Here is a 230686-nt window from a genome sequence, read left to right as displayed (position 1 = left end):
GCCTGTCTCTGCTGCCCACCCCGGTCGAGCGGCTGCTCACGAGCGCCGCGGTGCTGGGCCGGCAGTTTCACCGCCAGGTCCTCGCGGGGGTGGCGGCGGCACCGGTGCCCCAGGTCGACCGGCTGCTGGACCGGGCCGTCGCCGCCCGGCTCGTGGTGGTCCAAGGGGCCGGGCGCTTCGCCTTCGCGCACGATCTGGTCCGGGAGGCGCTCTACGACGCGCTCGGTGAGACCGAGGCGCAGGCACGGCACGCGGCCGTCGTCCGGACGCTGGACGGGGACGCGGCGCTCGCCCGTAAGGTCGTCCCGGCGGACCTGGCCCATCACGCCCATCTCGCCGGCGCTGCGCTGGAGTCCTCGCGGGTGGTCGACCACCTGCTGGCCGCCGCCCAGGACGCCGCGGCGAGGATGGCCTTCGCCGAGCAGACCGGCCACCTCCGCCGTGCCCTGGAGCGGGCCGTCGGCAGCGAGCCGCGCAGAGCCGTCATCATCGGCCTCGACCTGGGCACCGAGCTGGGGCACGCCGGCCGCCGTGAGGAGTCCTGGCAGGTGCTCGCCGACGCGGTGGCACGGGCCCGCGAGCTGGACGACCCGGAGCTGCTGGCGCGGGCGGCGCTCACCCTCTACCGGGCCGGCGGTGCCGGGGAGACCGGCGGCCTCGGCGGTGGCGCGGACCTCGGCGACCACGGGCGGCTGACCTCCGAGCTGCTCTCGGAGGTCCACGGCAGACTGGTCCGCCCGGGGGCGGCCAGGCGGCCGGACCAAGGGCCCGACCTGCTCGCCCGGGAGCTGGCGGTGCACGCGGCGGTACTCGCCCGGCGTGGCCAGGACGACGACGCGCTGTCGTTCAGCCTGTGGACGCGCCACAACCAGCTGTGGGGCCCCGGCACCGCCGCCGAGCGCAAGGCCCTGACGGACGAGATGATCGCGGTGGCACGGCGCACGGCAGACGAGGAGACCGAGCTGTTCGCGCTCTCGTTCTGCTGGGTGGCGCTGCTGGAACAGGGCGACCCGCGCTACCTCGACTACTTCCGCCGCTTCGTGACGATGGCCGAACGCGAGGGCGGGCAGCGGGCCGTGATGAGCTCCGCGATCGACCAGAGCGTGATCGCCTCGCTCGGCGGCCGTTTCGACGAGGTGGAAGAGCTGCTCGAACGCGCACGTGGGGCGGCTCACGGGCATGCGGGGGAGCACGAGCACTTCGCCTACATGGTCCACCACATGCGCTGGGCGCTGCTGCTCGCGCAGGGCAGGTTCGAGGAGCTGGACGCCCTGCACCGCACCCTCGCCGAGACGAACTACCCGATCCCCCGGCTGTTGGAGGGCATCACGGCCGCGCAGCGGGGCGACGCCGGATCCGCGCTGCGCCACCTCGCCGCGCTGGACGCGGGCCAGGAGACCTTCCCGCGCAGTTACGCCGCGCTGTGGCTGAGATTCCAGGCGGAGGTGGCGGCGGTCTCGCGCGACCCGGAGCTGTGCGAGCGTGCCCGCCGTGCGCTCACGCCGTACGCGGACGAGTGGGCGGTAGCGCTCTTCGGGTGCGATGTGAGCGGCCCGGTGATCTTCTGGCTGGCCCGTATCGACGCCGCGCAGGAGCGCTGGGAGGAGGCGGTGGCGGGGTTCACCGCAGCCGTGGAATCGGCCGTCCCGCTCCAGGCGCACTTCTGGGCGGCGAGCGCGCGCCTGCGGCTCGCCGAGGTGCTGCTCGCCCGCGGCGCGGACGGGGACGCGGACGACGCGGTCGCGCTGCTGGAGCGGGTGCGGCGGGAGACGTCGGGGACGGGGATGGGGCAGCTCGCCGAGCGTGCGCGGCAGCTGCGGGCCGAGGCCGTTGCGGATGCCGGGCCGGGGGGCGGGGCGGGGGGCGCCGACGCGGCTGCCCCGGCTGCCCCTGCCGCCTCGGCTCCCGCCTCCGCATCTGCCTCCGGCTCCGTGCAGGAGTTCCGGAGGGAGGGTGCGGTGTGGACTCTCACCTTCGGCGGTCGCACCGCCCATATGCCCGACGCCAAGGGGCTGCGTGACCTGCACACCCTGATCAGCAGCCCCGGCAGGGACATCCCGGCCGTACGGCTCCTCGCCCCGGAGGGCGGCGATCTGGTGGTGGCCGCCCGGCAGTTGGGCGGTGACGAGATCCTGGACGACGAGGCCAAGGCCCGGTACAAGCAGCGGCTCACCCTGCTCGACGAGGAGATCGACCGGGCGGCGGAGCGCGGTGACGACCGCCGCGCCGCTGAGTTCGACCGTGAGCGCGAGGCCCTGCTGCGCGAACTGCGCAGCGCGGCGGGGCTCGCGGGCCGCAGCCGCCGCCTGGGAGACGAGGCGGAGCGGGCCCGTAAGACGGTCACCGCGCGCATCCGCGACACCCTGCGCAAGCTGGACGGACGGCATCCGCAGCTGGCGGCGCATCTGCGCGCGGCGGTCTCCACCGGGGCCGCCTGCCGCTATCAGCCGCAGCATCAAGATCAGCCCCAGCATCAAGATCAGTCGCAGCACGAAGATCAGCCTGAGCATGCCGGAAGCGGCGGCCCCGGGGGGCTGTGAGCCGCCAGGGGCCGCCGTAACGCCACAGCGGCCCGCCGCTGGTCACTTGCGGTTGTAGAGCCGCATCGTGATCGGGCCGAAGACCAGCACGAGAGCCGCGGACCAGAGCAGCGACCAGGTGATGTCCTCACCGGGCCAGCCGCCCGCCATCAGTTCCCGTACGGCTGAGGAGAGATGGGTGATGGGGCTGTTGTTCACGAACGCCTGGAGCCAGCCCGGCATCGTCGCGGGGTCGACGAAGATGTTGCTGCCGAAGGTCAGCGGGAAGAGCATCATCATGCTGACCCCCATCACGGACTTCTCGCTGCGCAGCAGCAGCCCGAACATCGTCCAGATCCAGGAGAAGGAGAACGAGAACACCAGCAGCAGCGCCACCCCGGCCAGTACGCCGCCGGCGCCGCCCTCGGGCCGGAATCCCATGATCATGCCGACGGCCAGCATCACCGCCGACGCCCCGGCGTAGCGGACGACATCACCGAGCAGATAGCCGACCATCGGCGCGGGCCGCCATATCGGCAGCGTACGGAAGCGGTCGAAGACACCCTTCTCGATATCGGTGTTGACCGCGACCCCGGTGTACATCGTGATCATCACCACGCTCATCACCAGGACGCCCGGCAGCAGGAACTGCAGATAGTCCGAGGTCGACCCGGCGAGCGCACCTCCGAAGAGGTACGTGTACATCAGGACCATCATGATCGGGAAGACGGTCACGTCGAAGAGCTGCTCCGGCACATGCTTGATCTTCAGCATCGCCCGCCAGCCGAAGGTGACGGAGGCGCTCAACGCGCTGGGGCGCGGTGGTCGTTCCTTCGCCACCAGCAAGGCGGCGAGGTCGTCGGTGCGGACGGCCGCCAGTTCCTCCGAACCGGCGGGGGAGGTGGTCGCGGTCGCGGTGCTCATGCTGCGGTCTCCTTGGTGAGTGTGCCGGTGGCGGTGGTGTCCGTGGTGGTGTCCGTGGTGAGGTCGGCGGGGCGGTCGGTGAGGGAGAGGAACACCTCGTCCAGGCTGGGCTGCCCCAGCGAGAAGGTGTCCACGGTGATCCCGGCGGCGGCGAGTTCGGCGAGTGCGCGCGCGGCCTGGGGCGCGGCGCCGTTCCCGTCGTCACCGTCGCCGACCCGTGCGGTCAGCGCCACCGGATCGGGGTCCGCCTGCACCGGTGCGTCCAGCACGCGGGCGAGCAGCCGCTCGGCCTCCGGCCGCTCGTGCGCGTTCCGCAACCGCAGGTGCACCGAGCCCGCGCCGACTGATGCCTTCAGCTCTCCCTTGGTGCCCTCGGCGATCACCTTCCCCTTGTCGATGACGGCGATACGGGACGCCAGCTGGTCGGCTTCGTCGAGGTACTGCGTCGTCAGCAGCACCGTGGTGCCCTGTGCGACGACGGCCCGGACGATGTCCCACACCTGGTTGCGACTGCGCGGGTCCAGCCCGGTCGTCGGTTCGTCCAGGAAGAGCAGATCGGGGGTGTTGAGGATGCTCGCGGCGATGTCGATGCGCCGCCGCATGCCGCCGGAGTAGTTCTTCACCTGCCGGTCGGCGGCGTCGTTCAGGCCGAACGCCTCCAGCAGCTGCGCGGCCCTGGCCCGTGCGGCGGTCTTGTGGTGCCCCAGCAGGCGCCCCAGCAGCATGAGGTTCTCCACCCCGGTGAGGTCCTCGTCCACCGAGGCGTACTGGCCGGTCAGGCTCACCATGCCGCGTACGATGGCCGCTTCGCGCCGGACGTCGTGGCCGAAGATCCGTGCCTCGCCGCCGTCCGGGCGCAGCAGGGTGGCGAGCATCTTGACCGCCGTCGTCTTTCCCGCGCCGTTCGGGCCCAGCACGCCGTAGACCGTGCCGGTGGGCACGGTGAGGTCGATGCCGTCTACCGCGCGGGTGTCACCGAACACCTTGACCAGCCCGGATGTCTCGATGGCGGGAGCGTTCCCGCCCCTGTGCTCACTCACGTCGCTCGCGCTCCTTCTCAGTGGTTTCTGTTGACTTCTGGCTGTTCTCTGACCGGCTGGTGCTGCTGACCCCTCAGGACACGTACGGGTGCGCGGCGCGGGCGTCCCGCAGCGCGTGGCCCCACCAGCTGAGCTGGTCGAGCATCGCCGTGGCGTCCTGTTCGCCGTCGGTGCAGCCGCCCCAGTCCTCGCCTTCGCCGTCCTCGCCTTCGGCGGTGAGCAGATCGAAGCTCGCGCTGTTCCGCATCGTGACGGTGTGCAGTTCGACGAACACCGAACGCAGGGCCTCCACCGCGTACAGCCCCCGGGAGCGGCAGCCGTAGGAGACGAACCCGACCGGCTTCGCATGCCACTCGTCGTAGGCGAAGTCGATCGCCTGCTTCAGCGAGGCGGGAAAGCTGCGGTTGTACTCCGGCGTGACGATGACGAAGGCTTCCGCGCGGTCGATCTCGGCGGTGAACGCCGCCATCTGCGGCGTCGGAAGCTCGGGATAACGTGCCGGGAACACGAACTCCGCGAGGTCGACGACCTTCGGCTCCAGGTCGCCGCGCCGCCCCGCGCGGTCCGTTACCCAGCGGCACACCGCGTCGCCGACCCGGCCCTCGCGGGTACTGCCGATGATGACGGCCACCCGCAGTCTCCGGCTTGCCGTGGTGCTCGGCGTGCCCGCTGCCCAAGGCGTGGGTTTCATGGGTCCTCCTCTCGCGGCTGCCGGCTTCGGGCTGGACGGCTGTACACCACGAAGGCGCGAGGAAGGACCAAGCAATCCGCTGGACCAGGTCTGGCGGAGCGGTCCAGCGGCTGGAGCAGAATGGTGCAACGGAGCGGAGGGCAGGTCGGGAACGCGCGGGCGTCCTGGCTGCGGGAGTACCAGTTGCGGGAGTTCGCGGAGGCCACCTACGGAAGCACACCATCCGGTGTCGGGGCCGACGATCTCCCCCCCCGTGCCCCGTGCCCCGTGCCCCGCGCCCTCGCGCGAACCGCCGGGCCGCCGCACAGTGGAGGTATGGGCAGCGCGACAGCACTCGTACAGGGGATCGTGGCGGGCGGCGCCCTCGCTGATCCGGCGTGGCGCCGCGCCTTCGAGGAGGTGCCCCGCGAGCTCTTCGTGCCGTACTACTACACGTCGGTGATCGGCCTGGGAGACGAGGGCTGCGACCGGCTGTCGCACGACGACCCCGACGCGTCGCGCCGGGAGCGCTGGCGGCGAGGCGTGTACGAGGACATGCCGCTGGCCACCCTGATCAGGAACGGCGAACTGCTCTCCTCCAGCAGCCAGCCCTCCCTGATGGCCCGCATGCTGGAAGCCCTGGAAGTCGAAGAGGGCATGCGGGTGCTGGAGATCGGCACCGGGCCGGGCTACAACGCGGCGCTGCTCTCGCACCGGCTCGGCGACGAGCGGGTCACCACCGTCGACATCGACAAGGAGATCACCGACGCCGCCCGCGAACATCTGGACGCCGCCGGATACCACCCGGCCGTCGTCACCGGCGACGGCGCACGCGGCTGCCCGGAACGCGCCCCGTACGACCGGATCATCGCCACCTGCACGCTGCCCTCCGTCCCGCTGCCGTGGCTCGACCAGTGCGCTCCCGGCGCGCTGATCCTGGCACCGCTGGCGACCGGGCTCGTCATGCTCCGCGTCGCGGACGCCACCCACGCCTCGGGGCACTTCCTGGACACTCCGGCCTACTTCGTCCGGCTGCGTGGCAGCCCGCCCGCGCCCGCCCCCGGCGGGTGCCTGAGCGGTCTGCCGGCGCACGCCGCACAGGACGACTCGTTCCGCTTCCTGCTCGCTCTGACGGCGGGACGGGTGCCGCCCCGCGCGGCGTACGAGATCTGGCACGAAGAGGGCCGCCCGGCGCGCGAGCGGTACGGCGTGGCGGTACGGGGCACCACTCAGTGGGCCTGGCTGGACGACCCCGACGGCCCGTACGCGTGGCCACTGGGGGACTGACCCGATCGGGGCCACGGGTGGCAGACTGCACGGGCGCCGGGCAGCAGGTCGTCAGTCGTAAGGGGGGAACCCGTGGGGTTCACGGAGGTGGCGGCGCGGGCGGTACTCGCGGCGGCGGGCGAGGCGGCCGACCGGGCCGAACTGCTCGCACTCGGCGAGAACGCGGTCTTCGCCCTGGACTCTGGCCGGGACGGCAGCGGGGCCGCAGACCGGGCCGCAGACGGCGCGCCCAGTGGTGCGGTCGTGCGTGTCGGCCGTGGCCTGGAGCTGACCGAACGGGCCCGGCACGAGCTGCGGGTGGCCGACTGGCTCGCGGAACGCGGCATACCGGCCGTACGGCCCGCCCGCCCCGAGGTGGAGCTGGTCTCCGGGCACCCGCTGACCTTCTGGCACCGGCTGCCCGCGCCGGTACGGCCGGCCGGGCCCGCCGATCTCGCCGGACTGCTGCGCCAGGTGCACGCGCTGCCGCCACCGCCCTTCCCCCTGCCCCGGCGCGAGCTGCTGGCCGGAGTCGAGCGCTGGCTGCGGCTGGCGGGGGACGCGCTGCCACCCGGGGACGCCGCCTACCTGCGCGCCCGGCGTGACGACTTCGCGGCGGCCATGGCGGAGATCACCCCCATGCTGCCGCCCGGCCCGATACACGGGGACGCCCTGCCGCGCAACGTCCACGTGGGCCCCGACGGGCCCGTCCTGCTCGACCTGGAGACCTTCTCCGACGACCTGCGGGAGCATGACCTGGTGGTGATGGCCCTGAGCCGGGACCGCTACGGACTGCCCGGCGAGGCTTACGCCGAATTCGTGCGGGCATACGGCCGGGATGTACGGGACTGGCCCGGCTGCGCGGTGCTGCGCGGCGCCCGGGAGACGGCCAGCTGCGCCTGGGTCGCCCAGCACGCACCGGCGAACGCGGCGGCCCGGCACGAGTTCGCCCGCCGGATCACCTCCCTGCGCGAGCAGGACACATCCACCCGCTGGCACGCCTTCTGACCGGTCCGGGCCGTTCCCGGGCCCGCCGGCGGGCGGGTCCGGGAACGACCGGGCGGGATCAGCTCTGGTGGAGGGTGATGGTGGTCCAGGCGCCGACGTGGACGCGGTCGCCCGGGTAGAGGGGGATCGGGACGAACGGCTGAATCGGCTCCTCGCTGCCGTTGATGGTGGTGCCGTTCGTGGAGTCCTGGTCGACAACCGCCCAGCTGCCGTCCGGCTGCTGGATGAGGACCGCGTGCTGATGGGAGACCCCGGGGTCCTCCGGCGGGCGGCCCAGATCGATGTCCGGAGCCTCCCCGGTGGACTGGCGGCGGCGGCCGATGGTGATCTGGTGGCCGCTGAGCGGCAGTTGCTGCTCAGCCGAGTACGCGGGCAGGTTGAGCGCCGACGCCTCCGGGCCGCTGCGGCCCATCATGGCCATGAAGTACTCGCGGTCGGGCGCGATCACGGCCGTCCAGGGGCCGCCGGGACGGCCGCCGTTGTGCTCGGGCTGCTGCGGCGGTCGAGCCTGCTGTTGCTGTTGCTGTTGCTGTTGTTGCTGCTGCGGGACCTGTTGGGGGGCCTGCGGGGCCTGCTGGGGTGACGGATGCTGCGGCTGTCCGTAGTCCTGCTGCGGATAGCCGTAACCGCCGCCGCCCTGCTGTCCCTCCGGCGGCCCGGGGTGTACCGGCTGGCCGGGATCCTGCCCTGCGGGCGTGCTGGGCGGGGGCAGCATCCAGTCGCCGCTCGGCTGGGAGGGCTGGGGGGCGGGCGGCGGACCGCCGTGCGTGCCGGGCCCAGCACCAGGCCCAGGGGGGTAAGGCCCAGGCGGTCCAGGCGGACCGGCCAGCGACTCCGCCGGGCGGTTCAGCTGGGACGGGCGGGAGTGGTCGTACCCGAGCCGCTGCTCCTGCGAGGGATCGCTGCCGCCGGGGAAGCCGTGCTGCGGTGAGGGCGGTGGGCCCGGCTGCCCCTGCTGGCCCGGTTGCCCCTGCTGCGGACCGGGAGGTCCCGGCGGACCGGGAGGGCCGGGGGGCCCGCCGTGCGGCGGGAAGCCCCCGTCGTACGGCGGCGGGGGCGGGCCCGGCTGCTGCTGGGGCTGCTGCGGCGGCTGGGGTGGCTGCGGCAGACCCTGCTGCGGGGGTGGTGCCCCGTGCGTCGGGTAGGCGGTCGGGGAGTGCGTGAGGTAGTTGAACCTGCACTCCTCACAGAAGGGTGCCTGCGCCTCACGCGGTGTGCGGCACTGCGGGCACAGCTCCGGAGGGCCCTGCGGCCCGCCGGGGGCCGGATAGCCGTACCCCGGCTGCGGAGGCCCGGGCGCGGGCGGTCCGGGTGGGCCGGGCGGTCCGGGGTAGCCGTACCCCTGCGGTGCGCCAGGGCCCGGCGGTGGAGGCGGCGCCGGGACGGCGCCCGCGTGCGTGCCTGGCGTACCGGGCGACGCAGCCATCCGGTGGCCGCACACCTCGCACCAGTCATCGGCCGCCGACTGGTGGCCGTTCGGGCAAGTCGGCATCGTCGTGCCTCCCCCTCCGTACCGCTATTTCTTCACACGGACCGTCTTCGTGGACCGCGTCTCCAAGGTCATCTCGTCGGCGTCGGCGACCTTCGCCTTCAGTCGAACAGTACCCGCCGCCGCGTCCACGACGTCGACCACCTTCGAAAGCAGTTTCGCAGTGTCGGCGTTCCCGGAGGCGCTGGCCAGCTGAACGGCACGGCCGAGCTTCGCCGTCGCCCCCTCCTCGTCGCCCGATTTACGCAGGTCCAAACCCTGCTGGATGACCTGGGCCAGTTCCGCCTGCCCGGTGTAATGCGCAACCTGCGGGTTGATCCGGGTCGTCACGGACATGTCGTCCGTCCAGACCGCACGAATGAGCCCCTGCGAGAGCGTCTGCGGCGTGCCGCCGTCCGGAGCCGGAAGGACCAGCGACACCCGCGCGGCCAGCATCTCCCTGCCGACCTCGGCCGGCGGCACGTCGACGCACACGTGGTAGTCGCGGGATTCGTCACCCCAGGAGCCGGTCGGGTAGTCGCCCGCCCGCGGGCCGGCCTCGGTGCGGCGGGCGGTCAGATCCTCCACCGTCGGCGCGACCTGTTTGACGAAGCGGATCTCCGCCCCCTGAGGAGTCCACAGCCGCAGGCCGACGTCGGCGACCTCCTTGCCCATGGCCGCCTCCATCATCGAGGTGAAGTCGGCGGCGAGGTGATCCGGATCGGCCACGATATCGGCGGAGCCGAGCAGCGCCGAGGCGATCCCGGTGACCTCCTTGACCTCCCAGTCCGTGCCGACGCCGCGCGCGTCGCAGGTGAAGCGGCCCGCGCAGGCGTCCAGCGCGGCCCGCAGCTGGGCGGGCTCCTCGTGCTCGTTGCGGCCGTCGGTCAGCAGGATGCCGTGCCGGATCGACACGTCCGCCGAGGCCAGCAGCCGGTCGGCGAGGCGGAGCCAGGTGCCGATGGCGGTGCCGCCGCCCGCGCTCAGCTTCCGCAGGGCGTCCTTGGCGGCGGCACGGCTGGTGCCGTCGGCGGTGGCCAGCGCGCCGCCGCCGGGGTAGATCTCCTTCGCCTGGTGGGTGCCGGCGACGACGGCGAAGGCGACGCCGTCGCGCAGCGTGTCGATCGCGGCGGCAGTTGCGTCCCGCGCGTTGCGCATCTTCGTCGGCGGATAGTCCATCGAGCCGGAGCAGTCGACCATGACGACGACCGCGGCGTCCGGGCCGTCCGAAAGCTGCGAGCGGCCGGGGTCGGCGACCGGCAGCGGCATCCCGCCGGACGTACCGCCGCCGGTCGAGGTGACCGTGACGATCGCGTTGACCTCTTGTGCGCCTTCCGGCAGATACGCGTTCTGGTACACGTCGGCCGAGAACCGCGGCACGTTCGACTTGGAGAAATTCGCCATCTGTCTCCTAGCGAGGGGACCACCGGCTTCAGTCGGTGGGGGAATGGCTTCCCTGGTTTCTGGGTAATTTGTGTGTTTCCCGCATGAGATCGGTTCGTGCTGGACCGCAGCCTTCGGGTTGGAAGCCCCCTCCTTCAGGTGCGGGAGCGGAGGCACCTGTTCCGCTCCTGTTCTGCAGCGGCCGCGGAAAGAGGGGCGGGCACATGTGCCCCGGATGTGAACGGAGCCCGTCCCACCGGACTCCGTGTCCTTCCCCTCGGATCGCTCCATCCGATCCCCGCGGGTCAGCAGACTCCGCCGCGGACCGCGACCGTCAAGAGCGCCGCGCTCAGGCCGATCCTGCCCCCTCCGGGAGCATCGGGAACGGCACGATCGCCACTGTTACGTTGTCGTGCCCGCCCGCGTCGAGCGCGTAGCCGACGAGATGCTGTGCCGAGTGCAGCGGCCTCAGGCGTGCGTCGTGCGGGACCGCGGCGGCCATCTCCTCGGCGGATTCCGCGTAGTTCCACAGTCCGTCGGTGCACACCACCACCACGCCCGCACGGTCCGGCTTGAAGGAAGCGGTGTGCGGATCGAGGTCGTACGCGTCCGCGCCGAGCCAGCCGGTGATCGCGTGGGCGCGGGAGTCCGCGTACGCCTCGGGCTCGTTCATCAGACCCGCCGCCACCATCTGGGCGGCCCACGAGTCGTCCTCGGTCAGCCGGGCCGACCGGGCGGTGCGGTCGTCCGGCACCCAGTAGGCACGGCTGTCCCCGACCCAGCCGACGGTCAGCAGTCCGCCCGCGATGACGGCGCTGACGATGGTGCAGGCCGGGGCGTTGCGCTGGGCTTCCGCGTCCGCCTCGGTGGCCAGCGCGCTGACCGCCTCGGCCGCCGCGAACAGCGCGTCGTGCATGGCCTGCTGGATGTGCACGCCGCGGGGTACGGAGCCGCGCATCGCCGAGCAGGCCGCCTCGGCGGCGGCGGTCGACGCCTCGTCGGAGCGGCTGGCGGAGGAGACGCCGTCACAGACGACGGCGATGGTCGCCAGCGAGCCGTCGGCCAGCGCGGGCTCGTCGATGGCGAAGAAGTCCTCGTTGTGGTGGTGCCGCAGACCGCGGTCGCTGGCGGCGGCCACCGTGCCGAGTTCGTGCTCCATGTGGTCGCGCGCGTGCGGCTGCTTGTGTCCGCAGTGCTCGCAGTAGCCGTCGTCGTCGATGGTGCCGGTGCCGCAGGCGACACAGCGCGGGCCCAGTGGCTCCGGTTCACCCGTGGCCGCCGCGAGCGGGTCCACCGTACGCGGGTCCGGGACGGTGCCGGGCGTCGCGGCGGGCGTGGCGGCGGGCGGCGGCAGTAGCGCGGAGGCGTCCGGGGCGGGCGGCTCGGCGGGGGAGAGCGTGAAATCCGCCCCCGCGTCGGCCGGGGGCAGCCGCGCGCCGTTGACCGCGAGGGTCGGGCGGTCGGCGTCCGCTCCGGCCGCCGGCACGGCGGTCCGCAGATCGGCGCCGCAGGCACCGCAGAAGAGGTCACCCTCCTCCAGCGGCTCCGCGCAACCGGGACAGTCGGACACTTGGTCGAGCTGCGGCATTGTCACACCCACGTCCTGGGGCGGAATCGGTTGGCCCGTTCCACCAGTTCGATCCTCTCCGTACTGGACTGCGCCAGCCGCGCGAGCCGCCGGTACGAACGTTCCAGCCCCAGGCGGAGGCGGTCCTCGTCCAACGGTTCGCCGAGAAGCTTCTCGTCGTTACGGAGCACGTCCTCGGGCGCGAGGATCGAGCCCGCGAGCACCCAGTCGAGCGCGATGCCCAGCACCTCGGAGGTCAGCTCCTCCTGGCGCAGCGCGTCGAGGCCCAGCTCCCGCAGCCGTTCGACCTGCTGCGCCGAGGTGTGCAAGTCGCCCATCAGCGGTTCCTCCGGGCGACGGTTCCGCAGCCTGACGCGCACGGTGGCGACGCCCGCCGCGATGAAGTAGATCGACGCCTCCGGCACCGACTCCAGTACCCGGACCGCGCCCTGACGGTCACCCATCGCCAGGCGGACGCGGGCGAGTCCGAAGGCGGCGCTCACATAGGTGGGGTCGGTCGCCCAGACCAGATGGTAGTACTCGGCGGCGTTGTCGAGCTGCCCCAGTACCTCCGCGCAGATACCCAGCGCCAGCTTGGGCGCCGGTTCGCCGGGGAACGCGTCGTACACCGCGTCGAAGGCGAGCGCGGCCGTCTCCCGGTCGCCGGTGACCAATGCGTACAGACCCCGGTACCAGACGACCCGCCAGTCGTCCGAATGCCCGGTCTCCAGATCGCGCAGCACGTCCCTGGCGGCCTGCAGGTCCCAGTCGGTGTCCATCTCCAGCCGGGCCCGCAGTTCGCGCAGCCTGCGCTCGATGGAGTCGGCGGGCGAGGACCACAGGGCCCGGAGGATCTCCGCGGGCGCCGAGGTCATCAGACCGGCGAGATAGCCCGCGTTGGGGTCGCCGGGGTCGACGCGCGGCACGGGCAGCGCGAGCGCGGTGGCCGCGGGCTGCAGCGGTACGAGCGCCGGGCCTGCGGCCTCCGGAACGGCCGCACCCGGTGGCGGTGTGCCCGGGGCGGGAGGCAGCCCGGGCCGGTCCGGCAGCCGTACGTGTGCCGGGGTGCTTCCGAAGGAGCCGTACTGGCCGACGGCCTGGCTCTGCTGGGCCAGCGTCGTGGCGGGCGGAGGGGGAGCGGGCGGCAGCGCGGTGCCGCCCGTGGACTGGCTCACAGCGGACTGGCCCGGAATCACGGCACCCACGGCGGACGGGTGGCCGCCGGATGCGGGAACCGCCGCGCCGCGGCCCCCGCGCCGGCGCGCGGCCGGCCGCCGGGCGCCCAGCCTGGAGGTGTCGCCGCTCGCGCCGGCGAGCAGCTCGGTGTCCACCACGCGCAGTTCCGCGCCCAGCAGCGTCGACATCGCGGGGTGCGGGCGCCCGGTCTGCAGCGAGACGACCTCCCGCAGCACGCCGGTCAGCTGCTCGGCCATCTCGACGGCCGAGGCGAAGCGCTGCCGCGGATCGGGATCGGTGGCACGGACCAGGAAGCGGTAGAAGGACTCGAACCTCCGGAAGGGCTCGATGCCCTCCGGCTCCGGGAGGCTGTCCACGAAGACGTTCGTGTAGCCCTGGAAGTCGAAGGTGAGCACGGCCAGCGTGCGCGCAACGGTGTACAGGTCGGAGGCGACCGAGGGCCCGGTCTCGGCAACTTCCGGCGCCTGGTAGCCGACCGTGCCGTAGATCGCGCTGTCCTGGTCGTCCATCCGCCGCACCGCACCCAGGTCGATCAGCTTCAGCTGGTCGTCCTGCTGGATCGCGTTGTCGACCTTGAAGTCGCAGTAGATGAGGTTGCGGCTGTGCAGGTGCGCCAGCGCCTCCAGCGCCTCGATGCCGTACGCGCACGCCTGCTCGACCGGCAGCGGGTCCCGTCTGCCCTCCGGGGTGCGGCGGGAGTTGGCCAGCTCCTTGAGGGACCTGCCGCCGACGTACTCCATCACGATGTAGCCGTCGAGGCTGCCGGTGCGCCGGTCGAGGTGTTCGACGAAGTTGTAGATGCGCACGATGTTCGCGTGCTCGATCTCCGCCAGGAAGCGCCGCTCGGAGATGGCGGCGGCCATCGCGTCCTCGTCGCCCGTGTCCAGCAGGCCCTTGAGTACCACCCAGCGGTCGGCGACCGCACGGTCCACGGCCAGATAGATCCAGCCCAGCCCACCGTGCGCCAGACAGCCCGCGATCTCGTACTGGCCGTGCACGACGTCGCCCGTACGCAGCTTGGGCACGAAGGAGTAGGGGTGTCCGCACTTGGTGCAGAAGCCCTCGGTACGCCCGGGCCGCGTGCCGCGCGCGCGGCCGACCGGTGCGCCGCAGTCCCCGCTGCTGCAGAAGCGCTTCCGCTCCGGCACCTCCGGGTTGTCCAGCACCACCGTGGCCGGGTCCGCCTTCGGCACGCCGGGCACCGCGACCAGGCCCAGGCCCAGCCTGCCCCGCCCCGACGTGCTGGCACTGCCGCTGGAGCTGCGCACCGAAACATGCTGGGCGGACGCGGTCGCGCCGAGCGAGAGCGACCGGGACAGCCGCCCCGAGACCGAGCGCCGCGAGGACTGGGAACGGGCGGAGGCGCGGGAGGAACGCGAGGAACTGCGGGACGATTCACGGGAGGAGCCCGAAGAACCCGCAGACCGGCCGGACGAGGACGGAGACGAGGAGGACCCGCCGCCCCGCCCCGCGCCGGTCAGGCCCGTCGGCGTGGCGCCGATCATGCCGCCGGGCGAGACGACGGGCGCGAGGCCGCAGGTGTCGCAGTACAGCTCCCCGCCGCCCATGTCCTCGTACGCTCCCGTGCAGCCGGGGCGCTGGCACTTCCTCCGCGACGTCTCCGGCGTCTCACTCATGAATCCCCCTACGGTCGGCGTGGGCGGCTCCGCCCTGCCGTGGTACCAGGACTTCCTGTGCCGTCCGCTGGTAGCGCAGCACCGCGTCCTCCGCCGCCCGCAGATCGCACGGGGCGCTCCACAGCATGCGGCGGGCCGCGTCGTAGCGCTCGATCAGTATCCGGTCCTCCGCCATGCCGTGCTGGGCGACCTTCGCCCGGTAGGCGTCCAGCCGGCCGCGCAGCTCCGCCCGTACGGCGAGCGGGGCCGTCACGGCCGAGAGCGAGGCGCGGGCCCGCTCCAGTTCGTCCTCGGCACGCTGCTCCAGACTCTCCAGCAGCGGGGACAGCCGGTGCCACTGGGAATGGCGGCGGTATTCGACGGCCCGGGAGAGCAGCTCGTGAAGGGCGGTCGGCGGGCCGCTGACGGCGGGCACCTCGAAGGCCGCGATCTTCGCCAGCACCTCGACCCGCGCCGTACGGGCCTCGGCGAGGGTGCGGTCGGCGCGCGAGAGGAGGTCCCGCAGGCTCATCAGCCGCTGCTCGGCATCCTGGCGGACGGTCAGCACCGCGTCGATCTCCCGGCGGACGTCCTCCAGCGCGCGGGCGGCGCGGTCGTACCGGGAGGTGTCGGGCCGCCCGCCGCCGGGCGCCGAACTGCCGCCGGTCGGGCTCCAGAAGGCGAGCGGATCGCGCAGCACCTCGGCGCGCAGCTCGGTGAGCTGCGCGGTGATCTGGTCCAGTTCGTCGCCCGAGGGGTGCTCGCCCGGGCGTACACCGACCGAGTGGGCGAGCGAGCGCACCCGCTGCAGCTCGGCGGCGAGCAGGTCTATCCGGGCGGGCAGGGCGGACCACACCGAGTCGGCCGCAGCGACGACGTCCAGCGCCTGGGCATACCAGCCGTTCATCCGCTGGACCAGGTCGCCGAGGGTCAACTCCTCGGTGAGACGGGCGGCCTGGCCCAGCTCGCCGCCGCCCGGCCCGTTGCTGCCCGGCTCCGGCGGCACCGCACCGGGGACGCTGGCACCGGCAACCGTCAGAGTGCCGCGCAGCAGTCCGGTCAGTTCGGCGAGATCGTCCCGGCTCGGCCAGCGGCGCCGGGCCCGCAGCTCGCGCGCGTTGTGCAGGGTGCGGGTGTAGGTGTCGAAGCCGCTCCACAGGCGCGTGATCACCTGTTCGGCTCCCGTCCAGCGCTGCTCGGTGAGACCGGCCAGCTGCGCGCCTTCCAGCAGCCGCCGACCCGCGTGGTCCTGGAGCGCCAGCAGCGAGGTCTCGACCGCCTCGTGCTCGGCGTCCAGCCGCGCCAGCGCACGGTCGACCTCCTCCCGGCTCATCACCGGCCCGGTGGGTCCCGAGGGGCCCATCGATCACCTCACTGATTCTCTCGTGCCATCTCGCGCCGTGCCCGGTCGTCCGCGCCTGCTGCCGCTGTGCCTCTCCTCCTCCGCCTCCTGCCGTCGCTGCTGCTCTGTCTCAGTCCTCGGGCTTGTAGGCCGGTTCCGGCGGTTCGGGCTCCTCGTCCGTGCCGGTGTCCATCATGTCGGCCAGCCAGTCCTCGTACGAGAGCCTCCAGGGGCTTTCGTCGCCGCCCTTTCGGTACTCCTCCAGGACGTGGTTGACCCGCCGGACGAGATCCTCGTCCTCCAGGCTCATCGCCACACCGTAGGGCTCGATGGTGGCTGGTTCCCCGACCAGCTTCACCGACGGGTCCTGGGCAGCCTGCCCGGCGCCGAGCGCGTTGTCGGTCAGCACGGCGTCCGCCTCGCCGAGCTGGATGCGCACCAGGCAGTCCAGCTGGTTGGCGACCTTTACCTGCTTGGCCCCCAGATCCTTGAAGTCGTCGCTCTCCAGCAGCTTTTCGGCCGTGGAGCCCTTCGCGTTGCAGACCCGCTTGCCCCGGACGCTCTCGTCCAGCCCGGTGATCCGGCTCTTCTTGGGGACCAGCATCTGCTGGCCGCTCTCGAAGTAAGCGGTGGAGAAGGCGACTTCGTCGATCCGGTCGCAGTTGACCGTCATGGTGCGCACCACCATGTCGACGTCGCCCTTCTGGATCGCCGGGATGCGCTGGTCCGTCGGGATGGTCTTGTAGACGATCTCGGGCTTGTCACCGAGCAGATCCTCGGCGACGGCCTCGACGAGGTCGATGTCGAAGCCCTCGATGGTGCCCGTCGTCGGGTCGCGGTAGCCCCACAGGTAGCTGTTCTGGTCGACGCCGACGACGAGCTGATCCGCCTCCTGGATGCGCTTGACCGCCGGGCCGGCCGTGTCGGCGGCCGGCAGACTCTCCGCCGGGTCACGGCCGTTGTCGCACTTCTCCCGCTCGGGCGCCGCTGCGGCCGGCGCGGCCGCCTGCCCGTCCGTGGCCCGCCGGGTCTCCGGACGGCCGCCCGATCCGTCACCGCCCGTGCTGGCCAGCGCGGTCGGCACCAGTACGGCCGCGGCGACCGCGAGGCCGCTCACGCCCGCCACGACCGCCGTGCGTCCGGTACGCCCTGGGCGGTCCGTGTGCCCCGCGTTCCTGATGCGCCTGCTCCGACTTCTCATGGGACCGCCCCTCACCGGTATTCCGAGAGCCTGCGGCCGATGCCCAGCAACGCCGCCGCCGCGCCGAGTACGGCAAGTACCGCCGCCCCGACGGCCAGCCAGGTAAGCGCCCCCCGGCCGTCGTCCGCGGCACGCTCGAACTCCGCCTGCTCGTGCTCGCTCGCCTTCTTGAGGCTTTCGTCGACCTCGTCGAAGGACTCTCCGGTGCTGCCCTTCGGCTGGATCACCAGGTCCACCGCCGCGTCGTACCGCCCGCTGTCCTCCATGGCCCTGGCCTCGTTGTGCCGCTTCCGCCAGTCCTTGACCGACTCGTAGGCGTCGTCGACCGGGTCACGGCCCTGCGCGTCGTCCGCCCTGGAGAGCGCGGCGGCCAACTGCCCGCCCATCTCGCCCTTCGGGGATCCGGCGACCGCGTTCATCCGTTTGCCGTAGCTCTCGTCGTACTCGCTGCCCGCGCCCCGGGCGACCAGCCACATGTTCTCCTCGCCGCGAGCCTGGAGCGAGCCGATCCATGCCTCGTTGAGCGCGTGCAGTGACCGGGCGCCGTGCTCGTCGGATTCGCCGAGCCCCGAGCGCGCGAACGCGTGCCCGGCCGTCAGCCACAGCAGTGCGACGAGCGTCGCGGCGGTGGCTCCCAGGAGGCCGGGATTGAACACCCGGTTCGTACGGTGGTAGTGGCGGCGCTGCGCCCAGCCGAGCCCCGCCATGGTGAGCACCCCGAGGGTGAGCGCGATCCAGGGCCAGGACTTCGCGTCGTCGTAGTCCTGGTGCAGCCGCGCGGTCTCCGTCTCGTACAACTCCTTGGCGGCGGGCAGCAGTTCCTCGTGCATCCGCTCGTTGGCATAGCGCAGATACGCGCCGCCCAGCGGCAGGCCCTGCCGGTTGTTGGCGCGTGCGGACTCCACCAGCCCGGTGTAGCGCGGGAGTTCGCGGTTGAGCTTGGCGATCTGGCGCTGTGCGGAAGCGGATCCCCGGGAGTTCGCGGCGGCCGAGGCCAGCAGTTCCGAGGCCGTACGGACGTTCAGCTCGTACCGCTCGCGCACGCTGCGGGGCTCGTCGCCCCCGGCCAGGAAGCCGCTGGACGCCGTTGTGTTGGCGGTGGCGAGCGAGCGGTAGATGCTCGCGGCCTCGGCGCTCAGCGGCTGGCTGTGGTCGACGACGGAGGCCGCGGCGTCCGACCTGTCGCTCACCTGCCAGGCGGTGACCGCTCCGAACACGACGATCAGCGCGGCCAGCGCGGCTCCGATGATCCGCAGCCGGCCCGGCTCGGTCGTCGCCGCCGTGCGCAGCCGCCGCACGCCCTCGGTCCAGGCGGTGGTGCGGCCGGGAGGGTTCTCGGGGGGTGGCAGGCCGGAGGACTGCTCCGGGGAGCCGGGCGGCGCCGACTGGGGGGGAGGTGGCACTGTGCGCACGTCGGGCGGCTGGGTCACGGCTCTAAAGACCTCCCCCTTGGTCGCTGACAGGGCCGCGCACCCGTTGCACCTTTGGGTCGCGACAGCTCCGGGTCCACGGGCAGCAGTATGGCGGCACGGACCCTTCACCACACCGTTATTGCCGGGATCTTGTTCGGATCGCGATCTTCAGCTCTGGTCTCCTGCCTCTCCACACGCGTGGGGCACCAGTTCGGTTCCCCGTGCCGCGTGGACGTCAGGCACCGGCGGTGTCGCACTGCTCGCGCAGCCGTGCGTACGCCCCCTCCGCGGCGCGCAGTTCATCCAGAGCCAGCAGCCCGGCCCCGAGCACCGGCGGCGCGGAGACCAGCCGTGCGGTCGCCCTGGGCGCACGGTCGGCGAGACCTTCGGTGAGCCGGTCGTGCAGCATCGGATGCCGGGCGGCGAGGACGCTGCCACCCAGCAGCACCGGGGTCGCGTGGGCGAGCAGGCCGAGCCGGGTCAGCGTGACGGCCGCCAGCGCAACGATCTCGTCGGCCTGGCGGTGCACCAGCGCGCGGGCCACCGGATCACCGGCCGCCGCCACCTCGAAAAGCAGTGGGGCCAGTTCATGCTTCCGGGTGACCGGGACATCGCCCAGATGGAGGCCCTCGATCAGCGCGTACATGGTGGGCAGTCCGAAGTACGCGGGGAGCGCGCGGGCGAGTTCCGTGCACTCTCCCCTGCCGTCCTCGGCGCGGGCGGCATGCCACAGCGCCTCGTCGGAGAGGCCCCCGCCGCCGCCCCAGTCGCCGGAGAGGCGGCCGAGGGCCGGGAAGCGGTGCACACGGCCGTCGTCGGCACGCCCCACGCAGTTGACCCCCGCGCCGCAGACGACGGCGACGCCGCGGCGCACCGAGCCGTCGTCGGGCAGGCCCGCGCGCAGCACCGCGAAGGTGTCGTTTGCCACGTGCGTGGCGCGCCCCCAGCCCCGGCGGCCGACCGCTGCCGTCACCTCCCGCTCCTCGCGCGGGAGATCGGCGTTGGCGAGACAGGCGGAGACGAGGGCGAACGGCGGTTCCGTCCCGGCGGCGCGGGCCGCGCGGGCGATGGTCAGCTCCAGGTCGTCGAGCGCGGTCTCCACGCCGACGACCGGAGGCTGGAAGCCGCCGCCGCGCGCGGTGCCGAGAACGGCCCCGTCGGCGGCGACGACCGCCACATCGGTCTTGCTGTTGCCCGCGTCGACGGCGAGGAACGCTTCGCCGGGGGACCGGCCGCCGGTGGTACGGCCGTCGGCGGTGTCGTTCAGAGCCACGCGAGGTGCTCCCGGTTGTGGGCGAGCAGGCTGTCCGTCAGGGCCTCGGCACGGTCGTACTGGCCGACCAGCGGGTGGGCGAGCAGGGAGCGGAAGACCCGGTCACGGCCACCGTGCAGCGCGGCTTCCAGGGCGAGCTGCTCGTAGGCGGTGACATGGGAGACGAGGCCCGCGTACAGAGGGTCGAGGGTGGGGGCGGGCAGTGGCCGGGCGCCGGAACGGGAGACGCGGGCCGGGACTTCGATGACGGCGTCGTCGGGGAGGAAGGGCAGCGTGCCGTCGTTGCGGGTGTTGACGACCTGTACGGTGCCCGCGCTGTCGGTCAGGAGCGAGGCGGCGAGTGCGACGGCGGCCTCGGAGTAGAACGCGCCGCCCCGCTCGGCCAGCAGCGCGGGCTTCTCGTCCAGCGCCGGATCCTCGTACATCTCCAGCAGCCGCGCCTCCATGGCCGCGACCTCGCTCGCCCGGGACGGCTTCGTCCGCATCTCGGCGACGGTCTCGTCGTGCGCGTAGTAGTAGCGCAGGTAGTAGGAGGGCACCACGCCCAGACGCTCCAGGAGCGGCGGCGGCAGGTGCAGTTCGCCGGCGATACGGGGGCCGTGTTCGGCGAGCAGCCGGGGCAGTACGTCCGCACCGTCCGGGCCGCCGAGGCGTACTCCCAGCTCCCAGGTGAGGTGGTTGAGGCCGTAGTGGTCCAGATGGACCTCGGCCGGATCCGTTTCCAGCAGCGCGGCGAACTTGCGCTGGAGATGGATCGCGACGTTGCACAGTCCGACTGCCCGGTGCCCGTGCTGGAGCAGGGCGCGGGTGACGATGCCGACGGGGTTGGTGAAGTCGATGATCCAGGCGTCCGGATTCCGGCGGCGTATCCGTTCGGCGATGTCGAGGACGACCGGCACGGTGCGCAGCGCCTTGGCGAGGCCGCCCGCGCCGGTGGTCTCCTGCCCCACACAGCCGCACTGCAGCGGCCAGGCTTCGTCCTTGGCCCGGGCTGCCTGACCGCCCACGCGCAGCTGGAGCAGGACGGCGTCGGCGCCGTCGACGGCGGTGTCCAGATCGGAGGTGGTGGTGATGCGGCCCTGGTGGCCCTGCTTGGCGAAGATCCGGCGGGCCAGGCCGCCGACGGTCGCCAGGCGTTCGGCCGCCGGGTCGACGAGGACCAGCTCGGTCAGCGGGAGGGTGTCGCGCAGCCTGGCGAATCCGTCGATGAGTTCGGGGGTGTAGGTGGAACCCCCGCCAACTACTGCGAGTTTCATATGGTCCGGTCCACTCCTGGAGAGTCGGGTCAGTATCGGGTCGGCGGGGGGTCGGGTCGGTGCGTGGTGTCGAAGACTTCGTCGCGGGTGGCCGCCAGGGCGCTCTCCAGCGCGCCGCTCAGCACCGGGTGCGCGGTGACGCTGCCCAGCACCAGCCGGGGCCGGGGGACTGCCAGCTCGGCCAGCTCGGCGCGGACCAGCTCGCGCAGGGGTTCGCCGCCCGCCGCCAGCACGCCGCCGGAGAGCACGATCAGCTGCGGGTCGAGCACCGCGACCATGGCGGCGAGGCCGATCGCGGTGCCGGTGGCGAAACCGCGCAGCAGCGCGTCGTACGGTCCGGTGCCGCCGGTGCCCGCGGGTCCGGCCGCGGGTCCGTCTGCCGTTCCGGCCGTACCCGCGTCCGCCGCTCGCCGAAGCAGGTCCGCCGCGGCCTCGTGCGGGGCGGCGTCCGGGGAGTAGGGCAGGCCGAGATCGCGTGCCAGCCGCAGGACGCCGCCCGCACCAGCCAGTTCCTGGAAGCCGCCGCTGCCGATCCGAGCGGCGTCTCGTACGAGCGGTGTGTGCGGCACGGGGAGGAAGCCGACCTCCCCGGCGCCGCCGGTCCGGCCCCGGTGCAGCCTGCCGCCGATGACCAGGGCCGCGCCGATGCCCTGCTCGTTCCAGAGCAGCACGAAGTCCTCGCAGCCGTCGGCCGCTCCGCCGCGCATCTCGGCGACGGCGGCCAGGTTCACGTCGTTGTCGAAGGAGAGCGGCATCGGCAGCGCGGCTGCCAGCTCGTCCAGCAGGTCGGGGGAGTGCCAGCCCGGAAGGTGCGCGGCGTAGCGGAGCCGTCCGGTGCCGGGGTCGAAGGCGCCGGGGGTGCCGATCACCACGCGGTGCAGGTCGGTAGGGAGCAGACCGGCAGCAGCGGTCGCCCCGTCCACCGCCCGTACGACCAGTTCGGGGGTGCTGGGGGGTGGCGTGGCAGCGGTGCTGCGGCGGTCGGGGGCGGGCACCTCGTGGGTGCCGACGACGCGGCCCGTGAGGTCGGCGACGGCGGCGTGCAGCCCGGTGGTGGTCACATCGAGGGCGGCGACATGCGCGGCCCGCGGATTGACCGCGTAGAGCTGGGCGCTGGGACCGGGGCGGCCCGCGCCGGTGGCGGTGCCCGTGGCCGGGCCGCCGCTCGTGCCGCTGGTGATGACCAGGCGCGCGGTCTGGAGCCGGGCCAGCAGCTGGGAGGCGGTCGGCTTGGACAGGCCGGTGAGCTCGCCCAGGCGGCCGCGCGAGAGCGGGCCGTGCGTGAGGAGGAGATCGAGCGCGGCGCGGTCGTTCATCGCGCGCAGCACTTGCGGAGTGCCCGGGTGCGCCGGGGACTGCTTGCCCATCTGCGGCCCTTCTGACCCGTCCCGCCGACCCCGCCCTGCGGCGAACTGTTAGGAAGGTTTCCTGTTCATCGCTCAGTCGGGACTGTAGAGCCCGCCCCGGGGCGCGTCAACGGCGCGGTACGGGCTCGACCGCCCCTCACTCACTTCTGCAGCCGGACCGGCCCCGAGTCGTTTGCGGGCCGCCGCGCCGCCTCCAGTGCCAGCGACTCGTCGTCGACGATCCGGATCCCCCGCCGGTCGAGCTCCCGCTTGATCCGCCAGCGCAGCTCCCGCTCCACCCCGAGCGCCTCGTCGGGCATCGTGCGGACGGAGACCCGGACCACCATCGACTCCAGCGTCACGGAGTCCAGCCCCAGCACCTCCACCGGAGCCCACAGCACCTCGTCCCACGGCTGGGACTTCGACATCTCCTCACCGGCCATGGAGATCGCCTCCCGTACGGTCTCCAGGTCCTCGTCGGCGCGGACCTGGACGTCCACCCCCGCGGTCGCCCAGCCCTGGCTGAGATTGCCGACGCGCTTGATCTCGCCGTTGCGCACGTACCAGATCTCGCCGTCGACGCCGCGCAGCTTGGTGACCCGCAGTCCGATCTCCAGCACTGTCCCGGTGGCCTCGCCCGCGTCGATCCGGTCGCCCACGCCGTACTGGTCCTCCAGCAGCATGAAGGTCCCGGTCAGCACGTCGGTGACCAGGTTCCGCGCGCCGAAGCCGAGCGCGACTCCCGCGACGCCGGCGCTCGCCAGCAGCGGCGCCAGGTCGATGCCGAGGGTGGACATCACGATCAGGGCGGCCGTGCCCATGATCACGATGGTGGTGACGCTGCGCAGCACCGAGCCGATGGCCTCGGAACGCTGCCGCCGCCGCTCGTGGTTGACCAGCAGTCCGCGCAGCGCGTTGCCGCTGGCGTCGGCTGCCGCGTTGCGGTTCATCCGCCGGAGGAACTTGCTGATGGCCCGCCGCACGACATAGCGGAGCACCACCGCGATCGCCAGGATCAGCAGCATGCGCAGCCCGGCGGCCAGCCAGTCCGACCAGTTCTCCTCGAACCAGCCCGCGGCGTTCGTCGCCGTCTCATGGGCCTCGTCGAGTGACGTGGTGCCCTCGGGCGGAGGGGTGGCACCCAGCAACCAGGACACAGCAGTACCTTCCATGCGGGACGCGCCCCGGGGGCGCTGGCGGATGTGCGCGGGGGACGCACATCCGGTGAACACACTAATGGCCCACGTTCCGCACAAACGGCGCCCAGTCCATGCCCCCTTCGTGCCCCGGATCCGCCCCGGATCCGCGCCGGATCCGCGCCGGATCCGCGCCGGAGCGGGCGCGGGCTGCGCGGGCGCACGGGGTTGACCTCCAGGCGGCCGACACCGCCCCGACCAGGCACGCCACTGGGTGAATTGCCCGGTGTGGCGGAAAACACGCCTGGTGCGTTACGCGGTCGTGGTGGCGCGGCCAAGGGAGCTCAGGACACACTGAGGGGAGATCGTCACGGCGCGAGCCACGCGCCGCCGACGTAGGAGGAGGCACCGTGCCGCATGTCCTGGTCCTCAACGCGTCGTACGAGCCGCTCGGTGTCGTACCGCTCCGACGCGCCCTGATACTCGTCCTCAACGACAAGGCCATCAGCCTTGAGGACTCCGGCGCCCTGATGCACAGCGCGACCCATGTCATACCCGCACCCAGTGTGGTGCGGCTGAAACGATTCGTGCGGGTGCCTTTTCGCGGCCCCGTTCCCCTCACCCGCCGTGCGCTGTTCGCCCGGGACGGCGGCCGGTGCGCGTACTGCGGTGGTGTCGCCACCAGCGTCGACCATGTGGTTCCGCGCAGCAGGGGAGGACAGCACACCTGGGAGAACGTGGTGGCGGCCTGCCGCCGCTGCAACCATGTGAAGGCGGACCGTCATGTCGCGGAGATCGGCTGGCGGCTGAGGCACAATCCCGCGCCGCCGTCGGGTCTGGCCTGGCGGATCATCGGCACGGGGCATAGGGATCCGCGCTGGTTGCCGTACCTGCAACCGTACGGCGCGGACGACGACCTCGCCCGGATCGACGGCAGAGTTTCTGCCTGAGACCCGGGTTTTTGTGTGTCGCGGCCTGACGTCCCGCCGGGAAGGCCCCGGCGGGAGCGGCCTGCCGCCCTGCCGCCTTCCGCCCCCGCGCCCCGTACACCGCGTACACCGCTCTCCAGCCGCGCCGCTCCCCGCCGGTCACCTGTGGTGACGGCCTGCCGCACCGGGTGACCGGGAAGGAAATCCTGGATCGGAGCACCCGGAATCACGGGAGTGTCTGCGTCCCCTGGGGCCCGGCGCCGTGAATTCGCCTGCGAAACACACGTGAGGTGGGACACGTTTGGCCCACACGGACGTCTGCGTGCCCGCAGGCTGGGTACAGGCACTATTGACCGTCACTCGTCCACGAACGGAGGCCCGCCGTGGCCACGTCCGCCGAACTCCTGATCAGCAGCCCCCTTCCGAAACAGGGGCACGAGCCGGTAGACCTGTCCGGCGTGTCCGACCCGGACTCCGGACTGGACGGCTCGTGCTCCATCGGATACCCGGAGCCACCACTGACGAGCGAGCCGCCGCTCGCCGACGTCGCTCCCCTGACCAGCGAGCTTCCCATCGCCGCCGAGCTCCCGCTGACCAGCGAGCCCACCGGCACCGGTCTGGGCACGGAGTCCGCGGACATCTGAGCGGACTTCTGACGGGCACCCCGGCCGCGCGCGCCGTCGGCCCATTGGTTACGTTGTGACCGTGGCAAACAAGAAGAACGCGATGCGCGCCGGTACTCTCGCCGCCGGGGCGGCCCTACCGCTGCTCCTGTCGTCTCCCGCCTTCGCCCTCACCCGCGACGACGGCGACGACCCGGGCCCCGGCCTGAGCGTCGTCGAGACACTCGGTATCTACGTCGGCCTGCCGATCCTGCTCTTCGCCGTGATCGCGGGCCTGGTCGTCATGGGTGAGAAGTCCCGCAAGCAGCCGAACACCTGACAGCCGTGCCGGCGCACTCGGGCGCATGACCTTCGCCCTGGACACCCCTCGGCTGCGCCTGCGGCACTTCGCCGCCACGGAAGCCGACGCGGCCGAGCTGACCGAGCTGCACAACGACCCCGACGTCATGCGCCACCTCAACGGTGGTCAACCGGTGTCGCCCGAGACCGTGCGCGGCGAGACGCTGCCCCGGATGCTGCGCTCGTATCCCTGCATGTCTTCCGGCACTGCGGAACCCTTCGGCGGCCACCCCGGCTTCTGGGCCGCCGAGGAGACGGCAGGGACGCGCACCGGCCGGTTCCTGGGCTGGTTCGAGTTCCGTCCTCTGGAGGAGGACAGCAGCGAGGTGGTCGAGCTGGGCTACCGGCTGCACAAGTCCGCTTGGGGCAGGGGCTACGCCACCGAGGGTTCCCGCGCCCTCATCCGGAGGGGCTTCACCGAGCTCGGCGTCCAACGGGTCACGGCCAACACGATGGCCGTCAACACCGCTTCCCGGCGGGTGATGGAGAAGTCGGGCCTTCAGCTGCACCGCACCTTCTTCCCCGACTGGCCGGACCCCCTCGAAGGCTCGGAGCACGGCGAGGTGGAGTACACCCTCGCCCGCGCGGACTGGCTCGGGACGGATCCGCCGCCGCGCACAGCATGAGCCGAACCATCGAGGTCCACCGGTCGGTTGACGGAAGGTTCCATCGGGTGACGCTGGTGCGGAGGCGGGCGCGGCGGCCAGGATGGGCACCGGACCGGCGGGATGCGGACGGTGAGGGGGCGGTGAGGATGAACAGGCTGCGGGTGCTCGTGGTGGATGACCACGCGGTGATGCGTGCCGGGGTGGTCGCACTGCTGGCCCCGGAGAGCAGCATCGAGGTCGTCGGCGAGGCGGGCGACGGCAGGGAGGCGCTCGGCCTCGTGGAGCGGCTCGCCCCGGACGTCGCCCTCGTCGATCTGCGCATGCCGGTCCTGGACGGCGTCGCGACGACCGCCGAGATCGTCGCCGGGCATCCCGAGACCCGGGTGCTCATCCTCACCACGTACGACACCGACGCCGAGATCGAACGGGCCGTCGAGGCCGGGGCCATCGGCTATCTGCTCAAGGACACCACCCGGGAACAGCTCGTGGAGGCCATCCGGTCGGCTCACCGGGGTGAGACGGTGCTGGCGCCCCGGGTTGCCGAGAAGCTGGTCGCACGGATGCGGCAGCCCGCGGTGGCGGCTCTGACCGCCCGCGAGGCCGATGTGCTGAACGCGGTGGCCGACGGGCTCACCAACGCGGAGATCGGCCGTCGCCTGGTGATCGCCGAGGCCACGGTCAAGACCCATCTGCTGCGCACCTTCGCCAAGCTGGACGTGAGCGACCGGACCCGTGCCGTCGTCATCGCCCTCGAACGCGGGCTCCTGACGCGGCCCCAGGGCCGGCCGGCGCCGGCCCGGAGCCCCGCCCGCGCCCGCCGCCCCCCGCACAGACCGCGCGGCGGCCCCTGTCCCTGCCCGCCGCCGCGTCCGCGGACTGCGCGCGCAGCGCACGGTCGACCCCGTCACGGGATTCGACGACCAGCCGCCGCAGCGCCGCGCTCGGCTCCGCGGTGGCGAGCCAGGCGTCCGTCGCCTCCAGAGTCGACATGCGCACCTGGGGGGACGGATAGAGGCCGATGGCGATCTGCTGCGCCATCTCGTGGCTGCGTGATTCCCAGACGCCCTTGAGAGCCGCGAAGTACTTCGCGGTGTACGGGGCGAGCAGCTCGCGCTGATCAGTCTGCACGAAGCCGGAGATCACCGCCTCCTGCACGGCGTTGGGCAGCTTGTCGTCCTCCACCACCGACGCCCACGCCTCCGCCTTGGCCTCGGCCGTGGGCCGTGCCGCGCGGGCCGCGGCGGCGTGCCGCTCGCCCGCCGAGGTCGCGTCCCGCTCCAGCTCCGCCGCGATCTCCTTCTCGTCCGCGCGCCCCATCACCACGAGCCGCAGCAGCAGCGCCCAGCGCAGCTCGGTGTCGACAGCCAGACCGGCGACGCCGGCCGAGCCGTCCAGCAGCCCGGAGAGCAGGCTCAGCTGCTCGTCCGACCGCGCGGTCGCCGCCAGGGCACGCGCCCAGGCGAGCTGGTGGTCGCTGCCGGGCTCGGCGTCCAGCAGCCGTTCCCGGGTGGCCTCGGACCAGCGGGCCAGCCCGGTCGTACGCCATTCCGGCGCGGCGTACAGCTCCAGGGCGAGCCGCACCTGGCGGTGCAGCGTCTGGACCACCCCGATGTCCGACTCCTTTCCGATGCCCGAGAGCACCAGGTCGAGGTAGTCGCGGGTGGGCAGCTCGCCGTCCCGGGTCATGTCCCAGGCGGAGGCCCAGCACAGCGCGCGCGGCAGGGACTCGGTGAAGTCGCCCAGGTGCCGGGTGACGTTGGCGAGCGACTCGGGGTCGAGCCGGACCTTGGCGTAGGAGAGGTCGTCGTCGTTGAGCAGGATGACGGCCGGGCGCGGGCGGCCGGTCAGCTGCGGCACCTCGGTCAGTTCGCCGTCGACGTCCAGCTCGATCCGGTCGGTACGGACCAGCTTGCCGTCCACCAGGTCGTACGTCCCCACCGCGATCCGGTGCGGGCGCAGCACCGGGGAGCCGGTTGCCCCGGCGGGCAGCGGGGGAGCCTCCTGGCGGACGGCGAAGCGGGTGAGGACACCGCCTCCTTCGCCGGCGCCCGCTCCTTCGCCGGCCTCCGTCTCGACAAGCGGCCGCAGCACGTTGATGCCCGCGGTCTCCAGCCACGCCTTCGACCAGGTCTTCAGATCCCGGCCGGAGGTCTGCTCCAGCGCGCCGAGCAGATCGGGGAGCTGCGTGTTCCCCCACTCGTGCTGCTTGAAGTAGTGCTGCACGCCCTCGAAGAACTCGTCCATCCCCACATAGGCGACGAGCTGCTTGAGTACGGAGGCACCCTTGGCGTAGGTGATGCCGTCGAAGTTGACCAGCACGTCGTCCAGATCACGGATCTCCGCCATGATCGGGTGGGTCGACGGCAGCTGGTCCTGGCGGTAGGCCCAGGTCTTCATCTGGTTGGCGAAGCTGGTCCAGGAGTGCGGCCACCGGCTGCCGGGGGCGTACGCCTGGCAGGCGATGGAGGTGTAGGTGGCGAAGGACTCGTTCAGCCACAGGTCGTTCCACCACTCCATGGTGACCAGGTCGCCGAACCACATGTGCGCCAGCTCGTGCAGGATCGTCTCGGCGCGCGTCTCGTACGCGGCGTCGGTCACCTTCGAGCGGAAGACGTACTGGTCGCGGATGGTCACCGCGCCCGCGTTCTCCATCGCCCCGGCGTTGAACTCCGGCACGAAGAGCTGGTCGTACTTGGCGAAGGGATAGGGGTAGTCGAACTTCTCCTGGAACCAGTCGAAGCCCTGCCGGGTGACGGCGAAGATGTCCTCCGCGTCCAGGAACTCGGCGAGCGAGGGGCGGCAGTAGATGCCCAGCGGCACGCTGCGCCCGTCGTCACCCTCCCAGCTGCTGTGGACGCTGTGGTACGGGCCCGCGATCACGGCGGTGATGTACGAGGAGATGCGGGGTGTGGGCGGGAATCGCCAGACGTTCCCGGTGTCCCCCGCGTCGGCGCCCTGCGCCGGGGCCGGGGAGTTCGAGATCACCGTCCAGCCCTCGGGGGCCCGCACGGTGAACCGGAAGGTGGCCTTCAGGTCCGGCTGCTCGAAACTCGCGAAGACCCGTCGCGCGTCCGGTACCTCGAACTGCGTGTACAGATACGCCTGCTCGTCCACCGGGTCGACGAAGCGGTGCAGGCCCTCGCCCGTGTTGGTGTACGCGCAGTCCGCGACGACGCGCAGCTCGTTCGCCCCCGCCGCCAGGCCGCTGAGCGCGATGCGCGAGTCGGCGAAGACCGAGTCCGCGTCCAGCGGATGACCGTTCAGCTCGATGCCGTGCACGGTCGGGGCCACCAGGTCGATGAAGGTGTCCCCGGCCTCGGCCGCGTCGAAGCGCACCGTGGTCTCCGAGCGGAACGTCCCTCCCTCCTGCGCGTTACTCAGATCCAGCTCGATCTCGTACGCGTCCACGGTCAGCAGCCGCGCGCGCTCCTGTGCTTCCGCGCGGGTCAGATTCGTCCCAGGCACCTGTTATCTCCCTTTCCTGCACCCTTCGGCACTTTTGAGCGCGTTTCCGGGAAACCCGCCCCGGCCATCCTTCCATGCGGCGCGTGGGCGCAGGTGAGACCTCCCCAGGACCTGCCCGTACGTCGTCCGCGTGCGTCCGGCGGCCCCGGGTGAACTGCGGGTGAGCGGAAGCGCTCCGCGCGGGGAGCGGTACGTGGCGGCAGCGAAGACCGGTGATCCAAGAACGGTGATGGGTGTCGGGCGTTCCGGCGCCGTTAAAGCGCAGGCCATCCCCGCTGCCAAGCATCCCGAGTGGGTGGGAACCACCCCGCCCGCACACCTCGTGTTCGCAGTCGGGAGACCCCGCATGTCCCGTAGGCACCCGCCGGACGGCCCTCCGCGCCACCCCTTCCCCCACCGCTTCCCCCACCGCTCCGAGAGCCCCGCCCTCGACCGGCGCACCCTGCTCACCACCGTCGGGGCGGCCGGTGCGGCGGCCGGACTCGGTTTCGCCGTCGGCCCGGGTGGCGGCGAAGCCGCCGGGTCCGCGCCCGCTGCGCGCGGTGCCGTGGGTTCCCACCAGCTCCCGGCGGCCGCTGCCGCCGTCCGGCCCTCCCGTGCCCAGACCACGCTGAACGCGGTCGCCGCACCGAAAGGCGCCTCCGGCTACCGGGGGCTCGGCAGCGGGCCCGGCTGGCAGCGGGTCGTCCGCACCGAGCTGGCCGCCCCTTCCGGGGCGCGGGCCGAACGGCGGACCGCGCTCACCTCGTTCGTGCAGCTCACCGATCTGCACCTGGTGGACGTCCAGCACCCGCTGCGCTACGAGTACCTGCGCGCCGAGACCGCCAGCGCCTGGCGCCCGCAGGAGGCGCTCTCGGTGGCCGGGGCGGTCTCCCTGATCGAGCGGGTCAACGCCCTGCGCGGCGGCCCCGCCACGGGCGCCCCGCTCTCCTTCGTGATGACGACGGGCGACAACACCGACAACAACTGCCAGGCGGAGCTGGAGTGGTACCTCACCGCGATGAGCGGCGGGCGCATCACACCGAACACCGGCGACGCACAGGCGTACGAGGGCGTCCAGGACAGTGGCCTGAAGCTCTACTGGCAGCCGGAGTCCGCCCTCCGCGACGCCGACAAGCAGCTCGGATTCCCCCGCCTCGACGGTTTCCTGCGCGCCGCACTGCGCGAGGTCAACAGTCCGGGCCTGGCCCTGCCCTGGTACTCGACGGTCGGCAACCACGATGTGCTGCCCGGCGGCTGCTACGCGCCGGGTGACAGCTTCTTCGCCGACTTCGCCGTCGGCGACAAGAAGCTCTTCACCCTTCCCCGGGCCGAGGGCGCCGCCGTCTGGAAGCGAGTCCAGGACGGACTCGACCCCAAGGGGGAACGGTTCCGGGAGATGCTGCGCGCCCACCGACGCGAGCTGCGTACCGTCACCAGCGATCCGGGGCGGGCGCCCTTCACCCCGCGCGAGTATCTGGCGGCCCACCTCGAACCCCGCTTCACCGGTCCCGGCCCGGTCGGCCACGGCTACACGGAGGCGAACCTCGCCGAGGACCGGCTCTACTACTCCTTCCGGATATCCGACAGCGTCTTCGGCATCAGCCTCGACACCACCCGGCCCGGCGGCCACTACCAGGGCGCCCTCGGCGCGGACCAGCTGCGCTGGCTGGAGCGGGAGCTGAAGCAGCACCGGGACGACTACGTGCTCGTCTTCAGCCACCACACCGGGACCTCCACCCCCGAGGGCGGTGCCGAGCTGATCTCCCTGCTCAAGCGCAACCCGCACGTTCTGGCCTGGATCAACGGGCACAGCCACCGGAACACCGTCACGGCCCACGGCACCTTCTGGGAGATCACGACCGCCTCGCACATCGACTTCCCGCAGCTGGCGCGCACGATCGAGCTTGCCGACAACGGGGACGGCACGCTCTCACTGTTCACCACGCTCATCGAGTCGGCGGCCCCGTACGGCACCGACCCCGACGACCTCTCACAGACGGGCCTGGCGGCGCTGTACCGCGAGCTCGCCTTCAACGCGCCCGGCAGGCGTACGGCGCTGGAGGGCGACCCGGGAGACCGCAACACCGAACTGCTGCTGCCGAAGCCGCACTGACTCAGTGCGGCAGCACCATGACATACGCCGGGGGCTCACGGTCGTCGGCGGCCATCAGCGCCGTCCGTACCACCGCGGCCTGCTGCCGCGGCGAGGTGCGCAGCTTCTCCGGGGTCAGCGCCAGGACGGTGATCCCGAGCCGCTCCAGAACCTCGCGCCGGCGCGCGTGCTCCGCCCGGCGCGCTTCCTGGCCCGGCAGCGGCGTGCGAGTGATCTCGACGGCGACGGCCTCCTCGGGCCAGTACGCGTCCAGGGTGCCCAGCACCGGACCGCCGGGGAGCCGCAGGCCGACGTTCCAGCAGGGGTCGGGGAGCCGGTGCAGGCGCACCAGCGCGTACAGATCCCCCTCCGCGTCCGCACGGTCCTCGACGAGGAGGTTCTCGACGGCCTCCGCCACCCTCGGAAGCTCCAGCAGCCCGGCCCGGTCCAACTCCCGTACGGCCGCTGCCGCCTCGCAGCGCCGTCCGCGCACCGCCTCGGTCAGCAGGCGGCGGGCCAGGGCGGCATCCGGCAGCCCGGCCACCGGGTCGGTCAGTCCGGCCACGGCGTCGGCGAGCGCGCGGGCGACCGGGGCCACCGGCAGTCCGGTGATCTGCTCGGCCCGGGGCATCACCTGGGCGCGCACGATGCGCGCGAAACCCGAGGAGCGGAGCCTGCGGACGCGGGGGAGCAGCACGTCGAGGTGTTCCAGCGCGGGCAGCGACGGGGCGGTGGCGAAGCCGTGCAGGGCGAGCGCGGCGAGTCCGGTGATCTGGGCCTCCGGTGCGGACGGCGCGGGCGGTACCGGTGCCGGGCACCGGTCCGGGCCCGCCTGGGCGGGGATCGGCTGCCCGGCCGCGTACAGCAGGGCGGCACACAGCCGTTCCTCGCTGGTCGGCGGCCCTTGGCCGAGCAGATAGACACCCGGTAGCAGCATCCGCCAGGGGCCGCCGGGGCGGCAGCGTTCGGTGGCCTCGGCGGCGGACACGCCCTGCTCGCGCAGGGTGCGGCAGTGGAGGATCTGGCGGCGGGCCTCGGACGGCGGACCAGGCGGCCCCGGCGGGCCGAGAGGGCTGGGGCAGAGCGGGGAGGGCGGGGTGTCTGGGGTCATGCCCCCGCGATGCCCGCCCGGCGGCGGGCTCCTAACCACTGTTACAGGGTCGTCGACAAAGCCGGACAACACCGTCCTAAAGTACGGGAGTTCGACTGCCGAGCAGGCTCGCCCTTTCAGCCGCCCCAGCCGCCCCCAGCCGCCGCCCCGCCCGCCCGGCCCTCGCCCGGTCAGCCCGTGGCGTCCCGCGCGTCGCACTGCTGCGCCCGCAGCGCGCGGAGCAGGTCGTCCTGGGCTTCCAGCACGAGCCGCCGCAGCGCGGGCGGTGCCTCGCGGTGCCCGGTCAGCCACCTCTCCGTGGCGTCCGCCGTCTTCTGGTCGCCCTGCTGGGCCGGGTACAGGCCCCGTACGATCGCCATCGCGGTCTCTATCGAACGCGTCCGCCAGATGCCCTCGATCGCCTCGAAGTACCGCGGTGTGTACGGCGCGGTGAGCTCCTGGTGGCCGGGGTGTGCGAAGCCGGAGATCGTCGCCTCCACCAGAGCGTTGGACAGCTTGTCGGACTCCACGACCGAGGACCACGCCGCCGCCTTGACCTCCGGCGAGGGCCGTGCGGCCAGGCAGCGCACCTGGTGCCGCTTGCCGGAGGCGGTGTCGTCGCGGGCCAGCTCCTCCTCCACCTGGGAGGCGCCCAGGGTGCCGTGCGCCACCAGCGGCAGCAGGAAGGTCCAGCGCAGCTCCTGGTCGACCTCCAGCCCGTCGATACGGCCGGTGCCCGCCAGCAGCCCGCGCAGCAGCCGCAGGTCGTGTTCGCTCTCGGCGAGCGAGGTGAAGAAGCGGGCCCATGCCAGCTGGTGGCCGCTGCCCGGCTCGGCACGCCGCAGCTGGGTCAGCGCGCCCTCGGTCAGCTCCCGCCCGGCACTCTCGCGTCCTTCGGGCACGGTGTAGCGCCCCAGGGCGACCCCTGCCCACGAGTGCAGCATCTGGAGCACGCCGACGTCCGTCTCGTCACCCGCGAAGCGCAGCACCAGGCCGAGGAAGTCGCGTGCGGGCATCAGCCCGTCCCGGGTGAGGTTCCACAGCGCGGACCAGCACAGCGCGCGGCTGAGGTTGTCGGTGATCTCGCCCAGGTGGTCGCGCAGGGTCTGCAGCGACGCCTCGTCGAAGCGGATCTTGCAGTAGGTCAGGTCGTCGTCGTTGACCAGGATCAGGTCGGGCCGCTCGGATCCGGCCAGCTCCTCGACCACCGTGCGGTGACCGGTGACGTCCACCTCGGCGCGGGCGTAGCGCACCAGGCCGGAGCCGGCCCTCTCGCGCCGGTAGAGCCCGACCGCGACCCGGTGCGGGCGCAGCACCGGATGCGATTCGGGCGCCTCCTGCAGGACGGCGAGTTCGGTGATCCGGCCGTCGGCGTCGTAGGTCGCCTGCGGAAGCAGCGAGTTGACTCCGGCGGTCTGCAGCCACGCCTTCGACCAGGCGCCCATGTCCCGGTCGGAGGTCGTCTCCAGCACGGACAGCAGGTCGGTCAGCCGGGTGTTGCCCCAGGCGTGCCGCTTGAAGTAGCGCCGTGCGCCCTCCAGGAAGGCGTCCCGGCCCACATAGGCCACCAGCTGCTTGAGCACCGAAGCGCCCTTGGAGTAGGTGATGCCGTCGAAGTTGAGCTTGGCGTCCTCCAGGTCGTGGATGTCGGCCGTGACGGGGTGGGTGGAAGGCAGCTGGTCCGCGCGGTACGCCCAGGCCTTGCGGCGGTTCGCGAAGGTGATCCAGCCGTCCTCGAAGCGGGTCGCCTCGACAAGCGCCAGGGCGCCCATGAAGTCCGCGAAGGACTCCTTGAGCCACAGGTCGTCCCACCACTCCATGGTGACCAGGTCGCCGAACCACATGTGCGCCATCTCGTGCAGGATGACGTTCGCCCGGCCCTCGTACGACGCCTCGGTGACCTTGCCGCGGAAGACGAACTCCTCCCGGAAGGTGACACAGCCGGGGTTCTCCATCGCGCCGATGTTGTACTCCGGCACGAACGCCTGGTCGTACTTGCCGAACGGGTAGGGGAAGTCGAAGTTGTCGTGGAAGAAGTCCAGGCCCTGCTTGGTGATGAGGAAGATGTCGTCGGCGTCGAAGTGCCGGGCCAGGCCCTTGCGGCAGAGCGCGCCGAGCGGGATCTCCAGCTCCGTCCCGTCCTCGGACACGCGCCGGTAGCGGTCGGTGACGTAGTGGTAGGGGCCCGCGACGACCGTGGTGATGTAGGTCGAGATCGGCTGGGTGCGGGCGAAACTCCACACCAGGGCGTCGCCGTCGGCGGTGGTGGGCTCGCCCTCCCGCTCGCCGTTGCTCAGCACCGTCCAGTGCGCGGGGGCGGTCACGGTGAAGTCGAACGGCGCCTTGAGGTCGGGCTGTTCGAAGTTGGCGAAGACCCGGCGTGCGTCGGCCGGTTCGTACTGGGTGTAGAGGTAGACCTCGCCGTCCTCCGGATCGACGAAGTGGTGCAGGCCCTCACCGGTGCGGCTGTAGGCGCAGCGGGCATCGATGACCAGTTCGTTCTCGGCGGCCAGGCCGTCGACGGTGACGCGGGTGCCGTCGAAGGCGGTGTCGGGGTTCAGTGCGCGTCCGTTCAGCGTCACCGAGTGGACCGACGGGGCCACCAGGTCGACGAAGGTGGCGGCGCCCGGCTCGGCGCAGCGGAAGCGGATGGTGGTCGTCGAACGGAACGTCCGCTCCGCCCCCTCCGGGGCCGGAGCGAGCGCGGACCGCAGGTCCAGCGCGACCTCGTACCCGTCCACGTCCAGCAGCCTGGCACGCTGCCGCGCTTCGTCGCGGGTCAGATTCTCACCGGGCACGACGTGACTCCCTTGTCTCGCGTCTGATTCTGGTAGCGCGCACACGCCCGATCTCGGATTCCGGACACCGGACACCGCAGATCAGCATCGCACGCGGGCCTCGTGGCGCATACACGGGGAATGGCCCCGCCAGCGCGTACGTTGCTCCGGCACAGTGGATGTCATTGGCCGGCTTACGCATAGGAGAGCGCGAAAATGTCCGACAAGACCCCTGTCGACTTCTGGTTCGACCCGATTTGCCCTTGGGCGTGGATGACCTCCCGGTGGATGGTGGAGGTGGAGAAGGTCCGCGAGGTCGAGGTCCGCTGGCACGTGATGAGCCTGTCGGTGCTGAACGAGCCGAAGATGGACGAGATCTCCCAGGACTACCGGGACATGCTGACGCGCGGCTGGGGTCCGGTCCGCGTCTGCATCGCCGCTGAGCGGGAGCACGGCGGCGAGGCCCTCGGCAAGCTCTACGAGGCGCTGGGCACGCGCTTCCACAACAAGGGCCTGGGGCAGTCACGCGAGGCCATCGCCGCCGCACTCGGGGATGCCGGGCTGCCCGCCGAGCTGGTGGACGCGGCGGATTCCACGGATTACGACACCGAGCTGCGCGCGTCACACAAGCGGGGCATCGACCTGGTCGGCCAGGACGTGGGGACTCCGGTGATCGCGGTGCCCGGCGCGGATGGCGAGCAGATCGCCTTCTTCGGGCCGGTCGTCACCCCGGCGCCCAAGGGGGAGGCAGCCGCACGGCTGTGGGACGGCACGCTGATGGTGGCGTCGACGCCGGGCTTCTACGAGCTGAAGCGGACCAGGGACGCGGACCCGCAGTTCGACTGAGGCGCCGCCCGTCGGAGGCCGGCCCCCGTGTGTCACGTCCACACGGGGGCCGGCCCTTTCCGCCGCCTGCCCGTGAACGGTGAGAAGACGGTCACGAGGGCAGGAGATACCGGCCTGCGGGCCTGCGGGCCTGCTGGGCTCCGGGCTCGCCGGGCTGCGGGCCTACCGGGCTGCGGGCGCCAGCAGCAGCACGTCGGCGCGCTCCCTGGCGGCCCGGTAGCGCCGCGAGACGTCCTGCCAGTCGACGACCCGCCACATGGCCTCGACGAAGTCCACCTTCTGGTTCCGGTACTGGAGATAGAAGGCGTGCTCCCAGGCGTCGAAGACCAGGAGCGGCACCGACCCCTGGCCGACGTTCCCCTGATGGTCGTAGACCTGCTCCACGACCAGCCGCCCGCTCAGCGGTTCGTACGCCAGCACGCCCCAGCCGGAGCCCTGGGTGGTCGCCGCGGCCTTGGACATCTGCGCCTTGAACCGGGCGAAGCCGCCGAAGGATTCGGCGATCGCGTCCGCCAGCTCGCCGGTGCCGTCCTGCTCCAGCGGCTCGCCGCCGCCGTCACCCGCCATGTTCCGCCAGTAGATGCTGTGCAGGATGTGCCCGGACAAGTGGAAGGCCAGGCTCTTCTCCAGGCCGTTCACCGAGCCCCACTGGTCCGTCTCCCGCGCCTCCGCCAACTGCTCCAGGGTGTCGTTCGCCCCCTTCACATAGGCCGCGTGGTGCTTGTCGTGGTGCAGCTCGATGATCTCGCCGCTGATGACCGGCTCGAGCGATGCGTAGTCGTACGGGAGCTCCGGCAGTGAGTAGGTCGCCATGCTGTTTCCCTCCGGGCCGATCCTTATTGCAACTTACTTGCAGGAGCACGCTAGCAGCAAGAGGGCATGCGAAAGCGGGGTGGCACGGGCTTGCCGGGCCACCCCGCTCGGTTCGGTCCGAGTCCGGCTCAGCTCGCCGGCTGCTCCGGTTCGCCGGACGAGCGGCGGGCCGTCGCCCGCTGACGGACGACACCGATCGCCGCCAGCGACGCCGTCAGCCCCGCCGTGAAGTACAGCTGCGTCCGCGTGTTGTCCTCCCGCAGCATCAGCAGCAGGATCGCGGCGATGGCGGCCAGCGATACCCAGGTCAGCGCCGGGTACAGCCACATCCGCACCACCAGCTTCTCGGGAGCCTCCCGCTCCAGGACGCGCCGGTTGCGCAGCTGTGCACACGCGATGAAGCCCCAGACCACCAGCACCGCCGCGCCCACCATGTTCAGCAGCCAGGTGAAGACCGTCTCCGGCCACCAGTAGCTCAGCAGCACCGCGAAGAAGCCGAAGGCGGAGGAGGCCAGGACGGTACGGCGCGGGACGCCCTTGGAGACCCTGCTGAAGAAGGCGGGTCCCTCACCCCGCGCCACCAGCGAGTAGGACATGCGCGAGGCGCCGTAGATGTTGGCGTTCATCGCGGAGAGCAGCGCGATCAGCACCACCACGTCCATCACCTCGGCGGCGGCCGGGATGCCCAACTCGTCCAGCGCGGCCGCGTACGGTCCGCCCGCGACCGCCTTGTCGTCCCAGTCGACAAGGGTGACGATCACCAGCATCGAGCCGACGTAGAAGACCGAGATCCGCCACATCGCCGTACGCACCGCCTTGGCGACGCCGCGCACCGGGTTCTCGGACTCGGCGGCGGCGATGGTCACCGTCTCCAGGCCGCCGTACGCGAAGACCGAGGCGAGCAGCCCCACGATCAGGCCGTCCGTCCCGTTGGGGAAGAAGCCGCCGTTCCCGGTGAGATGGGAGGTCCCCGGCGGTTCGGTACTGGGCAGCAGGCCGAGGACGGCGAGGAGGCCGAGCACCAGGAAGGCCACGATCGCGAGGATCTTCACCGCGGCGAACCAGAACTCGTACTCGCCGTAGTTCCGCACCGAGGTGAGGTTCGTGCCGCAGAAGGCGAGCATGAACAGCGCGACCCACATCCACGACTCGGTTCCCGGGAACCAGCCCGTCATGATCTCCGCCGCGCCGATCCCCTCGACCGCGATGGCCACGCACAGCAGACCCCAGAAGATCCAGCCCACCGTGAAGCCCGCCCACGGTCCTATCGCCCGCTCGGCGTGCACGGAGAACGACCCGGAGGCCGGATTGGCCGCCGACATCTCGCCGAGCATCCGCATCACGAGCATGACCAGCAGGCCGGAGGCGGCGTACGCGAGCACGATGGACGGTCCGGCGGCCGCGATGCCCGCGCCCGAGCCGACGAAGAGCCCGGCCCCGATGACCCCGCCGAGCGCGATCATGGACAGGTGGCGCTGCTTGAGGCCGTGGGTCAGAGCGCTGGGCTCCAGGGCCGCGCCGGGGCCGGAAGGAGGTTCCGCGGAATTGCCGGCGGAGTGTTTGTCGGTAGCCGTCATAAGTGGGGGGAGCCGTTCCGTGGGGGTCGGAAGAGAGCGGGTCGAGGGTGGAACAGAGCATTCCAGTTCGGCACAGTGTCGGCAGCGCAAGACGGGCGGGGCAACACCGATGTGACTCATCACACCCCGGGGTTTCCGCCCGGACGGACCCAGTGTCACCAAGCTCACGCGACGATCGAGGAGATCACCGCCCGAGTCCGTTAGCGTCGGACGGTCCCCGCACCGTCCCGTCCCCGAACCGGAGTCCCGATGAGCATCCAGGTCACCACCATCCGCCCCGGCGCCGTCCTCGCCGACGTGCTGCCCGCCTCCAGCGCCGGCCGCGCCCGGGCCCGCGACGCGGTCCTCGTCCTCGGCGGAGCGGCACTGACCGGGGTGGCCGCACAGATCGCCGTCCCGGTGCCGGGCTCCCCGGTACCGGTCACCGGGCAGACCTTCGCCGCGCTGCTCGTGGGCGCCTCGATGGGCGCGCGCCGCGGCTTCCTCTCGCTGGCGCTGTACGTGGTCGCCGGTGTCGCCGGGATGCCGTGGTTCTCCGAGACGCAGTCCGGTGCCTCGTTCCCCTCCTTCGGTTACATCCTCGGCATGCTGATCGCCGCGACGGTCGTGGGCGCGCTGGCCCGGCGCGGCGGCGACCGCGGCGTGTTCCGTACGGCCGGGACGATGGCCGCCGGGATGGCGATCATCTACGGCGTGGGAGTGCCGTACCTCGCGCTGGCCACGGGTATGACGGCGGGCGAGGCACTCTCCGCCGGTCTGGTGCCCTTCCTGATCGGTGACGGGCTCAAGGCGGCGCTGGCGATGGGCGCGCTGCCGGCGGCCTGGAAGCTCATCGGCGGGCGCGACTGAGCACCGGGCCGACCAGCCGCCGTCCGAAGTCGAATTAGACTCCCTCCATGCGCGTCTACCTCGGCTCCGATCACGCCGGCTACGAACTCAAGAACCACCTCGTCGAATGGCTCAGGTCGGCGGGCCACGAGCCCGTCGACTGCGGGCCGCACATCTTCGACGCCCAGGACGACTACCCGCCGTTCTGCCTCCGCGCCGCGGAGCGCACCGCCGCGGACGCCGAGTCCCGTGGCATCGTCATCGGCGGCTCCGGCAACGGCGAGCAGATCGCGGCGAACAAGGTCCGGGGGGTGCGCTGCGTGCTCGCCTGGAGCGAGAAGACGGCCGCGCTCGGCCGGGAGCACAACGAAGCCAACGTGATCAGCGTCGGCGCCCGGATGCACACAACCGACGAGGCGGTGAGCTTCGTGGAGACCTTCCTGAACACGCCGTACTCCGGCGAGGACCGGCACACCCGGCGGATCGAGATGCTCTCCGCCTACGAGGCGACCGGCGACCTCCCGCCCATCCCGGCCCACCACCCGGCCTAGGCCGGGTTCCGAAGGTTTCGCCTGGCCCGCGGCGCCGCGGGCCTTACCGGCGCGACTTCCGGAACACGCCCAAGGGCCGGTCGAGCCCGCACGCCTCCCGGAGGGGAGCCATGCCCGAGGGGCACACGATCCACCGACTGGCCGCCGACCACCAGCAGACGTTCGGCGGCCGCTCCGTGTCCACGTCCAGCCCGCAGGGCAAGTTCTCCGACGGGGCCGCGCTGCTCGACGGCCATGTGCTGCGGGAGACGGACGCGCACGGCAAGCATCTCTTCCTCGGCTTCGGAGAATCCGCCGAGGCCGTCGGCTGGGTGCACATCCATCTCGGCCTGTACGGCACCTTCCGCTTCGGTACGGGCCCCGCGCCCGCGCCGGTCGGGCAGATCCGGCTGCGTCTCGCCACCGGGGAGGCGTATGCCGATCTGCGCGGCCCCACCCGCTGCGGGCTGATCACCGGGGACGAGAAGCGGGCCGTCGCCGACCGCCTCGGCCCCGACCCGCTGCGGACCGGGGACGACCCCGACCGTGCCTGGGCCCGGATATCGCGCAGCCGGACCACCATCGCCGCCCTGCTGATGGATCAGAAGGTCGTCGCCGGTGTGGGCAACGTCTACCGTGCCGAGGTGCTCTTCCGGCACGGTATCGACCCGTACCGTGCGGGCCGTGACCTCGCCCGCACCGAATGGGACGCCCTGTGGGCGGACTTGGGCATGCTGATGCGGGAGGGTGTTCGAATCGGCCGGATCGATACAGTGCGGCCGGAGCACACCCCCGAGGCCATGAGGCGCGCTCCCCGGGTGGATGATCACGGCGGGGAGGTCTACGTCTACCGTCGCGCCACGATGCCGTGCCACCTCTGCGGCGGCGAGATCCGCACCGCCGGTCTCGCCGCCCGCAATCTCTTCTGGTGCCCGAGCTGCCAGCACCGCTGACGGTGCCGGGCTGCCTGGCAGCACACCTGCTCCGGCCGAGGTCCTCGGTGAAGACCTCGGCCGGAGCGGGTCGGTGCCCCTGTCAGGCGCGATGCCCGTCAGGCGCGATGCGGGTCAGGCGCGGTGCGGGTCAGGCGGTGTGCAGGGTGAGGCCGTACCGGTTGAGGATCTCGTTCACCGGCTGGTGCCAGGTCTCGCCTCCGCTGCTGCAGTTGCCCCAGCCGCCGGAGGTCACGCCCTGCGCCTGGTCACCGCTGATGAAGGAGCCGCCGGAGTCGCCGCCTTCGGCGCAGGCGCTCGTCTTCGTCATCTGGTGCACCGCGCCCTGGCTGTAGTTGACGGTCTCGTTCTTGGCGAGAACGCTGCCGCAGCGCCAGTGCGTCGTGGAGCCGGAGCGGCATATCGAGGCGCCCACGGGAGCCTCGTTGGAGCCGCGGACCAGCTGGTCGGGGATGGTGCCCCAGCCGAGCACGACGGGGACGGTCCACCACCCGTTGCCGACGCTGACCCAGGCGTAGTCGTTACCGGGGAAGGACGATCCCTGGAACGCGCCGATCGAGGAGCCGTCCCAGCCGCGGACCGCCGAGCCGGTACCGCCGCAGTGCCCGGCTGTCACGAAGCCGCCGTGTACCGAGAAGCCGATCGAACAGCGGACGTTGCCGGTGTAGTACGGGTCGCCGCCCACGGTCCCGGCCGCGAAGGTCTCCGGCCGCGCGGCGATCTCCTCGACCTGGACGGGCCCGGTGCGACGGGCGCGGTCGAGGAAGGCCCGGACATCGTTGTCACGCCGCTCTTCGGCGACCACGTTCACCACGACCCGGTTGCCGCTCGGGTCAACGTGCCAGCTGCTGACGCCGGAAGGGGCCGGGAGCGCGTCGATCTTCTCCTTGACGCCGTCCAGGTGCCGTGCCGAGTGGGTCACCAGCGTGGTCTCGGCGCCCGTCGCGCGGACGGCCTCGGCCTGGTCCCGGTCCGTGACGGCCACGGTCAGCTTTCCGCTGGCCGCGTCGAACCAGGAGCCGCCGAAGGACTCTCCCGCGGCGCGTACCGCCTTCCCCTCGAGGGCGGTGGCGGTCTTCTCGGCGGCCAGGCGCTCCTTCGCCTGACTCTTCGTCAGGCCAAGATCCTGCTGCATGGCGGTGAGCAGGCCGGGGGAGGCCGGCGGTGTGGTGGCGGGGGAGGAGGGCGCGGTCGGGGAGGCGGGGGGCGGTGCGGCCGCTGCCGGGGCCGTGCCGAAGGCCGCCCAGCTGCCCAGGAGGAGTAGTGCGGATATTCCGGTGCGCAGACTCGTCGTGCGTCTCAAGGTACTTGACCCTTCAGTCGTTCCAGCTTTTCCGGGGGTGTGGAACAGGTCGTACGAGAGCGCTCTCATAGAGGCATCCGACTGGAGGGTAACGGGAAAGAATCAACAGGTCCATGCCAATGACCGCAATGCCGGCTCGCACCCGCGCGCCTTCGGACACGCCGCCGCGTACGCCCGGCGCCCGAGGTTCGCAGTCGGGGCGCCTACGTCACCGGAGGCCGAGGCGGCGCACTCCGCGTGGCGTCCGCGTGCCGAACACCTCGCACCACCCCGGGAATCGACGTGCGAGTGGAGGTGTCGATAAAGTTCCAGAGCATGGCGGCACGTCGAGCGGACTCCGCTCCCCAGGCGGCCCGGACGCTCAAGGCGCACAAGGCGTGGCACCGGGTCCGCACAGGCATGCGCAGATCCGCCGTCGACTACTTCCGGGGCGGCGGTTCCGACTGGATCGCCCTCGCCGCGCTGCTGCTCACCGTGCCCGCCCTGACCTGCGCCACCATCTTCCAGCCGCTCTGGTGCCCGCCGGAGGCGCTGGTCCTGCCGGTCATCGCGGGCGGCCTGCTGCTGCGCCCCGCCAGCCTGCTGGCGCTGTACGCCGCCGCGGCCGTCGGGCTGATGGTGGCGGCCGCGGCGCTCGCCCCGTACGGCGACGGCGCGGGCCGGGTCACCCCGGGCACCATCCTGGTGGTGGCCGCGGTCGGGCTCTCCGGGCTGCTCGTCGCCCAGTTCCGCAGCCGGGTGGGCGTGCCCTGGCGCCGCGGCGGCACCATGCTCTTCGACCTGCGCGAGCGCATCCGGGTGCAGAGCAAACTGCCGCCTGTGCCGAAGGGTTGGCACCGGGAGATGTCGCTGCGTCCGGCGGGCGGGCAGTCCTTCTCCGGCGACTTCGTGGTGGCCGCCCGCACCGGGCACGACAGCCGCACCCTGGAGGTCGTCCTCACCGACGTCTCCGGCAAGGGCATGGACGCGGGCTCCCGCGCGCTGCTGCTGTCGGGTGCCTTCGGCGGACTGCTGGGCTCGCTGCCCCCGCACGCCTTCCTCCCGGCGGCCAACGGCTATCTGCTCCGCCAGGACTGGGACGAGGGCTTCGCCACCTCCGTCCATCTGGTGCTGGACCTGGACACCGGCGACTACGAACTCTTCTCGGCCGGTCATGTCCCGGCCCTCCAGCGCGCCGGCGGCACCGGGCGGTGGGAGGAGAAGTCGGGCGAGGGCCCGCTGCTGGGCATCTACGACGGCGGTCAGTTCGACCCGGTCAAGGGGACCCTGCGGCCCGGCGACGTGCTGATGCTCTTCACGGACGGGCTGATCGAGACCTCCGGGCGCGACCTGTCCGAGGGCATCGACCGCCTCACCGGGGAGGCCGACCGCTATGTGATGTCGGGCTTCGCGGGCGCGGCCTGGCACCTGATCGAGTCCGTCGCCAAGGACGTCAACGACGACCGCGCGCTGCTGCTGATCTGCCGCGACTAGTGCGGCGCACTGGGGCGTGTTGGAGAGGTCCCGCCTGTCTCGCGGGGTCTGGCACGCACGCTCGCTGCGTTGTCCGTCGTCGGCGCAGCCCGCTGCGCTCTCCTCCCTCCGCCTTGCGATCGCACGCACCGGACCCCGCGAGACCCGCCCTCCGGGCGGCCGGCGCTACTTCTCCAACACGCCCCAGGTCACGGGCCGACCGCGTTCACGTTTCTCTCGCGCAGGTCGATGAGGAGCCGCGCGGCCGCAGCGAAATCCTTGTCGTCGTGGAGCACGACGAGTCCGTGGTGCACCGCTGTCGCGCAGACCAGCCAGTCGACCACCGAGAGACTCCGGTGCTGTCCGTGCCTCGCCAGCCGGTACTGGGCCGCCTCGATCCACGACCACGCGGTCTTGGGAACGGGCGCGTCCGGGTAGAGGTCGCCGAACATGTCGGTCATCTCGTCGAACTCGCGGAGGTTGCGTGCTGAGCGTCTGAACTCCGAGCGCTGTGGCTGACAGGAGCCGACCGCTCCCTCATCGATCTCGTGTCCCCACGCGTCATTCAGCCCGGCGTCGCGCTGCATGCGCCAGACCGCCGCTGAGTCGGCGAGGTAGCGGAGCATGGTCAGGCTGCGCCCTTCGCGTCGGCCTGCGGCCCCAGGGAAGCCCCCTCGTCCCAGTCTGCGGCGTTGCGGAAGTGCCGCAGGCGCGCTTCGGTCCGCCGCCGGCGTTCCGCGTACTCGCGCAGGGCGAGGTTCACGGTCTCCTTCTTGGTGCGGGCCCCGGACAGCCGCATGGCGTCGGCCAGGGCCTCGTCATCGATGTCGATCTGTGTCGCCGCCATGACCCCTCCTATGTGGGTAACCTTTGAAGGTAATGTATCAAGCATGGCGGCAACGCCCGGTCAACGCCGTGGGTAACCGGACGACGGCACTCGGGGAGCGGGCGGGATCAGCGGTCGACTGGCTCGCGCTTCCGGGCGCGGTCCTTGGCCTTCGCGACCGCGTCCTCCTTGAAGAACCACTCCATCTTCGGCTCCAGCACGGGGCGGAAGAGCCGCTGAACGAATGTCGTACACAGCACGGTCATCATCGCCATGGCGATGAGGGTGATGAGGACTCGGCTGAACGGATGATCGACCCAGTCCATCTCGTACCAGTCGAACTCGCGCGAGAGCTTGATCGGGTAGATGTGCAGCAGATAGGCGTAGAGCGTGCCGCCGCCCAGCGCGGTGAACCACATCCGGCGGCGCGGCACCCAGGCGAGGAAGCAGGCGGTGAGGACGATGGCGCAGCCGAACAGCGCCAGATACATCGTCGCCCCCACCCAGGAAGGCACCCCCATCTCCTCGGCCGACTTGTCGTGCAGGAACCACGCCTTGTCCATCCGGGGCACGGCCCAGTAGGCGAAGACCAGCGTCAGCACGCTGACCGGCACCGCCGCCACCCGCATGGACCGGCGCTTGGCGATCTCGAAGTGCTCCGGGCGCAGTTGCAGACCGAGGACGAAGAACGGCAGGAACTGGAAGACACGCATCAGGTTCAGGTCCTCGCCGATGCTGGGGGTGACGCTGGCCCCCAGCGCGACTGCCAGCGAGACCGGCACCGGCCACCGCATGCTCTTCCACAGCGGGGTGGTGATACGCCAGACGAACAGGGCGACGAGGAACCAGAGGGCGAAGCCCGGCTGCTGGTAACTGAACTCGCGCTCGGGGTTGTCGGCCCAGCGCATGAAGAAGGTGTAGACGGTCTCGAAGACCAGATACGGCACCACGACGCCGGTGACCAAGCGCTGGAGCTGACCCGGCCTGCCCGTGAAGGAGCGGGAGAGGTAGCCGGAGATGATGATGAACGCCGGCATGTGGAAGGTGTAGACGACGTAGTAGAGGGCTTCGGCGGAGCGGCTGTCGGCGCGCAGAGGGTCCCAGGCGTGCCCTATGCCGACCAGGAGGATCGTCAGGTACTTCGCGTTGTCGAAGAAGGGATCACGTTGCTTCGCCCCGGACTCGGCGTCCGGCTGGGGCGGCTGGTCCGCAGACGTGGGGGGAGGCGTCTCAGGGCGGGCCGGGGGGAGCGGGGCCCGCTCATAACGAGCGTGCAACATCTGCAGCACGATAGCTGTTCGACGGGGGCGGAGTAAATTCTGCTGCTGCCCGTTTCGCGTTTCGCTCGGCTCATTCGAGGGGCCCTGCGGACGGGCAGGCGAATGTCAAGAGGCGGATGTCTTTTTTGTGGTGCTTCGGGGTGATTAAATGGGGCATATGCAGGGCTGATGCGGTTAGTGGAACGATCTATTCCGCAACGAATCGGTGATTCTGCGGGCGCGGGGCACAAGGTTGTTCGGGATATCGGTAATGGACTTCGTTGCATGCTGCATTCACGCGGAAGAAATACGGGGGCCGGATTTGCTTCGGGCGTGTCGCGTGTTTTCCGAATGGAGCACGGCGGATCACCCGGATCGCCGCTGGCCGGCCGTGCCCGCAGGTCTCGCCAGGAGGGGCCGAGTGGCATCCCGGCGTGCCACCCGGCTCCATCTCCGGGGGAGTTGGTGGCACGATGGTTGCGGGCGGGGGTGTCAGTGGCGTCGAGTTCAGTGGCGGCAGGCTCCCGGGCCGGGTGAGGCGTTCCGACCGAGGGTGTGATCAGTTGTGGCCATTTCACTGTCTGTGGTGCTGCTGTTGGGGATCATCCTGGTGGTGATGGTCCGAGGCGGCAACATAAAGGCCGGGCCCGCTGTCGTCGCGGTGCTCTTCGGCTTCTTCCTGGCCTCCACCGGCGCGGCGCCGACCATCAACGACACCATGGACTCGATCGCGAACGCGATCAACGACATCGACTTCTGAGGCGGGACGGCCTTCCGGCCCTGCCCCTTGGCGGGGCCGGGCCGGATTCCGGCTGGAGCGGGCGACGGGAATCGAACCCGCGTAGCTGGTTTGGAAGACCAGGGCTCTACCATTGAGCTACGCCCGCGTGCGCCGCTTCCACGGCCGGTCGGAGTCTATCCGGACCGAACCCGTGGACCGTTGCGGCACGGTGTGCATCGTACGGCATGTACGCTACGTGTCGCACCGACGGGGTGTGGCGCAGCTTGGTAGCGCGTCCGCTTTGGGAGCGGAAGGTCGTCGGTTCGAATCCGGCCACCCCGACCACGTACTATGAGAGACACGCGTGCCTGTGTCGTGTCCGCATACTCGTGTCGCATACGGGGCGCACCGTCAGAAGTACCCCATTTGCCCCTAAATGCCCACTAGCAGTCAGCCCCAAGGAGATCGACCGTGAAGAGCGCCGTGGAGACCCTGAACCCGACCCGGGTTCGGCTCACAGTCGAGGTGCCCTTCGAGGAGCTCAAGGACAGCCTCGACGCGGCGTACAAGAAGATCAACCAGCAGGTCACGGTGCCGGGCTTCCGTAAGGGCAAGATCCCTGCCCGCGTGATCGACCAGCGGTTCGGGCGCGGCGCGGTGCTGGAGGAGGCCGTCAACGACGCGCTGCCGAAGCTGTACCAGTCGGCCGTCGAGGAGGGCGAGCTCAACCCGCTCGGCCAGCCGGAGGTCGACATCACCGACCTGAAGGACAACGAGCTGCTGTCCTTCACCGCCGAGGTGGACATCCGCCCCGAGATCGAGATCCCGGACTACTCCGGCATCGAGGTCACGGTCGAGGCCGCCGACATCTCCGACGAGGAGGTGGACAAGGCCGTCGACCAGCTCCGCGAGCGTTTCGCCTCCACCACGGTCGTGGAGCGCCCCGCCGCCGAGGGTGACGTCGTGAAGGTCGACCTCGAGGCGAAGATCGACGGTGAGGTGCTGGAGGACGGCGTCGCACAGGGCGTCGACTACACGATCGGCTCCGGCGAGTTGCTCGAGGGCATCGACGCCGCCGTCACCGGCCTCGAGGCCGGCGGTTCCGCGACCTTCACCTCCGAGCTCAAGGGCGGCTCCGCCGAGGGCCGCGAGGCCGAGGTCAAGGTGGACGTCCAGACGGTCTCCAGCCGCGAGCTCCCCGAGCTGGACGACGAATTCGCCCAGCTGGCCAGCGAGTTCGACACGCTTGAGGAGGTCCGCGAGGACAGCCGCAAGCGGCTGGCGCAGTCGAAGAAGTACGAGCAGGCCACCGAGGCCCAGGAGAAGGTGCTCGACGCCCTCATCGGCCTCGTCGAGATCCCCGTCCCCGAGAAGCTCCTCGAAGACGAGATCAGCAGCCGCAAGCACAACCTGATCAACCACCAGCTCAGCCAGATGGGCCTGGACCTCGAGGGCTACCTCCGGATGCAGGACAAGTCCGAGGAGGACTTCGACGCCGAGCTCAAGGAGCAGGCGGAGAAGGGCATCCGGACGCAGTTCATCCTGGACGAGCTGGTCAACAAGGAGAAGCTGAACGTCAGTCAGGAGGAGCTCACCGAGCACCTCATGCGGCGTGCGCAGTCCTCCGGCATGAGCCCCGACCAGTTCGCCAAGGCGGTCGTCGAGGGCGGCCAGGTGCCGATGCTCGTCGGCGAGGTCGCCCGCGGCAAGGCGCTCGCGGTCGTGGTCGAGGCCGCGACGGTGAAGGACAGCAACGGCGAGGTCGTCGACCTCGACGACGAGGACGAGACCGCCGAGACGGTCGCTGTGGACGCTGCCGAGTCCGACGAGGCCGGTGAGGCAGCGGAGTCCGCCGCCGACGAGGCCCCGGCCGCGGGCGGCGACGAGGCGGAGACCAAGCCCGGCGCCTGACGGCACCGCACGGCGGGCCTCACGCAGGCCCCGCACGCCGACGACGGGCCCGTACGCCATCGCGTACGGGCCCGTCGCGTGCTCCCTCACCCTGTTCCTGGGCAGGCACGCCACCTGTGAACCTGCGCTCACAGCGAACAGTTCCGGATGCGGGATGGCGCCCGCCGACCAGCGCGTTAGGGTCCATAGATACGAGGGCAGGGGTGTACCGGTACGAGCCCCAGAGGGGTTGCCGGAGTCGCCCCGTGCCCGTAAAGACGCCAGTGACGGCCACGCCCAGTCGCAGCCGTCCGGACACGAGCAGGTGGACACGTGACGCTTCCGATGCCTTCTGCCGCCGCTGAGCCCAACTTCGGTGGCGGCCTCGGCGACCAGGTCTACAACCGACTGCTCAACGAGCGGATTATCTTCCTCGGCCAGGCGGTTGACGACGATATCGCCAACAAGATCACCGCACAGCTTCTGCTCCTTGCCGCCGACCCGGACAAGGACATCTACCTTTACATCAACAGCCCCGGCGGCTCGATCACGGCCGGCATGGCGATCTACGACACCATGCAGTACATCAAGAACGACGTGGTGACCATCGCCATGGGCCTCGCCGCCTCCATGGGTCAGTTCCTGCTGAGCGCCGGCACCCCGGGCAAGCGCTTCGCGCTGCCGAACGCCGAGGTGCTGATCCACCAGCCGTCCGCCGGTCTCGCCGGTTCCGCCTCGGACATCAAGATCCACGCGGAGCAGCTGCTCCGTACGAAGAAGAAGATGGCCGAGCTCTCGGCGCTGCACACCGGCCAGTCCGTCGAGCAGTGGACCCGGGACGCCGACCGCGACCGCTGGTTCAACGCGCAGGAGGCCAAGGAGTACGGCCTGATCGACGAGGTCTACGGCTCCGCGGCCCAGATTCCGGGCGGCGGCGGCACGGGCGCGTGAGTCCCGCCGACGCAGGAGGGTCCGCCGCGGGGCGGTACCCCAGCCTCCAACCGCAGCCAGCTGATCACCAGGAGAACACTCCGATGAACAACTTCCCCGGCGCCGGGCTCTACGACGGCCTTCAGGCCCGGTACACCGGCCCGTCACCCGAGGCCCGCTACGTCATCCCGCGCTTCGTCGAGCGCACCTCGCAGGGCGTGCGCGAGTACGACCCCTATGCGAAGCTCTTCGAGGAGCGCGTGATCTTCCTCGGAGTGCAGATCGACGACGCCTCCGCCAACGACGTCATGGCGCAGCTGCTGTGCCTGGAGTCGATGGACCCGGACCGCGACATCTCCGTCTACATCAACAGCCCCGGTGGCTCCTTCACGGCGCTCACCGCGATCTACGACACGATGCAGTTCGTGAAGCCGGAGATCCAGACCGTGTGCATGGGCCAGGCGGCCTCCGCCGCGGCCGTGCTGCTGGCCGCCGGTTCGCCGGGCAAGCGGATGGCGCTGCCGAACGCCCGCGTCATGATCCACCAGCCGTACAGCGAGACCGGCCGCGGCCAGGTCTCCGACCTGGAGATCGCCGCCAGGGAGGTCCAGCGGATGCGGGACCAGCTGGAGGAGCTGCTCTCCCGGCACTCCACCAAGGACATCGAGACGATTCGCGACGACATCGAGCGCGACAAGATCCTCACCGCTGAGGAGTCCCTGGAGTACGGGCTGATTGACCAGATCGTGGCGACGCGCAAGACCTCGGTCGGTCTGGGTTGATGTCCTGGGGCCCCCTTCGGACGGCTGGGGCCGGGCCGGCAAGACCGGTCCGGCCGCACCGAGTCCGCCCCAGGGGGGCCCAATTCGGCGGTGCGGCAAGGTACCGTCGGAGTGCATGTACCTCGGTCCGTCGGAGCGGACGGATCCCAGGCGAAGGGGAAGCACCTCGTGGCACGCATCGGTGATGGCGGCGATCTGCTCAAGTGCTCGTTCTGCGGCAAGAGCCAGAAGCAGGTGAAGAAGCTCATCGCGGGGCCGGGTGTCTACATCTGCGACGAGTGCATCGATCTCTGTAACGAGATCATCGAAGAGGAGCTCGCCGAGACCTCCGAAGTGCGTTGGGACGAGCTGCCCAAGCCGCGCGAGATCTACGAGTTCCTCGAGGGCTACGTGGTCGGGCAGGAGTCCGCCAAGAAGGCCCTCTCCGTAGCGGTCTACAACCACTACAAGCGAGTGCAGGCGGGGGAGAACTCCACCGGGCAGGGGCGGGACGACGGCATTGAGCTGTCCAAGTCCAACATCCTGCTCCTCGGCCCCACCGGCTCCGGCAAGACACTGCTGGCGCAGACGCTGGCCCGGATGCTGAACGTGCCCTTCGCGATCGCCGACGCCACCGCGCTGACGGAGGCCGGGTACGTGGGGGAGGACGTCGAGAACATCCTGCTCAAGCTGATCCAGGCCGCTGACTACGATGTGAAGAAGGCCGAGACCGGCATCATCTACATCGACGAGATCGACAAGGTCGCCCGCAAGAGCGAGAACCCGTCGATCACCCGGGACGTCTCCGGGGAGGGTGTGCAGCAGGCGCTGCTGAAGATCCTCGAAGGGTCCACGGCCTCGGTGCCCCCGCAGGGCGGGCGCAAGCACCCGCACCAGGAGTTCATCCAGATCGACACGACGAACGTGCTGTTCATCGTGGGCGGCGCGTTCGCCGGGCTGGAGAAGATCATCGAGTCGCGGGCGGGTGCCAAGGGCATCGGCTTCGGGGCGACGATCCGCTCCAAGCGGGAGATCGAGGAGAGCAACCAGTTCGAGGAGATCATGCCGGAGGACCTGGTGAAGTTCGGGATGATCCCGGAGTTCATCGGGCGGCTGCCGGTGATCACCAGCGTGCACAACCTCGACCGCGAGGCGCTGCTCCAGATCCTGATGGAGCCGCGTAACGCCCTGGTCAAGCAGTACCAGCGGCTGTTCGAGCTGGACGGCGTGGAGCTGGACTTCGACCGCCCGGCGCTGGAGGCCATCGCCGACCAGGCGATCCTGCGCGGCACCGGCGCGCGCGGCCTGCGGGCCATCATGGAAGAGGTCCTGCAGTCGGTGATGTATGAGGTGCCGTCCCGCAAGGACGTCGAGCGGGTCGTGATCACCGACGAGGTCGTTCACTCCAACGTGAACCCGACTCTGGTGCCCCGCCGCCGCACGGACGAGCCGGAGCGGCACGAGAAGAGCGCGTAGCGGCTGACGGCCGCCGCAGTCGCGGCGGGTACACAGGAGGGGCGGGGCGCCCGGCGCCCCGCCCCTCCTGCGATTCCGGTCTGGTTACCCGACCGGGACCCGTACTTCCTGGCGCACTGCGGCCGTCGACCTGGCTGCCTCGTCCATCGAGGTCCCACGGACTTCGTCGGTCAGGGTGACGGCGGCGATGGTGCTGCTGTCGGCCCAGACGCACAGCGGCATCTCGACGTCGGCGCTGGAGTCTGAACCGTCGTCCTTCATCATCTGGCACTTCATGACACCACCGTCGAAGCCCGCCGGAGTCACCCGCTCCGGGTTGCCGAGCATCTCCTTGCCTTCGTCCGGATCGTTCTCCATGACGGAGAAGAAGGTGTCCACGGACTTCTCCGGGTCGGACACGTCGCCGTAGGCGCCGATGAAGGTCAGGTATTTCGCCTGCTCGATCTCCGACGCGTCGGGTTCGCCGGCCGTCAGGTCGAGGGTGGAGTACACGTGTGACACCCCGGTGCCCTCCGCCATGTTGAGGAACCTGCGGTCCTCGCCGTCCAGCGGGTGGGTGACCGTCCTGCCATCCCCGGAGCCCCGGTAGTCGTCGAGGAGTGTGGCGGGGGTGGTGAGCTTGTACTTCTTGTTGTCGGCGGTGACGGGGCCGCCGCCCTCGGTATCCTCGCCGTCGTCCGCGGTGAGGACGATGGCGCCGCCGATGACGGCACCGACGAGGAGTGCACCGACGACGATGCCGAGCATCCTGCCCCTGCCCCTGCCCCTGCCCCTGCTCTGCGGGGGCGGCGGGTGGCCATAGCCGGGTGGTGGCTGTGCCTGTCTCATCGAGCGGTCACCTCTTCTGCCCGGTACGGGGACGAGGGCACTACTTGATCTCCACCCGGGCCTCGTTGCGGACGTCGGCCGCGGTCTGGGCCGTCTCGTCCAGCGAAGGTGCCTTGATCACCTGGGTCTTGACGACCGCGGCGACGGTGCTCTTGTCGGCCCAGACGCACATCGGCGTCTCAGCGGGCGCGCCCTGCGCCGGGTCCGTGTCCTTGATCACCTGGCACTTCATGATGCCGTTCTCGAAGCCGTCCGGAGTCTTCTCCTCCGGGCTGCCGACCAGTTCGGTGTCCGACTCCCCTTCGTCGTCCGCCGACTCCTCCTGGACGTAGGTGAAGAAGGCGTCCACGGACTTCTCAGGATCGGCCACCTTGCCGTAGGCGCCGATGAGCGCCACGAACTTCGCGGTGGCCATTTCCGCCTCGCTGGGCTCGCTGTTCAGGTCGGCGGTGCTGTACTGGCCCTGGACTCCGGTGCCGCCCGTGATGCCGACCTTCTTCTGTTCGGCCGCGTCGAACTCGTCCTCGGTGGTGGCCTGCCCCTTGCCGAAGCGCTTGTAGTCCGTGAGGAGCGTGGCGGGGGTGGTGAGCTTGTACTTCTTGCCGTCGGAGGCGACTCCGCCGCCGTCGTCACCGCCGGTGAAGACGAGGACGCCGCCGATGATGGCGCCGACCGCGACGAGCGCGCCGAGCACGATGCCGATGGTTTTGCCCTTGCCGCCGCCGCCCTGCGGGGGCTGCGGCATGCCGGGCTGGCCGTACGGCGGCTGCCCGTAGGGCGGCTGGCCCTGCGGGGGCTGGCCGTACTGCTGCTGCGGGTAGCTCTGCTGCGGAGGGTAGCCGTAAGCCGGCTGCTGCGGCGGAGCCTGCGGCGGGTAGCCGTAACCGGGCTGCTGGCCCGGCGGCGGCCCCTGCTGCGGCGGGTAGCCGTAACCGGGCTGCTGGCCCGGCGGCGGCCCCTGCTGCGGCGGGTAGCCGTAGCCGGGCTGCTGGCCGGGCGGCGGTTGGTTGTGGCTCATGAAGCGGTCACGTCTCCTTGTGGTCCAGTGCCGGTGCGCTGGGGGAGCGCGGCCGTGGTCAGCTGGTCTCGACCCGCGTGTCCTCGCGCACCTTGTGGGTGGTCGCCGCGGCGTCGGCCAGGGTGGTCTCCTTGCCGGACAGGATCGAGGCCGTGTCCGCCTGGAGCGTCCAGGCGATCGTGCTGTTGTCGGCCCACATGCACAGCGGCATGGAGAACTCGTCCACCGGGCTCTGCGAGGAGGGCGGCGCCGTGAACTTGACGTTCTGGCACTTCATGACGCCGTTCTCGAAGCCTGCCGGGTTCTGCTCCGTCGGGTCGCCCACCAGTTCGGCCTTGCCGCCGTCCGCGGTGTCCGGGTCCTCGGCCGCACCTTCGGCGATCTTGGCGAAGGCCGCGTCGAGAACGGCTTCCGGGTCGTCGGTCTCCCCCCAGGCACCCGCGAAGTTGATCTGCTTCTTCTGCATGCTGCTTCCGGCCTCGTAGGTCTGCTCGACGCCCTTCCCGTCCTTGAACCCGAAGTCCTTGAGATCAGTGAGGGTTTCGTCGTCCATCATGTCGGAGGAAGACGAGGACGACGGGGCCGCCTTCTTGTACTCCCCCGCGACCGTCGCCGGAGTGATGAGCTTGTACTTCTTGCCGTCCGAGGCGACCTTGCCCCCGCCGCCCTCGTCGTCGTCGCCACCACCGGTGAAGGCGAGGGCGCCTCCGACGATGGCGCCGACGACTATGAGCGCGCCGACGACGATGCCGATCGTCTTGCCCTTGCCGCCGCCGCCCTGCGGGCCCTGCGGCATGCCCGGCTGCCCGTACGGCGGCTGACCCTGCGGAGGCTGGCCGTACGGCGGCTGACCGGGTTGGGGCTGGCCGTAGGGCTGCTGTCCCGGCTGCGGCTGGCCGTACTGCGGCTGCCCCGGCTGCGGCTGCTGCGGGTAGCCGTAGCCCGGCTGCGGGGGCTGCTGGCCGTACGGGTTGGGCTGCTGCGGCGGCTGCTGGCCGTAGGGGCCGGGCGGCGGCTGGTTGTAGCTCATGCTGTGTTCACGTCTCCTTGCTGGTCTGCACCGATGCGGTGGTCGGGCGGGCCCGGGTCAGCTGATCTCGACCCTGGTGTCCGCACGCACCTTCTGGGTGGTCACCGCGGCGTCGGCCAGGGTGAGGTCCTTGCCGGACAGGATCGCGGCCGCGTCGCTCAGGGCGACCCAGCCCATGGTGCTGTGGTCGGCCCACATGCAGATCGGCGCGGTGAACTCGCCCGCCGGGATGTCGCTGGAGGGCTTCGGAGTGATCTTGATGTGCTGGCACTTCATCACGGCGTTCTCCAGCCCCGCCGGAGTCTGCTCCTTTGGGCTGCCGACCAACTCGGCCTTGTTGCCGTCGTCCGTCTCGGGCTCCTCGAGCATCGCTTCGGCGACCTTGGCGAACGTCGCGTCGAGAACCTTCCCGGGAGCCTCCAACTCGCCCCAGACACCGGCGAAGGCCAGCTGCTTCTGCCTCATGCCTTCCCCTGACTCGTATGTGTGTCCCACCGGTTCCGGGTTCTTGACGCCGAACTTCTTGAGGTCCGAGAGGACCTCGTCGTCCATGGTCTCGGCGCCGGAGGACGAGGACGAGGTCTCCGCGTACGTACCCGCGACCGTGGCCGGGGTGATGAGCTTGTACTTCTTGCCGTCGGAGGCGACTCCGCCGCTGCCGCCGTCCTCCTCGCCGCCGGTGAAGACGAGGACGCCGCCGATGATGGCGGCGACGACGACAAGCGCGCCGACGACGATCCCGATCGTCCTGCCCCGGCCCCCGCCGCTGCCCTGCGGCATGCCGGGCTGGCCGTACGGCGGCTGCCCGTACGGGGGTTGCCCGTACGGCTGCTGGCCGGGCTGCTGTGGATAGCCCTGCTGCGGCGGGTAGCCGTAGCCCGGCTGCGGTAGCGGCTGCGGCGCCTGTCCGTAGGGGCCGGGCTGCTGCCCGTACGGATTCGGCTGCTGCGGCGGCTGCTGGCCGTACGGGCCAGGCGGCGGCTGGTTGTAGCTCATCGCCCCGTCACGTCTCCTAGATCCCTCAGATCTCTTCCCTGGAATCCTCGCGGATCTTGACCGTTGCCTCGGCCAGGTCGTCCTGGTCCATCGACTTGCCGAACTTGCCCGCGCCGCCTGCAGGCTCCGCGCCCATCTGGGAGACCACGCCCACGGCCGCAGCGTCCGTCCAGACGCAGGTGGGGAAGATGAGTTCGACGGCGGTGCCGCTGATCTGACCGGTCTGCTTGCGCGTCTCGCAGCGCAGCACCTCACCGTCGAAGCCCTCGGGGGTGTACTCCTTCGGTGCCACGACGGTCTCGACCTTGTAGTTGTCGATTCCGCTCGCCTGGGACTGGTTCTCGTGCACCTTGTCGAACATCGCGTCCGCCGCGGCCTCCGGGTCGGTCACCGTCCCGTAGATGCCGGCGAGCTGGAGCTTCTCCCTGGAGGTGGTCTCGTACATGTCCGACGCGCCGGTGGCGCCGGTGACGCCGAGCTTCTTCGCGTCGGCGTCGTTGGCGAGGTCCTCGTCGTTGGTTCCCTTGCCGGTGGAGTTGTACTCGCCGGCCAGCAGGGACTTCGGCGGGACGACCTTGTAGGGCTTGAGCTCGGCGGGCTTCTCGTCGCCGCCCTCGTCCTTGCCTTCCCTGTCGCCTTGGTCGCCCTTCTCGCCCTTGTTGTCCTTGTTGTCCTTCGACTCCGAGTTGCTGGTGCCGCCGGAGTCGCCACCGGCCTCGTCGTCGCTGTCGCCGCCGGTGAAAAGCACGACACCGACGACGAGTGCGGCGACGACGACAAGCGCGCCGACGACGATGCCGATCGTCTTGCCGTTGCCGTTGCCGCCGCCCTGCGGAGGCTGCGGTGCACCGGGGGCGCCTGGCTGGCCGTACTGGGGCTGACCGGGCTGCTGCGGCGGGTATCCGTAGCCGGGCTGCTGAGGCTGGCCCGGCTGCTGCGGCGGGTACCCGTATCCGGGCTGCTGCGGCGCCTGTGGGGGCTGCTGGGTGTACGGGTTGGACTCTGGGGGCTGTGGGGGCTGCTGGCCGTAGGGGCCAGGCGGCGGCTGGTTGTAGCTCATCGCGCCGTCACTTCTCCTTGCTCTCTTTCCTGGTTTCCTCGCGGACCTTGACCGTGGCTTCGGCCAGTTCGTCCTTCGGCATCGACTCGCCGAACGTCCCGCTCGAGGACTGTGCGCCGGACTGCGAGACCACGGCCACTGCGGAACCGTCAGCCCACACACAGGTACTGAATTCGACATCGAGCGACCGCCCGTAGACCTCGCCGGACTGCCGCTGCGTCTCACACGCCAGTACCGACCCGTCGAAGCCTTCAGGTGAGTATTCCTCGCGCTCGCTCACCGTTTCCACCTCGTAGTTCTCGATGCTGTCGCCGAGGTCGTCCTGGCTCTTGTGCACCAGGGCGAACATCGCGTCCGCGGACTCCTGCGGGTCGGCGATCTCACCGTGTACTCCGGCGAGTCGGAGGTCGCCCTCGGAGGTGGCCCGGTAGGAGGCGCTCACGCTGGAGCCGTTCTCGACACCGAGCTTTTTGGCGTCCGAGTCCTGCACCGTGCCGTCGCCCCCACCGGGGGTGTCCGCCTTCGTGTACTTCCCGTCCAGCACCGAGTGCGGCGGGACGATCTTGTACGCTGCGACCTCCCCGTCTTCGTCGCCGCCTCCGGTGAAGGCGACGGCACCGCCGATGATCGCGCCCGCGAGGGCGAGCGCGCCGACGATGATGCCGATCGTCCTGCCGTTGCCGCCGCCGCCCGGTGCGGGCTGCGGCGGGTAGGGCATGCCGTACGGCGGGCTCGGCTGGCCGGGCTGCTGCGGGTAGCCCGGACTCTGCTGCGGGTAGCCGTACGCCTGCTGCTGCGGATACCCGTAGCCGGGCTGCGCGTGGGGATTTGCGGCAGGGGGATGCGGAGGGGGCGTCGCGTCATAGGGGCCGGTCGGCCCTGTCGGACCGTGCTGCCCAGGCTGCGGCGGCCCGGCGCCGTACGGGCCCGGCGGTGGATCCTGATAACTCACAGCGCACTCCCCCTCCGCGGACTCTCACCGATGCGCATGTTCTGGGCTCATCCTGACGGACCTGTGGCCCGGGCGCTGCACCGGGTCCTAAACCGATTCGAGACCATGACATTCGCGCCCGTACACTGACCGCTGTGACAGCCAACACTCAGCAGGACCCGGAGCAGTACGGGTCCGATACGGCGACCCCCGCAGATCTGCCGACTCAGTACGCGCCGGCCGAGGTAGAGGGGAAGCTCTACGAGCGCTGGGTGGAGCGGGGCTACTTCGAGGCGGACCCCAAGAGCGGGAAGCCGCCGTACACCATCGTCATCCCGCCACCGAACGTCACGGGCTCCCTTCACATCGGGCACGCCTTCGAGCACACACTGATCGACGCCCTCACCCGCCGGAAGCGCATGCAGGGCTACGAGACGCTCTGGCAGCCCGGCATGGACCACGCCGGTATCGCCACGCAGAACGTCGTCGAGCGCGAGCTGGCCGCCGAGGGAAAATCGCGCCACGACCTGGGGCGTGCGGCGTTCGTCGAGCGTGTCTGGCAGTGGAAGGCCGAGTCCGGTGGTCAGATCGCAGGCCAGATGAGGCGCCTGGGCAACGGCGTCGCCTGGGGCCGTGACCGTTTCACCATGGACGAGGGCCTCTCGCGCGCCGTCCAGACCGTCTTCAAGCGGATGTACGACGATGAACTGATCTACCGCGCCGAGCGCATCATCAACTGGTGCCCGCGCTGTCTCACCGCCATCTCGGACATCGAGGTCGACTACCAGGACGACGACGGCGAACTGGTCTCCATTCGGTACGGCGAGGGCGAGGAGAGCGTCGTCGTCGCCACGACCCGCGCCGAGACGATGCTGGGAGACGCCGCGGTCGCCGTTCACCCGGACGACGAACGGTACGCCCACCTGGTCGGCAAGCGGATCAAGCTGCCCTTGACGGACCGCAGTATTCCGGTCGTCCCGGACGCCCATGTCGACCCGGAGTTCGGCACCGGTGCGGTCAAGGTGACCCCGGCGCACGACCCGAACGACTTCGCGATCGGCCAGCGCCACGGCCTGGAGCCGATCGAGGTCCTGGACGAACGCGGCATCGTCACCGTCCACGGCCCGTTCGAGGGCCTCGACCGCTTCGAGGCCCGTTCCACGATCGTCGCTGCGCTGCGGGCGGAGGGCCGGATCGTCTCCGAGAAGCGCCCGTACGTCCACTCCGTCGGTCACTGCTCGCGCTGCAAGACGACGCTGGAGCCGCGCCTCTCCATGCAGTGGTGGGTCAAGGTCGCCCCTCTGGCCAAGGCCGCCGGGGACGCGGTCCGTGACGGCAAGGTGGACATCCACCCGCAGGAACTGTCGCAGCGCTACTTCGACTGGGTCGACAACCTGCACGACTGGTGCATCTCGCGCCAACTGTGGTGGGGCCACCGGATTCCGGTCTGGTACGGGCCTGGCGGCGAGACCGTCTGCCTCGGCCCGGACGAACAGCCCCCGTCGGGTGAGGGCTGGACTCAGGACTCGGATGTCCTGGACACCTGGTTCTCCTCCGGCCTGTGGCCCTTCTCCACCCTGGGCTGGCCGGAGAAGACCGAGGCGCTCGAGAAGTTCTATCCCAACTCCGTCCTGGTCACCGGTTACGACCTGCTGTTCTTCTGGGTCGCCCGGATGATGATGTTCGGTGTCTACGCCATGGACGGCGTGCCGCCGTTCCACACCATCGCGCTGCACGGCATGGTCCGTGACGAGCACGGCAAGAAGATGTCGAAGTCTTTCGGCAACACGGTCAATCCGTTGGTGTGGATGGACGCCTACGGCTCTGACGCCGTCCGTCTCACCCTCGCGAGCGGCGCCAATCCGGGCACAGACGTCCCGATCGGTGAGGACTGGGTCAAGGCTTCCCGCAACTTCGCCAACAAGGTCTGGAACGCCACGCGTTTCGCCCTGATGAACGGCGCCACCGTCCAGGGCCCGCTGCCCGCGCCCGAGGAGATGACGGCCGAGGACCGCTGGATCCTCTCCCGGCTGAACGCCGTCATCACCGAGACCGACGCGTACTACGACGACTACCAGTTCGCCAAGCTGAGCGACACGCTCTACCACTTCGCGTGGGACGAGGTCTTCGACTGGTACGTCGAGCTGACCAAGACCACCTTCCAGAAGGGCGGCCGTCCGGCCGAGGTTTCCGGCCGGGTCCTGGGCGAGGTCCTGGACGTGCTGCTGCGGCTGCTGCACCCGGTCGTCCCGTTCGTCACCGAGACGCTGTGGACCACGCTGACGGGTCGTGAGTCCGTGGTCATCGCCGCCTGGCCCGCCGACTCCGGCTTCCGTGACGAGGCGGCCGAGCGCGAGATCGGCACGCTCCAGCGGGTGATCACCGAGGTCCGCCGCTTCCGCGCCGACCAGGGCCTCCAGCCGGGCCAGCGCGTCCCGGCCAGGCTCTCGCTGGACGGCACTTCCCTGGCCGCACACGAGGACGCCATCCGCGCCCTGCTCCGGCTGGAGCCCGAGGGCGAGGGCTTCGCGGCCACCGCCTCACTGCCCGTGGCCGGAGCCACCGTCGCGCTGGACCTCTCGGGCGCGATCGACTTCGCGGCCGAGCGCAAGCGGCTGACCAAGGATCTCGGCCTGGCCGAGAAGGAGCTCAAGCAGACGACGGCGAAGCTCGGCAACGACGGCTTCCTGGCGAAGGCCCCGGACGACGTGGTCGCCAAGATCCGCACCCGCCGCGAGGCGGCGGAGGCCGACATCGCCCGTATCACCGAGCAGCTGGCCGGCCTGCCCACTGCCTGACCCCTCCCGGGACCGGTGACGCACCCGTCCGGTGCACGCTGATCTTCGTCGGTCGACGGAACGGACACTTTCCGCCTCGGATCGTGGTTGTTGCGTCGACCGATGAAGATTGTTCACTGGCGGGGATGACGGGCGGGCGGACGCGAGGCTGGTGGGAGGAGTACAGAGAGATCCTGTCAGCCGACATGCTTGATCTGGCGGAGTTGGAGCGTCACGCGACCGCCATGCGTATCGCCACCGCGATCCATATGCCGGGGCTGTTGCAGACCAGGGACCACGCGTACGCGCTCATCAGTGAGATCGTTCCATCCCTCGCGCCGCACGAGGTCGAGCATCGGGTGTCCTACCGCATCAAGAAGCAAGCGGTCCTCCACGGCGCGAGCCCGACGCCGTACACCGCCATCATCCACGAGGCCGCACTCCGGATGGGGTTCGGGGGTTCGGCTGTGGCCCGCGCGCAGCTTCAGCATCTGATCGACATGAGTGAACGCGAGAAGGTCACTGTCCTGGTGGTCCCGTTCGGAGTGCCGGCCTTTCCGGGTTCTGGGCAGGCCATCGTCTGCGTACGCGGGCCTGTGCCCAGGCTCGACACGATCAATCTGGATACGGACCACGGCACCGAGCTTCTGGACGCCGAATCCAAGCTCGCCAAGTATCGGACCGTCATGGAACGGATGGAGAAGTGCGCGCTCACACCTGTCAAGTCGCGCGACTACATCCGAGGCGTCGCACGGCAGCACACCACGCAGATTCTCGAACGCTGGACTTGCTGAAACTGATACTCGCCCCAACCCTCGATGTGTGCGACTCGGTGTTCCGTGCATCCCTGTCGGTTTAGCAGGGCGTTGTGTCAGCGGGGGCAGTTCAGTTCTTTCTTCACTGTCGAGACCGTCTGTTTCATGAGCCTTACAGTTGCGGCTTCTCGCGCCTTGGCATCGGGGTTGGCGTACTCGGTGACGTGGAACCAAAATTCAAGGTATGGTGCCCTGTTTGCTCCGCAGGGGGTTATCGCCTTCACTGCGGTGCCTCTATCGTCCGGCTTGCCCTCGGTGGAGTCGCTGATTGCGGCTGCTCCGGGGAACGGAAGGTCGTTCATGTTCTTCACACGGGCGCCAATATGCTCCTTGGGGTCCTTAGGATTTCCCATGCGGGCTGCATCCTGAATCACCACAGAGATGGTGTCGTGATCGTCCACTGAGTAAGTGCAGTACGTTGACTTCTTGCGCTCTGGGGCGTCTGTAGTCAACACTTCTAGTGGCTCGGCGTACTCGTAGAGTTCGCCGCCGTCCGGCATGAGTGGTTCGAGTGCAGCTGGGGCGTTCGCGTTCCAGCATGCTTGCTTCGGAAGCGCGTACTTACGGTCGCTGTCACGGGCCACTAAGAATGTCACCGTGAGTGCACCGATGGCAATCACCATTGCAGTCAGCGTGATGGTTCGCCTTTTCCCCTGCGGCATCAATTTCCACCGCCTGCTAGCTTCTTGGCGCTGGTGCCACCATCGTTGGTCAAGGTTTCCAGTCTATTGCGTGTTGAAGACGATCCTCCGTCGTCGTCAATGTACTCGTTGTTCTCAGGCTTCTCTGCCCATTCTCTTTTGGCGTCAAGCCATGCATCCGCGAGTGCATCAGCCTGAACCTGGCGGGCCGCATAGGCCTCGTAGTTCTTGTCCGTGGCGTTGTCGTCGATGCGTGTCTGCTCGCTTTCCTGCCACGCCAGTGTGACCAGATCGATCCCGCGCTGCATGGTGTCGCCGACGAATGGAGTACCAGTGACCACCGCTCCTGGGCCGTGGTACATCCATGCCTTACCCCAGGCCGCCTCAGCGGATTGTTCTTCTTGAATAGTAACGATGGCGCCGTATCGGGCCTGCTCCAGGAATCCAAGGGTTTTTCCTGTGCGCAATAGACCCTGGTCGGGGTCACCCTTTTCAGTGTTGATGTCGTGGACCATTCCGTAGTTCATGCCTTCGTTGAGGATTCCATAGGATTCTTGGCTCCGTGAAACCTGTGTCACCGCTTCCAAGAGGTTCTTGCGATGTTCTTTCCACTGGTCTAGTTCTCTTCCTGCGAGGTCATCCGACCCGTCGTCGCTCATGTAGGCGTGCATGTCGACAGGCTGGTTGGCGATTGCCTGGGCCAGGGGTTCCCGCATGCGGGCGGGGAAGTCGTCCCCTCGGGCGGCCGAGTGGTCGACGGCATCGTGGAGAATGCGGTCGTGTGCGGCGGCATCACCGGCGCTCTCGTCGGGCTGATCTCTCGTCGCGGCATCCAGCGCGTCGCCGAACCCGGCGTAGTCGGGCAGGTCTTCCGACGGAGTGGTGTCCATGATGCTCGTGTGGCCGCCGCCGGGCCAGTCGCGGTCGCGCATCAGGTACGTGAGGTTGCCGTTGTCCTTCGGATCGAGGAACTGTGTTGCCGTCTTCGGGTCGTCACCCATTATTCCCAGCAGGCCGTCCAGCGGGTCGGCCGCGTTGCCGGGTTCGAGGCCGTAGCGGACGGCCCACATGCGTCCGCCGCCCTCGTCTTTCTCGAAATCGATGACGTCGTCAGCCAGCTCCTGTGTCAGGTAGTCGCTGTTCTTGTAGTTGCCGCCCGCCTCCATGAGGCCGACCAGTCGCTGATAGCCGTAGTCGACGTCCGTCTTGTCACCGAAGTTGTGCCTGCCGGTCTCCTTCAGCTCCGTGACGTACTCATCGGCCCACGTCCCTTCGCGGAAGGGACTCTTGCCACCGGGGCCGGGTTTGCCGGGGAATGCGGTGGCAAGCACCTGTGACAAGTCCCGGTCCATCGCGTCGTACCGGCCGTTCCCCTTCGCCGCACCCTCGACGAAACGGTCATGGAGCCTGAGGAGATCGTCCGGGTCTCCCAGTCCTTTGAGTAACGTGCGGGCATACACCCGGTCTTCGGAGTTGTCGCGCATCAGACGTTGCATCTCTACTGTCTCCGACGGTGACAGCTTCTCGCCGGAGTTGAGTTTGGTGGCCAGGTCCGTGGCTCGCTGGGCCTCGACCTTCTCCACGTCGGAGACCACGTCGTCGTTGAACCCGTGCTTTCCCGCGCGGGTGTTGTCGGGTGGTTCGACGGCTGCTCCCCTCGCTGAGGCCGGAGGTGTCGAAGCTGACGTGGCCGTCGGCGTCGACCGCCAGGTGGTTGTCTTTCGCCTGGTTGACCTGCCTGCGCAGGTGCTGCTGCTTATCCGACAGGTCCTTGAAGGCGTCTTTCAGCAGCTTCGAGATTCCTTCGGCCTGCTGCTTCGCACCGTCGAACTCGCCTGCGGAAACCTTGGCCACCTCGGCGTAGGAGACGAAGGCGAGGCCTTCCCACTGGCTGCTGATCAGCGGCCCGCTCACCCGTGACTGGTAGTTGGTGTGCAGGGTGCCGAAGCGTTCGCTCATCTTCTGCCATGCGGTCGCGGCGTCCTCCAGTTCCGAGAGGTCGGCCGACATGATGTCCCGGAATAACAGCGCCATCGCGCAGTCCCCGCCCGCTCAGCCGGCCGGTCGCAGCCCGGTCAGCTGATCCCCTGGATTCGTGGTGCCGAGACTGTTCGCGTCGGTGCCGTACCGGCCGAGGCCGGAGGCGAAATCCTCGTGCACCCGTGCGTCCTGTGTCTGGTATAAGACCTTTGCGCCACGCAGCGCATCGCGCTCACCACGCATCCGCTGCTCCAGGTTGCGCACCTGCTTGCCCCACTTGCGCAGTACGTCGTCCAGCCCTGACGAGGTCTGCCAGTTCAGCAGCGTGCTGTCGGACACGGGGCGCTCCGCGCCGAGCAATCCCGATGGCCGCGCGGCCGAGGCCCCTCCCACCAGCCCGTGTGCGCTGCGGATGTCCGGGAGTAGCGTCTCCTCTACGTACGAGGCGGCACCCGTCTTGGCGGCCTCGTCCGTGCTCAGCTTGCCGCTGCCACCCGCACCACCCACCGGAGCCGGGGAGTTGAGCTGCATCCGCGTCTGCTGTCCGGCGCGGGCCTGCGACACCAACGCGTCCCACTCCGCCTGGAATGCATCCGACATGGCTCCCCTTTGGACAGTCACCGACGATCACGTTAGGTAGTGGTTAGGTTACACGTTCGATAAGTGGGCGTCTCGGTTTCTGCTGCCCGCGAGGCGGTCGCGGCTGGGCCTCAGAGCCGCCTCGCCGTTGGCAGGAGTGGTGAGCCCATGAGCACGGAGGCGGCGCCGGCATCCGTAGACTGGCGGTGTGACCGACCAGCCCCAGGAACCTGAGCCCGACCCGGACGCCGACGCCGACAGTGACGCCTTCGAGGAGATCGTCGGTGAGGAGACCGGCAGGGACGCCGACCTCGCCGTGATCGAGGCGGGCAGCCGCACGCTTCGCGCGGTGTCGGGCCCCCCGCAGACAGACGATGTGCCCGGGCGCCCGGAGGACCCGGAGCTGGACCGGGCGCTGCGCGAGGTGGAGACGGAGCTCGCGACCCGCTGGGCGGAGACCAAGCTGGAGCCGTCCAGGGTGCGGATCGCCGCGCTGGTGGACATGCTGGGCGACCCGCAGCGGACGTACCCCTCGATCCATGTCACCGGCACCAACGGCAAGACCAGCACCGCGCGCATCATCGAGGCGCTGCTCGGCGCCTTCGAACTGCGCACCGGCCGGTACAGCAGCCCGCATGTCCAGTCCATCACCGAGCGGATCAGTGTGGACGGCGCGCCGCTGTCCGCCGAGAAGTTCATCGAGACCTATGAGGACCTCAAGCCGTTCATCGAGCTGGTGGACGAGCGGCAGAACTACCGGCTGTCCTTCTTCGAGGTGCTCACCGGCATGGCCTTCGCCGCCTTCGCCGACGCCCCCGTGGACGTCGCGGTGGTCGAGGTGGGGATGGGCGGCACCTGGGATGCCACCAATGTGATCGACGCGGCGGTCGCCGTCGTCACCCCCATAGCGCTGGACCATGTCGAGCGGCTCGGCGGCACGCCCGGCGAGATCGCGGGCGAGAAGGCCGGCATCGTCAAGACGGACTCCACCGTCGTGCTGGCACAGCAGCCGATCGACGCGGCGTCGGTGGTGCTGAAGCGTGCAGTGGAGGTGGATGCCACGGTCGCCCGTGAGGGCATGGAGTTCGGCCTGGTCTCCCGTGAGATCGCGGTCGGCGGTCAGCAGCTGACGCTGCGCGGCCTCGGTGGCGAGTACCCGGACCTCTTCCTGCCGATGCACGGCGCGCACATGGCGCACAACGCCTCGGTCGCGCTCGCGGCCGTCGAGGCGTTCTTCGGTATCGGCTCGGAGCACGCCCGCACGCTCGACGTGGACACCGTCCGGCAGGCGTTCGCTTCCGTGTCGAGCCCCGGCAGGCTGGAGCTCGTCCGTTCGTCGCCCTCCGTCCTCCTGGACGCCGCGCACAATCCGGCGGGCGCGCAGGCCACCGCGGCGGCGGTCACCGAGGCGTTCGGCTTCAGCAGGCTCATCGGCGTGGTCGGTCCGAGCGGGGACAAGGACGTACGCGGGCTGCTGGAGGCGTTCGAGCCGGTCTTCAACGACGTCGTCGTCACCCGTAACTCCACTCCTCGCGCGATGGACGTGGACGCCTTGGCGGCTCTGGCGGTCGAGGTGTTCGGGGAGGACCGGGTGGTGGTCGAGCCGCGGCTGGACGACGCGGTCGAGGCGGCGATCACGCTGGCGGAGGAGGAGGACGAGTACGCCGGCGCCGGTGTGCTGGTCACCGGATCGGTGATCACGGTCGGCGAGGCCCGGCTGCTGCTCGGAAGGAATCGGTAGTGCGTACTCTCTGCGCGAGCACCCTGATAGGTGAGTTCTTCGTCATCGGCTTCGCCGGGCTGGTCGCGATGAAGATGAGCGACCTGTCCACGGCGACGGTCTGGTCCGTGAGCGGCGTCGCGATGCTGGTGTGCCTTCTGCTGTGCGGGATGCTCGGCAGGCCGGGCGGGGTCCAGTCGGGCTGGGTGCTCCAGGCGGGCCTGATCGCCAGCGGCTTCGTGGTTCCGATGATGTTCTTCCTGGGTGCCTGCTTCGCCGGCCTGTGGTGGATGTCGATCCACTACGGCCGGGAGGTGGACCGGTTGAAGGCCGCGCGGGCTGCGGCCGAGCCTGACACTGCGTGACGGTGCGGCTGAGAGCCTGTCGGGTGGCCTCGGACCGGTTAGCGGACGTGGTCTGGTGCGTGCGATTCCTAGGCGGGGGAGGGAGTCGACGCGGAGCGTCGGCGACTGACGACAACGCGGGAAGCGTGCGTGCCAGGGCGTGGCCGCACGGTCCAAGGCCACCCGACAGGCTCCAAGGCAGGCCGGGGTTCCCGTGTAATCTGAAGGCCGCTCATCGCCGTACCGCCGTGGGGCTCCGGTCTGCCCGCCGCCCGCGCCCGTACGTGCTGTCCGCTGTATGCAAGGAGTCCGCACCATGAGCCAGCGCACGCTCGTCCTGCTCAAGCCCGATGCCGTACGCCGGGGTCTGATCGGTGAGATCATCGGCCGGTTCGAGAAGAAGGCGGGATGGACGATCCGCGCCCTGGAACTGCGCGAACTCGACCGTCCGCTGCTGGAGCAGCATTACGCCGAGCATGTGGGCAGGCCGTTCTACGAACCGCTGGTGGAGTTCATGTCCTCCGGCCCGTCCGTCGCGCTGGTGGTGGAAGGGGAGCGGGTGATCGAGGGCGTACGCGCACTGGCTGGCCCCACTGATCCGATCGCCGCCACGCCGGGTTCGATTCGCGGGGACTTCGGCACCATCGTGCGGGAGAATCTCATCCACGCCTCGGACTCCGAGGAGTCCGCGGAGCGAGAACTGAAGATTTTTTTCCCGGATTTCAGCTGACTCTTTATTGACGGGGCGTCAGTGCTGTGGCCCCGTGACCTGGGGCGACCGCATCGATCCGGTCGCCCTTTGGCATTGGCGCGGAAATCCGGGGGAACGCATCACCCGGACACGACGTCACCATTACGGGGGACGACCGGTGTTCCGCCGACAATGGCGGAGGCACCGTCGCCACGTGTCCGCGCGGCCGCGTTTACGATGGAGCCTCCCGCCACCGGGGGAGCCCGCCGCGCGGCCCGTACAAAGCTTCTGCCGTCCTCCCCCCACAAAATCGCTCCAGTTGGAAGGCCAGACGTATCCTCATGGCGAACAACATGTCGTTCATCGGCCGTGACATGGCTGTCGACCTCGGCACCGCCAACACGCTGGTGTACGTCAGAGGTCGCGGGATCGTCCTCAACGAACCATCCGTCGTCGCGATCAACACCAACACCGGTGGGATCCTCGCGGTCGGCGCCGAGGCGAAGAAGATGATCGGCCGCACCCCGGGCAACATCGTCGCGGTACGGCCGCTGAAGGACGGCGTGATCGCCGACTTCGAGATCACCGAGCGGATGCTGCGGTACTTCATTCTGAAGATCCATAAGCGCCGCTACCTGGCCCGGCCCCGCGTCGTCGTCTGTGTCCCCTCCGGCATCACGGGAGTCGAGCGCCGTGCCGTCATCGAGGCGTCGACGCAGGCGGGCGCGCGGCAGGTGCACATCATCGAGGAGCCGATGGCCGCCGCGATCGGCTCCGGCCTGCCCGTCCACGAGGCCACCGGCAACATGGTCGTGGACATCGGCGGCGGCACCACGGAGGTCGCCGTGATCTCGCTGGGCGGCATCGTGACCGCCCAGTCGATCCGCGTCGCGGGCGACGAACTCGACAACGCGATCATCCAGCACATCAAGAAGGAGTACAGCCTGCTGCTCGGCGAGCGCACCGCCGAGAGCATCAAACTCACCATCGGCTCGGCGTTCGACCTGGAGAAGGACGAGCACACCGAGATCCGCGGCCGTGACCTGGTCAGCGGGCTTCCCAAGACGGTGGTGATCTCGGCGACCGAGGTCCGCAAGGCAATCGAGGAGCCGGTCAACGCGATCGTCGACGCGGTCAAGACGACGCTCGACAAGTGCCCGCCGGAGCTGTCCGGCGATGTCATGGACCGGGGGATCGTCCTCACCGGCGGCGGCGCGCTGCTGCGAGGTCTGGACGAGCGGCTGCGCCATGAGACGGGGATGCCGATCCACATCGCGGAGGACCCGCTCGACTCGGTCGCCCTCGGCTCCGGCAAGTGCGTGGAGGAGTTCGAGGCGCTCCAGCAGGTGCTCGACGCGCAGCCACGGCGCTGACGGCGGCACCGCGCACCGCACCGCACCGCGCACCGACAACAGAATTCAGCGCCAACCTGCACACGCATGACCCGGTCCGACTGAGATCCCAACGAGATCCGACTGAGAACTGAGAAAGGCACGGCCGCCGCACGTGAGGGACACACGAGAAAGCCGGCTGCTGCTCGTCCTGCTGGTCGCCATCGCGTTCGCACTGATCACGGTGGACATCAGAGGGGGAGAGCAGTCTCCGCTCGACGGCGCGCGGCGGGGGGCCGCCTCCGTATTCGGCCCCGTGCAGGAGGGGGTGGCCACAGCCGTCGATCCCGTCGGCAACGCCGTCTCCGCCATCCGCGAGTCCGGCGACCGGCACGACCGCGTCAAGGAACTCGAGCAGGAGGTCATGGCGCTGAAACGGGAGGCCGGGTCCGAGGACGGCAACCGCGCCCGCGCACGCCAGCTCGACAAGCTGCTCAAGACCTCGGGAGCCGGGGGCTACGGCGTCAAGCCGGCCGAGGTCATCGCCATAGGAGCAACCCAGGGCTTCTCCTGGACGGTCACCATCGACGCGGGCACCGAGGACGGACTCAAGCGCGACATGACCGTGCTCAACGGCGACGGACTGGTCGGGCGGATCACCACCGCCGGGCCGTCCACCTCGACCGTGCTGCTCGCCAACGATCCCGACTTCACCGTCGGCACGCGGATGGAGGGCAACCGCGAGCTGGGTTTCGCCACCGGGCGGGGCGGCAACGCGATGAACGTCCAGCTGCTCAACGGCAAGACGAACGTGAAGAAGGGCGACCGGCTGGTCACCTTCGGCTCGCACGAGGGCAAGCCCTTCGTCCCCGGCGTGCCGGTCGGCACCGTCACGGAGGTGGAACGGCAGGGCGGGGATCTGACCCGGACCTTGCGGGTGCGGCCCTTCGTGGGCTTCACCAAGCTCGACGTCGTCGGAGTCGTGGTGGAGGGGCCGCGCGAGAATCCGCGCGACAAGGTGCTCACACCGGAACCGCCCAAGAGCGAGAAGAAGCCCAAGCCCACACCGACGGTCACCGTCACCGCCACCCCCGGTGCCCCGCCGCCCACAGGAGTTCAGTGATGAGAGTCAACCGGATTCTGCTCACCGTCCTCCTCGTCGTCGTCGCCCTGGTCGTCCAGGTGAGCGTGCTGGCCCGGCTCCAGCTGCCAGGTGCCGTACCGGACCTCCTGCTGCTGACCGTGCTGGGCCTGGCGATGGTCTACGGGCACACCGCGGGCGCCCTCGTCGGGTTCGCCGCCGGACTGCTGGCGGACATCGCCCCGCCCGCCGACCACGCGGTCGGACGGTACGCACTGGTCCTCTGCCTTGTCGGCTACGCGGCGGGGCTCACCAAGCCCGACACCGGCCAGCACCGCTCGGCGACCGTGCCGATGCTCGTGGTCGCCAGCGCCGCCATCAGCTCCACCCTGCTCTACGCCGGTGTGGGCGCGCTCGTGGGTGACGGCGCGGCCCGCCATGTCGGCCTGACCGACCTGCTGATCTCGGCCACGGTCTACGACCTGCTGCTGGCGCCCTTCACCGTCCCGGCGGTCATGGCGCTGGCCCGGCGCACCGAGCGCGACCCGCTGGCCGCGGACGCCTCGGGAGGCGCGGGAGGCGAGGGCGCCTTCGGCTGGCTGGGCTCCGGCACCGCGCGCGGTCTGCGCACCGGGCGCGGCGGTCTGGGCGCCGGGCGCACGGGCCGCAGCGGGAAGCCGGCGCGGATCGGCAGCCAGCGCGGTTCGCTGCTGGGCCGGACGGTGCGGTCCAGGGCGACGCGCATCAAGGGGGTCAAGCGGCTGTGAGCGCTGTGCGCACCGACGACCGTGCCGGCCCGCACTCCCGAACCGACAGGGGGCCGATGTGAGCAACATCCCGGAGACCGGGCGGACGCCACGGGTCACCATCAGGCTGGTCGCGATCCAGATCCTGGTGTTCTCGCTGCTGCTGACCCTCGGCGGGCGGCTGTGGTACCTCCAGATCCGCAACGGCGACGAATACCAGGAGAAGGCAGCCGGAAACCACGTCCAGCAGGTCGTCAATCCCGCTCCGCGCGGCGCCATCCTGGACGCGCGCGGTGTGCCGCTTGCCGACAACCAGACCCGTCTGGTGGTCACCGCCTCCCGTACCGAGCTGATGAAGATGCCGGACGACGGGGAAGCCGTGCTCGCGCGGCTGGCCGAAGTACTGAAGATGAAGCCCGCCGAGATCCAGCAGCGGGTGCGGCTGTGCGACTCCGAGACCCCCCAGCCCTGCTGGAACGGCTCGCCCTACCAGCCGATCCCGGTCACCGACGAGGCGACGACCGAGCAGGCGCTGCAGATCAGGGAGCGCACCGAGGAATTCCCGGGGATCAACGCCGAGCCCGCGGCCGTACGCCACTACCCGGCACCGTACGGCGCCAACACCTCGCAGGTGCTGGGCTATCTCTCGCCGGTCACCGACGAGGAGATCGAGAAGGCGAAGGACACCGACTCGCCGTTCCTCTCCTCCGACCAGATCGGCCGCTCCGGGCTGGAGCGCAGCTACAACAAGGACCTGCGCGGCGACGCGGGCGTCACCCGTTACGAGGTGGACAAGCTGGGACGGGTGATGGGCCGGGGCGAGAGCGAGCAGGCCGAGGCCGGTTCCAGCCTCATCACCAGCCTCGACTCGCGGGTGCAGGCCGTTGCCGAGCGGGAGCTCGAAAAGGCGATGAAGGAAGCCCGGAAGCAGCACGACGACAACACCGGCCGCAACTACGAGGCCGACGCGGGCGCCGTCGTGGTGATGGAGTCCAAGACCGGGCGGGTCGTCTCGATGGCCTCCAATCCGGAATACGACCCCAACGCCTGGGTCGGCGGCATCTCCGCCAAGGACTACAAGCGGCTGACCGGCGCCGGTTCCAACTTCCCGCTGATCAACCGGGCGATACAGGGTCTCTCCGCACCCGGCTCCGTCTTCAAGGTGGTCTCCACCGCCGCCGCGCTGAAGGCGGGGCACGACTTCAACGACACCTTCGACTGCTCCCCCTCGTACACGATCGGCGGCCAGGAGTTCAAGAACTACGAGTCGAAGGGCTACGGGTCGATCAATCTCGGCCGGGCGCTGGAGGTCTCCTGCGACACCGTCTTCTACCGCCTCGCGCACAAGGAGTGGCTCAAGGACGGCGGGACGAAGCCGAAGAAGGACCCCGCCGACTGGTTCTACAAGACCGCGCGGGACTTCGGCCTCGGCGAGAAGACGGGCATCGACGTCCCCAACGAGGTCAGCGGCCGGATCCCGGGCCGTCAGTGGAAGAAGGACTACTGGGAGGCGAACAAGGACCAGTGGTGCAAGGTCAAGGACGCCAAGACCTACGCCGAGAAGATCGCCAAGGAGAACTGCGTCTCCGGTATGAAGATGCGCGCCGGTGACAGCGTCAACTACTCCATCGGGCAGGGCGACACACTGGTCACCCCGGTCCAGATGGCGACGATCTACGCCGCGATCAGCAACGGCGGCACGCTCTACGACCCCACCGTCGGCAAGGCCGTCGTCAACGCGGCGGGCACCAAGGTCGACGAGATCGAGCCGAAGGCGCACGGCAAGCTGCCGATAGGGAAATCCGAGCTGAAGGAGATGGACAAGGCGCTCGAAGGCGTGGCCACTCGGGGCACCGCCGCCTGGCGCTTCGGCGGCTGGCCGCAGGACAAGATCCCGATGCACGCCAAGACCGGCACCGCCGAAGTCGCGGGCAAGCAGACCACCTCGTGGTTCACCACGTACACCGAGGACTACACGGTCGTGATGACGATCTCCCAGGGCGGCACCGGCTCCGGGGCCTCGGGGCCGGCCGTGCGCAACATCTACAACGAGCTGTACGGGGTCGACGAGAAGGGCGGCATCGACGAGAAGCGCGCCCTGCTTCCCAAGCCCGAGTCCGCCCTGCCCAAGGTCAGCTCCGACGGCCAGGTCCAGGCCGAACGCGACAAGGCCTTCCTCAAGCGCCTCAAGAAGGATGACGGCGGCAGCGTCAGCGACCCAGCCGAGGGCGACAGCCCCGCCGACACGGGCGGTACGGGCGCTACTGGCGAGACCGGGGTGCCCGGTCAGTCGGTGGAGCCGGGTGCGGAAGGCGAGCCCGGAGCCCAAACCGTCGCGGACGGACAGACGGCCGCGACCGACGGCGCGGGCGGCCAGGGCGGCGGCACCGGGGGAGACGGCGCGAGCACGGCCGGTACCAACGCCGCCCGGACGGAGAGCCGGGGCAGATCCGGCACCCCCGCCCAAGTCGATGACGGGGGAGCCGAGTGAGCACGCACTCCTACCCGCTCGGCGGCTACGGTCCCCAGCGCCGCTCCGCGTGGAGCAAGATCACCACGCGCGGCTCCGTCGCCTGGCGTCTCGACTGGCTGCTGCTGCTCGCGGCCACCGCCCTGTCCTGCCTGGGCGGCGTGCTGATCTACTCGGCAACCCGCAACCGCACGGAGATCAACCAGGGCGACCCGTACTACTTCCTCTACCGGCACGCTTTCAGCTTCGCCGTCGGCCTGGTGCTGATGGCGGTCACGGTCTGGCTGGGCCACCGGCGGCTGCGCGGCGCGGTCCCGGTGCTCTACGGGCTCTCGCTGCTGCTCACCCTGCTCGTGCTGACTCCGCTGGGCGCGACGATCAACGGCCAGCGCGCATGGATCCAGCTGGGCGCGGGTTTCTCCCTCCAACCCGCCGAGCTGACCAAGATCTCGGTGATCCTGGGCATGGCGATGCTGCTCGCCGCCCGGGTCGACGCGGGCGACCGCGAGTATCCGGACCACCGGACGGTGCTCCAAGCACTGGCCATGGCGGCGGCCCCGATCGCGGTCATCCTGATGATGCCGGACCTCGGCTCGGTGATGGTGCTCGTCCTGATCGTGCTGGGAGTGCTCCTCGCCTCCGGTGCGTCCAATCGCTGGGTCGTCGGCCTGGTGACTGCGGGGGCGGGCGGTGCTGTACTGGTATGGGCCCTCGGCGTCCTCGACGAGTACCAGATCAACCGCTTCGCCGCCTTCGCCAACCCGGCCCTGGACCCGTCGGGCGTCGGCTACAACACCAACCAGGCCCGTATCGCCATCGGTTCCGGCGGTCTGACCGGCAAGGGGCTCTTCGAGGGCACGCAGACCACCGGCCAGTTCGTACCGGAGCAGCAGACCGACTTCATCTTCAGCGTCGCCGGTGAGGAGCTGGGCTTCGTCGGCGGGGGCCTGATCATCGCGCTGATGGGCGTGGTGCTGTGGCGTGCCTGCCGGATCGCGCGCGAGACCACCGAGCTGTACGGGACGATCGTGGCGTCGGGGGTGATCGCCTGGCTCGCCTTCCAGACCTTCGAGAACATCGGCATGACGCTCGGCATCATGCCGGTGGCGGGGTTGCCGCTGCCCTTTGTCTCCTTCGGGGGCACCTCGATGTTCGCGACCTGGATCGCTATCGGACTCCTACAGTCGATCAAGGTCCAACGGCCCGTGTCGGCCTGACCATTGCGAAGCGGCCCTCCCGGGATTACGTTCCGGACATGGCGGACGTCGTACGCGAAATCGAGCGCAAGTACGAGATCACCGAATTCACCGGCACCGACGACACGGGGGAGACCGGCGGCCCCAAGCTGCCAGGTCTCGCCGTACGGGGCGTGGACTCCGTCGCCGACAGGGGCACCGTCCAGCTCGACGCGGTCTACTACGACACCGAGGACGGCCGGCTCGCCGCCGACGGGATCACCCTGCGGCGGCGCACCGGCGGCAGCGACTCCGGCTGGCACCTGAAACTGCCGGTCGAGCCCGGCGTACGGGACGAGATCCGGGCACCGCTGACGGATGTGCCGCCGCGCGCGCTGGTCGCGCTCGTGCGCTCGCGCATCCGTGAGCGCGGGCTGGTCCCCGTCATGCGGCTGCGCTCCGAGCGCCGGGTGCGCCACCTGCTGGACGGCTCGGGCACGCTGCTCGCCGAGGTGGCTGTGGACCGGGTACGGGCCGAGCGCCTGCCGGACGGCGGCACCGCCGGATGGACGGAGGTCGAGGCCGAACTCGGCGAGGCGGGCGGGACCGACCTGCTGGACCGCATGGAGAAGCGCCTCCTGAAGGCCGGGCTGCGACGCGCTTCCGCCGCCTCGAAACTGGAGCGCGCGCTGGCGTCGACGGCTCCCCGAAGCGCCCCCGGCTCCGCTTCAGGGGTGAAGGACTCCGCGCCCGTCACCGCCGGGGACTGCGTCCTGCGCTATGTCCGCGCCCAGGTGGCGGCCCTTGTCGAACTCGACCCCGCCGTACGCCGCGACCTGCCCGACTCCGTGCACCGCATGCGCGTCGCCACCCGCCGCCTGCGCAGCTGCTTCCGCTCGTACGGCAGATTCCTGGACCGCGCCGTCACCGATCCGCTGGGCGACGAGCTGAAGTGGCTGGCCGGAGAGCTGGGCTACGACCGTGACCGCGAGGTACTGACCGCACGGCTGTCCGAACGGATCGGTGAGCTGCCCCGCCCGCTCCTGCTCGGGCCCGTACGCGGGCGGCTGCGTACCTTCTCGCACTCCCGCCGCGCCGGGACCCGCAGCCAGCTGATCGCCGTGCTCGACGGCCGCCGCCACCTCGCGCTGCTCGACGCGCTCGACGCCCTGCTGGCCGCGCCGCCACTGCTGCCCCAGGCCGCCGCGGTGGCGTCCGGTCCGGCCCTGGCCAAGGTGGTCGACCGGGACGTCGAACGGCTCGCCGTCCGCGTGCGGGAGGCGATCGGCGCGCCACCCGGCGAGGCGCGCGACACGGCGATGCACTCGGCGCGCAAGGCGGCCAAGCGCGCCCGCTACGCCGCGGAGGCGGCTCGGCCCGCCTACGGCCGCACGGCAAAGCGGTACGCGGCGCGGATGACGTCCGTGCAGGAGCTGCTCGGCGAGCACCAGGACAGCGTGCTCGCCCGGCAGGCGCTGCGCGAGATCGCGCTCCAGGCCCACGCGGCGGGCGAACAGTCCTTCAGCTACGGCGTGATGTACGAACGCGAGGTGGCACGTGCCGCCGAGTGCGAGCGCGAACTGCCGGACCTGTGGCACGCCGTACTCGCCGCCCTCCGCACCTCCCCCCTCGGCTCCGGCCCGAGCGGCCCGGCCCCCGACGGCGGGGCGGCGAGCGGGGCGGATCTCGACTGACGCGGCACCAGGGTCTGCCCGGGCGTCTGCCTGCGGCAGGGCGCGTCGCGCCCGGGGCGCTACGCTGAATGGTCACCTCCGTACGCCCTCTTTGCTCAGCTCCGTACGAACGACCCCGATCCGAGGACACCACCCATGCCAGTCGAGTCGGTCTTCCCGCGCCTGGAGGCCCTCCTCCCGCACGTCCAGAAGCCGATCCAGTACGTCGGCGGAGAACTCAACTCCACGGTCAAGGAGTGGGACGCCACTGACGTCCGCTGGGCGCTGATGTATCCGGACGCCTACGAGGTGGGTCTGCCCAACCAGGGCGTCATGATCCTCTACGAGGTGCTGAACGAGCGCGAGGGAGTCCTCGCCGAGCGCACGTACAGCGTGTGGCCGGATCTCGAGAAGCTGATGCGCGAGCACGACGTGCCGCAGTTCACGGTGGACGGCCACCGCCCGGTCGGCGCCTTCGACGTGTTCGGGATCTCCTTCGCCACCGAGCTGGGCTACACCAACATGCTCACCGCGCTGGAGCTGGCCGGAATCCCGCTGGAGTCCCGGGACCGCACGGAGGACCACCCGCTGGTGATCGCCGGCGGCCATGCGGCCTTCAATCCGGAGCCGGTCGCCGACTTCCTGGACTGCGCGATCGTCGGCGACGGCGAGCAGGCGGTGCTGGAGGTCACCGGCATCATCCGTGCCTGGAAGGCGGAGGGCCGCCCTGGTGGCCGGGAGGAGCTGCTGCTGCGGCTCGCCCGCACGGGCTCGGTGTACGTGCCGGGGTTCTACGACGTGGAGTACCTGTCCGACGGCCGCATCGCCCGCGTGGTGCCGAACCGCTCCGGCGTACCGTGGCGGATCTCGAAGCACACGGTGATGGACCTGGACGAGTGGCCGTATCCCAAGCAGCCCCTCGTCCCGCTCGCGGAGACGGTGCACGAGCGGATGTCCGTGGAGATCTTCCGGGGCTGCACACGCGGCTGCCGCTTCTGCCAGGCGGGCATGATCACCCGTCCGGTGCGGGAGCGGAGCATCACCGGCATCGGCGACATGGTCGAAAAGGGGCTCAAGGCCACCGGCTTCGAGGAGGTCGGCCTGCTGTCGCTCTCCTCCGCCGACCACAGCGAGATCGGCGACATCGCCAAGGGCCTCGCGGACCGCTATGAGGAGGACAAGGTCGGCCTGTCGCTCCCCTCCACCCGGGTCGACGCCTTCAACATCGACCTTGCCAACGAGCTGACCCGCAACGGCCGCCGCTCCGGGCTGACCTTCGCGCCCGAGGGCGGCAGCGAACGCCTCCGCAAGGTCATCAACAAGATGGTCTCCGAGGAGGACCTGATCCGCACCGTCGCCACCGCGTACGGCAACGGCTGGCGGCAGGTCAAGCTCTACTTCATGTGCGGCCTGCCGACCGAGACCGACGAGGACGTGCTCCAGATCGCCGACATGGCGACCCGGGTGATCGCCAAGGGCCGTGAGGTCTCCGGAGCCAACGACATCCGGTGCACGGTGTCGATCGGCGGCTTCGTACCCAAGCCGCACACGCCCTTCCAGTGGTCCCCGCAGCTGTCCGCGGAGGAGACCGACGCCCGGCTGAAGAAGCTGCGCGACAAGATCCGCGCCGACAAGAAGTACGGCCGCTCGATCGGCTTCCGCTACCACGACGGCAAGCCCGGCATCGTCGAGGGCCTGCTCTCGCGGGGCGACCGGCGGGTGGGCGCGGTGATCCGCGAGGTGCACGCCCAGGGCGGCCGGTTCGACGGCTGGCGCGAGTACTTCAGCTACGACCTGTGGATGGCGGCGGCCGAGAAGGCGCTGCCGCCGCTCGGCGTGGACGTCGACTGGTACACCACCCGGGAGCGCGGTTACGAGGAGGTGCTCCCCTGGGACCACCTCGACTCCGGTCTGGACAAGGACTGGCTCTGGGAGGACTGGCAGGACGCCCTGGACGAGACGGAGGTCGAGGACTGCCGCTGGACCCCGTGCTTCGACTGCGGTGTCTGCCCGCAGTTCGATACATGGCCACAACTGAGTGAGAGCGGCAAGAAGTTGCTCCCGCTGACGGTCACGAAGGACGCCCCGACCAGCGGACACACCCACTGACGTGAGTGAGGCGTTGCGGCGCATCGCGGAGGCTCTGGGGGACGGCAGCGAGGAAGAGGCGGCTGCCGTCCTCAGGGCGCTCGGTGCTCGGGGTGGGCGGCAGGAGATCGTGCGGGAGACGCCGAGAACGCCTCTGCCGCCTCCTGGGAGCCCGACGGCTGTCCAGTCCGAGGTGGAGTGGGTCTGAGGACTGAGAGCCTGCGAGAAGGCAGCAGACGGCGCCAGATCACCCGTGCACTCTCAGCCTGCTCGGTGTCTTCACGTCCCAGGTAGCACGCAGACCGCCGCTTCCTGCAACTTGGTTCGGGTATTTGATCTAGCACCTTGCCGCTACGGTCTCATCAGAGGGCCAAGGAGGGCACTCTCTGTTCTTCTGGGCAGAACGGGCGTTGGGGGAAGGCCGATGAGCTGATGGCTATGACGGGGACGGCACGCGTGTGGGTATCGGTGACGGCTGTGTTGACCGGCCTGGCGACCGTCGCACTGGCCCTGGTCGCTGTGTTCGCGGACCCCGACACAACAGAGCGGACTGTAGGGGTGGTGGGTGCGGTCGGCACCCTGGTCGGCTTGCTCGTGGCTGTCATTGCTTTGTTCCGCAACCCAGGTGGCGGGTCTACAGGTGGGCGACGCGTGCGTGGCGGCCGCGGATCGGTCGTGGCCGGCGGCAACATCACCGGCTCCGCGATCGGGAACAACTCAACGGTGACTGGTCCCCACACCACACCCAGTACCGCAGCGAGGCGAAGCGCAGATGACGTGCGCGCTGGTAGAGACGGGATCGCGGCCGGCGGTGACATCACGGACAGCGCCCTCGGAGAGGGTAGTGAACGGTGAAGTCGTTTTCCTGGATGCGCCGCAAGGGCCAGACCGCCGTCCCGCAGGGCGAAGCAGTTTCCGTCGAAGTTACGCGGACGGTGTCGGCCAGTCCGGGTGCGGTTGCGGCTGGCGGGGCGATCACCCATTCTGCGATCGGCGATAACAACACGGTCACGTACATTGAGAAGCAGTATGTGACTGACGGGGGCGCAACGTTGGGGGCAGGCCGGTCCGGCTTCGATCAGGCGCTAGCCACCCTGCCACCTGCATTCCAAGAAGAAGCACGTCAATTGCGTGATCGCTGGCCTGACGTGGACGTGGTCGTCAATCAGCTTCCGACAGGTATGACTGCACGCAAGGAGATATTGGAGCAATGGGCCGAGCACGAGCCACAATGGCTCGTCAGCGCCCCCGTCCACGCATTTCCTTGGCTAGCCCAACTGGCGTCGACATACGATGCTCACACCGCATCGTTCTCGTTCTATGACCGCGCGGTACGCGATGGCGGATACCCTCGTGACCTCCTGGTCGTACGGGCTGCTCTGCAGGCAGAGACAACGCCCGAGGGTAGCGCCCGCTCGTACTTGGCGGCTCATCAAGACCTCGACTCGCCGCTGGTCCGTGCCTTGCTATCTATCCTCGACGACGACCGGCCCGCAGCCCTGGGCTACCTCAGCCGGTGGACAGCTCCTGATGACAGTGCGCAGGTTCTGCAGCTTCTTCTGAGAACGGAGGCTCTCGTAGGCCAGGGCTTGACCGACCAGGCTCTGCCAGCGCTGCGTGAGGCGGATGGCGCACGCTTTCCTCAGCTTGGGCTGGCGCTGGCACATGCTCTGTTGCAGCGAGCCACACGCCGCGCTACACGCAGCAAGCTCGCCGACGCACAGGAAGCCCTGGCCGTCGCCCTACGGGCGCGTAACGCACGTCGGGAATGGTTCGGTGACAGCGCGGCGGCGGTGGTCCTAGGAATGCAGGCCGCGGTGTTCAGCCAAGGTCTGTCGACCGCCTGGGCTCTCTCGCAGCCGGCTCCAGATGGAGACGCAGACGCGCACGAAGCGGAGGACCCGCGGGTCCAGGAGGAAAGTGCCTTGATCGCGGCGCTGACGGGCCGCGAACACCGGGCACGCGAGCTTTTGAGCGTGGTGACAAGCTCGTTCGCCAAAGCGCAGGTGCTGGCTGTGCTCGAGGAACGCCGTGTCGGTAGCGACAGCGAGGACGAGCGAGTAGCCGAAGCCTGGCAACGCGCCTGGGATGCAGCGGAGCCAGGGCCCGAACAGCTCATGGCGGCCACGGGGCTGGTGGAGTGTGGGCGGAACCTGCCTGAGATCACTCACTTGAAGGACGACTATCCCGAGGCAGTAGCGGATCTCGAGAAGTTCGCCCGCGCTGTCAGGGGCACAGCGGGCGGAGATCTGTCGGTCCTGCGCGCCAACGCGAACCAGAGTCCGATCATCGCCCTGAAACTGGCGCAGCGCTATCAACAACTCGATGATCTCGAAGCGGCCGCGGCCACCCTGCAAGAAGCCGCGGCACAATGGCGCGATGCGCAGCTGATGACAATGGCAGCCCGTGCCTATCAACAAGCCAGGGACTACGAGAAGGCTAAAGAGTGCGCTGAGAGCGCATTGCGGATCGCCGGCCCGGGCTGGGCTGCACAGGGCGCGATGTATGAGCTGCTCGTTGAGACGGAATCCGCCGCAGGGAACTGGGATCGGGCCACGGACGCGGCCATCGTGCTCCTCGGACTGGATCCGCACAATCTTGACGCACGCTGGGCCCTGGTGAGGTGCTACGTCACACGGGCACGGCCCAACGACGCATGGCGGACACTCACCGAACTCGGGGAAGCTGCCCCACCACGGCGCCGGGACGAAGCGCTGCTGTGGGTGCAGCTCGGTGCACGTCACTCTACTGATCCTCAATTCGTCGGGCGTGCGCTGGAGCTGATGCAGAACTGGCCAGAGGATGAAGAACTCTTGGGGATCTTCCTGGGCGTTCTTCTCTGGCGCACCACCACGACGCAGCCCATGAGCGCAGAAGCGGTCGAGCTGCTGCATGAAGCGAGTTCGGACTACCAGGAACGCTTCCCGGATAGCGTCTACTTCCGTGCCCTCGATGCCACCGATCCGCATGCGGTACTCGAAGAGCTCGGCAAGGGCCTGCGCCGTGAGCACGAGGACGAGGGCCGCCGGGAAATCCGGGAGCGGATCAACAAGGGTCAGCTTGCCATCGGGATGCTGGCTGTTATGAGTGGCAGGTCATACGCCGAGGTGTGTGTGCGGCTCACTGCAGAACCTCCTGGACTGTTCGCCTCCGACCCGACCGCGATCACGGTGGAAGCAGGCGCAATCCAGGTCGCGTCGACCCGGCGGGTGGTCGTGGATACGAGTGCGGCGGTGTCTCTCGCCCTGTTGGAGCCGGGTGCCGCCGAACGGCTCATCGGCTCCTGCCAGACCATCGTGACAACCGACCAGATCGTCGGCGATGTTTTCCACGCCGTCGACTCATTCGCCCTGCGGTCCGATGCCACGCTGGTCTGGAACGAGGAGGAATCGCGGCCGACTCTTCACGTTGCGTCGGACAGTCAGGTGAGTGCTCGGCGTCGCTCCCTTGAGCGTGCCGCCGACATCGTGCGGTCACTGCCCCGAGTGGCCCGACCAGAGCTGCGTGCACTGCCTGGGCTGTCTGCCGGCCGCGGCGCGGAGGTATGGCTCACGGCCCTGGATCATGCCAAGGAGCACGACCTGGTGTTGTGGTGCGACGACCGGGCTCTGCGCACGTTGGCCCGGTCGGCGGGTGTACCCGCATTCGGAACGCTGGCCCTGATCGATGCGTGTCAACGCCAGCAAACCATGACACCACAGGAGGCAATGGCTCTGAGAGCCGAACTCCTGCGGCATTACTACATGGACATCCCCTTCTCCAGCGACCTGTACGGTTTCGCAGCGCAGGCCGACGGCTGGCACGCACGAGGAGTAGCTGCCGCGATCACACGACCGACAGCCTGGAGCGATCCGCGGGGCGTGGTGCGGTTGGTTCTCGACGCGGTTGCACAGATCATCGATTCTGAACCGGACCATGCTTCGGCCTGGCTGGCAGCTGCTTACGCAGGCCTCTGGCAGGCAACGCTGCCTTCCCACAGGTCCGGCAATATGCAGAAGTTTTCCGTCCAAGCCTTGACTCAGCCCTGGGTCTCCGACTCATCACTGCCCTTCCTCCTGGCAGGTCTACACAACGGGGCCGCGGAGGTTCAAAGCGGTGACGGTCCGCTGATGGCCGCCCTGGCTCGCTACTACGAAGCGCTAATTCGGCAAATGGGTCATCCCCGGGCAGGAACGGCGCTCATGAACCTGTTCAGCCACGCTTCCGAATCGGACAAGTCTGCAGTTGCACGCATCGTGATCACGCACCGCGACGAGTAGCACAGGTCGAGCAGGCGGGCATCCTCTACATCCTGTTGTCGACCACACAGCAAGGGGCTGCGAGACGGGCCTCGGTTGATGTGATCTTGCGACATTCCGAGGCGATGACTCCTGCAATATCTTTTGGCAGGTAGTGTCGCAGTTCGACACATGGCCGCAACTGACAGGCGCCGGCACCGACTACCGGCTCAAGACCTGGGACGACATCGGCGCGGCCTCCGTCTCCGGCCACGTAAGGGCGCTCATGCGCACCTGCTGGCGCCTCGGCGGCTTGCCCGAGTATGCGCCCCTGCACCTGCGGGCCTGGGCCCACACTCTCGGCTACCGGGGCCACATCCTCACCAAGTCCCGTGCCTACTCGACGACGTACGCGGCCCTGCGCGCCGACCGGGCGGAGCACGTAGGGCAGGAAGCTGTGCCGGATGCGGTCACCGACGTGAGCTGGCGCTACATCGGCTCGGGTCACACCCCCGGAGCCGCCCTGCTCGCGGCCGGGATCGCCGAGGATCTGGAGCAGTCCCGGCGGATTGGCGCGGACGCGAGGCGCCAGGCGCGAGGGGGGTGAGGCCAATCACCCCTCTGCCCGAACCCGAGCCCAGGGACGACGGGACTGCGAGCCTGATCGAAAGTGAGATCGTGATCGTGGATGAGGACGGCACGGAAGAACCCTTCGACGCCACGTTGTGGTTCGAGTGACACACGAAGCCGCCTCCCTGATATACGGGGAAGACGGCTGTGTGCGTAAGCGGTCTGGGCTGTCTCAGAGGGCTTCCGCGAAATCGTCCTCTCGGATCACGAGCCGCTCGCGTACGTCCTTCGGGATCAGTAGGCGGAGGTGCACCTTCGGGGCGCGGACCTTCGGCACCTTCGTGCGGGTGACCTCGCACCGGATGCCGACTCGGTACAGATCTGCGGCCATGGCTTCCATGCCGCCCTCTTGCCAGTGCTCGCGGAAAGTCCTTCCGCCGTGGACGTTGACCCACCGGTCCTGTGCCGTCTCGGGGTCGACGGCTTCGAGTTCTTCAATGAGCTTGTCCAGCGTCGCCTCTGCCTGCTCCTTTGTGAACCGGGTCTTCGTGTACCGGCCCCCGGGTTCCAACTCCTTCATATAGAGCGCGATCGACTCCTGAAGGCGCTTGATTTCCCGCCGCACCTCGGCACCCTCGGCGTACTGGCGAACCTGTACGGGGAAGTCCCCGAGAGCTTTGAGTACGTCCTCAACGAGGCGCTCGTAGATCCGCTCGGGGTTGGGAGCCCCGAGCCCGCCGCTCTTGCAGTTGCGGCACCGTAGGTAGTGGTACGTCCCGAACTTGTTGTTCGTGATCTGCACGGTCATGTTCGTCTTGCAGTCGGCGCACAAGAGGACGCCGAGGAACTGGGTCGCTCCGCCGACGCGGCGCGGAGGTTGGTTCTTCTTGCGCTTGTCGAGAGCTGCGCCGAGGGTCTCGAACTCCTCCTCGGTGAAGACCGGGGGAGCAACCTTGATCGGCCTGCCATCCTTACCGAGGATCGGCTTCGAGCGCCGTTGCCCTCCCTGCTTGTCCTCTTCTACGCGGTAGCCGAGGAGTGCAGGGTTACGGAGGCGGCGATGGAGCGTTGCCACCGTGAGCCCCTGGCTCATGAGGCCGGACCGCTTCAGGCAGCGCACCATGAAACGGGCCGAGCGTCCCCGAAGCGCCATGCGTCGAGCCCAGTGCAGTGCCTTGCGCGCCTCGGGGTCGATGACAAGACGGGGCTTCCCCGAGTCGGCCTCACCCGTGACGTAGCCGTATGCCGGTTTGCCGATGATCCAGTCTTCCTGGGTCTTCGCGTAGTCCCACAGGCTCGTGACTCGGGTGGAGGTGTTGGCGGCCTCGATCTCGGCGATGCCGCCAATGATCGTGACCATGATCTTTCCGGCCGTCGTCGTGAGGTCAAGGCTGTCGTTCTTCGAGACGAGGTTCTTCCCGCGCTTCAGACTCCACTCGATCATCGTCGAGAGGTCGGAGAGGCGGCGTACGAAGCGGTCGAGCTTCCAGAACAAGAGCTCGTCGAACTCGGGGGAGCGGTTGTTCAGCCAGTCCCCGAGTTCCTTCCTCTTCCAGGGTGGAACCTTCGTCGCCGACACGTTCAGATCCGAGGCGACACCGACGACTCGGCAGCCTCGCTCCCTGGCCAGGATGCGAAGGTCAAGCTCCTGTCGCTCCGGTGACGTGGTCTCGTCCGTCAGCACAGACAGGCGGACGGATAAGAGGGCCCGAGGAGCGTCAGCGGGGAGCAAGGCCTCTGCCTGCTTCAGCTCCTTCAAGAGCGCGAGGTCTGCGTCAGTCCATTCGGCCTCGACCGAGTACTGCCTCTGCTCGGCGGCTGTGCGCTTCCGTGTACGTGTCCCCATGCCTACGAACGTAAGCCTGGATTTGGGCGTGTGTCCATATGTACTCAGTTGGACACCGAGATACAGATCGGCCCCACCGGCTGGAAGTTGCTGCCGTTGGCGGTCGTCGGAGGGCCCGGGCAGGGCAAGTGAGCCCGGCTGCCGGGCGGTTCGGCCGCCCTGCCGCCCACGCCCCCACCGGCGCCGCCTCGGCACCGGCCGGTAGGCTCGCGCACCGGTATGCGGGGGGGGGAAGGGGACCGGTACATGAAACCGATGGAGACGGGCGATCCCGGATCGATCGGTGCCTACCGGCTGGTGGGGCGGCTCGGCAGCGGTGGCATGGGCGAGGTCTTCCTCGGGCAGGCCCCGGACGGCCGGCTGGCCGCCATCAAGGCGGCACGCGCGGAGTTGTCGGACGATGTGGCGTTCCGGCGCCGGTTCGCCCGTGAGGTCGAGGCCGCACGCCGTGTGGACGCCCGCTTCACGGCCGCCGTACTGGAGGCCGACCCGGACGCGCGGCGGCCGTGGCTGGCGACCGAGTACATACCGGGTGTCTCCGTCACCGCCGCGGTCGTCGAACGCGGGCCGCTGCCGGAGGACGCCCAGCGCGCGCTGCTGGCGGGCATCGCCACGGCGCTCGCCGCGATCCACGCCGTCGGTCTCACCCACCGGGACCTGAAGCCCTCGAACGTCCTGCTGGCCGACGACGGCCCGCGTGTCATCGACTTCGGCATCGCCCGTTCCGTGGAGCAGTCCCAGATCACCAGGACGGGCCAGTCGCCGGGCACGCCCGGCTACATGGCGCCGGAGCAGCTTCGCGGCGGCGACGTCGGCCCCCACACCGACGTCTACGCGCTCGGCGCGACGCTCGTCTACGCGGCCACCGGCAGGGGTCCGTACGGCGACGGCGACATGTTCGCGATGATCTACCGGACGATGGAGCAGGCCCCGGATCTCGACGGGGTGCCCGAGTCGCTGCGCCGCGCGGTCGCCCGGTGTCTGGCCAAGGACGCGGCCGAGCGTCCGACGGTGGCTCAGCTGCGCACCGAGTTCGCCGTCCCCGCGACCGTGGCGGAGGGACGCTGGCTGCCGCCCGGGATCAGCCCGGCGCCGGGGTATCCGCACCTCCGCCACGAGGACACGGGCGACTTCCTGCTGCCGCCCCCGGCCTCAGCGTCTCCGCCTGTCGTCACGCCTTCGGCTGTCGCCCCGCCGTCCCCCGGCATGCCGCCCGCCCCGCCGTCCCCTGTGCTGCCGTCCCCTGTGCCGCCGTCCCCTGCCCCTGGGGGCAAGCGCCTCTCCCGTCGCTCACTGCTGGCCGTTGCCGCCGCCGGTGCCGTTGCCGTCGGGGGCGGGGCCGTCGCCGCGGTATGGGCACTTGGTGACGAGGGGGCAGCGCAGGGGGCGCGGGGCACGCGGAGCCCGGGTGGCGAGAGCGAAGGCGCCGAGGGTGAGGGTGCGCGGGGTGAGGGCAGGACGGACAGCGACGCCCTGGACGACCCGAGCGACAGCCCGGACCCGAGCCGCTCCGGCGGGAGTCTCCCCGCGATCACCTCGGGCACCGGGTTCGGTGAGCTGCCGGAGGTCGACACTCCGATGTACAAGCCGTCGACGGAGCTGAACGCCCGGACCCTGATCCGGGGCGACGGGCGCAAGGTCGCCTCGGGCGACCACATCGAGACCCAGTATCTGATGCAGGTCTGGGGCAACAGCGGGGTCCGCGACAGCTCGTTCACACGCAACGAGCCCAGCGTCTTCGAACTCGGCGCGGGAAAGGTCATCGCGGGCTGGGACAAGGCGCTGATCGGCAAGCGGGTCGGCAGCCGCGTCCAGTTCTCGGTGCCGCCGAAGCTCGGCTACGGCAGCAAGGGCCTGCCTTCGGAGGACATCGGCGGGGACGACACCCTGCTGTTCGTGGTCGACATCATGAAGGTCGGCGACTGACCGGGGTCCGGTGGCAACCAGCGGAGACGATCGGAACGTCACAGTGCACATGAGCCCCTACCAACCGAGGCACGGCGCGACTTCGCTGGTGAAGCAGGCGGACAGCGCCGCTCACCCGGGCACCGCCGACACCGCCGGCACCGGCGGCAGTGTCGACCGCGAGCGCGCCCCGGAGACCTCGCTGCCCACGGCCTCCCATCCTGCCGCGCCCTCTCGGGAGGCCGAGGGGTGTCTCGCGGTCGCCGTCCGGCTGCCGGTGCGGATCGTGGTGCTGCTGCTGGTCCTCCCCGTACGGATGGCCTGGGACGCCCTCGTCGCCTGCGGCAGGCTGCTGAACCGGGTCCTGTGGCAGCCGTTCGCGCGCGCCGTCGGCACCCTGTGGCGGGTCCTCGTCGCCGAACCGCTCGCCTGGGTCTGGCGCCGGGTCCTCGCGCCGGTGGGTCGTGGGGTCGGGGTGGCGCTGGTGTGGTTGGGCAAGGCGTTGTTCGTGTGGCCGTGGGTGGCGCTGTGGCGCTATGTGCTGGCGCCGGTGGGGCGCGGGGTCGTCGCGCTGGTGCGGGGCGTCGGCGCGAGTCTTGGCTGGCTGGGCCACTGGCTGCTGGTGGTCCCCGCGCGGTGGTTCTACCGGGCCCTGCTGACCCCGCTGGGCCACGGCATCGCCGCCGTCGTACGGGCGGTCGGCGCGGGTCTGGGCTGGCTGGGCCACTGGCTGCTGGTGGTCCCCGCGCGGTGGTTCTACCGCTGGGTGCTCACCCCGCTCGGGGTGGCGCTGGTGTGGTTGGGCAAGGCGTTGTTCGTGTGGCCGTGGGTGGCGCTGTGGCGCTATGTGCTGGCACCGGTCGGGCGCGGCGTCGCCGCCGCCGTGCGCGCTGTCGGTACGGCGCTTGCATGGCTGGGCCGGATGCTGTTCGTGGTGCCGATCACGGCCCTGTACCGCTTCGTCCTGACGCCGCTCGGGCGCGCCCTCGCCGTCGTCGCACGTGAGATCGGGCATGCCGTCCAGCACGCCTGGCGCGCCGCGGGCCACGTGTCGCGGGTCGTCTTCGGCTTCCTCGGACGAATGCTGCGGTGGATCTTCGTCGCCCCCGTGGTGTGGGTCTGGCAGCACGCCGTGCGCCCCGTCGGGCGTGGCGTACGCGACAACCTGTGGCGCCCCGTCGCGCAGGCCGTACGGGAGGCGGGGCGGGCCGTCCGGGCGGCGATCGGAGCCGCTCGCCGGTCCGCACGGCAGACGCGGGCCGAGATACGCCGCGCCCTTTTCGGTAGCACCCCGGAGAAGGAGCGCGACGGCCTGTCACGGTGACCCGGCGTACCCTGGAAACAGGATCACCGCATCATCGCTTCCGCGGAGTGTGGCGATCCGCCCCTGCCGGCTGCCGGGCACACCATGCGCGCGGCGCCGAGCGGCACCTGTACACCAAGGGTGGCCTGGTGTGCCGCCCTGCACCGAGGAGAGAACCACTGGGCAAGCGACAGCCCGAAGGCCCGCCGCCCGCACCCGCGGTGCAGCGCATTCGTCTGCGCTACACCAAGCGCGGCCGCCTCCGGTTCACCAGTCATCGTGATTTCCAGCGCGCCTTCGAACGGGCGCTGCGCCGGGCCGGGGTGCCCATGGCGTACTCGGCGGGCTTCAGTCCGCACCCGAAGGTCTCGTACGCGAACGCCGCCCCCACCGGCACCGGCAGCGAGGCCGAATATCTGGAGATCGCCCTCACCGCGCAACGCGACCCCGCCGGGCTCTGCGCCATGCTCGATGAGTACATGCCGACGGGCCTCGACATCATCGACGCGGTCGAGGCGCGCAGCTCCGACTTCGCCGACCGCCTTCAGGCGTCCGCCTGGCGGTTGCGGCTGGACGGAGTGTCCCCCGAGGAGGCCGAGGCGGCCGCTGCGGCGTTCCTGGCGGCCGAGTCCATCGAGGTCAGGCGGCAGACGAAGAAGGGCATCCGCACCTTCGACGCACGCGCCGCGGTCGCCTCGCTGGAGGTGGGCGAGGAAGCGGGCGATAGGCCGGGAGACGCTGCCTGTGCGATACTGCGCCTGGTGGTACGGCATCTGACACCTGCCGTGCGACCCGACGACGTCCTTTCCGGCCTCCGAGCAACGGCCGACCTGGCGCCGCCGGTCCCCGCAGGGGTGACCAGGCTGGCGCAGGGGCCGCTCGATGAGGAGTCCGGCACGGTGCTCGACCCGTTCGCGCCCGACCGCGACGCATCCCACGTTGCGACGGCGCCGAGTGGGGTCGCCCCCGAGAAATCTGGGGCAGTCACCGCGTAGGAGCGCCGTCGACGCGCCGCCGCCGATGTACGGGCCAGGGAGCCACCCGGGCCGTTGTCCGGCAGGCGAGTGCACTGACCAGAAGACTTTCGCCGTAGCCGAGCCCGACGGGACGGAACCGGCGAGTGACACAACAGCTCCCGTGCGGCGCCCGCGCCCCGGCACCGGCCCGCGCACATCACGCGGGCCACGACCGGACACCGGCGCGGCGCCCGGGAGCGTGACGGGAGAACCGCCCGCATGCTCGAGCCCAACGACTCCGCACCCGCGGAGAGCACTGAGAACAACGCGACGACCCCGCAGCCGGCAGGCAGAACAGCCGAGGGCACCACACCCAGCGGCACCCTGCCGCCGCGCAGGCGGCGGGCCGCGTCCCGCCCGGCCGGGCCCCCCGCGGCCACGGCCGCCGCGGAGCCCGCCGCTCAGGAGACTGCGGCTGCGGACCCTGCTGCTGCGGGGCGCGCTGTTCAAGAGACCGCCGTCCAAGAGACCGCGTCCGGCTCGGCGGAGCAGCCGCCGGAAGACGCGTCCGCGAAGCCCGCGACGCAGCGTCGTGCGCGGCGCCGCGCCTCCGCCCCGGCGGGAGCGCCGCAGCCGCCGTCGGCCGGCGAGGCTGCGCCCGCCGCCGAGGCGCCTGTCGAAGCGCCCGCCGAGGAGGCCGCGCCGCCCGCCCGTACCCGGCGCAGGGCCACGGCCAAGGCCGCCGCGCCCGCTGCCGCACCCGCGCAGAGTGAGGACGCCGCGGGGGCCCAGGACAGCCCCTCCACCCCGGAGGAGCCGGAAGCCGCACCCCGTACGCGGCGTCGCGCCTCCCGCAAGGCGACCGCGCCCGTGACGGCGGTCACCGAGGAGGCCGCGCCCGAGGCGGTGGCCGCTCCCTCCGCGTCCGCCGCGGTCGCGGCCGAGTCCGGCAGCGAGCCTGAGCCCGCCGCCGCGCCGCCCGCCGCGGGCCGCACGCGCCGCCGCTCCTCCCGTACGGCAGCCGCCGCTCCCGAGGAGACGCCGGTCGCCGAGGCCCCGGCCACGTCGGAGGACACCTCCGGCGGCACGCGCCGCGCCTCCCGCAAGGGCGCGGGCGGGACGGCCCGTACGATCCCGCCGGTGGCCGTGTTCCAGGCCCCGGTCTTCACCGAACCGATGTTCCAGACCCCGCAGAGCGCCGCCGCGGCAGCGGCGGAGGGCAGCGCGGAGGACGAGGAGCTGGAAGAAGAGGAGTTCGAGGCTCCCGAGCCCGCCCCGGCGAAGCGACGCCGTCGCCGCCGTGCCGAGGTTGAGGAGACCCGCGAGCCCGTCCAGGCCGAGCAGGTGTCCGGTGCCGGGAGCGAGAGCCCCGAGATCACGGACGGCGCGGAGAGCGCCGAAGGCACCGAGGGCACCGAGGGCTCCGGAGAGGACGCCGGGGACCGCCCCTCGCGCCGTCGCCGCCGGGGCGGCCGTCGCCGCAGGCGCGGCGAGGCCGCCGAGGGCGCGGACGAGACCCCGGAGGAGAACGGCCCCGAGGACGCCGAAGCCGAGGCGGAGCGCTCCGGTGGCGCGGACGAGCAGGGAGACGAGGACGACGAGTCGTCGGCCGGCGGCTCCAGCAGCTCCCGTCGTCGCCGTCGCCGTCGCCGCCGCAGTGGTGACGGTGGTGCCGACGGCGCCGCCCCGGCCGAGCAGGACGATCCGGAGCGCACGGTCGTCAAGATCCGTGAGCCGCGCAAGAAGAAGGACCGGGACAAGGACGGCGAGCCCTCCGACGAGGTGCAGTCCATCAAGGGCTCGACGCGGCTGGAGGCCAAGAAGCAGCGCCGCCGAGAGGGTCGCGAGCAGGGGCGCCGCCGCGTCCCGATCATCACCGAGGCCGAGTTCCTGGCCCGCCGCGAGGCGGTCGAGCGGGTGATGGTCGTCCGGGAGAACGGCGACCGTACCCAGATCGGGGTGCTGGAGGACGACGTCCTCGTCGAGCACTTCGTGAACAAGGAGCAGTCGACCTCGTACGTCGGCAATGTCTATCTCGGCAAGGTGCAGAACGTCCTGCCGTCGATGGAGGCAGCCTTCGTCGACATCGGCAAGGGACGCAACGCGGTGCTGTACGCGGGCGAGGTGAACTTCGAGGCGCTCGGCCTGGCCCACGGGCCGCGCCGGATCGAGACCGCGCTGAAGTCCGGCCAGTCCGTGCTGGTCCAGGTCACCAAGGATCCGATGGGGCACAAGGGCGCCCGGCTCACCAGCCAGGTCTCGCTGCCCGGCCGCTACCTCGTCTACGTGCCAGAGGGCTCGATGACGGGCATCAGCCGCAAGCTTCCGGACACCGAGCGCTCGCGGCTCAAGCAGATCCTCAAGAAGGTCGTCCCCGAGGACGCGGGCGTCATCGTGCGCACCGCCGCCGAGGGCGCCAGCGAGGACGAGCTGCGGCGTGACGTGGAGCGGCTCCAGGCGCAGTGGGAGGACATCCGCCACAAGGCGGAGAAGGGCAACGCGCCCACACTGCTGTACGGCGAGCCGGACATGACCGTGCGCGTCGTCCGCGACATCTTCAACGAGGACTTCTCCAAGGTCATCGTCAGCGGTGAGCAGGCGTGGGAGACGATCCGGGGCTATGTGTCGCACGTGGCACCCGACCTCGTCGGCAGGCTCCAGAAGTGGACCTCCGAAGTCGACGTCTTCGCCACCTACCGGATCGACGAGCAGCTGATGAAGGCGCTGGACCGGAAGGTCTGGCTGCCCAGCGGCGGTTCGCTGGTGATCGACCGGACCGAGGCGATGATCGTCGTCGACGTCAACACCGGCAAGTTCACCGGCCAGGGCGGCAACCTCGAGGAGACCGTCACCAGGAACAACCTGGAGGCCGCCGAGGAGATCGTCCGCCAGCTGCGGCTGCGCGACCTGGGCGGCATCATCGTGATCGACTTCATCGACATGGTGCTGGAGTCCAACCGCGACCTCGTGCTGCGGCGGCTGCTGGAGAGCCTGGGCCGCGACCGTACGAAGCACCAGGTCGCCGAGGTCACGTCGCTGGGCCTGGTGCAGATGACCCGAAAGCGGGTCGGACAGGGTCTGCTGGAGTCCTTCTCCGAGCCCTGTGTGCACTGCAACGGCCGTGGCGTGATCGTGCACATGGAGCAGGCGCAGGCTGCCATGAGCGGAGGCGGCGGAGCTGTCGCCGTCGGTGGCGGCAAGAAGGCGAAGCGGAAGCAGAAGAACGGCGCCCAGGGCGTCCCGGCGGAAGCCGAGCAGGCTGCCGCCGAGGTGGAGACGGAGACGGCCGCCGAGGTCGAGGCGGAGATCGCCGAGCCGCGAGCGCTGCCGGAGCCGGACTTCGTACCGGACGAGGACCTGTTCAGCAGCGCGGCAGAGGCGGAGTCCGCCGCGCGCGGCGGCCGCCCGCGCCGCCGCGGTTCGCGCAGGGCGGGTGCGCCACAGGGTTCACCGGCCACCACTGCCCCGGCCGAGGAGCCCGCCGCCGTGGACGCGGGTGCGGGTGCCGCTGCTGCTGCCGTTGAGGTCGAGGTGCCCGCGGCGGAGCGTGAGCCGGAGGCGCAGCCGGAGCCGGAGCGCGCACAGCCGCGCTCGCGGCGCCGGGTGAGCCGCCGTGCGTCCGCTCCCGCCGGACCGGCGGTGCCGGAGGAAGCCGCGACCCTGCCGGGGCCGGAGGCGCAGCCGTCGCAGCCCGAGGCCGAGCCCCGGCCTGAGCCGGAGCTTGCGGACAGGGAGAGCACGGGCGGAGGCCGTACGCGCCGCCGCGCAGGGCGGAAGGCGAGTGCCCCTGCGGGTGCGCCCAAGACGGCGGAGGACACCGGCGTGACCGTGGTGTCGAGTGGGACGAACGGCACGAGGGACGCGGCCTCCGCGCCCACTCAGCCCGCCGAGCCCGCCGAGCCCGCCGAGCCCGTGGTGTCCGTGCCCGAGCCGGCCGCTGAGACGGCGCCCACCGGTGCCGGAAGGCCGCGCCGCCGCGCGACCCGTAAGGCGACCGCGCCCGCCGGGGCTCCGAAGGCGGCGGACGACGCCGCCGCGATCGTGGTCGCATCGGCGGAGGCGCCGACGGATGCGGCGGCGGAGGCTGTCACCGAGCCCGCCGCACCGGCCGAGCCCGCCCCCGAAGAGGTGGTCCCGTCGGCACCCGCGCGTACCCGGCGGCGTGCCACGCGTACGGCATCGGCCCCGGCCGGTTCGCCCGCCTCGGCGGACGAGGCCGCGGCCACGGTGATCACCACCACCTCCGGTGCTGGCGGCGAGGAGCCGACGGCCGCCGCGGAGGCGGAGCCGGAGCCCGAACCGGCCAAGAAGGCGGCCGGGAAGAAGGCGTCGGCCAAGTCGGCGTCGGCGAAGAAGGCCCCGGCCAAGAAGGCGGCGAAGGCGACGGCCAAGACGGCTGCCACGAAGAAGGCACCGGCGAAGAAGGCCGCCGCGAAGAAGACGGCGGCGAAGACGGGCACGAAGAAGGCGGCGGCCAAGCAGACCGCCGCCGCCGACACCCAGTCGGGGCCGTCCGTCTCGGCTCAGGCCGAGGACTGACCGTTGGCAGGATGCGGGTGCGGGGCGGCCGTCCGGTCGCTCCCACCCGCACCCCGGGGCCGGTTTGACCCCCAGGTCAAGCCCCCGTAATCTTGACAGCTGGCGTATCTGGACAGATGTGCCGTGCTCCTGAGCACATCCCTCCCGGCAGTTTTCACCGGGAGAGGCCGCTCAATCCCTCACCGGATCAGCCGTGGGCCGAGTTCCGCGCGGGTGGCTGGCATCAGGGGCCCCGAATCGAGCGAGAGAGAGTTCCGCGTGTACGCGATCGTGCGCACCGGCGGCCGCCAGCAGAAGGTTTCTGTGGGCGACGTCATCGAGGTTGACCGTAGGGCAGAAGACAAGGTCGGCGACACCGTCGAGCTCTCGACCCTGCTTGTCGTGGACGGCGAAGCCGTCACCAGCGACCCGTGGGTACTGGCGGGCGTGAAGGTTCAGGCGGAAGTTGTGGACCACCACAAGGGCGCCAAGATCCGGATCCAGAAGTTCAAGAACAAGACCGGTTACAAGAAGCGGATCGGTCACCGTCAGCTGCACACCGCGCTGAAGATCACGGGCATCCCCGCCCCCGCCTCGAAGTAAGGGACTGAGAAGACATGGCACATAAGAAGGGCGCATCGTCCACTCGGAACGGTCGCGACTCCAACGCGCAGTACCTCGGCGTGAAGCGCTTCGGCGGTCAGGTCGTCAAGGCGGGCGAGATCATCGTCCGGCAGCGGGGCACCCACTTCCACCCCGGCGCGGGCGTCGGCCGTGGCAAGGACGACACCCTGTTCGCGCTGGACATGGGTGCGGTGCAGTTCGGCACCAGCCGCGGCCGCAAGGTCGTGAACGTCGTACCGGCCGCTGAGTAATCAGCCCGGTCCGGCACAGAATCCTAGAGGGACTGCCCGGGTGATCTTTGCGGATCAGCCCGCGGCGTCTGGTGCGTGCGATCGCAAGGCGGAGGATCGCCCTCGTAGTGGGCTACTCGGGTGACGCCGACAACGCAGCGAGCGTGCCAGCCGTCGCGGGCCCGAGAAGACCGCCCGGACAGTCCCTGAGCGAGGGCGGCCCGCCGCTCCCCGTCGTACGGGGAGTGGAGCCGCCCTCGGCGCGTTACGACACGAAGCGGACCACCTTTGTGGGTCCGCTCTCCGACCACGCCGGGAGGCACAGTCATGACCACCTTCGTTGACCGCGTCGAACTCCATGTCGCCGCCGGTAGCGGGGGCCACGGCTGCGCCTCCGTCCACCGGGAGAAGTTCAAGCCGCTGGGCGGCCCCGACGGCGGAAACGGCGGGCGGGGCGGCAACGTCATCCTGGTCGTCGACCAGGACGTGACCACCCTGCTGGACTACCACCACAGTCCGCACCGCAAGGCCACCAACGGCAGGCCGGGCGAGGGCGACCACCGCTCCGGCAAGGAGGGCACCGACCTGATCCTCCCCGTCCCGGACGGCACCGTCGTACTCGACGGGCAGGGCGAGGTGCTGGCCGACATGGTCGGGCAGGGCACCACCTTCGTCGCCGGGCAGGGCGGCCGCGGCGGCCTCGGCAACGCCGCGCTGGCCTCCGCCCGCCGCAAGGCGCCCGGCTTCGCGCTGCTCGGTGTGCCGGGCGAGACGCGGGACGTGGTGCTGGAGCTGAAGACCGTCGCGGACGTCGCCCTGATCGGCTATCCGTCCGCGGGCAAGTCCTCGCTGATCTCGGTACTCTCCGCTGCCAAGCCGAAGATCGCCGACTACCCGTTCACCACCCTGGTGCCCAACCTCGGCGTGGTCACCGCCGGTTCGACGGTCTACACGATCGCCGACGTACCTGGGCTCATCCCCGGCGCCAGCGAGGGCAAGGGCCTGGGCCTGGAGTTCCTGCGCCACGTGGAACGCTGTTCCGTACTGGTGCATGTGCTCGACTGCGCCACCCTCGAATCGGACCGCGACCCGGCCTCCGACCTGGACGTCATCGAGCGGGAGCTCGCCCAGTACGGCGCCGGTCTCGAGGACCGGCCCCGCATGGTCGCCCTCAACAAGACCGACATCCCGGACGGCAAGGACCTCGCCGATATCATCCGCCCCGACCTGGAGGCGCGTGGCCACCAGGTCTTCGAGGTCTCGGCCGTCGCCCATCTCGGGCTGCGCGAGCTGTCGTTCGCACTCGCGGGGATCGTCGAGGAGTCGCGGGCCGCGCGGGCTCCGCAGGAGACCACCCGGGTGGTCATCCGGCCGAAGGCGGTCGACGACACGGGCTTCACCGTCACCCGCGATGAGGACGGGGTCTTCCGCGTCCGTGGCGAGAAGCCCGAACGCTGGGTGCGGCAGACCGACTTCTCCAACGACGAGGCCGTCGGTTACCTCGCGGACAAGCTCAACCGCCTCGGTGTGGAGGCGGAGCTGGTCAAGCAGGGTGCGCGCGAGGGCGACGGCGTGGCGATCGGCCCGGAGGACAACGCGGTCGTCTTCGACTGGGAGCCCACGGTCATGGCCGGCGCGGAGATGCTCGGACGGCGCGGAGAGGACCACCGCCTGGACGCGGACCGCCCCGCCGCCCACCGCCGCCGCGACCGCGAGGCGGAGCGAGACGAAGTACAGCAGGCATACAAGGACTTCGACCCGTTCTCGTAGCCCGGCGCTTCCGGCCGCCGACGCTCATGGAGGGCTTTTTGGCCCGCTCCTGAACACGGCGAACTCGGCACCGCCCTCGACAACCCCGTCCTGCGCTGGCTCGGCGCCCCGATCGGCGTGGCCATCGGCGTCCTGCTCGCCCGATGGCTGGGCCGGGTCGCCGCCGACCGGCTCACCGCGAACGGCCCCGAGCTGCTTCTCCTCATGCGGACCGGGCGCGCCAACCGCCCCGGAACGACAGCCGGCGTCGGCACGCGCCCCAAGCCGGAGCTGACCAAGCGCGAGCAGGTGGTCTCGGCTCTGGCCTGGATCTTCGGCTCCCTGGCGCTCTTCCCACAGGGCCTGGTACCGCTACTCTTCCTGATCACCGACGCCCCGGTGAAAGCCTGGGTTCTGTCCCTCTACCTGCCCCAAGCCTGGTCCTGGGCGGTCATCGCGGTGATGATCTCGATCGGCACCGTGCTGTACACCCAGGCCATCCGGCTCTCCTCCGGCAAAGCCAGCCGGCGGACGCCACAAGCGTCGCCGGAAACCGGCGGAGAAGTCGCGGGCCTGCCTGATTCCGGTCGCAAAGAACGCGAATCTGTCTGAGCCGCTCTCGGCGGATGCGTCCGCCGTGCGGGCTGCCGGGGTGGCGGGGGAGGGGCCGTACACCTCGATGCGGACGCCCTGGAGTTGGTCAAGCAGGGTGCGCGCGAGCGCGACGGAGTACAGCGGGGGTACGACGACTTCGGCCCGTTCGTCTGACGCGCTTTCGCCCCGGCGGCATCCAGGACCACCTGCATGACCACGTCGGCGTGCCCGCCGGAGGCTACCCGTACCGGGTGGCCAGCTCGGTTCCGATCCGGGCCAGCTCGGCCTGGACGGAACGCGGTTCGGTCACCTCGACCATCGCGCCCCACCCTGCGAGATGCCGGGCGATGTCCAGCGGCGCCGGTGCGGCGACGCGGACCCGGGCACGTCCGTCGTCGGCTTCCCCGTCGACGTGGCAGTGCCGCCCGAAGTGGTCCCGCAGCACCGGCACGAACCGGCCCTCGATGAGGACGGTCGCCCAGGTGCGGGAGCGCCGTTCTTCCACCTCGCCGACGACCTGCTGCCATGCGCTGGCGAGCGTGAAGTCGTCGGGGCGCTCCGCGTGCTGCTCCGTCGGCTCTGCCTCGGTGATCCGGTCGACTCGGAAGGTGCGCTGCCCTCGTTCGGTCCCGGCGATCAGATACCAGGTCTCGTCCTTGTCGACCAGGCCCCACGGATCGACCAGCCGTTCGGTCCGCTGCCGGGCGCTGTTGACGTAGGTCAGGCGGACTCTGCGCTGGCGGACCACGGCGGTCTGCAGCAGGTCGACCAGTTCCGGCCGCCGGCGGTCGCGTGCGCCCCAGCGGGTGGGGTCGATCATGGTGGCGTCGGCGGCGGCCTCGGCCTCGGCCCGGAAGGTCTGCGGCAGTGCCCGTACGAGCTTGCGCAGTGCCGCCTTCGCGTCCCCGGAGACGGCCGCGGCCGGGCCGACGAGCAAAAACAGTGCCTGGGCCTCGGGCGCCGACAGGCCGCTGAGGTCGGTGCGGGCACCGCCGAGGAGCGACCAGCCGCCGCCGCGTCCGGGCTGCGGGTACACCGGGATGCCGGCAGCGGACAGCGCCTCCAGGTCGCGGCGGGCGGTGGCCACGGAGACCTCCAGCTCCGCGGCAAGCTCGGTGGCGGTCACCCGGCCGCGGGCTTGCAGGAGCAGGAGGGCGGCGACGAGACGGTCGGCACGCATGCCCGTAACTCCTCGGTTTCGAAGGTCGCACGGAAAGTGCTCAGAGGGTGAGCACTTTAGGCGGAAGGATGATGACTGTCACTGAACCGAGGAAAGGCAATCCCATGCTGCAAGGACCGGCCACCGTCAACATCTGGGCCGACGATGTGGCGGCGGCCAAGGACTGGTACGCCGAACTGCTGGGCATCGAGCCGTACTTCGAGCGGCCCGGGGGCGGGCAGCCAGCCGCCTACTACGAATTCAGGTTCGGTGACCAGCAGACCGAGCTCGGCATCATCGACCGGCGCTACGCCCCGGCGCAGGCGTCGTCCACCCCGGGCGGCACGATCCTCCACTGGCACGTCGAAGATGTGCGGGAGGCCCTGGAGCGGCTGCTGTCCATGGGCGCCAAGGAGTACGAGCCGCTGACAGAGCGGGGCGAGGGTTTCGTCACCGCGTCCGTGGTCGACCCGTTCGGCAACGTGCTGGGCATCATGTACAACCCGCACTACGTGGAGGTCCAGGGCAAGTGACGGACTCCCAGACGATGCACTTCGAGGAAGCCGCCGCGTGGGACGCGTGGCTGGCCGAGCACCACGAGGACGAAGGCGGTGCCTGGCTGCGGATCGCCAAGAAGCGGTCGGCCGTGGTCTCGATAACGATCGAGCAGGCGCTGCAGGCGGCCCTGTGCCACGGCTGGATCGACAGCACCCGCAAGTCCTGTGACGAGCACAGCTATCTGCAACGCTACTCGCGCCGCCGCAGGGGCAGCCCCTGGTCGCGGATGAACGTCGAGCGGGTGGAGAGGCTGACCGCCGAGGGGCGCATGCGTCCGGCGGGCCTGGCGCAGGTCGCGGCCGCCCAGGCGGACGGCCGCTGGGCGTCGGCCTACACCGCCCAGTGCGATGCCGCCGTCCCGCCCGACCTGGCCGAGGCGCTGGCGGCCCACCCGGGGGCCGCCGCCCGCTTCGAGGCGCTCGGCAGGACCGGCCGCTACCAGATCATTCTGCCGCTGCTGAAGGCCAGGACCCAGGCCGGGCGCGCCGCCCGCCTGGAGAAGGCGGTCTCCGGCCTGCGGAGGCCACTATGAGGCCTGGGTGACGGCGTATTCGAAGGACATCCGAGATCGGGCGCTCCGTTACGATCTGCTGCGTGCCACCGCTCTGTCCTCGGCGGAGTCCGCCGAGTTGATCGCCCGTGTGATGGAGGAGCGCTATGCGCACTCTTGTGAACCAGACCCCGACCGAGTGGCGTAAGTCCAGCTACAGCAGCGACACCGGCGGTTCGTGCGTCGAGGTCGCCGCGCTGCCCGCAGCCGTCGCCGTCCGGGATTCGAAGGACCCGGAGGGCCCGCACTTCACCGTCTCCGCCCCCGCCTTCAGCGCGTTCCTGGCCTTCGCCGGAGATCGCTCCGTCTGACGGCGGGGAGGGGGCGCTCGTGCGCCTACGCGAACGCGGGCATGATCTCGTCGTGAATCAGGCGTAGTTGGGTGTCCACGTCCGCTACGCCCGCCAGGTCGCGGCCGGTGAAGGCCCGCACCAGGGCGCGATCGGTGACGGCGCAGATCATGTGGTTGACCCCGGTGGGTGCGATCTCCCGCTGGATCTTCTCCAGGCACTCCTCCGGGGTCCCCGCGATGGACAGCTTCTCGGCCACTTCCGGTGTGGTCAGTTCGATGCCCCGGGCGAGGTCACCTGCGCCGATCGCTTCGATGGCCGGGGCGAGTTCGTCCGGGTGCACGCCGTTGCGGCGCAGCTGCTCCTCGGGCATCGAGGAGGCGTAGATGCCCACCATGCTGCGCGCCGCCTCCTTCGCCTTCGCGGAGTCGGGCCCGGTGGCGAAGACGACCCAGGCGCCGATGTCCAGGGTCCGCCAGTCCTTGCCCGCCCGCTCGGCTCCGGCCCGGATGTGCCGCACGGCGTACTCGTACGCCTCCCTGGTGTAGCTCAGCGCGTGATGGCAGCCGTCGGACAACTCCCCGGCCGCCTCGAAGGACTTGGGCCCGCGCATCGCGCCGAGCTTGAGCGGCAGCCGCTCCTGGACGGGGCGGGCGAAGGTGAAGAGGCCGTCGTACTCGAAGAACTCGCCCTTGTGGGTGATCGCACCCTCGTCCAGCATCGTGCGGATGACGTGCAGGCCCTCCTTGACGCGGGAGAGCGGGCGGCTGCGCTTCCAGTCGATGCCGTACTGGGCCAGCAGCCCGAAGTTCCCGCTGGAGAGTACGCCTTCCGCCCGCCCGCCGGAGAGTTCGTCCAGGGTGGCCAGGGACTGCGCGATCAGCGTCGGCTCCCGCAGCACGACGGAGGAGACGCTCGGGCCCAGCCGGATCTGCCGGGTCTGCCCGGCGGCTGCGGCGAACAGCAGCCACAAGTCCTTGTGCCAGGTCTCGTCGGCGGCGTAACAGGCGTGGAAGCCGAGCTCGTCGGCGAGCCTGATGGAGGCCAGAGAGTCCTGGAGCGGGTAGTCGGGGAGCATGACGTAGCTGAACTTCACCGTTACCACCTTCGGTTCGGGAGAGCGGTTGTCCGTGCTGCGGTGCGGGCGCGTGGTGCTGCCGCGCCGCCGCCGCTCAACTATCCAGCGCCGGAGCCGAGGGGGTAAGAGGGCGGCACCCCAGGGGGACGCCACCCATGCGCAGGACGCATGGGTGGCGCTCTCTTTTCGTACGGCTACGGCTACGGCTACAGCGGCAGGCCGTAACCGGTGCAGGTGGGCCGGAAGTCGGGGTCGTCCGGGCCGAGGATGTTCAGGATGTTCTGGTGGGTGGGGCTGTCGTTGAAGAGCCCGGCGTGACCGACCGGGTTGTCGGGGCACTGATCCTGAAGCACGAGGTTCGTCACGTTGTCGCCGTCGAGCTGCTGGTTCCTGTAGGGAGTGACGACGCGGTCGTGCTTGGTGGAGATCACCGTGTACTCGGGGCCCGGTACGGTGTCGCCGTTGCCGAACAGCTCTCGCTGGAAGTCGGATCCCACCTCCTGGTCCACCATGCCGGGAGCCGTGCGCCCCAGCAGGCCGTTGACGAAGCCCAGCAGGTTGAGCTGCCTGCCCAGGCTGACCAGGCCGCTGAGGTCGGTGCCGTGGTTGGAGGGCGCCATGCCGATGAACTCGTCGACCTTGTCGGCGCCGCCCAGCTTCTCGATGTAGTAGTGCGGCAGGAGTCCGCCCTGTGAGTGGCCGACGACGTCGACCTGTTCGCTGCCGGTGGCGTCGAGGACCTTGTCCACGAAGGTCCGCATGGTCCGGGCCGAGTCGCGGATGTGGTCGAGGCCGCCGACCCGCCCGAGGGACAGGTGGTTCATGCCGTAGTTGAAGGCGTAGACGCAGTAGCCCTCGTTGGCCAGCTTCGGCGCGAGGACGGGCCAGTTGGCCCCGAGGTTGAAGAAGGTCCCGTGGACGAGTACGACGGGCTCGGGGTGCTCCGCGCTGGGCTTGCAGTTCCAGTCGTTCGCGCCGTCGACCGCGCCGGGGGAGAAGAGGAAGTTCTTGACGGCCGTGCCGAGGTCGCCCTCGGGGTAGTCGGCCGGAGTGCTGCTGCTGGGGGCTGTGGCGGGGGCCGGGGGTGCGGGGGTGTCGGCCTGTGCGGTGAGCGTGCCCAGACCGGAGAGTGTCGCCACGGTGACGGCTGCGACGGCGATCCGGGTGGCCAGGGACGTACGTCTCATGCGGCCCCTCCTGGGGGAGATTCTGACGATGAGGCCGTTCAGAATTGCGTTACCCGACGGTAATGAGGCGGGTACGCCCCGGCAATGCACACACATGACGAAAATCGGCGGCACAAGCGCATCGGAGTGAGGAAGTGGGAAGGGAGGAAGGGTGGAAAGGGAGGAACGTGCCTAGCGGAGACGCCGCACCTGGTGGCCGCCGCCCCAGCGGCTGACCGCCTCCTCGTCGGAGAAGGCCATCGCACGCAGCATGTTGCCGCCGTCGCTGGTGGCGACCGCGCGGCGCAGGCGGCGGTCGAGCCGTTCGGGCATCGGCTGCGTGCCCGACTCGATGCCGTCGCCGTAGAAGGGCGCGAAGGACACGCCCGCGAACCCGGAACGCCGGAGCAGCGCGGGCATCGTCTCCGAGGAGTAGAACATCAGATGGTTCCTGGTGAAGCCGCTCCACCTGGCGCCGTGTGCCTTGAGCAGCAGCGACCTCGCGTTGACGGTGAGGATCAGCAGTACGCCGCCGGGGGCGAGCAGTCGGCGGAAGCGTGCGAAGTCCTCGAGGGGGCTGGGCAGATGGGCAAGCACCGACCACAGGGTGATGACGTCGAAGCCCCCCGAGGCGATCTCGGGGAGGTCCTCGGGCGCACCGAAATGGGCGGTGGCCGAGGTCAGCCGCGTGTTGGCCTGCTCGACGGAGTCGGGGGAGAGGTCCACTCCGTACGCGTCGAACCCGCTCTGTTCGGCCAGCTCGAGGAACAGCCCGGAGCCGCAGCCGAAGTCGAGGAGCCGTCGGCCGTTGCCCTTGGTGAAGACCGGTGCGAAGGCGTCCATGGTCAGCCGGTAGCGCCGCTGCCGGTTCTCCGCGTAGGTGCCGCTCAGGAAGCTGCTGTAGTTCTTGGCGTACAGATCACCCAGCCGCTCGGGCCGGACGTTGGGATTGCGGTAGAGGAACCCGCAGGACGGGCAGCGCACCACGCGGTACGACCACGCTTTCTCGCCATTCGGCTTCCGGCCCGTCGGCTCGAAGAGCGGCTGCTGCCGCGACTCGCCGCACAGATGGCAGGTGATGAACTCCTCGATCGGGCCGGCCGTGGTCCGCGAGCGGTACTCATCCAGCGAGAGGGCGGGTGACCTGCGCAGTCGCAGCTGCCACTGCAGCTCTCTCGCGAGTTTCTCCCCCGGCCTGAGGTAGACGCGCTGGGCCCAGGGGACGTGGTCGAAGCGGGAACCGTACACGGCACGGGCGATGGCCCGGGTGGCTGTCACGATGAGACTCCTCGCAGAAGAGTGCGATTCACCGTCTCATTCCGGCCACCTTCACTCAAGGAACGCGGCGGCGAGGTTTCTGCCGGGTCGGCCGGAAGCTCCGGGGTATCGGCCGGTGGAGTTCAGCTCTCCGCGGTGCGGGCCCGCAGGTGCATGCGTTCGCCCTGGGCCCCGTAGAGGGCGAGCCATTCGACGGGACGGTCCCCGGCGTTGGCGATGCCGTGGGGGATGCGGGTGTCGAACTCGGCGGCCTCGCCGGCGGCGAGGACGAGGTCGTGCTCGCCGAGGGCCAGCAACAGGCGGCCGGAGAGCACGTACAGCCACTCGTACCCCTCGTGCGTGCCCTGCTCGGGCCGCATGGCCCCCCGTCCGGCCTCCGGGGCGGGAAGAATCTGCTTGTAGGCGTGCAGACCGCCGAGGTGCCGGGTCAGGGGGATCCAGGTGTGGCCGTGGCGGGTGAAGGGCCGTGGGTGGATGCGCGGGTCACCCGTCTGGGTGCCGACCAGCTCGTCCAGGGGGACGCCGTGTGCTGTCGCCAAGGGGAGCAGGTGTTTGAGCGTGGGCTCGCGTTGCCCAGCCTCCAGCCGCGACAGGGTGCTCACCGAGATCCCCGTGGTGGTGCTGAGCTCGGTGAGCGTGGTGCCGCGCGCTTTCCGCAGGGAGCGAAGCCGCGGGCCGACAGCGCTCAGTGCCTGGGCGAGCTGGTCGCTGCCGTTGGGCTGATCGTCGTCCTTCATGACTCCATTTGCCGCAACGGCAAAGAACTTTGTCAAGTCGGGGATGGCGTGTGCATTGTCGGTCTCAGAAACGGAGGTACCACCCATGAACACATCAGAGATTCAGCAGCCGGCCCCCCTGCCCGACCCACAGCCGGACGGCGCCCAGCGGCACTATGACGTCGTGGTGATCGGCGGCGGAGCCGCAGGTCTGAGCGGAGCGCTCACCCTGGGGCGGGCAAGGCGCTCAGTGCTCGTCATCGACAGCGGCCTGCCACGCAACGCCCCGGCTGCGGGAGTCCACACCTATCTCGGCCGCGAGGGCGTCGCGCCCGGCGCACTGCTGGCCGACGGGCGCGCCGAGGTCCGCTCCTACGGCGGACGTATCGACGAGGGCACCGTCGTATCCGCCGAACGGGACTCGGCAGGCTTCGTCGTCCGGCTCGCCGACGAGAGCACCGTCCACGGCAAGCGGCTGCTGGTGACCACGGGGCTCGTCGACGAACTGCCCAAGGTTCCCGGCCTCGCCGAGCTGTGGGGCACCGACATCCTGCACTGCCCGTACTGCCACGGATGGGAGGTACGCGATCAGGCGATCGGGATCCTGGGCACCGGGCCGCTGGCCGTGCACCAGGCCCTGATGTGGCGGCAGTGGAGCGGACACGTCACGTTGTTCCTGCACACCGGCCCGGAGCCCGGCGATGAGGAGTACGAGCAGCTCGCCGCTCGCGGCATCGCGGTGGTGGACGGCGAGGTGACCGCGCTGGAAGCGGCCGACGGGCGGCTGGCCGGAGTGCGCCTGGCCACCGGCACCGTCGTCCCCTGTCAGGCCATGGCCGTCGCCCCGAGGTTCGTCAGCCGTGCCGGGTTCCTGACCGCGCTCGGCCTGGAGCCGGTCGAGCAGGAGAGGGCCGGAACGGTGATCGGCAGCTACCTCCCCGCCGACGCCACGGGGGAGACGGAGGTGGCGGGCGTCTGGGTGGCCGGCAACGTCGCCAGCGTGACCGAGCAGGTGATCGGCTCCGCCGCCGCCGGAGTCCGCGCCGCGGGAGCGATCAACGCCGACCTCATGGCCGAGGAAACCCGTCTCGCCGTCGCCGCCCGCCGCGGAGGCGAAGGCTTCTCGCGGGAGCGGGAACGCCAGGTGTCCGAGCGCGTACTCGGCGACCGCCGCCACGGGCTGTGACGCCGGCTTCATCCACCAGCCACCCCCACCCGCCGGTCCCACCCACCAGCCCCGGCGGTCAGCCGGTCACGCGGAAGGGCGGCACCCTCGGAATCGGGTGCCGCCCCGCCTGATGCGGTTTCGGCTCAGCCGATGAGGGTGTCCTCCGGATCGGCTGCCGCCTCGAGTGCCGGGGCGGGAGGCAGGGACTCCATCTCCGCCTCCTCCGCCGCGTGGCTGAGCTCGCGCTGGCCCGGAATCTCCGAGGCCGTACGGGCTGCCGCCCGTGCGTTGCGGGCGTCCGCCTCCGCGCACAGCTCCAGGGCGGCGCGGTTGAAGCGGACCAGCGAGGGCGGGTCCGAGGGCCCCAGCAGATGCCCCTTCAGGTCGGCGCGGGCGGCTGCCAGGGTGTCCTCGGCCGGGTTGCGGACGCTGGAGAGCAGCGCCGGGACCTCCACCGCCTCCGGCGACAGGATCGTGGCGGCCCGTACGGTCGGGAACCCCGCCTTGAAGTCGGCCTCGGCCAGCCCGCTGGTGTTCGCGACCGCGTACGGCTTCTCGCTGGTCAGGAAGTCCGAGACGACACTCGAGACGTCGCTGATCAGGAGATCGGCCTGGTTGAAACAGGTGTAGATGGCAGGCCGGGAGCTGGTGATGACCTGGTGCTGCCACGCGGGGAGCGATGCCCAGTACGCGTCCTCCCACGCCCGCCGGGCCGTCTCCACGGCCGCCGCGCGGTCGCTTTCCGGGCTGGACTGGAGCAGCATCCGCTCGGTCTCGTCCACGCTCCGGCGGAAGGCGGTGCTGGTCAGCTCCTCCAGCTCGGCGACGCACCGGGCCAGCTCGGCGGCGGCCTCCGGGCCGGGGACGGTGCCGGAGCGCTGCGCGTTCGCTTCAGCGATCATCGCCTGGATGTGCTTGTTCGCCTCGCCGGCGCGGGGGTCGACGGATCCGGTCATCGGGTGCGGCTTGTAGAGCAGCCGCACCGCCGGGTCGGCCAGCAGTTCCCGGACGATGTTCTCCCCGGCCAGGATGACCGAGGTGTTGCCCGGGTCGTTGGTCCAGCCCTCCCAGGTGGGGGCGTAGAGCACGGTGGTGAAGCCGTCCGGCGAGGGCGGACCCGCGTACGGCCGGATCGGCGCCAGCTGCGGGCGTCCGACCTCGACGACGTCCTTGTCGTCGACGCCGATGTCGGCGAGCTGATAGCGCTCGCGCGCAGCCGGTCCCGCGACCCAGACCTCGTCGTAAGCCTTGGCGTAGGGGTTGCAGGAGGAGAGCTTGTCGCTCTCACCGTGGTTGGTGAAGGCGTGCTTGATGGTGGGGATGCGCAGTACCTGGGAGGTCTTGCCGGAGTTCGCCGGGTGCAGCAGCATCTTCAGCGTCGACTGCTCGAGGTGCATCAGGTGGGCGACCTTCGGGATGCAGATGACCGGCACGTCCGTTGCGTCGATCTTCTGCACCATGAAGCGCTCGCGGAGCACGATCAGCGGGCGCCCGTCCAGTGAGGCGAGGGTGCTCAGCCACATGTTCGCCTGGTAGGCGGAGGAAGCGCCGCCGGAGAAGTACATGCCCACCGTCGGCCGGTAGTCGGCCAGCCAGCCGTCCAGCCAGGCGAGCACCTCCTCGCTGTTCGCGGTGCGCTTCTTCGGCAGCAGCCAGCCGATCAGGTGGACGGCGCCGCCCACGGAGAGCAGCAGGGTCACCGACAGCCCGGCCAGCGCCCAGCCCCGGTGCGAGGTCATGGCGGTCAGCAGCAGGCCGAGAGTCGCCGGGATCATGAAGCGCAGCAGCCGACGGCTGGGCTGGCGCAGCAGCAGCCTCGGCGGGGCGGCGGTCAGCCGCAGCCCGGAGGCGTCGATGTTCCGGGTGACGATCGGCAGCGTACGGCTGCGGCGCACCATCACGGCCATGGCCTGGCAGAAGAAATGCGCGGCGTAACAGCCGAGCAGCAGCGGGACGACACCCATCTCCTCCACCCGCTCGACGTCCGGCAGCCGCACCAGGCCGACGACGATGAGCATGTCGCGGAGCAGTTGGCGGGTGACGACGTCGAAGCGGACTCTGCCCAGCAGGGCGAGCAGTCCTGCCTGCTTGTGCTGGAGGTAGAGATCGAGGAGGAGGCCCGCGGCCGAGGCCGTGACGAAGACCGGCACGTTCGGCAGCAGGGCACCCACGAGCTGGAGGGAGTAAAGCACCAGCAGCGCGAGCAGCGCCGTCAGCTGGACAGCGCGTCGTGGGGAGAGGCCGGCAGAGGGCACGGGCTGGGCTCCTGGAAGGAGAACGATCGGGGACCTGACGTGACTGTGGGGGGCGTGAATGTGTGAGGTGAGGTGCTGACGACTGACCGTATGACGGTCTCAGCCCCGGTGACAATTTTCTGTGAGCCACAGCATTTCAAATACCCCCATACGTGTCGCAGACCGTGTGCCGACCGGTTCACTGGTGTCCACAGGCCGGGACGGATGCGTCACACACCGACCACTGGCATAGATTACCTGCGGTGACCGGCACTTGGATGCGGTTCGGCGGCAACTCGGCCGGTCACCGGGGCGAACGGCGAGCAGAGGAACGGACGTCAGTGTCAGCAGCAGCGTCAGGAGCCGGGTCGGCGTCAGCACCGGGGCGGGGGCAGCAGGTGACGGCGGCCCGCCGGATCGTTGTCAAGATCGGCTCCTCCTCCCTGACCACCGCAGTCGGAGGACTGGACGCCGACCGGGTGGACGCCCTGGTGGATGCCCTGGCCAGATACCAGGCCAAGGAGATCGTGCTCGTCTCCTCCGGCGCCATCGCGGCCGGACTCTCCCCGCTCGGACTGGAACGCCGCCCACGCGACCTGGCCCGACAGCAGGCAGCCGCCAGCGTGGGACAGGGGCTGCTGGTCGCCCGCTACACGGCCTCCTTCGCCCGCTACGGCCGCCGCGTCGGGCAGGTGCTGCTGACCTCCGACGACACCAGCCGCCGCGCGCACTACCGCAACGCGTACCGCACCCTCGACCAGCTGCTGGCCATGGGCACCGTCCCCGTCGTCAACGAGAACGACACCGTCGCCACGGACGAGATCCGTTTCGGGGACAACGACCGGCTGGCAGCTCTGGTCGCCCACCTCGTACGGGCCGATCTGCTGGTGCTGCTCTCCGACGTGGACGGCCTCTACAACGGGAACCCGGCCACGCCGGGCACGACCCGGATCGCGGAGGTCACCGGGCCCGCCGACCTGGCCGGGATCGAGATCGGCAGCGCGGGCAAGGCCGGGGTCGGCACCGGCGGCATGGTGACCAAGGTCGAGGCGGCCCGTATCGCGGCGGCGGCCGGTATCCCCGTCGTGCTCACCGCCGCCACACACGCTGGTGACGCCCTGGCCGGGGGCCCGACCGGCACCTTCTTCCACCCGACGGGCCGCCGCGCGGCCGACCGGATGCTGTGGCTCGCGCACGCTTCGGAGCCGCGCGGCGCGCTCGTCCTCGACGACGGGGCGGTGCAGGCGGTGGTGGAGCGGCGCAGCTCGCTGCTGCCCGCAGGGATCGCGGAGGTGGAGGGCGAGTTCGTGGCGGGCGATCCGGTGGAGCTGAGGGACGTGCGGGGCCGGGCGGTCGCGCGGGGCCTGGTGAACTTCGACGCCCGCGAGATCCCCCGGCTGATCGGCCGCTCGACCCGTGATCTGGCACGGGAGCTGGGGCCCGCGTACGAGCGCGAGGTTGTCCACAGGGACGACCTGGTGCTGCTGCGTTCCTAGGGCGTGTTGGAGAAGTCCCGCCTGCCTCGCGGGGTCCGCCGCGCTCACGGCCGTACTCGCGCGAGGCGGCGACGCGGCGGATGGCCGTGCCAGGCGTCGCACCGTCGCAGGACCTGCGCGGACAGTCCTGCCGGACGCGGCGCCGAGCGTTCTGTCGCGGGAGGCGACAGGTGCCCCTCGCGACCGTCGCGGGAGGGCGGCGGTGGTGAAAGTCCGGCCTTTGGGCGTACACCTTCGGCAAAAACGCCACGCGGTCGCTCGCGGACTGGTCAACTTTGTGTGGGAGGCCACATGGGCGGGCCGGCCCCGGTACGGACAGGCGCGGCACCGCCATCGCGGCACCCACATCACTTCGGCACCACTCCAGGAGGGCTCCGGTGAGACGACTGGCCAGCGTCGAGATGGGGTCTCCCCAGCGGAACGGGGGAGCCCGCCGGACCCGGCCCGACGAGGGGGCCGGGGGCTGGGCCGGGCCCGAGCCCGGCGGCGCCACGGCGGAGCGTGAGGTGTCCCGGCTGTGGCACATCACTCTCAGTGTCGCGGGCGCGGAGGCTCCGCTGCGGGAGGTACGGCAGGCGCTCGAGCAGCTCGCGCACGACCATCCCTTCCTCCTGACCAGCCGCTATGCCAACGACCATGCCGAGATCCGGTACTGGGAGGAGGCGCGGGACTTGCATGACGCGGCGGCCGTGGCGCTGCGGCTGTGGGGCGAGCACCGTTCCTCGGCCAGCCTGCCGCCGTGGGAGATCGTGGGGCTGGAGGTCATCGGCCGGGAGACGTACCACCAGCGGATCGAGCAGGGGTTCGGGCCGGCACCGGCGACGCCGGTCGGCGTGCACCCGTTCTGAGGCGCCGGGCCGTTCTGAGGCGCCCGGCGCGATGCCTCCGGCGCAGTGCTCCGGAGCGATTTCCAGGCGCCCCGTCCGCATGGTGGAACAGAGGCGGACGGCGCGCCCGTCACCCGGGCGGCAGGTCGTAAGCTGCCCGGCATGAGCTCCAGCGCACCGCCCGCCACCGGGCCCGTGTCCGACGTCCCGACACCCGTGACCGCGACCGCCCGCCGCGCGAAGGAGGCCGCCGCCGAGCTGGCGCCTCTGCCGCGCACGGCACGCGACGCCGCGCTGCTGGCCGTCGCCGACGCGCTGGTGGCCCGTACCGGGGAGATCGTGGCGGCCAACGGCGAGGACGTCGCCAGGGCGCGCGCCGCGGGGATCCCGGACTCCCTGGTGGACCGGCTGACCCTGACCGCCGAGCGCCTCGCGGCCATCGCCGCCGACGTACGGAAGGTGGTGGGGCTGCCCGACCCGGTCGGTGAGGTCGTGCGTGGTTCGACGCTGCCCAACGGCCTGGAGCTGCGCCAGGTCCGGGTGCCGCTCGGCGTCATCGGCATCATCTACGAGGCACGCCCCAACGTCACCGTGGACGCCGCCGCCCTCTGCCTGAAGTCGGGGAACGCGGTACTGCTCCGCGGCTCCTCCTCCGCGTACGCCTCGAACACCGCGCTGGTCGGCGTCCTGCGGGACGCGATCGCGGGTGCCGGGCTGCCCGCCGACGCGGTGCAGCTGGTGCCGGGGGAGAGCCGGGATTCGGTCCGGGAGCTGATGCGGGCGCGCGGGCTTGTCGACGTGCTGATCCCGCGTGGCGGAGCCTCGCTGATCAGGACGGTCGTGGAGGAGTCGACCGTGCCCGTCATCGAGACCGGCGTGGGCAACTGCCATGTGTACGTCGACGAAGGTGCGGACCTCGGCATGGCCGTCGACATCCTGGTGAACTCCAAGGCCCAGCGTCCGAGCGTCTGCAACTCCGCCGAGACCGTGCTGGTGCACGCCGGCGTCGCGGACGCCTTCCTGCCCCGCGCGCTGGCCGCGCTGCGGGAGGCGGGGGTGACCGTGCACGGCGACGAGGCGTGGCAGCGGGCCGGCGCCGGGGCCGAGGACAGCGCCGGGGTCGAACCGGCGACCGAGGAGGACTGGGGCACCGAGTACCTCTCCTACGACATCGCCGCCGCCGTGGTGCCCTCGCTGGACGCCGCCGTCGCGCACATCCGGCAGTGGTCCTCCGGGCACACCGAGGCGATCGTCACCCGGGACGCCGCTGCCGCGCGCCGTTTCACCGCATTGGTCGATTCCACCGCGGTGATCGTCAACGCCTCGACGCGGTTCACGGACGGCGGTGAGTTCGGTTTCGGTGCCGAAATCGGGATCTCCACCCAGAAACTGCATGCACGCGGGCCCATGGGGCTGCCGGAACTCACCTCGACGAAGTACGTGGTGACCGGTGACGGTCATACCAGAAGCTGATCCTCTGCTCTGAGCGCCCTCCCGCCCTGCCCAAATTGACCGGTTCGGACTAGGCTGGTCGTCGTGCCGGACAATGTGGGGGGCCAGCCGTTGCCGGACGGCGAGGAGCCCGACAACCGCCACCACGGGGGCGCGGATGACGAGTTCGCCGCCGTGGTCTTCGACGAGGACTTCGTGCGCTCCGCCGAGGTCCACGAGCCGACTGCCGTGGAGCGGATACTCGCCGCCGCGCAGTCCCATGCCGAGTCCCACGCCGAAGCCGATCCGCGACCGTATGACGAGCCCAGTGGGCTGCCGTACGCGACGGACGCCGGTTACGCCTACACCTCGGGATACGACTACGAATACGAGCACGGCCATGACCACGGGTATGTCTACGGCGAGGACGACGTGCCCCGTCCGTACCGGGGCCACTCCCGCTGGCAGCGGCCGGTGGCCTGGGTCCTCGCGGTGGTGATGGGGATCGGGATGGTCGCGCTCACGTTCAGCGCGGTCTACCGGGGCGCGTCCAGCGAGCGGGAGGAGCCGACGCAGCCGCCCGCGACCAGCGACGTGGGGTCGACGTCCGACGGGTCCGGCTCCTCCGAAGGGCCGAACGGCTCACTCCGTGAGCCTGAACGGGTGGCACCCGGCGGCGCTCCCTGACGGCTGGTGCCGCTCGACCCTGGCACGGCCCCGGCCGCGTCGCCCGACCGGCCGAGCAGGCCCACTACGGTGCGGTCGGGCGCCTTGCCGCTGACCGCACCAGGACGCCTCGCTACCGGGTACGTCTTGCCTGGCGCGGCGCTGGGTCCACTTTCGAGCCCTGTCTGGCCGGGCCCGTGTCGTGGATCTTCGCAGGCCGGGCGCCGCGCAGACGGACGCTGGTCAAGTTTGCTGCGCCGAGGCAAGTTTACAAGTGGGTCTGCCGACCTACCCTTTTGATATGGCCGGGAGTGACAAACCTCCCGAAGGCCCCTTCGAGGAGCCCCCGGGCGGCGACGACGAGTACCGCTCACTCGTCTTCGACGAGTCGTTCGTCGAGGCTGCCCGGCTGCAGGAGTTCTCCGCGCAGGAGCGGCTGGCGGACGAGCAGCACGCCGCCGTACGCAGCCGCCCCGGCGGAATCGCCGGGCGGGTCATGGGCCGGGGGCCGGGCCTGGGCAAATCGAGGCAGGGCATCGTGCTGGTGCTGCTCATCACCCTGGCCTTCGGCACCGCGATCTACATGGGCATCCACAACCCGTACCAGGACCCCGGGGCCACGCCCGCCCAGCCCATGCGGGTGACCACACAGCCGCTGGTGCCCCAGGACGCGGTGCCGGGCGGGAAGCCCGCCGATCTGTTCGAGCACAGCCCGGCGGCCCGGTTCCGGGCGGGCGCGAAGGGCGTACCGCTGCCCGACGCGCACCGTACCGACCACTTCTCGGAGAACCAGATCCTGGCGGCGCTGACGAGCGCGAAGGAGTACGTGGTGGCCAGTTCGCTCGATCCGGCGGTGCTCACGGGCGGCGCGGTCAGCTCGGTGCGGGTCCTGCTCGACACCGGCCAGCTCGAACAGTTCGACCGGAGTGTGGAGAGTCCCGGGAACGAGGCCCGTCGGGCGTCCACCGGCTGGATGGTGCGTTTCGACCCGTCGCAGGTGGCGCTGGCCGGGCGGGATGTCCGAGTGGACGGCGATATGGCCGTCGAGGAGACCGCCCCGGACGTGCTGGAGGTCACCGCCGACCATGTCTTCGTCTACGCGGTACGGCCCGCCCAGTCCGGAGATGACGGGGGTGAGGAGACGAAGGCCGCCAGGAACGCGGACGGTGCCTCGCTGTTCACCGTGCGGCGCGAGGTGCGCTTCCACTTCGACCGGAGTGATCTGCGGGATCAGCAGCTGAGCGTCCAGCAGGTCAGCATGCGGGCCGGGCCGATGGCCTGCTCGGCCGACCCCTCGGAGGCGCTGCGGCCGATGACGGCGGGGGAGCGGGCGGAGAAGGGCGGACCCGCCGGGACCGATCCCTATGTACGGGACCGGTCCAGCGGATCGATGTGCGGGGTGCTGGCGGACTCGGCTCAGCCCCAGTCCGCCGATCCGGCGCGCTGACGCCCCGCGCCCGCCAGGGATTTCGGGACAGCCCTTAGGCGCCTGACGCCTTGCGGCCCCGGTGCTCAGCGCGAGGTGTCGGGCCCGTTCTCGCCGCCGGCGTCACCGGCCGCGCCGCCGTCCTTCCCGCCGCTCCCGCTCCCGCCGTTCCCGTTGCTGCCGCCGCCGCCCCGGCCGGTGAAGGTGTCGCGGAGCTTGCCGCCGAGATCCCCTGCGCCGCCCGCGATGTCCCGGACCAGGGATGCCAGCGGGTCCTTGCTGGACTTCACCGAGTCGGCGTAGTGGTTCGCCGACTGCTTGAAGGAGTCGGCGACCGAGGACTCCTTGTCGTCCGAGCGCCGGTCGTAGTGCCCGTCCATGATCCGCTGGTAGTCGCGGCTGGCGGCCCACTTGCGCAGCTCGGCGGCGCGGATGGTGGTGAAGGGGTGGCTGCGCGGCAGCACGTTCATGATCTTCAGTACGGAGTCCCGCAGGTCGCCGCCCGCCTCGTACTCCTCCGCCTGCTTGAGGAACGCCTCGACGTTCATCTCGTGCAGGTGGTTGCCGCCCGCCAGCTTCATCAGGCCGCGCATGGACGCCTGGAGGTCCTGCCCGACCAGCAGTCCGGCGCGGTCCGCGGACAGCTCCGACTTGCGGAACCACTCGCGCAGCGCCGTGACGATCGCCATGATCGCGACGTTGCCGAGCGGGATCCACGCGACCTTCAGCGCGAGGTTGGTCAGGAAGAGCAGTATCGTGCGGTAGACCGCGTGCCCGGACAGCGCGTGACCGACCTCGTGGCCGACGACCGCGCGCATCTCCTCCTCGTCCAGCAGCTCGACCAGGCCCGTCGTCACCACGATGATCGGCTCGTCCAGCCCGATACACATCGCGTTCGGGTACGGGTCCTGGTTGACGTACATCGGCGGGACTTTCTCCACGTCCAGGATCTCGCACGCGTCCCGCAGCATCTCGTGCAGATGTGCGAACTGCTCCTCGCCCACCCGCACCGAGTCGGAGAGGAAGAGCAGGCGCAGGCTGCGCTCGGGCAGCATCGCGCTGAGCGCCTTGAAAACGGTGTCGAAGCCGGTCAGCTTGCGCAGCGCCACCAGAGCGGAGCGATCGGCCGGGTGTTCGTACGCCCGGGAGGAGATCCCGGGAAACCGGCGCCTGTCCCGGCCGGGCAGCTGCTCGGTGTTGTCCGTACCGTTGGTCATGTTCCTACTCCCCCACGTCGACTGGTCTGCCCACAGTAAAGGGTGGCGTCCCGGGGTGCGGCAGACCGTGTCCCGGTTGCGACAACTCCCGGACAAGGGGCTGTTATTGGTGGCTACGCTCTGTAGGATCCCGGTTGACAAATGGTATTGACCGGCGGGGGGAACCATGGGGTTCCAGGTGAGTATCGCGATCGCGTCCGACGCCGAGCCGGGCGGAGTGGGTGTCGCAACCGAAGTACTGCAAAGGCGGCTTGAGGAGCTGACGCAAAGTCCCGGCAGCCCGGACAACTGGAGCGGGGTGCGTGCCGAGCCGCGCGCGAATGCGCCCAAGTCGTTGGGATCCCTTCAGGACATCGTGCTGGATTTCGGCGGACAGCTGTTACCGGACGCGGTCTTCCTGATCTCCGGATATCTGGTACGCGCGATCGTCGGGCATCTCCGGACGCAACCGGATTCCACCCAGCGGGTGGAGATCACCGGAGGCGGCGAGGCATTCGTCGTCACTCCCGGTATGAGCGCCGAGGAACTGGCCGACGTCGAGACCCGGTTCGCCGGGTGGATCGCGCGTCAGCAGACAGCCCCGGGCACTGACGTGCACGGGGAGGGCCCACGGGGCGGGGAGGACGGCCGGGGGTGAACGGGGAGCCGGGGTCCGGCCTTCGGACAGCGGTCTGCGTACTCGCCGCGGTCGACTCCTACGATCACCCCTCGTTCGAGTCGCTCGCCGGTGACAAGGCGACGCACAACGTACGGGAGCTGACCAGCGCTCTCACCGGGGACGGGCGATCCGCCTCGGTCCAGGTGCACTCCAGAATCAACCCTGGACACGCCGACGAGATCAACAACGTACTGCGTCCCCTCGCGAAGGCGCCGCCGGACGTACTCGTCTTCTATTTTATGGGCCACGGTTATACGGACCCGAAGGATCTGGCCGAGCCGGAGAAGCTCTATCTGGCGATGAGGTCGAGTTCCACAGCGGAGATCTCACACACCGGGCTGTCCTTTCGGGACCTCGTAGTCCGGCTCGACCACGTCCACGCGAGCCGCACGGTGATCATTCTCGACTGCTGCCGGTCGGGCGACTTCCCGCAGAACGCATTGCCCGACAATCGCCCCTTCACCGTGCTCACGTCCGCGCCCAAGGGCTTTCTGATCTCCCCGGGGCCGCCCCAGCAGGAGCTGACGCCGTTCACGGCGGCGCTCGTCCGGGCGCTGAGGGAGGGGCCGCGCATGATGAGCGAGCTGGGGGAACGGCTTCGGGAGTTATCCCACGGCCCGGACAACAGACCGCACACGCCGTACATGCCGTGGGATCCGGGGGAGATCTCCAAGCAGGGCGGCGGCAGCACGGTACTGCCGCCGGAGGCCACGCAGCCAGCAGCACCGAAGCTGCCGGAGCCGGAGCCGGAGCCGGAGCCGGAGCCGGAGCCCGAGCCGCAGCCCGAGCCCGAGCCGCAGCCGGAAGGGCAGGCGACCCCTGTCGGCACCCTGCTCAAGGCGCTGTGGCGCTTCCTGACACGGCCGCCCCTGCTTGCCCTGTCGCTGATACTGGTCGCCGCCGTGGTGGGCAGCGTCTACGCGCTGGTCGGCGGATCGGACGCGGCCTGCCCGCCGCCGCTGGAGATGAGGATGGCCACCGCACCGGAGGAGGTCACCTCGATGCGGGAGCTCGTACGGGACTTCGAGGATTCCAGCGCCAACCATCACTCCCGTGGCGGCGCGGAGAACTGCCGCGCCGCCCGCTTCACCGTCTACGGCGCCAGCCTCGACGAACTCACCGAACTCTTCGGCGATCCCAAGGAGTGGGGCCACTCGACGGCTCTGACGAAGCTCGGTCCGCAGCCCGACATCTGGGTCGCCCAGTCCAGCGAGGCGGTCTCCAGGGTGAGCAGCGACCTGCCGGGCGATCTGCGCAAGCAGGGGTTCCTCAAGAGTCCCCGCAGCCTGATGACGGACCAGCCCGCGCTCGTACTCACCGAGGACGCCCGCCGCCGCCTTGCGCTGGCACCCGCCCAGGAAGGGCCGGGAAAGGTCGACTGGAAGACCCTCCGCGCCGCGCTGCACGCCGTGCCCGCCACGGACCGCCCGGCGCTCTTCCGTCCCAATCCCCGGGGTTCGGGGGTGGGCCTGGCCCACATCCTCGGCATGTACGCGGCCGACGGGACCGCCGGCTCCGGCCCGAGCGGCAGGCTCCTGCCGAAGCGGGAGATCAGCTGGCTGGAAACCGAGGTGATCAGCCAGGGACGCTCCATCGCGGAGAGCCCGCAGGCGCTCTGCGGGCTGAAGGGCTCCGGCTCCTCGAACTCCTCCGACCCCTCGAGCCCCGCGGCCTCCGGGGTGCCGCAGTCCGCCGGGCACCAGGCCGACGGCGCGCTGGTCAGCAGCAGCCAGGCGGAGCGGTACGAGGACAACCCCGTCGCGTACTGCGAGGGTGTGGTGGGCGACGCCATGGGACCAGTGGCCGCCGACGTCCACCGCTACACGGTCAGCGGCGGCCCCTCCCTGGACCATCAGCTCGTCGAGGTGGCCTGGCCCGCCGACGACCGCGCGGAGCGGAAGGAGGCGACGGCCCGGTTCCGCACCTGGGCCGGTTCGAAGGAGGGCGGGAAGGCAGTCGGGGCTCTGCACTATCCGCCGCCCGGCGCCTCGCCGGTCCCGCCGCTCTCCGGCCAGGACGTCATCGACCGGCTGGCCCAGTTCCGCGCCGCACACCGGGCGATCCGGCTCACCGTGCTCTTCGACGTCAGCGGCTCCATGCGGGAGCACGAGCGTTCCGAGGCGGCGGCGCGCGCCGTACGGCAGGCGCTGGGCCGGCTCGGCGAGTCGGACAGCTACCGGGTGACGGCCTTCCCCACCGGTGCCGACGGCAGGGGAACGAAGCGGGCCGTTGAGGACTGGACCGAGGTGGACGGGAAGCGCGTCGAACTGAACCTCCCGGAACTCGGCGACGAGAAGAGCGGACGGCAGGCCGATCTGCACGCAGCCCTGCGGGAGACCACCGAACGCATCCTCGCCGAGGAGGCGGATCCGGCCGAGCGGCACGCGGTCCTGCTGGTCACCGACGGTGACTACCTGGAGGGGGAACCGCCCCGGCCACGAAGGCTCAGAGAGGCGGCCGACGAGCTGGGGAGGCACCAGGTGCCGGTGATCGTCGCGTCGATGCGGCCGTACGGCTGCGCGGCGGACAAGGAGACGGGGCAGATCGCGCTGGGTTCCGGAGGCGAGTGCGAGCCGCTCTCCGGCGATCTGGCGGCCGCGCTGGCCCGGCATGTGGCCGCGCTCACCGAGGGGAGGTCGCCGCGGTGACGTACGGGTCGGGTGGGCCGTACACACGGTACGGGTGGTACCGGCGGGACCGCCGGTACCGCCCCCGACGCGGCGTACGCCGTACGGTGGCCGCCGCCGCACTGCTGGTGGCGGTCACCGCCTGCACGCACGCACCCCCCGACGAGCCGGCCGCCCCGCCGCCGGGCGACGGCGTGCTCCGCATCGTGACCGGCAGCGATCTGACCTCCACGGGCATCCGCCGGGAGCTGATCGAGAAGGCGGCCGAGGCGACGGGCATCGACGACATCAGCATCGTGGAGCTGCCGGACGACGCGGACCGGCAGCGCAGCCAGCTCGTCGCCGCGCTCCAGGCGGGAAACAAGGACGCCTACGACATCGTGAACCTCGACGTCACCTGGACGGCGGAGTTCGCCGAGCAGGAACTGATCGAACCGCTCGAGGGCCCGCTGAGCGAGCTGGACAGGCGGGACGCGAAGTACATCTGGCCGTCCGTACGCGAGACCGTCACCTACGAGGGCAAGGCGTGGGCGGTGCCCTGGAACACCGATGTGGGGCTGCTCTACTACCGGGCGGACCGCTTCGGCTCCGACCCCAGGCTGCGTACCTGGCGGGACCTCACCAGAGCGGTGGCCGACGGGGCGGACGCCCGGGACCAGGTCGGCATGGTCACCCAGCTCGCCCCGTACGAGGGCCTGACCGTCAACACCTACGAGGCGGTGTGGCGCAACGGCGGCGAGATCATCGACGAGGAGGGCAGGGTCCGGGTGGCCGAGGACGAGGCGCGGGGCGGACTCCTCGAACTCGCCAGCGCGTTCTCGACGTCCGGTGGGCTGCCGCTGCTCGACAAGGAGTGGACGAGCAGCGACGAGAGCGGCTCCATCGAGCGCTTCCTGGCCGGGGAGGCACCCACCATGCGCAACTGGCCGTTCGCGAAATCCCGTCTCCAGGAGCACGCAGGAAAGTCCTCCGGGGGCGAGGGCGCACCGCGTTTCGGCGTGACCGCCCTGCCGGGCGCGGAGGACGGAACGGCCGGGAGCGCGGCGCTCGGCGGGCAGAACCTCGCCATCGCCGAGGGCAGTCCGGACCAGGCGGAGGCGGAGAAGCTGATCGCCTGGCTCACCTCCGCCGCGGCGGGCGAAGAACTCTACGAGGGCGGCTTCGTGCCCGCCCGTCAGGACTCCCTGCCCGACGACTGCGCCCGGGGCGGTCGTGCGCTGCCCGAACGCGTGCCGCAGGGCTCTCTCGACGAGCAGTTCCTGGAGGCCCTGTGCTGGTCGATGGAGCATGCCAGGGCCCGTCCCGTGACGCCGTACTACGCCGCTGTCACCCAGGACATCCAGGACGTCATGGCAAAGCAGCTGCGGGCGGCTCCGACGGGACCGCCGGTGGACAGCCGGGCCTCGCCGGAGGATCTGCGCGACCGGCTGCGTGCCTCACTCGACGGGCGTTGACGAAACGCCTGTGCGCACCGGTACGCGGCGGGTACGCGTCGAGGCCGAGTCGGGGTGAGGCCACGCGGGGCGCACGCATACGATGTGGCGCAGCAACAGGCGCATTCCGCATCCCTGCCCGCCTCTCATGGATAGGTCCAGCCGACGATGACTCTGATCAGCTCCGCGCACGACTCCCTCGTTGCCGTCGCCTCCGGTGGGGAGCACGGCGGTGAGAACGAGAGCCTCAACCCCTTTGTCACCGGCGGCGGCGCGCTGATCGCCCTCCTCCTGCTGCTGTGGATCACCACCCGCTTCAACAGGGACCGCTGAGCCGCGCCCCCGGCGCGGCCAGGCAGGCTAAGGTCGGCACGCATGGGAGAGCACATAGTGCCCGGCAGCGGCGGCAAACGTCGGCTCGGTGTGATGGGCGGCACCTTCGACCCCATCCACCATGGCCACTTGGTCGCGGCCAGCGAGGTGGCGGCGCGTTTCTGTCTCGACGAGGTGGTCTTCGTGCCGACGGGCCAGCCGTGGCAGAAGAGTCATCAGAAGGTCTCGCCCGCCGAGGACCGCTATCTGATGACGGTGATCGCCACCGCCTCCAACCCGCAGTTCTCGGTGAGCCGTAGTGACATCGACCGGGGCGGGCGTACGTACACGATCGACACCCTGCGGGATCTGCGTGCCGAACACCCGGACGCCGACCTCTTCTTCATCACGGGTGCCGACGCGCTGGCCCAGATCCTGACCTGGCGGGACGCCGAGGAACTCTTCTCGCTCGCCCACTTCATCGGGGTGACCCGGCCTGGCCACACGCTCACCGACCCCGGGTTGCCCGACGGCGGGGTCTCCCTCATCGAGGTCCCGGCGCTGGCGATCTCCTCGACCGACTGCCGCGCGAGGGTGGAACGCGCCGATCCGGTCTGGTATCTGGTCCCTGACGGGGTGGTGCGCTACATCAGTAAGCGGCAGTTGTACCAAAGTGGCACGGAGGGGGCGCGGTCGTGACCGACGGCTACGGATACGACCCGTACGGTCAGCCGCAGCAGCCGCAGCAGCCGCAGCAGCCGCAGCAGCCGCAGCTCCTCGGCTATGACGAGTACGGACAGCCCGTCTACCAGCAGCAGGGCTACCCGTCGTACGACCCGTATCAGCAGCCCTACGATCCGTACGCGACGGACAGCGGGCAGCAGCCGCCGGTGCAGGATCCGTACTCCTACCAGGCATACCCCGAACCAGGGCAGGACGCGGGTGGGTATCCGGGCCAGGCTCCCTACCAGGGCCAGGGCCAGGGCCAGGGGCTCGGCCACTACCCGGACCAGTACGCCGACGCGTACGCCGACCAGACCGGCCGGATCCCGCAGCAGGTCCAGCCGGATCAGCAGGGGCAGCAGGGGCAGCAGGTCTACGGATACGACCCGTACGGCCCGGCCGCCGACACCGGCGGCGGCCAGTCCGCCTACGACCCCTACGGTCCGGCGTCCGACACCGGGCAGGGGCAGTCGGCCTACGACCCCTACGGCGTCGCCACCGACACCGGCGCCCGGGTGCCCCGGCAGGCCCCGCCCCCGTCGGCCGAGCAGCAGCCGCAGCAGTCCCTGCCGGAGCCGGACGGAGGGGAGGGGCTGGAGGGTGAGCCCGCCCCCGCGTACGAGACGGAGCAGTTCTCCTTCGTCGAGGAGCAGACGGACGACTCCGAAGATGTCATCGACTGGCTCAAGTTCAGCGAGAGCCGCACCGAGCGCCGTGAGGAGGCCAAGCGGCGCGGCCGTTTCCGCAAGAGCCTGCTGATCGTGCTGCTGGTGCTCGCGATGGTGGGCGGCGTGGGCTATCTCTGGACGGCCGGGAAGCTGCCCGGGGTCGGCGGCGACTCCGAGCCCGAGGAGAAGGCGGCGGGGGAGAAGCGCGATGTGCTCGTCGTCCATCTGCGCTCCACCGAGAATGACGAGAGCTCGACCGCGCTGCTCGTCGACAACGCGACCGCGAAGCAGGGCACCATGCTGCTGCTGCCGAACTCACTGGCCGTCCTGGGCCTGGACGGCGACACCACCACCCTGGGCAAGTCGGTCGAGAGTGAGGGTGCCACGCCCACCAGGGATGCCCTGAACACGTTGTTCGGCGCGGACATCCAGGGGACCTGGCGGCTGGATACGCCGTATCTGGAAATACTCGTGGACGCCGTGGGCGGCATCGCCGTCGACTCGGACACCACCGTGCCGGGTGCCAAGAAGGGCGACGACCCCCTGGTGCCCGAGGGCAAGGCGCAGGCGCTGGACGGCCAGGCGGCCGTCGCCTACGCGACCCACCGCGCGGACGGTGAGGCGGAGGCCAAGCAGCTTGCCCGTTTCGGGCAGGTGATGCACGCGGTGCTGAAGAAGATGTCGAGCGAAAAGGGCGCGGCGACCAGCACGGTGAAGTCGCTCGGCCAGATCCAGGACCCCTCGCTGTCGGAGGAGTCGCTCGGCGCGACCCTCGCCCAGCTCGCCGAACTGGCCAAGAACGGCGCCCACAAGACGCAGCTGCTTCCCGTGCGCACCAACGGCACGCTGAGTGCGAAGGTCAGCGACGGCATGGTCAAGGACGTGCTCGGCGGCACCGTGAAGAACTCCGATCCGGACGGCGCCCCGCGGGTGCGCGTGCAGGACGCGAGCGGGTCCCAGGAGTCGGACACCGCGGCCCGTGCGGCGCTGGTCAACGGCGGCTACGCGGTCGTCAGCGGCGGGAAGGCCGAGACCGCGCAGACGACTTCGCAGGTGACCTATGCGGAGGCGGGGCAGAAGGCGCGGGCCGAGGAGGTTGCCAAGACGCTGGGGCTGCCGGAGAGCGCGGTGCGCAAGGGGAAGGCCGCGGGCAACGCCGAGGTGACGGTGGTACTCGGCAGCGACTACACGCCGTGACCAGCGGGCGTCCTGTCTGAACCGGTCCTCTTCCCTGTTGCTCCCGGCCGGAGCAACAGGGAAGAGGCGGCGGCGCCCGGCGTGAGATCCTGGTGCTGCCGCGTGACGACCTGGTGCGGTAGCCCACTCGCTACCGTGTACGAGGTCTTGAGCACGGCCGGGCTCCGTACTCCCGTCCGGGCAGCTGAGTCCGGGCGGTACCGACCGGGTGCCCCGCCGAAGCCGACTCCGACTGAAAGCATGGCCTGTGACCGCCACCGACCTTTCCACCGAGCTGATCAAGGCCGCCGCCCAGGCCGCGGCTGACAAGCTCGCGCACGACATCGTCGCCTACGACGTGAGCGAGGTACTCGCCCTCACCGACGCGTTCCTGCTCGCCTCCGCACCCAGTGACCGGCAGGTCAAGTCCATCATCGACGCCATCGAGGAGCACCTGCTCAAGGAGCACGGCGTGAAACCCGCCCGCCGGGAGGGCGAGCGCGAGGGACGCTGGGTGCTGCTGGACTTCGTGGACATCGTCGTGCACGTCCAGCACAGCGAGGAGCGCGTCTACTACGCGCTCGAACGGCTGTGGAAGGACTGCCCCGAGATCGAACTGGGCGAGGACGCCAAAGCCACCCGTGGCAAGGGGGCGGCATACGAGGAGGAGGCTCCGTGAGCCAGGTCCAGGCCCAGGCCCGGGCCCAGGGCCGTTCTCAGGGCCAGGGCCGCAAGGTCGTGCTCTGGCGTCACGGCCAGACGTCCTGGAATTTGGAGCGCCGCTTCCAGGGGTCGACGGACATCCCGCTCACCGACGACGGCGTCGCGCAGGCGCGCCGCTCCGCACGGCTGCTGGCCAGCCTGAGACCGGACGCCATCATCGCCTCCGATCTGCGCCGTACGGTGGCCACCGCCGCCGAGCTGGCCGCGCTGACCGGCCTCACCGTGACGCACGACGAGAACCTGCGCGAGACCTACGCCGGAGCCTGGCAGGGTCTGACCCACGAGGAGATCCTCGCCGCCTTCGGTGAGCAGTACGCCGCCTGGAAGCGCGGCGAGCTGGTGCGGCGCGGCGGCGGTGAACTGGAGACCGAGGTCGCCGACCGGGCCGCGCCCGTGATCGAGCGCAGTGTGGAGAAGCTGCCGGACGAGGGCACGCTCGTCGTCGTGAGTCACGGCGGCACCATCCGGACCTCCATCGGCCGGATGCTGGGCCTCCAGCCCAGCACCTGGGAGGCGCTGGGCGGTCTCTCCAACTGCTGCTGGTCGGTGCTGGGTGAGAGCCTGCGCGGCTGGCGGCTGCTGGAGCACAACGCCGGCACCCTTCCGGAGCCCGTCTTCGGCGACGACGACTGACCGGCAACTGACCCGGCCAGGGCGGTGGCGGGCCGATTTCTCAATCAGCCCCGGCACCGGTTACGATTCTTCTCGTTCACGGCGCCGGAGGGCAGATGCTCCGAAGGGGCCGGAGGGCGCGGGGCTATAGCTCAGTTGGTAGAGCGCTTGCATGGCATGCAAGAGGTCAGGAGTTCGATTCTCCTTAGCTCCACTCGGATTCACAGCAGCACAGCCGGATTCGCGGTCACCGCTTCTGATCCCGCCTCCTCAGGAGGCGGGATTTTTGCAAGGTTCTCCCGGCTCTCCTCGTCACTCGGCGTGTAGACGACGATCCGGGCCTCCGGTATCCCGTTCACCGCCAGGGACACCGAGGACATCCTGATCTCACCCGCCGCCTCGTGCCGGAAGGTCTTCACGCGCGGGCCCGGTGGCACCACATCGCCGCTTGCCCACATCCGGGCGAACTCCGGGCTGGCGTCGGACAGGCGCCTGATGAACGACTCCCAGGCGGGCACGCACAGATGACGCCCGTACGCTCCGCGCAGCGTCGCCACCATCAGCGGCAGTTCGTCGTCCCGGAACACCAGCGGGCAGCCCGGCAGGGGAGTGGTGAAGAGCGTCCACAGCACATTGCGGCCCCGATGACGCCCGTCGGGCATGCGGAACAGCCCGCGATAGGCGCGGTTGGTGGCGAGGATGTCGTACCGCGAGTTGTAGATCACGGCGGGGAGCGGATCCATCGCGTCGAGTACGGCCTGCAACTCCTCGCCTATCTTCACCGGGTGCGGCACGGGATCCGGCGCGAAGGGCACTTCGGCCAGCTGGTAGAGATGCTCCCGCTCGGCCTGGTCGAGCCGCAGGGTGCCCGCCACGGCGTTCAGCACCTGGGCGCTGGCGTTGATCGGACGCCCCTGCTCCAGCCACGTGTACCAGGTGACCCCCACCCCCGCGAGCTGTGCGACCTCTTCGCGCCGCAGGCCGGGCGTACGCCTGCGGAACCCGGGCGGCATCCCCACATCCGCGGGGGTGACGCGGGCGCGGCGGCTGCGCAGGAACGCGGCAAGCTCGGGCCTGCGCCGCTGTGCTGTCATCGACGTCATCCCTCCCATCCTCACGCCGGCGGTCAGGCTGTGCCAGGTGCTGTCAGTACCCGTATCAGGGGGCTCTCGTTACCGGTACCGCCCTGCGCACAGGCTAGTTGGCATGACCCAGACCCTTCCTTCCGATTCGGCTGCCGACCGGGTCGGCAGCCCTGAGGCCGGCAGCCCTGCGGCCAGTAAAGGCCCCGCCACTGACATCCGCCGTGGCTGGGTGCTCTTCACCGTCCTGACCGGCCAGTTCATGGCTCTCCTCGACATCTTCATCGTCAACGTCGCCGCCCCCACCATCCGTACCGACCTCGGCGCCTCCGGTGGCGGGCTCCAGATGATCCTGGCGGGCTACACCATCAGCTATGCGGTGCTGCTGATCACCGGAGCGAGACTGGGCGCCCGGTTCGGCCATGGTCGCCTCTTCCTCCAGGGCCTCGTCGTCTTCACCCTCGCCTCCCTGGCCTGCGGCCTGGCGGGGGACTCCGGCCAGCTGATCGCCTTCCGCTTCGTCCAGGGAGCGGGCGCCTCGCTGATGATGCCGCAGGTGCTCAGCCTGATTCAGCGCACGTTCACCGGGCCGTCCAGGGCGCGCGCCCTCGGTGCCTTCGCCGCCGTGATCGCCACCGGGGCGGCGGCCGGGCAGATCATCGGCGGCGTCCTGGTGAGCGCCGACCTCTTCGGCACCGGGTGGCGTCCCGCCTTCCTGGTCAATGTCCCCATCGGCGCCTTCCTGCTGATCCTCGGAACGCGGGTGCTGCCCCGTGAGGAGAAGGCGGCCCGTACGGAGGACCGCGCCCGCGGCCTGGACGTGACCGGCCTGCTGCTGCTCGCCGCCGCCGTCGGCCTCCTGACCGTCCCCCTGGTACTCGGGGAGGAGCGGGACTGGCCGCTGTGGTGCTGGCTGTCGCTCGCGGCGAGCACCGTGCTGCTGGCCGTCTTCGCCTTCTACGAGCAGCGTCTCGCCAGGCGCGGCGGAGCCCCGCTGATCTCGCCGAAGGTGCTGCGGGCGCCCGGCATACCGCTGGCGGTGCTGCGCATCGGTCTGGTGATGGCGCTGAACGCGGGCGTGCTCTTCGCGCTCTCGCTCCATCTGCAGACGGGGTTGGACTACAGCGCCTGGCGCACCGGCGTGACCTTCCTTCCGACGGCGATCGCCTTCGGCACGGTGGGGATGCTCTGGCAGCGGCTCCCGGAGCGGCTCCTGCGGCTGGCGGTGCCGGGTGGCTTCGTGCTGGCCGCCGTCTCGTACGCGGCGATGGGCGAGCTGCTCCGGGACGGTGGAGACGGCGGGGTGTGGCTGTACGCCGCCTTCCTCGGCGTCGGTGCCGGTCTCGGCTTCGGCTACGGGCCGACGCTCACCCGCGCCCTCGGCTCCGTACGCCCGCAGGAGGCGGCCGACGCCAGCGGGCTGCTGACCACGGTGACGCAACTGGGCATGCTCCTGGGGGTCGCCACTTTGGGCACCCTCTATCTCAACCGTCTGGAGGCCACCGGGTCCTCCTCCGAGGCCATCGGGACGACCAGTCTCGCGCTCGCTCTGACGGCGGTCCTCGGCGCAGTCGGGGGACTCGTACGCAGGCGTGTGTGACCGGGGCTCCTGCCGACGGGAAGAACGTGGCAGAATCGTGACGACCGGGAAAAGGGGGGCGGGGCTGAGGGAGGCGCAGCAGCGATGCCGGCGACGTTCCTGCAGTGCCCCGCTTGTGGATCATCGAACATCGCCCAGGTGCTCGGCGACAATGGAGGAGTTTCCTACGTGTGCACGGCCTGTGGCCACACCTGGAGCTGACTGATGGGCGCACACAGCCGGAAGTGCGACTGGTGCGGCAGTGGCACGCCGGTCGTCCGGGACATGGAGCCCGTCAACACCGCGTTCCAGTACTGGTGCGAGGAATGCGCACGGGCGCTCATCATAAAAGGCGACCCGATCGAGACATATCGTGAGCTGGACGGTGAGCCGATCTACGGCCGCCTGCTCGACGAGCACTGCACGCTGAAACGCTTCTACTCCTTCGCCACGGCCTGATCGGCCTCCCTTGCGGGCACCGTTCGCTTGGCGCGTGCCCCTGGCTCCCGCCCGGCGAGCAGCGCCCGCAGGGAGACCGTCGCGGTGACCGTCAGGAAGAGGGTCGCCGCCAAGGGGTAGACGGCGGAGAGCAGCATCTGGTCGAGGCTCTGCCGCAGCTCGACGCGGGGGGAGTGCGGCAAGCTGTTGGGTACCCACCACAGGGCGTATGAGCAGAACAGCAGTGCCCCTACCCCTGCCCCGCACCACCAGGCGGGGGAGCCTCGGCGCAGCGCCTCGGTGGCCACCAGGAGCACCATCGGGACGCACCAGACCCAGTGGTGTGACCAGGAGAACGGGCTGATCAGCAGGGCGGTGGCGGCGCAGGCGAGCGCGGCCCAGGCAGGTGCGTGCGGGAGGCCGCGCGGGCCCGCGAGGGCCGCGGCCACGGCGGTGGCGAGCCCGACGGTCGCGGCGAGGGCGGTGAGCACGAGGGCCGCGCTGTCGGGTTGCCCGGTGTGCAGCAGCCGGGCGAGGACCCCGGTCAGCGACTGGTTGGCGGTGCTTTCCGGGCTGCCGATCCGCTGGGTGGTGAAGAGGGTGTCGGTCCAGAACTGGTGGGAGTCCCGTGGCAGCAGCGCAGCGGAGATGACGGCGGTGGTCAGGAAGGCGGCGGTGGCGACGACGGCCTGCCGTAGCCGCGGGTTCCACAGGGCGTCGGCGTTCTTGGTGCGGCGCAGCCGCCGCCACCCCTGTACGACGCCGCACAGGGCGAGGAAGACCGCGAAGAGTGCGGGCGTGAGTTTGATGCCTGCCGCGATGCCGATGCCGACGCCGACCCATCGGTGCCGGGGCGACCGGGAGAGATCCCACAGGACCAGTACGGCGAGCAGCAGGTTGACCTGGCCGTAGCGCAGCGTCGTCCATACGGGTTCGCACCAGACGGCCAGGGAGGCCAGCGCCATGGTGGCGGCGGGGCGAGGGATGCTCAGCGGCCGGCCGGCCAGTCGCAGCGACAGGTGGATGAGCGCGGTCAGCAGAGTCAGATTGATCACTGTTGCCGCGGTGCGCATCTCGGCTACGTCGAGCAGGGTGAGCGGTGTGAACAGCAGCGCGGCGAACGGCGGGTAGGTCGCGGGAAGGTCCGCGTGAGTGGCGCGCAGGGAGTAGAGGTCCTCGCCGCTGCGTACCGTCCAGCCCTGGGCGCGGTACACCATGAGGTCGATCATGGAGACGTCCGTGGCGCGCTGGGCGATCCAGAAGCCGGTGAAGGACAGCAGGCACAGGAGTGCCGCCGTCGCCGTGGGCCGCCGCATCAGATACGACCCCGCCCGCACTGAGGCGCTCTGAGCGGCTGTCGACAGGTGCGTAGTACTCACGGGCGTCTCCCGGTGGGGGCGGGCGGCGGCGGACGCGCCGACCGTACAGGTGCCCCTGTCGGCCAGAAGTATTTGGCGGAGCGCGTCGGCGGACGTGTAGAGTGGGCATCGCCGCAGCGGGGACGCCGCAGGGCGACTGCCGATTCACTGACAGTGCCCCTGCCCACGTCTTGCGCGCGGACCAAGTCTTGGGGCTATAGCTCAGTTGGTAGAGCGCTTGCATGGCATGCAAGAGGTCAGGAGTTCGATTCTCCTTAGCTCCACAGTGTGAACTCCGCAGCGATTCCTGCTGTGGTTTTCATGGCCATTCGAGTGGGCCGCCCCCTGTGGGCGGCCCGTTTCTCTTTCATCGAGGGTGTCCCGCTACCTACGGGCGGTGCCCGCCCTTGCGGTACCCTGAGCGCATGCGTGCCGTACGCCTTCTGCTTAGCGAGCCGCGCTGATCAGTTCTGACCCCCGCTGGCGGGGTCGGATCGGCGCGGCGTCCCCTCCTGTGCGAGGGGATTTTTCATTTCCTGAGCAGAGACGACCGATGGAGCCCTGAGGACGATGAGCGAGACGACGACCGCCGCCGAGACCGCGGCACCCCATCGCTATACGGCGGCGCTGGCCGCCGACATCGAGACGCGCTGGCAGGACTTCTGGGAGAAGCAGGGCACGTACGAGGCGCCCAACCCGGGTGACGGCGATCTGGGCGGCGGCCCGGAGGCGGTGGCCAAGCCCAAGAAGTTCATCATGGACATGTTTCCCTACCCCTCGGGTTCGGGCCTCCACGTGGGGCACCCGCTGGGCTATATCGCCACCGATGTCGTCGCCCGCTTCCACCGGATGACCGGCCACAACGTCCTGCACACCCTGGGCTTCGACGCCTTCGGTCTGCCCGCCGAGCAGTACGCCGTGCAGACCGGCACCCACCCCAGGGTGTCGACCGAGGCCAACATGGTCGCCATGAAGGCCCAGCTGCGCCGGCTGGGACTGGGCCACGACCAGCGGCGTTCGTTCGCGACGATCGACCCGGACTACTACAGGTGGACCCAGTGGATCTTCCTGCAGATCTTCAACTCCTGGTACGACGCGGAGGCGCAGCGCGCCCGTCCGATCGCCGAGCTGGTCGAGGAGTTCGAGTCCGGTCGGCGCCACACACCCCAGGACCGCGCGCCGTGGCGCGAGCTGGACGCGGCCGAGCGCGCTGACCTGCTGGGCGAGTACCGGCTGGCCTACGCCTCGGAGGCGCCGGTGAACTGGTGCCCGGGCCTGGGCACGGTGCTGGCCAACGAGGAGGTCACCGCGGAGGGGCGCTCCGAGCGTGGCAACTTCCCGGTCTTCAAGGCCAAGCTGCGCCAGTGGAACATGCGGATCACCGCGTACGCCGAACGGCTGCTGGACGATCTGGACGGACTGGACTGGCCCGAAGCGATCAAGCTGCAGCAGCGGAACTGGATCGGCCGCAGCGAGGGCGCGCGGATCGACTTCCCGGTACACACCGCCGCTCCTGGAGCGGGTGCCGGCACCGGCGCCGGGGAGCGCGGTCCCGCCGACGAGTCGATCACCGTCTTCACCACCCGGCAGGACACGCTGTTCGGGGCGACCTACATGGTGCTGGCACCCGAGCACGAGCTGGTCGACCGCATCGTGCCGTCCGCCTGGCCCGAGGCCACCCACGAGGTCTGGACGGGCGGACACGGCACTCCGGCGGAGGCGGTGGCCGCGTACCGTGCGCAGGCCGCCGCCAAGTCGGACGTCGAACGGCAGGCCGAGGCCAAGGACAAGTCCGGGGTCTTCACGGGTGCGTACGCCACCAACCCGGTCAGCGGCGAGCCGGTGCCGGTCTTCGTCGCCGACTACGTGCTGATGGGCTACGGCACCGGCGCCATCATGGCCGTACCGGCGCACGACCACCGTGACTTCGACTTCGCACGGGCCTTCGAGCTGCCGATGCGCTGCGTCGTCGAGCCCTCCGACGGCCGCGGCACCGATCCTGCGGCCTGGGACGACGCGTTCGTCTCGTACGACGCGAGCATCGTGAACTCCGCCGGACCGCGGATCGCCCTGGACGGACTGGACGTCGAGCGGGCCAAGGAGAAGATCACCGCCTGGCTGGAGGCGCAGGGAGTCGGTGCCGGCACCGTCAACTACCGGCTGCGCGACTGGCTGTTCAGCCGCCAGCGCTACTGGGGCGAGCCCTTCCCGATCGTGTACGACGAGGAGGGCATCGCGCACGCGCTGCCGGAGGACATGCTGCCGCTGGAGCTGCCCGAGGTCGACGACTACTCGCCGCGCACCTTCGCCGCGGACGACGGGGACACCTCGCCCGAGACCCCGCTCTCCCGTAACGAGGAGTGGGTGAACGTCACCCTGGACCTGGGCCTGGGCGACGGGCCGAGAAAGTACCGCCGTGAGACCAACACGATGCCCAACTGGGCCGGCTCCTGCTGGTACGAACTGCGCTATCTGGACCCGCGCAACGACCGCGTGCTGGTCGACCCGACCGTCGAGCGGTACTGGATGGGCCCGCGCGAGGGCATGCCCAGCGGCGGTGTCGACCTGTACGTGGGCGGCTCCGAGCACGCCGTGCTGCATCTGCTGTACGCCCGCTTCTGGTCCAAGGTGCTCTTCGACCTGGGGCATGTCTCCTCGGTGGAGCCGTTCCACAAGCTGTTCAACCAGGGCATGATCCAGGCGTATGTCTACCGGGACAGCCGGGGCATCGCGGTCTCCGCGGCCGAGGTGGAGGAGCGCGACGGCGCGTACTACCACCAGGGCGAGAAGGTCTCCCGGCTGCTGGGCAAGATGGGCAAGTCCCTGAAGAACGCCGTCACACCGGACGAGATCTTCGCGGAGTACGGCGCGGACACCCTGCGGCTGTACGAGATGGCGATGGGCCCGCTGGACGTCTCGCGGCCCTGGGACCCGCGGGCCGTCGTGGGCCAGTACCGCCTGCTCCAGCGGCTGTGGCGGAACGTCGTGGACGAGGCGGACGGCGAACTGAGGATCACCGACGGGGAGCCGGACGAGGCGACGCTGCGCGCCCTGCACAAGACGATCGACGGCGTACGGCAGGACCTGGCGGGCCTGCGCTTCAACACGGCCATCGCCAAGGTGACCGAGCTGAACAACCACGTCACCAAGCAGCACCAGGTGCCGCGCTCGGTCGCCGAGGGGCTGGTGCTGCTGATCGCTCCGCTGGCGCCGCACGTCGCGGAGGAGCTGTGGCACAAGCTGGGCCATGAGACGTCCGTCGTGTACGAGGACTTCCCGGTCGCCGATCCGGCGTACGTCGTCGACGAGACCGTCACCTGCGTGGTCCAGGTGAAGGGGAAGGTCAGGGCGCGACTGGAGGTCGCCCCGTCCATCACGGAGGCCGAACTGGAGGCCACCGCGCTGTCGGCCCCGTCCGTTGTCGCCGCCCTGGGCGGGGCGGAGATCCGGAAGGTCATCGTGCGGGCGCCGAAGCTGGTGAACATCGTCCCGGCCTGACCCCTACGGGGCGGTGCGAGGGGACGGTCCGGGTCGTACGGAACCCCGGACCGGCCCCGCCCGTTTACGCTGGAGCCAGTAACCGGGGCCGGAAGAGCAGCAACCAAGGCCGCCATTGTCGGACGAAGGAGTACGGGGTGGAATTCGTCATCGGCGTACTGGCTCTGCTCGTGGTGGTCTGCGTGACCCTCGGCGTGGTGGCCGCGGTCAAGACTGTGCGGGCGGTGAAGCGCGGCGTGGAGCGTACCGGCGCGCAGGTGCGGCGCACGGTCGAGGAGACGACCCTCAAGGCCAGGACCGCGCAGCCCGGTGCGGTCGGCGAGGTCGCCAGGGTCCGGATGGAGCTGCGCTCCTCCATAGACAGCACCCGCCGCGCACTGGAGGCCGGTGCCGACGGCGACCCCTCGCTCCGCGAAGCACTCGGCCTGCTCGACCGGCTGCACGACCACGCACGACAGCTCGACGGCGAGCTGCGGCTCCTGATGGAGCGGGAGCCCGACCGCGTCCGGATCGCCGAGCGGCTTCCCGAGGTGCGGAAGCGTGTCAGCACCATCCGGGAGTCGGCCGATTCCCTGCGCTTCGCGGCGCAGGACCGCGCTCATCAGTTCGACGCGGAGGGCCTCACGTCGCTGCGGGAGCAGATCGAGATCGAATCGGGGGCGCTGCGGGGCTGGCAGGAGCCGTCGGGAGGCGTTCCCCTCGGCGCAGCCCCGGAGCGGGGGCGAGCTGCCCCGATAGAGCCGCCGGGGGAGCGCGACCAGGTGAGCCTGGCGAAGCCGGAGGCGTCCGAGGCGCCCGGAGAGCTCGCAGCCCCCGTGAAACCTGAAGCCCCGGAGTCCTGACCGGCTGAGTCCTGACCAGCTGAGTCGTCCGGACAGCAGACGTCCGGGCCTGTGCCACAGGCCGGGGACGGCGGGAGATAACCTCCAGTTCATGTCCCGCCATGTCGCGACCCTCACGGATTCCACGGCCTATCTGCCTCAGGCGGCACTGGAGGCCCACCGGATCGGCACCGTGCCGCTGACGGTGGTGCTCGGTGACGAGGCGCTGGAAGAGGGCACGGAGATCTCCGCCCGCTCGCTGGCCGAAGCGCTGCGGAAGCGGCGGTCCGTGACCACCTCGCGCCCGAGCCCCGAGACCTTCGCGGCGGCCTACCGCGCGGCGGCGGAGGCGGGAGCCGAAGCCATCGTCTCCCTGCACCTGTCGGCGGAGATCTCCGGGACGTACGACGCGGCGCTGCTCGCCGCCCGTGACGCGCCGGTGCCGGTCCATGTCGTGGACACCGGGATGGTCGCGATGGCACTCGGCTTCTGCGCCCTCGCCGCGGCGGACGTCGCCGGCGCGGGCGGCACGGCGGAGGAGGCGGTCGCCGCCGCCGTGAAGCGGGCCGAGGGGACGTCCGCGTACTTCTGCGTCGACAACCTCGACTACCTGCGCCGGGGTGGGCGCATCGGCGCGGCCCAGGCCCTGTTCGGCTCCGCGCTGGCCGTCAAACCGCTGCTGGAACTGGCCGGAGGGCGGATCGCCCCACTGGAGAAGGTGCGTACATCCTCCCGGGCCATCGCCCGTCTGGAGGAGATCGTCGTGGAGCGGGCGGGGGAGGCTCCGGTGGACATCGCGGTGCATCATCTCGCCGCGCCGGAGCGGGCGGACCAGCTCGCGGAGCGGCTGCGCGGCCGGGTGAGCGGTCTCGCCGCTCTCCATGTCAGCGAGGTGGGTGCGGTCATCGGCGCCCATACCGGCCCGGGGCTGCTGGGAGCGGTCGTCTCACTCCACTGAACGAGTGAGGGAGTTATGCACAACCGGTGAGTTGTCCCCAGAAAACGAGCAAGATCATCTGACTCGGCGAGTCCTGTCTACCGTCAGTCGGCATGACCACGCGAACACGACCTGACACCCTCCGCCCCGGTCACCGCGCTCCCGGGCATCGTGCCCCCGGGCGCGGTGGGCGCCGCCTTCACCGCCGCGCGCGTGCCGCTCCCACCGCGCCAGTTCCCGTGCCCGGCCCTGGCTCCCAGCGCGCGGCGGCGCTGTTCCCGCCGGAGCGGTCCCCGGCCGGCTGCGGCGGCAGGGGTGATTGCGGGGGCTGCGGCGAGTGCCCTCCCGCCGCCCCGGTCCAGTGCGTGGATGACTCCCCTCCACCGGCATACGGCGGTCCGGTGGACGCCTCCTGGCTCGTCGTGGTGCCTCCCGGCACGAGGGTGGGGCCACCGGCGCGGGAGCCGGGTGCGGCGGTGACCGGTCCGCGCCCGTCCCTGAGCGGTCCGGGAAGGGGCCGACGCGTGGTGCCGCGCCGTCGCCCGGGGCCGGGACCGGCCCGTCCAGGCGCGGCACCGGAGTCGGCGCTCCCTGAGGTGTCGGAGGCGCGCGTCCTTCCGCGCGCCGCGGCGGTCTCGGCGGCCCGTGCGGCGGTGCGGGAAAGCCGCCGGGAGCGGTCGGGGGCCCAGCCCGGAGCGTCAGGTCAGTCCGGGGCGCCCAGCTGTGCGCGCCCGGCTGATCCCACTGACCCCGGCACGTTCTCCGGGCAGTTCAGCGGCCCGGATCGGCGCCTGATGTCCGTATCGCCGCGTCCGCCGCGCGGCTCGGGGCCACGCGGCCCCGGCACAGGTGCCCCCGCCGCTGTCCGGCCGAGCCGCGACGGTCACGACGACGGCCCGGCCGACGGCGACGCCGCTGCGGACACCGCCGTGACCACCGCAGTGACCACCGCCGCGGACGCCGATCCCGCGGGCCGCAGGCCCCGGCGCGGGCGGTGGAGTCTCGCAGTCCGGGAGCGGCTTCCGCTCTGGCTGCAGCTCAGGTGCGGGGTGGAGCCGAGGACTCTCGCGGCGCTCGCGGTCGTGCTGCTGCTCGCGGTCGGCTTCGCCGTCCACCACTTCTGGAGCGGTCGCCCCCAGACCGTCCGTGCGCCACAGGCAGCCGCACCTGGCCATCCACCGGGCACGTCGGCCGGGCCGACTGGTGCGTCCGCCGCCCCCGGCGGCATGGCGAGCCCGGGCGGCCCAGCCGCGCGGCCGGGCGGGCGGGTCATCGTGGATGTCGCGGGCAAGGTCCGCCGCCCGGGAATTCGTACGCTGCCACCGGGTTCACGGGTTGCGGACGCGCTCAAGGCCTCCGGCGGGCTGCGGCCCGGCACGGACGCCGAGGGTCTCAACCGGGCGCGGCTCCTGGTCGACGGTGAGCAGATCGTGGCGGGCGCGAGCCCGGCACCCGCCCCCGGGGGCGGGCCGCCAGGGGCGGAGCCCGGAGCCACCGGGGCACCCCCCACGGGCACCAGGATCAGTCTCGGCTCCGCCACCGCCGAGCAACTGGAGACCCTGCCCGGCATCGGGCCCGTACTTGCGCAGCACATCATCGACTACCGCGACGAGCGCGGCGGGTTCCGCTCCGTCGACGAGCTTCGTGAGGTCAACGGCATCGGCGAGGCACGGTTCGCCGATCTCGAACCACAGGTCGGCCTGTGAGCGGCGGGCCGGTGACCGGGCCCGGCGCCAGGCGCCGTTCGGCTGTCCATCTCGCCGCAGGCAGCGGACTGGGCGCCGCCGAGCCACGGCAGGAGGGGCCCGCCGACCTGCGGCTGGTTCCGCCCGCTCTCGCGGCCTGGGCGGCGGCGGCCATGGCGCTCGGCGCTCCGGGCCGGGAGGCCGCGGCAGGCGTCGCGGGATGCGGCGCGCTCACAGCGCTGCTCCTCCTGCTCTCCGTCCGTCGGAGGCGGGCCGACGCGACGGCTTCGGCAGCCCGCTCCGCGCCCGTTGCGCCGGGAGGGGCTGCGCCCGGTCCCTCCCGGCGCACGCGGCGGACGCTCACCGCCGCCGCGATGACGCTGCTCTGCGCCGGGGCCTCAGCCGCGTCCGCCGCACTGCACGCGGCGGACCTGCACCGGGGGCCGGTCCCCGCGCTGGCCGCCGCGCACGCGCACGGCACCGTCGAGGTGACCGTCACCGGCGATCCTCGCCTCTCCCGCCCCCGGGTCCGCGGCCCGCGGCGGTCACCGGGTGTCGTCCTCGTCCCGGCCGAGCTCGGCCGAGTCGCGGCCGACGGCGTGGACACCGGTGGGCTGCGTACTCCCGTCCTGCTGATGGTCCGCCCGGAGGACGGGGAAGCCGCGGCCGCCCGGCCGGAAAACCGGAGGGGTGAGTCCTCCACCGGCGATCGCGACGGTTCCCCGAGCAGCGGTAGCCGCGGCCCGCCGTCCGCGCGAGCGGCCTGGCTCCGGCTGCTGCCGTCCACCCGGCTGCGCGCCGAAGTGCGGTTCGTCCCGCCCCGAGGTTCGGGGCGGGGCGGCCAGGACCTGGTCGCCGTGCTGCGCCTCAAAGGCACGGAGCCACCGCGTGTCGTCCGGCCGCCCAGCGCCGCGCAACGCGCGGCGGGACACCTGCGGCGCGGGCTCCGGGAGGCCACCGACGGGCTGTCCGGGGATCGTCGGGCGCTGCTGCCCGGCCTGGTCGTCGGAGACACGGCACGCATTCCGGAGGATCTCGAACAAGCCTTCCGCACCACGGACATGCTCCACTTGCTGGCCGTCAGCGGGGGAAACCTCACTGTCCTGCTGGTGCTGCTCATCGGCCCGCCGGGCGTCGCCTCCCGGGCCGAACGGCGCGGGCTCGCCCCGCGACTGGGGCTCCCGCTGCGGACGACGGCCGTTCTCGCCGCGCTGCTCACCCTCGGATTCGTGGTGGTCTGCCGCCCTGAGCCCAGCGTCCTGCGGGCCGCCGCCTGCGGCCTGATCACGATTCTCGCGATCGGCACGGGGCGCCGCCGCTCGCTCATTCCGGCCCTGGCCGCAGCCGTGCTGCTGCTCGTCCTCTGGCTTCCGTGGCTCGCCCGCGACTTCGGATTCCTGCTCTCGGTACTCGCCACCGCTTCTCTCCTGACGGTCGCACCACGGTGGAGCGCGGCTCTGCGGCGCCGGGGTGTCCCGGGCCGCCCGGCCGAGGCGCTGGCCGCCGCGACCGCCGCCCAGGCGGCGTGCGCGCCGGTGGTCGCCGTGCTGGCAGCCCATGTCAGCCTCGTCGCCATTCCCTGCAACCTGCTGGCGGAGTTCGCGGTGGCCCCTGCCACCGTGCTGGGGTTCGCCACGCTCGCCACCGCACCCGTCGCCATGCCGCTCGCCGAGTTGCTCGCCTGGCTGGCCGGGTGGCCCACGGCGGCCATCGCCGCCATCGCCCGTACCGGGGCGGATTTTCCGGGCGCCGCCATCGGCTGGCCGGACACGCTGGCCGGCGCCCTGCTCCTCGCCGTGCTGGCCGTGACCCTCACGGTGCTCGCGCCACGGCTGCCGCGCCATCCCTGGCTCTGCGCCGCCTGCGCGCTGCTCCTGCTGCTCGCCCTGATCCGCCCGGCGCCGTTCACCCGCACCCTCACCGGCTGGCCACCGGCGGGGTGGCGGCTGGTGGTCTGCGACGTGGGCCAGGGGGACGCCCTCGCCTTGGCGGCGGGCGACGGCAGAGCCGTACTCGTCGACACCGGGCCCGACCCGGACGCCGTCGACAACTGCCTCCGTACGCTGGGCATCACCACGATTCCGCTGCTCCTGCTCACCCACTTCCACGCCGACCATGTCGCCGGTCTTCCCGGTGCGCTGCGAGGCCGGGCGGTGGGCGCGGTGCAGACGACCCGTCTGGAGGAGCCACGGGATCAGGCGCAGTTCGTGCGCCGAGTCGCCCGGCGGGAGGGTGTTCCGCTGATCCGGGCCGGGCCCGGCGAGCGGCGTGACACCGGTGACGTGTCCTGGCAGGTGCTGTGGCCGGACGGCGGCGGCCTACCCGCCGGGTCCGGCGAGGCCAACAACGCCAGCGTCACCCTGCTCGTACGGACGGGCGGGTTGACCGTCTTCCTTCCCGGGGACCTCGAACCGCCCGCCCAGCGCGGGCTGCTGGCCGCGCACCCGGAGCTGACCTCCGTGGACGTGCTCAAGGTCGCCCACCACGGATCGTCGTATCAGGACTCCGGCCTGCTGAACCGCCTCAGTCCTCGCATCGCACTCATCAGCTGCGGTGCGGACAACCCGTACGGCCACCCCGCACCACGTACGGTCGACGCGCTCCGCGGACGGGGCGCGGTGGTGCTGCGGACCGACGTCTCCGGTGCCCTGTCCGTCACTTCGTCGGGGGCGGGGGTGACGGAGCGCTCCGCCGGCGCTGAGCCGTCACCGCGTCCCACGCCGTCATCGCCTGGTCCGCGACCCGTTCCAGGTCCGCCCGGGACGCGCCGTCCCGTGCCTGCACGGACATCCCCTGGAGGACAGCGGTGTAGAAGTGGGCGACCGCCGAAGCGTCGGTCCCGGCGGGGAGTTCGCCGTCCCGTACGCCCTGGTCCAGCCGCCGGGTCAGGTCCTCGATTCCGCTTCTGCGCCACTCCGCGAGGTACTCCTGGGCGGCGGCGTTGGGTTCGGAGCAGTTCGTCGCGGCCAGGACGATCATGCAGCCGCTCGGTCTGCCCGCCGTGGTGTAGGCCCGCGCGTTCTCGCGGAGCACCGTGGCGACGGCGGCGTGAGCGGTGGGTTCCTCCGTGAGCGCGCGGTTGACCGATGCGCCCTCGGTCGCGTCGTAGAGCGCCACCGCCTCGCGGAACAGCTGCTCCTTGGAGCCGAAGGCGGCGTAGAGGCTGGGCGAGTTGATGCCCATGGCCGAGGTGAGGGCGGTCATGGAGGTCGATTCGTAGCCATGCTCCCAGAACGTCTCCATCGCCCGTGCCAGGGCTGCGCCGCGGTCGAAGCTCCTAGGACGTCCGCGTGCTGCCGGTGTCATGTCTCCGTGCCTCCTCACTTTCTGTGCCGCCCGTTAAATATATCTCTTGACGTGGCGTTCCGGCACGTGCCAGTCTTTCTGTGCTGGTTGACACAGAAATAATCGACGCAGAAGTGAGGCACACGGGACATGGACGCACTGCTGGGCAAGACGGCGCTGGTGACCGGCGGCAGCCGGGGGATCGGAGCCGCCATCGTCCGACGGCTGGCGCGCGAGGGCGCGGACGTGGCCTTCACGTACGTCAGCGACACCGGCAAGGCGCGGGCGCAGCAGGTGCTGGCCGATGTCGGGGACGTCGGCCGCCGCGCGCTGCCGATCGCCGCCGACGCGGCCGACCCCGCCGCGGTCGCGGGGGCGGTACGGCAGGTGGCCGCCGAATTCGGGCGACTGGACATCCTGGTCAACAACGCGGGCGTCTTCCCGGCGGGCCCGGTCGAGGAGGTCACTCGGGAGGAGCTGGACCGCACGCTGGCCATCCACGTCCGCGCCGCGTTCCTGGCAGCCCAGGCCGCGCTGCCGCATCTGCCCGAAGGCGGTCGCGTCATCAGCATCGGCAGTAACCTCGCCCACCACGTGCCCGTCCCCGGCATCGCGCTCTACGCCATGAGCAAGTCGGCGCTCAGCGGCCTCACCAGAGGCCTGGCCCGCGAGCTCGGACCGCGGGGCATCACCGCAAACGTCGTCCACCCGGGTTCCACCGACACGGACATGAACCCGGCCGACGCCCCGCACGCCGACGCCGAACGCGGAATCACCGCGCTCGGACGCTATTTGAGCCCCGACGACGTCGCCGCCACCGTCGCCCATCTCGCCGGACCCGGCGGCCGTAACATCACCGGCGCCGAGATCACGGTGGACGCGGGCACGAACGCGTGAAGACGTCCGGAGCGGCTTGGACGCTGTTGGTGATCGCGGCCCTGCTCGAACTCGTATGGGCACTCGCCCTGAAGCAGTCCGAGGGCTTCACGCGCCTCTGGCCCAGCGTGCTCGGCGTGACCGTCGCGCTGACCAGCTTCGTCCTGCTGTCCTTCGCGATCACGAGCCTGCCCGTGGGCACGGCGTACGCGGTCTGGGTCGGGATCGGGGCCGCGGGCGTGTACGTGGCCGGAGTCGCCGCGTTCGGAGAGGAGCTGACCTGGGCCCGGGCGGGCTGTGTCTTGCTCATCCTCGGCGGTGTGGCGGGGCTGAAGCTGACGGAGGACTGAGTCAGCACAGCTGGGCGCTCTGCAGCCCCGCACAGGAGAGGTGGCCGTGGGTGCGGAGGATGTTCTGGGCGGCGCCGTCCGCCAGGTAGCCGAGAAACTCGGAGGCCAGGGAGTCGGCGGGCGGACTCCCGTACGTGTAGGCGTACTCGGCGGCACGGAACGGGTACGTGCCGTCCCTGACTGTCTCCGAGTCCGCCGCCTGCCCGTCCAGCCGCAGCAGGGTCACGCCGTCCGACTGGGCGGCCGCCTGCCGCTCGCCGTAGCCGATCGCGCCCTCCGTCTGTCCCACCGTGGAGAGGACGACAGGGGTGCTGCTCCGTTCGCAGCGCAGCACCTTCGCGGCGGGGTCGTCCTGCCGTACGCAGTCCTGCGACGAGACGCCCGACTCGAAGCTCTTGAGTACGTTCTCCTGGAAGATGCTCCGGGTGCCCGAGCCGGAGCTGCGGCTCACCAGCCTGACGGGCACGTCGCGGCCGCCCAGTTCGCGCCAGTTGCGGATCTCGCCGCTGTAGAGCTTCCGCAGGTTCTTGAGGGAGATCTCCCGCACGCCGACGCCTTCGTTGACCACCATGGCGAACACGGCGACGCCGACGGGGTTCTCCTTGAGCTGCGGATAGCCGTTCGCGCGCCCGTCCGAGACCGCGACCATCGGCGGGGCTCCCCCGTTCGCCCGCTGCGCCTTCCTGCCCTCCGCGTCGAGCAGTTGGAGCCCTTCCTTGCTTCCCTGGGCGGCCACATCGACGGTCGCGTCGGGGCAGTCGGACTCGTACGCGGCGCCGATCTCCTCCATGGCGGGCTGGAGAGCCGTGGAGCCGGTGATGGTCAGCCGGCCCTCGGCGCAGCCGATCGGGGCCTGGTTCTGGTTCCACCACAGCAGGCTCTGCTGGGCGCCGACGAGGAGGACGAGGAAGACGACGACGCCGAGCAGCAGGTTGCTGGGGCGCCGCTGCTGACGGTTCCGTTTGATGCTGCCCTCGTTGATGATCCCGCCGAGGGTGACCTTGCCCCCGACGCCGGAGCCGTTCAGCAGGACGAGCAGCTTGAAGTGATGGCCCTTGTTCAGCGGCACCTTGGGGATGTAGATCTTGTTGCCCTCGTGCCGGAGGCCGAGGTCGGCGGTGAGGCTGTCGACGAGGTCGTCGGGGTTCGGCTCGGTGACCGCGACGCCGATCACGGTCCGGCCGGCGAAGGTGACGGTGAGCCCGTCCGTCTCGTAGCTGTTCTGGCCGATGCCTTTGAGGCCGTCGTTCTCGATCCGGAGCAGTACGAGGGAGGCCTCGGACATCTCCGGGGCTTCCCCGAACAGCCCGATCCGCACGTCCGTCTGGCCGTTCTGGGTGTCGCCGCCGATGGCGGTGTCCATCTGCACGCGATAGCCGAGCCGTTTGAGTCCGGGGATCAGCCGCTCGTACGCGAGCACGGCGACGGTTACCACGACGCCCGCGGTCCCCAGTATGTTCTCCGCGTTCAGCCACTCCACGGGTGAACCGTACGAACGTTCTGTGCACGCCGGGGCCCGGGAGTCGAGCTGTCATGAGAGGTTCACCACGCGTACACCCCGCTCCGGCGGGGCGGCGGTCAGACCAACCAGTCGCCGTCCACCATGAGATGACGTCCCGGCAGCTCGTGCCTGCCCTGGAAGGCCTGCACGCCGGTGAGCGTGACCTTGAAGTAGACGTAGCGGCCCCGCCGCGCCTCGCGCGGATCCCAGCCGCCTCGCGCGGCGAACGCGTCCGCGGTCTCCGTGGCGATCTCCTCCTGGCCCACGGTCTCCACGGTGCCGTCGATCATCGCGACGTACTCGGTGGACTGCAGCGCGAGCCGCGTCACGCCGTTCTCCCGCAGGTTGACCCCCGTCGGGTTCTCGTAGCGGGTGGACAGCCAGATCCACGTGCCGTCCCAGTGGAGCGACAACGGCACCAGGCAGGGCGCCCCTTCGCGGTCGGCCGACGCCACCCAGACATCGTGCTCGGTCCGCAGTCGGTCCAGCAGGTCGCGCTTGCGTTCGGCCCCGGTGCGGGGCTCGAGTGTGGTGTCCGCCATGGTCGGCAACGTAACAGCGGCGCGCGGCAGCCGTACATCAGCCTCAGGGCGTACGCCCCGGGGCTGAGCACAGCCGGGACCGCCGCCGGTGCGCCGCCGCCCTGCTGCCCGCGACTCGCGCCGACCCCCGCTGCCCGCTACTCGCGCCAGCCCTCGTACTCCGCCGCCAGCTCCGCCAGCCCCTCCGCCGCGTAACGCCCCTCGCTGTCCTCGACCACCACCAGCCACTGCGCGTCCTCGGCGTCGTCCTCCCCGGCGAGCGCTTCGCGCACCAGCTGCGGCTCTTCTCGGACGCCGAACCGCTCGCGCAGCTCCTCGGCCACCTCCGTCGCCGCGTCGCGGTCGGGGAGCACCAGAATGTGTCGCACGTCGGTCACCCCTCCATTGTCCGTGGCCGTGGCACGCCGCTGTCAGTGGGGCATGGGATGCTGTGAAGCGATGGCCGGAACTCGTAGAACACCCGCGGCAGACGACCCCCTCGCGCCCGTCACGGTCGCGGTGGGGCAGGAGGACCTGCTCCTGGACAGGGCTGTGCGCCAGGTGGTCGCCGCCGCCCGTGCCAGCGATCCGGACACGGACGTCCGCGAGCTCGCCGCCTCCGACCTCCAGCCCGGCACCCTCGCCGAGCTGACCAGCCCTTCGCTCTTCGCCGAGCGCAAGGTCGTCGTGGTGCTCGCCGCGCACGACCTGGGCGCGGACAGCGTGAAGGACGTCAAGGCGTATCTCACGTCCCCCGCCGAGGAGATCACCCTCGTGCTGCAGCACGCGGGCGGGGCGAAGGGCAAGAGTCTGCTGGACGCCGCCCGCAAGTCGGGTGCCCGCGAGATCGCCTGCGCCAAGATGACCAAACCCGCCGACAGACTGGCGTTCGTCCGGGGCGAGTTCCGTGCGGCGGGCCGGTCCGCGACCCCGGAGGCATGCCAGGCCCTCGTCGACGCCCTGGGCAGCGACCTGCGCGAGCTGGCCTCCGCCTGCGCCCAGCTCACCGCGGACATCGAGGGCACCATCGACGACGCCGTCGTCGCCCGCTACTACACGGGCCGCGCCGAGGCGTCCAGCTTCACCGTCGCCGATCGTGCCGTGGAGGGCCGGGCGGCGGAAGCCCTTGAGGCCCTGCGATGGTCGCTGGCGACGGGCGTCGCCCCGGTCCTGCTCACCAGCGCACTCGCCCAGGGGGTCCGTTCGATCGGCAAGCTCGCCTCCGCTCCGCGCGGCATGCGGCCCGGTGATCTCGCGCGGGAGCTGGGCATGCCGCCCTGGAAGATCGACCGGGTGCGGCAGCAGATGCACGGCTGGTCGGCGGACGGCGTGGCCTCGGCGCTGCAAGCCGTGGCCCTGGCCGACGCGGGAGTCAAGGGCGGCGGGGACGACCCGGAGTACGCCTTGGAGCAGGCCGTCCTCGCGGTCGCACGGGCGGCGCGGTCGCGCTGAGGCGCGAGACGCCCAGGCGTGCAGCGCGCACCGCCGGGCCGATCGGCCCCTTCAGATGTCCTCCTGGCCGTCCGGTGCGGGGTCGCGTGCGGGCGGGTTGTCATCGTCCGGTTTCCTGAGCTGCTCCAGTGCGTCCCGGGTGTCCGACCGGAGCATGTCCGCGACCTCTGTCTCGGACAGCTGGGAAGCGTCGTCGTCAGCCCCGGCGCCGAAGGAACTCCAGGACATGTCGTAGGTCATCCAGCCGTCGCGGACGGCGAGGGTCATCCCCTCCAGCGTGTCGTCGTCCTCCCGGGTCTCGGTCACGAGGAAGGCCTCCTCGCCGATGTCCTCAACGGGCTTGACGACGTACGAGCTGTCGTAGGCATCCCGTTGCGCGTACCCCTTCCAGCGGGGGGCGAATTCGCCTGAGGGGTCCGCGCCCTTGTGCCATTCCACAGTGACCGACACCACCGTGGTCGCATACGAGTCGGAACTCTCGTCCGGGTCCTCCAGGCTCTGGCTGCAGAAGCTCAAATCCAGTCGATCCTGCTCGGACGCGTACCGGTAGGGGTCGTCGGAGGGGTCTCGCTTGTCGTAGTGCTCCAGGAACGAGCCCAGCGCCGCCGCTTTGCAGACGTCCTCGTGGAAGTGGTAACCGGCCAGGTCTGGTTCCGGCGCTGCGTCGTCGCCCAGGACGCCGGTTGTGAAGAGCGTGCCCAGCCACACGGCGGAGGCCACGAGGGCGCCGCCGAGCCCCCACTGCCAGCCCGCTCTGCCACGGCCAGGTGGTCCGGGCGGTACGGGCGGCCCGGGCAGGGGCTGTCCGTATGCGCCCATGACCGGAGGCGCTGTCTGGGCGTAGGGGTTCTGCTGCGCCGGTCCTCCCGCCCCTCCTGGGGGCCCCGGAGGTTGCTGGTACGGGTGCGGCTGCTGGTACGGATTCGGCGGCTGTTGCGGGTGCGGCTGCTGATAGGGATCTGGCTGTGCCCCCGGTATTGACATGACCAGCACTCTATCGAGCAGCTCGCGCCTCTGTCCGGCGTCTTCCCTCTCCTACGCGGCTTGCCCGGAGCTCCTGCTGAGCATCGAGTGGCCGTTGGAGGCCTGCGAAGAATTACTTGCGTTGACCGTTAACCAGCGTACAGAATATACGGCGTATGCAACTAACTGAGAGTGGGTGAGATTGTCCATGCGTGTTTTCGTCACCGGAGCGAGCGGGTACATCGGCGGTTCGGTCGCCGCGCGTCTGAACGAGTCGGGCCACGAGGTGACCGGGCTGGCACGGACGGAGCAGCGGGCGGACGCCCTCCTCGCGCGGGGCATCACCCCCGTCCTCGGAACCCTGGAGGACGGAGATGTCCTCGCCCAGGCCGCGCGGCGGGCCGATGCGGTGATCAACGCCGCCAGCAGCGATCACTTGGGTGCCGTGGAGGCGCTGACCGGCGCACTGGCAGGCAGCGGGAAGGCCCTGCTGCACACCAGCGGGTCCAGCATCGTGAGTGACGACGCCCGGGGTGAGGCGTCAGAACTGGTCTTCACCGAAGCCGACGTAGCCCCCGCCGGTCCCTGGCGACCCGATCCGGAGAAGGCGCCGCGCGTGGCCATCGACCGGCTCGTCCTGGCCGGGGCGGAGCGCGGCATCCGTTCGGCGGTGCTGTGCAACAGCCTGATCTACGGCCACGGCCGGGGGATCGCGCGCGACAGCGTCCAGCTTCCCCGGCTGACCGACCAGGCCCGGAGCAGTGGAGTGGCCCGGCACGTCGGCCCGGGGCGCAACATCTGGTCGACCGTCCACATCGACGATGTCACCGAGCTCTACCTCAGAGCGCTCGACGCGGCGCCGTCCGGGGCGTTCTACTTCGCCGAGAACGGTGAGGCGTCCTTCGCCGAGATGGTCCAGTCCGTTGCCGACACTCTCGGGCTCGGCGCCGCTCAGGCCTGGGACATCGACTCGGCGATCCGGGAGTGGGGTTTCGAGCCGGCCGTGTACGCCCTCGGCTCCAACAGCCGGGTGCGCGGCTCGGCGGCACGAGACCAGCTGGGATGGAAGCCCCGGCACGCGTCCGTCACCGACTGGATACGCAGCAGCCTGACCGTGGCCTGACGTACTCCGGCCGTGCTCTGGTCGCGCCGTGCGCGCACGCCGAAGGCCCCGCTGCCGCCCGGGGAAAGGGCTGCAGCGGGGCCTTCGGTGAGTGAAGTGTGTGGCGCCGCACCCGCGTGGCGAACGCAGGCCGCGTGCGGCGCGGTTGGTGCAGTTGCCGGCGTGGAGCGGGAGAGAGGGCCCGCTGGGCCCGCGCCGACGTCAGGTCGCCCGGCCCTCCGTGGTGGCACGGCCGGACGGCGAGGCGGAGGTCAGCCCTTGAGGGAGGCGATCTGCTGGGCCATCGCCGACTTCTTGTTGGCGGCGTTGTTCTTGTGCAGGACGCCCTTGCTGGCCGCCTTGTCGAGCTTCTTCGCCGCGGCCTGCTGGGCCTCGGTGGCCTTGGCCAGGTCGCCCGCGGCGACTGCCTCACGGGTCCGGCGGACCGCGGTCTTCAGTTCGGACTTGACCGCCTTGTTGCGCTGACGCGCCTTCTCGTTGGTCTTGATCCGCTTGATCTGGGACTTGATGTTCGCCACGAAACAGCCTTTACGGGTTCGAATACAAGGGTTCGGTGCCGTCGTTCCGTACCGTCGAATGGACGGGTAGGCGCACGAGGCACAGTAGGTCAGGCTATCAGCAGGCCGCTCGGCCTCCCAATCAGGTCGGGATCCCGTTGACGCCGCCCGCTCATGGGACGATGGGAACGACATAGCGACCCGAGCCCCCACCGACAGACCCGACAGGACCCCGCGTGCCCGCGACCCCTTCGAACGTGCCGGCGCCGAGCCGTACCGACCCGGCGCTGATCCGCAACTTCTGCATCATCGCGCACATCGACCACGGCAAGTCGACGCTCGCCGACCGGATGCTCCAGCTGACCGGAGTCGTCGAGCAGCGCCAGATGCGTGCCCAGTATCTCGACCGGATGGACATCGAGCGCGAGCGGGGCATCACGATCAAGTCCCAGGCCGTGCGGATGCCGTGGGCGCCCACGGAGAGTGACGGCGCGCTCGTTCCGCACATTCTCAACATGATCGACACCCCGGGCCATGTCGACTTCACCTATGAGGTCTCCCGCTCGCTCGCGGCGTGCGAGGGCTGCGTTTTGCTGGTCGACGCGGCGCAGGGCATCGAGGCGCAGACGCTCGCCAACCTCTATCTGGCGATGGAGAACGAGCTCACCATCATCCCGGTGCTCAACAAGATCGACCTGCCCGCCGCGCAGCCCGACAAGTTCGCGGGTGAGCTGGCACATCTCATCGGCTGTGAGCCCGAGGATGTGCTCCGGGTCTCCGCGAAGACCGGTGAGGGCGTCGACGCGCTGCTGGACCACGTCGTGCGGAAGGTGCCCGCCCCGGTCGGGGTCGCCGACGCACCCGCCCGCGCGATGATCTTCGACTCGGTCTACGACGCCTACCGGGGCGTCGTCACCTACGTGAAGGTCGTCGACGGCCAGCTCAGCAAGCGTGAGCGGATCCGGATGATGTCCACCAACGCCACCCACGAGCTGCTGGAGATCGGCGCCAGCTCGCCGGAGATGACCCCGTCCGAGGGGCTCGGGGTGGGCGAGGTCGGCTACCTGATCACGGGTGTGAAGGACGTACGGCAGTCCAAGGTCGGCGACACCATCACCCAGCTCCACAAGGGTGCGACGGAGGCTCTCGGCGGCTACAAGGAACCGAAGCCGATGGTGTTCTCGGGCCTCTATCCGCTGGACGGCTCGGATTACCCCGAGCTGCGCGACGCCCTGGACAAGCTCCAGCTCAACGACGCCGCCCTGGTATACGAGCCGGAGACCTCCGCCGCGCTCGGCTTCGGCTTCCGGGTGGGCTTCCTCGGGCTGCTGCACCTCGAAGTGGTCCGGGAGCGGCTGGAGCGCGAGTTCGGCCTCGATCTGATCGCCACCGCACCGAACGTCATCTACCAGGTGGCCATGGAGGACGGCACCGAGCACACCGTGACCAACCCGAGCGAGTTCCCGACCGGCAAGGTTGCGAGCGTCCGGGAGCCGATGGTCCGGTCCACGCTGATCGCGCCGAGCGAGTTCATCGGTGCGATCATGGAGCTGTGCCAGGCTCGCCGGGGCAACCTCCAGGGGATGGACTACCTCTCGGAGGAGCGCGTGGAGCTGCGCTACCAGCTCCCGCTCGCGGAGATCATCTTCGACTTCTTCGACGCGCTGAAGTCGAAGACCCGCGGCTATGCCTCGCTCGACTACGAGCCCAGCGGCGAGCAGGTCGGCGATCTGGTCAAGGTCGACATCCTGCTCCAGGGCGACCGGGTGGACGCCTTCTCCGCGATCGTCCACAAGGACAAGGCGTACGCCTACGGCGTGCGGATGGCCTCGAAGCTGCACGAGCTGATCCCGCGCCAGCAGTTCGAGGTGCCGATCCAGGCCGCCGTCGGTGCCCGGGTGATCGCTCGCGAGACGGTCCGTGCGATCCGCAAGGACGTCCTGGCCAAGTGCTACGGCGGTGACATCTCGCGGAAGCGGAAGCTGCTGGAGAAGCAGAAGGAGGGAAAGAAGCGGATGAAGGTCGTGGGCCGGGTCGAGGTGCCGCAGGAGGCGTTCATCGCCGCGCTCTCCAGTGACGGTGGCGGTGGCGGCGAGACGAAGGCGAAGAAATAGGCGTCCGGGAGCCGCTCCGGGCGCCCGCGCGTGCGGAGACTCGCCGTGCGTGTGTGCCTCCGTCTCCTTCCGCTCTACACCGGGTAATCAGTGGTAACCCCCTTACGCGTGGCGACCTCGGCACTTACTCTGAGCCTGCTCAGTAGTTACTGGTGAGTCACAATCAAGCGCATGACGCGGGCCCGGAGGATGTCGTGAGCGACACGCAGTCCCTTATCGAAGACCGGCCGCCATCCGTGGCGTCTCTGTTCCTGGAGCGGGTGGCCGCTACGCCGGAGGCCGAGGCGTACCGCTATCCGGTGCCCGCGTCCTCCGGTGAAGGGCCGGACGAGTGGCGCTCGTACACCTGGGGCGAAGCGGCGAAGCGGGTGTTCGAGACCGCCGCCGGGCTGATGGCGCTGGGTGTACGGCCTGAGGAGCGGGTCGCCGTCGCCTCCAGCACCAGGGTCGACTGGATCCTGTGCGACTTCGGTGTGCTCTGTTCCGGTGCCGCGACGACAACCGTGTACCCGAGCACGAACACCGAGGAGACGGCCTACATCCTCGCCGACTCCGAGAGCCGGGTGCTGATCGCCGAGGACGCCGTCCAGCTCGACAAGGCCCGCGAGGCCCGTGGCGAGCTGCCGGGACTGGCCCATGTGGTGGTGATGGAGGAGGCGGACGCCGTCGCGGCGCCGGACGATCCCGAGGGATGGGTGCTGTCGCTCACGGAGCTGAGGCGGCGCGGCGCCGCGCATCTGGCAGAGCACCCGGAGTCCGTCACCGACGCGGTCGGCGCCCTGCGTGCCGACCAGCTGGCGACACTGATCTACACCTCCGGCACCACCGGCAGGCCCAAGGGTGTGCGGCTGCCGCACGACTGCTGGTCGTACATGGCCAAGGCCATCGCGCAGACCGGGCTGATCGCGGAGGAGGATGTGCAGTACCTGTGGCTGCCGCTGGCGCACGTCTTCGGCAAGGTGCTGACGGCGGGGCAGGTCGAGGTGGGCCATGTCACCGCCGTGGACGGGCGGATCGACAAGATCATCGAGAATCTTCCGCTGGTGCGCCCGACGTACATGGCCGCCGTGCCGCGCATCTTCGAGAAGGTCTACAACGGGGTGGCCGCCAAGGCGAGGGCCGGCGGCGCGGCCAAGTACAAGATCTTCCTGTGGGCCGCGGGCGTCGCACGTGAGTACGGCAAGGTCACCCAGGACAACTTCCGCCGCACCGGCACCGCGAGCGCGCCCGCCGGGCTCAAGGCCAAGCACGCGGTCGCCGACCGGCTCGTCTACGCGAAGCTGCGCGAGGCGTTCGGCGGACGGCTGCGCGCGTGCATCTCCGGATCGGCGGCGCTGGCGCCGGACATCGGCTACTTCTTCTCCGGTGCGGGCATCCACATCCTGGAGGGCTACGGGCTCACGGAGTCCAGCGCCGCGAGCTTCGTCAACCCGGGCGAGGCGTACCGCACCGGCACCGTCGGGAAGCCGCTGCCCGGCACCGAGGTGCGGATCGCCGACGACGGCGAGATCATGCTGCGCGGCCCCGGGATCATGCAGGGCTACCACGGGCTGCCGGAGAAGACCGCCGAAGTCCTGGAGGAGGACGGCTGGTTCCACACCGGTGACATCGGCGAGCTGTCCCCGGACGGCTATCTGCGGATCACCGACCGCAAGAAGGATCTGATCAAGACCTCGAGCGGCAAGTACATAGCTCCCGCGGAGGTGGAGGGCCAGTTCAAGGCCGTGTGCCCGTATGTCTCGAACATCCTGGTGCTCGGTGCGGACCGCAGCTACTGCACCGCGCTCATCGCGCTCGACGAGATCTCGCTCACGGAGTGGTCGAAGGAGCAGGAGGCGCTCAAGGGAAGGCCGTACGCGGAGATCGTCGCCTCCGAGCAGGTGCGCGAGCTGATCGACGGCCATGTCGATCAGCTCAACGAGAAGCTGCAGCGATGGCAGACGATCAAGAAGTTCCGCGTTCTGCCGCGCGACCTGGATGTGGAGCACGGCGAGCTCACCCCGAGCCTCAAGGTGAAGCGGCCGGTCGTGGAGCGCGAGTTCGGACATCTGATCGAGGAGATGTACGAGGGCGGGCGCGAGCGGGCGTAGCGCTCTGGTGCGCGCGGAGCGGAGCCCGGGTGCCGTGCGGCGGCAGCCGGGCTCCGTCGCGTCCGGCTCCCTCGCCGCCGGCACCGGCAAGGGCGGCGGGCGACAGCCTCAGGAGGCTTCCTGCGTTCCCTCGGCGGGCCGCTGCCAGGTCGCAGCGTGTGCGGCGGCGAAGTCGGCGAACGAGCGGGGCGGACGGCCGGTCACCTGTTCCACCACGGGGCTGGTACGGCTCTCCGACCCGGCCGCGATCGCCTGGTCCAGCCCGGCCAGCAGGCCGGCGTACGCCTCGGGGATGCCGAAGCGCGCCAAGCGTTCGATCATCGCGTCGGCGGCCACAGCGCGGTGCCGGACGGGGCGCCCCGCATGGGTGGACACGGTGGCGGCCACCTCGGAGCAGGTGAGGGCCTCGGGGCCGGTGATCAGATGGGCGGTGTTGTGCGGACGGTCGTCCGCCAGGGCCCGTACGCCGACCTCGGCGATGTCCGCAGCGTCGACGAAGCCCACCCGGCCGTCGGCGGTGGCTGTCACGATCTCGTCGTGTTCGCGGATGCTCACGGCGTGCGGCTGGTCGCCGACGAAGTTCTGCATGAACCACGAGGGCCGCAGGACCGCCCACTCCGGGAACAGTTCGCGGACGGACCGATGTACGGCCCCCAGTCCGTCTCCGCCCTCCGCGATGCCGGAGGAACTGAGCAGCACCACGCGCCGTACGCCCTCCTCGCGCGCCCGGCGGAGGAACGGCACCATCAGGCGCTCCGGGCCGGGTTCGGCGTCGGGCGCCACCAGGTAGAGCAGGCGGGCCCCGCCGAGCGCCGTCGCATGGGTGGTGTCGTCGTGCCAGTCGAAGCGCACCGGGCTTGTCAGCGAGCCGCGCTCGTCCTGTGGCGCGGGGCGCCTGCTGCCCGCCCGCACTTGGTGGCCCAGGGCGGCGAGCCGGGAGCCGATGAGACTTCCGGTGTTGCCGGTGCCGCCGGTCACCAGGACGGTGCCGGGGCGGGAGGTCGGGTCTGCGGCGGTGGCTTTGTCGTTCATCGCGTCTTCCGTATCTCTGTCTGCGGTGGGCAGGGGGCCGGTGCGCGGGTCGGTCAGGGGCGCTCACCGGCGAAGGGGGCGTCCGTCCCGCCCGCGATGTCGAGGGCGACGAGCGGGTTCCAGTAGTCGCGGTAGTGCCTGATGAGGCCGTCCCGGACGGTCACGATCGCCACATAGGGCATTTCGAAGGCCGCACCGGTCTGGACGGAGACGCCCTCGCTCCGCATCTCGACGACGATGACGTCCGGGTCGGTTGTCCGGTGCACCTCGACATGCGGGAACCCGGTGAGGTCGATGTGCTCGGGATACGCCGTCATGTAGGCGGCGATGGCGGCCCTGCCCTCCAGCCGTCGGGGCGCTCCCGGGGGTGCGAACGGGAACTCGATGACGCCTTCGTCGGCCCACAGGCCGACCCAGCCGTCGAAGTCCTTGGCCAGCAGAAGGTCCAGTCCGTGCCGGTAGAGGGCGGCCGGGGAACGAACGGTCATGGTGCATACCTCCAGGTGTCGGCCTCGCGATACGATGCGGACCAGCGGTCCGCTTGCAACTATACGGACTGCCGGTCCGTTTTTCCAGTCAGGGCTGCCGCGCGGCCTCCGCACGGCAGCCGAGCGAGCCGAACGTGCCGAACGTGCCGAACGTGCCAAGGAGAGAGTCATGTCGGGTGTGCGCAAGGAGCGGGCCGACGCGGTGCGCAACAGGGAGGCGGTGCTCGCCGCCGCCGCCCGCCTCTTCGCCGACCACGGCGGCCCCGAGCGCGTCTCCATGGATGACATCGCCCAGGCGGCGGGCGTGGGCAAGGGCACGCTCTTCCGCCGGTTCGGCGACCGGACGGGCCTGGTGCGAGCCCTTGTCGAACAGCGCACCGAGCGGCTGCGCGCCCAGGTCGTCTCGGGCCCGCCGCCGCTCGGCCCCGGCGCCCGTCCGGACGTCCGCGTCCTCGCCGTCCTGGACGCACTGCTGCGGTTCAAACTGGACAACCGCCCGCTGATGCTGGCCCTGGAGAACGCGGACGTCGGCAGTCCGTACCAGAACGAGGCGTACGAGCTCTGGCACGCTCAGCTCATGGCGCTGCTTGCCGAAGTCCGGGGGCACCGTGATGCGGATTTCCTGGCCCACGCGCTGCTGGCCGCCGTGCGCAGCGACCTCATCGAGCACCTGGTGCGGGCCGGAAAGTCACCGGGGGAGCTGTGTGAGGGGACGGCCGCGCTGGTCCGAGCAGTGCTGGGCGGGGCCGACAGCCCCGAGGCGGGAAAGGTGGAGGAGAAGGGGGAGGCGGGCTGACGGCCCGCTGCCCGCCGCAGCCCCGCGCCCGCCACCGGTCCCGTCAGTCCACCAGGTCGCGCACCACCGCGTCCGCCAGCAGTCTGCCGCGCAGCGTGAGCGCCGCGCTGCCCCGCTCGTACGCCTCCGGACGCAGCAGCCCGTCCGCCAGCGCGCGCTGCGCGGCGCGCGCCCCGGCGGGGGCGAGCAGCCCGAGCGGGCAGCCATCGACGAGGCGCAGCTCCAGCATGATCCGCTCGACCCGCCGGTCCTCGGCCGCGAGCAGCTCCCGCCCGGCACCCGGCGAGCGGCCCTCGGCCAGTGCCCGGGCGTAGGCGGCGGGGTGCTTCACGTTCCACCAGCGGACCCCGCCCACGTGGCTGTGCGCGCCCGGACCGGCGCCCCACCAGTCGGCGCCCGTCCAGTACAGCTCGTTGTGGCGGCAGCGGGCAGCCCGGTCGTTCGCCCAGTTGGAGACCTCGTACCACTCCAGCCCGGCGGCGGTCATCGCCTCCTCGGCCTGCAGATAACGGTCGGCGTGCACGTCGTCGTCCGTCATCGGGACCTCGCCCCGCCGGATCTGCCGTGCCAGCCGGGTGCCCTCCTCGACGATCAGGGCGTATGCGGAGATGTGGTCGGGGCCCGCGCCCAGCGCGGCGTCCAGGGTGGTCCGCCAGTCGTCGTCGGACTCGCCGGGGGTGCCGTAGATCAGATCGAGATTCACCTGCGCGAAGCCCGCCGCCCGCGCCTCCGCGACGCACGCCTCCGGGCGGCCGGGAGTGTGGGCGCGGTCCAGCACCTTCAGCACGTGCTGCCGGGCACTCTGCATCCCGAAGGAGATCCGGTTGAAGCCGGTGGCGCGCAGCTCCTCCAGATAGGCGGGGCCGACGGACTCCGGGTTGGCCTCGGTGCTGATCTCGGCGTCCGCCGCCAGCCCGAACTCCTCCCGGATCACGCCGAGCATCCGCCCCAGATCCGCCGCCGGGAGCAGCGTCGGCGTGCCGCCGCCGACGAAGACCGTCTGCACCGCCCGTGGATCGTCCCCGAGTACCTTGCGGGCGAGCCGCACCTCCTCGGCCAGCGTCTCGGCGTAGGTGTCCTGGGAGGTGAGCGTCCCGTCGCTGCCGCGAAGCTCGCCGGCGGTGTAGGTGTTGAAGTCGCAGTAGCCGCAGCGCGTGGCGCAGTACGGGACGTGCAGATAGAAGCCGAGCGGACGGGACGCTGCGCCGGTGAGGGCGTGCGCCGGAAGCGAGCCGTCCTCGGGCACGGGCTCGCCGTCGGGGAGTGCGGAGGGCATGAAGCCCATTGTCCGGCATCGTCACCCGAACGGGTTTCTCCGGCCATCGGCGGGTGCGGCCCTCAAGTGGGGGCGTTACCCTGAGTGCACGCTGCGGATGGGAGGGTCAGGCGATGACCGCTGTCGATGACCGGGTGATAGCGCTCTTCGAGCAACTCGAGGTACCCGAGGGGTACAAGGCGGAGCTGCTGCGGGGGGAAATCGTGATGATGGCCGGGCCTGACTGGGTCCACAACATGATCGTCCAGTCCGTCGCGGACCAGATTTCCCGGGAGCGCTGGGACAGACTCCAGACTCAGGACATCGCCATTCCGGGCGAGGCGAGCGAACCGCAGCCTGACCTCGTGGTTTATGAGCGGGGGGCGTTCGAGGGCCCGGGCCGTCTCCTGCCCGCACCTGCGGTGACGCTGCTCCTCGAAGTCGCCTCCAAAACCAGCGTGGACCGTGACTATCGAGTCAAGCGGTCCATCTATGCGGCCGGCCGGGTACCCGCGTATCTGATCGTCGACCCGATCGCCGGGCGCTGCGTACTGCTCACGGAGCCGACAGGCTGGGGCGAGGGCGCCGACTACGGAGTGGAGCGGACGTCGAAATTCGGTGACCCCGTCCCGCTCGACCTCCTGGGAGCAATCCTCGAGACCTCCGAGTTCAGAACCCTGGCCTGACGAGGGGTGCCCGGTGTCATCCGCCGGGCGCGGTCACGAAATCGATCAGTTCCTCCACCCGTCCCAGCAGCTGCGGTTCCAGGTCGCGGTAGGAGCGGACGCCGCCCAGGATGCGCTGCCAGGCCGCGCCCGTGTTCGGCGGCCAGCCCAGTGCCGAGCAGACGCCCGTCTTCCAGTCCTGCCCGTGCGGTACGCGCGGCCAGGCCGCGATCCCCAGTGAGGACGGCTTCACCGCCTCCCAGACGTCGATGTACGGATGGCCGACCACCAGCACGTCCTCGCCCGTCACCCGCGCCGCGAGGCGGGACTCCTTGGACCCCGGTACCAGGTGGTCCACCAGCACTCCCAGCCGGGCGTCCGGCGCCGGGCCGAAGTCGCGCACGATCGCGGGCAGGTCGTCGATGCCCTCCAGGTACTCGACGACCACGCCCTCGATGCGGAGATCGTCGCCCCAGACCTTCTCGACGAGCTCCGCGTCGTGGCGCCCCTCGACATAGATGCGGCCCGCCCGCGCCACCCGCGCACGGGCTCCCGGCACCGCCACCGACCCGGAGGCCGTACGGCGTGGCGCGGTGCCGCCGCCCCCCGCCCGTGGCCGCACCAGCGTCACGACCTTGCCCTCCAGCAGGAACCCGCGCGGCTCCAGCGGGAAGACCCGGTGCTTCCCGAAGCGGTCCTCCAGCGTGACCGTGGGCCCCTGCGCCGTCTTCTCGCAGCGGATCACCGCCCCGCAGAAGCCCGTCGTGACCTCCTCGACCACCAGGCCGGGGTCCGCGGGCAGTTCGGGGGCGTCCTTCCCTGACTGCTTCCAGGGCGGGGTGAGGTCGGGATCATAGCCACGGCTGCGCATGCGCCCATTCTTCACGTCCCCGTAGCCCGCGTGCTGTCGGGCTTCCGCACCGTGCGCCCGTGCGCACCCTCAGGCCGAGCGGAAGCGCAGGGCAAGCTCGTCCCGTTGGCGGCGAACGAACGCGGCGTCCACCGTCGCCCCGTGTCCCGGCACGTACCGCGCGTCCTCCCCGCCCAGCTCCAGCAGCCGGTCCAGCGCGGCGGGCCAGCGCGCCGGATGCGTGTCCGGGCCCGCCTGGGGCCGGCCGGACTCCTCCACCAGATCGCCGCAGAAGACGACCGCCGGATCACCCGGCCCGGAGCCTGGCACCAGTACCGCCAGATCGTGCTCGGAGTGCGCCGGGCCCAGACCGGCCAGCAGGACCTGCCGGTCGCCGCCCAGCGAGACGGTCAGCTCGCCGGTGACCGCCTGCCGCGGCGCGACCACCACGTCCGCCGCCTCGGCCGCCTCCCGGAGAGACACCCCGTGCTGGACGGCGCTCGCCCGCAGCGCCTCCCGGCCGGGGGACCGGGCGGCGAGCAGCACTTCCAGCCCTTCGGCGCCGTACACCCGCACACCGGCGAAGGCCGCGGTGCCCAGCACATGATCGAAGTGGCCGTGCGTGAGTGCCACATGGGTGACCGGGCGTCCGAAGCGCGCCTGTACCGCCCGGCGGATTCCGGCGCCCTCGCGCAGCGTCGCACCCGTGTCGACGACGAGCACGCCGTCCGGCCCGGCGATCGCGCCCGTCGTCGCGTCCCAGCGCGGCAACCGCCTGCGAGCCACTCCCGAAGTGATGTCTTCCCACCCGGTGTCTTCCCATCCGGCGTCCATACGGGGACGCTATCGGGAGCGTGACTTGTGCACCGACCCGGCACGTCCCGACTCGGGTGGGGGCGCGATACCGTCGGGCAGGCCACCCTTGCCCCGGCAGCGGGGCCCGGCCGTACACTGGCTCAGGAACTGCTGGCACTCATGGTGGAGGAGTGCCAGGACGAACGGAACCACAGCCGGCCGGCCGGGAGGAGGTGCGCGGTGCTCAGTGAACGCAGGCTCGAGGTGCTGCGCGCCATCGTCCAGGACTACGTGGGCACCGAGGAGCCGGTGGGCTCCAAGGCGCTCACCCAGCGGCACAACCTCCAGGTCTCCCCGGCCACCGTCCGCAACGACATGGCGGCGCTGGAGGACGACGGCTTCATCGCCCAGCCGCACACGAGTGCGGGCCGGGTCCCCACGGACAAGGGCTACCGCCTCTTCGTGGACAAACTGGCGGGCGTCAAGCCGCTGTCCCACCCCGAGCGCCGCGCCATCCAGAACTTCCTGGACGGCGCCGTCGACCTCGACGACGTGGTGGGGCGTACGGTGCGGCTGCTCGCGCAGCTGACCCGGCAGGTCGCCGTCGTCCAGTACCCGTCACTCACCCGCTCGACCGTGCGCCACGTGGAGCTGCTGCTCCTCGCGCCCGCCCGGCTGATGCTGGTGCTGATCACCGATACCGGCCGGGTCGAGCAGCGCATGGTCGACTGCCCGGCGCCGGTCAGCGAGACCACCGTCGCGGATCTGCGAGCCAGGCTGAACAGCCGGATCGCGGGTCAGCGCTTCGCCGAGGTGCCGCCGCTGGTGCAGGATCTCCCCGAGTCCTTCGATCTGGAGGACCGGGGCACGATCTCGGCACTGCTGGCCACCTTGCTGGAAACCCTGGTCGAGGAGACCGAGGAGCGGTTGATGATCGGCGGCACCGCCAATCTCACCCGCTTCGGGCATGACTTCCCCCTCACCATCCGCCCCGTCCTGGAGGCACTGGAGGAGCAGGTCGTTCTGCTGAAGCTCCTCGGTGAATCCACGGAATCGGGCATGACCGTACGAATCGGGCATGAGAATGCTCACGAAGGACTGAGTTCCACATCGGTCGTTTCGGTCGGCTACGGTTCGGGAGAAGAGGCGGTCGCCAAACTCGGCGTGGTGGGACCGACCCGAATGGACTACCCAGGAACGATGGGAGCGGTACGCGCAGTGGCACGTTACGTCGGACAGATTCTCGCGGAGTCGTAAGTGGCGACGGACTACTACGCGGTCCTCGGCGTGCAGCGCGACGCCTCGCAGGACGAGATCAAGAAGGCGTTCCGGCGGCTGGCTCGCGAGCTGCACCCGGACGTCAACCCGGACCCGAAGACCCAGGACCGCTTCAAAGAGATCAACACCGCCTACGAGGTGCTGTCGGATCCGCAGAAGAAGCAGGTCTACGACCTCGGCGGCGACCCGTCGGCAGGTGCTGCCGGAGCGGGCGGCGGCTTCGGCGCGGGCTTCGGCAACTTCTCCGACATCATGGACGCGTTCTTCGGCACCGCCTCGCAGCGCGGACCGCGCTCGCGCACCCGGCGGGGCCAGGACGCCATGATCCGGCTCGACATCGAACTGGACGAAGCCGCGTTCGGCACAACCAAGGAAATCCAGGTCGACACGGCCACCGTCTGCGGTAGCTGCAGCGGTGAGGGGGCGGCGCCCGGCACCTCGGCGCAGACCTGCGACATGTGCCGCGGCCGTGGCGAGGTCTCACAGGTGACCCGGTCCTTCCTGGGCCAGGTCATGACCTCCCGTCCATGCCCCCAGTGCCAGGGCTTCGGCACCGTGGTGCCCACCCCGTGCCCGGAGTGCGCCGGAGACGGCCGGGTCCGCTCGCGCCGCACGCTCACGGTCAAGATCCCGGCCGGAGTGGACAACGGCACCCGCATCCAGCTCGCGGGCGAAGGCGAGGTCGGCCCCGGCGGCGGACCGGCAGGCGACCTGTACGTGGAGATCCACGAGGCCGCGCACCCGGTCTTCCAGCGGCGCGGAGACGATCTGCACTGCACGGTCACCATCCCCATGACGGCGGCGTCCCTCGGCACCAAGGTGCCGCTGGAGACGCTGGACGGCCTGGAGGAGATCGACGTCCGGCCGGGCACCCAGTCCGGCCAGTCGGTCCCGCTGCACGACCGAGGCATCACCCACCTCCGCGGCGGCGGCCGGGGGCAGCTCATCGTCCACGTCGAAGTCCTGACACCGACCAAGATGGACCACGAGCAGGAGGAACTCCTGCGCCGGCTGGCCCAGCTGCGCGGCGAAGAGCGACCCCAGGGCCACTTCCAACCGGGCCAGCAGGGCCTCTTCTCCCGCCTGAAGGACGCTTTCAACGGGCGCTAGTTTTGAAGGATGAGGGAATGTCAGCGCCGTCACTCTTCGAGCTCATCGAGCATCCTGTCGTGCAGGCCCCGATGGCAGGTGGAGCGGCCTGCCCGGAGTTGGCCGCAGCCGTCAGCGGGGCGGGTGGGCTCGGTTTCCTCGCCGCCGGTTACAAGACCCCGGAGGCCATGTATGAGGAGATCAGGGCGCTCCGCAGGCTGACCGACCGTGCTTTCGGCGTGAACCTCTTCATGCCGCAGCCGGACAACGCAGACGCCGCCGCCCTCACGGTCTACCGGGACCAGCTCGCGGGTGAGGCCGCCTGGCACCAGACCGCTCTGGGCGACCCGGACCAGGGCACCGATGACGCGTTCGAGGGCAAGCTCGCGATTCTGCTGGAAGACCCGGTGCCGGTCGTCTCGTTCGCCTTCGGCTGCCCGCAGCAGCGGGTGCTGGAGCAGCTGGCCGAGGCGGGCACCCTCACCGTGGTCACGGTGACCTCGGTCGCGGAGGCGGAGACCGCCCAGTGGTCGGGGGCGGCTGTCCTGTGCGTCCAGGGTGTGGAGGCCGGGGGCCACCAGAGCACCCATCACGATGACGTGCAGCTGGACGGCACGGGCTCCGGCATGGGCCTGCTGCCGCTGCTCACGCAGGTCAAGGAGGCCGTCTCGCTGCCGCTGATCGCGGCGGGCGGGCTGATGCGCGGTGGTCAGATCGCGGCGGTGCTGGCGGCGGGCGCGAGCGCCGCGGCGCTCGGTACGGCGTTTCTGGTCTGTCCGGAGTCCGGCGCGAACGCGCTGCACAAGCGCGCCCTGACGAGCAGCCTCTTCACCCGCACCGAGCTGACGCGGGCGTTCTCGGGGCGCCCGGCGCGCGGTCTGGTCAACCGCTTCCTGCGCGAGCACGGAAAGTACGCTCCAGCGGCCTATCCGCAGGTGCACCACATGACGTCGACGCTGCGCAAGGCCGCCGCCAAGGCGGGCGATCCGCAGGGCATGGCGCTGTGGGCCGGTCAGGGCCACCGGCTGGCGCGCGAACTTCCCGCCGCGCAGCTGACCGAGATGCTGACCGCCGAACTGTCCGTGGCCCGTGAGGAGATGAGCGGCCGGGGCGCCTCGTGACCGCTGCGTTCTTCCTTGCCGACCGTGCCGTGCTCACCGTCGGAAGGGTGCTGCTGGAGGGGCCCGAGGGGCGGCACGCCGTCTCGGTACGGCGGATGCGGGTCGGTGAGGAGGTCGTGCTCACCGACGGCGAGGGCACCGGGGCGTATGGCACTGTGGCCTCGGTGGAGGGCAAGGACCAGCTTGGGGTCGAGGTCACCGACGTACGGGTGGAGCCCGAGCCGAGGCCGCGGCTGACCGTCGTTCAGGCCCTGCCCAAGGGCGATCGGGGGGAGCTGGCCGTCGAGACGATGACGGAGACCGGGGTGGATGTCATCGTGCCGTGGGCCGCCTCGCGCTGCGTCACCCAGTGGCGCGGGGAGCGCGGGGCGAAGTCCCTCGCCAAGTGGCGGACCACGGCACGCGAGGCGGGGAAGCAGTCACGACGGCTGTGTTTCCCACGGGTCGCGGATCTGGTCACCACCGCGCAGCTGGGGCGGCTGCTGGCGGACGCCGAATTCGCGGCCGTGCTGCACGAGGACGGAGGCACGCCGCTGGCGACGGCGGAGCTGCCGGACAGCGGGGACATCGTGCTCGTCGTCGGGCCGGAGGGCGGGGTCACCCGCGAGGAGCTGACAGCCTTCGCGGACGCGGGCGCGGACCCGTACCGGCTGGGTCCCAGCGTGCTGCGCACCTCCACCGCGGGCACGGCGGCATCGGCGCTGCTCCTCGGCCGGGTCGGGCGCTGGAACTGAGCAGCTGCGACCGCGCGGGCCCCGCGCAGCCGGTAACATCCGCTACGTAAACGGTCCACGAAGCACAGCGGGAGGCGCCACCGTGGCGGGAGAACCGCAGGCCGACTGCCTGTTCTGCAAGATCGTCGCTGGTGAAGTCCCCGCGACCGTCGTCCGCGACACCGAGACGACGCTCGCCTTCCGGGACATCAACCCGCAGGCGCCCACGCACGTACTGGTGATTCCCAAGGCGCACTACCGGGATGCCGGATCGCTTGCCGCCGAGGCCCCGCAGCTCGCCGCCGACGTGCTGCGCGAGACGGCGCTGGTCGCCGAGCAGGAGAAGATCGCGGTGACCGAGGGCGGTCCCGGTACGGGCTTCCGGGTCGTTTTCAACACCGGTACCGGTGCGGGCCAGACGGTCTTCCACACCCACGCCCATGTGCTCGGTGGCCGCGGGCTCAACTGGCCTCCCGGCTGAGTTCGGGGCGGCTTCCTTGTCCGTACGCGAACTGGTCGTGCTCGGCACGGCCAGCCAAGTGCCCACCCGGCACCGGAATCACAACGGCTACCTGCTGCGCTGGGACAGCGAGGGGATCCTCTTCGATCCCGGCGACGGCACTCAGCGCCAGATGGTGCAGGCCGGAGTCGCGGCGCACGACCTCAACAGAATCTGTGTCACGCACTTCCACGGCGACCACTCGCTCGGCCTTGCCGGGGTGATCCAGCGCATCAACCTGGACCGGGTGCCGCATCCGGTCACGGCGCACTTCCCGGCCAGCGGCCAGCTCTTCTTCGACCGTCTGCGCTATGCGACGGCCTACCGCGAGACGGTCGACCTGCGTGAGGAGCCGGTGCGCGAGTCCGGCGTCCTCAGCGCGGGCCCCGCCTTCACTCTGGCCGCGCGCCAGCTGTCCCACCCTGTCGAGTCGTACGGCTACCGGCTGACCGAGCCGGACGGCCGCCGGATACTGCCACGGCTGCTGGCCTCGCACGGCATCAAGGGCCCGGACATCGGACGGCTCCAGCGCGAGGGGAGCCTGCGCGGGGTGACGCTTGCGGAGGTCAGCGAGCCGCGCCTCGGGCAGCGGTTCGCCTTCGTGATGGACACCCGGCTCTGCGACGGGGTCTACGAGCTGGCCGAGGGCTGCGACATGCTCGTCATCGAGTCCACCTTCCTGGACGAGGACGTCGCGCTCGCCCAGCAGTACGGTCATCTCACCGCAGGCCAGGCGGGCCGGATCGCCGCCGAGGCGGGCGTACGGCATCTGGTGCTGACGCACTTCAGCCAGCGCTACGGAGACCCCACCGCCTTCGCCGGCCAGGCGCGTGAGGCGGGGTTCGAGGCCGAGCTGACCGTCGCGCAGGACCTGATGCGCATTCCGGTGCCGAAGCGCGCGCACACCCGCTGAACCCCTCGCCCCCGTGCAGCCGGGGTCGAGGGTCAGAAGCCCAGCTTGCGCAGCTGCTTCGGGTCGCGCTGCCAGTCCTTGGCGACCTTGACATGCAGGTCGAGATAGACCGGAGTGCCCAGCAGCGCTTCGATATGGGTGCGGGAGGCCGTCCCCACATCCTTGAGCCGCTTGCCCTTGGGGCCGATGACGATGCCCTTCTGGCTGGGGCGCTCGATGTAGATGTTCGCGTGGATGTCGAGCAGCGGCCGGTCGGCCGGCCGGTCCTCCCGGGGGATCATCTCCTCGACCACCACCGCGATGGAGTGCGGCAGCTCGTCCCGTACGCCTTCGAGCGCCGCCTCGCGGATCAGCTCGGCCACCATGACCTGCTCCGGCTCGTCGGTCAGGTCACCGTCGGGGTAGAGGGCGGGGCCCTCGGGCATCAGCGGGACCAGCAGGTCGGCCAGCAGCGAGACCTGGTCGCCGGCTACCGCGGACACCGGGATGATCTCGGCCCACTCCAGGCCCAGTTCGGTGCCCAGCTGGTCGATGGCGATCAGCTGCCGGGCCAGCGCCTCGGAGTCGACGAGGTCCGTCTTGGTCACCACCGCGACCTTGGGCGTCTTCCGCGCCTCCGCCAGCTCCTTGGCGATGAAGCGGTCACCCGGGCCCAGCTTCTGGTCGGCGGGCAGGCAGAAGCCGATGACGTCGACCTCCGCCCAGGTGGTGCGGACCACGTCGTTCAGCCGCTCGCCCAGGAGCGTGCGGGGCTTGTGCAGCCCGGGGGTGTCGACGAGGACGAGCTGAGCGTCCGCGCGGTGCACGATGCCGCGCACGGTGTGCCGGGTGGTCTGCGGACGCGTCGACGTGATGGCGACCTTCGTGCCCACCAGCGCGTTGGTCAGGGTCGACTTGCCCGCGTTGGGGCGGCCGACGAAGCACGCGAAGCCCGAGCGGTGCGGCGCCGCGGCGGTGTCCGGGGCGTCGGGGGAGGGGGAAGGTGCGCTCATGACGACCATTGTCCCTGATCGTGTGGCGCGCTCCGACCGCGTGGTCCCTGCGGCCGCACGCGGGGCGCACGCGGCCGACTGCGGGGGCGTGCCCTGTGGGGTGCGCGCCGGGTCGGATCAGCCCGCCGCGAGGGTGGCCCGCAGCACGCCGTCCGGCCCCGCCAGCAGCACGGGTGTGGCCGCGCCGCCCAGGTCCCGTACGGCGCTGAGGTCGTCGGCGGGCACCTCCTCCTCCGCCGAGACCACCGCCGCCGCCTCCAGCGAGGTGGCGCCCGACGAGACCGCCATCGCGACCGCCGCACGCAGCGCGCTCAGCCGCAGCGAGGGCAGATCGACCGACCCGGCCACATAGGTGCGCCCCGTGTCGTCCCGTACCGCCGCGCCCTCCGGCACGCCGTTGCGGGCGCGTGCGCTGCGCGCGAGGGTGAGGATCTTGCGGTCTTCCGGGTCCAGCGCCTCGTCACTCATACGCATGAGCATAGGCGGCGGCACGGGCACCTCCCACGGGGCGTCCCAGCTCAGTCCTGCTCCCCGGGCTCCGTCCCGCGGAGCAGCGCGCCCGTCCCCTCGGGGGTGAAGGCGGCCAGCGCCCCTTCGATCCGGGCGAGCGTGTCGGGGTGCAGTCCGACCCCCGCCGCCGAGAGGTTCTCCGCGATGTGCGCGGGGGTGCGGCTGCCCGGGATCGGCACCACGTGCTCGTACTGGTGCAGCAGCCAGGCCAGTGCCAGCTGCCCCGGGGTCAGGCCCAGGTCGGCGGCGATGGAGCGCAGCGGGGCGTACCGGTCGTTGTTCGCCCGCAGGTTGGCGGCGTCGAAGCGCGGAATCTGCTGCCGGAAGTCGCCCTCGTCGAGCTGCCGTACGGTGCCGGTGAGGAAGCCGCCGCCCAGCGGGCTCCAGGCCACGATGCCCACGCCCAGCTCCCGCGCGGCGGCGTACAGCTCGGGGTCGACCGGCTGCCACATCGACCACTGGGTCTGTACGGCGGCGACCGGGTGCACCGCGTGCGCGCGGCGCAGCTGGCCGGCGGTGACGTTGGAAAGACCCAGCTGCCGTACCAGGCCGCCGTCGATGAGGTCCGCGACCGCTCCGACGGTGTCCTCGAACGGGACCTCCGGGTCGGGGAAGTGCGGGTAGTACAGGTCGATCACGTCGGTGCCGAGATTGCGCAGCGACTGCTCGGCGTAGCCGCGTATGTGCTTCGGCTCGGCGTTCACCGCCAGTTCCCCGAAGGCGTACGTGACGGGGAAGCGGTGCGGTGCGGCGCCCTCGGGGATGCGGAAGCCGAACTTCGTGGCGAGGACCACCTCGTCCCGACGGCCGCGCACCGCCTTGCCGACGACGCGCTCGTTGTGGCCGTCCGCGCCGTAGCCGTCGGAGGTGTCGATCAGGGTGGCGCCCTCGTCGAGTGCGGCCCGCAGTGCGGTCCCGGCGCGGTCGTCGTCGATCTCGCCGTACACGCCGGGCGAGAGCACCATGGCGCCGAAGCCGATCGAGGAGGTGGTCAGATCCCCCAGGGTGCGGGAGCGGAGCTGGTTCACGGAGACTCCTGGCGGTTGTGCCGTTTCCGGGCGGCTGCCCGGCTGCGCACCACTCTCGGACCCGCCCGGGCCCGCCGTCCAAGACCTTCGGCTATAACCAGGGGTTATGGACGTCCACGTGCGCGACCTGCGCTACTTCATAACCGTCGCCGAGGAACTGCACTTCACTCGTGCCGCCGAGCGCCTGTATGTCTCACAGCCCGCCCTTTCCAAGCAGATCCGGGCACTGGAAAGGCAGTTGGGGCTGCACCTCTTCGAGAGACAGGCCCGTGCCGTGACGCTGACCGCCGAGGGGGAGGCGCTGCTGCCGGGTGCGCGTGCGCTGGTCGCGGGCTGGGAGCGCACGCTCCGCGAGGCCCGTACGGCGGGGGCGGGGGTCTCGCTCACCGTCGGCATGCAGACGGCCGTCGGCCGCGATCTTCAGCGGGAGGCGCTGAGCGCGCTCCGGAAGCGTGGCTGGCGGTTCTCGCTGCGCCTCGTCAGCTGGGAGGATCCCACCGCAGGGCTGGCCGACGGCGGTTCGGACGTGGCGTTCCTGTGGCTCCCGGTGCCCGAGCCGGTGCCCGGGGGCCTGGCTTCGCGGGTGCTGGTACGCGAGGCGCGCTGGGTGGCCCTGCCGCTCGGGCACCGGCTCGCGGGCGGCGACTCAGTCCCGTTCGCCGAACTGCTCGACGAGCCCTTCGTGGCGCTGCCGCGCGCGGCCGGGGTGCTGCGGGACTTCTGGCTGGCGCTCGACGAGCGGGAAGGCCGGGAGCCGGTGATCGGAGCCGAGGCGGCATCGCCTGACGAGGTGTTCGAGGTGGTGGCGGCGGGCCTCGGTGTGGTGCTGCTGTCAGAGGGGAACGCGCGCCTCTACCCGAGGCCCGACCTGATGCACCTGCCGGTGGACGGACTGGCGCCGTGCGAACTGGCCCTGGTCTGGCGGGCGGACGACACGCGCGCGGAGATCGCCGAGTTCCTGACGGCTTTCCCGCCCGCGTCGCCGGTTACGGCGTGATCAGGGCCGCCCGAGCCCGCACCGCCCGAGCCCGCACCGCCCGAGCTCCCGGATGCCTCAGCCTGCCATCGGGCGCAGATGGGGGCGGCACCCCTCCGAGGCGATGAGGTGTTCCAGCTTCCCCACCGTGCCGGTGTCCGGGACGGGGTTGTGCAGCACGATCGTCAGGTCCGGGCGGGCCGGGACATGCAGATGGCTGCTCTCGAAGAACAGCGCGCCGACCACCCGGTGCTCGACCTCCTTCCGCAGCTGCCCGCCCGGCTGCACATCGCCGCGCGCCCACAGCTCGGTGAACTCCTCACTCTCGGCGGTCAGCTGGTCGAACAGCAGTCGGAAGCCCTCATCCTCCGGCCGTTCCGCCTGCGACTGCCGGAACTGGGCCACCACCGCGGGAGCAGTCCTCTCCCAGGACGTCAGCCTTCCCCGGTACACGGGGTCGGTGAAGAAGCTCGTGAGGCAGTTGTCGCCCACGTGCAGGCCGAACACCAGCCTCGCCGCGTCGTTGAGTGCGATCGCGTTCCAGTACGCATCGAGGATGTGCGCCGGGAACGGCATCCAGGCGTCGATCAGCCGTCTGAACCCGCCGCACAGGTGGCCCGGCTCGAACTCCGAGCGGGCCAGCGGCGGGTTGAGCCCGGCCAGGATGTACAGGTGGCGCCGCTCTGCGTCGCTCAGCCGCAGCACCCGCGCCACCGCGTCGAGCACCTGCGGCGAGACGGTGATGTCCCGCCCCTGCTCCAGCCACTGGTACCAGGAGGCACCGACCCCCGCGAGCACCGCGACCTCCTCGCGGCGCAGCCCCGGCGTACGGCGACGGCCGCCGCCGTCCGGCAGCCCCACATCGGCCGGGCTGACCCGCGCCCGGCGGGTCATCAGGAAGTCGCGCAGCTCCTGCTGGCGCCGTGATCTGGTGGCGGGCATGCTCCCCCGCGCGGTGACGGCAGCGATCGGACGCGCCACGTTTCTCCCCCTCGGCCGTAGCCCTCGACTGGTGGCCCTTCGACTGGTGGTCGGGCCACCAGGTGAAGCACCCACTCCCCACGATCTGTTCCCCGGCCGCAGGCTCATGTGCATGGCAACAACAGATACCCGCCGGGGGACGTCCGCCGGATCCCCGCGGCTCACACCCCCGCCCCCGCCGGACGCACAGCGGCTGACCTCCCGCGACAGGATGATCCTCGCCGTCCTGTGCGCCGCGCAGTTCATGGTGGCCCTCGACTTCTCCATCCTGAACGTCGCCCTTCCCACGATGGGCGCCGACCTCGGCTTCGCCCGCGCCGACCTCCAGTGGGCGATCACCGCCTTCGCACTGCCGTCCGGGGGCCTGCTGCTGCTCTTCGGACGCGTCGCCGACCTGTACGGCCGCAGGCGGCTCTTCCTCGCCGGACTCGTCGCCTTCACTGCGGCGTCCCTGCTGGCCGCACTCGCCTGGAACCCGGCCTCGCTGCTCGCAGGCCGCGCACTGCAGGGCGTGGCCGCCGCGGTCATCGTCCCGGCCGGGATGTCGCTGCTGACGACCACCTTCCCCGAAGGGCCGCAGCGGGCCCGCGCGCTGAGTGTCAGCGGAGCGCTGATGGCCCTCGGATTCACCGTCGGCATGGTGCTCGGCGGGGTCCTCACGGACGCCTTCGGCTGGCGCTCCACCATGGCGCTGCTGGCGGCGGCGGGAGCCGTCGTCACCCTGTTCGCCCCGGCCCTGCTGACGGAGAGCCGCCGCAGCGGCCGACCGCGGCTGGACGTCCCCGGTGCGGTCACCATCACCGGCGGACTGCTGTCGGTGATCTACGCCCTGTCGACCGCCGCCGAGCACGGCTTCGGCCGCGCGGACGTGATCGGCGCGCTGGTCGCGGGTGCGGTGCTCCTGCTGCTCTTCGTCTGGGCCGAGTCCCGCACCGAACAGCCGCTGGTCGATCTGCGGATGCTGCGCCGCCGTACGGTCTCCTGGGGCATCCTCGGCGGACTCGCCGCCTTCTCGATGATGAGTTCGGTCATATTCCTCGCCACCCTGTATCTCCAGGACGTGCGCGGCATGACCCCCATGAAGTCCGGCCTGGTCTTCGGCGTGATCGGGCTGGCGGCGGTGGCGGGCGGGATCGTCGCCCCCCGGCTGGTGGGGAGGTTCGGGGCGGCACGCACGCTGGTCGCGGGCCTGCTGGTGCAGGGCCTCTTCTCCAGCGTGCTGCTGTTGATCGACGAGAGCGCCGCGGGCACCTGGCTGATCCTCACCGCCGGTTCACTCGCCTGCTTCGGCCACCTCTTCGCCGTCGTCTCCTACGGACTGACGGTCACCTCGGGTGTCCCGGACAGCGAGCAGGGTCTGGCCACCGGCCTGGTCACCAGCGCCCAGCAGGTCGGGCTGACTCTGGGCATCCCGCTGCTGAGCGCTCTGTCCTCCAGCCGGACCGAGTCCCTGGACGCCGACGGCTCCTCGGCCTCCGAGGCGCTGCTGGGCGGCCTGCGGCTGGGCATGGGGGCGGACGCGGTGGTCCTGGTGACGGTGGCCGCGCTGGTGGCCGTCGGTCTGGCGGACAAGCTGCGGGCCCGCGCGTGAGCTCTTCAGCGGGACATGACGCAGAGTTCCCACGCCTGCTCGTTCGGGCCGCGGAACGGGATGGTGCGGTAGCTGTCGGTGCTGCTTCTCCACGCCACCTTGCTTGCACAGCCTGTGGGGGTTGAGCCCGTCGTGCCGGACAGACCGGTCGAGGTGGCCGAGGCCGAAAGCCGCTTCACGACGGTGTACTTGGTGGCAGCGGACCAGCAGGGGACCTCGACCCACTCACCGGCGACCTGCTCCCCGTCCTCCGCGTGGGGAGCGACGTAATGGACGCAGTCGTCGACCTGGGCAGCGGCGAGGTCGCCGTTCAGGTCGGCGCTGACCCAGTTGGCGAAGGACTCGTGCTCGGTGTAGAGGAGGCCCAGCACCACGACGGCCGCACAGAGCCAGCCGAAGGCGACCGCTCCTCCATTGCTCGACTCCTTGGGCTTCGTGCTGCTTTGCGGCGTGCTCCGGCTCGGCGGCGTGGGCGTGGGCGTGGGCGTCGGCTTCGGCGTCGGCTTCGGTTTTGGCTTGGGCTTCGGTTTTGGCGTCGGGCTCGGCATCACCCGAGTCCGTGGTGGGGGCTTGACCGGGATGGTGGCCCTGGTCTTGGTCTTCGTCTTGGTTGTGCCGGTGCCGGTGCCCGCGCCCGCCGTCTTCGCCCCCGGCTTCGGCGTCGTCTTGGGTCCGGGCGGTGGCTTGGGCTTCTGCTTCGAGGACTTGAGCAGGCCGAGCGCCTCGTCGACCGCCGGGCGGTCGCCCGGCTCCTTCGCCAGCAGGCCTGCGATCAGCGGTTCCAGGCGCCCGGCACGCCGCATCGGAGGGACCTCTTCGTAGGCCACCGCGTGCAGCGATCCGGCCGGGCTCTCCCGGTGAAACGGGCAGTTCCCTTCGACTGCCTCGTAGAGCGTCGTCCCCAGCGAGAAGAGGTCGCTCTCGGCCCGTCCCCCCTCACCGTGTGCCCGCTCCGGCGAGAGGTAGGGGAGCGAGCCGATGATCAGTCCCGTGGCGGTCAGCGTCGAATCGGTCTGATTGACCGCGATGCCGAAGTCGGTGAGCAGAACTGTGCGGTCCGCGGTCACCATGACGTTCGCCGGTTTGACGTCGCGGTGCACGATGCCCTGTTCGTGTGCTGCCCGGAGGGCCTCCAGGAGCGCCTCGGCGACCTTCGCGGTGCTGTCCACGGACAGGTGGCGCTTCTTCCGGAGGCGCTCCTGGAGCGTGCCCCCGGACACCAGCTGCATCACGATCCACGGGGCCCCGTCCACGAGGACGACGTCATGGATGCTGACGATGTGGGGATGGTCCCGAAGTTTCGCGGCGTTCCGCGCTTCGCGTCCAGCCCGGTGTAAGCGGTCCTGCCGGGCGGCCGGGGACAGCCCCTGCTCAAGCATCAGCTCCTTGACCGCCACGTCGGTCTGGAGCGTCTCGTCGCGGGCCTCCCAGACCCGCCCGAACCCGCCGGTGCCCAGGATGCGGGAAAGGCGGTAGCGGCCGCCGATCAACTGCCCCTGCTGTGTCCCCTGTGCCACGTTTCCCCCGTACGCTATCTGCCGCGGCTGTCAGCAGGGTAGCGCCCCGGGTGAGGGGCGACGAGCGGGCGGGCGGGGCGACTTGTGGGCGTAAACGGGGCCCGGAGTGGCACCGGCACCTGGCGGCCTGACCGGGCGTTCTCTCAGCTCGCGTCCAGGGAGTGCCGCGTGGCGCGGGGGAGTCCGGCGACGACGAGGTCCCAGGAGTCCTCGATCAGGTCACGCACCATCGCCTCCGGCAGTGAGCCGTCCAGGGTCACGGTGTTCCAGTGCCGTTTGTTGAGGTGGTAGCCCGGCGTGATGGCCGGGTGCGCCGCCCGCAGCTGCACGGCCAGCGCGGGCTCGCACTTCAGGCTCACCTGGAGCGGTTCGCCGTCCAGCGCGCTGAACGCGAAGATCTTCCCGGCCACCTTGAACGTCGACAGCTCCGGGTTCCCGGGGAACGGGAACTCCTCGACGGCGCCGTTCAGCGCGAGGCAGGCCGTCCTGAGCTCATCGGGTGTCATACCGCCAGTATGCCGACGGGACAGGTCAGCTGTCCGCCGGAGCGGGGGCGTCGCCCCCGGTGCCCGCCTCCGGGGAGGTTCGTACCGGCTCCACCAGGACCGTGACGATGCGGTTGCGGCGGCCTGCCGGGGACTCGGCGGTCAGCCGCAGCCCGGTCAGCGTCGGGTCGGAGCGGTCCTCGGTGACATCGACCGTGGTGGCCGCACCGGCGATCGGCACCCGGCCCAGCGACTTGGCCAGCAGCCCGCCCACCGTCTCGACGTCCTCGTCGTCCAGGCCGGCCAGGTCGTAGAGCTCGCCGAGATCGCCCAGATCGAGCCGGGCGGTCACCCGGTAGCGGCCGTCGCCCAGATCCTCCACCGGAGGCAGCTCGCGGTCGTACTCGTCGGTGATCTCGCCGACGATCTCCTCCAGGATGTCCTCGATGGTCACCACCCCCGCCGTGCCACCGTACTCGTCGACGACGACGGCGACATGGATGCGGTCCTGCTGCATCTCGCGCAGCAGGTCACCCGCGTTCTTGGTGTCCGGCACGAAGGCCGCCGGACGCATCGCGGTGGAGACCACCTCGGTCTCGGCCTCCCGGCTGATGTGGACCTTCCGGGCCAGATCCTTGAGGTAGACGATGCCCACCACGTCGTCCTCGCTCTCACCGACGACCGGGATACGGGAGAAACCGGAGCGCAGAGCGAGCGTGAGCGCCTGGCGGACGGTCTTGTACCGCTCGACGGTGATCAGATCGGTGCGCGGCACCATCACCTCGCGCACCAGGGTGTCACCGAGCTGGAAGACGGAGTGGACCATCTTCCGCTCCTCCGCCTCGATCAGCGAATCCCGCTCCGCCACGTCGACAAGCGCCCGCAGCTCCGCCTCACTGGCGAACGGGCCCTTGCGGAAACCCTTGCCCGGCGTCAGCGCGTTACCGAGGAGGATCAGCAGCTGAGGCACCGGCCCCAGCACGCTCGCCAGCGGCACCAGCACATAGCTGGCGGCGGTCGCCGTGTTCAGCGGGTGCTGCCGGCCGATGGTGCGCGGTGAGACGCCCACCGCGACATACGACACCAGCACCATCACGCCGATCGCGACCGTCAGCGCCTCCCAGGTCTCCGAGAAATAGCGCAGAGCGGCATAGGTGACCAGCACTCCGGCCGCCATCTCGCTGGCCACCCGCAGCAGCAGCGCCAGATTGAGATAGCGCGTCGGGTCGGCGGCGACGGCCGCCAGCTTGCCCGCACCCCGCCGGCCGGTGCGGACGGCCTCCTCCGCCCGGTAGCTCGTCGTACGGGCGAGGCCCGCCTCCGCGCAGGCCGCCAGCCACGCGACAACCACCAGGGCGATCGCCGCGCCGATCAGACGCGCGGTCACGAGGTGGTGGTGGGAGCGGGCGAGGGCCCCTCGAGGCCCTGCTCGGCACGCCAGCCGTCGACGATCGCCGCCTGGAGACCGAACATCTCGGCCCGCTCGCCAGGCTCCTCGTGGTCGTAACCGAGCAGATGCAGCACGCCATGGACGGTGAGCAGCGCCAGCTCCTCGTCCATGGAGTGCTCCGTCGGCGCCTCGGCACCCTGCTTCTCGGCGACCTCCGGGCACAGCACGATGTCACCGAGGAGGCCCTGCGGCGGATCCTCCTCGTCCCGCGCGGGCGGCCGCAGCTCGTCCATCGGGAAGGACATCACATCGGTGGGACCCGGCAGATCCATCCACTGCAGGTGCAGCTGCTCCATGGCGTCGGAGTCCACGGCGATCACCGAGAGCTCGGAGAGCGGATGGATGCGCATCCGGGTCAGGGCGTACCGGGCGATGTCGAGGAGCGACTGCTCGTCGACCGTCCGGCCGGACTCGTTGTTGACTTCGATCGACATGAGGGCTTGGTCTCAGCGTTTTCCGTTACTCGGGGCGGTGCCGTCCGGCGACGTGCGGTCGTCGTAGCGTTCGTACGCGTCGACGATACGGCCCACGAGCTTGTGCCGGACGACGTCGGTGCTGGTGAGCCGGGAGAAGTGCACGTCCTCGACCCCCTCCAGGATCTCCTGCACCTGCCGCAGCCCGCTTCTCGTGCTGCCCGGCAGGTCCACCTGGGTGACGTCGCCGGTGATCACGATCTTGGATTCGAAACCGAGCCTGGTCAGGAACATCTTCATCTGTTCCGGGCTGGTGTTCTGCGCTTCGTCCAGGATGATGAAGGCGTCATTGAGCGTCCGCCCCCGCATGTAGGCCAGCGGAGCGACCTCGATCGTCCCCGCCGCCATCAGTCGGGGGATCGAATCCGGATCCAGCATGTCGTGCAGCGCGTCGTAGAGCGGACGCAGGTAGGGGTCGATCTTCTCGTAGAGCGTGCCGGGCAGGAAGCCGAGCCGCTCACCCGCCTCGACGGCGGGCCGGGTCAGGATGATCCGGTTGACCTGCTTGGACTGCAGCGCCTGCACCGCCTTGGCCATCGCCAGATACGTCTTCCCGGTGCCTGCCGGGCCGATGCCGAAGACGACGGTGTGCGCGTCTATCGCGTCGACGTACCGCTTCTGGTTGAGCGACTTGGGCCGGATGGTCCGGCCGCGGCTGGAGAGGATGTCCTGCGTGAGCACCTCGGCCGGGGCGGCGTGGCCCCCGCCCTCTCCGGCGTCCGACTTGCGGAGCATGGAGATCGTGCGCTCCACCGCGTCCTCGGTCATCGGCTGACCGGTGCGCAGCACCAGCATCATCTCGTCGAAGAGCCGCTGGATCAGCTCGACCTCCCGGCTTTCGCCGGTCGCCGTGATCTCGTTGCCCCGGACATGGATGTCCGTCTCGGGGAACGCCGTCTCGATGACACGCAGCAGGGAGTCGCCGGATCCCAGCACGGTCACCATCGGGTGCTTCGACGGGACGGCGAAGCGGGCGGTGTCTTGAGTCGTGGTTGTCTGCGTCATGGGCGGCCTCTGGGGCCTGCTCATCCCTCTCTTCGCTGCTGGGATCTGTATAGACCAGGGTACGACGCACCGCCGACATGCCCGAGTGGTTTTGCGGGGCACTTCTTCGTGCGGCAGCCGAGGGTCATGCGCGGAAGCCGATGGTGGGCACTGCGCGGCGGAGGGGCCAGGCGCGGGCGCAGCGGGGGAGGAGTGCGTCCAGGAAACCGTAGCGGCGCAGCGCCGCCGGGTCCTGGACGTCGTACGACCGCACGTGCTGGTACCAGGCGGCAACCTCGGCCCAGCCGGGAGCGGAGAGCGACCCGCCGAACTCCTGCACCGACAGCGCCGCCGTCAGCCCCGCGCACGCCAGTCGGTCGGCCAGTGGCCAGCCCGCCAGGGTGGCCATCACGAAGCCCGCCACGAAGACGTCCCCGGCACCTGTGGTGTCCAGTGCCTCGACCGCGATCGCGGGCACCTGCGCGGACTCGCCGGTGCCGCCGTCTACCGCGTAGGCGCCCTCCGCGCCCATCGTCACCACGGCCAGCGGGACCTGCTCGGCGAGCCGGTGCGCGGCGGCGCGCGGGCAGTCGGTACGGGTGTAGCTCATCGCCTCCACCGCGTTCGGCAGGAACGCGTCGCAGTGCGCCAGGTCGGGCAGCGCGCTCAAGTCCCAGCCGCCCGTCTCGTCCCATCCGATGTCGGCGAAGATCCGGCTGCCGCGCCTGGCCGCGGTGGCGATCCACTCCTGCGCCTCGCCGGGCACCAGCGAGGCGACACAGGCGCGGGCCGGCGGCGGGCATTCCCGGCCCCCCTCCAGCACCTCGTCCTTGGGCGGCGCCTCGTGCCCGTGCGAGATCATGGTGCGCTCGCCTTCGTAGGCCATGGAGACCGTCACCGGGGAGTGCCAGCCGGGCACGGTGTGCGACATCGACAGGTCGATGCCCTCGCCCTGCTCCAGGGCGTCCCGGCAGTAGTCGCCGTACATGTCGTCGCCGAAGGCCGCGGCGAGTGACGTACGCAGACCGAGCCGGGCCAGCGCGGTCGCCATGTTGGCGACACCGCCGGGGCTGGAGCCCATGCCGCGGGCCCAGGACTCGGTGCCGCGCACGGGCGCCGCGTCCAGCCCGGTGAAGACGATGTCGAGGAAGACCGTCCCGGTCAGATAGACGTCGCAGGCCGGATCCCCCGGGGCACGCAGCGCGGCGAGGGGGTCCAGGTGGCTGCGCCCCCCGGTCACGCTGCCCGGTGGAACGGCCGCGTGCGCGGTGCGCGCGTGCGCCCCGTGGGCGTGCGTGCCGTGTGCGTGAGGGGGGTGGTGTGTGTGGTGCTGCCTGTCGCCCGTGCTCACCGTGCTCTCTCCCGTCGTGCTCTGTGCCCAGTGTGCCCCCGTGTACGGCGACTGCCGCCCCCGGGCCGCCCATGAATTTCCGGCGGAGGCGGTTACCGGTCTCCGGATGCGCCCTGCCTACCGCTGTCTACCGCACGCCTCTGACAACGGCTCCATCCGGCGGGAACGCCGGTACGCACACGCCGGTACGCACATGCCGGTACGCACACGCGGGCACGCACACGCGGGTGCCCGCGCACCACCGACCCGGACAGGTCCTGGTGGCGCGCGGGCAGGACGTCAGTGAGTCACTCGGTGTGCGGTGCCAGCTGGGCCGCCTCGGCACCGATCGTCGTGGAGCCGCCGTGCCCCGGCCGTACGACCGTGTCGTCGGGCAGGATCAGCAGCCGTTCGCGGATCGACTCGAGGATGGTCGGATAGTCGGAGAACGACCGCCCGGTGGCCCCCGGCCCGCCCTGGAAGAGGGTGTCTCCGCTGAAGACCGTGCCCAGCTCAGGCACGTGCAGGCAGATGGCGCCCGGCGCGTGCCCCGGCGTGTGCAGCACCGTCAGGTCCGTACCGGCCACGGTCAGCACCCGGCCGTCCGTCAGCTCGCCGTCCGGCTCGCGGTCCGGATGGGCCAGCTTCCACAGCGGCAGGTCCTCCGGGTGCAGCAGCACGGGTGCGCCGGTGCGACGGGAGAGCTCCGGGGCCGCGCCGACATGGTCGTCGTGCGCGTGGGTGCAGATGATCGCGAGCAGCGTCCGGCCGTCCAGCGCCGTCGCGATGGCGTCGGCGTCGTGGGCCGCGTCGATCACGACGGCCTCCGTGTCGTCACCGACGATCCAGACGTTGTTGTCGACCTCCCAGGTGCCGCCGTCCAGCGAGAAGGTGCCGGAGGTGACCAGGTTCTCGATACGGGCGGCGCACATCAGAACACCACCACCGAGCGCAGGACATCGCCCGCGTGCATCCGCTCGAACGCCTGCTCCACGTCGTCGAGTCCGATCGTCTCGGTCACGAACGCCCCCAGGTCGAGGCGCCCCTGCCGGTGCAGATCGATGAGCATCGGGAAGTCGCGGGACGGCAGGCAGTCGCCGTACCAGGAGGACTTGAGTGAACCGCCGCGGCCGAAGACGTCGAGCAGCGGCAGTTCCAGCTTCATCTCCGGCGTGGGCACGCCGACCAGGACCACCGTCCCGGCCAGGTCCCGTGCGTAGAAAGCCTGTTCGTATGTCTCGGGGCGGCCCACGGCCTCGATCACGACGTCCGCGCCGAAGCCGCCGGTGAGCCCACGGATCGCCTCGACCGGGTCTTCCCGGCGGGAGTTGACGCTGTGCGTGGCGCCGATCTTCAGCGCCGTCTCCAGCTTGCGGTCGTCGATGTCGACCGCGATGATCCGGGCCGCGCCCGCCAGCCGCGCCCCGGCGACGGCCGCGTCACCGACGCCGCCGCAGCCGATGACCGCGACGGAGTCGCCGCGGCCCACCCCGCCGGTGTTGATCGCGGCGCCGATGCCCGCCATCACGCCGCAGCCCAGCAGCCCCGCCACCGCGGGGGAGACCTCGGCGTCGACCTTGGTGCACTGACCCGCCGCCACCAGGGTTTTCTCCGCGAACGCGCCGATGCCCAGCGCGGGGGAGAGCGGGGTGCCGTCCTTCAGTGTCATCGGCTGCCGCGCGTTGTGCGTGTCGAAGCAGTACCAGGGGCGGCCGCGCCGGCAGGCCCGGCACTGGCCGCACACGGCACGCCAGTTGAGGATGACGAAATCGCCCGGCACCACCTCCGTCACGCCCTCGCCGACGGATTCCACCCATCCGGCGGCCTCGTGCCCCAGCAGGAAGGGGAACTCGTCGTTGATACCGCCCTGCCGGTAGTGCAGGTCGGTGTGGCAGACACCGCAGGCCCGCACCTCCACCACGGCCTCGCCCGGGCCAGGGTCCGGCACGAGAATGGTCTCCGTACGGACCGGCTCGTCCTTGCCGCCCGCGATGACGCCGCGTACTTCCTGAGCCATGCTCACGCGCCCTCCTTGAGAACTCGGGTGATCAGAGTGCGCTGAGAGTCTGTCAGCCTCGGGTCGGCGCAGTACGCGATGGCACCGTCCACTTCGATCTCGTAGTTGAATCCGTCGGGAACGCCGATCGGGCGTTCCTCGCGGCCCTCGGACAGGGCTGTCCGGGTCAGCGAGGCCAGCTCGTCGGCGTCCGGACGGGCGCTGGTGTCGAGGGTGGCCCGGCGGGGCAGACCCCCGAATCCGCCGGTGCGGACAACGGTGATGCGCATGGGGCCATCCTCGCTCGCCCGCGGGCGGAAACTATAGGGCCTTTCCGGTGGACCTTTGAGGACCAGCCCGCGGCATCCGGTGCGCGCTCGCAAGGCGCAGGACCGCCCTCGTACGGGGTGTACCGCAAAGGCCCTAGGAGCCCTCGACGGCCGGGGTCTCTTCGGCGGTCCTGGAGCCCGCCGCGGGCGCCCGAGCCGCCCGGGTCGCCTCTGCCGGGGTGACACCCACCGCGGACCAGGAACGCAGTACGGCCGCCTCCTCGTCGCCCGCTCCGAAGCGGGCCCGCGCGGCGCTGAGGGTGGCCGCGGCGAAGTCGGCGAAGCCGGCGTCTGCCGCGAGCTCCTCGGAGGTGAGCGTGTCGTACCAGATCTGGCCCGCACGCTCCCAGGCATTGCCCCCCAGGTCCGTGGCGAGCGTGTAGAAGGCGTGGTTGGGGATGCCGGAGTTGATGTGCACCCCGCCGTTGTCGGACGAGGTGTGTACGTAGTCCTCCATGGTGGCGGGCTGCGGATCCTTGCCGAGGACATCGTCGTCGTACGCCGTGCCGGGAGCCTTGAGCGAGCGCAGCGCATCGCCCTGCACCCGGTCGGTGAACAGCTCCGCGCCCACCAGCCAGTCCGCCTGCTCCGCGGACTGGCCCTGCTCGTGCTGCTTGATCAGTGAACCGAAGACGTCCGAGACCGACTCGTTGAGCGCGCCGGACTGCCCGAGGTACTCCAGATTGGCCGTGTACTGCGTGACGCCGTGCGTCAGCTCGTGCCCGATGACGTCCAGGGCGAGGGTGAAGTCGCGGAAGACCTCGCCGTCGCCGTCGCCGAACACCATCCGCTCGCCGTCCCAGAAGGCGTTGCCGTACTCCTCGCCGTAGTGCACCGTCGCGTCCAGCGGCAGCCCGGCGCCGTCGATGGAGTCACGGGCGAAGGCGCTGAGGAACAGCTCGAAGGTCGCTCCGAGCCCGGTGTACGCGCGGTTGACGCTGGCGTCCCGGACCGGCTTGCCGCCCTCCGTGCGGACCCGCTTGCCGGGCAGCGTCTCCTTGTGCCGGGCGTCGTAGACGGTGCGCTGCGGCGCGGCCGCCGGTCCGGCCTGCCGGGGGACGGACGGCGCCGCGAGACCGCGCACGGCGGTGATCTGGCGGCGGGTGCGCTGCGCCGCGTCCCGCTCCAGGGTGCGGCGGGCGGGCCCGGCGAGGACAGGGTCCTCGGAACGGGCAAGCTGGTCCAGGACATGCGGCGGCACGATGCCGCAGCGGACCGGGTGGATGGGCCGGATGCGAGGGATCGGTGTGTTCATACCCGCCAAGGTGACACTGGGAGATCAGTCTGTCACTGGCTGCTGCGAGGATTCACGAAAAGGAGTTCATTGACGCGCTCCCGTCGCCTTCCGTCACCGCCGCCGGGGCACACTGCCCTCGAGCGCGTCCGCATAGTGATACGCGTGGGCGCATCCCGCATGCCTGCGGTTACGGTGTGGGCATCATGCGTTTCGGTCTGCTTCTCCTTAGCTGCCGCGGCGAGGGTCTGTAGTCGATCGGTCGGCACCCTCCCCGCGGAGTTCGGTGCTGCCACCGTCGGTCCCTTCAGCCACCCGCAGGAGCCCAGCGCATCATGACGTCATCACAGCCTTCGCACGCGTCTCCCCACGCCCGCCCCGTGTATCCCGACGCCGTCCGCCCCGCCACACCCCTCACCGCCGCGAGCGTCCGCCAGCGCCCGTCCGGCATGCCGGTGCACCGGTACGGCCAGTACGAGGCAGTCGACATCCCCGACCGCACCTGGCCCCAGAAGCGCGTCACCCAGGCCCCCCGCTGGCTCTCCACGGACCTGCGGGACGGCAACCAGGCGCTGATCGACCCGATGTCGCCCGCCCGTAAGCGCGCCATGTTCGACCTGCTGGTGTCGATGGGCTACAAGGAGATCGAGGTCGGCTTCCCCTCCTCCGGCCAGACCGATTTCGACTTCGTGCGCTCGATCATCGAAGAGGGCGCGATCCCCGAGGACGTGACCATCTCCGTCCTGACGCAGGCCCGCGAGGAACTGATCGAGCAGACCGTCAAGTCGCTGCGCGGGGCCCACCAGGCGACGGTGCATCTGTACAACGCCACCGCCCCCGTCTTCCGCGAGGTCGTCTTCCGGGGCTCCCGCGAAGAGGTCAAGCAGATCGCGGTGGACGGCACCCGGCTGGTCATGGAGTACGCCGAGAAACTGCTCGGCGAGGAGACGGTCTTCGGATACCAGTACAGCCCGGAGATCTTCACCGACACCGAGCTGGACTTCGCACTGGAGGTCTGCGAGGGCGTGATGGACGTCTGGCAGCCCGAGGAGGGCCGCGAGATCATCCTCAACCTGCCCGCGACGGTGGAACGTTCGACGCCCTCCACCCATGCCGACCGCTTCGAGTGGATGTCCCGGCACCTCTCACGCCGGGAGCACGTCTGCCTGTCCGTGCACCCGCACAACGACCGCGGTACCGCCGTCGCCGCCGCCGAGCTGGCCCTGATGGCGGGCGCGGACCGGATCGAGGGCTGCCTCTTCGGCCAGGGCGAGCGCACCGGCAACGTCGACCTGGTGACCCTGGGGATGAACCTCTTCTCCCAGGGCATCGACCCGCAGATCGACTTCTCGCGGATCGACGACATCAAGCGCACCGCCGAGTACTGCAACCAGATGGAGATCCACCCCCGGCACCCGTACGCGGGCGACCTCGTCTACACCGCCTTCTCCGGCTCCCACCAGGACGCCATCAAGAAGGGCTTCGAGGCGATGGAGGCCACCGCCGCCGAGCAGGGCACCCCGCTCGACGAGGCCGAGTGGGCGGTGCCGTACCTGCCCATCGACCCGAAGGACGTCGGGCGCTCCTACGAGGCCGTCATCCGGGTGAACTCCCAGTCGGGCAAGGGCGGTATCGCCTACGTCCTGAAGAGCGACCACGGCCTGTCCCTGCCGCGCCGCATGCAGGTCGAGTTCTCGAAGATCATTCAGGGCAAGACCGACACCGACGGCGGCGAGGTCACCCCGGCCGCCATCTGGGCCGCCTTCCAGGACGAATACCTGCCCACCCCGGAGGACAGCTGGGGCCGGATCGCGCTGCGCAGCGCCCAGACCTCCACCACCAGTGCGGGCCAGGACGCGCTCACCGTCGAGGCGCGGGTGGACGGCCGGGACACCGTCCTGACCGGTACGGGCAACGGTCCGCTGGCCGCGTTCGTCGACGCGCTGCGCGTCATCGACACCGAGGTACAGGTGCTGGACTACGTCGAGCACACGATGAGCGAGGGCGCGGGCGCGCTCGCCGCGTCCTACATCGAGTGCACCATCGGTGATCAGGTGCTGTGGGGTGTGGGCATCGACCCGAGCATCGTCCGCGCCTCCATCAAGGCCGTGACCTCGGCAGTCAACCGGGCGGCACGCGGCTGACCGCCCCGCCGCCCGCTCCGCCCCCACCGGTCGGCCGGTGGGGGCGGAGTCGTCTTCGCGTACGCCGCTCAGCGGGGGGTGCGGCCGTCCTTCCGGCTGAAGGCGCTGATCGCGCTGCCCGCGGTCCCGCGGGAGATCACCCGCGCGTCGCGCCGCGCGTCGCGCAGGGCGACGGCGCCGCTCCGGTGCGCCGCGCCGTGCTGGTTGCGCTCGCGGCGCCGGAGGACGGCGAGGCTCCAGCCGATGAGGCCCGCTGCCGCGCTCAGTAACACCACCATTAGCGCCATGTGTCCCAGCGTCGCAGGCCCGCCGTGGCATGGACAGATGCGTACAGGTCGGTACAGGCGCCGAGCCCCGCCGCGTCAACCGCGTTCGCGTGATTTACCCAAAGTGTCCGGTGGGGTGAAGCCGCACGTCAGGGCCGTGTGTGCGAGGGCTTTTCGGACAACTGCGCGCCAAGGTGCTGACGCGGTCTCGCGTCGGTGGTTAATATCACGTCAATCCGGCAACGTTGCCGAAGTGTTACGGAGGTGCGGCGCGGTGATGCTTTCCCGGGGCGGGCGAGGCTGGTCCCCACGCGTCGCAGGCATCCGTACGCGATGGCGCACCGTCGACGACGGCGAGTTCTTCTGCCCCGGCTGCGGGGGCGACCGCAACTACCGCCGCCGTACGGGCCGCCGCCGCTTCGTGCTGCTGGGCGTCCCCCTGCTGCCCCGGGGCACGGCCGGGCCGGTAGCCGAATGTGCCTCCTGCCGTGCGCACTTCGGCATCGAATGCCTGGACGGTCCCACCACCCAGCGGCTCTCCACGATGCTGCGCGACGCCGTCCACTCGGTCGCGCTCTCCGTGCTGGCGGCGGGCGGCACCGAGGCCTCCGCGAGCCGCGGGGCGGCTGTCGAGATGGTCCGCGCCGCCGGATTCCCCGACTGCACCGAGGAGCAGCTGCTCACGCTCCTCGCCGCGCTGCACGCGGACCAAGGGACGGCAGGGGACGACGCCGCCCAGGCTGAGCTGCGCGGGGCACTGCACCCGCTGGCTCCGCATCTTGCCGCCGCGGGGCGGGAGGCGCTACTGCTGCAGGGCGCCTCCGTCGCGCTCGCCGACGGGCCGTACCAGCCGGCCGAGCGCGAGGTGCTCGAGACCGTCGGGCAGGCGCTGACCATTCGCCCGGAGGACACCGAGCGGCTGCTCGCCGCTGCCCGCACTCTGTCCTGACGCCCGAGGGGTTCCGAGGCGCGGTGTTCCCGCCCCGCCGGGATGCCTCCCGGTTACTCCCCCGGGATTAGTCCCCGGGCCGTGCAACCCCCGGTAGTAACGGCCTCTTCGGTCGCACGGCCGATGAAGACCCCCCTCGCGCACGGAAATCTGTTAAGCGACAGACGTCAGGTGAACGAGGAGGGGCACTCATGGGGTCCGCAACGGAAGCACGCCGGGAGGCGGAGCCGGATCGGAACGGTCCGCCGCCAGAGCAAGACCGACGGCGCAGACGTGTCGTGCCCTGGGCGGTTCTCGCCCTGTGGGTGGCGGTCATCGCGCTCGCCGTGCCCTTCGCCGCGAAGCTCGCCGATGTGACGCGCGACGACGCGGTCGACTACCTGCCGGGGAGTGCGGACTCCACCCGCGTCCAGAAGCTGGTGGAGGATCTTCCGGGCGGCGACACCGTCGACATCATCCTGGTGCACCACCGCGAGGCCGGGCTGACCGCCGCCGACCGGGAGCTCGCCCGTGAACAGGTGGCGGAGATCGCCGGCGAGTACGAGCTCAAGGGCGACGCGACGCCCCAGGTGGTGCCCTCCGAGGACGGCACGGCGCTGATGACGGTCATGTCCATCACCGGGGAGTCGGGCGAGGAGCGGCGGATCGAGGCCGCCACCGGCATCCGCGACGGCCTGGGCGACGCGCCCGAGGGGCTCAGCGTGGAGGTCGGCGGCGCGGGGGCACTCGAGGCCGACATGGACGCCGTCTTCGAATCCATCGACGGCACACTCATGTACGGCACGGCCGCCGTTGTCGCGATCCTGCTGATCCTCACCTACCGCAGCCCGTTCCTGTGGCTGGTGCCGCTGGTCGTGGTGGGCGCGGCCACGTTCACCTCACAGGCCGTCACCTACGCCCTCGTCCAGGCGTTCGACCTGACCGTCACCGGTCTCAGCTCGGGCGTGATGACCATCCTCATCTTCGGAGCCGGTACGGACTACGCACTGCTGCTGGTCGCCAGATACCGCGAGGAACTGCGCCGTATCGAGCGTCCGTACGACGCGATGGCGGCAGCCCTGCGCGGCTGCGGCCCCGCCATCCTGGCATCGGCGGGCACCGTCACGCTGGGCCTGCTGTGCCTGCTCGTCGCCGACATGAACAGCAGCAACGGACTCGGCCCGGTCGGAGCGGTCGGTGTGGTCTGCGCGCTGGTGGCGATGATGACGCTGCTGCCCGCCATCCTGGTGCTGCTCGGGCGCGGCGTCTTCTGGCCGCTGGTGCCGCGTCACGGCGCGGAACCGTCCCAGCGGCGGTCCCTGTTCGCCGTGATGGGCACCTCGGCCAGCCGCCGCCCGGCGACGGTCCTGATCACCGGCATGGCGGTGCTGGGGGCCCTGGCGATCGGCATGCTCAACCTGCCCGGCACGCCCGCGCAGGAGGACACCTTCACCAACAAGCCGGAGTCGATCTCCGCCATGGAGACAGTCGGCGAGGCGTACCCCGGCTCCAACAGCCAGCCGATCACGGTGATGGCGAAGTCGGACGCGGCGGACACGGTGCTTGCGGAGGCGAGCCGGACGCCCGGCGTCGCCGATGTGGAGAAGGGGCGCAGCGGCGACGGCTGGACGGAGATCTCGGTCTTCGCCGAGGACAGGCCCGAGTCGGCCGGAGAGAAGGAAACGGTCCGGACCCTGCGCGCTGACCTGCACGCGCTGGAGGGCGCGGAAGCACTGGTGGGCGGCGACACCGCACAGCGGATCGACGAGGCGGACACGAACTCGGACGACCGGTGGAAGGTGATTCCGCTGGTGCTCGTGGTGGTGCTGCTCGTGCTCATCGCGTTGCTGCGCAGCCTGACGGCGCCGCTGGTGCTCATCGTCGCCGTGGCCGCCTCCTGGGGTGCGGCGATGGGGATCGGCGGGCTGGTCTTCGAACCGGTCTTCGGCTTCAGCGGAGTGGACGCCAGCCTGCCCCTGCTCGCCTTCGTCTTCCTGGTGGCCCTCGGCGTCGACTACGGAATCTTCCTGATGCACCGGATGCGGGAGGAGTCGCTGAAGGGCCTGGAGGTGCCGGACGCGGCGCTCAAGGCGCTGCGGACGACGGGCGGCGTCATCGCCTCGGCCGGGATCGTGCTGGCCGCGACGTTCAGCGTGCTGGCGACCATGCCGATGGTGCTGATGGCCGAGCTGGGCTTCATCATCGCGATCGGCGTCCTGCTGGACACCTTCGTGGTGCGCACCTACCTGGTCACCTCGGCGAGCCTGCTGCTGAAGCGGTGGGTGTGGTGGCCGGGACGGCTCTTCCACACGCAGGGCACCAGGACCGGCCCGCGCGGTGGTCCCCGTGCGTCCGAGGCGCCGGACGGCGTGCCCGACGAGAGGCCGGTCGCGACCCGGCAGGAAGTGGGCTGACGGGGTCGGAGAGCCCCAGGGGCGGGGTGGCGTCGCGAGGCGTCCACCCCGCCCTGCCCGCGCGCACAGCCGTACGGACAGTCGTACGGATTCACCTCCACACGCCCCCGCGATGACGCAGGATGAAGCCCGTGAACCCAGCCAGAGACCCGGTCACCGCCGCCCTCACCCGTGCGCTGATCCCGAGGCGGGCCACCGTCCGCAGCCTGCCCGGGAAGGATCTCGGCCTCGCCGCGATCCTGCTCGTGGTGCAGACCCTCCTGGCCGCCACGCTGCCCGAGAGCGACGGCAAACCGCCGAGCGTCGTCGGCTGGGCGCTGCTCACCGCCAGCGCGCTTGTGCTCATCTTCCGCAGACGGGCGCCCTGGCTGACGACCATGGCCGTGATCTGCCTGGTGGGGCCCTACCACTCGCTGGATTACGTGCACACCGCCGCCGTCCCGGCCGGACTGGCCGCGCTGGTCTCGCTCGCCATCCTCGGGCCGCCGACGCGGACCTTCCTCACCCTCGGCGGGGCGCTCAGCGTCATGGTGATGGTCATGTGGTCGGGCGGGCAGGCGCACGACGTGCCCGAGATGCTGCGCAGCTTCGGCTGGCTGCTCGCCTTCGTGCTGATCGGGGAGGCGGTGCGCATCCACCGCAACTACGTTTCCGCGATCGTCGAACGGGCGGAACGGGCGGAACGTACCCGGGAGGAGGAGGCCGCGCGGCGGGTCGCGGAGGAACGGCTGCGCATCGCCCGCGACCTGCACGACCTGCTCGCGCACAGCATCACCCTGATCGGCGTGCAGACCTCGGTGGCGGCTCACGTCCTCGTCGCCGACCCCGACCGGCTCGACCGGGAGACCCTCGCCCGTGCGCTGGACGGCATCGCCGACACCTGCCGCGACGCCCGCGCCGAGCTGCGCACCACCCTGGAGGTGCTGCGGGCTGACGATCCGTCGGGCGGGCAGGTGAACAGCGGCGGGCCGCTTCCCGGACTCTCCGGCGTGCCCGATCTGGTCCGCGCGGCCGAGGGCGCGGGGGCCAGGGTCGACCTGCGGCAGTATCCGGCCGATCCTGCTGCCACCGAACCTGCCGTGCAGGTCCCGGCGGTTGTCGGGGCCGCCGCGTACCGCATCGTGCAGGAGAGCCTGACGAACGCGGTACGGCACGCGGGCCCCGCGGTCGCGGTCAGCGTGGTGGTGGAGCGGATGAGCGCCGACGCCGCGCTGCGGGTCACCGTCCGCGACGACGGCGGCCCGGCGGCACGCCGCGCGACCGAGCTGCCCGACCGCCCGCCCGGCTTCGGCATCGCCGGGATGCGGGAGCGCGCCCGCAGCATCGGCGGCACCCTGGACGCCGCTCCGTGTCCGGACGGGCCCGGCTTCCGGGTGCGGGCCGTGCTGCCGCTGACGCCGGTGCCGGGCACGGCCGAGCGGTCGAGCGAGGCCCGCACGGCACCCGAGCCCGCCCTGGTCCCCGGACCCTCCGCGCCCGCACCCTCGCCGCCCGCACCCTCTGGACCCGCGTCATCCGCGTCCGCGTCCAGCTCCGTCCGAGAAGACCCCCCGAAAGGCACGCCATGAGCGCGACCAGCCCGCCGCAGCCGATCCGCGTGCTGCTGGCCGACGACCAGACCCTCGTACGTGCCGCCTTCGCCATGCTCATCGAGTCCGCTCCCGACATGGTTGTCGTCGGCGAGGCCGGGACCGGCCGCCAGGCCGTGACCATGGCCCGGAGCGCCTTGGCCGACGTCGTCGTGATGGACATCCGGATGCCCGACCTGGACGGCATAGAGGCGACCCGCCTGATCGCCGCCGATGAGGATCTGGCCGGGGTGCGGGTACTCGTGCTCACCACCTACGACACCGACGGGCATGTCGTCGACGCGCTGCGCGCCGGGGCGTCCGGCTTTCTTGTCAAGGACACCAGGCCCGCCGACCTGCTGGACGCGATCCGCACGGTCTCCGCAGGGGAGGCGCTGCTGTCGCCGGGGCCGACCGCGCGGCTCATCGCACGCGTGCTGCGCGCCCCCGAGGCCCCCGCGCCCGGCGGCCCCCTGCCGGACGCGCTGGCCGCGCTCTCCGCCCGCGAACGGCAGGTTCTCGGCCTGGTGGCGCGGGGGCTGAACAACACCGAGGTTGCCGAGTCGCTGGGGCTGAGCCCGCTCACCGCCAAGACCCACGTCAGCCGGATCATGGGCAAGCTGGCCGTCCGGGACCGGGCGCAGCTCGTCATCGCCGCGTACGAATCCGGGCTGGTGACTCCGGGAGCCTCCACCTGAGCGAGAATGCAGGCATGCCGCACTCTTCCGGGGACCGATCCCGCCGCTCCGGGCGCACCCTGCCATGAGCCTCTTCCGTGACGACGGGGTCGTCCTGCGCACCCAGAAGCTGGGCGAGGCGGACCGGATCATCACCCTGCTCACCCGCGGCCACGGCCGGGTGCGAGCGGTGGCGCGCGGCGTGCGGCGCACCAAGTCGAAGTTCGGGGCCCGGCTGGAGCCCTTCTCCCATGTGGACGTGCAGTTCTTCGCGCGCGGCAGTGAGCTGATCAGCCGCGGCCTGCCGCTCTGCACACAGACGGAGACCATCGCCCCGTACGGCAGCGGCATCGTCGGCGACTACGACCGCTACACCGCCGGTACGGCCATGCTGGAGACCGCCGAGCGGTTCACCGACCAGGAGGGCGAACCAGCGGTGCAGCAGTATCTGCTGCTCGTCGGCGGCCTGCGCACCCTCGCCGCCGGCGAGCACGGCCCCGGGCTGGTGCTGGACGCCTTCCTGCTCCGCTCCCTCGCCGTCAACGGCTACGCGCCCAGCTTCGGCGACTGCGCCCGGTGCGGGCTGCCGGGCCCCAACCGCTTCTTCTCCGTCGCCGCGGGCGGCACCGTGTGCGGGGACTGCCGGGTCCCCGGCAGCGTGCTGCCCTCGCCCGAGGCGCTGCGCCTGCTGGGCGCGCTGCTGACCGGCGACTGGGCGACGGCCGACGCGACCGAGGCCCGGCACACGCGAGAGGGGAGCGGGCTGGTCTCCGCGTATCTGCACTGGCATCTGGAGCGCGGGCTGCGCTCGCTGCGTTACGTACGCTGAGCCCTGCCCCCCCCCGCCCAGGGGCCACCGAGCCCCGGAACCGGCGCGCCGCACAGACGATAGGCTCGGCAGCCTGATCCCTGAGGCCCCGTACGACCCGATGGAGCTGAGCCCGCATGGCCCGTCGCGGAATGCTGTCCCGGCAGCGTCGCGTGTCCGACTACGCAGTCCCCGAGCCGCACCCCTCCGGTGCCCGGCCGCCCCGTATCCCCGGTGAGCTGGTGCCGGGCCATGTGGCGGTGGTGATGGACGGCAACGGGCGGTGGGCCAAGGAGCGCGGGCTGCCGCGTACCGAGGGGCACAAGGTCGGTGAGGGCGTCGTCATGGACGTGCTCAAGGGCTGTCTGGAAATGGGCGTCCGCAACCTGTCCCTCTACGCCTTCTCCACCGAGAACTGGAAGCGCTCGCCCGACGAGGTGCGCTTCCTGATGAACTTCAACCGCGATGTCATCCGCCGCCGCCGGGACGAGATGAACGAGCTGGGCATCCGCATCCGCTGGGTGGGCCGGATGCCGAAGCTGTGGAAGTCGGTGGTGCAGGAGCTCCAGGTCGCGCAGGAGCAGACCCAGGACAACGACGCCATGACGCTCTACTTCTGCGTGAACTACGGCGGCCGTGCGGAGATCGCCGACGCCACGAAGGCGCTCGCGGAGGACGTACACGCGGGGCGGCTCGACCCGGCGAAGGTCAACGAGAAGACACTCGCCCGCTACCTGTACTACCCGGACATGCCGGACGTGGATCTCTTCCTGCGGCCCTCCGGGGAGCAGCGCATCTCCAACTACCTGCTCTGGCAGAGCGCGTACGCGGAGATGGTCTTCCAGGACGTGCTGTGGCCGGATTTCGACCGCCGCAACCTGTGGGCCGCCTGCCTGGAGTACGCCCGGCGTGACCGGCGCTTCGGCGGCGCGGCCGACCCGGCGGTGGAGCCGCCGGCCTAGGGCGCGCACGCCACTCGCACCGGCCGCCGCGCCCGGCGGTCTACCGGGGGGCGCAGTCCCCGCAGGTGCCGAAGATCTCGACGGTGTGGCCGACATCGACGAAGCCGTGCTCCGCGGCGATCGACTCGGCCCACTTCTCCACGGCCGGTCCCTCCACCTCGACGGCCTTGCCGCAGTGCCTGCAGACCAGGTGGTGGTGATGGTCGTCGCTGTGGCAGCGGCGGTAGACCGATTCGCCCTCGTCGGTGCGCAGCACGTCCACCTCGCCGGCGTCGGCGAGGGACTGCAGGGTGCGGTAGACGGTGGTCAGACCGACCGAATCACCGCGGTGCTTGAGCATGTCGTGCAGTTCCTGCGCGCTGCGGAACTCCTCGACCTCCGCCAGCGCCGACGCCACGGCAGCACGCTGCCTGGTCGACCGTCCGCGTACGGGGGGACCTGCGGTGGTCACCGTCGCCTCCTCCACTCGTCGACTGCTCTTCGGACCGGCTCGCCATTGTGCCAGGTGTATCGGGCGGAAACCGGTGGCAGTCGTTACGCCGTCACGCCCTCACCGGTGTGTACTCCTCTTCCAGGGTGCCTGTCCCGCCGTCCGCCGCAGCACGCTTCGCACGTCTGCGCGCCAGCGGCGTGGCCAGTACCGTCACCACAACGAAGAGCCCGATGGCGATCAGCACGATGCTGGCGCCCGGGGGCACGTCCGCGTGGTACGAGAGGGTGGTGCCGGAAAGTGTCACCAGCACCCCGAACAGCACCGACAGCCCGAGCGTCGTCGCGAAGCCGCGGGTGGCCTGCTGCGCGGTGGCTACCGGGATCACCATCAGGGCGCTGACCAGCAGCAGTCCGACGACCCGCATCGACACCGTGACGGTGACCGCCGCGGTGACCGCGAGCAGCAGGTTCAGCAGCCGCACCGGCAGGCCGGTCACCCGGGCGAACTCCTCGTCCTGGCAGATGGCGAAGAGCTGCCGCCGCAGGCCCACGCAGACGAGCAGCACGGCCGCGGACAGGCACACGATGTTGATGAGGTCGGGCTGCGAGACGGTGGTGATCGAACCGAACAGATAGGTGACGAGGTTGGCGTTGGAGCCGTTCGGGGCGAGATTGATGATCATGACGCCGCCGGCCATGCCGCCGTAGAAGAGCAGGGCGAGCGCGAGATCGCCGCGCGTCTTGCCGTACCAGCGGATCAGCTCCATGCCCATCGCGCCGAGGGAGGCGACCAGCACCGCCATCCACACGGGGCTGGTGCTGAGCAGGAAGCCGAGGGCGACACCGGTGAGCGCGACGTGGCCGATGCCGTCGCCCATGAGCGCCTGCCGCCGCTGGACCAGATAGATCCCGACGGCCGGTGCCGCGATGCCGACGACGAGCGCGGCCAGCAGCGCCCGCTGCATGAATTCGTACCCGAGCATCTCGGTCATGACAGCAGCCCGGTCTCGATCTTGGAGGCGGGATCGGCCTCGTTCGTGTCGTGGGGGTGGCAGGCAAGGTCGTGCAGCCGCTCCGGATGGTCGACGCGCTCGACCCGTCCCTCGTGCAGCACCACCGCACGGTCGATCAGCGGGGCCAGCGGACCCAGCTCGTGCAGCACCAGCAGCACCGAGGTGCCGTTCCGGGTCTGCTCGGCCAGCGCGTCGGCGAGCACCTGCTGGCTGGCCAGGTCCACCCCGGCGAGGGGCTCGTCCATGATCAGCACGTCGGGTTCGCCCGCGAGCGCGCGGGCGATCAGGACCCGCTGGTGCTGGCCGCCGGAGAGCGCGTTCACCGAGTCCCCGGCCCGGCTCTCCATCCCGACGAGCCGCATCGCGGCGTTCACCGCCTCCTTGTCCGCGCGGTTGAGCGGGCGCAGCCGGGCGCGCGCGAGCCGCCCGGAGGAGACCACCTCGCGTACGGTCGCGGGGACGCCGCTGGCGGCCGTGGAACGCTGCGGTACGTAGCCGACCCGCCGCCAGTCGCGGAAGCGTGCGAGCGGCTTGCCGAACAGCTCCAGCGTGCCCGAGGTCACGGGGATCTGGCCGATGACCGCCCGCACGGTGGTGGACTTCCCCGAGCCGTTCGGGCCGAGCAGTGCGACGACCTCGCCGCGCTCCACGGTCAGATCCAGCCCCCGCAGCACCGGCCGCGAGCCGAGCGACGCGGTGGCACCGCGCAGCGATATGACGGGCTCCTGTGACTTCATGGGGTGTCTCCTTCGCGCCGGGTCACGCCGGGTGCCGTACGGGTGCCGCACGGGTCACTTCGCGTCGAGTGCGGTTCGCAGAGCGGCCAGGTTCGCGCGCATGACCGAGAAGTAGTCATCCTTCTCGGCGTCCTGGACGGACTCGAGCGGGCTGAGGACGCCGGTCTTGAGGTCGAGGTCCTCGGCGAGCGTCTTCGCGGTCGCGTCGCTCGCGTTGCTCTCGAAGAAGACCGTGCTGACGTCGTCCTCCCTGGCGACCTTGTGCAGCTCCTTCATGTGCGCGCCGCTCACCGAACCGGATTCCGGGTCCACGCCGGAGATGGCCTCCTCGTGCAGGCCGTAGCGCTCGGCGAGGTAGCCGAAGGCGGCGTGGGTGGTGATGAAGGTGTCGGTCTTCTTCGTCTCGAGGCCGCTCTTGAAGTCCTTGTCCAGCGTGGTGAGCCGCTTGACGAGGGCGGCGGTGCGCTTCTCGTAGTAGGCCTTGTGCTCCGGGTCGGCCTTGGCGAGCTGGGTGCCCACGCCCTCGGCGACCTCGGCATAACGCGTGGGGTCGAGCCAGATGTGCGGGTCGGCGCTGCCCGCGCTGTGGTCGTGGCCCTCATGGCCCTCTTCCTCCTCGGCGTGCTCCTCCTCGCCGTGCCCGTGCTCCTCCTCGCCGTGCTCCTCCTCGCCGTGCTCCTCCCCAGCGTGCTCCTCTTCGCCGTGCACTGCCTCGCCGTGCTCTTCGAGCTCGGTGAAGGAGGTGGCCTCGGCCTTGTACTTGACCTCGGACTGCTCGACGGCCGTGTCGACCGCGGGCTGGAGACCCTTGAGGTAGACGACGAGATCGGCCTCGCCCAACTCGCCGACCTGCTTGGGGGAGAGCTCCAGATCGTGCGGCTCGCCGCCCGGCTTGGTCAGGGCCGAAACCGAGACGTGCTCTCCGCCGATCTCCTTGGCGAGGAATTCCATGGGATAGAACGACGCGACGACGCTCACCTTTCCGCCATCGCCGGAAGAGTCGCTGCCGCAGGCGGAGAGTGTGACGGCGGCGAGTGCGAGGGCTCCGGCGGTGGCGGTGCTGCGTATGAGAGGGCGTCTGGTGTTCATGACACTCATTTTCACCTCTAATGGAAACCATAGTCAACTGACACGGGGGTCCCACGGGTGTGACATGGTCGGCGCACGCGAGTAGCCGGGGGCGTGGCGGGCGAATCGGTGTGCAGACCAAACCGATTTGATCCGGGCCCCTCCCTCGCCGGTAATCTGAGGTATTCCGTCGTCGTTGATGAAGAGAGCACCGTGGCCGCCGACAAGACCGAGACCATCGTCAGCCTGAGCAAGCGCCGTGGCTTTGTGTACCCGTGCAGTGAGATCTACGGCGGTCAGCGCGCCGCCTGGGACTACGGGCCGCTGGGTGTGGAGCTCAAGGAGAACATCAAGCGCCAGTGGTGGCGCTCCATGGTCACTTCGCGCGACGATGTGGTCGGAATCGACTCTTCGGTGATCCTGGCCCCCGAGGTCTGGCAGGCATCGGGCCATGTCGCCACCTTCACCGATCCGCTCACCGAGTGCACCTCCTGCCACAAGCGCTTCCGCGCCGACCACCTGGAGGAGGCGTACGAGGCCAAGCACGGCCGTCCGCCCGCCGCCGGTCTGGCCGACATCAACTGCCCGCACTGCGGGAACAAGGGCGCCTTCACGGAGCCCAAGCAGTTCTCCGGTCTGCTCTCCACCCACCTCGGCCCGACCCAGGACTCCGGCTCGGTCGCCTATCTGCGCCCCGAGACGGCCCAGGGCATCTTCACCAACTTCGCCTCCGTGCAGCAGACGTCGCGGAAGAAGCCGCCGTTCGGCATCGCGCAGACCGGTAAGTCCTTCCGGAACGAGATCACTCCGGGTAACTTCATCTTCCGGACGCGTGAGTTCGAGCAGATGGAGATGGAGTTCTTCGTCAAGCCGGGCGAGGACGAGGAGTGGCACGAGTACTGGATGGAGCAGCGCTGGAACTGGTACCGGGACCTCGGTATCCAGGAGGCGAACATCCGCTGGTACGACCACCCGGCGGAAAAGCTGTCGCACTACTCCAAGCGCACGGCCGACATCGAGTACCGCTTCAACTTCGGCGGCACCGAGTTCTCCGAGCTCGAAGGCGTGGCCAACCGCACCGACTTCGACCTGCTCGCGCACTCCAAGGCGTCCGGCCAGGACCTGTCGTACTTCGACCAGGAGGCCGGCGAGCGCTGGACTCCCTACGTCATCGAGCCCGCGGCCGGTCTCAACCGGGCGATGCTCGCCTTCATGCTCGACTCCTACACGGAGGACGAGGCGCCCAACGCCAAGGGCAAGATGGAGAAGCGCATCGTGATGCGCCTCGACCCGAGGCTGGCCCCGGTCAAGGTCGCGGTGCTGCCGCTGTCGCGCAACGAGCGGCTGTCGCCGAAGGCGCGCGGCCTCGCGGAGGCGCTGCGCAAGCACTGGAACATCGAGTTCGACGACGCCGGTGCGATCGGCCGCCGCTACCGCCGTCAGGACGAGATCGGCACGCCGTTCTGTGTGACCGTCGACTTCGACACCCTGGACGACAACGCGGTGACCGTGCGCGAGCGCGACACCATGAAGCAGGAGCGCGTCTCGCTGGACCAGATCGAGGGCTACCTCGCCAGCAGGCTCATCGGCTGCTGACCACGAGCTTCCGGTTCTCCGGTCGCGCGCGCCGGGGCCCGGCTTCCCTCCGGAAGCCGGGCCCCGCCGCATGTTGCGGCATCGGGGTCTGCCGGGTGGGTCGTGCCGGAACCCGGAGGATCCACCCGAGTGACCCCAGGAACGTCTGCCGCCGCCGGAGCGTTTCCCGGGGGTGCGCCCGGCCCCGGGCCGTTGGACGTCATCGGTAACGAGCCCGAGGACCTAGTGGACACTTCGCAGGATGCCGCCGCCCGCACCGCTGCCGACTCAGCCAGGGACACCGCCTCCGCCAGGGACACCTCGGTGCCGGAACCGGCACCGAGGCCGGAGCGGGCCGAGACCGCTCCGGCCTCACCGCCCGCCGCCGAGTCCGGCCCGCCGCTGCCGCCCGCCTGGCGCGTCCTGCTGGGGTACGTCCGCCCCTACCGCCGCTGGCTGCTGCTCGGCGGGCTGCTGAGCCTGGCGACCGGAGCCACCGGCCTGGTCCTCCCGCTCGCCGCCAAGCAGCTCGTGGACAACCTCGGCGACGACCGCCCGGTGGCGGGCGCGCTGGTGCTGATGACCGCGCTGGTCTTCTTCAACGCCTCCGTCGGCGCGCTCGGCACGTTCGTCCTGCGGCGCACGGCGGAATCCGTTGTGCTCACCGCCCGCCGTGGGCTGGTCTCGCATCTGCTGAGGCTGCGGATATCCGCCGTCGACCATACCGAGCCCGGCGACCTGATGGCCCGCGTCACCTCGGACACCACGCTGTTGCGTGCCGTGACCACGGACTCCCTGGTCGGCGCGGTGACCGGGGCGCTGACGCTGCTGGCCACCCTGGTGATGATGGGCGTGCTCGACCTCGTCCTGCTCGCCGTGACCGCGGGCGTGCTCGGCTTCGCGGTCCTGGTCATCGGGCTGCTCGTCCCGCGGATCAACCGGGCCAGCAAGGCGGCCCAGGAGTCGGTCGGCGTGATGGGCGCGGCCCTGGAGCGGACGCTCGGCGCCCTGCGTACGGTCAAGGCGTCCGGCGCCGAGCACCGCGAGGAGGAGGGGCTGCACGCCGCCGCCAAGGAGTCCTGGCGGGCCAGCGTGCGGGCCGCCAAGTGGTCCGCTCTGGCCGGCAACACGGCGGGGATGGCCTCCCAGATCGCCTTCCTCACGGTGCTCGCCGTGGGCGGGGCGCGGGTGGCTTCCGGGGCGGTCGAGATCGGCACCCTCATCGCGTTCCTGATGTACGTCTTCTATCTGATGATGCCCATCCGGGAGCTGGTCAGCGCCGTCACCGAGTACCAGGTCGGCTCGGCGGCGGTCGCCCGCATCCAGGAGGCGCACGCGCTGCCCACCGAGCCGGAGCGGTCGGATGCCCCGGGGGCCGCTGCCCCGCTCCCCACCGTCGGGGCGCAGCCGCGGCCTGCCGCGCTGTCCTTCCACGACGTGCACTTCCGCTACGCCCCCGACCTCCCCCCGGTGCATCACGGGGTGTCGTTCGAGGTCCCCGCCCGTGGCATGACCGCCTTCGTCGGCCCGTCCGGGGCCGGGAAGACCACGGTCTTCTCGCTCACCGAGCGCTTCTACGAACCGACGGAGGGCTTCATCCGACTGGACGGGCGGGACATCCGCGACTGGCACGTCGCCGAGCTGCGCGCCGCCATCGGCTATGTCGAGCAGGATGCCCCGGTGCTCTCCGGTTCGCTGCGCGACAACCTTCTGCTCGGCGCGCCCGGTGCCCCTGACGAACAGCTGCGCGAGGTCCTGCGCACCACCCGGCTCGACCCGCTTGTGGACCGGCTGCCCCAGGGCCTCGGCACCCTGGTCGGCCATCGGGGGACCAAGCTCTCCGGCGGTGAACGCCAGCGCGTGGCCATCGCCAGGGCGCTGCTGCGCAACCCGCGGCTGCTGCTGCTGGACGAGGCGACCTCGCAGCTCGACGCGGTGAACGAGGCGGCGCTGCGCGACACCGTCTCCGACACCGCCCGGACCACCACCGTGCTCGTCGTCGCCCACCGGCTGTCCACGGTGACCATGGCCGACCGGATCGTGGTCATGGACTCCGGGCGCGTACAGGCAGTGGGCACTCACACGGAACTGCTGGCCATCGACCCGCTCTACGCCGAACTGGCGGCCACCCAGTTCCTTAGCGAGGCTTGAACGGTATGGCGCGCACCACCCGGAACATCCGCCACGGCCCCGGCGTTTCCCGTTCATGCGTTCAACTGGAGGTCTCATGACCGGAATGCGGCCCGCTTCGTTCGGCGCCGAGCCCACGGGGGAGCGGTTGGCGCGGATACAGCGCTCGCCGCAGTACGACATGTCGGCCGGAGGCTTCCGCAATCCGCCGCACGCGGCGACGAGGCCGCCCGGGGAGGGAAACTCCCGGCTGGAGATGCTCCGCGCGCTGCTCAGCCGCAAGGGCCGCAGGCCCGACGCGCCCCTCCCGCTCCAGCGGCCGGATCTTTCCACCCCGCCCGCGTCCGGCCTCCGGCTGACCTGGCTCGGCCATGCGACGGTGCTCGCCGAGATCGACGGCCGCCGGGTGCTGTTCGACCCGGTCTGGGGGGAGCGCTGCTCCCCCTTCGCCTTCGCCGGGCCCCGCCGCTTCCATCCGGCGCCGCTGCCGCTGTCCGGGCTCGGGCGGCTGGACGCGGTCGTCATCTCGCACGACCACTACGACCACCTCGACCTGCCCACGATCCGGGCGCTGGCCCGCTCGGACGTGCACTTCGCCGTCCCGCTGGGTGTCGGCGCCCATCTGGAGCGCTGGGGCCTGAGCCCCGACCGCTTCACGGAGCTGGACTGGCACGAGTCGGTGCAGCTCTCCGGGCTCACCCTGACCGCCACCCCCGCCCGCCACTTCTGCGGCCGTGGCCTGCGCAACAAGCAGCGCACCCTGTGGGCGTCCTGGGCGGTGGCGGGGCCGGACCACCGGATCTTCCACAGCGGTGACACCGGCTACTTCTCGGGCTTTGCCGACACCGGCGCACAGTACGGTCCCTTCGACGCGACGATGATCCAGGTCGGGGCCTACAGCGACTTCTGGCCCGACATCCACATGACCCCGGAGGAGGGCGTCCGTACCCACCTCGACCTCTCCGGCGGCGCGGCCTCCCGGGGTGCACTGCTCCCCATCCACTGGGGCACCTTCAACCTGGCCCCGCACCCGTGGCGGGAGCCCGCCGAGCGGATGCTCACGGCCGCCGCCGAGGCGGACGTCCGGGTGGCGATACCGGCCCCGGGCGGGTCCTTCGATCCCTCCGCCGAGCTGCCGGTGGCGCCGTGGTGGCGTACTCCGGGCGCGCCCGCCGCGAGCCGTCAGGAGGCCGGGGCCGCGACGCGTCCGGCCGCGCGGGCGCCCGAGCCGGAGACGTCCGGCAGGACGGGCGCGTAGGCGGGCAGGCGCGTAGGCGGGCAGGCGTCAAGGGTTCTCGGGGGAAGGCCGCTGGTCCGCGTGGAGACGGCCCAACGCGGCCTGCTGAGCCCTGTTGAGCCGCTCCGGACCGGCGGTCGCGTGCAGGGCGTGGTGGACACGGTCCGGCGTCCAGCCCAGTGCGGCGGCCAGCTCTTCAGCCGTGAGTGACGGGCGGGTGTGGACGAGCGCGGCGAGGAGGGTCAGCGCGTCGTCGAGGACGGCTTCGGCGGGCCCGCCCGCCATGTCTTCGCTCAGGCGCGCGAAGAATCGGCTCATGTGGTTCAGTCGGGCTCCCGCCGGTGTGGCGGGGTCGAGGATCTCGACGCCCCGCTGAGCGGCTTCCGCCCACATCGCGTGAGTGCGCGCGCTCGTCGTCCAGGCCCGGAGCCAGACGTCGTCGTCGATGACGTATCGCTCGCGCCGCCGGCGGGGGTCGCGTTCCCGCCGGACCACCTCCAGCTCCTCCAGGTATCCGATGGCCTTGGACACCGACGCGGGACTGACCTGGAGGTCACGGACGAGTTCGGCGGCGGTCAGAGTGCCGGAGTCCGCGGTGAACAGGCGGGCGAGCACGCGGGCCGCCATCCGGGGGACCCCCGTCCGGACCATCATCGCGGCGAACTGCTCGGCGAATCCACGCACCTCCCCGGGGTCACGCCCGTGGGCGTCGCGGGCGGTCGGCGGTTCCGCGGGCGGAGCCGTCCCGCGGCGGCGGGCACGCCGTCCGGTGGCGAACTGGGCGCGGTCCGCACGGTAGCTGTCGGTTCCGCCGTTGCGGATCACCTCCCGGCTGACGGTCGAGGTGGGCCTGCCCAGTTGCCTGGCGATCTCGGCGTAGCGGAGCCCTTGGGTCAGCCCCGAGGCGATGTGCTGCCGGTCCTGCTGGGTCAGCCTGCCGCCCGGCATCCGCGTTCGCCTCCCGTTGTGCCGATGGTCCGCCCAGTGTGCGTTCACCATCAGTACATTGCAACGCTCCGCCGGTCCACTTGTGCATTAACGCGCATGGTCATTGCAATTCTCTGCCCGGAAATCACGCATAAATCAGCTGAATTCCAAGCTTCGGCGTTGACCAAACAGGAAACGCAACGTAGCTTTCGCGGCGATCGGAAAGAGCGGGGTGAGCTGATGGCGACGAGCGGGGAAATCGTGCTCGATGTCGAGGGACTGCGTATGCGTTACGGCACGACCGATGTTCTGCACGGCGTGACGTTCGGGGCGCGCCAGGGGGAGGTGCTGGCACTGCTCGGGCCGAACGGCGCGGGCAAGACAACCACCATCGAGATCATGGAGGGGTTCCGGGCGCGCTCGGCGGGCCGGGTCCGGGTGCTCGGCACGGACCCGGCGCACGGCACGGAGCAGTGGCGGGCCCGGCTGGGCGTGGTGCTCCAGTCCTGGCGTGACCACGGCCGGTGGCGGGTGCGTGAACTGCTCGCCCATCTCGGTACGTACTACGCCCCCTACTCCACCGACGCGATCCGGCGGCCGTGGGACACCGGGGAACTCCTGGAGGCGGTCGGCCTGAGCGAGCATGCGGACCGGAAGATCAGGACGCTGTCCGGCGGGCAGCGGCGCCGGCTGGATGTGGCGATCGGCCTCGTGGGCCGACCCGAACTGCTGTTCCTGGACGAGCCCACCGCGGGCTTCGACCCGGAGGCCCGGCACGAGTTCCACGGCCTCGTCCAACGGCTCGCAGACGACCGCGAGACCACGGTGCTCCTCACCACCCACGATCTGGACGAGGCGGACAAGCTCGCCGACCGCATCCTGATCCTCGCCGGAGGGCGGATCGTCGCGGACGGTCCGGCGGACGACTTGGCGCGGCGGACGACGGCCGCGGACGAGGTGCGATGGACGCGCGACGGACGGAACTTCGTCACGTCGACGCCCGGATCGACCGCGTTCGTGCGCGGGCTGTTCCACGCGTACGGCGAGGAGATCAGCGGCCTGGAGGTCCGCCGGGCCTCGCTGGAGGACACCTATCTGGAGCTGGTGCGGCAGGGCGAGGCCGCGGCGCGCGAAGCGAAGGCGGCACAGTGATGATCCCGGCGATGACCCCGGCGGCCACGGCCCTGCGGGCGGGCTGGGCCCGTGGCCTGATCGAACTGCGGCAGTCGTTCACCAACGCCGGGGATCTGCTGGCGCATCTGCTCTGGCCGGTGCTGATGCTGGCCGTCCTGTACTTCATGCGGGACAGGCCGTTCGGCTCCGAAGGACTTTTGCTCGGCACCCTGGCCCTGCCCAGCATCCTCGGGATGAACGCCGCGATGGGCATGGTCAGCATGGCTCAGACGCTCACCGCCGAACGCGAGGACGGGACACTGCTGCGCGCCAAGGCGACACCGGACGGGATGCGGAGTTACCTCGTCGGCAAGGTCGTCACGGTGGCCGGGGGGCTGTTCGTCCAACTCGCCATCCTGCTCCTGCCCGGGTTGCTGATCATCGACGGCCTCGCGGTCGGCAGCCTGGACGCCTGGCTGACCCTGACCTGGGTGCTGGTGCTGGGCATGCTGGCGACCCTGCCGCTCGGCGCGGTCCTGGGCTCGGTGTTCACCAGCTCCCGTGGCCAGGGACTGCTCCAGCTGGTCGTGCTCGGCATGATCGCGGTCTCCGGCATCTTCTATCCGATCACCTCGATGCCGGAATGGCTCCAGGGGACCGCCCACTTCTCGCCGGTCTACTGGCTCGGCCTCGGCATGCGGTCCGCGCTGCTGCCGGAGAGCGCGGTGAGCGTCGAGATCGGCGGGTCCTGGCGGCAGCTGGAGACCGTGGGCGCGCTGGGAGCCTGGGCCCTACTGGGCCTGGCGGTCGCGCCGTTCGTCCTGCGCCGGATGGCGCGCGGGGAGTCCGGGTCGAGCGTGGCAGCGCGCCGCGACAGGGCCCTGCGACGGATCGGTTAGGGCGGGCTGAAGTGCGGACGGACCGGCTCCCCCACGTCACCGGTCACCTGGAGGAACGGGGCAGGCGGAGGCTCAGGAGGGTGATGACCGCCACCGTTGCCAGTTGGGCGGTCAGGGACCAGGCCAGCGCCTCGCGCATGCCGAGGCTGGGGGCCAGCGCCAGGAACAGGGCGCCGATCAGGGCCATGCCCAGGGCGATGGAGGACTGCTGGACCGTGGCCATCACTCCGCCGCCCACGCCCGCCTTCTCGCTGGGAATGTCCGCCAGCACCATCCGGACGGCCACCGGCATGATCGAGCCCTGACCGAAGCCCGCCAGGGCCAGGCCCGGTGCCAGCTCCAGGAAGCTCAGGCCGTCCCACGCGTTCAGCACCGTCAGCACGAGGACCGTCAGGCCCGCGATCTGGATGAGGCCACCGCCCGCGATGACGCGGCTGCCGTAGCGGTTGGTCAGGCGTGGCCCGGCGAGCGAGGCGAAGAAGAAGGCGACCGCGTACGGCACCAGCGCCGTGCCCGCCTCGACGGGCCCGTAGTCCAGCCCCTGCTGGAAGGCGATGGCGATGACGAACATGAAGCCGCCGAAGCTCCCGACGGTGAGCGAGACCAGGGGCAGACCCTGCCGCATGCCCGGCAGGGCCAGCAGGCTCGGCGGCACCAGCGGTGTACGGCCCGCGCGTTCCGCACGGCGCTCCACGGTCGCGAAGGCGACGGCGAAGAAGGGGAACGCGGCCAGCGAGAGCCAGGACCACAGGGGCCAGCCTGCCGCCCGGCCCTCGGTCAGAGGCACCATCAGCGTGACCAGGGCGGCGGCGAGCAGCAGGGTGCCCGGTACGTCGATGGGGGAGGGGCGCTCCGAACGGGTCTCCGGGACGGTGCGCCAGACCAGCACCAGACCGATCAGCACGGCGGGCACGTTGACGAGGAACACCGACCGCCAGCCGGTCCCGAAGAGGTCGGCGGAGACCAGTACGCCGCCGAGTATCTGTCCGGCGACCATGGCCAGCCCGGCCGTGGCGCCATAGAGGCCGATGGCGCGGGCCCGGCGCTCGCCCGTGGTGGAGGACTGGATGGTGGCGAGCACCTGCGGCAGCATCATCGCGGCCGAGGCGCCCTGGGCCGCTCGCGCGGCGATCAGGGTCCAGGCGTCCGGGGCGAGCCCGCAGGCGAGCGAGGTGACTCCGAAGGCCGCCAGCCCGGCCAGGAACAGCGTGCGGCGGCCGAACATGTCGCCGAGCCTGCCGCCGAGCACGAGCAGCACGGCGTAGGCGACCCCGTAGCTCGCGATGACGAGTTCGAGGAGTGCCTCGTCGGCGTTCAGGTCGCGGCCGATGCTGGCGAGGGCGACATTGACGATGAAGAAGTCGATCAGTGGCAGGGCCGCCCCGAACAGCACGGTGAACAGGCCGAGCGGGCTCAGCGGGGAGCCGGTGGCTGCTCCGGGCGCCGGGCCGGGCGTGGCGGTGGGCGCGGGGATGCGGCGGACACGGGGCAGCACCTCGGCCCCCGAGTGCGGGACGGGATGCGTGGGCGGACTCTGTGCGGTGGATTTGCTCACGGTGCTGACACTGCGGCACGCCGCAAGCTGGTACCAGAGTGTCTTTATCCTGGTACTGCCGCTACCTGGAAACGGGCTGCCGCCGGCCGCATGATGGACTGATGAGCATGGCTGTGGACGGGACAGGCGACCAGGCGGGGAGCACCAGGGGTGTGGACGGCGGCGGGGTGCGCCGCCGGGAGCTGGCGGCCTTCCTGCGCAGTCGCCGCGAGCGCATCGCCCCCGAGCAGGTGGGTCTGCCCCGTGGGCGCCGCAGGCGTACGCCGGGGCTGCGCCGGGAGGAGGTCGCACACCTCTCGGCAGTGGGCGTCACCTGGTACACGTGGCTGGAGCAGGCGCGCGACATCCAGGTGTCGCCGCAGGTCCTGGACGCCCTCGCCCGTGCCCTGCTCCTCGATCCGACCGAGCGCTCCCATCTGTTCGCGCTGGCGGGCGCCGCCGACCCCACGCCCGGCAAGGAGTGCAGCAGTCCCGTATCGGCCCCGCTGCGCCAGATGCTGGAGCAGCTGGAGCCCTACCCCGCCTGTGTGCAGAACGCCCGCTACGACGTCCTGGCCTACAACCGGACGTACGGCAAGCTGCTCTGCGATCTGGACGCCCTTCCGTACGAGGACCGCAACTGCCTGTGGCTCACCTTCACCAACCCCGAATGGCGCGCGGCGCTCGTCGACCGGGAGCAGACGCTCCGCCTGATGACGGCGAACTTCCGGGCGGCCATGGCCGGGCATGTCGCCGATCCCGTCTGGAAGGCGCTGGTCAAGCGGCTCCAGTCGGCGTCGGAGGAGTTCTGCGAGGTCTGGGACCGGCATGAGGTGGTCGCTCCCGCGACGAAGATCAAGCGCTTCCGGCACCCGCAGGTGGGCCTGCTGCACTGCAACCCCACCCGGCTCTGGCTGGGCAGCGGCCAGGGGCCGCGCCTGGGCGTCTATGTCCCGCACGACGAGGAGACCCGCGAACGGATGGAACGGCTCCTCGCGCGGATACGCGACAATGAGGAGGCCACCTTCCAGCCGCAGCCGCAGTTCCGCTCCCAGCCGCCGCCCTACGAAAGGCTCACCGCGCGATGACCCTGCCGCCTCCGCTCCGGATCGGTCCGCACACGGTCTGGCCCCCCGTCGTGCTGGCCCCGATGGCGGGGATCACCAACGCGCCGTTCCGGACCCTGTGCCGGGAGTTCAGCGGCGGCAAGGGGCTGTTCGTCAGCGAGATGATCACCACTCGCGCGCTGGTCGAGCGGAACGAGAAGACGATGCGGCTCGTGCACTTCGACGAGGGCGAGAAGCCGCGCTCCCTCCAGCTCTACGGCGTGGACCCGGCAACCGTCGGCAAGGCGGTGCGCATGATCGCGGACGAGGACCTGGCCGACCACATCGACCTCAACTTCGGCTGCCCCGTGCCCAAGGTGACCCGCCGGGGCGGCGGCTCCGCGCTGCCGTACAAGCGGAACCTGCTGCGCGCGATCCTGCGCGAGGCGGTGACGGGCGCCGGCGGCCTGCCGGTGACGATGAAGATGCGCAAGGGCATCGACGACGGGCATCTCACCTATCTGGACGCGGGCCGGATCGCGGTCGAGGAGGGCGTCACCGCCATCGCCCTGCACGGCCGTACGGCGGCGCAGCACTACGGCGGCACGGCCGACTGGGAGGCCATCGCCCGCCTCAAGGAGGCCGTGCCCGAGATTCCGGTGCTCGGCAACGGCGACATCTGGTCGGCCGCTGACGCGGTGCGGATGGTGCGCGAGACCGGCTGCGACGGTGTCGTGGTGGGGCGGGGCTGCCTGGGGCGGCCCTGGCTGTTCGGCGACCTGGTGAACGCCTTCGGCGCGGGCACGCCGGATTCGCCCGCCGGGTCCGCCGAGCCCACACTGCGGGAGGTCGCCGAGACGATGCTGCGGCACGCGCGGCTGCTGGGTGAGTGGCTGGAGGACGAGGCGCGCGGCGTGATCGACTTCCGCAAGCACGTGGCCTGGTACACCAAGGGCTTCTCGGTGGGCTCGGAGATGCGCAAGCGGCTCGCGGTGACCTCCTCCCTGGAGGAACTGGGCGCCCTGCTGGCGGATGTGGATCTGGACCAGCCCTGGCCGTCGGGCGCCGACGGCCCGCGCGGGCGCACCTCCGGGCGCAACCGGGTCGTACTGCCGGACGGCTGGCTGGCCGATCCGTACGACTGCGCGGGCGTCGGCGCGGACGCCGAACTGGACACCTCCGGCGGCTGACGCGGAGCGAGGCACCCCTCGTCCGGGGGCCCGTCGTCCGGAGGTGTCAGGACCCCGCGTCGGCGCCCTCCTCCAGGCGGAAGCCGACCTTCAGGCCGACCTGGAAGTGCCCGATCTGCCCGTTCTCGATGTGGCCGCGTACCTCGGTCACCTCGAACCAGTCCAGCTCGCGCAGCGTCTCGGAGGCCCGGCTCACCGCGTTGCGGATGGCGGCGTCCACTCCTTCGGACGAGGTGCCGACGATCTCTGTCACCCGGTAGGTGTGGTCTGACATCACGCTCTCCGTTCGCTGGAGGTGCTGGGGCGTAGAACTGTCCCCCACGGTGCCCCGATGACGCGGAGGCATGCGAACGGAAGCACCGCCGGTTGGCCGAAGGTGCCGTTATGGGAGGAACGTGGCGTATCAGGGCCACGGCGTGGCCCTGATACGCCACGAACGAGGGTGGGCGCTCAGCCGGCGGCCGGGCGCGTGGCGGACTGCCCCTCGCGGCGCTCCAGGATCGTGCCCCAGTGCTCCCAGGCCCAGTCCTGCACGGCCTTGTAGGGCACCAGCAGACTCTCGCCGAGCGGGGTCAGCGAGTACTCGGTGCGCGGCGGGACTTCGGCGAAGATCTCCCGGCTGACCAGACCGTCTCGTTCCAGGCCGCGCAGGTTGGCGGTCAGGACCTTCGGAGTGATCCCGGTGACCGCCTTCCGCAGCTCCGTGAAGCGGCAGGTGCCCGCAGCCAGATTGAGGATGATCAGCACGCTCCACTTGCTGCCGAGCAGGTCGAGTACGGGCCTGCTGGGGCAGTCGAGCGTATCGGCCAGCAGGACGGCGGTTCCGCTCCCGCGCTGGTCGGGGTCAATGGTATCCACAGGGTGACAATAGCACTTGAAGGTGCCTGGTATCCGTGGGAAACAATGGTGCGACCTGCGGAGTTGATCCGTGTGACGGCGAGTGAAGTGCGCGCTCGGCTCCGGCCGCCGTCGTCTGTCCGTGACTCTCCCTCTTCACCTCTAAGGAAAATCATGAGTACCCTCGCGCTCTTCGGCGCCAACGGCACCATCGGCCTCCGCATCCTGCGCGAAGCGCTCTCGCGCGGGCACGAGGTCACCGCCGTCGTCCGCGACCCGGCCAAGCTGGCCGGTGAGGATCATGCCCGGCTGACCGTCACCACCGGGGACGTCCGGGACCCGGTGTCCGTCGCGGCGGCGGCTTCCGGATACGACGTGCTGGTCAGCGCGGTCGGCGGCGGTTACGAGGACGGCGCCGCGCACGCCACGCTGGTACGTGAGGCCACGGCTGCGCTCGTCGAAGGGCTGCGTTCCCTGGGCGCGGAAGCGCCGCGGCTGATCGCGGTCGGCGGCGCGGGGTCGCTGCGGACCGCTGACGGCAGGCGGGTGTGGGACGCCGAGGGGCTGCCCGAGCTGGTACTTCAGGTCATGCACGGGCAGGGTGACGCGCTGGACTACTACCGCACCGTCACGGATGTCGACTGGACCAGCATCAGCCCGGCGGCGACCATCGAACCCGGCGAACGTACCGGCACCTACCGCACCGCGTTGGAGGACCTGGTCACCGACGCCCAGGGCGAGAGCCGGATCAGCGCGGAGGACTACGCGGTCGCGCTGGTCGACGAGATCGAGGAGCCCCGGCACCGGGGCGAGCGTTTCACCGTCGGCTACTGACGTCTCGCCGTAGCTGATTTTTGGGTGGCACTGAGTGCCTTCAAGTGCTTCAGGGGTGTCCGGATCGTGGGATCCGGGTGCCCCTGACGGCGTGATGCTCGCCACTCTGATCACTTGCATGCTCATGTGAGCGCTCATCTGTGAGTTCTAGAACTCCAACGAGCACCCCAAGTGTTTACCATCCCTTGGTATGTGAGCTGAAGAACTCACTCGCACTCCGTATTGATTCACCCCTGACCCCTCACGCAGTGCAGTCATGTGTTCGATGCCTGAAGGTCTCGGCATTCGGCGTGGGATTCCAGCCACTTTTGATCATTCGGCGGATGGGTGGTTACACCCGCATGGCGTGGTGATGGACGCGCTCCTACGCCTTCGATCTGGGTACGCTCCCCGCCGTCAGGGCAGCCGTCCGCGAGGAGTCGAGTCCCGTGTCGGAGTACTCGGAAAAAGAAGCAACCCACAAGTTCGTCTACGACTTCACCGAGGGCAACAAAGACCTCAAAGATCAACTGGGCGGGAAGGGTGCCAATCTCGCCGAGATGACCAAGCTGGGTCTCCCGGTGCCACCCGGATTCACCATCACCACCGCCGCATGCAAGGTCTACCTCGAATCCGGCGTCGCACCCACGGCACTGAGTGACCAGGTGAGCACACATCTGGAGGCCCTCGAGGCGAAGATGGGCAAGCGGCTCGGCCAGCCGGACGACCCGCTGCTCGTCTCCGTCCGCTCCGGCGCCAAGTTCTCCATGCCGGGCATGATGGACACCGTCCTCAACATCGGCCTCTCCGACGAGTCGGTGCAGGGGCTCGCGGCCCAGGCGGGCGACGAGCGCTTCGCCTGGGACTCCTACCGGCGGCTCATCCAGATGTTCGGCAAGACCGTGCTGGCGGTCGACGGTGAACTCTTCGAGCAGGCCCTGGAGGAGGCGAAGCGGCGCAGGGGAGCGGCCACCGACGTGGAACTTTCCGCCGAGGACCTCAAGCAGCTCGTCGAACAGTTCAAGGCGATCGTCGGCAAGCAGGCCGGCCGCGAGTTCCCGCAGGACCCCCGCGAGCAGATGGACCTGGCCGTACAGGCCGTCTTCGACTCGTGGAACGGCGACCGCGCCCGGCTCTACCGCCGCCAGGAACGCATCCCGCACGACCTGGGCACCGCCGTCAACATCTGCTCGATGGTCTTCGGCAACCTCGGCCCCGCCGCGGATTCCAGGGGAGGCGGCACCGGCGTCGCCTTCACCCGCGACCCCGCCACCGGCCAGCAGGGCGTCTACGGCGACTACCTCCAGAACGCGCAGGGCGAGGACGTCGTCGCGGGAATCCGCAACACCGTGCCGCTCGCGGATCTGGAACAGCTCGACAAGACCTCGTACGACCAGCTGATGCAGATCATGGAAACCCTCGAAACGCACTACAAGGACCTGTGCGACATCGAGTTCACCATCGAACGCGGCAAGCTGTGGATGCTCCAGACCCGGGTGGGCAAGCGCACCGCCGCCGCCGCCTTCCGGATCGCCACCCAGCTCGTCGACCAGGGGCTCATCGACGAGGCCGAGGCGCTTCAGCGGGTCAACGGCGCGCAGCTGGCGCAGCTGATGTTCCCGCGCTTCACCTCGGACGCCCAGGCCCAGCAGCTCGGCTGGGGCATCGCGGCCTCCCCGGGCGCGGCGGTCGGCAAGGCCGTCTTCGACTCGTACACCGCCATCAAGTGGTCGCGCTCCGGCGAGAAGGTCATCCTGATCCGCCGCGAGACCAACCCCGACGACCTGGACGGCATGCTCGCCGCCGAGGGCATCCTCACCAGCCGGGGCGGCAAGACCTCGCACGCGGCCGTCGTCGCCCGAGGCATGGGCAAGACCTGTGTCTGCGGCGCGGAGGAGCTGGAGGTCGACACCAAGCGGCGGCGGCTGACCACGCAGGGCGGCACGGTGATAGAGGAGGGCGACCTCGTCTCCATCGACGGCTCCTCCGGCAAGGTCTACCTGGGCGAGGTGCCCGTCGTCCCGTCACCGGTCGTCGAGTACTTCGAGGGCCGCATGCACGCCGGCGCTGACGACGCCGACGAGCTGGTAAAGGCCGTGCACCGGATCATGGCGTACGCCGACCGGATGCGGCGGCTGCGGGTACGGGCCAACGCCGACAACGCCGAGGACGCGGCCCGTGCACGGCGCTTCGGCGCCCAGGGCATCGGACTGTGCCGTACCGAGCACATGTTCCTGGGAGAGCGGCGCGAGATGGTCGAGCGGCTGATCCTCGCCGACACAGAATCCCAGCGGGACACCGCCCTCGCCGGTCTCCTCCCGCTCCAGAAGGGCGACTTCGTCGAGCTGTTCGAGGCGATGGACGGCCTCCCGGTGACCGTACGGCTGCTGGATCCGCCGCTGCACGAGTTCCTGCCCGACATCACCGAGCTGTCCGTACGCGTCGCCCTCGCCGAGTCACGCAAGGACGCCAACGAGAACGATCTGCGCCTCCTCCAGGCCGTGCACCGGCTGCACGAGCAGAACCCGATGCTGGGGCTGCGCGGCGTACGGCTGGGGCTGGTCATCCCCGGCCTGTTCACCATGCAGGTACGAGCCATCGCCGAGGCCGCCGCCGAGCGCAAGATCACGGCCAAGGGGGACCCGCGGGCGGAGATCATGATCCCGCTGGTGGGCACCGTGCAGGAGCTGGAGATCGTACGGGAGGAGGCGGAAACGGTCATCGCGGAGGTCGAGGAGACCTACGGAGTCGACCTCGGACTCACCCTCGGCACGATGATCGAGCTGCCCCGGGCCGCGCTGACCGCCGGCCAGATCGCCGAGTCGGCGGACTTCTTCTCCTTCGGCACCAACGACCTCACCCAGACGGTGTGGGGCTTCTCCCGCGACGACGTGGAGGCCAGCTTCTTCACGGCCTACCTGGAGAAGGGCATCTTCGGCGTCTCCCCCTTCGAGACGATCGACAAGGACGGCGTCGGCGCGCTCGTACGCAGCGCGGTGGAGGCGGGCCGCGCCACCCGCCCCGACCTGAAGCTCGGCGTCTGCGGCGAGCACGGCGGCGACCCCGAGTCGGTGCACTTCTTCCACGAGGCGGGGCTGGACTACGTCTCCTGCTCGCCGTTCCGCATCCCCGTGGCCCGCCTGGAGGCGGGTCGCGCGGCGGCGGGCGACGTGAGCTGACAACCTCCGGGGCGCCCGTCGTCCCCCGACCCTCACGGCGTCGGAACGCCCCGGCCCGGGGGCGGCCCTTGTGCGGAGGGCCGCCCCCACCTCATTGCCGGTGATCTTGTTCAGTCGACGGAATGGACACTGTCACCGCCGGATCATGGTCTTTCCATCGACTGATCCGAGGCACTCATGAGGGTGACAGCCGGCCGCTGCCAACCCGGCGACGCCGAAGGGCGCCGCGCTCCCTGGGTGGGGTGCGGCGCCCTTCGGTGTCTGGTGATCGCTCAGGGGAGAGGGATCAGAGGTTGACGCCGTTCGCGCGGAGGTAGGCGACCGGGTCGATGTCCGAGCCGTAGTCCGGGCCGGTGCGGATCTCGAAGTGCAGGTGCGGGCCGGTGCTGTTGCCGGTCGAGCCGGACAGGCCGATCTGGTCACCCGCGCCGACGGTCTGACCCGCCGACACCGAGAGGGAGGAGAGGTGGCCGTACTGGCTGTACTTGCCGTCGGTGTGCTTGATGACGACCTGGTTGCCGTACGAGCCGCCCCAGCCCGCGGAGACGATCGTGCCGTCGCTGACGGCCTTGACCGGGGTGCCGGTGCCGACGGAGAAGTCCGCGCCGGTGTGGTGGCCGCTGGACCAGCTGCTGCCCGCGACGCCGTACTGGGTGCTGACGCCCCCGCTGACCGGGGCCTGGAAGCCGCCGGTGCTGCTCTGCTCGGCGGCCGGGGCGGCCGACTCCTGCTTCGGCTCGGGCTTCGGCTCAGGCTTGGTCTCCGCCTTGGGCGCGGCCTTGGCCTGCTTCTCCACCTCGGGCTTGGGCTCCGGCTTGGGCTCGGCCTTCGGCTGTGCGGAGGTCTCGGCCTTGGGGGCCGCGGCCTTGCCGTCGAGGGAGAGCTTCTGGTCCGGGTAGATCAGGTCGGGGTTGTCCCCGACGACCTCGCGGTTGTCCTCGTAGACCCGCTCCCAGCCGCCGTCGACGCCGTTGGCGGAGGCGATCTTGAAGAGGGTGTCGCCGGAGACCACGGTGTAGTCGGTGGCGGACTTGCCGGAGTCCTGCTTTGCCGAGTCCTGCTTGGCGGGCGCTGCCTGCTTGGCGGGCGCCTTCTTCTCGGGTGCGGCGGGTGCGGCCGGGGCCTTCTCGGCGGCCGGGGCGGAGTCCGCACTGTCGGCGGAGCCCTCGCTCTTGGCGTCCGGGTCGACGTCCGGGGCGCCGCTGTTCTGGGTGAGTCCGGCCTTGGGGCCGCAGGACGGCCAGGCGCCGGGGCCCTGCTCGGCCAGTACCTTCTCGGCGACGGCTATCTGCTGTGCCTTGGTCGCCTGGTCGGCGGTGGCGGCGTACTCGGTGCCGCCGAAGCCCTCCCAGGTGCTCTGGCTGAACTGGAGGCCACCGAAGTAGCCGTTGCCGCTGTTGATCTGCCAGTTACCGGTGGACTCGCACTGGGCGACCTTGTCCCAGGTGTCGACCGAGGCGGCGCTTGCGCTGCCCGCGCCGAGGAGGGGCAGGGCTATGCCCGCGCCGCCTGCGGTGAGGGCGATCGCGGCGCGCGTGAGGCGTTGGGTACGGGGGCGGCGGTGACGTCCGCGTGCAGACATAGTGGTGCTTCCTCTCCTACGCCTGCGAGGTGAGCTGTCGGGTTCGGGCTGGAGTTGCCCGGACACGGGCGGGTGCGGCACCTGGCCGAACCGTGCGTGTCTTCACCCCAAGCCGTGCCGTGCGCCGTGAGGCGCAGGACGCGGCGCTTACCTGGGTCCCCCGCTCCTGCCGTGACGGTGACGATGGCTCCTGTGCCGGGCGGCAGGATTAGGCGTCCCGGCGAGGCCCGCTGCAGGTGCGGCGGGATTCGACACGAAAACACACCCGTATCGCCGCAGCAAGGACGGGACGCCTGCCGGGCGTCGAATCAGGCGATTCCGAGCGGCTCCTCCGCACGGTGTGCGGCGGGGTGTTACCTCTCCGTAAATTCGATCTTTGCTTCGGCAACGCCAAGTACGTCGCATGCCAGGCAAGTTGACCGCAAGTGGAGGAGGGTGTGGCTGTGCGTGACGCGCAGGTGCGGCCGGTTCTGTTAGTCGCGTCACCACGCGGACGCAGACGAGAGTATTTGCCTCGAAAGGACTGAAAGGCGTGAAACGGACTAAAGGAATCTATAGGCGTAATAGCTCAAGTCGTCGTCAAGGGCTTGCGTGTGCCCGGGCTTTCACGTCAGAACGGCTCAGGAGCCTGCCGCACGCACGCCTCTGCCGCCCCGCGGCAGGGGGCGGCAGAGGCGGCGGCGAGGGCGCGGGGCTACTTGGCGCTATGGTGCGCCGCCGTGACCGTGCGCACCGGATAGACCGGTACGGATACCTCGTCGTCGTCCAGGCAGCGGCCCGTGGCCAGCTCGAAGCGCTGCTTCAGCAGCGGTGAGGCGACGAAGGCGCGGCCGTCGGCCGAACCGAGCAGGCCGCGGGAGAGCACCTCGGCACCGGTGAACGGGTCACGGTTGGCGATCGCGTACGTGTGCCCCGCCCGGTCGGCGAACAGCGCGATCTGGCTGCCGTCGGGCAGCAGGGCGGCGACGCCGCGGCCCACGACAAGGGCGGACGGTGGGCAGACCGGGTGCCAGCTCCCGGCGGCCGCCACCTCCAGTACGGCCCCGGCGGTAGCGGCAGGCGTCGACGCGGTGGCGGTCGTCATCGGGAGGAGGTCCCTTCGAGGGTGCGGACGGGGATGTCGGGGCCGGACAGCAGCGTGAGGTCCGGCTTGATCTGCTCGCGCTCCGCGACGAACCGCACGGAGGGGTCGGGCGCGCCGGGCGCGTTGACGAACGAGACGAACCGCTGGAGCCGCTCCGGGTCCTCCAGGGTCGCCGCCCACTCGTCGCGGTAGCCCTCCACATGGGCGGCCATCAGCTCCTCCAGCTCGTCGCAGAGGCCGAGCGAGTCGTGCACCACCACGTCCCGTACGTGGGCGAGTCCGCCGTCGATCCGCTCCAGCCAGGTCGAGGTGCGCTCCAGCCGGTCCGCCGTACGGATGTAGAACATCAGGAACCGGTCGATGAGCCGGACCAGCTCCGCGTCCGACAGGTCCTGGGCGAGCAGGTCCGCATGGCGTGGAGTGGCGCCGCCGTTGCCGCCGACGTAGAGGTTCCAGCCGCTCGCCGTAGCGATCACGCCGAAGTCCTTGCCCATCGCCTCCGCGCACTCGCGCGCGCAGCCGGAGACGGCGGACTTGAGCTTGTGCGGCGCCCGCAGGCCGCGGTAGCGCAGCTCCAGCGAGATCGCCATCCGCACGCTGTCCTGTACGCCGTAGCGGCACCAGGTCTGGCCCACGCAGGACTTCACGGTGCGCAGCGACTTGCCGTAGGCGTGCCCGGACTCGAAGCCGGCGTCCACCAGCCGCGCCCAGATGGCGGGCAGTTGATCCACCCGTGCGCCGAACATGTCGATGCGCTGCCCGCCGGTGATCTTCGTGTAGAGCCCGAAGTCCCGGGCCACCTCACCGATGACGATCAGCTTCGCGGGGGTGATCTCGCCGCCCGGTACCCGGGGCACGACCGAGTAGGAGCCGTTGCGCTGGAGGTTGGCGAGATGGTGGTCGTTGGTGTCCTGGAGGGCCGCCTGTTCGCCGTCGAGCACATGGCCGCCGGAACCGAGGGCGGGGGCGAGCGAGGCGAGCACCGAGGCGAGGGCGGGCTTGCAGATCTCGCAGCCGTCGCCCTGCCGGGCCTCGGGGCGGCCCTGCGAGTCGAGGATCTCGGCGAAGGTGGTCAGCCGCAGGGTGCGGACGATCTCGTACAGTTCGGCACGGGTGTGCGAGAAGCAGCCGCACAGACCCTTGTCGACGGCGATGCCGCCCGCCTCCAGCTCCGCGTCCATCAACTGGCCGAGCACCTTGACGCAGCTTCCGCAGCCGGTGCCCGCCCGTGTGCACTTCTTGACCGAGGGCAGGTCCGTGCACTCGTGCTCGGTGACGGCGGCCCGTACGGCGCCCTTTTGGACATTGTGGCAGCTGCAGATGACCGCTTCGTCCGGCAGCGCGGTCGGCCCGAGCGCGGCGGGCGCCCCCATGCCCGCGGGCAGCACCAGGGACTCGGGCGGCACGGGCGGCACCGATCCGGTGAGCGCGCGCAGCGTGCCGTACGCCTCCGCGTCACCGACGAGGACACCGCCGAGCAGCGCGCCGTCCGGCGAGACGACCAGCTTCTTGTAGACACCGGCGCGGGAGTCGGAGTAGAGGACGTCCAGCGCGCCGTCGGCCGTGCCGAGCGCGTCACCGAAGGAGGCGACGTCTACGCCGAGGAGCTTCAGCTTGGTGGAGGTGTCGGCACCGGTGAAGCCCGGCCGGCCGACCTCGCCGCCGAGCGAGTCGGCTATCGCGGCGGCGGCCGTCTCCGCCATCTCGTAGCCGGGCGCGACCAGTCCGTAGACCATGCCGTCCACCGCCTTCGCGCATTCGCCGATGGCGAAGGTGTTCGGGTCGCTGGTGCGGCACCGCTCGTCGATGACGATGCCGCCACGCTCGCCGGTGGTGAGCCCGGCCTCGCGGGCGAGCTGGTCGCGCGGGCGGATCCCGGCGGAGAAGATCACCAGATCGGTGGCGACCTTGGAGCCGTCGGACAGCAGCAGGGAACGCACCCTGCCGTCCTCACCGGCGATGACCTCCTGGCCGCCGACACCCGTGTGCACCTGGATGCCCATGCCCTCGATCTTGCGGCGCAGCGCGGCGCCGCCGCCCTCGTCCACCTGGATCGACATCAACCGGGGGCTGAACTCGACAACATGGGTGTCCAGGCCCAGGCCCTGCAGTGCTCCCGCCGCCTCCAGGCCGAGCAGCCCGCCGCCGACGACCGCACCGGTGCGGGCGGTCTGCGCGTACGACTCGATGGCGAGCAGGTCCTCGATCGTGCGGTAGACGAAGCAGCCCTCGCTGTCCCTGCCGGGCACCGGCGGCACGAAGGGGTACGAGCCGGTGGCGAGGACGAGCGTGTCGTAGTGGAAGCGGCTGCCGCTCAGGGTGGTGACGGTGCGTGCGGTGCGGTCCAGCGTGGCGGCGGCGTCGCCGAGATGCGTTTCGATGCCGTGCCGGGACATGAAGTCCTCGTCGGCAAGGGTGAGTTCCTCAGGTGTGGCGCCCGAGAAGTAGGAGGTGAGCTTCACCCGGTCGTAGGCGGGGCGCGGCTCCTCGCAGAGCACGATGACGCGTGCCCGGCGGGTGACTCCGTGGTCGGCGAGGGCTTCGAGGAAACGCTGGCCGACCATGCCGTGGCCGACCAGCACGATCGTCTCAGGTGTGGACATCGAAGTGGCCTCCGTCGTTGGTGAGCAGATGGATCAAGGGCGCGGAGGACAGTGGTTCGTCGCCCTCCCAGGTCTGGGCGACCGCGCCGACGCTGCCGAGGTCGCCGAGGAGGATGCCGCCCACGAGGCGGTCGCCACGGACGATCACCTTGCGGTAGACGCTGCGGGTGGCATCGGTGAGCCGGACGACGTCGTCGTCCGGCTGTGCTTCGGTCTCACCGAACGAGGCGAGGTCCAGGGGCAGTTGTGCGGGGGCCGGGACGGCGGGCGCGGCGGTGGCCGGGGCGGACGGCGGGAGGGGCGCGGCGGGCTGAGCCGCCAGGGTCAGCCGGGTGAGCGCACGGGTGCCGCTGTAGCGGGGCGGCGTCTCGCACCCCGCCCGGTGTCCGGCCCCGGCGTTCAACACGGCGGCCACCGTGTCCGCTTGGTCCTGCGCGGCTCCGGCGAGCCCGTAGACGGTCCCGTCGTGCTCGGCGCAGTCGCCGATGGCGAAGATCCTCGGGTCGCTGGTGCGCAGCTGGTCGTCGACGACCACGCCGCGCCCGACCCGCAGTCCGGCCACCCGCGCCAGCCCGGTGGCGGGGCGTACGCCGCAGGCGAGGACGACGAGTTCGCAGTCGAGGCGGTAGCCGTCGGCGAGCGTGACGGCCTTCACGGCACGGGGCGCGGCACGTTCGGGCCGCCGGGTGAGCAGCCCGCGGACGCGGCATTCCGTGTGCACCTCGACGCCCAGCTCTTCCAGATGCCGGCGGAGCAACCGAGCCGCCTCCGGGTCGAGCTGGCGCTCCATCAGATGCTCGCCCTGCTGGGTCAGGACGACATGGGCGCCCCGCCGGGCCAGCGCACGCGCGGCTGAGACCCCGAGCAGGCCACCGCCGATGACGACGGCGCGGAGGCCCTCGCGGGCGGCGCGGCCCAGGGCGAGACAGTCGTCGAGGGTGCGGAACGGGTGGACGCCGCCGGGCAGTTCGTCATCGTCAGCCGCGCCGCCATCCGCCGCGCCATCCGCCGCGCCGCCCGCCGTGCCGCATACGGTCGGGCCGGTCCAGAGCCCGCGCAGCGGCGGCAGCACCGGCCGGGATCCGGTCGCCAGCACCAACGTGTCGTAGCCGACCACACTGCCGTCGGCACACCGCACCACCCGCTCCGCGCGGTCGACACGGACCGCCCGCACGCCCCGCAGCCGCCGCGTACCGGGCCGCTCCGGCAGGGCGATCACCTCGGGCGCGTACCGCCCCGAGAGCACCTCGGCGAGCAGCACCCTGTTATAGGCCGGGTGCTGCTCCTCGCCGATCACGGTCAGCTCCACGCCGCCGCCCAGCCGTGACTCCAGCCGGGCGGCCGCCATGCCGCCGCCGATCACCACCACACGCTGAGTACCGCTCATGGCAGCAGTCTGCGCTACTGCTGTTACTCGCGGGCATCCCTCGTGTTTCCCGTCCGCAACACCGACCTCAGCCCGGGCCGCACCGCGCTGTGAGCCCGCGACGTGGACCCCGGGGCCCGGACGTGGCTGACCTGCGGGATGTGCCGGGCGCTCAGATGCCGGTCACCGTGGTCAGCAGCACCACGGAATCGTCCAGCGCCTCCAGCCCGTGCCGCTCCCGGGGGATGCTCTGCACCTCGCCCGCGCCCAGTTCCCGGTTCGCCGCCGGCCCCGTGAGCCGCACGAGCCCGCGCAGCACATGCACCCCGGCCGCCGGGGGCGCGTTGTGCTCTTCGAGCACGGCGCCGCAGGAGAGCGCGATCACGGTCTGCCGTAGCGGGCCGTCGTGCACGACGAGTTCCGCGCTGCGCCCGTGCGGGTCGTCCCTTGCCCGGGCCAGATGATCTTCCGCGAGCCGGATGATGTCGCTCATGTGTCCATCGTCGCCCACCGTCGCACGTTGGCAAGCCGGGGCGGCGCCAAAGCGGAGCCGGTCCGCGCGAGGTCGCCTACGGCGCGTGCGGCATCCTGGGGCACATGTACGAGGAACGGCCCGCCCGGCTGGGCGGCGGCGCGGTGCTCTGGTCACTGTCGGGCGCGGTCGGCGCCACGGAGTCACGGGTACTGCCCGACGGGTGCATGGATCTCATCTGGAGCGACGGATTCCTGGTCGCCGGGCCCGACACCGGGCCCCATGTCGACGCCGCTGCGCCCGGACGCAGCTGGACCGGCCTGCGCTTCGCCCCCGGCACCGGACCGTCGGTGCTGGGCGTCCCGGCACACGAACTGCGTGACCGTCGGGTCCCCCTCGACGCCCTGTGGCCGGGCGCCCAGGTGCGGCGGCTGACGGAGCGGGCCGCCGAGTCGGCCGACCCGGCGGCCCTGCTGGAGCAGCTGGCCAGCCCGCTTCTGCGCCCGGATCCGGCACACGACGCGGTGCGCGAGACGGTGCTCCGTGGCGTACGGCAGGGCAGTTCCGTGGCGGAGCTCGCGCAGGCGGCCGGGCTCAGTACGCGCCAGCTGCACCGCCGGGCGCTGGACGCGTTCGGCTATGGGCCCAAGACGCTGGCGCGGGTGCTGCGCATGCGGCGGGCCCTGGTGCTGGCGCGGGCGGGCCGCCCGCCTGCGGAGGTGGCGCTGGCCGCCGGGTACGCGGACCAGCCGCACCTCGCCCGCGAGATCAAGGCGCTGACGGGCCTGCCGCTCACGCAGCTGCTGGCTTCGCGGTGAGGAGCGCATCCAGGCGGGCACGTTCGGGCCAGGGAGTTCGGGCGAGGGGTTCAGGGGGGCGGGTCAGGGGAGCCGGGCGAAGAGGCTGACCTCGTTGCCGTCCGGGTCGTACACCACCGCGTAGCGCTGTCCCCAGAAGGCGTCCCAGGGCTCCTTCGCTCCCCGGTAGCCGGCCCCGGTCAGCTCCGCGTACACCGCGTCGACGTGCGAGGGCCCGTCGCACAGGAAGGCGAGCCCGATCCGGCCCTCCCCCCGAGGCAGCTCCCAGTTGGGGTACATGGACCGGATGACGTCGACGTGGTCCCAGGCCAGCCGCACCCCGCCGGGGACGGTGGCCTCGACATGCGGCTCGGTGTCCGCCTCGGCCGGGATTTCCAGGCCCAGACGGCGGTAGAAGGCGAGGGCGGCGGCCATGTCGGCCGTCACCATTCCGACGAGGTCAAAACGAGGTGCGTGAGTTGCCATGCCCGCAACGCTAGGCGCACCGCCGCCGCCGGTCTTGAACGAATCGGCCGTGCGCACCGCCTCATTAGGGTGACTCCATGGCCGAGACCCACGAGATTCTGACCGTACTGACAACGACCGGCAGCGCGGAGCGGGCGGAGGCGCTCGCCCGGGTGGCGGTGGAGCGGGGCGTCGCCGCCTGCGCCCAGATCAACGGGCCGGTGACCTCCGTCTACCGCTGGCAGGGCGCCCTCCAGACGGACCGCGAGTGGCAGGTGCTGCTCAAGACGACCGCCGCCCGGTACGAAGCGTTGCAGACCTGTCTGCGCGAGGCGCACGACTACGACGTTCCGGAGATCATCGCCACCCCTGTGACCCACGGAACGCCGGACTACCTCGCCTGGGTGGCCGAGGAGACGACTCCGCCCCGCCCCTCCTGACGCTACTGGGCGGAATCCGGGGCCGCAGCGGGCAGAACCGGCTCCAGCCGGACCGCGCAGACCTTGAACTCCGGCATGCCCGAAGTCGGGTCCAGCGCCGGGTTGGTGACCGTGTTGACGCGGCCCTCGCCCGGCCAGTGGAAGGGCATGAAGACGGTGTCAGCCCGGATGTCGGCGGAGATGCGGGCCGGGCCCACCGCCCGGCCCCGGCGCGACACCACCGCTAGCGGTGCCCCCTCCACCGCGCCCACCCGTTCGGCGAGATGGGGGTGCAGCTGGACGAAGGGGCCGGGGGCGGCGTTGTTGAGCGAGTCGATCCGGCGGGTCTGGGCACCGGACTGGTACTGGGCCATGACCCGGCCGGTGGTGAGGCGGACGGGATAGTCGGCGTCCGGCTCCTCGGCCGCCGGACGGTGGGTCACCGGGGCGAAGCGCGCACGGCCGTCGGCGGTGGCGAACCGTTCCAGGAAGAGCCGTGGCGTCCCCTGGTGTCCGGCGGTCGCTCCCGCACCGTCCGGAGCCGCCGCCGCTCCGTGCGCGGGGACGCCCGTCACCGGGGTCTCCGGGCAGGGCCAGAACAGGCCGTCGCCCTCGGCGATGCGCCGGTAGGTGATTCCCGAATAGTCCGCGAGCCCGCCCGCCGAGGCACGCCGCAGCTCGTCGAAGACCTCCTCCGGATCACTGGGGAACCCCTTCTCCCATCCCAGCCGCGCGGCGAGGGCGTGCAGCACCTCCAGATCCGTACGTACGCCGGCCGGTGGCTCGACCGCACGGCGCCGCAGCAGCACCCGGCCCTCCAGATTGGTCATGGTCCCCGTCTCCTCCGCCCACTGGGTCACCGGGAGGACCACATCGGCGAGCGCCGCCGTCTCGGAGAGGACGACGTCCGCCACCACCAGGAAGTCCAGCGAGCGGATGCGCGCTTCGACGTGGGCGGCGCGGGGGGCGGAGACGACCGGGTTGGAGCCCATCAGCAGCAGCGCTCTTACGCGTTCGTCCTCGCTCACCCGGTCGGCGCCGTCCGAGCCGTTGCCGTTGCCGTTCTCGTCAGCATCGGCGCCCGCGCCCGCACCCGGGTCCCCGTCGCCGCCGAGCGCGTCGAGCAGCTCGTACGCGCTGCGCCCCGGCCCAGGGAGCGAGTCCGGGTCGACCCCCCACACCCCCGCGACATGTGCGCGGGCGGCTGGATCGGTCAGCTTGCGGTAACCGGGCAACTGGTCGGCCTTCTGGCCGTGTTCCCGGCCGCCCTGGCCGTTTCCCTGCCCGGTCAGACATCCGTAGCCGGAGTACGGGCGGCCCGCGCGGCCGGTGGCCAGGCACAGGTTGATCCAGGCCCCCACCGTGTCCGTGCCCTTCGCCTGCTGCTCCGGGCCGCGGGCGGTGAGCACCATCGAGGAGGCGGCGTCGCAGAAGAGCGCGACGGCCTCGCGCAGGGCGGGCAGCGGTACTCCGGTGATGCGCTCCACCAGTTCCGGCCAGTGCGCCATGGCGGCGCTGCGCGCCTCGGGCCAGCCGGTCGTACGGGTGTCGATGAACTTCTGGTCCGTCCGCCCCTCGGCGACCACCAGATGCAGCAGGCCCAGTGCCAGGGCGAGGTCCGTGCCGGGGCGGGGAGCGAGGTGCAGGTCGGCCTGGGCGGCGGTCTTGGTGCGGCGCGGGTCGACGACGATCAGCTTGCCGCCGTTCTTCCGCAGTTCGGTGAAGTAGCGCAGGGCGGGCGGCATCGTCTCGGCAAGGTTGGAGCCGACGAGGATGACACAGCCCGTGCGCGGGATGTCCGCCAGCGGAAAGGGCATGCCCCGGTCCAGTCCGAAGGCGAGATTGCTCGCGGCGGCGGCCGAGGACATGCAGAAACGTCCGTTGTAGTCGATCTGCGAGGTGCCCAGCACCAGGCGGGCGAACTTCCCCAGCAGATACGCCTTCTCGTTGGTCAGCCCGCCGCCGCCGAACACCCCGACCGCGTCGGAGCCGTGGGCCGCGCGGGTGCGGGAGAGGCCGGCGGCCGCACGGTCGAGAGCCTCCGCCCAGCCCGCCGGGCGCAGCTTCCCGCCGACGCGGTCGCGGACCAGCGGGCCGGTGAGGCGGGAGGGGGAGGAGAGCAGGGTGGGGGCGCTGTGGCCCTTGGTGCACAGGGCGCCACGGTTCACCGGGAAGTCGGCGCGGCGGGTGACCTTGAGCAGCACCTGGGGGCGGCCGGTGCCGTCCACGATGCTGGTGGGGGCGGGGATGTCAGGGCCGCCAGGGAGCTCTGTGTCGTCGTCCGTGACCGGCTGGAGATTCATTCCGCACTGCAGCGAGCAGTACGGACAGTGCGTCTCGGTAAGGTCGGGCGTCGAGGTGGCGCCCTGGGGTATATGTGACATGCGGTCAGTATGTGCCGAGTGTGTTACGCGCTGCTGCCCGTTCGGGTTACACGTCTGGCAAACCTGCCTCAGCCCGGTCGTCCGCGAGCCGTGAGCTACGGAACGGAGGCTTTTTTTGCCTCACAGGCAAAGAATTTGCCCCGGAGGTACAGGCTCTGCCTCAATGTGAGCATGGCATCCGACCCCGAGCAGGAGCCGCCGCCGCTTCCGCCGCCCGAGCCCCCGGTTACCGCTCCGCCTCCGCCGTCCTCGCCCTCCGTCGGGCCCCGGCTGCACGAACTGCGGCGCGGCAGCGGCCTGACTCTGGAGACCGCGGCACGCCGAGTGGGGCTCTCGCCCGCGCATCTTTCCCGGCTGGAGACCGGGCACCGCCAGCCGTCGCTGCCCATGCTGCTCACGCTGGCCCGTACATACGGTACGACCGTCTCCGATCTGCTCGGCGAGGCGCCCCCGGAGCGGGAGCCGGTGATCCGCGCCGCCCGTGCCGAAGCGGCCGAGGCCGACGGCTGGGTCTACCGGCAGGCGGGCGGCTCCGGCCGGGCGATGCAGGCGCTGCGGGTGCACGTACCGGCCGGAGCGCAGAACGATCTCGTACGGATCCATCCGGGGGAGGAGTGGCTGTACGTGCTCGCGGGCGAGCTGAGGCTGGCGCTGGGCGAAGCCGAGCACCTGCTGGCGCCAGGGGACTCGGCGCACTTCGACTCCCGCACCCCGCACCGGATCACCGCGGCGACGGCGCACGGCGTCGACCTCCTCTTCGTCCACACCCTGCTGCGCAGCAGCGCCGCCGAACTCTGCCTCGGCGCGGCACCCCAGCGTCTGCACCGACCCGGAACGGAGGCGTGACAAAGTCATGGCCAAGGAAACGACGGGCCGCGAGCGTGGCGAGGGGCGCTTCCCCCGAGGCTTGGCCCTGCGGCTGTTCGCCTACCTGATCGCGGGCCACTTCATCGCGGGCTTCCTCTATCTGCTGTTCGCCCTGGGCGGCGCGGAGTAGGGCCTGTCCGGTCCCCAGCGTGGTACTCACCGCTGGGCACCGCGGCGGGGGAGCGGGCGGCAACGCGTCGTTACGCGCGGGCAACGCGGCGGCAACGGCCGGGTGCCAGGGTCCTTGCGTGACCCGTACCCAGGCGAGCCGCGACTCCACCAGCCACGGCTCCACCCACGACGACTCCCCGTTCCCCGCCTCCGCCGCGCCTCCCACCCTGGTCGCCGTGGCGCACGGCTCCCGTGAGCCGGAGGCGCTGCGCACCGTCACCGCGCTGCTGGCGGCGGTGCGGGCCCGGCGGCCCGGACTCCGGGTGGAGCTGGGCCACATCGAGCTGAACGCGCCGCTGCTGGGCGACACGCTGGCGGCGCTGCCGCGCGGCGGACGCGCGATCCTCGTCCCTCTCCTCCTCGGACGCGGCTACCACGTACGACAGGACCTGCCCGACGCGATGGCAGCCGCTCCCCGGCAGGCCACCGGGCTGGCCGCGCCGCTGGGACCGCACCCGCTGCTGGCCGAGGTGCTCCGCGACCGGCTGCGCGAGACGGGTCGCGGGTCCGCCTTTGACGCGGTGGTCCTCGCCGCCGCGGGCTCCCGCGACCCGGACTCGGCCGTCGACGCGAACCGGATGGCCGCACTGCTCAGTGCCCGGCTGGGCGGCGTCCCGGTGCTGCCGGGCTACGCCTCCGCCGCCTCGCCCACGGTCGGTGAGGCGGTCGCGCGGCTGCGCGAGCGCGGTCACCGCCGTATCGCGCTGGCCTCCTACTTCACCGCTCCCGGCCTCTTCGCCGCCCGCTGCACGCGGGAGGCGCCGGGCCTCACCGCCGCACCGCTGGGCGCGCATCCGGCACTGGCCCGCCTCGTGCTGCACCGTTACGACGAGGCGGCGAGCAGCGTACGAGGCGACGGCCTGGCCGTCGCGCAGCGGCACTGAACCACCCGACGGCCGCCGCACGCGCGCCGTGGTGCACGGAGCCACCGTGGTCGTACGCGGACTGCGGCCCGCGGCGTACGGTCGGCGTATGCACGGCACCCACGGCACGGAACGCACCGGCGGCAGCGCCGGACCGTACGACCCCGAGGACGCCGAGCGCTGGGCGCCCGAACCGGACAAGCGGCCGGGCCGCACCGCCTTCCAGCGCGACCGTGCGCGGGTGCTCCACTCGGCCGCACTGCGCCGCCTGGCGGGCAAGACCCAGGTGGTCTCCGCCGCTCCGCCGGCCTGGGAGGGGCCGGGCGATCCGCACTCCAGCGCCTGGGACGCCAGTCCCCGCACCCGGCTCACCCACTCCCTCGAATGCGCGCAGGTCGGCCGGGAGCTGGGCGCCGCACTGGGCTGCGATCCCGACCTGGTCGAGGTCGCCTGCCTCGCGCACGACCTCGGGCATCCGCCGTTCGGCCACAACGGCGAGCAGGAGCTGAGCCGGATCGCCGGGCCCTGCGGCGGCTTCGAGGGCAACGCGCAGTCACTGCGGCTGCTCTCCCGGCTGGAGCCGAAGCGCTTTGTCGCCGCGAACGCGACAGCCGGCACCGGCTCGACCGCCGCCCCCGTCGCCGACGACGCTGCCACCGCCGAGGCCGCCGACGACCGTCCGGTGAGCGTCGGGCTCAACCTCACCCGTGCCGCGCTCGACGCCGCGACCAAATACCCCTGGCCGCTCGGCGGCTGCCCGGATGACGCCGGATCGCCCAAGTTCGGCGTCTACGAGGACGATCTTGCCGTCTTCTCCTGGTTCCGCCGCGGCGCTCCCGGCACCCGGCGCTGCTTCGAGGCCCAGGTGATGGACTGGTCCGACGATGTCGCGTATTCGGTGCACGATGTCGAGGACGGACTGCACGCCGGTCACCTCGACCCCGGCGCACTGCTCGCGGAGCCCGAGCGCAGGGAGATCTTCGCCGTCGCCGCCGGCCGCTACGCCCACGACGCCGGGCCCGAGGAGCTGGCCGCCGCGCTCGACCGGCTGCTCGCCCAGGAGTGGTGGCCGCACGGCTACGACGGTACCGCCCTCTCGCAGGCCCGGCTGAAGGACGCCGCCAGCCAGCTCATCGGCCGCTTCTGCCTCGCCGCCGAGGGCGCCACCCGGGCCGCGTACGGGACCGGCAGGCTCACCCGGTACGCCGCCGAACTGGTGGTCCCGCGCGGGGTACGGCTGGAGTGCGCCGTCCTCAAGGCGGTCGCCGACCGCTTCGTCATGCAGCGTCCCGACCAGGAGCGCCTGCGGGGCGAGCAGCGGATCGTGCTCGCCGAGCTGGCCGACGCGCTGGTGCGCCGGGCGCCGCACGGGCTCGATCCGCAGTTCCGCGCCCTGTACGAGGAGGCGCCCGGCGAGGCGGCCGCGCTGCGCGTCCTCGTCGACCAGATCGGTTCGCTGACCGACGCCTCGGCGCGCGCCCTGCACGCCCGTCTCACCCGGCCCACGCGGGGTCTACGGGCGTAGCGGGCGCCTCACCCCCGGCAGCGTCTTCCGTACCACGGCCCGCACTCCACTCCTTTGCCTCTTCCCGCAGCAGAGACGATGCGGGACGCTCCCTGTTGACGGGTATGGGTAAACGCCGGGGGACAGCGTGTCAGCGAGGAGGCATCAAGTGGTCGACGCACATCGTACGTTCGTCATCGTCGGCGGTGGCCTGGCCGGAGCCAAGGCCGCGGAAACCCTGCGCGCGGAGGGCTTCAGCGGCCGCGTCATCCTGATCGGCGACGAACGCGACCACCCATACGAGCGACCCCCGCTCTCCAAGGGCTACCTCATCGGCACCGACGAACGCAGCAGCGTCTTCGTCCACGAGCCCGCCTGGTACGCGAGCGCCGAGATCGAGCTGCACCTCGGGCAGCCCGCCGTCCACATCAACCGGGAGGCCAAGTCCGTACGGCTGGGTGACGGCACCAGCATCCACTACGACACGCTGCTCCTCACCACCGGCGCCGAGCCGCGCAGGCTCGACATCCCCGGCACCGGCCTCGCCGGAGTCCACCATCTGCGCAGGCTCGCGCACGCCGACCGGCTGCGGGGCGTGCTCGCCGCGCGCGGCCGGGAGAACGGCCATCTGGTGATCGCCGGAGCGGGCTGGATCGGGCTGGAGGTGGCCGCGGCGGCCCGCGGGTACGGCGCCGAGGTCACCATCGTGGAGCCGGCGCCCACCCCGCTGCACACCGTGCTCGGCGCCGAGCTGGGCTCCCTCTTCGCCGACCTGCACCGGGAGCACGGGGTGCGCTTCCACTTCGGGGCCCGGCTGACCGAGATCGCCGGGCACGCCGGTGTGGTGCAGGCCGCCCACACGGACGACGGCACCGAACACCCCGCGCATGACGTGCTCGCGGCCATCGGCGCAGCGCCCCGCACCGGACTCGCCGAGGCGGCCGGGCTGGTGCTCGCGGAGCGGCCGGGCGGCGGCATCGCGGTGGACGCCTCGCTGCGCACCAGCGACCCGGACATCTTCGCGGCGGGCGACGTGGCGTCCGTGGAGCATCCGGTGCTCCACACCCGGCTGCGGGTCGAGCACTGGGCCAACGCGCTGAACACCGGCCCGGCGGCGGCGCGCGCGATGCTGGGGAAGGAGGTGCGCTATGACCGGGTGCCGTACTTCTTCTCCGACCAGTACGACGTGGGGCTCGAATACTCGGGGTATGCGCCGCCGGGCTCGTACGACCAGGTGCTGTGCCGCGGCGATGTCGGCAAGCGGGAGTTCATCGCCTTCTGGCTGAGCGGTGACCGCGTGCTGGCCGGGCTCAACTGCAACGTCTGGGATGTCACCGGCCCGATCCAGGAGCTGATCCGCTCCGGCCGGGCGGTCGACCTGCGGGCGCTCGGTGACCCGGAGGTCCCGTTGGAATCACTGCTGTCCTGAGAGCCCGCCAGGTGCCCTGCCGCCGCCGCCGAGCGGGCGCCGGTCCCGCTGTCGGCGGGGAGCCGTAGACTTCCTCCGTGGCGGGACGGATCAATGACGAGGACGTGAAGGCGGTACGGAACGCGGTTCCGATCGACGCCGTCGTCTCTGAGTACCTCCAGCTCAAGAACGCGGGCGGCGGCAACCTCAAGGGCCTCTGTCCGTTTCACGACGAGAAGTCCCCTTCGTTCACCGTGAGCCCGAGCAAGGGCTTTTATCACTGTTTCGGCTGCCAGGAGGGCGGGGACACCCTCGACTTCGTGCAGAAGATCGACCACCTGTCCTTCTCCGAGGCCGTCGAGCGGCTGGCCGCACAGGCCGGAATCACCCTGCGGTATGAGGAGGGCGGGTACGGCCGGGCCAGCCAGCAGGGCGAGCGCACCAGGATGGTCGAGGCGCACCGCATCGCCGCGCGGTTCTATGTCGAGCAGCTCGGCGGCGCGGAGGCCGAGATCGGCCGGAAGTTCCTGGCCGAGCGCGGCTTCGGCCAGGATGCCGCCGAGCATTTCGGGGTCGGATACGCCCCGGCGGGCTGGGACCACCTTGTGCGTTTCCTGCGTGGCAAGGGATTCTCCGACAAGGAGATGATCCTCGCCGGGCTCGCCCAGGACAGCCGCTCGGGCCGTCCCATCGACCGCTTCCGCGGCCGCCTGCTGTGGCCCATCCGGGACATCACCGGGGAGGTCGTCGGCTTCGGCGCCCGCAAGCTGCGCGAGGACGACAACGGGCCCAAATACCTCAACACGCCGGAAACCCCCCTCTACCGCAAGTCGCAGGTCCTCTACGGCATCGACCTCGCCAAGCGCGAGATCGCCAAGGCGGGCCAGGCGGTCGTCGTCGAGGGGTACACGGATGTGATGGCCTGCCATCTGGCCGGTGTCACCGGCGCCATCGCGACCTGCGGCACGGCCTTCGGCAGCGACCATGTCAAGATCCTCCGGCGCGTGCTGCTGGACAACTCCTTCTCGGAGGTCGTCTTCACCTTCGACGGCGACGCCGCCGGGCAGAAGGCCGCGCTGCGCGCCTTCGAGGACGATCAGAAGTTCGCCGCCCGCACCTGGATCGCCGTCTCTCCGGGCGGGATGGACCCTTGCGATCTGCGGCTGGCCCAGGGCGACGAGGCGGTCAAGGAACTGGTGGAGAGCCGCACCCCGCTCTTTGAGTTCGCCATCCGGTCGGTTGTCGAGCAGCACAACCTCGATACGGCGGAGGGCCGTTCGGCCGCCCTGGAGGAGGCCGCGCCGATCGTCGCCCGGATCAAGGACGGTGCGATCCAGCACGGGCACGCCGTGCAGCTCGCCGGGCTGCTCGGGATCACGGACGAACAGTTCGTGGTGGGCCGGGTGGGGAAGCTCGCGCGGTGGGCGCGGGAGCGTGGCGGACGGCCCGGCGGTGGTGCGGGCGGTCCGGCCGGGCAGGGGGCCGGCGGTCACGGGGCCGGGGCTCAGCGGACTGGAGGTCACGGAGCGGGCGCTCAGCGGCACGGCTCCGGGCAGGCCGCCGCGCCGAGCGGCGCCTCGTCCGCGCCCCCGGCCGCCACCCGGCCGCCGGGTCCGGCGCTGAACCTCCGCAGCCCCGCGCACCGGGTGGAGCGCGAGCTGCTCAAACTCGCGCTGCAACGGCCGGAGCTGGTCGCCCCGGCGTTCGACGCGTACGGGGCGGACGAGTTCACCGCCCCGCCCTACGCCGTGGTCCGCGAGACCATCGAGACCGCGGGCGGCGTCACCGACGCGGACGGCGAGTTCCTGGCCCGCGTACGGGCCGCCGCACCGGACGACACCGTGAAATCCCTGATCACCGAGCTTGCCGTCGAACCGCTGCACAGCGCCCGCGTTGTGGACGACGTGTATGCGGGGATGCAGCTGGTCACCGTCCGGCTGGCCGCCGTCGACGCCCGGATCGCCGAACTCGAGGGCGTCGCCCGCCGGATGGAGGCCCGCCGAGACCTGGAGGGCTCGGCGCCGGTACGGGCACAGCTGTGGGAGCTCCAGCAGTACGGCCGCGGCCTGCGCGAGCGGGGCGCGGCGGCACTGTAGCGGCTGGTCCGTGGCGTGTCCGGTGCCCCGGCTCGATCGTGCCCGCTACCCCGGCTCAGCCGGTGCGGCCGGGCTGGAGGAGGACCTTGGTCCAGCCCTCCTCGCGCTTGTCGAAGCGCTGGTAGGCGTCCGGTGCGGCGTGGAGCGGGAGGCGTTGCGAGACCACGAAGCTCGGAGTGGCCCGCCCGGCGACGATCAGATCGCGCAGCTGGCGGTTGTAGGTCTTGACGTTCGCCTGGCCGGTGCCCATCTTCAGGCCCTTCTCGAAGAACTTGCCCGTCTTGAAGAGCAGTTCGCCGATCTTCGCGGCCTCGGTCGGGCCACCCGGGTCGGCGGGCACGTACAGTCCCACGACTCCCAGCATCCCGGTGGGACGTACGGTCTCGATCAGGGTGTTGAGCACCACCGCGGGCTGCTCGCCCCCGGCGGCCGCGGTGGCCTGGTAGCCGACGGCGTCGATGCCCTTGTCGGTGCCCTCGCCGTGTGTGCCGTCCTTGATCTGCTCGGACGGGTCACCCTGGCTGAAGTCGACGGGGATCGCGCCGATCTGTTCGGCGAGGCGCAGCCGGTCCGGCTGCTTGTCCACGACGAAGACTTTGGAGGCGCCCCGGATCAGCGCGGAGTACGCGGCCATGAGCCCGACCGGACCGGCGCCGAAGACGGCCACCGTCTCTCCGGGGGAGACCTTCGCCAGCTCCGTCGCGTGATAGCCGGTGGGGAAGATGTCGGCCAGCAGCGCGAAGTCGTCCTCGTGCTCGTCGCCCTGGGGCAGCTGCAGGCAGTTGAAGTCCGCGAACGGCACCCGCAGGTACTCCGCCTGCCCGCCACGGTAGGGGCCCATGGAGACATAGCCGTACGCTCCGCCCGCGAAGCCCTTGTTGACGGTGAGACAGAAGCCGGTGAACCCGCCCAGGCAGTTCCGGCAGAACCCGCACGCCACGTTGAACGGCAGCACGACGCGGTCGCCCTTGCGGACCCGCGTGACGCCGGAGCCGGTCTCCTGCACGACACCCATGTTCTCGTGCCCGAACACGATGCCGGGCTCCGCGCCCGTACGCCCCTCGTACATGTGCAGGTCGGAGCCGCAGATCGCGGACGTCGTGATCTTGATGACCACATCGGTCGGCTGCTCGATCCGCGGGTCCTCGACGTCTTCGACGGTGACGCGGAACGGCTCCTGGTAGACCACGGCTTTCACTGATGCCTCCTTGGACGGCGTACGGCGCGCGGGTGTGGGCGCCCGAGGACGCCCACAATTATCACATTTCAGACATTCAGGGTGGCGCTGTGCGCTGTTCGCGTGACCTCTCCAGGTCCCGTTGCAGGAGGCTCCGGAGTGTGCGCACTTCCACCGGGCACAGGCGACGGGCCCCCGGCGGCGGTTTCCAGCCGGTAACCCTCCGAGAAAAAAGCGGACGCACGACCCTCGTGGCGGGAGTGTGTCGTACCCCACACTGGTGGACGGTGCCTGAGTCATCGGAGCGCGGCGGTGCTGGCCGGGAGGGGCCACAGCCCTCCGCGGATCCGCACATCGTTCACGGGACGGAACGTGGCGTGGCCGCGACCGCTCCCGTACCGCACGCCGTCCCCGAACCGGCAGCGATCACCTTGGAGGTCGCCCCCGTGCAGACCCAGACCCTGACGAGTGCGGCCCCCACCGCATCAACGGTCCCCGCCCCGCCTCCGGCCTCACCCACGCCCCAGAGCACACCCACGTCCCAGGCGACACCCACGTCCCAGGCGACACCGCAGCGCCCCCGCCCGGAGACGGTGCCTCCGCAGGCGGGACATCCCGAACCGGACCTGGACGGACCCCCGCCCCCCAAACCCGGCACCGGCACGGGAAGCGGTCCGTCGGCGGACCTCTTCCGGCAGTACCTGCGCGAGATCGGCCGCATCCCGCTGCTCTCCGCGGCCGACGAGGTCGAGCTCGCCCGGAGAGTGGAGGCCGGGCTCTTCGCCGAGGAGCGGCTGAGCACGGCCACCAGTCTGGACAGCCGGCTCGCGCTGGACCTCGACAGAGTCGTGGTGCTCGGCCGGATGGCCAAGCGCCGCCTCATCGAGGCGAATCTCCGGCTCGTCGTCTCCGTGGCCAAGCGCTATGTCGGGCGCGGCCTCACCATGCTCGACCTGGTTCAGGAGGGCAACCTCGGCCTGATACGGGCCGTCGAGAAGTTCGACTACGCGCGTGGCTACAAGTTCTCCACATACGCGACCTGGTGGATACGGCAGGCGATGTCCCGCGCGCTGGCCGACCAGGCCCGCACCATCCGGGTGCCGGTGCATGTCGTCGAGCTGATCAACCGCGTGGTGCGGGTGCAGCGCCGCATGCTCCAGGAGCGCGGTTACGAGCCGACGGCCGAAGAGGTCGGCGCACAACTCGACCTGACGCAGGAGCGGGTCACCGAAGTGCTGCGGCTCGCACAGGAACCGGTGTCGCTGCACGCGCCGGTCGGCGAGGAGGACGACGTCAACCTCGGCGACCTCATCGAGGACGGCGACGCACCCTCACCCGTGGAATCGGCCGCCTTCCTCCTGCTGCGCGAGCACCTGGAGGCGGTGCTCTCCACGCTCGGAGAGCGTGAGCGGAAGGTCGTCCAACTGCGCTACGGGCTCGCCGACGGGCGTCCGCGCACGCTCGAGGAGATCGGCCGCATCTTCGGCGTCACCCGCGAACGCATCCGCCAGATCGAGTCGAAGACCCTGAGCAAACTCCGCGACCACGCCTTCGCCGACCAACTGCGGGGCTATCTCGACTAGTGCTTCGTCAGGCAAGGTTCGCCCCGGCACCGGCGCTTGTCCGTCGGACCATCCTCTTCACCGTCACCGTCACCGTCACCGGCTCACCGGCTCACCGGCTCACCGTCGGTCTCCGGGCCTGCCGGGCTACGCCGGCTCGCCGCGCCACTCGCCGGTGCGGCGTGCCCAGGCCACGGCCGGGCGGATCGCGAGACCGGCGACGGTGAAGAGGACGGCGAGGAAGACCCAGCCGGCCGTGCCGTGCTCGATCGCGGTGAACGTGATCAGGGCCGGCGCCGCCATGGTGGCGGCCGAGAATCCGGCGGCGTACACCCCCTGGTAGACGCCTTGGGCGCGGGCGTCGGCAAGCGCGTAGCCGATCGTCCAGCCGCCGGCTGCCGTCAGTACCTCGGCGAGTACCTGGATCACCGCACCGAGCGCCAGCACGGCGACCGCCCACATCGGGGAGAGATCCGCGGTCAGCGCGAAGACCAGGCAGGCCAGGCCGAGCAGAACACCGGAGCGGCCCATCGCGCGGACGGCGCGCGGCAGGTCGTCGATGCCGCGTGTGATCCGGACCTGGAGCAGCGCCACCAGCGCGCAGTTGAGGATGGCGATCAGCGCGACCGACCAGCGAGGGGCGTCGGTGTGCTGCGCGATCCACAGCGGAAGACCGACCTCCAGAAGGCTGTACTGGAGGACCAGGACACCGTTGAGGACGGTGACCGTGATGAAGGGGAGGTCGCGCACCGCCCGCCAGCGGCTGACCGGCTCGTCGGAGGAGCCGGCCAGTCCGGCGGCCGTGGTGCGGACCGGAAGCCGCCACACCAGGAGCGCGGCGACCGCGAACCCGGCGGCGTTGGCCAGAATGACCACGGTGTACGCGCCCCGGCTGTCGGCCTGCAGCGCCAGCATGCCCAGAGAACCTCCCACACCCATCGCCACATTGGTGACCATGCGCAGATGCGCCCGCCCCTCGACCCGCACCTCCGGCGGCAGGACGTCGGCGAAGAGCGCACTGCGCACACCGACGCCCGACTGGTTGACGACCGCGTAGCAGATCACCGCGGCGAGAAAGCCCGCGTACGAGCCGATCAGCGTGTACGAGGCCATCGCCGCGCCGCAGGCCAGCCACAGCACGGTGAGCGTGGGCCGGCTGCCGAAGCGGTCCGAGACACGGCCCGCCGGAATGCCGGCGACCAGCCCGAACAGCCCGGCGATCGTCAGGCCGAGACCGACCGAGGTCGCGGAGAGGCCGACGATCCGGGTGAAGTAGAGGACGGAGAGGGAGAAGAACAGGCCGCGGCCGAAGGAGTTGAGGAGAGTGAGCAGGGAGAGACGGCGCAGCACCGGGTCGACGGGTAGGAAGCCGCCCATCCTGGTGAGGGCGGGACGCTCGGCAGGGGGACTGCTTCCGGACGGGGTGGTTGACGTGGTCACCGCCACATTGCAGGGCATTCCCCAGGCCCGCGGCATTCCTTTAGCCTGACGCTCAATGATCGAGTTCGTGTTCGGCGTGGACGACCTGGCGCGCACCTCGTTCGCGTACTCGCCGCTGCAGGAGGCGGCCTTCTCGCTGCGGGCCTGGCGCGACCCGGTCCGCTATCCGCACATGCGGCCCTGGCTGCGGCGGATGCGGCCCGTCTACGACCGCCTGGACCGGCAGGTCCTCGACGCGATGGTCACCCGGCGGCTGTGGATACCGGACTGCCTCACACCGCGGCCGAGCAGCGCCCGGCCCACCTTCGCGGCGGAGCTGGCCCTGTTCAGGGCGACCGGTCCGGAGGTCCTCGCCGCCGGGCTGCGGGACGCCTACGGTGACGAGGTGTTTCCCGCTGTGCTGTCCGGGGACCCGGAGCGGCTGCGCGCCCGCGTCGCGGACGCCCTGGAGGCGTACTGGACCGGATGCCTCTCCGGGGAGTGGTGGGCGCGGGTGCAGTCCCTCTTCGAGGCGGACCTGGCCCACCGGGGGCGGGTACTGGCCGAAGAGGGGGTGGAGGCGCTCTTCGCGGGGCTCGATCCGAGACTGAGCTGGGACGGGCAGCGGGCCGTGCTGCAGCTCGGACGGCCCGGCAACCTGGGCGGTTGGTGGCAGCGGAGCGTTCCGGTCGCCGGGCGCGGCATGGTGCTGTGCCCGACGCTCTTCGCTCGCGGCGCCCAGCCGCTGTGCACCCCCGACCTGCCGCCCGCGCTCTTCTACCCTTCGCGCGGCCGTGCCGTCCTCGCCGAGTCGGTCGCCAAGCAGCCCCTGGACGACGGGCACCGCCCGCTGGTCCGGCTGCTCGGTGCACCGCGGGCCCGACTGCTGCTCCTGCTCGCCGAGCCCGCTTCGACGACGGAACTCGCGCACCGGCTCGGGGTGACGGCGGGAGCGGTCAGTCAGCACCTGCGGGTCCTGCACGAGGCGGGCCTGCTGACGAGGACACGGGCGGGAAGGAGCGTGCGGTACCGCAGGAGCGAGCTGGGCGACGGCGTGTGCGGGGGCGGTTGAGCGGTCGGCCGCCGGCACCCGGCATCCACATCACCCCGGGCCCGGGGCGGAACCCCCCCCCGTTTCGGGAAGGGGCAGGTCAGGGGAGGCAGACCGGGGCGGGGCCAGTCAGTGGGGCGGGGAACAGCCAAGGGGGGTCCCGTTGGCCAAAGTGGCCGGGTCGAGGCCCAGGGTGCGTGCCGCGGTGGCGCCCACATCCGCCAGACCGGCGGCGTCCGGCAGCCGGCGGGCGCCCGAGGCGCCCTGCCGGTGCAGCAGCACGGGGACGTACTCGCGGGTGTGGTAAGCGTGGCCGGAGGTGGGGTCGTTGCCGTGGTCGCCGGTGACGATCAGTGTGTCGCCGGGCGAGTCCAGCGCGTCGATCAGCTCGCCCAGGCCCTGGTCGGCCCGTTCCAGTACGGTGCCGTAGAGGTCGGCGTCCTGCTGGTGGCCGGCCAGGTCGGTCTCCTGGACGTTCGCCACCACCAGCGCACGCTGCCCGCGCCCGGCCGCCCGTACCGCCGCCAGGGTGTGGGTGAACACCTCGGCCGTGGGCACCGCAGGCCTGCGCACCGCGTCCTCGCAGGCCAGAATGTCGGCGGCCTTTCCGGTCAGGGTCACCGGCAGGCCGGCGCGCGCGGCCAGCTCCGGGAGCTGTCGGGTGTGGTCCAGCGGCGCACCCAGGTGCTGGACCGCCAGTCCGTCGTGGCGGTAGAAGCCGGTCGCCGGGGTATCCAGCCCGAAGGTGCCGCCGTCGCCGTGCCGTACATGGCCGGTCAGCGAGTCCGGGGCGTGGCCGCCCACCGCGATCACCCGGGCGACGGGGGCGACCGCGCGTACCGTACGGGCGACGCGGAGGATGCCGGAGAAGGGCAGGTCCTCCAGTCGGCCCGTGGCGTTCCAGTTGATGCCCGGGTCGGCCTCGAGATTGTCGTGCACCAGTACGTGCCCGTCCACGACCAGCAGCGGCTCGCCGTCCAGTGTCCGTACGGTGTGCCCGGCCGAGGTCAGCGCCTCGGTCACCGCGGGTAGGTGTTCGGCGAGCCGGGCAACGGTCACGGCGGAGAAGTCGGCGCCCATCATGGTCTGGTGGCCAGCGTAGGTGTCGGCCCCAGGGTAGCCGAGGGGCGCCCTGGTCACCGTGACCGGGAGCAGTTCCGGGCCGGCCGCCGCTGCCGAGGGGGCGACTCCGGGCGGGGGCGCCGGTGCGTCCGGTTGCGGGCCCCGCGACACCGGTTGGACCCGCCCCAGGTCGGGGTGCGGGTGCAGCAGGCCGAGCCCGAGGGCCCGCAGGGCGGGCAGCCGCAGCGGGTTGCCGCCCCGGGCCTCCCGGCAGTGGTCCAGGGTGTGGGCGAGAGTGTCCGCGGTGAGGTCGCCGGGGCGCAGCGTGCCCGCGTCCGGCATGGCGCCGATACCGAAGCCGTCCAGGACGACGATGACGGTCCTGCTCACAGGTTTCCTCCCTGGTGCGGTGCGGTGCGGTGCGGTGCACGAGTTCAGCAGGGCTGGCCGAGCGCGTCGTACAGGCCGTCCAGCCGGGGCGTGCCGTCCGAGAGCCCGGAGACCACCGCGACCTTGCTGCGGGTGACGAACATCTGGGTGCGGAACGCCAGTACGGCGCTGTCGCCCGCCCGTACGCCACTGCCGGGCGGCGGGGCGTCCAGCAGCCGGTAGTAGTCGATGTGCTCGGCGGGGGTGTCCTGCACGGGCAGCCGCAGTCCGGTGCGCGGCAGCAGCGCGTCGGAGATGCCCGCACGCGGATAGAAGCCGCCGCCGTGCAGCGCGGGCCGGCCGTCCGCCAGGGTGTGTGCCACCTCGGTGACATAGACGTAGCCCGGGATCTCCGGCTGGTCCGGGTCCACGGCGTGCAGCGGTGTGGTGCCGGTCAGCGCGTGTCCCGGCTCGCCGTGGGTGGCGCCGTGTCCGGCCAGCAGCGGCAGCGTGGCCGCGGAGGTGACGCTCGGAGCGGACAGCTTCAGGGCGGTGT

194 protein-coding genes, 4 tRNA genes, 2 pseudogenes and 1 riboswitch (2 of these 201 only partly in view) are annotated in these 230686 nt (G+C 71.0%); of the genes and pseudogenes, 112 read left to right on the top strand and 88 right to left on the bottom strand.

Translation table 11 applies throughout. The features are described from left to right. Positions 1-2540: the 3' portion of an ATP-binding protein gene (locus tag LHJ74_RS11430; RefSeq protein ID WP_260217797.1), read on the top strand. Its footprint begins 814 nt before the window's first position; the window shows 2540 of its 3354 coding nt (coding positions 815-3354); its start codon lies beyond the left edge, outside the window; it ends in the stop codon at positions 2538-2540. A gap of 42 nt (positions 2541-2582) precedes the next feature. Here LHJ74_RS11430 and LHJ74_RS11425 read toward each other — a convergent pair whose 3' ends face one another. The 3 genes from LHJ74_RS11425 to LHJ74_RS11415 all read right to left on the bottom strand — a co-directional run bounded on the left by LHJ74_RS11425 (position 2583) and on the right by LHJ74_RS11415 (position 5174). Then, positions 2583-3443: an ABC transporter permease gene (locus tag LHJ74_RS11425; RefSeq protein ID WP_260217796.1), complete on the bottom strand. Its 861-nt coding sequence runs from the start codon at positions 3441-3443 to the stop codon at positions 2583-2585. Then, positions 3440-4483, bottom strand: a complete 1044-nt coding sequence (locus tag LHJ74_RS11420) for an ATP-binding cassette domain-containing protein (protein WP_260217795.1) — start codon at positions 4481-4483, stop codon at positions 3440-3442. The genes LHJ74_RS11425 and LHJ74_RS11420 overlap by 4 nt, the downstream gene beginning before the upstream one ends. A 73-nt stretch (positions 4484-4556) precedes the next feature. Beyond that, the gene (locus LHJ74_RS11415) at positions 4557-5174 is read right to left on the bottom strand and encodes an NADPH-dependent FMN reductase (RefSeq protein ID WP_260217794.1); all 618 of its coding nucleotides are present in this window, start codon (positions 5172-5174) and stop codon (positions 4557-4559) included. Positions 5175-5489: 315 nt separating this feature from the next. On the opposite strand from LHJ74_RS11415, the gene LHJ74_RS11410 reads away from it, so the two are divergent. Together LHJ74_RS11410 and LHJ74_RS11405 are read left to right on the top strand one after the other, a co-directional pair. Next, a complete protein-coding gene (locus tag LHJ74_RS11410; RefSeq protein WP_260217793.1) occupies positions 5490-6440 on the top strand; it encodes a methyltransferase domain-containing protein in 951 nt (316 codons plus the stop codon). A gap of 72 nt (positions 6441-6512) precedes the next feature. Next, positions 6513-7427: a phosphotransferase enzyme family protein gene (locus LHJ74_RS11405; protein ID WP_260217792.1), complete on the top strand. Its 915-nt coding sequence runs from the start codon at positions 6513-6515 to the stop codon at positions 7425-7427. A gap of 58 nt (positions 7428-7485) precedes the next feature. Here LHJ74_RS11405 and LHJ74_RS11400 read toward each other — a convergent pair whose 3' ends face one another. From LHJ74_RS11400 to LHJ74_RS11350, 11 genes are all read right to left on the bottom strand, one after another. Next, on the bottom strand, positions 7486-8919 hold the full coding sequence (locus tag LHJ74_RS11400) for an FHA domain-containing protein (protein ID WP_260217791.1): 1434 nt from the start codon (positions 8917-8919) through the stop codon (positions 7486-7488). Positions 8920-8943: 24 nt separating this feature from the next. Continuing rightward, complete coding sequence (locus LHJ74_RS11395; protein ID WP_260217790.1) at positions 8944-10299, bottom strand: vWA domain-containing protein; 1356 nt, start codon at positions 10297-10299, stop codon at positions 8944-8946. Between the two features lie 328 nt (positions 10300-10627). Next, a complete protein-coding gene (locus tag LHJ74_RS11390) occupies positions 10628-11866 on the bottom strand; it encodes a PP2C family protein-serine/threonine phosphatase (RefSeq protein WP_260217882.1) in 1239 nt (412 codons plus the stop codon). Between the two features lie 2 nt (positions 11867-11868). Further along, positions 11869-14679: a serine/threonine-protein kinase gene (locus LHJ74_RS11385; RefSeq protein WP_260217789.1), complete on the bottom strand. Its 2811-nt coding sequence runs from the start codon at positions 14677-14679 to the stop codon at positions 11869-11871. After that, positions 14672-16021, bottom strand: a complete 1350-nt coding sequence (locus LHJ74_RS11380) for a coiled-coil domain-containing protein (protein ID WP_260217788.1) — start codon at positions 16019-16021, stop codon at positions 14672-14674. Before LHJ74_RS11380 ends, LHJ74_RS11385 begins: the two co-directional genes overlap by 8 nt. A 109-nt stretch (positions 16022-16130) precedes the next feature. After that, the gene (locus tag LHJ74_RS11375; protein WP_260217787.1) at positions 16131-17201 is read right to left on the bottom strand and encodes a glutamate ABC transporter substrate-binding protein; all 1071 of its coding nucleotides are present in this window, start codon (positions 17199-17201) and stop codon (positions 16131-16133) included. Positions 17202-17212: 11 nt separating this feature from the next. Then, complete coding sequence (locus LHJ74_RS11370; protein WP_375546719.1) at positions 17213-18631, bottom strand: GlnX family signal transduction membrane protein; 1419 nt, start codon at positions 18629-18631, stop codon at positions 17213-17215. 217 nt (positions 18632-18848) lie between these two features. After that, complete coding sequence (locus tag LHJ74_RS11365) at positions 18849-19880, bottom strand: N-acetylglucosamine kinase (RefSeq protein ID WP_260217880.1); 1032 nt, start codon at positions 19878-19880, stop codon at positions 18849-18851. Next, the gene (locus tag LHJ74_RS11360) at positions 19877-21142 is read right to left on the bottom strand and encodes a 6-phospho-beta-glucosidase (RefSeq protein WP_260217786.1); all 1266 of its coding nucleotides are present in this window, start codon (positions 21140-21142) and stop codon (positions 19877-19879) included. The genes LHJ74_RS11365 and LHJ74_RS11360 overlap by 4 nt, the downstream gene beginning before the upstream one ends. A gap of 29 nt (positions 21143-21171) precedes the next feature. Beyond that, positions 21172-22509, bottom strand: coding sequence for an ROK family transcriptional regulator (locus LHJ74_RS11355; protein ID WP_260217785.1), 1338 nt, complete (start codon positions 22507-22509; stop codon positions 21172-21174). Between the two features lie 140 nt (positions 22510-22649). Next, on the bottom strand, positions 22650-23660 hold the full coding sequence (locus LHJ74_RS11350) for a mechanosensitive ion channel family protein (protein WP_260217784.1): 1011 nt from the start codon (positions 23658-23660) through the stop codon (positions 22650-22652). Positions 23661-24034: 374 nt separating this feature from the next. Here LHJ74_RS11350 and LHJ74_RS11345 point away from each other — a divergent pair, with 374 nt between their 5' ends. From LHJ74_RS11345 to LHJ74_RS11325, 5 genes and pseudogenes are all read left to right on the top strand, one after another. Further along, positions 24035-24574 carry an HNH endonuclease gene (locus tag LHJ74_RS11345; RefSeq protein ID WP_260217783.1) on the top strand — a complete coding sequence of 180 codons (540 nt, stop codon included), beginning with the start codon at positions 24035-24037 and terminating at the stop codon, positions 24572-24574. A gap of 362 nt (positions 24575-24936) precedes the next feature. Beyond that, positions 24937-25197, top strand: a complete 261-nt coding sequence (locus LHJ74_RS11340) for a hypothetical protein (protein ID WP_375546718.1) — start codon at positions 24937-24939, stop codon at positions 25195-25197. Positions 25198-25279: 82 nt separating this feature from the next. Continuing rightward, complete coding sequence (locus LHJ74_RS11335) at positions 25280-25495, top strand: hypothetical protein (RefSeq protein ID WP_375546726.1); 216 nt, start codon at positions 25280-25282, stop codon at positions 25493-25495. A 25-nt stretch (positions 25496-25520) separates the two neighbouring features. Then, a complete protein-coding gene (locus tag LHJ74_RS11330; protein ID WP_260217781.1) occupies positions 25521-26141 on the top strand; it encodes a GNAT family N-acetyltransferase in 621 nt (206 codons plus the stop codon). A gap of 128 nt (positions 26142-26269) precedes the next feature. Continuing rightward, positions 26270-26899: pseudogene (locus LHJ74_RS11325) on the top strand (response regulator); the annotation flags it as partial. Here the strand turns inward: LHJ74_RS11325 and pepN (LHJ74_RS11320) are convergent. Next, positions 26865-29588: an aminopeptidase N gene (gene pepN / locus LHJ74_RS11320; protein WP_260217780.1), complete on the bottom strand. Its 2724-nt coding sequence runs from the start codon at positions 29586-29588 to the stop codon at positions 26865-26867. The pseudogene LHJ74_RS11325 and the gene pepN (LHJ74_RS11320) sit on opposite strands and share 35 nt — an antisense overlap. A 346-nt stretch (positions 29589-29934) precedes the next feature. Here pepN (LHJ74_RS11320) and LHJ74_RS11315 point away from each other — a divergent pair, with 346 nt between their 5' ends. Then, positions 29935-31683, top strand: coding sequence for a TIGR03767 family metallophosphoesterase (locus LHJ74_RS11315; RefSeq protein ID WP_260217779.1), 1749 nt, complete (start codon positions 29935-29937; stop codon positions 31681-31683). A gap of 1 nt (position 31684) precedes the next feature. Here the strand turns inward: LHJ74_RS11315 and LHJ74_RS11310 are convergent, their stop codons facing one another. Both LHJ74_RS11310 and pepN (LHJ74_RS11305) read right to left on the bottom strand, forming a co-directional pair. Further along, entirely contained in the window at positions 31685-32773 is a 1089-nt protein-coding gene (locus tag LHJ74_RS11310) for a hypothetical protein (RefSeq protein ID WP_260217778.1), read from the bottom strand. A gap of 170 nt (positions 32774-32943) precedes the next feature. Then, positions 32944-35550 carry an aminopeptidase N gene (pepN, locus tag LHJ74_RS11305; RefSeq protein WP_260217777.1) on the bottom strand — a complete coding sequence of 869 codons (2607 nt, stop codon included), beginning with the start codon at positions 35548-35550 and terminating at the stop codon, positions 32944-32946. A 195-nt stretch (positions 35551-35745) separates the two neighbouring features. On the opposite strand from pepN (LHJ74_RS11305), the gene LHJ74_RS11300 reads away from it, so the two are divergent. Then, positions 35746-36375, top strand: a complete 630-nt coding sequence (locus LHJ74_RS11300) for a mycothiol-dependent nitroreductase Rv2466c family protein (RefSeq protein ID WP_260217776.1) — start codon at positions 35746-35748, stop codon at positions 36373-36375. A 162-nt stretch (positions 36376-36537) separates the two neighbouring features. Here the strand turns inward: LHJ74_RS11300 and LHJ74_RS11295 are convergent, their stop codons facing one another. Together LHJ74_RS11295 and LHJ74_RS11290 are read right to left on the bottom strand one after the other, a co-directional pair. Next, a complete protein-coding gene (locus tag LHJ74_RS11295) occupies positions 36538-37188 on the bottom strand; it encodes a superoxide dismutase (protein WP_260217775.1) in 651 nt (216 codons plus the stop codon). A 128-nt stretch (positions 37189-37316) separates the two neighbouring features. Then, positions 37317-38765 (bottom strand): amino acid permease, encoded by a 1449-nt coding sequence (locus LHJ74_RS11290; protein WP_260217774.1) that lies wholly within the window; start codon positions 38763-38765, stop codon positions 37317-37319. 249 nt (positions 38766-39014) lie between these two features. On the opposite strand from LHJ74_RS11290, the gene LHJ74_RS11285 reads away from it, so the two are divergent. From LHJ74_RS11285 to LHJ74_RS11275, 3 genes are all read left to right on the top strand, one after another. Further along, positions 39015-39614: a biotin transporter BioY gene (locus tag LHJ74_RS11285; protein ID WP_260217773.1), complete on the top strand. Its 600-nt coding sequence runs from the start codon at positions 39015-39017 to the stop codon at positions 39612-39614. A gap of 47 nt (positions 39615-39661) precedes the next feature. Beyond that, complete coding sequence (locus tag LHJ74_RS11280) at positions 39662-40144, top strand: ribose-5-phosphate isomerase (RefSeq protein WP_260217772.1); 483 nt, start codon at positions 39662-39664, stop codon at positions 40142-40144. Between the two features lie 110 nt (positions 40145-40254). Next, positions 40255-41076 (top strand): Fpg/Nei family DNA glycosylase, encoded by an 822-nt coding sequence (locus tag LHJ74_RS11275; RefSeq protein ID WP_260217771.1) that lies wholly within the window; start codon positions 40255-40257, stop codon positions 41074-41076. 130 nt (positions 41077-41206) lie between these two features. Here LHJ74_RS11275 and LHJ74_RS11270 read toward each other — a convergent pair whose 3' ends face one another. Then, entirely contained in the window at positions 41207-42379 is a 1173-nt protein-coding gene (locus LHJ74_RS11270; protein ID WP_260217770.1) for a S1 family peptidase, read from the bottom strand. Positions 42380-42694: 315 nt separating this feature from the next. Between LHJ74_RS11270 and LHJ74_RS11265 the strand changes: the two genes are divergently transcribed. After that, positions 42695-43852: a PP2C family protein-serine/threonine phosphatase gene (locus tag LHJ74_RS11265; protein ID WP_260217769.1), complete on the top strand. Its 1158-nt coding sequence runs from the start codon at positions 42695-42697 to the stop codon at positions 43850-43852. A 188-nt stretch (positions 43853-44040) separates the two neighbouring features. Here LHJ74_RS11265 and LHJ74_RS11260 read toward each other — a convergent pair whose 3' ends face one another. The 3 genes from LHJ74_RS11260 to LHJ74_RS11250 all read right to left on the bottom strand — a co-directional run bounded on the left by LHJ74_RS11260 (position 44041) and on the right by LHJ74_RS11250 (position 45937). Next, the gene (locus tag LHJ74_RS11260) at positions 44041-44457 is read right to left on the bottom strand and encodes a PIN domain-containing protein (RefSeq protein WP_260217768.1); all 417 of its coding nucleotides are present in this window, start codon (positions 44455-44457) and stop codon (positions 44041-44043) included. Positions 44458-44459: 2 nt separating this feature from the next. Continuing rightward, positions 44460-44678, bottom strand: a complete 219-nt coding sequence (locus LHJ74_RS11255; RefSeq protein ID WP_260217767.1) for a type II toxin-antitoxin system VapB family antitoxin — start codon at positions 44676-44678, stop codon at positions 44460-44462. 107 nt (positions 44679-44785) lie between these two features. Next, positions 44786-45937: an acyltransferase family protein gene (locus LHJ74_RS11250; protein WP_260217766.1), complete on the bottom strand. Its 1152-nt coding sequence runs from the start codon at positions 45935-45937 to the stop codon at positions 44786-44788. Positions 45938-46481: 544 nt separating this feature from the next. Here LHJ74_RS11250 and LHJ74_RS11245 point away from each other — a divergent pair. Continuing rightward, positions 46482-46676 (top strand): hypothetical protein, encoded by a 195-nt coding sequence (locus tag LHJ74_RS11245; protein ID WP_260217765.1) that lies wholly within the window; start codon positions 46482-46484, stop codon positions 46674-46676. A gap of 53 nt (positions 46677-46729) precedes the next feature. Here LHJ74_RS11245 and LHJ74_RS11240 read toward each other — a convergent pair. Further along, a tRNA-Gly gene (locus LHJ74_RS11240) sits at positions 46730-46803 on the bottom strand. 102 nt (positions 46804-46905) lie between these two features. Between LHJ74_RS11240 and LHJ74_RS11235 the strand changes: the two genes are divergently transcribed. The 5 genes from LHJ74_RS11235 to clpX all read left to right on the top strand — a co-directional run bounded on the left by LHJ74_RS11235 (position 46906) and on the right by clpX (position 51694). Then, positions 46906-46982, top strand: a tRNA-Pro gene (locus LHJ74_RS11235). Positions 46983-47108: 126 nt separating this feature from the next. After that, positions 47109-48548: a trigger factor gene (gene tig / locus LHJ74_RS11230; protein ID WP_260217764.1), complete on the top strand. Its 1440-nt coding sequence runs from the start codon at positions 47109-47111 to the stop codon at positions 48546-48548. 324 nt (positions 48549-48872) lie between these two features. Continuing rightward, positions 48873-49478, top strand: a complete 606-nt coding sequence (locus tag LHJ74_RS11225) for an ATP-dependent Clp protease proteolytic subunit (RefSeq protein ID WP_260217878.1) — start codon at positions 48873-48875, stop codon at positions 49476-49478. A gap of 83 nt (positions 49479-49561) precedes the next feature. Beyond that, positions 49562-50239, top strand: a complete 678-nt coding sequence (locus LHJ74_RS11220) for an ATP-dependent Clp protease proteolytic subunit (RefSeq protein WP_260217763.1) — start codon at positions 49562-49564, stop codon at positions 50237-50239. Between the two features lie 168 nt (positions 50240-50407). After that, entirely contained in the window at positions 50408-51694 is a 1287-nt protein-coding gene (gene clpX / locus LHJ74_RS11215) for an ATP-dependent Clp protease ATP-binding subunit ClpX (RefSeq protein WP_260217762.1), read from the top strand. Between the two features lie 84 nt (positions 51695-51778). Here clpX and LHJ74_RS11210 read toward each other — a convergent pair whose 3' ends face one another. Genes LHJ74_RS11210 through LHJ74_RS11185 form a run of 6 tightly spaced genes read right to left on the bottom strand, consistent with a single transcriptional unit; the run spans position 51779 to position 57578 of the window. Further along, positions 51779-52522: a hypothetical protein gene (locus LHJ74_RS11210; protein ID WP_260217761.1), complete on the bottom strand. Its 744-nt coding sequence runs from the start codon at positions 52520-52522 to the stop codon at positions 51779-51781. Positions 52523-52562: 40 nt separating this feature from the next. After that, the gene (locus LHJ74_RS11205; protein WP_260217760.1) at positions 52563-53540 is read right to left on the bottom strand and encodes a hypothetical protein; all 978 of its coding nucleotides are present in this window, start codon (positions 53538-53540) and stop codon (positions 52563-52565) included. A gap of 58 nt (positions 53541-53598) precedes the next feature. After that, positions 53599-54570 (bottom strand): hypothetical protein, encoded by a 972-nt coding sequence (locus tag LHJ74_RS11200; protein WP_260217759.1) that lies wholly within the window; start codon positions 54568-54570, stop codon positions 53599-53601. A 57-nt stretch (positions 54571-54627) separates the two neighbouring features. Beyond that, positions 54628-55566, bottom strand: a complete 939-nt coding sequence (locus tag LHJ74_RS11195; protein ID WP_260217758.1) for a hypothetical protein — start codon at positions 55564-55566, stop codon at positions 54628-54630. A gap of 25 nt (positions 55567-55591) precedes the next feature. Next, positions 55592-56626 carry a hypothetical protein gene (locus LHJ74_RS11190; protein ID WP_260217757.1) on the bottom strand — a complete coding sequence of 345 codons (1035 nt, stop codon included), beginning with the start codon at positions 56624-56626 and terminating at the stop codon, positions 55592-55594. A gap of 7 nt (positions 56627-56633) precedes the next feature. Next, positions 56634-57578, bottom strand: a complete 945-nt coding sequence (locus LHJ74_RS11185) for a hypothetical protein (RefSeq protein WP_260217756.1) — start codon at positions 57576-57578, stop codon at positions 56634-56636. Positions 57579-57712: 134 nt separating this feature from the next. Here LHJ74_RS11185 and LHJ74_RS11180 point away from each other — a divergent pair, with 134 nt between their 5' ends. Then, entirely contained in the window at positions 57713-60355 is a 2643-nt protein-coding gene (locus LHJ74_RS11180) for a valine--tRNA ligase (protein WP_260217755.1), read from the top strand. A gap of 83 nt (positions 60356-60438) precedes the next feature. Further along, the gene (locus LHJ74_RS11175) at positions 60439-61128 is read left to right on the top strand and encodes a DUF5753 domain-containing protein (RefSeq protein WP_260217754.1); all 690 of its coding nucleotides are present in this window, start codon (positions 60439-60441) and stop codon (positions 61126-61128) included. A gap of 77 nt (positions 61129-61205) precedes the next feature. Here the strand turns inward: LHJ74_RS11175 and LHJ74_RS11170 are convergent, their stop codons facing one another. Continuing rightward, entirely contained in the window at positions 61206-61772 is a 567-nt protein-coding gene (locus LHJ74_RS11170) for a hypothetical protein (protein WP_260217753.1), read from the bottom strand. Positions 61773-61810: 38 nt separating this feature from the next. Beyond that, on the bottom strand, positions 61811-63385 hold the full coding sequence (locus tag LHJ74_RS11165; RefSeq protein WP_260217752.1) for a hypothetical protein: 1575 nt from the start codon (positions 63383-63385) through the stop codon (positions 61811-61813). Positions 63386-63476: 91 nt separating this feature from the next. Here LHJ74_RS11165 and LHJ74_RS11160 point away from each other — a divergent pair, with 91 nt between their 5' ends. Then, on the top strand, positions 63477-63710 hold the full coding sequence (locus tag LHJ74_RS11160) for a hypothetical protein (RefSeq protein WP_260217751.1): 234 nt from the start codon (positions 63477-63479) through the stop codon (positions 63708-63710). Positions 63711-63842: 132 nt separating this feature from the next. Here LHJ74_RS11160 and LHJ74_RS11155 read toward each other — a convergent pair whose 3' ends face one another. Further along, on the bottom strand, positions 63843-64370 hold the full coding sequence (locus tag LHJ74_RS11155; protein WP_260217750.1) for a hypothetical protein: 528 nt from the start codon (positions 64368-64370) through the stop codon (positions 63843-63845). Between the two features lie 187 nt (positions 64371-64557). Here LHJ74_RS11155 and folC point away from each other — a divergent pair, with 187 nt between their 5' ends. The 13 genes from folC to LHJ74_RS11090 all read left to right on the top strand — a co-directional run bounded on the left by folC (position 64558) and on the right by LHJ74_RS11090 (position 82623). Continuing rightward, positions 64558-66090, top strand: a complete 1533-nt coding sequence (folC, locus tag LHJ74_RS11150) for a bifunctional tetrahydrofolate synthase/dihydrofolate synthase (protein WP_260217749.1) — start codon at positions 64558-64560, stop codon at positions 66088-66090. Further along, positions 66090-66434: a DUF4233 domain-containing protein gene (locus tag LHJ74_RS11145; RefSeq protein WP_260217748.1), complete on the top strand. Its 345-nt coding sequence runs from the start codon at positions 66090-66092 to the stop codon at positions 66432-66434. The genes folC and LHJ74_RS11145 overlap by 1 nt, the downstream gene beginning before the upstream one ends. Positions 66435-66729: 295 nt before the next feature. Beyond that, complete coding sequence (gene ndk, locus LHJ74_RS11140; protein ID WP_260217747.1) at positions 66730-67143, top strand: nucleoside-diphosphate kinase; 414 nt, start codon at positions 66730-66732, stop codon at positions 67141-67143. Between the two features lie 314 nt (positions 67144-67457). Then, positions 67458-68477, top strand: a complete 1020-nt coding sequence (locus tag LHJ74_RS11135; RefSeq protein ID WP_027747053.1) for a rod shape-determining protein — start codon at positions 67458-67460, stop codon at positions 68475-68477. Positions 68478-68610: 133 nt separating this feature from the next. Next, a complete protein-coding gene (mreC, locus tag LHJ74_RS11130; protein WP_260217746.1) occupies positions 68611-69558 on the top strand; it encodes a rod shape-determining protein MreC in 948 nt (315 codons plus the stop codon). Continuing rightward, the gene (gene mreD / locus LHJ74_RS11125; RefSeq protein ID WP_260217745.1) at positions 69558-70283 is read left to right on the top strand and encodes a rod shape-determining protein MreD; all 726 of its coding nucleotides are present in this window, start codon (positions 69558-69560) and stop codon (positions 70281-70283) included. The genes mreC and mreD overlap by 1 nt, the downstream gene beginning before the upstream one ends. A gap of 58 nt (positions 70284-70341) precedes the next feature. After that, positions 70342-72753, top strand: a complete 2412-nt coding sequence (gene mrdA, locus LHJ74_RS11120) for a penicillin-binding protein 2 (RefSeq protein WP_260217744.1) — start codon at positions 70342-70344, stop codon at positions 72751-72753. Beyond that, complete coding sequence (gene rodA, locus LHJ74_RS11115) at positions 72750-73949, top strand: rod shape-determining protein RodA (RefSeq protein WP_260217743.1); 1200 nt, start codon at positions 72750-72752, stop codon at positions 73947-73949. The genes mrdA and rodA overlap by 4 nt, the downstream gene beginning before the upstream one ends. A gap of 38 nt (positions 73950-73987) precedes the next feature. Next, positions 73988-75601 (top strand): CYTH and CHAD domain-containing protein, encoded by a 1614-nt coding sequence (locus tag LHJ74_RS11110; RefSeq protein WP_260217742.1) that lies wholly within the window; start codon positions 73988-73990, stop codon positions 75599-75601. Between the two features lie 135 nt (positions 75602-75736). Further along, the gene (locus LHJ74_RS11105; protein ID WP_260217741.1) at positions 75737-77689 is read left to right on the top strand and encodes a TIGR03960 family B12-binding radical SAM protein; all 1953 of its coding nucleotides are present in this window, start codon (positions 75737-75739) and stop codon (positions 77687-77689) included. 830 nt (positions 77690-78519) lie between these two features. After that, positions 78520-81927, top strand: coding sequence for a PIN domain-containing protein (locus LHJ74_RS11100; protein ID WP_260217740.1), 3408 nt, complete (start codon positions 78520-78522; stop codon positions 81925-81927). Between the two features lie 133 nt (positions 81928-82060). Then, a complete protein-coding gene (locus LHJ74_RS11095) occupies positions 82061-82492 on the top strand; it encodes a replication initiator (RefSeq protein ID WP_260217739.1) in 432 nt (143 codons plus the stop codon). Further along, positions 82489-82623, top strand: a complete 135-nt coding sequence (locus LHJ74_RS11090; RefSeq protein WP_260217738.1) for a hypothetical protein — start codon at positions 82489-82491, stop codon at positions 82621-82623. Before LHJ74_RS11095 ends, LHJ74_RS11090 begins: the two co-directional genes overlap by 4 nt. A gap of 64 nt (positions 82624-82687) precedes the next feature. Here LHJ74_RS11090 and LHJ74_RS11085 read toward each other — a convergent pair whose 3' ends face one another. Continuing rightward, positions 82688-84301, bottom strand: a complete 1614-nt coding sequence (locus LHJ74_RS11085; RefSeq protein WP_260217737.1) for a recombinase family protein — start codon at positions 84299-84301, stop codon at positions 82688-82690. Positions 84302-84547: 246 nt separating this feature from the next. On the opposite strand from LHJ74_RS11085, the gene LHJ74_RS11080 reads away from it, so the two are divergent. The 8 genes from LHJ74_RS11080 (at position 84548) to LHJ74_RS11045 (ending at position 96198) form a co-directional block, all read left to right on the top strand. Beyond that, complete coding sequence (locus LHJ74_RS11080; protein ID WP_260217736.1) at positions 84548-86227, top strand: protein kinase domain-containing protein; 1680 nt, start codon at positions 84548-84550, stop codon at positions 86225-86227. 49 nt (positions 86228-86276) lie between these two features. Further along, positions 86277-87530 carry a hypothetical protein gene (locus LHJ74_RS11075; RefSeq protein ID WP_260217735.1) on the top strand — a complete coding sequence of 418 codons (1254 nt, stop codon included), beginning with the start codon at positions 86277-86279 and terminating at the stop codon, positions 87528-87530. A gap of 200 nt (positions 87531-87730) precedes the next feature. Beyond that, positions 87731-88504 (top strand): TIGR03936 family radical SAM-associated protein, encoded by a 774-nt coding sequence (locus LHJ74_RS11070; protein ID WP_260217734.1) that lies wholly within the window; start codon positions 87731-87733, stop codon positions 88502-88504. 240 nt (positions 88505-88744) lie between these two features. Beyond that, positions 88745-93004, top strand: a complete 4260-nt coding sequence (locus LHJ74_RS11065) for an Rne/Rng family ribonuclease (protein ID WP_260217733.1) — start codon at positions 88745-88747, stop codon at positions 93002-93004. 258 nt (positions 93005-93262) lie between these two features. Further along, entirely contained in the window at positions 93263-93586 is a 324-nt protein-coding gene (rplU, locus tag LHJ74_RS11060) for a 50S ribosomal protein L21 (protein WP_260217732.1), read from the top strand. Between the two features lie 14 nt (positions 93587-93600). Then, positions 93601-93858, top strand: coding sequence for a 50S ribosomal protein L27 (gene rpmA, locus LHJ74_RS11055; protein WP_260217731.1), 258 nt, complete (start codon positions 93601-93603; stop codon positions 93856-93858). Positions 93859-94164: 306 nt separating this feature from the next. After that, the gene (gene obgE / locus LHJ74_RS11050) at positions 94165-95607 is read left to right on the top strand and encodes a GTPase ObgE (protein WP_260217730.1); all 1443 of its coding nucleotides are present in this window, start codon (positions 94165-94167) and stop codon (positions 95605-95607) included. A gap of 117 nt (positions 95608-95724) precedes the next feature. Further along, positions 95725-96198 (top strand): hypothetical protein, encoded by a 474-nt coding sequence (locus LHJ74_RS11045; RefSeq protein ID WP_260217729.1) that lies wholly within the window; start codon positions 95725-95727, stop codon positions 96196-96198. A 220-nt stretch (positions 96199-96418) separates the two neighbouring features. Here the strand turns inward: LHJ74_RS11045 and LHJ74_RS11040 are convergent, their stop codons facing one another. Continuing rightward, on the bottom strand, positions 96419-97360 hold the full coding sequence (locus tag LHJ74_RS11040; RefSeq protein ID WP_260217728.1) for a helix-turn-helix transcriptional regulator: 942 nt from the start codon (positions 97358-97360) through the stop codon (positions 96419-96421). 104 nt (positions 97361-97464) lie between these two features. On the opposite strand from LHJ74_RS11040, the gene LHJ74_RS11035 reads away from it, so the two are divergent. The 3 genes from LHJ74_RS11035 (at position 97465) to LHJ74_RS11020 (ending at position 98758) form a co-directional block, all read left to right on the top strand. After that, a complete protein-coding gene (locus tag LHJ74_RS11035; protein ID WP_260217727.1) occupies positions 97465-97872 on the top strand; it encodes a VOC family protein in 408 nt (135 codons plus the stop codon). Continuing rightward, positions 97869-98429 carry a YdeI/OmpD-associated family protein gene (locus LHJ74_RS34155; protein ID WP_311203280.1) on the top strand — a complete coding sequence of 187 codons (561 nt, stop codon included), beginning with the start codon at positions 97869-97871 and terminating at the stop codon, positions 98427-98429. The genes LHJ74_RS11035 and LHJ74_RS34155 overlap by 4 nt, the downstream gene beginning before the upstream one ends. A 125-nt stretch (positions 98430-98554) precedes the next feature. Beyond that, positions 98555-98758, top strand: coding sequence for a DUF397 domain-containing protein (locus LHJ74_RS11020; protein WP_260217726.1), 204 nt, complete (start codon positions 98555-98557; stop codon positions 98756-98758). A 25-nt stretch (positions 98759-98783) separates the two neighbouring features. Here LHJ74_RS11020 and LHJ74_RS11015 read toward each other — a convergent pair whose 3' ends face one another. From LHJ74_RS11015 to LHJ74_RS11000, 4 genes are all read right to left on the bottom strand, one after another. Then, complete coding sequence (locus tag LHJ74_RS11015; RefSeq protein ID WP_260217725.1) at positions 98784-99833, bottom strand: LLM class flavin-dependent oxidoreductase; 1050 nt, start codon at positions 99831-99833, stop codon at positions 98784-98786. 188 nt (positions 99834-100021) lie between these two features. Next, positions 100022-101002: an esterase/lipase family protein gene (locus tag LHJ74_RS11010; RefSeq protein ID WP_260217724.1), complete on the bottom strand. Its 981-nt coding sequence runs from the start codon at positions 101000-101002 to the stop codon at positions 100022-100024. A 171-nt stretch (positions 101003-101173) separates the two neighbouring features. After that, positions 101174-102259, bottom strand: a complete 1086-nt coding sequence (locus tag LHJ74_RS11005; protein WP_260217723.1) for a class I SAM-dependent methyltransferase — start codon at positions 102257-102259, stop codon at positions 101174-101176. A 122-nt stretch (positions 102260-102381) separates the two neighbouring features. Further along, complete coding sequence (locus LHJ74_RS11000; protein ID WP_260217722.1) at positions 102382-102996, bottom strand: helix-turn-helix domain-containing protein; 615 nt, start codon at positions 102994-102996, stop codon at positions 102382-102384. 85 nt (positions 102997-103081) lie between these two features. Here LHJ74_RS11000 and LHJ74_RS10995 point away from each other — a divergent pair, with 85 nt between their 5' ends. Then, positions 103082-104161: an NAD(P)/FAD-dependent oxidoreductase gene (locus tag LHJ74_RS10995; protein WP_260217721.1), complete on the top strand. Its 1080-nt coding sequence runs from the start codon at positions 103082-103084 to the stop codon at positions 104159-104161. A 125-nt stretch (positions 104162-104286) separates the two neighbouring features. Here LHJ74_RS10995 and LHJ74_RS10990 read toward each other — a convergent pair whose 3' ends face one another. After that, a complete protein-coding gene (locus LHJ74_RS10990) occupies positions 104287-106398 on the bottom strand; it encodes a CDP-glycerol glycerophosphotransferase family protein (RefSeq protein ID WP_260217720.1) in 2112 nt (703 codons plus the stop codon). Between the two features lie 377 nt (positions 106399-106775). Between LHJ74_RS10990 and proB the strand changes: the two genes are divergently transcribed. The 5 genes from proB to LHJ74_RS10965 all read left to right on the top strand — a co-directional run bounded on the left by proB (position 106776) and on the right by LHJ74_RS10965 (position 112244). After that, positions 106776-107873 (top strand): glutamate 5-kinase, encoded by a 1098-nt coding sequence (proB, locus tag LHJ74_RS10985; protein WP_260217877.1) that lies wholly within the window; start codon positions 106776-106778, stop codon positions 107871-107873. A gap of 401 nt (positions 107874-108274) precedes the next feature. Continuing rightward, entirely contained in the window at positions 108275-108721 is a 447-nt protein-coding gene (locus tag LHJ74_RS10980; protein ID WP_375546725.1) for a DUF8830 family protein, read from the top strand. A 141-nt stretch (positions 108722-108862) separates the two neighbouring features. After that, positions 108863-110173: a glutamate-5-semialdehyde dehydrogenase gene (locus LHJ74_RS10975; protein ID WP_260217718.1), complete on the top strand. Its 1311-nt coding sequence runs from the start codon at positions 108863-108865 to the stop codon at positions 110171-110173. A gap of 63 nt (positions 110174-110236) precedes the next feature. Further along, entirely contained in the window at positions 110237-110818 is a 582-nt protein-coding gene (locus LHJ74_RS10970; RefSeq protein WP_260217717.1) for an SCO2584 family spore wall biosynthesis protein, read from the top strand. 280 nt (positions 110819-111098) lie between these two features. After that, positions 111099-112244 (top strand): SCO2583 family membrane protein, encoded by a 1146-nt coding sequence (locus LHJ74_RS10965; protein WP_260217716.1) that lies wholly within the window; start codon positions 111099-111101, stop codon positions 112242-112244. 65 nt (positions 112245-112309) lie between these two features. Here the strand turns inward: LHJ74_RS10965 and LHJ74_RS10960 are convergent, their stop codons facing one another. Continuing rightward, positions 112310-113440 (bottom strand): M48 family metallopeptidase, encoded by a 1131-nt coding sequence (locus LHJ74_RS10960; RefSeq protein WP_260217715.1) that lies wholly within the window; start codon positions 113438-113440, stop codon positions 112310-112312. Between the two features lie 178 nt (positions 113441-113618). On the opposite strand from LHJ74_RS10960, the gene LHJ74_RS10955 reads away from it, so the two are divergent. From LHJ74_RS10955 to LHJ74_RS10915, 9 genes are all read left to right on the top strand, one after another. Further along, positions 113619-114077, top strand: coding sequence for a hypothetical protein (locus LHJ74_RS10955; protein WP_260217714.1), 459 nt, complete (start codon positions 113619-113621; stop codon positions 114075-114077). Beyond that, entirely contained in the window at positions 114074-116746 is a 2673-nt protein-coding gene (locus LHJ74_RS10950) for a caspase family protein (protein WP_260217713.1), read from the top strand. Before LHJ74_RS10955 ends, LHJ74_RS10950 begins: the two co-directional genes overlap by 4 nt. Beyond that, positions 116743-118179 (top strand): extracellular solute-binding protein, encoded by a 1437-nt coding sequence (locus LHJ74_RS10945; protein ID WP_260217712.1) that lies wholly within the window; start codon positions 116743-116745, stop codon positions 118177-118179. Before LHJ74_RS10950 ends, LHJ74_RS10945 begins: the two co-directional genes overlap by 4 nt. Before the next feature lie 147 nt (positions 118180-118326). Next, positions 118327-118491, top strand: a complete 165-nt coding sequence (locus LHJ74_RS10940; protein WP_260217711.1) for a hypothetical protein — start codon at positions 118327-118329, stop codon at positions 118489-118491. A 42-nt stretch (positions 118492-118533) separates the two neighbouring features. After that, positions 118534-119169, top strand: coding sequence for a nicotinate-nucleotide adenylyltransferase (gene nadD / locus LHJ74_RS10935; RefSeq protein ID WP_260217710.1), 636 nt, complete (start codon positions 118534-118536; stop codon positions 119167-119169). Next, complete coding sequence (locus tag LHJ74_RS10930; RefSeq protein ID WP_260217709.1) at positions 119166-121058, top strand: LCP family protein; 1893 nt, start codon at positions 119166-119168, stop codon at positions 121056-121058. Before nadD ends, LHJ74_RS10930 begins: the two co-directional genes overlap by 4 nt. A 247-nt stretch (positions 121059-121305) precedes the next feature. Continuing rightward, a complete protein-coding gene (gene rsfS / locus LHJ74_RS10925) occupies positions 121306-121716 on the top strand; it encodes a ribosome silencing factor (RefSeq protein WP_260217708.1) in 411 nt (136 codons plus the stop codon). Next, complete coding sequence (locus LHJ74_RS10920) at positions 121713-122393, top strand: histidine phosphatase family protein (RefSeq protein WP_260217707.1); 681 nt, start codon at positions 121713-121715, stop codon at positions 122391-122393. The genes rsfS and LHJ74_RS10920 overlap by 4 nt, the downstream gene beginning before the upstream one ends. A 120-nt stretch (positions 122394-122513) precedes the next feature. Then, positions 122514-122586 (top strand) — tRNA-Ala (locus tag LHJ74_RS10915). A 7-nt stretch (positions 122587-122593) separates the two neighbouring features. On the opposite strand, the gene LHJ74_RS10910 is transcribed toward LHJ74_RS10915, so the two are convergent. After that, positions 122594-123475, bottom strand: a complete 882-nt coding sequence (locus LHJ74_RS10910) for a helix-turn-helix transcriptional regulator (protein ID WP_260217706.1) — start codon at positions 123473-123475, stop codon at positions 122594-122596. A 103-nt stretch (positions 123476-123578) separates the two neighbouring features. Here LHJ74_RS10910 and LHJ74_RS10905 point away from each other — a divergent pair, with 103 nt between their 5' ends. Next, entirely contained in the window at positions 123579-125054 is a 1476-nt protein-coding gene (locus tag LHJ74_RS10905; protein ID WP_260217705.1) for an MFS transporter, read from the top strand. A 204-nt stretch (positions 125055-125258) separates the two neighbouring features. Then, positions 125259-125492 (top strand): hypothetical protein, encoded by a 234-nt coding sequence (locus tag LHJ74_RS10900; protein WP_027747086.1) that lies wholly within the window; start codon positions 125259-125261, stop codon positions 125490-125492. Here LHJ74_RS10900 and LHJ74_RS10895 read toward each other — a convergent pair. Beyond that, the gene (locus LHJ74_RS10895; RefSeq protein WP_260217876.1) at positions 125471-126787 is read right to left on the bottom strand and encodes a glycosyltransferase 87 family protein; all 1317 of its coding nucleotides are present in this window, start codon (positions 126785-126787) and stop codon (positions 125471-125473) included. The genes LHJ74_RS10900 and LHJ74_RS10895 overlap by 22 nt on opposite strands. 253 nt (positions 126788-127040) lie before the next feature. On the opposite strand from LHJ74_RS10895, the gene LHJ74_RS10890 reads away from it, so the two are divergent. The 6 genes and pseudogenes from LHJ74_RS10890 to LHJ74_RS10865 all read left to right on the top strand — a co-directional run. After that, positions 127041-127113, top strand: a tRNA-Ala gene (locus LHJ74_RS10890). 286 nt (positions 127114-127399) lie between these two features. Beyond that, positions 127400-130327 (top strand): leucine--tRNA ligase, encoded by a 2928-nt coding sequence (gene leuS, locus LHJ74_RS10885; RefSeq protein WP_260217704.1) that lies wholly within the window; start codon positions 127400-127402, stop codon positions 130325-130327. A gap of 137 nt (positions 130328-130464) precedes the next feature. After that, positions 130465-131169, top strand: coding sequence for a hypothetical protein (locus LHJ74_RS10880; RefSeq protein ID WP_260217703.1), 705 nt, complete (start codon positions 130465-130467; stop codon positions 131167-131169). A gap of 91 nt (positions 131170-131260) precedes the next feature. Next, positions 131261-132106, top strand: coding sequence for a DegV family protein (locus LHJ74_RS10875; protein ID WP_260217702.1), 846 nt, complete (start codon positions 131261-131263; stop codon positions 132104-132106). A gap of 908 nt (positions 132107-133014) precedes the next feature. After that, entirely contained in the window at positions 133015-133791 is a 777-nt protein-coding gene (locus LHJ74_RS10870) for a ComEA family DNA-binding protein (protein ID WP_375546717.1), read from the top strand. A 353-nt stretch (positions 133792-134144) separates the two neighbouring features. Further along, a pseudogene (locus tag LHJ74_RS10865) lies at positions 134145-136457 on the top strand (ComEC/Rec2 family competence protein); the annotation flags it as partial. On the opposite strand, the gene LHJ74_RS34390 reads toward LHJ74_RS10865, so the two are convergent. Beyond that, on the bottom strand, positions 136426-137076 hold the full coding sequence (locus tag LHJ74_RS34390; RefSeq protein WP_375546716.1) for a TetR/AcrR family transcriptional regulator: 651 nt from the start codon (positions 137074-137076) through the stop codon (positions 136426-136428). The pseudogene LHJ74_RS10865 and the gene LHJ74_RS34390 overlap by 32 nt on opposite strands. A 129-nt stretch (positions 137077-137205) precedes the next feature. On the opposite strand from LHJ74_RS34390, the gene LHJ74_RS10855 reads away from it, so the two are divergent. Both LHJ74_RS10855 and LHJ74_RS10850 read left to right on the top strand, forming a co-directional pair. Then, complete coding sequence (locus LHJ74_RS10855) at positions 137206-137952, top strand: SDR family NAD(P)-dependent oxidoreductase (RefSeq protein WP_260217700.1); 747 nt, start codon at positions 137206-137208, stop codon at positions 137950-137952. Continuing rightward, positions 137949-138281, top strand: coding sequence for a DMT family transporter (locus tag LHJ74_RS10850; protein WP_260217699.1), 333 nt, complete (start codon positions 137949-137951; stop codon positions 138279-138281). The genes LHJ74_RS10855 and LHJ74_RS10850 overlap by 4 nt, the downstream gene beginning before the upstream one ends. Before the next feature lies 1 nt (position 138282). On the opposite strand, the gene LHJ74_RS10845 is transcribed toward LHJ74_RS10850, so the two are convergent. The 3 genes from LHJ74_RS10845 to LHJ74_RS10835 all read right to left on the bottom strand — a co-directional run bounded on the left by LHJ74_RS10845 (position 138283) and on the right by LHJ74_RS10835 (position 140701). Further along, positions 138283-139761 (bottom strand): substrate-binding domain-containing protein, encoded by a 1479-nt coding sequence (locus LHJ74_RS10845; RefSeq protein ID WP_260217698.1) that lies wholly within the window; start codon positions 139759-139761, stop codon positions 138283-138285. Between the two features lie 98 nt (positions 139762-139859). After that, positions 139860-140324: a pyridoxamine 5'-phosphate oxidase family protein gene (locus tag LHJ74_RS10840; RefSeq protein WP_260217697.1), complete on the bottom strand. Its 465-nt coding sequence runs from the start codon at positions 140322-140324 to the stop codon at positions 139860-139862. Positions 140325-140461: 137 nt separating this feature from the next. Then, complete coding sequence (locus LHJ74_RS10835) at positions 140462-140701, bottom strand: hypothetical protein (protein ID WP_260217696.1); 240 nt, start codon at positions 140699-140701, stop codon at positions 140462-140464. A 61-nt stretch (positions 140702-140762) separates the two neighbouring features. On the opposite strand from LHJ74_RS10835, the gene holA reads away from it, so the two are divergent. Further along, on the top strand, positions 140763-141755 hold the full coding sequence (holA, locus tag LHJ74_RS10830) for a DNA polymerase III subunit delta (RefSeq protein ID WP_260217695.1): 993 nt from the start codon (positions 140763-140765) through the stop codon (positions 141753-141755). A 51-nt stretch (positions 141756-141806) separates the two neighbouring features. Here holA and LHJ74_RS10825 read toward each other — a convergent pair whose 3' ends face one another. Beyond that, positions 141807-142739 carry a hypothetical protein gene (locus LHJ74_RS10825; protein WP_260217694.1) on the bottom strand — a complete coding sequence of 311 codons (933 nt, stop codon included), beginning with the start codon at positions 142737-142739 and terminating at the stop codon, positions 141807-141809. A 187-nt stretch (positions 142740-142926) separates the two neighbouring features. On the opposite strand from LHJ74_RS10825, the gene LHJ74_RS10820 reads away from it, so the two are divergent. Beyond that, on the top strand, positions 142927-143841 hold the full coding sequence (locus LHJ74_RS10820; protein WP_260217693.1) for an NAD-dependent epimerase/dehydratase family protein: 915 nt from the start codon (positions 142927-142929) through the stop codon (positions 143839-143841). 251 nt (positions 143842-144092) lie between these two features. Here the strand turns inward: LHJ74_RS10820 and rpsT are convergent, their stop codons facing one another. Then, positions 144093-144359, bottom strand: a complete 267-nt coding sequence (gene rpsT / locus LHJ74_RS10815; RefSeq protein ID WP_260217692.1) for a 30S ribosomal protein S20 — start codon at positions 144357-144359, stop codon at positions 144093-144095. 215 nt (positions 144360-144574) lie between these two features. Between rpsT and lepA the strand changes: the two genes are divergently transcribed. Continuing rightward, the gene (gene lepA, locus LHJ74_RS10810; RefSeq protein WP_260217691.1) at positions 144575-146452 is read left to right on the top strand and encodes a translation elongation factor 4; all 1878 of its coding nucleotides are present in this window, start codon (positions 144575-144577) and stop codon (positions 146450-146452) included. A gap of 194 nt (positions 146453-146646) precedes the next feature. After that, the gene (locus tag LHJ74_RS10805) at positions 146647-148542 is read left to right on the top strand and encodes an AMP-dependent synthetase/ligase (protein ID WP_260217690.1); all 1896 of its coding nucleotides are present in this window, start codon (positions 146647-146649) and stop codon (positions 148540-148542) included. Between the two features lie 108 nt (positions 148543-148650). Here the strand turns inward: LHJ74_RS10805 and LHJ74_RS10800 are convergent, their stop codons facing one another. Together LHJ74_RS10800 and LHJ74_RS10795 are read right to left on the bottom strand one after the other, a co-directional pair. Next, positions 148651-149574, bottom strand: a complete 924-nt coding sequence (locus tag LHJ74_RS10800) for an NAD(P)H-binding protein (protein ID WP_260217689.1) — start codon at positions 149572-149574, stop codon at positions 148651-148653. A 53-nt stretch (positions 149575-149627) separates the two neighbouring features. Continuing rightward, a complete protein-coding gene (locus LHJ74_RS10795; RefSeq protein WP_260217688.1) occupies positions 149628-150062 on the bottom strand; it encodes a nuclear transport factor 2 family protein in 435 nt (144 codons plus the stop codon). 169 nt (positions 150063-150231) lie between these two features. Between LHJ74_RS10795 and LHJ74_RS10790 the strand changes: the two genes are divergently transcribed. Further along, positions 150232-150858 carry a TetR/AcrR family transcriptional regulator gene (locus LHJ74_RS10790; RefSeq protein ID WP_260217687.1) on the top strand — a complete coding sequence of 209 codons (627 nt, stop codon included), beginning with the start codon at positions 150232-150234 and terminating at the stop codon, positions 150856-150858. 43 nt (positions 150859-150901) lie between these two features. Here LHJ74_RS10790 and hemW read toward each other — a convergent pair whose 3' ends face one another. Continuing rightward, on the bottom strand, positions 150902-152134 hold the full coding sequence (gene hemW / locus LHJ74_RS10785) for a radical SAM family heme chaperone HemW (protein WP_260217686.1): 1233 nt from the start codon (positions 152132-152134) through the stop codon (positions 150902-150904). A 113-nt stretch (positions 152135-152247) separates the two neighbouring features. On the opposite strand from hemW, the gene LHJ74_RS10780 reads away from it, so the two are divergent. Then, entirely contained in the window at positions 152248-152799 is a 552-nt protein-coding gene (locus tag LHJ74_RS10780) for a Uma2 family endonuclease (protein ID WP_260217685.1), read from the top strand. Between the two features lie 16 nt (positions 152800-152815). Here LHJ74_RS10780 and LHJ74_RS10775 read toward each other — a convergent pair whose 3' ends face one another. Together LHJ74_RS10775 and LHJ74_RS10770 are read right to left on the bottom strand one after the other, a co-directional pair. Then, entirely contained in the window at positions 152816-153649 is an 834-nt protein-coding gene (locus LHJ74_RS10775) for a DUF3097 domain-containing protein (RefSeq protein ID WP_260217684.1), read from the bottom strand. Between the two features lie 69 nt (positions 153650-153718). After that, complete coding sequence (locus LHJ74_RS10770) at positions 153719-154462, bottom strand: MBL fold metallo-hydrolase (RefSeq protein ID WP_260217683.1); 744 nt, start codon at positions 154460-154462, stop codon at positions 153719-153721. Between the two features lie 201 nt (positions 154463-154663). Between LHJ74_RS10770 and hrcA the strand changes: the two genes are divergently transcribed. The 6 genes from hrcA (at position 154664) to LHJ74_RS10740 (ending at position 160036) form a co-directional block, all read left to right on the top strand. Beyond that, positions 154664-155680 (top strand): heat-inducible transcriptional repressor HrcA, encoded by a 1017-nt coding sequence (gene hrcA, locus LHJ74_RS10765; RefSeq protein WP_260217682.1) that lies wholly within the window; start codon positions 154664-154666, stop codon positions 155678-155680. Then, the gene (dnaJ, locus tag LHJ74_RS10760) at positions 155681-156811 is read left to right on the top strand and encodes a molecular chaperone DnaJ (protein ID WP_260217681.1); all 1131 of its coding nucleotides are present in this window, start codon (positions 155681-155683) and stop codon (positions 156809-156811) included. A gap of 17 nt (positions 156812-156828) precedes the next feature. Then, positions 156829-157911: a nitronate monooxygenase gene (locus LHJ74_RS10755; protein WP_260217680.1), complete on the top strand. Its 1083-nt coding sequence runs from the start codon at positions 156829-156831 to the stop codon at positions 157909-157911. After that, positions 157908-158645 carry a 16S rRNA (uracil(1498)-N(3))-methyltransferase gene (locus tag LHJ74_RS10750; protein ID WP_260217679.1) on the top strand — a complete coding sequence of 246 codons (738 nt, stop codon included), beginning with the start codon at positions 157908-157910 and terminating at the stop codon, positions 158643-158645. The genes LHJ74_RS10755 and LHJ74_RS10750 overlap by 4 nt, the downstream gene beginning before the upstream one ends. A gap of 82 nt (positions 158646-158727) precedes the next feature. Further along, the gene (locus LHJ74_RS10745) at positions 158728-159105 is read left to right on the top strand and encodes a histidine triad nucleotide-binding protein (protein WP_260217678.1); all 378 of its coding nucleotides are present in this window, start codon (positions 158728-158730) and stop codon (positions 159103-159105) included. Between the two features lie 16 nt (positions 159106-159121). Then, entirely contained in the window at positions 159122-160036 is a 915-nt protein-coding gene (locus tag LHJ74_RS10740; protein WP_260217677.1) for a ribonuclease Z, read from the top strand. A gap of 32 nt (positions 160037-160068) precedes the next feature. Here LHJ74_RS10740 and era read toward each other — a convergent pair whose 3' ends face one another. The 3 genes from era to LHJ74_RS10725 form a co-directional block, all read right to left on the bottom strand. Next, entirely contained in the window at positions 160069-161028 is a 960-nt protein-coding gene (gene era, locus LHJ74_RS10735; RefSeq protein WP_260217676.1) for a GTPase Era, read from the bottom strand. A 117-nt stretch (positions 161029-161145) separates the two neighbouring features. Next, positions 161146-161508 (bottom strand): cytidine deaminase-like protein, encoded by a 363-nt coding sequence (locus tag LHJ74_RS10730; RefSeq protein WP_260217874.1) that lies wholly within the window; start codon positions 161506-161508, stop codon positions 161146-161148. Between the two features lie 38 nt (positions 161509-161546). Continuing rightward, positions 161547-162566 carry an aldo/keto reductase gene (locus LHJ74_RS10725; RefSeq protein ID WP_260217675.1) on the bottom strand — a complete coding sequence of 340 codons (1020 nt, stop codon included), beginning with the start codon at positions 162564-162566 and terminating at the stop codon, positions 161547-161549. Positions 162567-162672: 106 nt separating this feature from the next. Between LHJ74_RS10725 and LHJ74_RS10720 the strand changes: the two genes are divergently transcribed. Further along, positions 162673-163563, top strand: coding sequence for a LysR family transcriptional regulator (locus LHJ74_RS10720; RefSeq protein WP_260217674.1), 891 nt, complete (start codon positions 162673-162675; stop codon positions 163561-163563). A 57-nt stretch (positions 163564-163620) separates the two neighbouring features. On the opposite strand, the gene LHJ74_RS10715 is transcribed toward LHJ74_RS10720, so the two are convergent. Then, positions 163621-164484, bottom strand: coding sequence for a helix-turn-helix transcriptional regulator (locus tag LHJ74_RS10715; protein ID WP_260217873.1), 864 nt, complete (start codon positions 164482-164484; stop codon positions 163621-163623). A gap of 151 nt (positions 164485-164635) precedes the next feature. Between LHJ74_RS10715 and LHJ74_RS10710 the strand changes: the two genes are divergently transcribed. Beyond that, positions 164636-166114 carry an MFS transporter gene (locus tag LHJ74_RS10710; protein WP_260217673.1) on the top strand — a complete coding sequence of 493 codons (1479 nt, stop codon included), beginning with the start codon at positions 164636-164638 and terminating at the stop codon, positions 166112-166114. A gap of 5 nt (positions 166115-166119) precedes the next feature. On the opposite strand, the gene LHJ74_RS10705 is transcribed toward LHJ74_RS10710, so the two are convergent. The 10 genes from LHJ74_RS10705 to LHJ74_RS10660 all read right to left on the bottom strand — a co-directional run bounded on the left by LHJ74_RS10705 (position 166120) and on the right by LHJ74_RS10660 (position 175933). Then, positions 166120-167631: a serine/threonine-protein kinase gene (locus LHJ74_RS10705; protein WP_260217672.1), complete on the bottom strand. Its 1512-nt coding sequence runs from the start codon at positions 167629-167631 to the stop codon at positions 166120-166122. A 143-nt stretch (positions 167632-167774) separates the two neighbouring features. Then, complete coding sequence (locus LHJ74_RS10700; RefSeq protein WP_260217671.1) at positions 167775-168137, bottom strand: MmcQ/YjbR family DNA-binding protein; 363 nt, start codon at positions 168135-168137, stop codon at positions 167775-167777. A 25-nt stretch (positions 168138-168162) separates the two neighbouring features. After that, positions 168163-169503, bottom strand: coding sequence for a hemolysin family protein (locus LHJ74_RS10695; RefSeq protein WP_260217670.1), 1341 nt, complete (start codon positions 169501-169503; stop codon positions 168163-168165). Next, on the bottom strand, positions 169500-170000 hold the full coding sequence (ybeY, locus tag LHJ74_RS10690) for an rRNA maturation RNase YbeY (RefSeq protein ID WP_260217669.1): 501 nt from the start codon (positions 169998-170000) through the stop codon (positions 169500-169502). Before ybeY ends, LHJ74_RS10695 begins: the two co-directional genes overlap by 4 nt. A gap of 12 nt (positions 170001-170012) precedes the next feature. Next, positions 170013-171044, bottom strand: a complete 1032-nt coding sequence (locus tag LHJ74_RS10685) for a PhoH family protein (protein ID WP_260217668.1) — start codon at positions 171042-171044, stop codon at positions 170013-170015. Between the two features lie 124 nt (positions 171045-171168). Continuing rightward, complete coding sequence (locus tag LHJ74_RS10680) at positions 171169-172263, bottom strand: carbohydrate kinase family protein (protein WP_260217667.1); 1095 nt, start codon at positions 172261-172263, stop codon at positions 171169-171171. Between the two features lie 398 nt (positions 172264-172661). Beyond that, complete coding sequence (locus LHJ74_RS10675; RefSeq protein WP_260217666.1) at positions 172662-173285, bottom strand: MBL fold metallo-hydrolase; 624 nt, start codon at positions 173283-173285, stop codon at positions 172662-172664. Then, on the bottom strand, positions 173285-174370 hold the full coding sequence (locus LHJ74_RS10670) for an S-(hydroxymethyl)mycothiol dehydrogenase (protein ID WP_260217665.1): 1086 nt from the start codon (positions 174368-174370) through the stop codon (positions 173285-173287). The genes LHJ74_RS10675 and LHJ74_RS10670 overlap by 1 nt, the downstream gene beginning before the upstream one ends. Positions 174371-174372: 2 nt before the next feature. After that, entirely contained in the window at positions 174373-174639 is a 267-nt protein-coding gene (locus LHJ74_RS10665; protein WP_260217664.1) for a protealysin inhibitor emfourin, read from the bottom strand. A 133-nt stretch (positions 174640-174772) separates the two neighbouring features. After that, positions 174773-175933, bottom strand: coding sequence for a M4 family metallopeptidase (locus LHJ74_RS10660; RefSeq protein WP_260217663.1), 1161 nt, complete (start codon positions 175931-175933; stop codon positions 174773-174775). Between the two features lie 314 nt (positions 175934-176247). On the opposite strand from LHJ74_RS10660, the gene leuA reads away from it, so the two are divergent. Beyond that, complete coding sequence (gene leuA, locus LHJ74_RS10655; RefSeq protein ID WP_260217662.1) at positions 176248-178056, top strand: 2-isopropylmalate synthase; 1809 nt, start codon at positions 176248-176250, stop codon at positions 178054-178056. A 68-nt stretch (positions 178057-178124) separates the two neighbouring features. Here the strand turns inward: leuA and LHJ74_RS10650 are convergent, their stop codons facing one another. Continuing rightward, a complete protein-coding gene (locus tag LHJ74_RS10650) occupies positions 178125-178343 on the bottom strand; it encodes a hypothetical protein (protein WP_260217661.1) in 219 nt (72 codons plus the stop codon). Positions 178344-178599: 256 nt separating this feature from the next. Between LHJ74_RS10650 and LHJ74_RS10645 the strand changes: the two genes are divergently transcribed. The 6 genes from LHJ74_RS10645 to LHJ74_RS10620 all read left to right on the top strand — a co-directional run bounded on the left by LHJ74_RS10645 (position 178600) and on the right by LHJ74_RS10620 (position 185679). After that, entirely contained in the window at positions 178600-179271 is a 672-nt protein-coding gene (locus LHJ74_RS10645; RefSeq protein ID WP_260217872.1) for a tellurite resistance TerB family protein, read from the top strand. A gap of 191 nt (positions 179272-179462) precedes the next feature. Then, positions 179463-181664, top strand: coding sequence for an MMPL family transporter (locus LHJ74_RS10640; RefSeq protein WP_375546715.1), 2202 nt, complete (start codon positions 179463-179465; stop codon positions 181662-181664). Positions 181665-181795: 131 nt separating this feature from the next. Further along, on the top strand, positions 181796-183232 hold the full coding sequence (locus LHJ74_RS10635; RefSeq protein WP_446033483.1) for a sensor histidine kinase: 1437 nt from the start codon (positions 181796-181798) through the stop codon (positions 183230-183232). Continuing rightward, on the top strand, positions 183229-183930 hold the full coding sequence (locus LHJ74_RS10630) for a response regulator (protein WP_260217659.1): 702 nt from the start codon (positions 183229-183231) through the stop codon (positions 183928-183930). Before LHJ74_RS10635 ends, LHJ74_RS10630 begins: the two co-directional genes overlap by 4 nt. A gap of 64 nt (positions 183931-183994) precedes the next feature. Next, positions 183995-184738: a DNA repair protein RecO gene (gene recO / locus LHJ74_RS10625; RefSeq protein WP_260217658.1), complete on the top strand. Its 744-nt coding sequence runs from the start codon at positions 183995-183997 to the stop codon at positions 184736-184738. 116 nt (positions 184739-184854) lie between these two features. Continuing rightward, positions 184855-185679 (top strand): isoprenyl transferase, encoded by an 825-nt coding sequence (locus LHJ74_RS10620; protein ID WP_260217657.1) that lies wholly within the window; start codon positions 184855-184857, stop codon positions 185677-185679. A 40-nt stretch (positions 185680-185719) separates the two neighbouring features. Here the strand turns inward: LHJ74_RS10620 and LHJ74_RS10615 are convergent, their stop codons facing one another. The 4 genes from LHJ74_RS10615 to LHJ74_RS10600 all read right to left on the bottom strand — a co-directional run bounded on the left by LHJ74_RS10615 (position 185720) and on the right by LHJ74_RS10600 (position 188950). Next, positions 185720-186130: a Fur family transcriptional regulator gene (locus LHJ74_RS10615; RefSeq protein WP_260217656.1), complete on the bottom strand. Its 411-nt coding sequence runs from the start codon at positions 186128-186130 to the stop codon at positions 185720-185722. A gap of 91 nt (positions 186131-186221) precedes the next feature. Next, complete coding sequence (locus LHJ74_RS10610) at positions 186222-187103, bottom strand: metal ABC transporter permease (protein WP_260217655.1); 882 nt, start codon at positions 187101-187103, stop codon at positions 186222-186224. Then, a complete protein-coding gene (locus LHJ74_RS10605) occupies positions 187100-187861 on the bottom strand; it encodes a metal ABC transporter ATP-binding protein (RefSeq protein ID WP_260217654.1) in 762 nt (253 codons plus the stop codon). The genes LHJ74_RS10610 and LHJ74_RS10605 overlap by 4 nt, the downstream gene beginning before the upstream one ends. 54 nt (positions 187862-187915) lie before the next feature. After that, positions 187916-188950, bottom strand: coding sequence for a metal ABC transporter substrate-binding protein (locus LHJ74_RS10600; RefSeq protein WP_260217653.1), 1035 nt, complete (start codon positions 188948-188950; stop codon positions 187916-187918). Between the two features lie 192 nt (positions 188951-189142). Between LHJ74_RS10600 and LHJ74_RS10595 the strand changes: the two genes are divergently transcribed. The 3 genes from LHJ74_RS10595 to LHJ74_RS10585 all read left to right on the top strand — a co-directional run bounded on the left by LHJ74_RS10595 (position 189143) and on the right by LHJ74_RS10585 (position 193892). Next, positions 189143-190525 (top strand): glycine--tRNA ligase, encoded by a 1383-nt coding sequence (locus tag LHJ74_RS10595; RefSeq protein WP_260217652.1) that lies wholly within the window; start codon positions 189143-189145, stop codon positions 190523-190525. A gap of 381 nt (positions 190526-190906) precedes the next feature. Next, positions 190907-192655, top strand: a complete 1749-nt coding sequence (locus LHJ74_RS10590) for an ABC transporter ATP-binding protein (RefSeq protein WP_260217870.1) — start codon at positions 190907-190909, stop codon at positions 192653-192655. A 76-nt stretch (positions 192656-192731) separates the two neighbouring features. Beyond that, on the top strand, positions 192732-193892 hold the full coding sequence (locus LHJ74_RS10585) for an MBL fold metallo-hydrolase (protein ID WP_260217651.1): 1161 nt from the start codon (positions 192732-192734) through the stop codon (positions 193890-193892). Positions 193893-193919: 27 nt separating this feature from the next. On the opposite strand, the gene LHJ74_RS10580 is transcribed toward LHJ74_RS10585, so the two are convergent. Beyond that, positions 193920-194819 (bottom strand): GbsR/MarR family transcriptional regulator, encoded by a 900-nt coding sequence (locus tag LHJ74_RS10580; protein ID WP_446033484.1) that lies wholly within the window; start codon positions 194817-194819, stop codon positions 193920-193922. Between the two features lie 219 nt (positions 194820-195038). Between LHJ74_RS10580 and LHJ74_RS10575 the strand changes: the two genes are divergently transcribed. After that, positions 195039-195950 (top strand): ABC transporter ATP-binding protein, encoded by a 912-nt coding sequence (locus LHJ74_RS10575; RefSeq protein ID WP_260217649.1) that lies wholly within the window; start codon positions 195039-195041, stop codon positions 195948-195950. 11 nt (positions 195951-195961) lie between these two features. After that, positions 195962-196810 carry an ABC transporter permease gene (locus tag LHJ74_RS10570; protein WP_260217648.1) on the top strand — a complete coding sequence of 283 codons (849 nt, stop codon included), beginning with the start codon at positions 195962-195964 and terminating at the stop codon, positions 196808-196810. A 43-nt stretch (positions 196811-196853) separates the two neighbouring features. Here the strand turns inward: LHJ74_RS10570 and LHJ74_RS10565 are convergent, their stop codons facing one another. After that, a complete protein-coding gene (locus LHJ74_RS10565) occupies positions 196854-198305 on the bottom strand; it encodes an MFS transporter (protein ID WP_375546724.1) in 1452 nt (483 codons plus the stop codon). 167 nt (positions 198306-198472) lie between these two features. On the opposite strand from LHJ74_RS10565, the gene LHJ74_RS10560 reads away from it, so the two are divergent. Next, on the top strand, positions 198473-199432 hold the full coding sequence (locus LHJ74_RS10560) for an MmyB family transcriptional regulator (protein ID WP_260217868.1): 960 nt from the start codon (positions 198473-198475) through the stop codon (positions 199430-199432). Beyond that, positions 199429-200580, top strand: a complete 1152-nt coding sequence (gene dusB, locus LHJ74_RS10555) for a tRNA dihydrouridine synthase DusB (protein WP_260217647.1) — start codon at positions 199429-199431, stop codon at positions 200578-200580. Before LHJ74_RS10560 ends, dusB begins: the two co-directional genes overlap by 4 nt. Before the next feature lie 46 nt (positions 200581-200626). Here dusB and LHJ74_RS10550 read toward each other — a convergent pair whose 3' ends face one another. Continuing rightward, the gene (locus LHJ74_RS10550) at positions 200627-200854 is read right to left on the bottom strand and encodes a dodecin (protein ID WP_260217646.1); all 228 of its coding nucleotides are present in this window, start codon (positions 200852-200854) and stop codon (positions 200627-200629) included. A gap of 176 nt (positions 200855-201030) precedes the next feature. Then, positions 201031-201438 (bottom strand): winged helix-turn-helix transcriptional regulator, encoded by a 408-nt coding sequence (locus LHJ74_RS10545; RefSeq protein ID WP_260217645.1) that lies wholly within the window; start codon positions 201436-201438, stop codon positions 201031-201033. Positions 201439-201591: 153 nt separating this feature from the next. On the opposite strand from LHJ74_RS10545, the gene LHJ74_RS10540 reads away from it, so the two are divergent. Both LHJ74_RS10540 and ppdK read left to right on the top strand, forming a co-directional pair. Next, the gene (locus LHJ74_RS10540; protein WP_260217644.1) at positions 201592-202251 is read left to right on the top strand and encodes an NAD(P)-dependent oxidoreductase; all 660 of its coding nucleotides are present in this window, start codon (positions 201592-201594) and stop codon (positions 202249-202251) included. A 428-nt stretch (positions 202252-202679) separates the two neighbouring features. Beyond that, a complete protein-coding gene (gene ppdK / locus LHJ74_RS10535) occupies positions 202680-205409 on the top strand; it encodes a pyruvate, phosphate dikinase (RefSeq protein WP_260217643.1) in 2730 nt (909 codons plus the stop codon). Positions 205410-205695: 286 nt separating this feature from the next. Here the strand turns inward: ppdK and LHJ74_RS10530 are convergent, their stop codons facing one another. From LHJ74_RS10530 to LHJ74_RS10510, 5 genes are all read right to left on the bottom strand, one after another. Then, positions 205696-206991, bottom strand: coding sequence for a transglycosylase family protein (locus tag LHJ74_RS10530; protein WP_260217642.1), 1296 nt, complete (start codon positions 206989-206991; stop codon positions 205696-205698). 4 nt (positions 206992-206995) lie between these two features. Continuing rightward, positions 206996-207181: riboswitch (cyclic di-AMP (ydaO/yuaA leader) on the bottom strand. A 504-nt stretch (positions 207182-207685) separates the two neighbouring features. Further along, on the bottom strand, positions 207686-208075 hold the full coding sequence (gene nirD / locus LHJ74_RS10525) for a nitrite reductase small subunit NirD (protein WP_260217641.1): 390 nt from the start codon (positions 208073-208075) through the stop codon (positions 207686-207688). Beyond that, a complete protein-coding gene (gene nirB / locus LHJ74_RS10520) occupies positions 208072-210678 on the bottom strand; it encodes a nitrite reductase large subunit NirB (protein ID WP_260217640.1) in 2607 nt (868 codons plus the stop codon). The genes nirD and nirB overlap by 4 nt, the downstream gene beginning before the upstream one ends. Next, positions 210665-212065: an NAD(P)/FAD-dependent oxidoreductase gene (locus tag LHJ74_RS10515; RefSeq protein WP_260217639.1), complete on the bottom strand. Its 1401-nt coding sequence runs from the start codon at positions 212063-212065 to the stop codon at positions 210665-210667. Before LHJ74_RS10515 ends, nirB begins: the two co-directional genes overlap by 14 nt. A 151-nt stretch (positions 212066-212216) precedes the next feature. After that, on the bottom strand, positions 212217-212537 hold the full coding sequence (locus LHJ74_RS10510) for a cupin domain-containing protein (RefSeq protein ID WP_260217638.1): 321 nt from the start codon (positions 212535-212537) through the stop codon (positions 212217-212219). Between the two features lie 104 nt (positions 212538-212641). On the opposite strand from LHJ74_RS10510, the gene LHJ74_RS10505 reads away from it, so the two are divergent. Continuing rightward, positions 212642-213334, top strand: coding sequence for a helix-turn-helix transcriptional regulator (locus LHJ74_RS10505; RefSeq protein WP_260217637.1), 693 nt, complete (start codon positions 212642-212644; stop codon positions 213332-213334). A gap of 63 nt (positions 213335-213397) precedes the next feature. On the opposite strand, the gene LHJ74_RS10500 is transcribed toward LHJ74_RS10505, so the two are convergent. Then, positions 213398-213799, bottom strand: coding sequence for a VOC family protein (locus tag LHJ74_RS10500; protein WP_260217636.1), 402 nt, complete (start codon positions 213797-213799; stop codon positions 213398-213400). A 77-nt stretch (positions 213800-213876) separates the two neighbouring features. Here LHJ74_RS10500 and cutA point away from each other — a divergent pair, with 77 nt between their 5' ends. After that, positions 213877-214218: a divalent-cation tolerance protein CutA gene (gene cutA, locus LHJ74_RS10495; RefSeq protein ID WP_260217635.1), complete on the top strand. Its 342-nt coding sequence runs from the start codon at positions 213877-213879 to the stop codon at positions 214216-214218. 2 nt (positions 214219-214220) lie between these two features. Here cutA and LHJ74_RS10490 read toward each other — a convergent pair whose 3' ends face one another. Continuing rightward, positions 214221-216581, bottom strand: coding sequence for a molybdopterin oxidoreductase family protein (locus tag LHJ74_RS10490; protein WP_260217633.1), 2361 nt, complete (start codon positions 216579-216581; stop codon positions 214221-214223). 171 nt (positions 216582-216752) lie between these two features. Here LHJ74_RS10490 and LHJ74_RS10485 point away from each other — a divergent pair, with 171 nt between their 5' ends. The 6 genes from LHJ74_RS10485 (at position 216753) to dnaG (ending at position 223490) form a co-directional block, all read left to right on the top strand. Then, positions 216753-217427, top strand: a complete 675-nt coding sequence (locus LHJ74_RS10485; RefSeq protein ID WP_260217631.1) for a helix-turn-helix domain-containing protein — start codon at positions 216753-216755, stop codon at positions 217425-217427. Positions 217428-217434: 7 nt separating this feature from the next. Then, positions 217435-217578, top strand: coding sequence for a DUF6126 family protein (locus tag LHJ74_RS10480; RefSeq protein ID WP_260217630.1), 144 nt, complete (start codon positions 217435-217437; stop codon positions 217576-217578). A 118-nt stretch (positions 217579-217696) separates the two neighbouring features. Further along, positions 217697-218503 carry a sirohydrochlorin chelatase gene (locus LHJ74_RS10475; RefSeq protein WP_375546713.1) on the top strand — a complete coding sequence of 269 codons (807 nt, stop codon included), beginning with the start codon at positions 217697-217699 and terminating at the stop codon, positions 218501-218503. An 88-nt stretch (positions 218504-218591) separates the two neighbouring features. After that, the gene (locus LHJ74_RS10470) at positions 218592-220007 is read left to right on the top strand and encodes a deoxyguanosinetriphosphate triphosphohydrolase (protein ID WP_260217629.1); all 1416 of its coding nucleotides are present in this window, start codon (positions 218592-218594) and stop codon (positions 220005-220007) included. A gap of 148 nt (positions 220008-220155) precedes the next feature. Further along, the gene (locus tag LHJ74_RS10465; RefSeq protein WP_260217628.1) at positions 220156-221415 is read left to right on the top strand and encodes an NAD(P)/FAD-dependent oxidoreductase; all 1260 of its coding nucleotides are present in this window, start codon (positions 220156-220158) and stop codon (positions 221413-221415) included. 77 nt (positions 221416-221492) lie between these two features. Beyond that, the gene (dnaG, locus tag LHJ74_RS10460) at positions 221493-223490 is read left to right on the top strand and encodes a DNA primase (protein WP_260217627.1); all 1998 of its coding nucleotides are present in this window, start codon (positions 221493-221495) and stop codon (positions 223488-223490) included. A gap of 55 nt (positions 223491-223545) precedes the next feature. Here the strand turns inward: dnaG and LHJ74_RS10455 are convergent, their stop codons facing one another. Continuing rightward, positions 223546-224688 (bottom strand): glutathione-independent formaldehyde dehydrogenase, encoded by a 1143-nt coding sequence (locus LHJ74_RS10455; RefSeq protein ID WP_260217626.1) that lies wholly within the window; start codon positions 224686-224688, stop codon positions 223546-223548. 356 nt (positions 224689-225044) lie between these two features. On the opposite strand from LHJ74_RS10455, the gene LHJ74_RS10450 reads away from it, so the two are divergent. After that, positions 225045-226250 (top strand): RNA polymerase sigma factor, encoded by a 1206-nt coding sequence (locus LHJ74_RS10450; RefSeq protein WP_375546712.1) that lies wholly within the window; start codon positions 225045-225047, stop codon positions 226248-226250. A 126-nt stretch (positions 226251-226376) separates the two neighbouring features. Here the strand turns inward: LHJ74_RS10450 and LHJ74_RS10445 are convergent, their stop codons facing one another. Further along, positions 226377-227669: an MFS transporter gene (locus tag LHJ74_RS10445; protein WP_260217624.1), complete on the bottom strand. Its 1293-nt coding sequence runs from the start codon at positions 227667-227669 to the stop codon at positions 226377-226379. 55 nt (positions 227670-227724) lie between these two features. Here LHJ74_RS10445 and LHJ74_RS10440 point away from each other — a divergent pair, with 55 nt between their 5' ends. Then, entirely contained in the window at positions 227725-228720 is a 996-nt protein-coding gene (locus LHJ74_RS10440) for an ArsR/SmtB family transcription factor (RefSeq protein WP_260217623.1), read from the top strand. 108 nt (positions 228721-228828) lie between these two features. Here LHJ74_RS10440 and LHJ74_RS10435 read toward each other — a convergent pair whose 3' ends face one another. Both LHJ74_RS10435 and LHJ74_RS10430 read right to left on the bottom strand, forming a co-directional pair. Beyond that, positions 228829-230151, bottom strand: a complete 1323-nt coding sequence (locus tag LHJ74_RS10435; protein WP_260217622.1) for a phosphopentomutase — start codon at positions 230149-230151, stop codon at positions 228829-228831. Positions 230152-230195: 44 nt separating this feature from the next. Next, positions 230196-230686, bottom strand: partial view of an alanine racemase gene (locus LHJ74_RS10430; RefSeq protein ID WP_260217621.1) — the end only. The gene runs 673 nt beyond the window's last position; the window shows 491 of its 1164 coding nt (coding positions 674-1164); its start codon lies beyond the right edge, outside the window — the gene reads right to left on this strand; the stop codon is at positions 230196-230198.

This window comes from Streptomyces gossypii (assembly GCF_025165795.1).
In the GTDB taxonomy this organism is placed as follows: Bacteria; Actinomycetota; Actinomycetes; order Streptomycetales; family Streptomycetaceae; genus Streptomyces; species Streptomyces gossypii.
This window is presented reverse-complemented; position numbering and strand designations above follow the sequence as displayed.

Bases quoted from the DNA above. Each gene is read 5' to 3' on its own strand.
- LHJ74_RS11265 (WP_260217769.1), top strand. From the start codon at position 42,695: ATGGCGGCACGTCGAGCGGACTCCGCTCCCCAGGCGGCCCGGACGCTC.
- LHJ74_RS10780 (WP_260217685.1), top strand. From the start codon at position 152,248: ATGACCGCTGTCGATGACCGGGTGATAGCGCTCTTCGAGCAACTCGAG.
- dusB (WP_260217647.1), top strand. From the start codon at position 199,429: ATGACCCTGCCGCCTCCGCTCCGGATCGGTCCGCACACGGTCTGGCCC.
- leuA (WP_260217662.1), top strand. From the start codon at position 176,248: ATGACGTCATCACAGCCTTCGCACGCGTCTCCCCACGCCCGCCCCGTG.
- LHJ74_RS10900 (WP_027747086.1), top strand. From the start codon at position 125,259: ATGGGCGCACACAGCCGGAAGTGCGACTGGTGCGGCAGTGGCACGCCG.
- LHJ74_RS10940 (WP_260217711.1), top strand. From the start codon at position 118,327: ATGACTCTGATCAGCTCCGCGCACGACTCCCTCGTTGCCGTCGCCTCC.
- LHJ74_RS10670 (WP_260217665.1), bottom strand. From the start codon at position 174,370: ATGGCTCAGGAAGTACGCGGCGTCATCGCGGGCGGCAAGGACGAGCCG.
- LHJ74_RS11035 (WP_260217727.1), top strand. From the start codon at position 97,465: ATGCTGCAAGGACCGGCCACCGTCAACATCTGGGCCGACGATGTGGCG.
- LHJ74_RS10800 (WP_260217689.1), bottom strand. From the start codon at position 149,574: ATGAACGACAAAGCCACCGCCGCAGACCCGACCTCCCGCCCCGGCACC.
- nirB (WP_260217640.1), bottom strand. From the start codon at position 210,678: ATGTCCACACCTGAGACGATCGTGCTGGTCGGCCACGGCATGGTCGGC.
- LHJ74_RS10480 (WP_260217630.1), top strand. From the start codon at position 217,435: ATGGCCAAGGAAACGACGGGCCGCGAGCGTGGCGAGGGGCGCTTCCCC.
- LHJ74_RS10630 (WP_260217659.1), top strand. From the start codon at position 183,229: ATGAGCGCGACCAGCCCGCCGCAGCCGATCCGCGTGCTGCTGGCCGAC.
- LHJ74_RS11020 (WP_260217726.1), top strand. From the start codon at position 98,555: ATGCGCACTCTTGTGAACCAGACCCCGACCGAGTGGCGTAAGTCCAGC.
- rpmA (WP_260217731.1), top strand. From the start codon at position 93,601: ATGGCACATAAGAAGGGCGCATCGTCCACTCGGAACGGTCGCGACTCC.
- LHJ74_RS11310 (WP_260217778.1), bottom strand. From the start codon at position 32,773: ATGACCCCAGACACCCCGCCCTCCCCGCTCTGCCCCAGCCCTCTCGGC.
- LHJ74_RS11375 (WP_260217787.1), bottom strand. From the start codon at position 17,201: ATGAGAAGTCGGAGCAGGCGCATCAGGAACGCGGGGCACACGGACCGC.
- ybeY (WP_260217669.1), bottom strand. From the start codon at position 170,000: ATGTCGATCGAAGTCAACAACGAGTCCGGCCGGACGGTCGACGAGCAG.
- LHJ74_RS11425 (WP_260217796.1), bottom strand. From the start codon at position 3,443: ATGAGCACCGCGACCGCGACCACCTCCCCCGCCGGTTCGGAGGAACTG.
- LHJ74_RS11195 (WP_260217758.1), bottom strand. From the start codon at position 55,566: ATGAGCTACAACCAGCCGCCGCCTGGCCCGTACGGCCAGCAGCCGCCG.
- LHJ74_RS11250 (WP_260217766.1), bottom strand. From the start codon at position 45,937: ATGTTGCACGCTCGTTATGAGCGGGCCCCGCTCCCCCCGGCCCGCCCT.
- LHJ74_RS10995 (WP_260217721.1), top strand. From the start codon at position 103,082: ATGAACACATCAGAGATTCAGCAGCCGGCCCCCCTGCCCGACCCACAG.
- LHJ74_RS10685 (WP_260217668.1), bottom strand. From the start codon at position 171,044: ATGACGCAGACAACCACGACTCAAGACACCGCCCGCTTCGCCGTCCCG.
- LHJ74_RS11300 (WP_260217776.1), top strand. From the start codon at position 35,746: ATGTCCGACAAGACCCCTGTCGACTTCTGGTTCGACCCGATTTGCCCT.
- LHJ74_RS11000 (WP_260217722.1), bottom strand. From the start codon at position 102,996: ATGAAGGACGACGATCAGCCCAACGGCAGCGACCAGCTCGCCCAGGCA.
- LHJ74_RS11075 (WP_260217735.1), top strand. From the start codon at position 86,277: ATGAGCCCCTACCAACCGAGGCACGGCGCGACTTCGCTGGTGAAGCAG.
- LHJ74_RS11085 (WP_260217737.1), bottom strand. From the start codon at position 84,301: ATGGGGACACGTACACGGAAGCGCACAGCCGCCGAGCAGAGGCAGTAC.
- LHJ74_RS10730 (WP_260217874.1), bottom strand. From the start codon at position 161,508: ATGCTCATGCGTATGAGTGACGAGGCGCTGGACCCGGAAGACCGCAAG.
- LHJ74_RS11290 (WP_260217774.1), bottom strand. From the start codon at position 38,765: ATGACGGCTACCGACAAACACTCCGCCGGCAATTCCGCGGAACCTCCT.
- LHJ74_RS11170 (WP_260217753.1), bottom strand. From the start codon at position 61,772: ATGGTGATTGCCATCGGTGCACTCACGGTGACATTCTTAGTGGCCCGT.
- LHJ74_RS11255 (WP_260217767.1), bottom strand. From the start codon at position 44,678: ATGGCGGCGACACAGATCGACATCGATGACGAGGCCCTGGCCGACGCC.
- LHJ74_RS11385 (WP_260217789.1), bottom strand. From the start codon at position 14,679: ATGAGTGAGACGCCGGAGACGTCGCGGAGGAAGTGCCAGCGCCCCGGC.
- LHJ74_RS11040 (WP_260217728.1), bottom strand. From the start codon at position 97,360: ATGCGTGCCGACCGTCTCGTCGCCGCCCTCCTGCTCCTGCAAGCCCGC.
- LHJ74_RS10500 (WP_260217636.1), bottom strand. From the start codon at position 213,799: ATGGCAACTCACGCACCTCGTTTTGACCTCGTCGGAATGGTGACGGCC.
- LHJ74_RS10665 (WP_260217664.1), bottom strand. From the start codon at position 174,639: ATGCGCATCACCGTTGTCCGCACCGGCGGATTCGGGGGTCTGCCCCGC.
- LHJ74_RS10575 (WP_260217649.1), top strand. From the start codon at position 195,039: ATGGCGACGAGCGGGGAAATCGTGCTCGATGTCGAGGGACTGCGTATG.
- LHJ74_RS11410 (WP_260217793.1), top strand. From the start codon at position 5,490: ATGGGCAGCGCGACAGCACTCGTACAGGGGATCGTGGCGGGCGGCGCC.
- LHJ74_RS10825 (WP_260217694.1), bottom strand. From the start codon at position 142,739: ATGTCAATACCGGGGGCACAGCCAGATCCCTATCAGCAGCCGCACCCG.
- LHJ74_RS11205 (WP_260217760.1), bottom strand. From the start codon at position 53,540: ATGAGCCACAACCAACCGCCGCCCGGCCAGCAGCCCGGCTACGGCTAC.
- LHJ74_RS11400 (WP_260217791.1), bottom strand. From the start codon at position 8,919: ATGCCGACTTGCCCGAACGGCCACCAGTCGGCGGCCGATGACTGGTGC.
- LHJ74_RS10470 (WP_260217629.1), top strand. From the start codon at position 218,592: ATGCACGGCACCCACGGCACGGAACGCACCGGCGGCAGCGCCGGACCG.
- LHJ74_RS11355 (WP_260217785.1), bottom strand. From the start codon at position 22,509: ATGGGCAAGCAGTCCCCGGCGCACCCGGGCACTCCGCAAGTGCTGCGC.
- LHJ74_RS10820 (WP_260217693.1), top strand. From the start codon at position 142,927: ATGCGTGTTTTCGTCACCGGAGCGAGCGGGTACATCGGCGGTTCGGTC.
- LHJ74_RS10485 (WP_260217631.1), top strand. From the start codon at position 216,753: ATGGCATCCGACCCCGAGCAGGAGCCGCCGCCGCTTCCGCCGCCCGAG.
- LHJ74_RS10775 (WP_260217684.1), bottom strand. From the start codon at position 153,649: ATGCGCAGCCGTGGCTATGATCCCGACCTCACCCCGCCCTGGAAGCAG.
- LHJ74_RS11110 (WP_260217742.1), top strand. From the start codon at position 73,988: ATGGCGGACGTCGTACGCGAAATCGAGCGCAAGTACGAGATCACCGAA.
- LHJ74_RS34390 (WP_375546716.1), bottom strand. From the start codon at position 137,076: ATGACACCGGCAGCACGCGGACGTCCTAGGAGCTTCGACCGCGGCGCA.
- LHJ74_RS10620 (WP_260217657.1), top strand. From the start codon at position 184,855: ATGGCCCGTCGCGGAATGCTGTCCCGGCAGCGTCGCGTGTCCGACTAC.
- LHJ74_RS11295 (WP_260217775.1), bottom strand. From the start codon at position 37,188: ATGGCGACCTACTCACTGCCGGAGCTCCCGTACGACTACGCATCGCTC.
- LHJ74_RS11350 (WP_260217784.1), bottom strand. From the start codon at position 23,660: ATGGAAGGTACTGCTGTGTCCTGGTTGCTGGGTGCCACCCCTCCGCCC.
- LHJ74_RS11010 (WP_260217724.1), bottom strand. From the start codon at position 101,002: ATGAGACGTACGTCCCTGGCCACCCGGATCGCCGTCGCAGCCGTCACC.
- LHJ74_RS10515 (WP_260217639.1), bottom strand. From the start codon at position 212,065: ATGAGCGGTACTCAGCGTGTGGTGGTGATCGGCGGCGGCATGGCGGCC.
- LHJ74_RS11380 (WP_260217788.1), bottom strand. From the start codon at position 16,021: ATGGGCCCCTCGGGACCCACCGGGCCGGTGATGAGCCGGGAGGAGGTC.
- recO (WP_260217658.1), top strand. From the start codon at position 183,995: ATGAGCCTCTTCCGTGACGACGGGGTCGTCCTGCGCACCCAGAAGCTG.
- LHJ74_RS11065 (WP_260217733.1), top strand. From the start codon at position 88,745: ATGCTCGAGCCCAACGACTCCGCACCCGCGGAGAGCACTGAGAACAAC.
- LHJ74_RS11220 (WP_260217763.1), top strand. From the start codon at position 49,562: ATGAACAACTTCCCCGGCGCCGGGCTCTACGACGGCCTTCAGGCCCGG.
- nirD (WP_260217641.1), bottom strand. From the start codon at position 208,075: ATGACGACCGCCACCGCGTCGACGCCTGCCGCTACCGCCGGGGCCGTA.
- LHJ74_RS10855 (WP_260217700.1), top strand. From the start codon at position 137,206: ATGGACGCACTGCTGGGCAAGACGGCGCTGGTGACCGGCGGCAGCCGG.
- LHJ74_RS11395 (WP_260217790.1), bottom strand. From the start codon at position 10,299: ATGGCGAATTTCTCCAAGTCGAACGTGCCGCGGTTCTCGGCCGACGTG.
- LHJ74_RS11135 (WP_027747053.1), top strand. From the start codon at position 67,458: ATGTCGTTCATCGGCCGTGACATGGCTGTCGACCTCGGCACCGCCAAC.
- ndk (WP_260217747.1), top strand. From the start codon at position 66,730: ATGAGCCAGCGCACGCTCGTCCTGCTCAAGCCCGATGCCGTACGCCGG.
- LHJ74_RS11415 (WP_260217794.1), bottom strand. From the start codon at position 5,174: ATGAAACCCACGCCTTGGGCAGCGGGCACGCCGAGCACCACGGCAAGC.
- LHJ74_RS10840 (WP_260217697.1), bottom strand. From the start codon at position 140,324: ATGGCGGACACCACACTCGAGCCCCGCACCGGGGCCGAACGCAAGCGC.
- LHJ74_RS10790 (WP_260217687.1), top strand. From the start codon at position 150,232: ATGTCGGGTGTGCGCAAGGAGCGGGCCGACGCGGTGCGCAACAGGGAG.
- LHJ74_RS10585 (WP_260217651.1), top strand. From the start codon at position 192,732: ATGACCGGAATGCGGCCCGCTTCGTTCGGCGCCGAGCCCACGGGGGAG.
- LHJ74_RS10645 (WP_260217872.1), top strand. From the start codon at position 178,600: ATGCTTTCCCGGGGCGGGCGAGGCTGGTCCCCACGCGTCGCAGGCATC.
- LHJ74_RS10720 (WP_260217674.1), top strand. From the start codon at position 162,673: ATGGACGTCCACGTGCGCGACCTGCGCTACTTCATAACCGTCGCCGAG.
- LHJ74_RS10770 (WP_260217683.1), bottom strand. From the start codon at position 154,462: ATGGACGCCGGATGGGAAGACACCGGGTGGGAAGACATCACTTCGGGA.
- LHJ74_RS10905 (WP_260217705.1), top strand. From the start codon at position 123,579: ATGACCCAGACCCTTCCTTCCGATTCGGCTGCCGACCGGGTCGGCAGC.
- LHJ74_RS11330 (WP_260217781.1), top strand. From the start codon at position 25,521: ATGACCTTCGCCCTGGACACCCCTCGGCTGCGCCTGCGGCACTTCGCC.
- LHJ74_RS10560 (WP_260217868.1), top strand. From the start codon at position 198,473: ATGGCTGTGGACGGGACAGGCGACCAGGCGGGGAGCACCAGGGGTGTG.
- LHJ74_RS11210 (WP_260217761.1), bottom strand. From the start codon at position 52,522: ATGAGACAGGCACAGCCACCACCCGGCTATGGCCACCCGCCGCCCCCG.
- LHJ74_RS10895 (WP_260217876.1), bottom strand. From the start codon at position 126,787: ATGCGGCGGCCCACGGCGACGGCGGCACTCCTGTGCCTGCTGTCCTTC.
- LHJ74_RS10795 (WP_260217688.1), bottom strand. From the start codon at position 150,062: ATGACCGTTCGTTCCCCGGCCGCCCTCTACCGGCACGGACTGGACCTT.
- LHJ74_RS10650 (WP_260217661.1), bottom strand. From the start codon at position 178,343: ATGGCGCTAATGGTGGTGTTACTGAGCGCGGCAGCGGGCCTCATCGGC.
- LHJ74_RS10550 (WP_260217646.1), bottom strand. From the start codon at position 200,854: ATGTCAGACCACACCTACCGGGTGACAGAGATCGTCGGCACCTCGTCC.
- LHJ74_RS11225 (WP_260217878.1), top strand. From the start codon at position 48,873: ATGCCTTCTGCCGCCGCTGAGCCCAACTTCGGTGGCGGCCTCGGCGAC.
- LHJ74_RS10570 (WP_260217648.1), top strand. From the start codon at position 195,962: ATGACCCCGGCGGCCACGGCCCTGCGGGCGGGCTGGGCCCGTGGCCTG.
- LHJ74_RS11190 (WP_260217757.1), bottom strand. From the start codon at position 56,626: ATGAGCTACAACCAGCCGCCGCCTGGCCCCTACGGCCAGCAGCCCCCA.
- LHJ74_RS10610 (WP_260217655.1), bottom strand. From the start codon at position 187,103: ATGACCGAGATGCTCGGGTACGAATTCATGCAGCGGGCGCTGCTGGCC.
- era (WP_260217676.1), bottom strand. From the start codon at position 161,028: ATGAGCGCACCTTCCCCCTCCCCCGACGCCCCGGACACCGCCGCGGCG.
- LHJ74_RS10660 (WP_260217663.1), bottom strand. From the start codon at position 175,933: ATGAACACACCGATCCCTCGCATCCGGCCCATCCACCCGGTCCGCTGC.
- LHJ74_RS10600 (WP_260217653.1), bottom strand. From the start codon at position 188,950: ATGAACACCAGACGCCCTCTCATACGCAGCACCGCCACCGCCGGAGCC.
- LHJ74_RS11155 (WP_260217750.1), bottom strand. From the start codon at position 64,370: ATGTCGGATGCATTCCAGGCGGAGTGGGACGCGTTGGTGTCGCAGGCC.
- cutA (WP_260217635.1), top strand. From the start codon at position 213,877: ATGGCCGAGACCCACGAGATTCTGACCGTACTGACAACGACCGGCAGC.
- LHJ74_RS10960 (WP_260217715.1), bottom strand. From the start codon at position 113,440: ATGACCAACGGTACGGACAACACCGAGCAGCTGCCCGGCCGGGACAGG.
- obgE (WP_260217730.1), top strand. From the start codon at position 94,165: ATGACCACCTTCGTTGACCGCGTCGAACTCCATGTCGCCGCCGGTAGC.
- LHJ74_RS10505 (WP_260217637.1), top strand. From the start codon at position 212,642: ATGTACGAGGAACGGCCCGCCCGGCTGGGCGGCGGCGCGGTGCTCTGG.
- hemW (WP_260217686.1), bottom strand. From the start codon at position 152,134: ATGCCCTCCGCACTCCCCGACGGCGAGCCCGTGCCCGAGGACGGCTCG.
- LHJ74_RS10755 (WP_260217680.1), top strand. From the start codon at position 156,829: ATGTCAGCGCCGTCACTCTTCGAGCTCATCGAGCATCCTGTCGTGCAG.
- LHJ74_RS10675 (WP_260217666.1), bottom strand. From the start codon at position 173,285: ATGTGCGCCGCCCGTATCGAGAACCTGGTCACCTCCGGCACCTTCTCG.
- LHJ74_RS10530 (WP_260217642.1), bottom strand. From the start codon at position 206,991: ATGTCTGCACGCGGACGTCACCGCCGCCCCCGTACCCAACGCCTCACG.
- LHJ74_RS11335 (WP_375546726.1), top strand. From the start codon at position 25,280: ATGCGCGCCGGTACTCTCGCCGCCGGGGCGGCCCTACCGCTGCTCCTG.
- LHJ74_RS10510 (WP_260217638.1), bottom strand. From the start codon at position 212,537: ATGAGCGACATCATCCGGCTCGCGGAAGATCATCTGGCCCGGGCAAGG.
- LHJ74_RS10715 (WP_260217873.1), bottom strand. From the start codon at position 164,484: ATGCCCGCCACCAGATCACGGCGCCAGCAGGAGCTGCGCGACTTCCTG.
- LHJ74_RS10975 (WP_260217718.1), top strand. From the start codon at position 108,863: ATGAGCTCCAGCGCACCGCCCGCCACCGGGCCCGTGTCCGACGTCCCG.
- LHJ74_RS11390 (WP_260217882.1), bottom strand. From the start codon at position 11,866: ATGCCGCAGCTCGACCAAGTGTCCGACTGTCCCGGTTGCGCGGAGCCG.
- LHJ74_RS11080 (WP_260217736.1), top strand. From the start codon at position 84,548: ATGAAACCGATGGAGACGGGCGATCCCGGATCGATCGGTGCCTACCGG.
- LHJ74_RS11285 (WP_260217773.1), top strand. From the start codon at position 39,015: ATGAGCATCCAGGTCACCACCATCCGCCCCGGCGCCGTCCTCGCCGAC.
- LHJ74_RS10710 (WP_260217673.1), top strand. From the start codon at position 164,636: ATGGCAACAACAGATACCCGCCGGGGGACGTCCGCCGGATCCCCGCGG.
- LHJ74_RS11360 (WP_260217786.1), bottom strand. From the start codon at position 21,142: ATGAAACTCGCAGTAGTTGGCGGGGGTTCCACCTACACCCCCGAACTC.
- LHJ74_RS10605 (WP_260217654.1), bottom strand. From the start codon at position 187,861: ATGAAGTCACAGGAGCCCGTCATATCGCTGCGCGGTGCCACCGCGTCG.
- LHJ74_RS10580 (WP_446033484.1), bottom strand. From the start codon at position 194,819: ATGCCGGGCGGCAGGCTGACCCAGCAGGACCGGCAGCACATCGCCTCG.
- LHJ74_RS10700 (WP_260217671.1), bottom strand. From the start codon at position 168,137: ATGACACCCGATGAGCTCAGGACGGCCTGCCTCGCGCTGAACGGCGCC.
- holA (WP_260217695.1), top strand. From the start codon at position 140,763: ATGGCCGGAACTCGTAGAACACCCGCGGCAGACGACCCCCTCGCGCCC.
- LHJ74_RS11105 (WP_260217741.1), top strand. From the start codon at position 75,737: ATGCCAGTCGAGTCGGTCTTCCCGCGCCTGGAGGCCCTCCTCCCGCAC.
- LHJ74_RS10875 (WP_260217702.1), top strand. From the start codon at position 131,261: ATGTCCCGCCATGTCGCGACCCTCACGGATTCCACGGCCTATCTGCCT.
- LHJ74_RS11315 (WP_260217779.1), top strand. From the start codon at position 29,935: ATGTCCCGTAGGCACCCGCCGGACGGCCCTCCGCGCCACCCCTTCCCC.
- LHJ74_RS11200 (WP_260217759.1), bottom strand. From the start codon at position 54,570: ATGAGCTACAACCAGCCGCCGCCCGGCCCCTACGGCCAGCAGCCGCCG.
- LHJ74_RS10540 (WP_260217644.1), top strand. From the start codon at position 201,592: ATGAGTACCCTCGCGCTCTTCGGCGCCAACGGCACCATCGGCCTCCGC.
- LHJ74_RS11280 (WP_260217772.1), top strand. From the start codon at position 39,662: ATGCGCGTCTACCTCGGCTCCGATCACGCCGGCTACGAACTCAAGAAC.
- nadD (WP_260217710.1), top strand. From the start codon at position 118,534: ATGGGAGAGCACATAGTGCCCGGCAGCGGCGGCAAACGTCGGCTCGGT.
- LHJ74_RS10965 (WP_260217716.1), top strand. From the start codon at position 111,099: ATGGCCGGGAGTGACAAACCTCCCGAAGGCCCCTTCGAGGAGCCCCCG.
- mreD (WP_260217745.1), top strand. From the start codon at position 69,558: ATGAGAGTCAACCGGATTCTGCTCACCGTCCTCCTCGTCGTCGTCGCC.
- LHJ74_RS10440 (WP_260217623.1), top strand. From the start codon at position 227,725: ATGATCGAGTTCGTGTTCGGCGTGGACGACCTGGCGCGCACCTCGTTC.
- LHJ74_RS10640 (WP_375546715.1), top strand. From the start codon at position 179,463: ATGGGGTCCGCAACGGAAGCACGCCGGGAGGCGGAGCCGGATCGGAAC.
- LHJ74_RS10490 (WP_260217633.1), bottom strand. From the start codon at position 216,581: ATGTCACATATACCCCAGGGCGCCACCTCGACGCCCGACCTTACCGAG.
- leuS (WP_260217704.1), top strand. From the start codon at position 127,400: ATGAGCGAGACGACGACCGCCGCCGAGACCGCGGCACCCCATCGCTAT.
- LHJ74_RS10980 (WP_375546725.1), top strand. From the start codon at position 108,275: ATGGGGTCTCCCCAGCGGAACGGGGGAGCCCGCCGGACCCGGCCCGAC.
- LHJ74_RS10910 (WP_260217706.1), bottom strand. From the start codon at position 123,475: ATGACGTCGATGACAGCACAGCGGCGCAGGCCCGAGCTTGCCGCGTTC.
- LHJ74_RS11275 (WP_260217771.1), top strand. From the start codon at position 40,255: ATGCCCGAGGGGCACACGATCCACCGACTGGCCGCCGACCACCAGCAG.
- LHJ74_RS11260 (WP_260217768.1), bottom strand. From the start codon at position 44,457: ATGCTCCGCTACCTCGCCGACTCAGCGGCGGTCTGGCGCATGCAGCGC.